This is a genomic window from Desulfosarcina sp. BuS5 (genome assembly GCF_028752835.1).
Taxonomy (GTDB): domain Bacteria; phylum Desulfobacterota; class Desulfobacteria; order Desulfobacterales; family BuS5; genus BuS5.
Genome location: NZ_CP087952.1, coordinates 1,902,029 through 2,132,714, shown reverse-complemented (window position 1 = coordinate 2,132,714; position 230,686 = coordinate 1,902,029). Strand labels below are relative to the sequence as shown.

General features: G+C 41.4%; 227 protein-coding genes, 5 tRNA genes, 2 other RNA genes and 2 pseudogenes (1 of these 236 only partly in view). 141 read left to right on the top strand and 95 right to left on the bottom strand.

Annotation, left to right across the window (positions count from 1 at the left end; translation table 11 throughout):
- From BuS5_RS10500 to BuS5_RS20250, 21 genes are all read left to right on the top strand, one after another.
- Positions 1-109: the end of a DUF2786 domain-containing protein gene (locus tag BuS5_RS10500; RefSeq protein ID WP_027353251.1), read on the top strand. 1,022 nt of this gene lie to the left of the window's left edge; only the last 109 of its 1,131 coding nucleotides appear in the window; its start codon lies beyond the left edge, outside the window; the stop codon is at positions 107-109.
- A 456-nt stretch (positions 110-565) separates the two neighbouring features.
- Positions 566-1,393 (top strand): DUF2914 domain-containing protein, encoded by an 828-nt coding sequence (locus tag BuS5_RS10495; protein ID WP_035264609.1) that lies wholly within the window; start codon positions 566-568, stop codon positions 1,391-1,393.
- 172 nt (positions 1,394-1,565) lie between these two features.
- Positions 1,566-2,258: a septum site-determining protein MinC gene (locus BuS5_RS10490; RefSeq protein ID WP_084445682.1), complete on the top strand. Its 693-nt coding sequence runs from the start codon at positions 1,566-1,568 to the stop codon at positions 2,256-2,258.
- A 45-nt stretch (positions 2,259-2,303) separates the two neighbouring features.
- The gene (gene minD / locus BuS5_RS10485) at positions 2,304-3,101 is read left to right on the top strand and encodes a septum site-determining protein MinD (protein ID WP_027353249.1); all 798 of its coding nucleotides are present in this window, start codon (positions 2,304-2,306) and stop codon (positions 3,099-3,101) included.
- A gap of 13 nt (positions 3,102-3,114) precedes the next feature.
- Positions 3,115-3,387 carry a cell division topological specificity factor MinE gene (gene minE / locus BuS5_RS10480; protein WP_027353248.1) on the top strand — a complete coding sequence of 91 codons (273 nt, stop codon included), beginning with the start codon at positions 3,115-3,117 and terminating at the stop codon, positions 3,385-3,387.
- A complete protein-coding gene (locus tag BuS5_RS10475) occupies positions 3,387-3,878 on the top strand; it encodes a metallophosphoesterase family protein (protein ID WP_035264607.1) in 492 nt (163 codons plus the stop codon). Before minE ends, BuS5_RS10475 begins: the two co-directional genes overlap by 1 nt.
- 343 nt (positions 3,879-4,221) lie before the next feature.
- On the top strand, positions 4,222-4,533 hold the full coding sequence (locus BuS5_RS10470; RefSeq protein ID WP_035264605.1) for a DUF6122 family protein: 312 nt from the start codon (positions 4,222-4,224) through the stop codon (positions 4,531-4,533).
- A 163-nt stretch (positions 4,534-4,696) separates the two neighbouring features.
- Complete coding sequence (locus BuS5_RS10465) at positions 4,697-5,248, top strand: hypothetical protein (RefSeq protein WP_027353245.1); 552 nt, start codon at positions 4,697-4,699, stop codon at positions 5,246-5,248.
- A gap of 10 nt (positions 5,249-5,258) precedes the next feature.
- Entirely contained in the window at positions 5,259-5,441 is a 183-nt protein-coding gene (locus BuS5_RS10460; protein WP_274427647.1) for a hypothetical protein, read from the top strand.
- Positions 5,442-5,495: 54 nt separating this feature from the next.
- Positions 5,496-5,735, top strand: coding sequence for a type II toxin-antitoxin system Phd/YefM family antitoxin (locus tag BuS5_RS10455; protein WP_027353244.1), 240 nt, complete (start codon positions 5,496-5,498; stop codon positions 5,733-5,735).
- The gene (locus BuS5_RS10450; RefSeq protein ID WP_027353243.1) at positions 5,736-6,158 is read left to right on the top strand and encodes a type II toxin-antitoxin system VapC family toxin; all 423 of its coding nucleotides are present in this window, start codon (positions 5,736-5,738) and stop codon (positions 6,156-6,158) included.
- Between the two features lie 29 nt (positions 6,159-6,187).
- Positions 6,188-6,769: a DJ-1/PfpI family protein gene (locus tag BuS5_RS10445; protein WP_027353242.1), complete on the top strand. Its 582-nt coding sequence runs from the start codon at positions 6,188-6,190 to the stop codon at positions 6,767-6,769.
- Between the two features lie 284 nt (positions 6,770-7,053).
- Positions 7,054-8,727 carry a methylmalonyl-CoA mutase family protein gene (locus BuS5_RS10440; protein ID WP_051374620.1) on the top strand — a complete coding sequence of 558 codons (1,674 nt, stop codon included), beginning with the start codon at positions 7,054-7,056 and terminating at the stop codon, positions 8,725-8,727.
- Positions 8,727-9,122 (top strand): cobalamin B12-binding domain-containing protein, encoded by a 396-nt coding sequence (locus BuS5_RS10435; protein ID WP_035264602.1) that lies wholly within the window; start codon positions 8,727-8,729, stop codon positions 9,120-9,122. The genes BuS5_RS10440 and BuS5_RS10435 overlap by 1 nt, the downstream gene beginning before the upstream one ends.
- Positions 9,123-9,693: 571 nt before the next feature.
- Positions 9,694-10,728: a DUF933 domain-containing protein gene (locus BuS5_RS10430; protein ID WP_027353241.1), complete on the top strand. Its 1,035-nt coding sequence runs from the start codon at positions 9,694-9,696 to the stop codon at positions 10,726-10,728.
- A 154-nt stretch (positions 10,729-10,882) separates the two neighbouring features.
- Positions 10,883-11,995 (top strand): efflux RND transporter periplasmic adaptor subunit, encoded by a 1,113-nt coding sequence (locus tag BuS5_RS10425; RefSeq protein WP_084445678.1) that lies wholly within the window; start codon positions 10,883-10,885, stop codon positions 11,993-11,995.
- Positions 11,988-15,257: an efflux RND transporter permease subunit gene (locus BuS5_RS10420; RefSeq protein WP_027353240.1), complete on the top strand. Its 3,270-nt coding sequence runs from the start codon at positions 11,988-11,990 to the stop codon at positions 15,255-15,257. Before BuS5_RS10425 ends, BuS5_RS10420 begins: the two co-directional genes overlap by 8 nt.
- Entirely contained in the window at positions 15,235-16,557 is a 1,323-nt protein-coding gene (locus tag BuS5_RS10415) for a TolC family protein (RefSeq protein WP_084445675.1), read from the top strand. Before BuS5_RS10420 ends, BuS5_RS10415 begins: the two co-directional genes overlap by 23 nt.
- A gap of 85 nt (positions 16,558-16,642) precedes the next feature.
- A complete protein-coding gene (locus BuS5_RS20465; RefSeq protein WP_084445672.1) occupies positions 16,643-16,954 on the top strand; it encodes a 4Fe-4S binding protein in 312 nt (103 codons plus the stop codon).
- 97 nt (positions 16,955-17,051) lie between these two features.
- Positions 17,052-17,186, top strand: a complete 135-nt coding sequence (locus BuS5_RS10410) for a type II toxin-antitoxin system Phd/YefM family antitoxin (protein ID WP_232223021.1) — start codon at positions 17,052-17,054, stop codon at positions 17,184-17,186.
- 27 nt (positions 17,187-17,213) lie between these two features.
- Positions 17,214-17,450: a Txe/YoeB family addiction module toxin gene (locus BuS5_RS20250; RefSeq protein WP_338000272.1), complete on the top strand. Its 237-nt coding sequence runs from the start codon at positions 17,214-17,216 to the stop codon at positions 17,448-17,450.
- Positions 17,451-17,632: 182 nt separating this feature from the next.
- Here the strand turns inward: BuS5_RS20250 and BuS5_RS10395 are convergent, their stop codons facing one another.
- Genes BuS5_RS10395 through BuS5_RS10385 form a run of 3 tightly spaced genes read right to left on the bottom strand, consistent with a single transcriptional unit; the run spans position 17,633 to position 18,535 of the window.
- Complete coding sequence (locus BuS5_RS10395; protein ID WP_035264614.1) at positions 17,633-17,944, bottom strand: HigA family addiction module antitoxin; 312 nt, start codon at positions 17,942-17,944, stop codon at positions 17,633-17,635.
- A gap of 8 nt (positions 17,945-17,952) precedes the next feature.
- On the bottom strand, positions 17,953-18,249 hold the full coding sequence (locus BuS5_RS10390; RefSeq protein WP_027353236.1) for a type II toxin-antitoxin system RelE/ParE family toxin: 297 nt from the start codon (positions 18,247-18,249) through the stop codon (positions 17,953-17,955).
- 55 nt (positions 18,250-18,304) lie between these two features.
- A complete protein-coding gene (locus BuS5_RS10385; protein ID WP_027353235.1) occupies positions 18,305-18,535 on the bottom strand; it encodes a hypothetical protein in 231 nt (76 codons plus the stop codon).
- Positions 18,536-18,644: 109 nt separating this feature from the next.
- Here BuS5_RS10385 and BuS5_RS10380 point away from each other — a divergent pair, with 109 nt between their 5' ends.
- On the top strand, positions 18,645-19,124 hold the full coding sequence (locus BuS5_RS10380) for a hypothetical protein (RefSeq protein WP_274427645.1): 480 nt from the start codon (positions 18,645-18,647) through the stop codon (positions 19,122-19,124).
- Positions 19,125-19,570: 446 nt separating this feature from the next.
- Here the strand turns inward: BuS5_RS10380 and BuS5_RS10375 are convergent, their stop codons facing one another.
- Complete coding sequence (locus BuS5_RS10375) at positions 19,571-21,409, bottom strand: DUF3141 domain-containing protein (protein ID WP_051375227.1); 1,839 nt, start codon at positions 21,407-21,409, stop codon at positions 19,571-19,573.
- Between the two features lie 404 nt (positions 21,410-21,813).
- Here BuS5_RS10375 and BuS5_RS10370 point away from each other — a divergent pair, with 404 nt between their 5' ends.
- The 6 genes and pseudogenes from BuS5_RS10370 to BuS5_RS10345 all read left to right on the top strand — a co-directional run.
- On the top strand, positions 21,814-22,500 hold the full coding sequence (locus BuS5_RS10370) for an IS1 family transposase (RefSeq protein ID WP_274427644.1): 687 nt from the start codon (positions 21,814-21,816) through the stop codon (positions 22,498-22,500).
- 141 nt (positions 22,501-22,641) lie between these two features.
- The gene (locus BuS5_RS10365) at positions 22,642-22,872 is read left to right on the top strand and encodes a 4Fe-4S binding protein (protein ID WP_198012332.1); all 231 of its coding nucleotides are present in this window, start codon (positions 22,642-22,644) and stop codon (positions 22,870-22,872) included.
- A gap of 143 nt (positions 22,873-23,015) precedes the next feature.
- Positions 23,016-23,705, top strand: coding sequence for a PTS sugar transporter subunit IIA (locus BuS5_RS10360; RefSeq protein WP_051375183.1), 690 nt, complete (start codon positions 23,016-23,018; stop codon positions 23,703-23,705).
- A gap of 10 nt (positions 23,706-23,715) precedes the next feature.
- Positions 23,716-25,440, top strand: a complete 1,725-nt coding sequence (locus tag BuS5_RS10355) for a chloride channel protein (RefSeq protein WP_027355013.1) — start codon at positions 23,716-23,718, stop codon at positions 25,438-25,440.
- A 33-nt stretch (positions 25,441-25,473) separates the two neighbouring features.
- Positions 25,474-26,313, top strand: a complete 840-nt coding sequence (locus BuS5_RS10350) for a hypothetical protein (protein ID WP_027355012.1) — start codon at positions 25,474-25,476, stop codon at positions 26,311-26,313.
- 20 nt (positions 26,314-26,333) lie between these two features.
- Positions 26,334-26,633: pseudogene (locus BuS5_RS10345) on the top strand (response regulator); the annotation flags it as partial.
- Between the two features lie 56 nt (positions 26,634-26,689).
- On the opposite strand, the gene BuS5_RS10340 reads toward BuS5_RS10345, so the two are convergent.
- Positions 26,690-27,346, bottom strand: coding sequence for an IS1 family transposase (locus BuS5_RS10340; protein ID WP_274427643.1), 657 nt, complete (start codon positions 27,344-27,346; stop codon positions 26,690-26,692).
- Between the two features lie 569 nt (positions 27,347-27,915).
- Between BuS5_RS10340 and BuS5_RS10335 the strand changes: the two genes are divergently transcribed.
- The 3 genes from BuS5_RS10335 (at position 27,916) to BuS5_RS10325 (ending at position 29,688) form a co-directional block, all read left to right on the top strand.
- Positions 27,916-28,200, top strand: a complete 285-nt coding sequence (locus BuS5_RS10335) for a hypothetical protein (protein ID WP_027354179.1) — start codon at positions 27,916-27,918, stop codon at positions 28,198-28,200.
- A 95-nt stretch (positions 28,201-28,295) separates the two neighbouring features.
- Positions 28,296-29,249, top strand: a complete 954-nt coding sequence (locus tag BuS5_RS10330) for a radical SAM protein (protein WP_027354178.1) — start codon at positions 28,296-28,298, stop codon at positions 29,247-29,249.
- Positions 29,242-29,688 carry an iron-sulfur cluster assembly scaffold protein NifU gene (locus BuS5_RS10325; protein WP_027354177.1) on the top strand — a complete coding sequence of 149 codons (447 nt, stop codon included), beginning with the start codon at positions 29,242-29,244 and terminating at the stop codon, positions 29,686-29,688. The genes BuS5_RS10330 and BuS5_RS10325 overlap by 8 nt, the downstream gene beginning before the upstream one ends.
- A gap of 21 nt (positions 29,689-29,709) precedes the next feature.
- Here BuS5_RS10325 and BuS5_RS10320 read toward each other — a convergent pair whose 3' ends face one another.
- From BuS5_RS10320 to rfbD, 6 genes are all read right to left on the bottom strand, one after another.
- Complete coding sequence (locus tag BuS5_RS10320) at positions 29,710-30,807, bottom strand: MFS transporter (protein WP_035265592.1); 1,098 nt, start codon at positions 30,805-30,807, stop codon at positions 29,710-29,712.
- Positions 30,808-30,844: 37 nt separating this feature from the next.
- Positions 30,845-32,290 (bottom strand): NCS2 family permease, encoded by a 1,446-nt coding sequence (locus tag BuS5_RS10315; protein ID WP_035265590.1) that lies wholly within the window; start codon positions 32,288-32,290, stop codon positions 30,845-30,847.
- 162 nt (positions 32,291-32,452) lie between these two features.
- Entirely contained in the window at positions 32,453-33,019 is a 567-nt protein-coding gene (gene rfbC / locus BuS5_RS10310; protein WP_027354174.1) for a dTDP-4-dehydrorhamnose 3,5-epimerase, read from the bottom strand.
- Complete coding sequence (gene rfbA / locus BuS5_RS10305) at positions 33,020-33,895, bottom strand: glucose-1-phosphate thymidylyltransferase RfbA (RefSeq protein ID WP_027354173.1); 876 nt, start codon at positions 33,893-33,895, stop codon at positions 33,020-33,022. It abuts the gene before it with no gap.
- A 39-nt stretch (positions 33,896-33,934) separates the two neighbouring features.
- On the bottom strand, positions 33,935-35,017 hold the full coding sequence (gene rfbB / locus BuS5_RS10300; RefSeq protein WP_027354172.1) for a dTDP-glucose 4,6-dehydratase: 1,083 nt from the start codon (positions 35,015-35,017) through the stop codon (positions 33,935-33,937).
- Positions 35,018-35,019: 2 nt separating this feature from the next.
- Positions 35,020-35,934 (bottom strand): dTDP-4-dehydrorhamnose reductase, encoded by a 915-nt coding sequence (gene rfbD, locus BuS5_RS10295; protein ID WP_198012268.1) that lies wholly within the window; start codon positions 35,932-35,934, stop codon positions 35,020-35,022.
- 204 nt (positions 35,935-36,138) lie between these two features.
- On the opposite strand from rfbD, the gene BuS5_RS10290 reads away from it, so the two are divergent.
- A complete protein-coding gene (locus BuS5_RS10290; protein ID WP_198012267.1) occupies positions 36,139-36,369 on the top strand; it encodes a hypothetical protein in 231 nt (76 codons plus the stop codon).
- Between the two features lie 23 nt (positions 36,370-36,392).
- Positions 36,393-37,070, top strand: a complete 678-nt coding sequence (locus BuS5_RS10285) for a HEAT repeat domain-containing protein (protein WP_027354169.1) — start codon at positions 36,393-36,395, stop codon at positions 37,068-37,070.
- Between the two features lie 68 nt (positions 37,071-37,138).
- Here the strand turns inward: BuS5_RS10285 and BuS5_RS10280 are convergent, their stop codons facing one another.
- From BuS5_RS10280 to BuS5_RS10260, 5 genes are all read right to left on the bottom strand, one after another.
- Positions 37,139-38,515, bottom strand: a complete 1,377-nt coding sequence (locus BuS5_RS10280) for a hypothetical protein (RefSeq protein ID WP_027354168.1) — start codon at positions 38,513-38,515, stop codon at positions 37,139-37,141.
- A complete protein-coding gene (locus BuS5_RS10275) occupies positions 38,512-42,333 on the bottom strand; it encodes an Eco57I restriction-modification methylase domain-containing protein (protein WP_051374840.1) in 3,822 nt (1,273 codons plus the stop codon). Before BuS5_RS10275 ends, BuS5_RS10280 begins: the two co-directional genes overlap by 4 nt.
- Positions 42,334-42,342: 9 nt before the next feature.
- Positions 42,343-45,681, bottom strand: a complete 3,339-nt coding sequence (locus BuS5_RS10270) for a helicase-related protein (RefSeq protein WP_027354167.1) — start codon at positions 45,679-45,681, stop codon at positions 42,343-42,345.
- Positions 45,682-46,158: 477 nt separating this feature from the next.
- Complete coding sequence (locus tag BuS5_RS10265; protein ID WP_027354165.1) at positions 46,159-51,294, bottom strand: RecQ family ATP-dependent DNA helicase; 5,136 nt, start codon at positions 51,292-51,294, stop codon at positions 46,159-46,161.
- A gap of 151 nt (positions 51,295-51,445) precedes the next feature.
- Positions 51,446-52,075 carry an MBL fold metallo-hydrolase gene (locus BuS5_RS10260; protein ID WP_027354164.1) on the bottom strand — a complete coding sequence of 210 codons (630 nt, stop codon included), beginning with the start codon at positions 52,073-52,075 and terminating at the stop codon, positions 51,446-51,448.
- A gap of 553 nt (positions 52,076-52,628) precedes the next feature.
- Here BuS5_RS10260 and BuS5_RS10255 point away from each other — a divergent pair.
- The 7 genes from BuS5_RS10255 to BuS5_RS10225 all read left to right on the top strand — a co-directional run bounded on the left by BuS5_RS10255 (position 52,629) and on the right by BuS5_RS10225 (position 56,225).
- Positions 52,629-53,045: a hypothetical protein gene (locus tag BuS5_RS10255; protein ID WP_027354163.1), complete on the top strand. Its 417-nt coding sequence runs from the start codon at positions 52,629-52,631 to the stop codon at positions 53,043-53,045.
- Complete coding sequence (locus tag BuS5_RS10250) at positions 52,969-53,301, top strand: hypothetical protein (protein ID WP_027354162.1); 333 nt, start codon at positions 52,969-52,971, stop codon at positions 53,299-53,301. The genes BuS5_RS10255 and BuS5_RS10250 overlap by 77 nt, the downstream gene beginning before the upstream one ends.
- Before the next feature lie 5 nt (positions 53,302-53,306).
- Entirely contained in the window at positions 53,307-53,867 is a 561-nt protein-coding gene (locus tag BuS5_RS10245) for a hypothetical protein (protein WP_027354161.1), read from the top strand.
- Between the two features lie 34 nt (positions 53,868-53,901).
- On the top strand, positions 53,902-54,492 hold the full coding sequence (locus tag BuS5_RS10240; RefSeq protein ID WP_027354160.1) for a hypothetical protein: 591 nt from the start codon (positions 53,902-53,904) through the stop codon (positions 54,490-54,492).
- 324 nt (positions 54,493-54,816) lie between these two features.
- Positions 54,817-55,080: a transposase gene (locus tag BuS5_RS10235; RefSeq protein WP_274427642.1), complete on the top strand. Its 264-nt coding sequence runs from the start codon at positions 54,817-54,819 to the stop codon at positions 55,078-55,080.
- A gap of 311 nt (positions 55,081-55,391) precedes the next feature.
- Positions 55,392-55,565: a hypothetical protein gene (locus BuS5_RS10230; protein ID WP_157487451.1), complete on the top strand. Its 174-nt coding sequence runs from the start codon at positions 55,392-55,394 to the stop codon at positions 55,563-55,565.
- 81 nt (positions 55,566-55,646) lie between these two features.
- Entirely contained in the window at positions 55,647-56,225 is a 579-nt protein-coding gene (locus BuS5_RS10225) for a hypothetical protein (protein ID WP_027354711.1), read from the top strand.
- Positions 56,226-56,261: 36 nt separating this feature from the next.
- Here the strand turns inward: BuS5_RS10225 and cfa are convergent, their stop codons facing one another.
- Complete coding sequence (gene cfa / locus BuS5_RS10220) at positions 56,262-57,398, bottom strand: cyclopropane fatty acyl phospholipid synthase (protein ID WP_027354710.1); 1,137 nt, start codon at positions 57,396-57,398, stop codon at positions 56,262-56,264.
- A 129-nt stretch (positions 57,399-57,527) separates the two neighbouring features.
- On the opposite strand from cfa, the gene BuS5_RS10215 reads away from it, so the two are divergent.
- Positions 57,528-57,603, top strand: a tRNA-Ala gene (locus tag BuS5_RS10215).
- 45 nt (positions 57,604-57,648) lie between these two features.
- Here BuS5_RS10215 and BuS5_RS10210 read toward each other — a convergent pair.
- The gene (locus BuS5_RS10210; RefSeq protein ID WP_027354709.1) at positions 57,649-58,764 is read right to left on the bottom strand and encodes an NAD(P)/FAD-dependent oxidoreductase; all 1,116 of its coding nucleotides are present in this window, start codon (positions 58,762-58,764) and stop codon (positions 57,649-57,651) included.
- A 140-nt stretch (positions 58,765-58,904) separates the two neighbouring features.
- Here BuS5_RS10210 and BuS5_RS10205 point away from each other — a divergent pair, with 140 nt between their 5' ends.
- A complete protein-coding gene (locus BuS5_RS10205) occupies positions 58,905-60,479 on the top strand; it encodes an iron-sulfur cluster-binding protein (RefSeq protein WP_027354708.1) in 1,575 nt (524 codons plus the stop codon).
- Positions 60,480-60,694: 215 nt separating this feature from the next.
- Here BuS5_RS10205 and BuS5_RS10200 read toward each other — a convergent pair whose 3' ends face one another.
- The 3 genes from BuS5_RS10200 to BuS5_RS10190 are packed head-to-tail and all read right to left on the bottom strand — an operon-like array spanning position 60,695 to position 64,045.
- Complete coding sequence (locus BuS5_RS10200) at positions 60,695-61,681, bottom strand: DUF814 domain-containing protein (protein WP_035266075.1); 987 nt, start codon at positions 61,679-61,681, stop codon at positions 60,695-60,697.
- Positions 61,682-61,712: 31 nt separating this feature from the next.
- The gene (gene lpxK / locus BuS5_RS10195; RefSeq protein ID WP_051375068.1) at positions 61,713-62,861 is read right to left on the bottom strand and encodes a tetraacyldisaccharide 4'-kinase; all 1,149 of its coding nucleotides are present in this window, start codon (positions 62,859-62,861) and stop codon (positions 61,713-61,715) included.
- On the bottom strand, positions 62,858-64,045 hold the full coding sequence (locus tag BuS5_RS10190; protein WP_274427641.1) for a 3-deoxy-D-manno-octulosonic acid transferase: 1,188 nt from the start codon (positions 64,043-64,045) through the stop codon (positions 62,858-62,860). Before BuS5_RS10190 ends, lpxK begins: the two co-directional genes overlap by 4 nt.
- 369 nt (positions 64,046-64,414) lie before the next feature.
- On the opposite strand from BuS5_RS10190, the gene BuS5_RS10185 reads away from it, so the two are divergent.
- The 4 genes from BuS5_RS10185 to ssrA all read left to right on the top strand — a co-directional run bounded on the left by BuS5_RS10185 (position 64,415) and on the right by ssrA (position 67,326).
- Positions 64,415-64,696 (top strand): HPr family phosphocarrier protein, encoded by a 282-nt coding sequence (locus tag BuS5_RS10185; protein WP_027354707.1) that lies wholly within the window; start codon positions 64,415-64,417, stop codon positions 64,694-64,696.
- 6 nt (positions 64,697-64,702) lie between these two features.
- Positions 64,703-66,463 carry a phosphoenolpyruvate--protein phosphotransferase gene (ptsP, locus tag BuS5_RS10180; RefSeq protein WP_027354706.1) on the top strand — a complete coding sequence of 587 codons (1,761 nt, stop codon included), beginning with the start codon at positions 64,703-64,705 and terminating at the stop codon, positions 66,461-66,463.
- A 10-nt stretch (positions 66,464-66,473) separates the two neighbouring features.
- Entirely contained in the window at positions 66,474-66,932 is a 459-nt protein-coding gene (gene smpB, locus BuS5_RS10175) for an SsrA-binding protein SmpB (RefSeq protein ID WP_027354705.1), read from the top strand.
- A 44-nt stretch (positions 66,933-66,976) separates the two neighbouring features.
- Positions 66,977-67,326: a transfer-messenger RNA gene (gene ssrA / locus BuS5_RS10170) on the top strand.
- A gap of 113 nt (positions 67,327-67,439) precedes the next feature.
- Here the strand turns inward: ssrA and BuS5_RS10165 are convergent.
- The 5 genes from BuS5_RS10165 to BuS5_RS10145 form a co-directional block, all read right to left on the bottom strand.
- On the bottom strand, positions 67,440-67,994 hold the full coding sequence (locus BuS5_RS10165) for a site-specific integrase (RefSeq protein WP_051375062.1): 555 nt from the start codon (positions 67,992-67,994) through the stop codon (positions 67,440-67,442).
- Between the two features lie 108 nt (positions 67,995-68,102).
- Entirely contained in the window at positions 68,103-68,852 is a 750-nt protein-coding gene (gene istB / locus BuS5_RS10160) for an IS21-like element helper ATPase IstB (RefSeq protein WP_274427640.1), read from the bottom strand.
- A complete protein-coding gene (istA, locus tag BuS5_RS10155) occupies positions 68,833-70,326 on the bottom strand; it encodes an IS21 family transposase (RefSeq protein ID WP_274427639.1) in 1,494 nt (497 codons plus the stop codon). Before istA ends, istB begins: the two co-directional genes overlap by 20 nt.
- On the bottom strand, positions 70,323-70,583 hold the full coding sequence (locus tag BuS5_RS10150) for a hypothetical protein (protein WP_274427638.1): 261 nt from the start codon (positions 70,581-70,583) through the stop codon (positions 70,323-70,325). The genes istA and BuS5_RS10150 overlap by 4 nt, the downstream gene beginning before the upstream one ends.
- Before the next feature lie 37 nt (positions 70,584-70,620).
- Positions 70,621-71,190: a hypothetical protein gene (locus BuS5_RS10145; protein WP_274427637.1), complete on the bottom strand. Its 570-nt coding sequence runs from the start codon at positions 71,188-71,190 to the stop codon at positions 70,621-70,623.
- A 332-nt stretch (positions 71,191-71,522) separates the two neighbouring features.
- Between BuS5_RS10145 and BuS5_RS10140 the strand changes: the two genes are divergently transcribed.
- The 8 genes from BuS5_RS10140 to BuS5_RS10105 all read left to right on the top strand — a co-directional run bounded on the left by BuS5_RS10140 (position 71,523) and on the right by BuS5_RS10105 (position 80,744).
- On the top strand, positions 71,523-72,677 hold the full coding sequence (locus BuS5_RS10140; RefSeq protein ID WP_274427636.1) for an IS4 family transposase: 1,155 nt from the start codon (positions 71,523-71,525) through the stop codon (positions 72,675-72,677).
- Positions 72,678-72,895: 218 nt separating this feature from the next.
- Positions 72,896-73,282, top strand: a complete 387-nt coding sequence (locus BuS5_RS10135; protein ID WP_274427635.1) for a hypothetical protein — start codon at positions 72,896-72,898, stop codon at positions 73,280-73,282.
- Complete coding sequence (tnpB, locus tag BuS5_RS10130) at positions 73,279-73,641, top strand: IS66 family insertion sequence element accessory protein TnpB (protein ID WP_274427634.1); 363 nt, start codon at positions 73,279-73,281, stop codon at positions 73,639-73,641. Before BuS5_RS10135 ends, tnpB begins: the two co-directional genes overlap by 4 nt.
- Before the next feature lie 53 nt (positions 73,642-73,694).
- Positions 73,695-74,567 (top strand): DUF4338 domain-containing protein, encoded by an 873-nt coding sequence (locus BuS5_RS10125; RefSeq protein WP_274427633.1) that lies wholly within the window; start codon positions 73,695-73,697, stop codon positions 74,565-74,567.
- Positions 74,564-76,123 (top strand): IS66 family transposase, encoded by a 1,560-nt coding sequence (tnpC, locus tag BuS5_RS10120; protein ID WP_274427632.1) that lies wholly within the window; start codon positions 74,564-74,566, stop codon positions 76,121-76,123. The genes BuS5_RS10125 and tnpC overlap by 4 nt, the downstream gene beginning before the upstream one ends.
- A gap of 471 nt (positions 76,124-76,594) precedes the next feature.
- Positions 76,595-77,749 (top strand): IS4 family transposase, encoded by a 1,155-nt coding sequence (locus BuS5_RS10115; RefSeq protein WP_036019371.1) that lies wholly within the window; start codon positions 76,595-76,597, stop codon positions 77,747-77,749.
- Between the two features lie 70 nt (positions 77,750-77,819).
- Positions 77,820-79,007: a hypothetical protein gene (locus tag BuS5_RS10110; protein ID WP_035266612.1), complete on the top strand. Its 1,188-nt coding sequence runs from the start codon at positions 77,820-77,822 to the stop codon at positions 79,005-79,007.
- Between the two features lie 45 nt (positions 79,008-79,052).
- Positions 79,053-80,744: an ABC1 kinase family protein gene (locus BuS5_RS10105; protein ID WP_035266614.1), complete on the top strand. Its 1,692-nt coding sequence runs from the start codon at positions 79,053-79,055 to the stop codon at positions 80,742-80,744.
- A gap of 135 nt (positions 80,745-80,879) precedes the next feature.
- Here the strand turns inward: BuS5_RS10105 and BuS5_RS10100 are convergent, their stop codons facing one another.
- From BuS5_RS10100 to ltrA, 3 genes are all read right to left on the bottom strand, one after another.
- On the bottom strand, positions 80,880-82,034 hold the full coding sequence (locus BuS5_RS10100) for an IS4 family transposase (RefSeq protein ID WP_274427631.1): 1,155 nt from the start codon (positions 82,032-82,034) through the stop codon (positions 80,880-80,882).
- Positions 82,035-82,303: 269 nt separating this feature from the next.
- Positions 82,304-82,609, bottom strand: coding sequence for a hypothetical protein (locus BuS5_RS10095; RefSeq protein WP_274427630.1), 306 nt, complete (start codon positions 82,607-82,609; stop codon positions 82,304-82,306).
- Between the two features lie 89 nt (positions 82,610-82,698).
- Positions 82,699-84,072, bottom strand: a complete 1,374-nt coding sequence (gene ltrA, locus BuS5_RS10090) for a group II intron reverse transcriptase/maturase (protein ID WP_036019348.1) — start codon at positions 84,070-84,072, stop codon at positions 82,699-82,701.
- A 933-nt stretch (positions 84,073-85,005) separates the two neighbouring features.
- On the opposite strand from ltrA, the gene BuS5_RS10085 reads away from it, so the two are divergent.
- Both BuS5_RS10085 and aat read left to right on the top strand, forming a co-directional pair.
- Complete coding sequence (locus tag BuS5_RS10085; RefSeq protein WP_027354088.1) at positions 85,006-85,980, top strand: transposase; 975 nt, start codon at positions 85,006-85,008, stop codon at positions 85,978-85,980.
- 28 nt (positions 85,981-86,008) lie between these two features.
- Entirely contained in the window at positions 86,009-86,707 is a 699-nt protein-coding gene (gene aat / locus BuS5_RS10080; RefSeq protein WP_027354087.1) for a leucyl/phenylalanyl-tRNA--protein transferase, read from the top strand.
- A gap of 31 nt (positions 86,708-86,738) precedes the next feature.
- On the opposite strand, the gene BuS5_RS10075 is transcribed toward aat, so the two are convergent.
- The 6 genes from BuS5_RS10075 to rsxC form a co-directional block, all read right to left on the bottom strand.
- On the bottom strand, positions 86,739-87,554 hold the full coding sequence (locus tag BuS5_RS10075) for an RnfABCDGE type electron transport complex subunit B (RefSeq protein ID WP_035265530.1): 816 nt from the start codon (positions 87,552-87,554) through the stop codon (positions 86,739-86,741).
- A 30-nt stretch (positions 87,555-87,584) separates the two neighbouring features.
- Positions 87,585-88,286, bottom strand: a complete 702-nt coding sequence (locus BuS5_RS10070) for an electron transport complex protein RnfA (protein WP_027354086.1) — start codon at positions 88,284-88,286, stop codon at positions 87,585-87,587.
- Positions 88,287-88,306: 20 nt separating this feature from the next.
- Positions 88,307-88,909: an electron transport complex subunit RsxE gene (gene rsxE, locus BuS5_RS10065; RefSeq protein ID WP_027354085.1), complete on the bottom strand. Its 603-nt coding sequence runs from the start codon at positions 88,907-88,909 to the stop codon at positions 88,307-88,309.
- A gap of 12 nt (positions 88,910-88,921) precedes the next feature.
- A complete protein-coding gene (locus BuS5_RS10060) occupies positions 88,922-89,608 on the bottom strand; it encodes an FMN-binding protein (RefSeq protein ID WP_232223063.1) in 687 nt (228 codons plus the stop codon).
- Positions 89,609-89,627: 19 nt separating this feature from the next.
- Entirely contained in the window at positions 89,628-90,620 is a 993-nt protein-coding gene (locus BuS5_RS10055; RefSeq protein WP_027354083.1) for an RnfABCDGE type electron transport complex subunit D, read from the bottom strand.
- A gap of 76 nt (positions 90,621-90,696) precedes the next feature.
- Positions 90,697-92,061, bottom strand: a complete 1,365-nt coding sequence (gene rsxC / locus BuS5_RS10050) for an electron transport complex subunit RsxC (protein ID WP_035265537.1) — start codon at positions 92,059-92,061, stop codon at positions 90,697-90,699.
- A gap of 474 nt (positions 92,062-92,535) precedes the next feature.
- On the opposite strand from rsxC, the gene BuS5_RS10045 reads away from it, so the two are divergent.
- Positions 92,536-93,432 (top strand): universal stress protein, encoded by an 897-nt coding sequence (locus BuS5_RS10045; RefSeq protein ID WP_027354081.1) that lies wholly within the window; start codon positions 92,536-92,538, stop codon positions 93,430-93,432.
- Between the two features lie 158 nt (positions 93,433-93,590).
- Here BuS5_RS10045 and BuS5_RS10040 read toward each other — a convergent pair whose 3' ends face one another.
- Positions 93,591-93,824 (bottom strand): hypothetical protein, encoded by a 234-nt coding sequence (locus BuS5_RS10040; protein WP_051374813.1) that lies wholly within the window; start codon positions 93,822-93,824, stop codon positions 93,591-93,593.
- Between the two features lie 247 nt (positions 93,825-94,071).
- Here BuS5_RS10040 and BuS5_RS10035 point away from each other — a divergent pair, with 247 nt between their 5' ends.
- The 5 genes from BuS5_RS10035 to BuS5_RS10015 all read left to right on the top strand — a co-directional run bounded on the left by BuS5_RS10035 (position 94,072) and on the right by BuS5_RS10015 (position 99,987).
- Complete coding sequence (locus tag BuS5_RS10035) at positions 94,072-94,743, top strand: methylenetetrahydrofolate reductase C-terminal domain-containing protein (RefSeq protein WP_027354079.1); 672 nt, start codon at positions 94,072-94,074, stop codon at positions 94,741-94,743.
- Positions 94,744-94,815: 72 nt separating this feature from the next.
- Positions 94,816-95,739 (top strand): methylenetetrahydrofolate reductase, encoded by a 924-nt coding sequence (locus BuS5_RS10030; protein ID WP_027354078.1) that lies wholly within the window; start codon positions 94,816-94,818, stop codon positions 95,737-95,739.
- Between the two features lie 67 nt (positions 95,740-95,806).
- The gene (locus BuS5_RS10025; RefSeq protein WP_051374815.1) at positions 95,807-96,976 is read left to right on the top strand and encodes an FAD-dependent oxidoreductase; all 1,170 of its coding nucleotides are present in this window, start codon (positions 95,807-95,809) and stop codon (positions 96,974-96,976) included.
- Complete coding sequence (locus tag BuS5_RS10020; protein WP_027354076.1) at positions 96,973-98,628, top strand: hydrogenase iron-sulfur subunit; 1,656 nt, start codon at positions 96,973-96,975, stop codon at positions 98,626-98,628. The genes BuS5_RS10025 and BuS5_RS10020 overlap by 4 nt, the downstream gene beginning before the upstream one ends.
- A 39-nt stretch (positions 98,629-98,667) precedes the next feature.
- Positions 98,668-99,987: a (Fe-S)-binding protein gene (locus BuS5_RS10015; RefSeq protein ID WP_084445993.1), complete on the top strand. Its 1,320-nt coding sequence runs from the start codon at positions 98,668-98,670 to the stop codon at positions 99,985-99,987.
- 227 nt (positions 99,988-100,214) lie between these two features.
- Here the strand turns inward: BuS5_RS10015 and BuS5_RS10010 are convergent, their stop codons facing one another.
- The 5 genes from BuS5_RS10010 to BuS5_RS09990 form a co-directional block, all read right to left on the bottom strand.
- Complete coding sequence (locus BuS5_RS10010) at positions 100,215-101,558, bottom strand: FAD-dependent oxidoreductase (RefSeq protein WP_027354073.1); 1,344 nt, start codon at positions 101,556-101,558, stop codon at positions 100,215-100,217.
- 106 nt (positions 101,559-101,664) lie between these two features.
- A complete protein-coding gene (locus tag BuS5_RS10005) occupies positions 101,665-102,135 on the bottom strand; it encodes an HAD family hydrolase (RefSeq protein WP_027354072.1) in 471 nt (156 codons plus the stop codon).
- Positions 102,128-104,329, bottom strand: coding sequence for an SF1B family DNA helicase RecD2 (gene recD2 / locus BuS5_RS10000; RefSeq protein ID WP_027354071.1), 2,202 nt, complete (start codon positions 104,327-104,329; stop codon positions 102,128-102,130). The genes BuS5_RS10005 and recD2 overlap by 8 nt, the downstream gene beginning before the upstream one ends.
- Positions 104,330-104,379: 50 nt before the next feature.
- Positions 104,380-104,742, bottom strand: a complete 363-nt coding sequence (locus tag BuS5_RS09995; protein ID WP_051374811.1) for a HepT-like ribonuclease domain-containing protein — start codon at positions 104,740-104,742, stop codon at positions 104,380-104,382.
- Between the two features lie 279 nt (positions 104,743-105,021).
- Positions 105,022-105,094, bottom strand: a tRNA-Thr gene (locus BuS5_RS09990).
- A gap of 53 nt (positions 105,095-105,147) precedes the next feature.
- On the opposite strand from BuS5_RS09990, the gene BuS5_RS09985 reads away from it, so the two are divergent.
- Positions 105,148-106,191 carry an endonuclease/exonuclease/phosphatase family protein gene (locus BuS5_RS09985; RefSeq protein ID WP_051374808.1) on the top strand — a complete coding sequence of 348 codons (1,044 nt, stop codon included), beginning with the start codon at positions 105,148-105,150 and terminating at the stop codon, positions 106,189-106,191.
- A gap of 153 nt (positions 106,192-106,344) precedes the next feature.
- Here BuS5_RS09985 and BuS5_RS09980 read toward each other — a convergent pair whose 3' ends face one another.
- On the bottom strand, positions 106,345-107,385 hold the full coding sequence (locus tag BuS5_RS09980) for an alpha/beta hydrolase (protein ID WP_051374806.1): 1,041 nt from the start codon (positions 107,383-107,385) through the stop codon (positions 106,345-106,347).
- Positions 107,386-107,487: 102 nt separating this feature from the next.
- On the opposite strand from BuS5_RS09980, the gene ffs reads away from it, so the two are divergent.
- The 3 genes from ffs (at position 107,488) to dnaK (ending at position 110,668) form a co-directional block, all read left to right on the top strand.
- Positions 107,488-107,734, top strand: an RNA gene (gene ffs / locus BuS5_RS09975) — signal recognition particle sRNA large type.
- A 340-nt stretch (positions 107,735-108,074) separates the two neighbouring features.
- Positions 108,075-108,689 carry a nucleotide exchange factor GrpE gene (gene grpE, locus BuS5_RS09970; RefSeq protein ID WP_035265529.1) on the top strand — a complete coding sequence of 205 codons (615 nt, stop codon included), beginning with the start codon at positions 108,075-108,077 and terminating at the stop codon, positions 108,687-108,689.
- 29 nt (positions 108,690-108,718) lie between these two features.
- On the top strand, positions 108,719-110,668 hold the full coding sequence (dnaK, locus tag BuS5_RS09965; protein WP_027354068.1) for a molecular chaperone DnaK: 1,950 nt from the start codon (positions 108,719-108,721) through the stop codon (positions 110,666-110,668).
- A 167-nt stretch (positions 110,669-110,835) separates the two neighbouring features.
- On the opposite strand, the gene ubiE is transcribed toward dnaK, so the two are convergent.
- Positions 110,836-111,543, bottom strand: a complete 708-nt coding sequence (gene ubiE / locus BuS5_RS09960; protein ID WP_035265528.1) for a bifunctional demethylmenaquinone methyltransferase/2-methoxy-6-polyprenyl-1,4-benzoquinol methylase UbiE — start codon at positions 111,541-111,543, stop codon at positions 110,836-110,838.
- A gap of 119 nt (positions 111,544-111,662) precedes the next feature.
- Between ubiE and dnaJ the strand changes: the two genes are divergently transcribed.
- From dnaJ to BuS5_RS09920, 8 genes and pseudogenes are all read left to right on the top strand, one after another.
- Positions 111,663-112,778, top strand: coding sequence for a molecular chaperone DnaJ (dnaJ, locus tag BuS5_RS09955; protein WP_027354066.1), 1,116 nt, complete (start codon positions 111,663-111,665; stop codon positions 112,776-112,778).
- Between the two features lie 450 nt (positions 112,779-113,228).
- Positions 113,229-113,603 carry a 6-carboxytetrahydropterin synthase QueD gene (gene queD, locus BuS5_RS09950; RefSeq protein ID WP_027354065.1) on the top strand — a complete coding sequence of 125 codons (375 nt, stop codon included), beginning with the start codon at positions 113,229-113,231 and terminating at the stop codon, positions 113,601-113,603.
- A gap of 36 nt (positions 113,604-113,639) precedes the next feature.
- Positions 113,640-114,161: a threonine ammonia-lyase gene (locus BuS5_RS09945; RefSeq protein ID WP_084445990.1), complete on the top strand. Its 522-nt coding sequence runs from the start codon at positions 113,640-113,642 to the stop codon at positions 114,159-114,161.
- A gap of 514 nt (positions 114,162-114,675) precedes the next feature.
- Positions 114,676-114,816 (top strand): hypothetical protein, encoded by a 141-nt coding sequence (locus BuS5_RS09940; RefSeq protein ID WP_198012258.1) that lies wholly within the window; start codon positions 114,676-114,678, stop codon positions 114,814-114,816.
- Between the two features lie 263 nt (positions 114,817-115,079).
- Entirely contained in the window at positions 115,080-115,844 is a 765-nt protein-coding gene (locus BuS5_RS09935) for an ATP-binding protein (protein ID WP_051374804.1), read from the top strand.
- A 52-nt stretch (positions 115,845-115,896) separates the two neighbouring features.
- Positions 115,897-117,213 (top strand): transposase, encoded by a 1,317-nt coding sequence (locus BuS5_RS09930; RefSeq protein WP_274427662.1) that lies wholly within the window; start codon positions 115,897-115,899, stop codon positions 117,211-117,213.
- Between the two features lie 180 nt (positions 117,214-117,393).
- On the top strand, positions 117,394-117,882 hold the full coding sequence (locus tag BuS5_RS09925) for a DUF4143 domain-containing protein (protein ID WP_051374733.1): 489 nt from the start codon (positions 117,394-117,396) through the stop codon (positions 117,880-117,882).
- 211 nt (positions 117,883-118,093) lie between these two features.
- Positions 118,094-119,245 (top strand): annotated as a pseudogene (locus BuS5_RS09920) (ATP-binding protein); the annotation flags it as partial.
- Between the two features lie 515 nt (positions 119,246-119,760).
- On the opposite strand, the gene BuS5_RS09915 reads toward BuS5_RS09920, so the two are convergent.
- Positions 119,761-120,951, bottom strand: coding sequence for a transposase (locus BuS5_RS09915; protein WP_198012235.1), 1,191 nt, complete (start codon positions 120,949-120,951; stop codon positions 119,761-119,763).
- A 15-nt stretch (positions 120,952-120,966) separates the two neighbouring features.
- Here BuS5_RS09915 and BuS5_RS09910 point away from each other — a divergent pair, with 15 nt between their 5' ends.
- The 5 genes from BuS5_RS09910 to BuS5_RS09895 all read left to right on the top strand — a co-directional run bounded on the left by BuS5_RS09910 (position 120,967) and on the right by BuS5_RS09895 (position 123,683).
- On the top strand, positions 120,967-121,404 hold the full coding sequence (locus tag BuS5_RS09910; RefSeq protein ID WP_051374731.1) for a glycosyltransferase: 438 nt from the start codon (positions 120,967-120,969) through the stop codon (positions 121,402-121,404).
- A 135-nt stretch (positions 121,405-121,539) separates the two neighbouring features.
- Positions 121,540-121,890, top strand: a complete 351-nt coding sequence (locus BuS5_RS09905; protein ID WP_084445881.1) for a helix-turn-helix transcriptional regulator — start codon at positions 121,540-121,542, stop codon at positions 121,888-121,890.
- Entirely contained in the window at positions 121,880-122,554 is a 675-nt protein-coding gene (locus BuS5_RS09900; protein ID WP_035265230.1) for a type II toxin-antitoxin system HipA family toxin, read from the top strand. The genes BuS5_RS09905 and BuS5_RS09900 overlap by 11 nt, the downstream gene beginning before the upstream one ends.
- A 360-nt stretch (positions 122,555-122,914) precedes the next feature.
- The gene (locus BuS5_RS20460; RefSeq protein ID WP_084445878.1) at positions 122,915-123,196 is read left to right on the top strand and encodes a glycosyltransferase; all 282 of its coding nucleotides are present in this window, start codon (positions 122,915-122,917) and stop codon (positions 123,194-123,196) included.
- Positions 123,132-123,683 carry a hypothetical protein gene (locus tag BuS5_RS09895; RefSeq protein ID WP_084445875.1) on the top strand — a complete coding sequence of 184 codons (552 nt, stop codon included), beginning with the start codon at positions 123,132-123,134 and terminating at the stop codon, positions 123,681-123,683. Before BuS5_RS20460 ends, BuS5_RS09895 begins: the two co-directional genes overlap by 65 nt.
- A gap of 80 nt (positions 123,684-123,763) precedes the next feature.
- Here the strand turns inward: BuS5_RS09895 and BuS5_RS09890 are convergent, their stop codons facing one another.
- Positions 123,764-124,396 (bottom strand): nucleotidyl transferase AbiEii/AbiGii toxin family protein, encoded by a 633-nt coding sequence (locus BuS5_RS09890; RefSeq protein WP_027353740.1) that lies wholly within the window; start codon positions 124,394-124,396, stop codon positions 123,764-123,766.
- Positions 124,368-124,766: a hypothetical protein gene (locus BuS5_RS09885; protein ID WP_027353739.1), complete on the bottom strand. Its 399-nt coding sequence runs from the start codon at positions 124,764-124,766 to the stop codon at positions 124,368-124,370. Before BuS5_RS09885 ends, BuS5_RS09890 begins: the two co-directional genes overlap by 29 nt.
- Before the next feature lie 514 nt (positions 124,767-125,280).
- On the opposite strand from BuS5_RS09885, the gene BuS5_RS09880 reads away from it, so the two are divergent.
- The 3 genes from BuS5_RS09880 to BuS5_RS20455 all read left to right on the top strand — a co-directional run bounded on the left by BuS5_RS09880 (position 125,281) and on the right by BuS5_RS20455 (position 126,268).
- The gene (locus BuS5_RS09880; protein ID WP_198012234.1) at positions 125,281-125,559 is read left to right on the top strand and encodes a type II toxin-antitoxin system Phd/YefM family antitoxin; all 279 of its coding nucleotides are present in this window, start codon (positions 125,281-125,283) and stop codon (positions 125,557-125,559) included.
- Between the two features lie 112 nt (positions 125,560-125,671).
- Positions 125,672-126,103, top strand: coding sequence for a type II toxin-antitoxin system VapC family toxin (locus BuS5_RS09875; RefSeq protein ID WP_027353738.1), 432 nt, complete (start codon positions 125,672-125,674; stop codon positions 126,101-126,103).
- Positions 126,104-126,118: 15 nt separating this feature from the next.
- Positions 126,119-126,268, top strand: coding sequence for a glycosyltransferase (locus tag BuS5_RS20455; RefSeq protein ID WP_157487370.1), 150 nt, complete (start codon positions 126,119-126,121; stop codon positions 126,266-126,268).
- A 76-nt stretch (positions 126,269-126,344) separates the two neighbouring features.
- Here the strand turns inward: BuS5_RS20455 and BuS5_RS09870 are convergent, their stop codons facing one another.
- From BuS5_RS09870 to BuS5_RS20245, 6 genes are all read right to left on the bottom strand, one after another.
- Positions 126,345-126,743, bottom strand: a complete 399-nt coding sequence (locus tag BuS5_RS09870) for a DUF6843 domain-containing protein (RefSeq protein WP_274428163.1) — start codon at positions 126,741-126,743, stop codon at positions 126,345-126,347.
- Between the two features lie 235 nt (positions 126,744-126,978).
- The gene (locus BuS5_RS09865; RefSeq protein ID WP_027353736.1) at positions 126,979-127,797 is read right to left on the bottom strand and encodes a hypothetical protein; all 819 of its coding nucleotides are present in this window, start codon (positions 127,795-127,797) and stop codon (positions 126,979-126,981) included.
- The gene (locus BuS5_RS09860; RefSeq protein ID WP_027353735.1) at positions 127,794-128,612 is read right to left on the bottom strand and encodes an ABC transporter permease; all 819 of its coding nucleotides are present in this window, start codon (positions 128,610-128,612) and stop codon (positions 127,794-127,796) included. The genes BuS5_RS09865 and BuS5_RS09860 overlap by 4 nt, the downstream gene beginning before the upstream one ends.
- A gap of 38 nt (positions 128,613-128,650) precedes the next feature.
- Positions 128,651-129,010 (bottom strand): four helix bundle protein, encoded by a 360-nt coding sequence (locus BuS5_RS09855; protein WP_027353734.1) that lies wholly within the window; start codon positions 129,008-129,010, stop codon positions 128,651-128,653.
- Between the two features lie 81 nt (positions 129,011-129,091).
- Positions 129,092-129,835, bottom strand: a complete 744-nt coding sequence (locus BuS5_RS09850; RefSeq protein WP_035265202.1) for an ABC transporter ATP-binding protein — start codon at positions 129,833-129,835, stop codon at positions 129,092-129,094.
- An 87-nt stretch (positions 129,836-129,922) separates the two neighbouring features.
- Positions 129,923-130,777, bottom strand: coding sequence for a prepilin-type N-terminal cleavage/methylation domain-containing protein (locus tag BuS5_RS20245; RefSeq protein WP_304412912.1), 855 nt, complete (start codon positions 130,775-130,777; stop codon positions 129,923-129,925).
- Positions 130,778-131,158: 381 nt separating this feature from the next.
- Here BuS5_RS20245 and BuS5_RS09840 point away from each other — a divergent pair, with 381 nt between their 5' ends.
- From BuS5_RS09840 to BuS5_RS09825, 4 genes are all read left to right on the top strand, one after another.
- Positions 131,159-131,407, top strand: coding sequence for a DUF4160 domain-containing protein (locus BuS5_RS09840; RefSeq protein ID WP_027353732.1), 249 nt, complete (start codon positions 131,159-131,161; stop codon positions 131,405-131,407).
- Between the two features lie 10 nt (positions 131,408-131,417).
- Positions 131,418-131,696 carry a DUF2442 domain-containing protein gene (locus tag BuS5_RS09835; RefSeq protein WP_027353731.1) on the top strand — a complete coding sequence of 93 codons (279 nt, stop codon included), beginning with the start codon at positions 131,418-131,420 and terminating at the stop codon, positions 131,694-131,696.
- Positions 131,697-131,856: 160 nt separating this feature from the next.
- Positions 131,857-132,105: a hypothetical protein gene (locus tag BuS5_RS09830; RefSeq protein ID WP_027353730.1), complete on the top strand. Its 249-nt coding sequence runs from the start codon at positions 131,857-131,859 to the stop codon at positions 132,103-132,105.
- Positions 132,099-132,452, top strand: a complete 354-nt coding sequence (locus tag BuS5_RS09825; RefSeq protein WP_027353729.1) for a type II toxin-antitoxin system PemK/MazF family toxin — start codon at positions 132,099-132,101, stop codon at positions 132,450-132,452. Before BuS5_RS09830 ends, BuS5_RS09825 begins: the two co-directional genes overlap by 7 nt.
- Before the next feature lie 68 nt (positions 132,453-132,520).
- Here the strand turns inward: BuS5_RS09825 and BuS5_RS09820 are convergent, their stop codons facing one another.
- Both BuS5_RS09820 and BuS5_RS20450 read right to left on the bottom strand, forming a co-directional pair.
- Positions 132,521-133,018 (bottom strand): hypothetical protein, encoded by a 498-nt coding sequence (locus tag BuS5_RS09820; RefSeq protein WP_051374728.1) that lies wholly within the window; start codon positions 133,016-133,018, stop codon positions 132,521-132,523.
- A 227-nt stretch (positions 133,019-133,245) separates the two neighbouring features.
- Positions 133,246-133,335 (bottom strand): Fic family protein, encoded by a 90-nt coding sequence (locus BuS5_RS20450; protein WP_084445884.1) that lies wholly within the window; start codon positions 133,333-133,335, stop codon positions 133,246-133,248.
- 153 nt (positions 133,336-133,488) lie between these two features.
- Here BuS5_RS20450 and BuS5_RS09810 point away from each other — a divergent pair, with 153 nt between their 5' ends.
- Positions 133,489-134,043, top strand: coding sequence for a Uma2 family endonuclease (locus tag BuS5_RS09810; RefSeq protein WP_027353728.1), 555 nt, complete (start codon positions 133,489-133,491; stop codon positions 134,041-134,043).
- Positions 134,044-134,248: 205 nt separating this feature from the next.
- On the opposite strand, the gene BuS5_RS09805 is transcribed toward BuS5_RS09810, so the two are convergent.
- The 8 genes from BuS5_RS09805 to BuS5_RS09770 form a co-directional block, all read right to left on the bottom strand.
- Complete coding sequence (locus BuS5_RS09805) at positions 134,249-135,793, bottom strand: ATP-binding protein (protein ID WP_027353727.1); 1,545 nt, start codon at positions 135,791-135,793, stop codon at positions 134,249-134,251.
- A gap of 76 nt (positions 135,794-135,869) precedes the next feature.
- Positions 135,870-137,300 (bottom strand): sigma-54-dependent transcriptional regulator, encoded by a 1,431-nt coding sequence (locus BuS5_RS09800; RefSeq protein WP_084445872.1) that lies wholly within the window; start codon positions 137,298-137,300, stop codon positions 135,870-135,872.
- The gene (locus BuS5_RS09795; RefSeq protein WP_084445868.1) at positions 137,281-138,621 is read right to left on the bottom strand and encodes a dihydroorotase; all 1,341 of its coding nucleotides are present in this window, start codon (positions 138,619-138,621) and stop codon (positions 137,281-137,283) included. The genes BuS5_RS09800 and BuS5_RS09795 overlap by 20 nt, the downstream gene beginning before the upstream one ends.
- Positions 138,605-139,543 (bottom strand): aspartate carbamoyltransferase catalytic subunit, encoded by a 939-nt coding sequence (locus tag BuS5_RS09790; protein WP_027353725.1) that lies wholly within the window; start codon positions 139,541-139,543, stop codon positions 138,605-138,607. Before BuS5_RS09790 ends, BuS5_RS09795 begins: the two co-directional genes overlap by 17 nt.
- Positions 139,544-139,601: 58 nt before the next feature.
- Positions 139,602-140,264 carry a signal peptidase I gene (lepB, locus tag BuS5_RS09785; protein WP_035265190.1) on the bottom strand — a complete coding sequence of 221 codons (663 nt, stop codon included), beginning with the start codon at positions 140,262-140,264 and terminating at the stop codon, positions 139,602-139,604.
- Between the two features lie 51 nt (positions 140,265-140,315).
- Complete coding sequence (locus tag BuS5_RS09780) at positions 140,316-140,792, bottom strand: phosphatidylglycerophosphatase A family protein (RefSeq protein ID WP_027353723.1); 477 nt, start codon at positions 140,790-140,792, stop codon at positions 140,316-140,318.
- 31 nt (positions 140,793-140,823) lie between these two features.
- The gene (gene larC / locus BuS5_RS09775; protein ID WP_027353722.1) at positions 140,824-141,996 is read right to left on the bottom strand and encodes a nickel pincer cofactor biosynthesis protein LarC; all 1,173 of its coding nucleotides are present in this window, start codon (positions 141,994-141,996) and stop codon (positions 140,824-140,826) included.
- Complete coding sequence (locus BuS5_RS09770; protein WP_035265187.1) at positions 141,996-143,177, bottom strand: M20/M25/M40 family metallo-hydrolase; 1,182 nt, start codon at positions 143,175-143,177, stop codon at positions 141,996-141,998. Before BuS5_RS09770 ends, larC begins: the two co-directional genes overlap by 1 nt.
- A 239-nt stretch (positions 143,178-143,416) precedes the next feature.
- Between BuS5_RS09770 and BuS5_RS09765 the strand changes: the two genes are divergently transcribed.
- The 6 genes from BuS5_RS09765 to BuS5_RS09740 all read left to right on the top strand — a co-directional run bounded on the left by BuS5_RS09765 (position 143,417) and on the right by BuS5_RS09740 (position 150,973).
- Positions 143,417-143,514 (top strand) — tRNA-Sec (locus BuS5_RS09765).
- A gap of 366 nt (positions 143,515-143,880) precedes the next feature.
- On the top strand, positions 143,881-145,533 hold the full coding sequence (pgi, locus tag BuS5_RS09760) for a glucose-6-phosphate isomerase (protein WP_027353720.1): 1,653 nt from the start codon (positions 143,881-143,883) through the stop codon (positions 145,531-145,533).
- Between the two features lie 31 nt (positions 145,534-145,564).
- A complete protein-coding gene (gpmI, locus tag BuS5_RS09755) occupies positions 145,565-147,076 on the top strand; it encodes a 2,3-bisphosphoglycerate-independent phosphoglycerate mutase (RefSeq protein ID WP_027353719.1) in 1,512 nt (503 codons plus the stop codon).
- Positions 147,077-147,125: 49 nt separating this feature from the next.
- Positions 147,126-148,484: a glycerate kinase type-2 family protein gene (locus BuS5_RS09750; protein ID WP_027353718.1), complete on the top strand. Its 1,359-nt coding sequence runs from the start codon at positions 147,126-147,128 to the stop codon at positions 148,482-148,484.
- A gap of 278 nt (positions 148,485-148,762) precedes the next feature.
- Positions 148,763-150,070, top strand: coding sequence for a phosphopyruvate hydratase (eno, locus tag BuS5_RS09745; protein ID WP_027353717.1), 1,308 nt, complete (start codon positions 148,763-148,765; stop codon positions 150,068-150,070).
- Between the two features lie 162 nt (positions 150,071-150,232).
- Positions 150,233-150,973: a GntR family transcriptional regulator gene (locus BuS5_RS09740; protein ID WP_084445865.1), complete on the top strand. Its 741-nt coding sequence runs from the start codon at positions 150,233-150,235 to the stop codon at positions 150,971-150,973.
- 18 nt (positions 150,974-150,991) lie between these two features.
- Here BuS5_RS09740 and feoB read toward each other — a convergent pair whose 3' ends face one another.
- From feoB to BuS5_RS09725, 3 genes are all read right to left on the bottom strand, one after another.
- Positions 150,992-153,319, bottom strand: a complete 2,328-nt coding sequence (feoB, locus tag BuS5_RS09735; protein ID WP_051374727.1) for a Fe(2+) transporter permease subunit FeoB — start codon at positions 153,317-153,319, stop codon at positions 150,992-150,994.
- A 6-nt stretch (positions 153,320-153,325) separates the two neighbouring features.
- On the bottom strand, positions 153,326-153,586 hold the full coding sequence (locus BuS5_RS09730; protein ID WP_232223036.1) for a FeoA family protein: 261 nt from the start codon (positions 153,584-153,586) through the stop codon (positions 153,326-153,328).
- Positions 153,587-153,730: 144 nt separating this feature from the next.
- The gene (locus BuS5_RS09725; protein ID WP_051374726.1) at positions 153,731-153,985 is read right to left on the bottom strand and encodes a FeoA family protein; all 255 of its coding nucleotides are present in this window, start codon (positions 153,983-153,985) and stop codon (positions 153,731-153,733) included.
- Between the two features lie 499 nt (positions 153,986-154,484).
- On the opposite strand from BuS5_RS09725, the gene BuS5_RS09720 reads away from it, so the two are divergent.
- The 14 genes from BuS5_RS09720 to BuS5_RS09655 all read left to right on the top strand — a co-directional run bounded on the left by BuS5_RS09720 (position 154,485) and on the right by BuS5_RS09655 (position 165,268).
- Positions 154,485-155,324: an alpha/beta fold hydrolase gene (locus BuS5_RS09720; RefSeq protein WP_051374725.1), complete on the top strand. Its 840-nt coding sequence runs from the start codon at positions 154,485-154,487 to the stop codon at positions 155,322-155,324.
- A gap of 203 nt (positions 155,325-155,527) precedes the next feature.
- The gene (gene rplU, locus BuS5_RS09715; protein WP_027353713.1) at positions 155,528-155,842 is read left to right on the top strand and encodes a 50S ribosomal protein L21; all 315 of its coding nucleotides are present in this window, start codon (positions 155,528-155,530) and stop codon (positions 155,840-155,842) included.
- Positions 155,843-155,846: 4 nt separating this feature from the next.
- Positions 155,847-156,101, top strand: a complete 255-nt coding sequence (gene rpmA / locus BuS5_RS09710; RefSeq protein ID WP_027353712.1) for a 50S ribosomal protein L27 — start codon at positions 155,847-155,849, stop codon at positions 156,099-156,101.
- Positions 156,098-157,105, top strand: coding sequence for a GTPase ObgE (gene obgE / locus BuS5_RS09705; protein ID WP_027353711.1), 1,008 nt, complete (start codon positions 156,098-156,100; stop codon positions 157,103-157,105). The genes rpmA and obgE overlap by 4 nt, the downstream gene beginning before the upstream one ends.
- Positions 157,092-157,895 (top strand): glutamate 5-kinase, encoded by an 804-nt coding sequence (gene proB, locus BuS5_RS09700; RefSeq protein WP_051374724.1) that lies wholly within the window; start codon positions 157,092-157,094, stop codon positions 157,893-157,895. The genes obgE and proB overlap by 14 nt, the downstream gene beginning before the upstream one ends.
- 219 nt (positions 157,896-158,114) lie before the next feature.
- Positions 158,115-158,936, top strand: coding sequence for a hypothetical protein (locus tag BuS5_RS09695; RefSeq protein ID WP_274428161.1), 822 nt, complete (start codon positions 158,115-158,117; stop codon positions 158,934-158,936).
- Positions 158,937-159,066: 130 nt separating this feature from the next.
- On the top strand, positions 159,067-159,423 hold the full coding sequence (locus tag BuS5_RS09690; RefSeq protein ID WP_027353868.1) for a hypothetical protein: 357 nt from the start codon (positions 159,067-159,069) through the stop codon (positions 159,421-159,423).
- A 272-nt stretch (positions 159,424-159,695) separates the two neighbouring features.
- Positions 159,696-161,039, top strand: a complete 1,344-nt coding sequence (locus BuS5_RS09685) for a hypothetical protein (protein ID WP_157487386.1) — start codon at positions 159,696-159,698, stop codon at positions 161,037-161,039.
- A gap of 46 nt (positions 161,040-161,085) precedes the next feature.
- The gene (locus BuS5_RS09680; protein WP_027353867.1) at positions 161,086-161,535 is read left to right on the top strand and encodes a hypothetical protein; all 450 of its coding nucleotides are present in this window, start codon (positions 161,086-161,088) and stop codon (positions 161,533-161,535) included.
- On the top strand, positions 161,507-162,253 hold the full coding sequence (locus BuS5_RS09675) for a hypothetical protein (protein ID WP_027353866.1): 747 nt from the start codon (positions 161,507-161,509) through the stop codon (positions 162,251-162,253). The genes BuS5_RS09680 and BuS5_RS09675 overlap by 29 nt, the downstream gene beginning before the upstream one ends.
- A gap of 100 nt (positions 162,254-162,353) precedes the next feature.
- Positions 162,354-162,644 carry a hypothetical protein gene (locus BuS5_RS09670; protein ID WP_027353865.1) on the top strand — a complete coding sequence of 97 codons (291 nt, stop codon included), beginning with the start codon at positions 162,354-162,356 and terminating at the stop codon, positions 162,642-162,644.
- A 3-nt stretch (positions 162,645-162,647) separates the two neighbouring features.
- Positions 162,648-163,325 (top strand): head GIN domain-containing protein, encoded by a 678-nt coding sequence (locus tag BuS5_RS09665; protein WP_027353864.1) that lies wholly within the window; start codon positions 162,648-162,650, stop codon positions 163,323-163,325.
- A gap of 56 nt (positions 163,326-163,381) precedes the next feature.
- Positions 163,382-164,836 (top strand): S1C family serine protease, encoded by a 1,455-nt coding sequence (locus BuS5_RS09660; protein WP_051374760.1) that lies wholly within the window; start codon positions 163,382-163,384, stop codon positions 164,834-164,836.
- A gap of 42 nt (positions 164,837-164,878) precedes the next feature.
- Positions 164,879-165,268: a hypothetical protein gene (locus BuS5_RS09655; protein WP_027353862.1), complete on the top strand. Its 390-nt coding sequence runs from the start codon at positions 164,879-164,881 to the stop codon at positions 165,266-165,268.
- Positions 165,269-165,315: 47 nt separating this feature from the next.
- Here the strand turns inward: BuS5_RS09655 and BuS5_RS09650 are convergent, their stop codons facing one another.
- The gene (locus BuS5_RS09650; RefSeq protein WP_157487385.1) at positions 165,316-165,600 is read right to left on the bottom strand and encodes a hypothetical protein; all 285 of its coding nucleotides are present in this window, start codon (positions 165,598-165,600) and stop codon (positions 165,316-165,318) included.
- 115 nt (positions 165,601-165,715) lie between these two features.
- Between BuS5_RS09650 and BuS5_RS09645 the strand changes: the two genes are divergently transcribed.
- Positions 165,716-166,867: a hypothetical protein gene (locus BuS5_RS09645; RefSeq protein WP_027353860.1), complete on the top strand. Its 1,152-nt coding sequence runs from the start codon at positions 165,716-165,718 to the stop codon at positions 166,865-166,867.
- Between the two features lie 2 nt (positions 166,868-166,869).
- Positions 166,870-168,465, top strand: coding sequence for a FlgO family outer membrane protein (locus tag BuS5_RS09640; protein WP_027353859.1), 1,596 nt, complete (start codon positions 166,870-166,872; stop codon positions 168,463-168,465).
- Positions 168,466-168,564: 99 nt separating this feature from the next.
- Here the strand turns inward: BuS5_RS09640 and BuS5_RS09635 are convergent, their stop codons facing one another.
- The 4 genes from BuS5_RS09635 to BuS5_RS09620 all read right to left on the bottom strand — a co-directional run bounded on the left by BuS5_RS09635 (position 168,565) and on the right by BuS5_RS09620 (position 172,203).
- Positions 168,565-169,713: a hypothetical protein gene (locus BuS5_RS09635; protein ID WP_027353858.1), complete on the bottom strand. Its 1,149-nt coding sequence runs from the start codon at positions 169,711-169,713 to the stop codon at positions 168,565-168,567.
- A gap of 69 nt (positions 169,714-169,782) precedes the next feature.
- Positions 169,783-170,922, bottom strand: a complete 1,140-nt coding sequence (locus BuS5_RS09630) for a hypothetical protein (RefSeq protein WP_027353857.1) — start codon at positions 170,920-170,922, stop codon at positions 169,783-169,785.
- A 29-nt stretch (positions 170,923-170,951) separates the two neighbouring features.
- Complete coding sequence (locus BuS5_RS09625; RefSeq protein ID WP_027353856.1) at positions 170,952-171,620, bottom strand: CsgG/HfaB family protein; 669 nt, start codon at positions 171,618-171,620, stop codon at positions 170,952-170,954.
- Positions 171,598-172,203 (bottom strand): hypothetical protein, encoded by a 606-nt coding sequence (locus tag BuS5_RS09620; RefSeq protein ID WP_027353855.1) that lies wholly within the window; start codon positions 172,201-172,203, stop codon positions 171,598-171,600. Before BuS5_RS09620 ends, BuS5_RS09625 begins: the two co-directional genes overlap by 23 nt.
- A gap of 355 nt (positions 172,204-172,558) precedes the next feature.
- Between BuS5_RS09620 and BuS5_RS09615 the strand changes: the two genes are divergently transcribed.
- The 17 genes from BuS5_RS09615 to BuS5_RS09535 all read left to right on the top strand — a co-directional run bounded on the left by BuS5_RS09615 (position 172,559) and on the right by BuS5_RS09535 (position 186,233).
- Positions 172,559-173,815 (top strand): glutamate-5-semialdehyde dehydrogenase, encoded by a 1,257-nt coding sequence (locus tag BuS5_RS09615; protein ID WP_027353854.1) that lies wholly within the window; start codon positions 172,559-172,561, stop codon positions 173,813-173,815.
- Between the two features lie 35 nt (positions 173,816-173,850).
- Positions 173,851-174,528: a nicotinate-nucleotide adenylyltransferase gene (nadD, locus tag BuS5_RS09610; RefSeq protein ID WP_027353853.1), complete on the top strand. Its 678-nt coding sequence runs from the start codon at positions 173,851-173,853 to the stop codon at positions 174,526-174,528.
- Positions 174,525-174,902, top strand: a complete 378-nt coding sequence (gene rsfS, locus BuS5_RS09605; protein WP_035265337.1) for a ribosome silencing factor — start codon at positions 174,525-174,527, stop codon at positions 174,900-174,902. Before nadD ends, rsfS begins: the two co-directional genes overlap by 4 nt.
- Positions 174,903-175,063: 161 nt before the next feature.
- Positions 175,064-175,672: a recombination-associated protein RdgC gene (gene rdgC / locus BuS5_RS09600; protein ID WP_027353851.1), complete on the top strand. Its 609-nt coding sequence runs from the start codon at positions 175,064-175,066 to the stop codon at positions 175,670-175,672.
- A gap of 48 nt (positions 175,673-175,720) precedes the next feature.
- Positions 175,721-176,245, top strand: a complete 525-nt coding sequence (locus BuS5_RS09595) for a hypothetical protein (RefSeq protein ID WP_027353850.1) — start codon at positions 175,721-175,723, stop codon at positions 176,243-176,245.
- Positions 176,230-177,372 (top strand): ribonuclease D, encoded by a 1,143-nt coding sequence (locus BuS5_RS09590; RefSeq protein WP_035265342.1) that lies wholly within the window; start codon positions 176,230-176,232, stop codon positions 177,370-177,372. The genes BuS5_RS09595 and BuS5_RS09590 overlap by 16 nt, the downstream gene beginning before the upstream one ends.
- Complete coding sequence (gene mqnE, locus BuS5_RS09585) at positions 177,365-178,471, top strand: aminofutalosine synthase MqnE (RefSeq protein WP_027353848.1); 1,107 nt, start codon at positions 177,365-177,367, stop codon at positions 178,469-178,471. The genes BuS5_RS09590 and mqnE overlap by 8 nt, the downstream gene beginning before the upstream one ends.
- A complete protein-coding gene (gene mqnC / locus BuS5_RS09580) occupies positions 178,461-179,525 on the top strand; it encodes a cyclic dehypoxanthinyl futalosine synthase (protein WP_051374758.1) in 1,065 nt (354 codons plus the stop codon). Before mqnE ends, mqnC begins: the two co-directional genes overlap by 11 nt.
- Before the next feature lie 191 nt (positions 179,526-179,716).
- Positions 179,717-179,998 (top strand): DUF4258 domain-containing protein, encoded by a 282-nt coding sequence (locus BuS5_RS09575; RefSeq protein ID WP_027353846.1) that lies wholly within the window; start codon positions 179,717-179,719, stop codon positions 179,996-179,998.
- 8 nt (positions 179,999-180,006) lie between these two features.
- Positions 180,007-180,234, top strand: a complete 228-nt coding sequence (locus tag BuS5_RS09570; RefSeq protein WP_027353845.1) for a type II toxin-antitoxin system MqsA family antitoxin — start codon at positions 180,007-180,009, stop codon at positions 180,232-180,234.
- 120 nt (positions 180,235-180,354) lie between these two features.
- Positions 180,355-181,506, top strand: coding sequence for an amidohydrolase family protein (locus tag BuS5_RS09565; protein WP_274428160.1), 1,152 nt, complete (start codon positions 180,355-180,357; stop codon positions 181,504-181,506).
- The gene (locus BuS5_RS09560; RefSeq protein WP_084445911.1) at positions 181,479-182,354 is read left to right on the top strand and encodes a menaquinone biosynthetic enzyme MqnA/MqnD family protein; all 876 of its coding nucleotides are present in this window, start codon (positions 181,479-181,481) and stop codon (positions 182,352-182,354) included. The genes BuS5_RS09565 and BuS5_RS09560 overlap by 28 nt, the downstream gene beginning before the upstream one ends.
- Before the next feature lie 71 nt (positions 182,355-182,425).
- Complete coding sequence (locus BuS5_RS09555) at positions 182,426-182,566, top strand: hypothetical protein (protein WP_157487383.1); 141 nt, start codon at positions 182,426-182,428, stop codon at positions 182,564-182,566.
- Between the two features lie 51 nt (positions 182,567-182,617).
- Entirely contained in the window at positions 182,618-183,727 is a 1,110-nt protein-coding gene (locus BuS5_RS09550) for a glycosyltransferase family 4 protein (RefSeq protein ID WP_027353842.1), read from the top strand.
- A 45-nt stretch (positions 183,728-183,772) separates the two neighbouring features.
- Positions 183,773-184,669 carry a DUF6625 family protein gene (locus BuS5_RS09545; RefSeq protein WP_027353841.1) on the top strand — a complete coding sequence of 299 codons (897 nt, stop codon included), beginning with the start codon at positions 183,773-183,775 and terminating at the stop codon, positions 184,667-184,669.
- A gap of 9 nt (positions 184,670-184,678) precedes the next feature.
- Complete coding sequence (locus BuS5_RS09540) at positions 184,679-185,428, top strand: lipopolysaccharide kinase InaA family protein (RefSeq protein WP_027353840.1); 750 nt, start codon at positions 184,679-184,681, stop codon at positions 185,426-185,428.
- A 1-nt stretch (position 185,429) separates the two neighbouring features.
- Positions 185,430-186,233, top strand: coding sequence for a lipopolysaccharide kinase InaA family protein (locus tag BuS5_RS09535; RefSeq protein WP_157487382.1), 804 nt, complete (start codon positions 185,430-185,432; stop codon positions 186,231-186,233).
- Positions 186,234-186,348: 115 nt separating this feature from the next.
- Here the strand turns inward: BuS5_RS09535 and BuS5_RS09530 are convergent, their stop codons facing one another.
- From BuS5_RS09530 to BuS5_RS09505, 6 genes are all read right to left on the bottom strand, one after another.
- Positions 186,349-187,530: a glycosyltransferase gene (locus BuS5_RS09530; protein ID WP_027353839.1), complete on the bottom strand. Its 1,182-nt coding sequence runs from the start codon at positions 187,528-187,530 to the stop codon at positions 186,349-186,351.
- 12 nt (positions 187,531-187,542) lie between these two features.
- Complete coding sequence (locus tag BuS5_RS09525) at positions 187,543-189,033, bottom strand: lipopolysaccharide kinase InaA family protein (RefSeq protein WP_157487381.1); 1,491 nt, start codon at positions 189,031-189,033, stop codon at positions 187,543-187,545.
- Positions 189,034-189,065: 32 nt separating this feature from the next.
- Positions 189,066-190,646 (bottom strand): glycosyltransferase family 39 protein, encoded by a 1,581-nt coding sequence (locus tag BuS5_RS09520; protein WP_027353837.1) that lies wholly within the window; start codon positions 190,644-190,646, stop codon positions 189,066-189,068.
- Positions 190,647-190,676: 30 nt separating this feature from the next.
- A complete protein-coding gene (locus BuS5_RS09515) occupies positions 190,677-191,561 on the bottom strand; it encodes a lipopolysaccharide kinase InaA family protein (protein WP_027353836.1) in 885 nt (294 codons plus the stop codon).
- 85 nt (positions 191,562-191,646) lie between these two features.
- Positions 191,647-192,090 carry a hypothetical protein gene (locus BuS5_RS09510; protein ID WP_027353835.1) on the bottom strand — a complete coding sequence of 148 codons (444 nt, stop codon included), beginning with the start codon at positions 192,088-192,090 and terminating at the stop codon, positions 191,647-191,649.
- A gap of 414 nt (positions 192,091-192,504) precedes the next feature.
- A tRNA-Leu gene (locus BuS5_RS09505) sits at positions 192,505-192,586 on the bottom strand.
- A gap of 110 nt (positions 192,587-192,696) precedes the next feature.
- On the opposite strand from BuS5_RS09505, the gene BuS5_RS09500 reads away from it, so the two are divergent.
- From BuS5_RS09500 to BuS5_RS09480, 5 genes are all read left to right on the top strand, one after another.
- Positions 192,697-193,719, top strand: a complete 1,023-nt coding sequence (locus BuS5_RS09500; protein ID WP_232223044.1) for a tyrosine-type recombinase/integrase — start codon at positions 192,697-192,699, stop codon at positions 193,717-193,719.
- Positions 193,709-193,864 carry a hypothetical protein gene (locus tag BuS5_RS09495; RefSeq protein ID WP_232223043.1) on the top strand — a complete coding sequence of 52 codons (156 nt, stop codon included), beginning with the start codon at positions 193,709-193,711 and terminating at the stop codon, positions 193,862-193,864. Before BuS5_RS09500 ends, BuS5_RS09495 begins: the two co-directional genes overlap by 11 nt.
- A gap of 6 nt (positions 193,865-193,870) precedes the next feature.
- Entirely contained in the window at positions 193,871-194,374 is a 504-nt protein-coding gene (locus BuS5_RS09490; RefSeq protein ID WP_027353834.1) for an ORF6N domain-containing protein, read from the top strand.
- A 133-nt stretch (positions 194,375-194,507) separates the two neighbouring features.
- Positions 194,508-194,699 (top strand): hypothetical protein, encoded by a 192-nt coding sequence (locus BuS5_RS09485; protein WP_027353833.1) that lies wholly within the window; start codon positions 194,508-194,510, stop codon positions 194,697-194,699.
- Positions 194,700-194,906: 207 nt separating this feature from the next.
- On the top strand, positions 194,907-195,533 hold the full coding sequence (locus BuS5_RS09480; protein ID WP_274428159.1) for a hypothetical protein: 627 nt from the start codon (positions 194,907-194,909) through the stop codon (positions 195,531-195,533).
- A gap of 322 nt (positions 195,534-195,855) precedes the next feature.
- Here the strand turns inward: BuS5_RS09480 and BuS5_RS09475 are convergent, their stop codons facing one another.
- From BuS5_RS09475 to pyk, 4 genes are all read right to left on the bottom strand, one after another.
- On the bottom strand, positions 195,856-196,053 hold the full coding sequence (locus BuS5_RS09475; RefSeq protein WP_274427654.1) for a hypothetical protein: 198 nt from the start codon (positions 196,051-196,053) through the stop codon (positions 195,856-195,858).
- 234 nt (positions 196,054-196,287) lie between these two features.
- A protein-coding gene (locus tag BuS5_RS09470) for an IS3 family transposase (protein ID WP_245266731.1) occupies positions 196,288-197,407 on the bottom strand; the annotation gives its coding sequence in 2 pieces (ribosomal slippage) (positions 196,288-197,133 and positions 197,135-197,407; 1,119 coding nt in all).
- A gap of 337 nt (positions 197,408-197,744) precedes the next feature.
- Positions 197,745-197,819 (bottom strand) — tRNA-Glu (locus BuS5_RS09465).
- Positions 197,820-197,973: 154 nt separating this feature from the next.
- A complete protein-coding gene (pyk, locus tag BuS5_RS09460; protein WP_027353559.1) occupies positions 197,974-199,419 on the bottom strand; it encodes a pyruvate kinase in 1,446 nt (481 codons plus the stop codon).
- Between the two features lie 89 nt (positions 199,420-199,508).
- Here pyk and BuS5_RS09455 point away from each other — a divergent pair, with 89 nt between their 5' ends.
- Positions 199,509-200,366, top strand: coding sequence for a hypothetical protein (locus BuS5_RS09455; RefSeq protein ID WP_157487353.1), 858 nt, complete (start codon positions 199,509-199,511; stop codon positions 200,364-200,366).
- A 294-nt stretch (positions 200,367-200,660) separates the two neighbouring features.
- Positions 200,661-202,094 carry an AAA family ATPase gene (locus tag BuS5_RS09450; RefSeq protein ID WP_035264903.1) on the top strand — a complete coding sequence of 478 codons (1,434 nt, stop codon included), beginning with the start codon at positions 200,661-200,663 and terminating at the stop codon, positions 202,092-202,094.
- 136 nt (positions 202,095-202,230) lie between these two features.
- On the opposite strand, the gene BuS5_RS09445 is transcribed toward BuS5_RS09450, so the two are convergent.
- Positions 202,231-203,367, bottom strand: a complete 1,137-nt coding sequence (locus tag BuS5_RS09445; protein WP_027353556.1) for an ATP-binding protein — start codon at positions 203,365-203,367, stop codon at positions 202,231-202,233.
- Positions 203,368-203,616: 249 nt separating this feature from the next.
- On the opposite strand from BuS5_RS09445, the gene BuS5_RS09440 reads away from it, so the two are divergent.
- Together BuS5_RS09440 and BuS5_RS09435 are read left to right on the top strand one after the other, a co-directional pair.
- Positions 203,617-203,889, top strand: a complete 273-nt coding sequence (locus BuS5_RS09440) for an AbrB/MazE/SpoVT family DNA-binding domain-containing protein (protein ID WP_027353555.1) — start codon at positions 203,617-203,619, stop codon at positions 203,887-203,889.
- A complete protein-coding gene (locus BuS5_RS09435) occupies positions 203,870-204,205 on the top strand; it encodes a type II toxin-antitoxin system PemK/MazF family toxin (protein ID WP_232223027.1) in 336 nt (111 codons plus the stop codon). The genes BuS5_RS09440 and BuS5_RS09435 overlap by 20 nt, the downstream gene beginning before the upstream one ends.
- A gap of 168 nt (positions 204,206-204,373) precedes the next feature.
- On the opposite strand, the gene BuS5_RS09430 is transcribed toward BuS5_RS09435, so the two are convergent.
- Entirely contained in the window at positions 204,374-205,162 is a 789-nt protein-coding gene (locus BuS5_RS09430; protein ID WP_157487352.1) for a transposase, read from the bottom strand.
- On the opposite strand from BuS5_RS09430, the gene BuS5_RS20445 reads away from it, so the two are divergent.
- Positions 205,057-205,329 (top strand): CRISPR-associated endonuclease Cas1, encoded by a 273-nt coding sequence (locus BuS5_RS20445; RefSeq protein ID WP_035264898.1) that lies wholly within the window; start codon positions 205,057-205,059, stop codon positions 205,327-205,329. The two genes, BuS5_RS09430 and BuS5_RS20445, sit on opposite strands and share 106 nt — an antisense overlap.
- A gap of 5 nt (positions 205,330-205,334) precedes the next feature.
- Here BuS5_RS20445 and rlmN read toward each other — a convergent pair whose 3' ends face one another.
- The 4 genes from rlmN to BuS5_RS09410 form a co-directional block, all read right to left on the bottom strand.
- Entirely contained in the window at positions 205,335-206,456 is a 1,122-nt protein-coding gene (rlmN, locus tag BuS5_RS09425) for a 23S rRNA (adenine(2503)-C(2))-methyltransferase RlmN (RefSeq protein WP_232223026.1), read from the bottom strand.
- Complete coding sequence (locus BuS5_RS09420) at positions 206,407-212,805, bottom strand: type I polyketide synthase (RefSeq protein ID WP_051374679.1); 6,399 nt, start codon at positions 212,803-212,805, stop codon at positions 206,407-206,409. Before BuS5_RS09420 ends, rlmN begins: the two co-directional genes overlap by 50 nt.
- A gap of 570 nt (positions 212,806-213,375) precedes the next feature.
- A complete protein-coding gene (locus BuS5_RS09415) occupies positions 213,376-213,759 on the bottom strand; it encodes a type II toxin-antitoxin system VapC family toxin (RefSeq protein WP_027353550.1) in 384 nt (127 codons plus the stop codon).
- A 2-nt stretch (positions 213,760-213,761) separates the two neighbouring features.
- Positions 213,762-213,995, bottom strand: a complete 234-nt coding sequence (locus BuS5_RS09410; protein ID WP_027353549.1) for a hypothetical protein — start codon at positions 213,993-213,995, stop codon at positions 213,762-213,764.
- A 527-nt stretch (positions 213,996-214,522) separates the two neighbouring features.
- Between BuS5_RS09410 and BuS5_RS09405 the strand changes: the two genes are divergently transcribed.
- Complete coding sequence (locus BuS5_RS09405) at positions 214,523-215,512, top strand: biotin--[acetyl-CoA-carboxylase] ligase (protein WP_027353548.1); 990 nt, start codon at positions 214,523-214,525, stop codon at positions 215,510-215,512.
- 44 nt (positions 215,513-215,556) lie between these two features.
- A complete protein-coding gene (locus BuS5_RS09400; RefSeq protein ID WP_027353547.1) occupies positions 215,557-215,829 on the top strand; it encodes a hypothetical protein in 273 nt (90 codons plus the stop codon).
- Between the two features lie 79 nt (positions 215,830-215,908).
- On the opposite strand, the gene BuS5_RS09395 is transcribed toward BuS5_RS09400, so the two are convergent.
- From BuS5_RS09395 to resB, 8 genes are all read right to left on the bottom strand, one after another.
- Entirely contained in the window at positions 215,909-216,259 is a 351-nt protein-coding gene (locus BuS5_RS09395) for a cupin domain-containing protein (RefSeq protein ID WP_027353546.1), read from the bottom strand.
- A gap of 29 nt (positions 216,260-216,288) precedes the next feature.
- Entirely contained in the window at positions 216,289-216,447 is a 159-nt protein-coding gene (locus BuS5_RS09390; protein ID WP_198012216.1) for a hypothetical protein, read from the bottom strand.
- Positions 216,448-216,549: 102 nt separating this feature from the next.
- Complete coding sequence (gene qrcD, locus BuS5_RS09385) at positions 216,550-217,869, bottom strand: menaquinone reductase integral membrane subunit QrcD (RefSeq protein ID WP_157487351.1); 1,320 nt, start codon at positions 217,867-217,869, stop codon at positions 216,550-216,552.
- Between the two features lie 95 nt (positions 217,870-217,964).
- Positions 217,965-218,780, bottom strand: coding sequence for a menaquinone reductase iron-sulfur cluster-binding subunit QrcC (gene qrcC / locus BuS5_RS09380; protein ID WP_027353545.1), 816 nt, complete (start codon positions 218,778-218,780; stop codon positions 217,965-217,967).
- Positions 218,781-218,837: 57 nt separating this feature from the next.
- Positions 218,838-221,120 carry a menaquinone reductase molybdopterin-binding-like subunit QrcB gene (gene qrcB / locus BuS5_RS09375; protein WP_027353544.1) on the bottom strand — a complete coding sequence of 761 codons (2,283 nt, stop codon included), beginning with the start codon at positions 221,118-221,120 and terminating at the stop codon, positions 218,838-218,840.
- Between the two features lie 37 nt (positions 221,121-221,157).
- Entirely contained in the window at positions 221,158-221,847 is a 690-nt protein-coding gene (qrcA, locus tag BuS5_RS09370; protein ID WP_051374678.1) for a menaquinone reductase multiheme cytochrome c subunit QrcA, read from the bottom strand.
- A 225-nt stretch (positions 221,848-222,072) separates the two neighbouring features.
- Entirely contained in the window at positions 222,073-222,927 is an 855-nt protein-coding gene (gene ccsB / locus BuS5_RS09365) for a c-type cytochrome biogenesis protein CcsB (RefSeq protein WP_027353543.1), read from the bottom strand.
- Positions 222,924-224,300 carry a cytochrome c biogenesis protein ResB gene (gene resB, locus BuS5_RS09360; RefSeq protein WP_035264891.1) on the bottom strand — a complete coding sequence of 459 codons (1,377 nt, stop codon included), beginning with the start codon at positions 224,298-224,300 and terminating at the stop codon, positions 222,924-222,926. Before resB ends, ccsB begins: the two co-directional genes overlap by 4 nt.
- A gap of 196 nt (positions 224,301-224,496) precedes the next feature.
- Between resB and BuS5_RS09355 the strand changes: the two genes are divergently transcribed.
- From BuS5_RS09355 to gltX, 3 genes are all read left to right on the top strand, one after another.
- Positions 224,497-226,263 carry a glutamine--tRNA ligase/YqeY domain fusion protein gene (locus tag BuS5_RS09355; RefSeq protein WP_027353541.1) on the top strand — a complete coding sequence of 589 codons (1,767 nt, stop codon included), beginning with the start codon at positions 224,497-224,499 and terminating at the stop codon, positions 226,261-226,263.
- A gap of 169 nt (positions 226,264-226,432) precedes the next feature.
- Entirely contained in the window at positions 226,433-228,235 is a 1,803-nt protein-coding gene (locus BuS5_RS09350) for an acyl-CoA dehydrogenase (protein WP_027353540.1), read from the top strand.
- Between the two features lie 246 nt (positions 228,236-228,481).
- Positions 228,482-229,894, top strand: coding sequence for a glutamate--tRNA ligase (gltX, locus tag BuS5_RS09345; RefSeq protein ID WP_027353539.1), 1,413 nt, complete (start codon positions 228,482-228,484; stop codon positions 229,892-229,894).
- Between the two features lie 263 nt (positions 229,895-230,157).
- Here the strand turns inward: gltX and aroQ are convergent, their stop codons facing one another.
- A complete protein-coding gene (gene aroQ / locus BuS5_RS09340; RefSeq protein WP_035264879.1) occupies positions 230,158-230,592 on the bottom strand; it encodes a type II 3-dehydroquinate dehydratase in 435 nt (144 codons plus the stop codon).
- Positions 230,593-230,686: the final 94 nt, after the last annotated feature.

Here is a 230,686-nt window from a genome sequence, read left to right as displayed (position 1 = left end):
CTTGCGGGAGGATAAACACGTAATGCAAGACGGGATATGTTTAGGGAAAAAGCTTATTATTTATCAAGGTATCACAAAGAAAGGGACAAGCCGAAAACTCTTGGATTAAACAAGTGAATAGGAAAGGACCTCCCCATATAATCCAATCTATGGCCTTTCGGGGTATAAGGGCTCGCGTAAAAATAATTTCACATTTTAAGCGTCGATGCATCCTGCCTGGCTGCGTGACGAAAGCGTAGAAATATCGACATCCTTCATGAAAGGCCAAAAGTAGTTTACACTTTTCGAAAATGATATTTGATTTTATTAACTATTTACTGAATTATAATAAATTTGATGGAGTAAGCATTTTAGCCCTGAAAGGGTGTTACATACCAGCCCAGGGCGCTGCCCTGGGCTGGTATGTCTAACCCCTACAGGGTTTTTGACTAAAGTGTAAACTAAATTTGAAGGATGCCGAAATATCTTGATATTCCTACACTTTCGCGTCTTGCCAGCCAGGCGCCTCAACACTTAAAATTGCTAACTTATTTTTGTGCGACCCCTAATAGCAAGCGTGGCAATAATGAAAAAAGAAGAAATTGATAAACGTGATCGTGAACTGTTAAAAAAAATAGATAAAATAAGAAAAAAAAATATAGCGTCAGGAAGAAAAACGACTCACAAGATATTTTTTTTTACTTCAATATCGATAATAATAATTTTATCATTATATGCCGCTGTAAAAAAAAACGGTATCGTTCAAAATTCCATTATCCAGGAAAATTTTAAAGTTACATCCAATGCCGATAACCAAGATGTTTTGAAAAAAAATAGGTTTTCAGCAAATGCCGATAATGTTACGCGTCAGGTTAATTTTGAGCAAAAAATCGATACGAAATCTGACAATGTTACTTTTCAACAAGAAACAGGCTTTGATCTTGCCGCCGAAAAAAATATTTTACCTGTTGTAACCGCCGTACAAAAAAAACCGGCGGACAATAAAACAGTAGCCAGTAATTCAGGCACTATAATAGAAGATATTAAAGTAAACATAAAAACAGGGAATTCTTTATTGCGGATATCCGGATGTTCTGTTTGCAGTGATATAAAAAATAGAAACCCCCAAGGTCCAAAAAAAATATTTTATATTAAACATGACAGGTTTGCCTTTGTATGGACTGAAATATGGGCGGAATCTTTCCCAACAACTATTTACCATACATATTACCTTAATGGTGAGAAAAAATATACGGTCCCATTAAAGATTAAATATATCAGAATGAGAACCTGGAGCAAAATAACACTTACTAATGAGACCAAGGCCGGTTTATGGAAGGTAGAAATTTCGTTGGAGGATGGCACAATATTGAAACAAGTAGAGTTTGAAGTAAAGAACCCTCCCAATGAATAGAATTTGACGGAATAAACATTATGTGCTTTAAATAAATACTATTTTATTATAAATTTTCAGATAATTAATTTCAAGATGCTACAGTCATAGCCAGCTTTGCAACGGTTAACATGGATTAAACAAAAGGAGGGCGTTTTGAAATCTGCTTGGGGAAAAAAGGATTTTTTTCTTGATGAACTATACCACAAACGAAACTATGCCGGTTAAGTTAAAAGGTGTTGGCGACGGCCTGAGGGTAACAATTGATCCAACACAATCAATTGAGCTGTTGAAAAATGATATAGGAAAAATTTTTAAAAATTTAGGGCATTTGGCGATCAATGCCAAGGTCGTCATCGATCCGGGAGAGAATGGAACCCATAAAGAACTGATAAGTACTCTCGGGAAATACCTGAAAAACACCTTTGACGTAGGTTCGGTTTCCGGGCTTTCTCCAAAACGATCTGCTCCTGAAGAGCGGATAAGACAGCATGATATAAACCATTCCTGGGAGCATTATCGCAGCGATGTATTAATGCTGGCCGGTCGTATACGCTCCGGCCAAAAAGTGAGTACCAGGAGACATCTTATCATTATGGGGGATGTCAACCCCGGCGCGGAGATCATTGCCGGCGGTGATATACTCATTATGGGCTCGCTGCGTGGAACAGCGTTTGCCGGGCAACCTGACAAGGAAGATGCTATCGTCTTTGCCCTTGATTTTTGTCCATCACTGATCCAGATAGGTGGTTTTGTGGGTACTGGCACAGGGCCTTCCAAATTAAAAATAGCCGAATTTGCCCATGTGAAAAACAATACGATAGTAGTCGAGGATTATCTTAAAGCTAATCCTTTCGGAAACATGCCCTGGCCCGACAAACGGTAAGGGGTTACCCAAAAATAAATTAAAATTTATTTAAAGAGGGATACAGTGGAAGGAAAAATTTTTGTCATAACTTCTGGTAAGGGTGGAGTCGGTAAAACAACAGCAACCTCCTCAATAGGAGCGGCTCTGGCCATGGTAGGAAAACGGGTAGCCGTGGTAGACATGGATATAGGGCTCAGAAATCTTGACGTAGTAATGGGTCTGGAAAACCGGATTGTATTTAACATAGTAGATGTTGTTCAAGGTAAATGTAAGCTTAGCCAGGCTGCTATTAAAGATAGAAGGATTAATAACTTGTTTCTTATTCCAGCTTCCCAAAGTGATAATAAGGATGTTCTTAAACCTGAAGATATGGTCAGCCTTGGAAAAAGACTCAAGAAAGAATTCGATATAGTTTTAATGGACTGTCCGGCCGGGATTGAACGTGGTTTTGAAAATGCTGTTGCCGCTGCTGATGAAGCACTGGTTATATGTACCCCTGAAGTTTCATCAGTTCGTGACGCGGACAGGATCATCGGTCTCCTTTACGCACGCTCGATCACTCCACAACTTATTGTCAACAGAATTAATCCTGCGATGACGGCCAAGGGAGATATGTTAAGCCATGAAGATGTTACTGATGTACTGTCGATAGACCTTATCGGGCTGGTAGAAGTTGACGATAATGTCATTGTTGCATCTAATTTAGGCAAGCCCCTTGTTATGATTGATGATTCCAAAGCGGGCCAGGCGTTCAGGCGCATTGCAATGCGACTTGACGGTCATGTAGATCTTCCGATTCAAGTGCCGCAAAACGGCAGTAGTCTCTGGAAAAAAATCGGCAACAAATTAGGTTTTAAATAAATTGGGAGTTAAAATGCTTGATGGAATAGTTAAAAAACTGTTTGGAAAGAAAAAAAACAGTAGTGCAACCGCAAAAAATAGGCTTAAATTTGCTCTCATATACGATAAACTTGAAATTTCAGATGAAATTTTAAAAAATTTACAGCACGATATAGTTGAAGTCATATCCCGATATTTTGAAATTGATAAAGATGCTTTGCAGTTGAATATTAACAAATCAAGAGATTTATCTGCGCTTACGTTTAATACACCAATTTTGTCTGCCAAAGAGAAGAGGACCTCCTGATGAACGGGGACGATTCGCCAACCTCTAAAGATCATACCTTTGAAATAGGTGTTATTTCAGATACTCACGGCACACTTTCCCCTTTGGTATCTGAAATTTTTAAAGAAACCGATCTTATCATTCATGCCGGCGATATAGATAAAGAGGATGTGTTGAAAAAATTACGTAAGATATCGCCTGTTACCGCGGTTAAAGGGAATGTTGATTTTGGTGAATGGGCTCAAAATTTGAAGGCCGCGGAAACTATAGAAGTCGGAGAAATATCAATATATATTCTGCATAATCTTGAAAAGCTCGATCTTGCTCCGGCGGGTATCTTTAATGTCGTAATTTATGGTCACACACATCTCCCCTCTGCGGAAATGCAAAACAATGTTCTCTTCTTGAATCCCGGCAGTGCCACTTATCCCCCCGCCAAAACCAGTGCCTCGGTTGCTCTTATTTATATAAACGGGTTGGATATTGATGTAAAATTTATCGAAATCACATAAAAGTTGCGCCGCAGAGGACGTTCCTTGATAGATTGATTACTTATTTTACAACAGTCTACCTTATGCTATAAATTGTTCAACATATCAAAGAACATCCCTCCGTCACCCGTCCATCCATAAAATACAACTATTAGATTTTATTTGCTATATCTATTTTGCAGGAGATATGGTTGAACAGAAAGGTCTTGGCTGCGTGATATTTGACATGCAAATTGGCAATAATCATGATAAAAGTAATTGGATTTACTAACAATCTTCAAATGATTGAATAATTACTGAATTACAAATGGACGCCCCAAGTGCTCCCTGATGCAAATGGTAAGATAATGATAAGGAGTAGATTATGCATATATCGTTACATTTTATCATTCCGGCAATTGTAGTTGGTTTGTTCTTCCGGCGAGATTGGAAATTCGTTTATTTGGTCATGATATCCACAATGCTCGTTGACATCGACCATCTCATGGCAAATCCTGTGTATGATCCGGGGCGCTGTAGTATAGGTTTCCATCCTTTGCATGGTTTTTTGCCCATAGCGCTATATGTGTCACTTTGTTTTATCCCAAAGTCACGCTATGTCGGCATTGGGTTGGTAATTCATATGCTCTTGGATTCATTAGATTGTCAATTAACTACTGGCGTCTGGTTTGTTTAACCGGTTTTACAAGCGGAAATACCGTCTTATTAAGTCAATAATCAAGGTTTGAACACCAATAACTATTACGATTAATTTAATAAATGAATCCGGACGATAATTTCATTGTTCCTGATCCACAGGCAAATTTTATCGACCATTTAAACTGAAAGGTGTAAATTTAATGTTTACTTTGGATGATGTCACAGAAAAGTCGCCCCTGTTTCTTGTCGAACTCTATCTTCAAACCCAGGGAGATCCGTCAGTCACGGTTTCCTGGTTCGATATCGGTGAGACGCTGGGGCTGGATCGAGAAGCATCCACCATGACGGCCGAAAATCTTTTCGCTACCGGACTTGCTGAAATTAAGACCCTTAGCGGCGGCATAGGAATTACTGCTGACGGCGTGGCCGAAGCGCAACAATTAGGAGCCTCGATCACCAGCAAGGGCGATTCCGGACTCGTGCTCGGGAATACCCCGGTTTTGAATGAAGCCGCCTGTCAGGCCGTGGAAAAAATTACCGCGGATTTAAAAAACAACATGGGTGAAAAAAGATTGGATTTTGATTCTTTGTCTGAGTTGATGGCCGATTTAAAATCCATCGATGCACAAATGTCCTCTCCCAATTCTAAAACAGCCATCATCCGGGAGTGTTTCCGATCAATCATGGGCGTACTGAAAAAGACCGGCGATACTGACAGCCTGATCCCGCTTAAAATCCTGCTGGGAGATTAGTGCCAAAGACTTGATTGATATACCCTTAGCTAAGTTCACAGGTAAACCCGGTAACGGAAGTCTGAAGCTGGACGGAGCAAGATTGCAGAACCAATGGATATGGTGTAATGATAACCGTCACAGGCCAATGATTGAGCTGTATGAGATTCTTTGCAGTAAACTGCGAGGGTTTTATCAGTACTTTACGGCTTGACATCGCGGCATATCTATTTTAGACTGGTCTAAAACTAGTTGGAGGGGTGGAAAAATGAAAACAGTTGGTGCATATGAGGCTAAAACACATCTTCCGAAATTACTTGAGCGGGTAAGCCAGGGAGAACGAATTACTATCACAAAACACGGGGTGCCGGTAGCAGTATTGCATCCTCCAGAATCTCAGCGTAAGGCTGAACCTAAAAAAATTATTTCTGCATTGCGCAACTTCCGTAATCAAAATCGTCTTAATGGCTTATGCTTACAAAAAATGATCGAAGAAGGAAGACGATAGATGAATAAAAGTTTTGTTATTGACACTTCAGTTGTGATGACTTGGTGTTTTAAGGATGAGGTCAGCCAGTATGCAGACTTTGTTTTGGATAGTTTGGAACATTTTACAGCAATAGCACCGTCCATTTGGCCGTTAGAAGTTGGCAATGTTCTATTGGTAGCTGAACGTAAAGACCGCCTCAGCGAGGCTGCCAGTATACGATTTGTTGCTCTCCTATCTGAACTGCCCATATCAGTAGATCAGGAACCACCGGAAAGAATGACCAAAGAAATATTTGCGTTGGCACGAGAACATAACCTTTCATCTTATGATGCATCATATCTTGATCTTGCAATGAAAAAAGGTATTCCAATTGCTACCTTGGATAATCGTTTAATATCAGCCGCAAAGCGAAGCAATGTTTCTATTATGTTGGCTGATTAATGTCAAATTTTTACAGAAAGGAGTTCACTATGAGTGCAAAGAAAATTTTGATGCTCGTCGGCGACTACGTGGAAGACTACGAGGCAATGGTACCCTTCCAGGCACTTTTGATGGTGGGTCATACCGTCCATGCGGTTTGCCCCGACAAGAAGGCAGGCGAGAATGTGCGCACCGCAGTACACGATTTCGAGGGAGATCAGACCTACAGCGAAAAGCCCGGTCACAACTTTGCTCTGAATGCTACTTTTGCAGAGGTTAAGGCTGAAGAATACGATGCGCTGGTTATCCCCGGTGGGCGTGCACCGGAATACATTCGACTTAACGAGGCCGTGCTGAAGATGGTGCGGCACTTTTCGCAAGCAAACAAGCCCATTGCATCCATCTGCCACGGCGCACAGGTTCTGGCCGCAGCCGGAGTCATTGAAGGCAAAGCCTGCTCCGCTTATCCGGCGGTGGGGCCGGATGTAACTCGCGCGGGCGGCAAGTATGTAGATATTCCAGTGGACAAGGCTCACGTGGACGACAAGTTGGTCACCGCACCGGCATGGCCTGCTCATCCTGATTGGCTCGCCAAATTCCTGCAAGTGCTGGGAACGAAGATTGAACCATAGCTCGAAATAGAAGAAATGGGGTCAAGTTTACGTTTGACCCTTGCTCAAAATTAATAAGAAATTAATAAGGGTCAAAAGTAGACCTGACCCCTCTCCCTATCCCTCTGCCTTTTAATCCGACAGTTTTATGGCATTTTTAATTTACCGCTTACACACCTTAAACAATTGTCCAAACTTTATATTGCTAATGTCGACAATATTGTTGTACTAATAAATAAAGTCAGGTATAGGAGTTGAGAATAGACTGGATTATTCTCTTCCATTTATTAAACAGGAATTAGATTATGAAAAAAAAACACGCAGAATCAGGATACAGGGAGAAGATAAGAAGGACAAAGACATGGTCAGGCATTGATCTTAAAGAAGTTTATACGCCTAAAGACTCAAAGCCGGCCGGGTATAAGAATAAAATCGGTAATCCCGGTGACTTCCCTTATACCCGTGGAATTCATCAGAACATGTACCGCGGCAAGCTCTGGACCAGGCGCCAGCCGTGGGGATTCGGAACCTCTGAAGATACAAACAAACAGATGAAATATTTAATCGAGCACGGGAATACCGGTTTAATGGTGTTTCGTGATCAGCCGACCATGCACGGGCTTGATTCGGATCATCCCCTGGCAAAGGGGGAAGTGGGCGTTAGCGGCGTCCCCCTTGTTTCGATTGAGGATATGGAGGATCTATTTGAGGGAATACCTCTCGAGGATGTCAGTGTTACGTTGCTTTGCGCCTCGGTTGTCAGCCCTGTAATTTTGGCCCAGTATCTTGGGGTGGCAAAAAGACGAGGGTTGGATATCTCAAAATTGAGAGGCACGATCAGTAATGATCCGATCATGAGCCATGTATGTTATTCTGATGTTGCCAATCCGCCTGATCTTGGTGTAAAGATATGGGGCGATTTGGTTGAGTACTGTTATGAAACAATGCCTGTCTGGCACGCAGCTTATGTTTCATCATGCTATAACATGAGAGAGTACGGCCTTGATGCTCCCCAGGAAATCGCTTTTGGGTTGATGATCGCCGCCCTTTTTATTGAAACCTGTCTTGAAAGGGGAATGAAAATCGATAATGTGGCTGCCAGAATGTCCTTTTACTGTTCTGCCGGTATCGATATTTTCGAAGAGGTCGCCAAATTCAGGGCCATGCGCAGGATGTGGGCTTTCATGATACGCGACAAATACAGTGCCAAAAAGCCGGCTTCGATGCAGTTTAAATTTGCAGTTCAATGTGCGGGACACTCTCTTATTCCGCAGCAGCCCTTAAATAATATTGCTCGGACATCATTTGAAACACTTGCGGCGGTACTCTCCGGCGCACAGTCGGTTTTTACCACCACCTTTGTTGAACCGGTCTGTCTTCCCACTGAGGATGCTCAAAGAAATGCCTTGTCGATTCAAGGCATTGTAGCCCATGAAACTGGAGCAGCAACGGTGGTCGATCCGCTGGGCGGCTCTTATTATGTAGAGCATTTGACAGATGAGATTGAAGATAAGGCTGCCGGAATAATGAAAAAAATTGAAAAAATGGGGGGCTTTATTAAAGCCTTGAAAACAGGTTGGGTCCAGCAGATGATTGACGAAGGTAATCAGCGTTATCACCAGGAAATAGAAGATGGGGAACGCCTGATTGTCGGTCAAAATTATATGGCTATTCCGCCAGAGGAGGATACCCTGCTGCCCGGAGGTCTGCTTGAGATACCTCCTGACGCGGAGCATAGGCAGGTTGCAAGAGTTAACAGGATGAAGGCCAACAGGGATCATAAAAAGCTGGAAGCGACCATAAAAAAACTACGGGAGGGCGTAATAATTGGAGATAATCATAATTTTATGCCTTATATAATAGAAGCCGTTGAAGCCAAAGCTACCGTGGAAGAGATAATGGGAACTATAAGAACATCAAGGGGCCTGACATGGGACCCCTGGGGCTATCGCCAATCACCTTTTTCAGGGGATCTATAATGACAGCCGGAAAAATAAAAGCTGTTATTACTAAAATAGGCCTTGATTCCCATGAAAGGGGCGCCAAACTGGTGGCATCCGTACTCAGAAACGCAGGTATGGAAGTTATCTATCTGGGCAGTTTTCAAACACCTGAAAGTATCATCGATACTGCTGTGCAGGAAGATGCTGATCTTATAGGGGTAAGCTGTCACAGTGGCGAACATTTGACCCTGGTACCGATGATGATAGATTTGATGCATACGCGGCAGCTTGAAAATATCCCTGTTGTCGTGGGCGGGGTTATTCCGAAAGATAATATCCCCGCCTTACTGGAAATAGGAGTCAAAGGGGTGTTCGGATATGGAACTATAATGGAAGATGTTGTGGCATTTGTTCAGAAGCTGTGCAGATAGTGCTTGAATGAAAACTCCATTAATCAAAATAAAACAAGATGTTATTGTATGTGTGTTTAAGTAAAATTTTAGGTTTTATAGATTTCCACATAAATAATTTCACTGCGTTATCGGTCGTCGGAGTATTACAATACGCCTTCCTCCCTCTGGCCTTGTGCAATTAATTATCTGAAAATCTATAAGTGTTAAAATAAAAGTAACCGTTCACGGTTACAAGCGGCATAATTTCCTGTTTATAAATTGAATCTCAGGCCATCAACGTAAGGCGGGACAGCTACTTTGGTGGATTCGTCGCTTACGCTCCTTAATCCACCCTACGGTTCAAGAGCAACGTAAGTTTGTAGGGTGGATTAAGCGAAGCGAATCCACCGAAACCCGCTGTATTTTTCAACCGTTAACTGTGAACCTATAACCGTGAACGGTTACTAGAAATACAACTTTTAGAGCTCATACTTAACGCCTAACAGCTAATAGCTTTAAATTTTCATTTAGAAAAAAAACTTGGAATAGTTGTTTTATCAACATGATAGATAGTTTTAGTTCAAGCAATAGATAGAGGATTTGAAAAAATATGAAACTTGGTATTATTGGACTGGCAGGAGCAGGGAAATCTACTGTATTCGAGGCATTAACCAGGAATATTCAGGATGACGCCCATAAAAAAGAGGGCCGGATCGGCACAGTGCAGGTGCCTGACAGCAGGGTTGATATTTTAAGCGGCATGTACAAGCCGAAAAAGACTATTTACGCCCAGGTCGAGTATTTTCTGCCAGGTATGCCGGAACGGGAAAAGCAGAGCGGCAAAGAGCAGGATCAATGGGTCAAGGTAAGAGATTGTGACGCTTTGATTCATGTGGTTAAAAATTATGAGAATTTCGGTTCGGATAAACCCGACCCATACAAGGATATTCTTGCTCTGGACCAGGAACTTATCATAGCCGATCTGATGGTGGTGGAAAAAAGGCTGGAACGGCTGCGGCTTGACAAACAGAGAGGTAGAAATATAGATCAGGAAGAGTTGCCCCTGCTTGAAGAATGCCTGGTTATGCTTGAGAACGAAACGCCGATTAGAAAAAAGTCCGAGCTTGCTGCGGCCCGGCCTTTGAGAGGATATGCCTTCCTCTCTGCCAAACCTGTGCTGATCCTCTTTAATAATGATGATGAGAATGATTTATTGCCGGAAACGGACGGTAATGAAATTAATGACATCCTTATGGTCATCCGGGGCAAACTGGAGCAGGAACTGGCCCAAATGTCGGAAGAAGAGGCAGCGGAATTCCTCTCGGAGTTCAATATATCTGTTTCGGCCATGAACAGGGTAATTGAGGAGTCATACAGACTCCTTGGTCTGATATCCTTTTTTACGGTAGGAGAGGATGAGGTCCGGGCCTGGACCATCAAACACAGCACTGCGGCAGTCGATGCAGCGGAAGTAATTCATTCCGATATCAAAAAAGGATTTATCCGTGCGGAGGTGCTCGCATACGATGACCTGATGGATGCCGGCACATACCAGGAAGCCAGAAAAAAAGGGACTGTACGACTGGAAGGCAAGACCTATCCGGTTAAGGATGGAGATATTATTAACTTCCGTTTCAATGTATAGAATTGAAGATGGAAGATGGAAGGCTGTTGGTTAAACTAAACAGGAGTTATCTCCTTAAAAATGTTCTGTTGTTCCTTTAACACTTAAAACCTAAAACTTCATATAAAAGGAACGGGGATACAATAACTTCCGTTTCAAGGTATAAGATCTATTTATGATTATAAAAAAATATTCCGATTTCTTTTTATATTTTATTTTTTTTATTACAATTTTATTTTCCGGGGGCTGTTCCGATGATCATACAGTCTATTCCAGGCCCCCTTCCAAAACATATTCCCTGCCGGTCATAGAGGTGCGAAACAAACTGATACCTTCTACCTACACAACCACCGGTTCGGTAGTTTCGGATATTTCCATTGAGATAGCTTCCCGCATTAGCGGATTTATTCAAAATATTACAGTCCGGGAAGGGGAGGTCGTGCAAAAAGGCCGGCTCCTGGTGACCCTGGACAGCGCCGACGTTGAAGGCGCTATACGAAAGGCGAAGGCCGCGGTGGATAAAGCTGCAGCCGCCCTGGAGGATGCCAAAACGGATGCGGAACGTTTTTCCGCGCTTTTCAAACGCGGAAGCGCTTCGGATAATGCCTTGCGAAAAGCCAAATTGCAGCGTGATATGGCCGGGGACAGCCTCAATGAGGCCCAGGCGGCTTTTCAAACCGCGTTGTCCCAACGCAATTATATTAATATCACCTGCCCGGTGGACGGTGTTGTTATAGCAAGGCAAAAGAGGAACGGCGACCTTGCCACTCCCGGCGCTCCGATCCTGACCGTGGAATCGGCCCGGGGGCTGCTCTTTGAAACTTATGTGGCTGAAGCCAGGGTAGGGGATATCCATATAGGCGATAAGGTCGAAGTTATAATTGACGCTCTCGATGATGCTTTGGCCGGAACAGTAATCCGGATAGTCCCCTCCGGTGATCCTGTCACCCGGCGTTATCAGGTCAAAATCGCCCTTCCTGAAGCCCTGAGACTTTTCCCGGGCATGTTCGGACGCGTTCATTTTATAATAGGTGAAGAACAAGTTATGCTTGTTCCTAAAAAGTCTCTGATCTGCCGCGGCGGCCTTGATGGTGTTTTTGTGCTTGCCGGGGATAACAGGATCAGTTTCAGATGGCTGCGAACAGCACGTCAGTTGAACGGCTACCTGGAGGTCAAGGCCGGCCTGCGCCCGGGTGAACGGATTGTAGCTATTGCTCAGCCTGATTTGCGGAACCACGACCTTGTCAATCCCGATCTTATTAATTCAGGGATCGCAATCAATGAATAATCGACTGAATATAGCCGGCCGGATTGCTGAAACCTTTGTTGTCTCCAAGCTTACCATTTTATTTGTAATTGCCTGCATCCTTATCGGAGCCTTTGCGCTTAAATTTACTCCAAGGGAAGAAAATCCTCAAATAATCGTGCCCGGCGCAGATGTTTTTGTGACAATGCCTGGGGCATCAGCAAAAGAGGTAGAAGAACTGGTAGTAACTCCCCTGGAAGGTATTCTGAGCGAAATACCCGGAGTTGATCATACCTATGGTATGGCCATGAATTCCTTTGGAATGGTTACCGTACAGTTTGATGTGGGTGAGGATAAGGAGGACTCCCTGGTCAAACTTTACGATAAAGTATTCTGGAGCAGGTCCCGTCTTCCAAAGGATGCAAGCGATCCGGTTGTAAAGAGTTTAGATGTTGATGATGTGCCGATAGTTACGCTTACCCTGTCATCGGAAGAATATGATGATTATGCTCTCAAGCGTCTGGCTGACCGCATAATGGAGCGTCTGCGCAGTATAGAAGAGGTCTCCCTTACATATATCAAGGGCGGGGCTGACCGGGAAATCCGGGTGGAGCTGGATCCGGAACGTTTGCAGGCCTTCGGCGTTACCCTGGATCAGATTAGAAGCATGCTCCTGTCCGGTAATCTTGCCGGGCCTATGGGGTCCACGGTAAAGAATGGTAAAAATCGTTCAATATTCATGGACGGATTCTTTACGTCTGTGAATGAGGTTGCCCGTCTTGTTGTCGGGATTTATGAGGGACGTCCCATATACCTGGAAGATGTGGCCGATGTAATTGACGGGCCGCCCAGGGAACGGGAGATCCTTTCGAGGTTTGCATTCGGTCCGGCCGATAACAGATTCGGCAAAAGCCGGGATATTGAAATGGCTGCCGTAACCCTGGCGGTTTCAAAAAAGCCAAATACAAACGCTGTTACAGTTGCTCGGGATATAGTTGAACGGGTTGAAAGGATGCGAAAAAATCTGGTTCCGGAAGGTATTAATCTTGTTGTCACCAGAAATGACGGCGACAAGGCTAATGCTGCGGTTAATCTGCTTATAGAGCATTTGGGGATCGCCATCTTTTCGGTTTTTCTGATTATAGCTTTTTTTCTCGGGATTAAGGAAGCCATTCTTATCAGCACAATGATTCCCCTGGTTTTAGGCCTGACTTTTGGTGTGAATTTTCTTTGCGGTCCAACCATTAACAGGCTTACTTTGTTCGGATTATTACTCTCTATGGGTATGCTTGTGGATGGTGCTATTGTGGTTGTTGAGAATATTCACCGGCATTATGAGAATATCCATAGTGGCGATAGACGATTGTCTGCGGTGCTGGCTACAAATGAAATAGGAAATCCAACCATTTTGGCAACTATTGCCATAATGCTGGTTATGTGGTCACTGATGGTCGTCACAGGTATGATCGGAAGATATTTTTATCCCATCGCATTCACTGTTCCGGTGGCAATGTTTATTTCTTTGCTGATGGCTTATATTGTAATACCATGGGCTTCAAACAGGTGGCTTGCGCCAAAGGCCAAACATAAAAAAGATGATAGCAGAAACGTTTTACAAGATACGTACAAACGTTTTCTTATGCTTATACTTGATCGACCAAAACGGTATATCTCCCTGTTCATCGTGGTAATTCTCCTGATTACATTCTCCATATTCCAGTCTGTTTGGCAGTTTGTCAGGCCCCAAGGCCCTGGCGGTGCCCTTTCCACTGGAGCTGTTTCCCTGATATTTCTTCCCAAAGATGACAAGAATACTTTCAACATTACTATAGATATGCCTGAATATACACCGGTGGAAGTTACAGACCGGCTGTCAAGAGAGATCGGGGAACTGCTTCGAACCAACAAATATATAATGAATTATCAGACATATATCGGAATGTCGGGTGTTGTAGACTTTACCGGCCTGTTTCGTGGTACAGGTAATAAAAAGGGACCGCATATTGCTGAGATCAGGGTCAATCTAATTAATAAAATCAAAAGGCATAAAACTTCAATAAAAATTGTCCGGGATCTGCGTCCATTAATTGAAAACCTGCAAAAAAAATATCCGGAAAGCGTAGTTCAACTGGTTGAAGATCCAGCGGGGCCCCCGGTAAAGGCAATGGTTCTGGCAGAAATATACGGCTCCGATTCCGATGTGTTACGTAAGCTTGCCGGGCAGGTGAAAGAAGAGTTCCGCAAAACCTATGATATTGTGGAAGTACATGACTCAGAGATTGAGGATGTGCCTCAATACAGGGTGGTCATAGATAAGGAAAAATCTGCCTTATCAGGAATAAACACCGCCCAGGTGGGAAATGCGTTGCGCAGGTTGATAGATGGAGAACTCCTTGGCAGGGTTCATATGTCTGGTGAAAAAAATTTAGTCCCTATCAAGCTTCATGTTCCCCGAAAATATCAGGTAGATCCTGTTTTGCTGGCCAAAATTTTTCTTACAAATAAAGATGGAAAAATGATTCCTCTGTCAGAATTGACTAAAGTCATCATATCCAGACGGGACAGACCAATATTTCATAAAGATAATGAACAGGTTGTCTATGTTGGAGCAGAGTTGGCCGGAACAGCTCCTGTTTATGCTGTTCTGGATCTTGATAAAAGGCTTGATCGCCTGGAGATCGAAAATGGTTCGAGGTTATCAACAGCAAACCTCAGACTGCAATCAGTTGTGCCTGATACAATAGACGGGTACAAGCTTTTATGGGATGGTGAAATCCGTTTGACTCTTGACATGTTCAGAGATTTATCCGCTGCTTTGGCTGTAGCTCTTTTATTTATCTACCTGCTGTTGGTAGGTTATTATAAATCTTTTACCCTGCCCATTGTTGCGATGGCTGCCGTACCACTTGGTATAGCAGGTATTTTTCCAGGGCACTGGCTTATGGGACAGCAGTTTACCGGAGCTTCCATGATTGGCGCCATAGCTCTGGCAGGTGTTGTTGTACGTAATTCACTCCTGCTGATCGATTTTGTAATTGATTATTTAAAAATGGGACTTCCTTTGCATGATGCTGTTTGTGAAGCATGTGCTATTCGTCTTCGCCCCATTTTTCTTACCGCTTTGGCGGTAGTCCTTGGAATTGCCATTATGCTGACGGATCCTGTTTTTGGAGGGCTTGCAATTACACTTATTTTCGGCACCATTGCCTCCACAATCCTTACGATAGCGACCATACCGGTATTAATCTATCTACTTTTTAAAACAAAGAGTTTTAAAGATTATGCGAATAAAGAGGAAATATAATTTGAACCGATTACACCTTGGGCCTGTTATACTATTTTTGTTTTTTTGCATACCCTGCCATTGTTTCCCTGAAAATATAGAGCAAGCATGGCAAACGGCGATGCAATCAAATCACAGCCTGATGGCCACATACCAAGATATAAACGCAGCTTCCTATTCTCTAAAGGCCGCCAGGGCGGCTCGCATGCCGAATCTCAACCTTGGGAGTGGTTATACTATTCGGGAATATCAACAATCCCTTATAATAAACAGTCAAGAGATGCCACCGGATCTTATGGGTGCTCAACTGCCTGTCATGGAGGATAAAAGCCTTTCGTATCAGGCTGTAATGGAACTTCCCATTTACACTGGCGGTATGATAACAAATGGTGTAAATGCCACTAAATCATCTCTTAAAGCAGCCCGTAATAATCAAGCCAGTATGGTGCAAAATCTTAAAATGAAGGTTGCCGAAGCCTATGTTTCAGTTTTAAGGTCTTTCAGCGACGTTGCCGTAGCTGAAAGTCATGTAAAAAATCTTTTCTCACATGCCGAAGATGTAGAGAATAAATTTACCCAGGGATTTGTCGCGGCTAACGACTTGCTGGCTGCAAAAGTTTCACTGGCCGATGCAAGGCAGCATGAGCTACAGGCCATGAACCGCCTCGATATAGCTAAAGCAGGATATAACAGGCTGCTTGTTCGTCCTCTTGAGCAAAAGGTGGAGCTGGATGATTTGAAATCGGACAGACCCGCGGAGAGTCTTGCTGATCTTACTGTAAAAGCACTGCAACAGCGTTCGGAATTAAAAAGTATTGATAAACAGATAGAGGCACTGCGACACAAGGCGGCTATGGAACGTGCATCATGCCGGCCATATATAGGAATCAGCGGGGGATACAATTTTAATGAAAATGAATACCATGCCGAGGAAGGGGCCTGGTCAGCCATGTTTGGTGTTAAATGGAAGATTTTTGATGGAGGCATCGCCAGGAACCGTAGCAGCGCTTTAAAATGTAAAGCAGCAGCCTTGCTTGAACACTATGCGGAATTAAAAACAATCATCGCCTTGCAGGTGCGCAAGGTATGGCTTGATGTGGAGGAGAGCCGCGAACGTGCAAATGTTACGGAAGCGGCGCTCTCCCAAGCCGAAGAGAATCTCAGGGTCGCCAAAGACAGATATCAGGAAGGCTTGTCGACCAACACTGAAGTCCTTGATGCAGAGACCCTGCGAACCAAAAGTCATAGTAATTATGATAATGCTGTTTACGATTTTGTCCTTGCCACCCTGCGTTTAAAGCGAGCAGTGGGGAACTTGTAGAAGGGGCAAGCTCTTCTATAATGATTTAGTAAAAAGAGCACTTAATTGATATTGGAAAAAAACACGAACTTCGTTTATTTTCAGTATGGCAATTTTCGGACTCATCTTATTTATGAGCCTGAAATGCGGCAGATTGTATTGCAATACCATTTGTCCGGTGGGGACGTTTTTAGGTTTTTTATCCAGGTATTCGCTATTTAAAATAAAATTAAATCCGTCAGAGTGTATCACAAGTGCAAGGCATGTGAAAAAGTATGCAAAGCCAGTTGTATTGATTTGCATAATGAAAGGATTGATTTTTCAAGGTGTGTGGCCTGTTACAATAAAATATGCGCTTGACAACACCATTTTTATATGTACAACAATCTGTACAGGGGGTGCTTTATGGAAGCTATAACCTATACAGCCGCCAGGCAAGACCTTGCAAAAACAATGGAAAAAGTATGTAAAGACCGTGCGCCGGTAATCGTAACACCTCTAACTCTGTGGTCATTATGTCACTTGAGGACTATGAAGCCCTTGAAGAAACGGCTTATCTCTTAAGGTCACCAAAAAACACCAGGCGTTTGATTGAATCTATCGCCCAACTTGAAAACGGCAAAGGGACCGAAAAGGAACTTTTAGAGTGAAGCTCATCTTTTCTGACCACGCTTGGGATGATTATCTCTTTTGGCAGAACACCGATAAAAAAAGTTCTTCGTCGTATCAATACCCTCATCAAAGAAATGAAACGAAATCCATTTGAGGGTGTTGGGAAACCTGAACCGCTTAAACATGCTCTTTCCGGCTACTGGTCTCGACGAATCACTGATGACACAGGTTCGTTTATAAAGTATCTGAAAATGCAATTCATATCGCCCAGTTGCGCTACCACTACTGATCATTTCCTTTAGCTCCAACGTAAAGCTGAGTGGCTGGGCAACGATAACCGAAAAACTATGATAAAGGTAAGAATTACCGGTCCAATACCATCTTTCAAAAAACGGCACGGCTTTGCCCGGCCCCTCTCAGGCGTCTTGTTCGGTGCTTTTATATTTAATATGCTGATTTTATGATAGAAATGGCCGATAATTTTCTATGCAATTGCTTCACGAATTGGACTAACACGCTCAATTTTTTCCATTCGCTTCGGGGAATGTAGTGCAGCCCATATATCATTTCGTTGCTGTAAATTAAGCCAAAAATTCGCTGTATTTCCAAATACTTTAGCTAACATTAAAGCAGTATCAACGGTTATAGATCTCTTACCAGTGCAAAGTTCATTTACAGTTCTTCGACTGACGCCCATTGCAGAAGATAGTTGCCCCTGAGTAATTCCCAAAGGTGCAATAAATTCTTCATTAATCATTTCACCGACACTGACGGGTTTACGTTTAGTTATAATCATTTTATACCTCATTTATATGAATGATCATCAATATAAATGTCATTCGCCTCCCCGTGTTCATCATCCCAAGTAAAAATTAAACGCCATTGGTCATTGACACGTATGGAGCATTTATCTTTTAATTTGCCAGATAATTTTTCAAAATGATTGCTGGGTGGACTTCTCAAGTCAGCATCATTCGTTGCATCATCCAACAGTTGTAATTTCCTAAACAATCGTGAACGAATATCAGCGGGTATTTTTTTTGCCTGAATGTCCTCCACGAAAAACTTTCGTAGCCAATTATCACGAAAATTCTTAATCATAGTTACAATGTAACGCACAAGATTACAAAAGACAAGCAATAAGTTTATTTTTTAATTAATCCAATCGCTGAAACGCTGAGCTGAGGGGCTGGCTGGGCAGAGCCAACCCTACAGCGCTGATTAAATTGTAAAATTGTAAAATGTCGTTAAAAAATTGCCTTCCGAAAATGCGGAGCATCTGCCCAGTCTCTTTCAGCGTTTGGTTTGTCAGCGGTAACTTAAAAGTGCCATAAAACTGGCGGTTTAAAAATGTATTTTTCTTTCGTGTGATTTTCTTCCAATCCATTCATTATTTTCAAACTATTCTTCCATCTTCTTCCTTGTATTTTTTTCATATTTCCCATTTCTGAATTTCAAAATTATTCATATTGTCACCGTAAGGGGGTGCTTTGTGAATGAAATCCATAAAACAAACTAAATGTTGTCATTGCGGCAAGTTGTTCATACCCGATGCTCGCAATAGAAGTCGGCAGAAGCACTGTTTTAATCCTGCGTGTCGAAAAGCCAGTAAGGTTGCAAGTCAGAAGAAATGGCTGAGTAAACCTGAGAATCAAAATTATTTTAGCGGGCCGGAGAATGTCCAGCGGGTTCAGGAGTGGCGAAAAAGAAATCCGGGGTACTGGCGGCGATCAGCAAAAAAACGGGATGCGTTACAAGATTCCTTAACGGCTCAACCATCTGAAAACAAAGACGATAATCCTCAAAACACAGGCTTTGCGTTACAAGATGCCTTAATAATGCAACCTGCTGTTTTGCTTGGCTTAATAGCCAATATTACCGGAAATGCGTTACAAGATGACATTGTAAATACCCTCCGTGGTTTGCAACAATTGAAAGAGAAATGGAATAGTGGCAATCAAAGCATTAAGCAATAAAATTGCAAGAGCTTCATATTATGTAATGCGAGATCAGGTGGATTATGACGTAGAGTATCTTTTTAGAAAATAAGTTTGGGAACAGAAGTGAACCGGAATTGGGGTTGATTTTAATTCATAAGACTTGATTGGCAGCTTCTGTTCCTTTAAAAATATAACAGAATAAAATCTCAAAATATCTTTTAATTCGCCTGTGTCGTGAACCTATAATGGGGTTGGCTAATAACCATAAGATTTGAAAACAAACAATTGGACACGATACGGAACTGAAGATTTTCTGGGCTGCTGAAATGGCAGCGAGGGCAATGTTTCTTAAGCATTTGCTTGGAGCATAATAAGCCTGAATCCTGATGGGTGACTGGTGCGGATTAACATACCGTGAACCAACAAAAAGAAGTAACAGATGTGAATATAAATTTTTTTGTGCTTTTATTCTACGTAGAAAATTACAAAAAAAAACAATATTTTTTTGACAGGAGAGGTGTTTTTTTTCTTGACTTAACCTTTAATGGGTGACCCCATTTTGCTCCATAAATCGTTTTGAACATCAATTCCCCCCAGTTATCGCGGATGACCCGGAAATTGTCCAGCCCATCGATTATCATTCTCGACATGTTTTTCTCCCAACTGACAAACATATTATCTTCGTCGGCCAGCGTTTCATAGGCCCTCTTTTCTTTGATTTGATCGGCCCAGAACTGGACCGGCCACATCCAAGGATTGAGGTCGGAGAAGAGGTAGCGGGAGATCCTCAAGGGATGAAGCTGGCGAAGCGCTTCGGCGGTAACCGGCGTGGTGACCATCCTGATCCAGGGTGAGACCGTCGTATGATAAACCAGATCCGTGGCCTCGGACATTTGCCTGACTGACATGAAGGTTTCCTCATCCTCTAAGCCATCGTCAAAAGCCATAATATCACCCATGGTTTTTTCCTCATATTGAAAATGATATTCTCCATACTGGTTTGGGTCCTCCTCGATTCGCATTTCGTAAAGACCGGGCTCCAGTTTGTAGAGCAAGTCAAAACTGGCGATAATGCTCTTATGCTGTTTGCGGGCAATTTTGGCGGAAACAAAAATTCCTAAGTGGCCGATGCTTGAATGGATGACATACACTATAACCTGGCCGCGTCGTTTTATTTCATCGACGTATCCATAAGTTTTGATAATCCAGTTGAGGGCTTGCTGGGGAGGTGTGATGTTATCACCGAAGGAAGTGAAAACCACTACTGGATTGGTGTTTTTCTTGAGATCGACTGCCCGATTGCCTTCGAGTTGGAATTCTCCCCGCTCCAATCGGTTGCCGATGAAAAGACCGTCGACGATCTGATGAATTTCCGCTTTGGTCATGAGAAAAAAACCGCCCCACCATTTCTCAAAATCGAGATAGCGTTGTTCCTCGGTGTCCACATTGGCGTAGAGGTGGTATTGTTTGGTCCACAGGGTGTTGGCTGGATTGAGATTCTCGAAATTGGCCACCAGGTGGGCACCGTCGAAAATGCCGTCACCCAGGTCGCTGAGCAGAGACGTTATCCATACGCCGCCCAGCAATCCACCCATATAGCGTATTGGACTGACGCCTTCCACACCGGCCCAATAGGAGAGAGGAGAGCCGTTAAATACCATTGGGCCCACCAGATCCGGCCGCTTCACGCCGACCAGGGCTGCTGCCCATCCCCCCTGACAATTGCCGATGATAGCTGGTTGGGGCGCATCGGGATGCAGACGGCGAACCTCTTCAACAAATTGGATCTGAGCATTGCGTACATCCGTCAGCGTCTGGCCGGGCATAGGCGACGTGAAAAAGATCAAAAAATAGACTGGATGGCCGGCATCCATGGCCATGCCGATTTGTGAATCAGCTTTTGAGCCGCCGATACCGGGACCGTGTCCAGCCCGGGGATCGAAGATGATGACAGGGCGGCTAATGGCTTCCGGAGCTTCGGTTGCGACACTTGTCCGGTGACGCCGTGGCTTTCTTTTGTCCCTGTGATTTGGTTGGCCTGCTACGGGGGGCTTCGGGGATTGGCGTCTGTCTGCTTTGCTCTCGTCGCGTCGACTTAAAATGCGCACCAGGGCATAGTTGACCGGCCGTTCAAACGTCCGTCCATCCAAAACTATGTCGTAATCGAATACCAGCACCGGTGGCTGGCCTTTCTGCAGGTGCTCCAGGTAAACGTTACCGCGTTTGCGAATAATATCCATGAAGAGTACTGACCGTTGAGCGGCGTCCTGACAATATTCGGACCAGTCAGAGATCCTTTTGGACCAACTATTTATGAGCATGGTTATCCTCCTTTTGACAAATCCTTCGAATGCTAAATGACTTTATCTTCTTGAGGAGAGTATATCAACCCTATTCATTCAGGGTGACAGGATAACCGCATTTGATTTTTGATGGATTGAGCGGGGTGATAGTAAAATACATTAAAAGGGGTTTACGTTTGACCCTTTGAATGGAGGAAGGCAACCTGACGTACTCTGAAACGGGCACTCCACAGGGAGAAGTAATTTTCCCTGTGCTCAGTAATATCTTTCTTCGGTAGTCTCTACAAAACAATGCAGGTGATTAAAAAGTGTCTCTGAAAACATGAATAAAAAAGATTTTTACTAAAAATTAAGATTGCTATAGACTAAAAGCAATATATTTTGTAGAGCACGGTTAAAACTCTATTCAAAGGATCGCAACCATGCAAAATACAGCAAATACAGCCCTAACACTTTTTTGTCCCAGGAAAAGCTGCAAATGTTATCAATCAACCGAGAACAAAATCACCAAGGATGGAGTTTACATAACAAAATCCGATTTTGAGCCAAGACAAATGTTTTACTGCAATGGTGGCAAACATAGATTCTCAGAAACAGGATATTCCGATCTTTTTGGAAAGCATGGCAGTTTTAAAGAATATGAGCAAACGGCAAAGCTAAACTCTTACGGCCTTGGCACTGATGCAATTGCCGATGTACTTCAAAAAGATCGAAGGACAATTGAACAACGGCAAAAAACTATTGGGCAAAAAGGCCAGCAATTTCACCTATTTCTTTGTTTTACTATCGGACTTACCATTATATTTCTCCAGATGGATGAACTATGGTCTTACCTTAAAAATAAAAGTCAACAATTATGGGTTTTTATCGCTCTTGAATCCACAACAAAATTCTGGATCGGTTTCGAGTTGGGTTCAAGAACAACTTACACTGCAAACCGTTTAGTAAAGGGCATTAAAAAGTTGGGCAAATGGGGAAAAGATAATATATTAAAGGTCGCTACAGATAAATTAGCGGCTTACAAAAATGCGCTCGAAAACATTATGTCTGAAATTCCTTATGCTTACCTGCAACTGGAGATATCTCATTACAGTCCCAATACCTTGTAAGTAGCTGATTTTTCGAACCTGCATTGTTTTGTAGGGACTACCAAATTTCGCGAGGACTAAAATATAAACCGGTAAATGAAGGAAGCCTGCTGCAAAAACCTTAAAAAAACCTTAAAGAGCGCACAGGGCGGCGCGAATGCAATGCAGACAAAAAAGTCATTTACTTTAATAAATTATGAAATATGCAGTCCAAAAGAATGTAATCCTGATGAGATTTTTTGTGGAGCAGTGTTGGAATGTTCACATAAAATTATCAAACAGATAGACGGAGTTTTTGAACCGCCAATTTTATTTCAGGATATGTGCATGGGGTGCTGGGACTGTATTGAGGCCTGTCAATTAGATGCTATTCAAATTAAACATATTAGTTAGTGCCTGTTTACGCCATGCTCAATTTTTAATCCTTCTCTCTTTCCCAAGGGCACAAAATTTTGTGCCTTTTTTTTATTGCTCTGCACATGAAATAGATGTACTCAAACAGCGTACTCTAAAATAACTGGATATATATTGAGACCATGAAACTAACTATATACGAAGTTGCCAAAAGTCTGAACCTGCCAATGAACACCATAGAACGGTGGATCAGACAGGGCAAAATTCCCATCCAAAAAAGTGGTAGTATTTATATTATAAGCGAAGCTGTAATAAAAAAATGGGCTGACAGCCATAACCTGTCATTTTTTTTATCAAAAAAAGAGGATAATCAAGATAAAAATCTCGTGCCGGGAAATTTACTGCCTGCAATGCAGCGTGGATCCATACTATATGGTATTAAGGGACAAACTGTTGAAGAAGTACTTAAAGATGCAACAGATAATATACATGATTCGTTAATAAAAAATAAAGAAGAACTATTTGTAACATTGATTGAACGAGAGTCCCTTGCTTCAACAGCCATTGGAAATGGGGTTGCCATTCCACATCCACGCACTCCATTATCAGAACTGCGGAAAAATTCCGCAATAATAACCTGTTTTCTTGAAAAACCTGTAGACTTTGAAGCAATAGATAATAAACCTGTTTTTATAATGTTCATGCTTTTAAGTATATCAGTTAAAACACACCTTCATCTTCTTTCACGATTATCTTTTTGTGTTCGCAATAAGCTGTTTATAGAATTTCTGAAAACATCTCCTGCTCCGGATGCATTTTACGCAAAAATATCTGATTATGAGGAAGAACTCGACCTGGCCGGCAATTTTTAAACGGAATTATATGAGCATTTTCAGATCATGGCACAATCCTTTAAGATGGAATGTTTTCCGTTCAGACGACCGTCTTTTCCTGATATTGATAGCGGTTATTGTTGGAAGCTGCAGCGGTCTGGCTGCCGTAGCGCTGAACTGGTCTATTGCGACCTTGTTCGACCGGCTTCATTCTTTCCGTCACTACTGGTGGGCGTTCACATTACCTGCATTCGGAGCCGCACTTTCATCTTTGTTTCTGGAAAAGATAGTTAATGAAGGCGCGGGCCACGGTGTGCCGGAGGTCGTTTACAGCGTCTCCCGCTATGGTGGTTTATTACGCTTCCGTTCAAGCTTTTCAAGGATTATATCAAGCTGTTTGACAATCGGCAGCGGCGGATCGGCAGGACCTGAAGCTCCGGTTGTGATGAGCGGAGCCGCTATAGGGTCGAATATTGCCAGTTTTTTTTCCCTTAATGACCGGCAAAGAATAATCATAGTCGGATGCGGGGCGGCAGGGGCCATATCATCCATTTTTAATGCGCCGGTGGCCGGACTTGTCTTTTCAATAGAGGTCATCCTGGGTGAATGGAAAGCCGGCAACATTGTTCCCATAGCAATTGCTTCAGTTGCAGGAACCGAGATCAGCCGGTTACTCCAGGGGAATAATATCGCATTTGCCCATTACAACTTTGATATAAGCTTTTTTGACATTGGGGCATCTTTCGGTCTTGCCGTTTTTACTGCCGGCGCATCGATTTTTCTCACCCGATGTTTAAAAACCGTTCGAGGAGTTTCCGGAAAAATCAAAATCCCTTTATGGCTGCGTGCGGCCGCCGGAGGATGTGCAGTCGGAATAATAGGAATATTTTTGCCTGTTGTTCTTGGTGAGGGCTATCATTCCACAGGGAATATGATAAACGGAACATTCGCAAAAGGAACTTTATTTGCAGCAATAGCTCTTTTGGCCAAAATTTTTGCCACATCCCTTACTCTCGGCGCAGGGGGATCAGGCGGTATATTTGCCCCCTGCCTTGTCATAGGAAGCCTTGCAGGACTGACATATTATCGCGCGCTTACCGTAATATGGCCTTCGCTGTCATGGATTAACGAAGGTTGTTATGCGCTCCTCGGCATGGCAGGACTCATCAGCGGTATGCTGCAGGCGCCCCTGACAGGAATTTTTCTTATAGTCGAAATAACAGGAGGCTATAATGTAATCCTGCCTCTTTTAATAGTATCATCTCTCTCCACCACAGTATGCCATTATATTGAGCCGGCCTCGTTTTATCTTAAAGCCCTGGTGGCCAAGGGACAGCTTCTCAGGCCTGGCACGGATGCAAGAGTGTTGTCGGATTTAAGCGTGCCTGAACTGCTTGAGAGGGATTGTATAACAGTAAATCAAAATATGCTGCTTGGCGAATTTATCAATATTATTAAAAAATCGAAAAGAAACTTTTTTCCTGTTGAAGATGAAAAAACAGGTCGTTTTTTAGGATTGATCAATCTTAGCGAGATAAGAACCTATCTATTCAATAGTGGTATGCACAACGCGGTATTTTTATGGCAGATAATGGATAGTAATGTGGATAGAGTTTTTCCGGATGATGACCTGGCAGAAGTACTTAATATAATGGATAGAAAGAACCTGTTTAGTATACCGGTGGTGGCCAATAACAGGTTTATCGGCATGATATCCAAAGCGACTCTTTTAGATAAATACCGCAAAGAACTCATGGTTCAAACCCTGGACTGAGTGTGCTCTGGGATAAACCGGAAGGAGTATAAAATGAATCATCAACTATTTCATATTTTTAGAAACTCTCCCGTAGGAAGGGAGACCCTGCTGCAATCCATCTATTTCTGTAACCAGGTCGGGATAGCTCCTGTGATTTACGTTCCCAAACATACCAAATTCTTGATGTACTTTGAAAATGAAGTCGCACAGATCGATCTTGACAACTCATACCTGACTGCGCCGGACACATCCGTGCAACACGCTACGGAACTTGTTGAGCAGGGTGGTTTCAAAGCAAGATTCTATACACCGAAACACTATACCGCCTCAACCCTGCCTGATATTAATACTGAATTTGACTATATGTGCTGTCCTCGCAGTATTAGTGACACAACTTCAAGGCTTAGTCTTGGCAACATAGGTACCAAGGTAAGAAATATTGTAAAATCAGCATCTTTTCCCGTTCTTTTGACAAGTCCGGTCTTTAAGGAATGGCACAGCATAACCGTCTTTTTCGGTGGATCGGCCAATGCTGTGAATGCACTTCGGCTTGGATTGCGGGTCAGTGAAAGCTCAGGGATGCCGCTGAATATAGTAACCCGGCTTGAAAAGAAAAACACCCGCAGCGATTATGAAAAAATGGTTCAGGATCAAAATATGGATGACCGCTTGAACCGCCACCTGAACAAATGGCTGTTTTTCGACAAAGGAAAATTTGAAGAGAACCTTTACGATGTTCCCCATGATTCTCTTGTGGTTCTAGGCGCATATGGTCATGGCATGATTCGGGATATTCTGTTCGGCAGTAAAATGGAGCTGCTTCATTCGACTATCTACAACAATCTTTTGATTGTAGGCCCCAACTATGTGGCAAATAGATTATCAGCTTGAGCGGGAGCAAAAAATCGATTATGAAAATTTTACTCGTTGAAGATGATGTAAAAATTGCCTCTTTTATAAAAAAAGGTTTTCAGGAGGAAGGTTTTTCAGTTGATCATGTTGAAAATGGTGAGGATGCTCTTCATATGGCCGGTATCTTATCATATGATACCATTGTTTTAGATTTAATGCTGCCCAAACTTGACGGCTTGAGTGTAATTGATCAGTTAAGACGGAACGGAATCAATACACCTATTATTATTTTAAGCGCCAAACGATCGGTACAGGATCGTGTAAAGGGTTTTCAGAGGGGAAGTGATGATTATTTAACCAAACCTTTTGCATTTTTCGGTAGTCCCTACAAAACAATGCAGGTTCGAAAAATCAGCTACTTACAAGGTATTGGGACTGTAATGAGATATCTCCAGTTTAGTGGAGAATTCGTAAGTCCCATCTGCATTGCCGGTGTATTATGGTTATACTTTTTTATAAATTTCTCGTTTTCATTGTTAATTCGTATTCGTAAGCTCTTATGAAATTGTATGTAATTATAGTTGAATAAGTTAATCCACATTACATTACTAAAATTCAGCTTGTTCTTGCAATACCCCAGGGTTTTTCTCTGAAGATAGGAGATATGTTGCCTTAGGGTAAGGTTCAGTCTCTCAATAAATGAGGTGTTTTGGCTTTTTCCGGGGAAATCTTTTACAGTACCTTTTACAAAATATTTTTTAACTGTTACAAGCCGACGCTTTATTCGGCGCTTAACAATTTGCAGGTAAGCATAAGGAATTTCAGACATAATGTTTTCGAGCGCATTTTTGTAAGCCGCTAATTTATCTGTAGCGACCTTTAATATATTATCTTTTCCCCATTTGCCCAACTTTTTAATGCCCTTTACTAAACGGTTTGCAGTGTAAGTTGTTCTTGAACCCAACTCGAAACCGATCCAGAATTTTGTTGTGGATTCAAGAGCGATAAAAACCCATAATTGTTGACTTTTATTTTTAAGGTAAGACCATAGTTCATCCATTGGCTTGGTCATAATTATCCTTTTGAATTTATATGGTAATAAAAAAAAATGAATAGTTATGACCTTTATCACTAAAATGCAACTGTTTCATTCTTTGTTGTGCCCGACAGGGCATGCTGGTTATAAAAGAAATAATGTCGCATTACTAAACAGCGCAGGAGAATTATCGTATGGGCTTAACTATAATGATTCCCATTCGCGTTTGCTTACAATCAATAATTTCAATAAATTATCAAAAGAAAACAATATAATTTTAATTGCCAAAACTAAAAAATACCTGAAATATAAAAATAAACTATCCAGATCATCTTTTGAAGATATTGATGGAAACTTTGTTTTTGCCCAATGGGGGATGAATAAAATTTCCAGTAAACCTCAGTGTCTGCCGAACATTTTAAACCGTAATACCTGTAATTTTAAATCTAAAAAGCTATCTACAGAAAGTTTATTTCGTTTTCTACTTATGACAAGGGCCATGCTCGTGCACCACTAATGGCAAATAGAGTGAACTCTGTGATTATAGTTACCCCTCATTCTGAAAATTTATACATCATTTACACCTAACCATTAAGGTTATATATATGAAACCGGAACAAATCTATCAGGAATTAAAAAATCTTGCAGAAAAGCTTGATATTGATGTTACGGAAAAAAATTTTAAAAACACTGGAATCAATGTGAAAAGCGGGCTATGTAAAGTTAAAGGAAAATATTTTTTCATAATGGATAAACATAAAACGATTCAGAAAAAAAACAAGATCCTTGCTTCATGCCTCAGCAAAATGAAACATGATAATATTTTTGTTGTTCCTGCTGTGAGAGAACTGATTGTAAGGGTGGGAGACAGCAAGGGAAATGCGGGATAATCGATTTTAATAAAAGTTTACATAATATCCATTATCAGACGTAATAATTATTAACGAGATATTGGAGTTGGTAAAAAAATAAGGAAAAGTGATCAATGGGAGATTATAAATATCTGTTTGGCCCGGTTCCGTCTCGCCGTTTCGGACGGTCTTTGGGCGTTGATTTGAATATTTACAAAAAATGCAGTCTTGATTGTGTTTTTTGCCAGTTAGGACGAACCACTGAAAAAACAATAACCAGGCAAGAATATGTTCCTACGGATATGGTATTGGCCGAGCTTGAAGATTGGCTTAAAAACAGCGGTAAAGCGGATTATATCACACTTTCCGGTTCCGGAGAGCCTACGCTCCACTCACGCTTTGGGGAGGTGCTTCAATTTATTCAAAGAAACAGCAAAATACCTGCCCTCCTATTGACCAATGGAACAATGCTGCATCTTCCGGAAGTGCGCGACGCGGCATCTTTTGCCGACATTGTGAAGGTTTCCCTTAGCGCCTGGGATCAGGACTCCTACGAGCTGGTGAACCGCCCCCATACTCGAGCCCGGTTCGATCAGCTTCTGGAAGGTCAAAAGGCTTTTCGTGCGCAATTCAATGGCGAGCTATGGATAGAGGTTTTTTTGGTGGAAGGTATGAACTCAACCCCGGACGATGTCCGAAAAATTGCCGCTTTGGCAAAGGAAATCAGCCCGGATCGAATTAATCTGAATACGGCTGTTCGTCCGCCGGCTGAGGATTTCGCCGCAGCCTTGTCTAAAGAACGTATGGAGGCGCTAACCCATCTGTTTCAACCTCCGGCGGAGGTTATTGCAGAATTCAGTACAGAGCATGCCGAACATTTGCAGGTGAACCAACAAACCATTTTTTCCATGTTGCAGCGACGACCGTGTACAGCGGACCAGATTGCGGATATATTCGGTATGCATCTCAATGAGGTTTCAAAATATCTCGGAAAGCTGATGCGGACCGATCAAATCAGAATGGAACGTAAAAACAGCACTATATATTATGCGGCAGAAAGCATGAAGGGAAAAAATTCTGATGAGTAATAATCTTGACGCTTTTGTTAAGAATTTACAGGATCAAATTTTTGATGAAACAAGAGCAGTTTATGGCGACATTGCATTTCAAAGGTGGCTTAAGCCGCTCTATATGGGCGCCATAGATAATCCTGACGGATATGGGCGCGTCACAGGGTCATGCGGTGATACCATACAAATTTTTTTAAAATTTGAAAATAATAAAGTCAAAAAAGCATTATTTGAAACAAATGGCTGTATGTCAAGTACAGTCTGCGGATCATTTGCCGCAGAACTATCCCTTGAAAAGAGTCCTGACGAAATTTCGGATATCACCGGAGAATCTATCTTAAAAAAAATAGGGGGCCTGCCTGAGGAGGATCAACATTGTGCCTTTTTATCTGCGTCTGCTCTTCATACAGCTCTCGATGATTATATGATTAAGGAAGCAAAAAGAGTCGGAGCTTGAAAGGAATATTGCCGCTCCGCGTCATATTTTTTGCACTGCCGCAAGAGATATACAACTCAGGCAGGCTCCGGCTATAAATGGTATCCGGTAATCGACCATCCACAAAAGCCCGCCCACGCACGGCAGCGCAACCGCAGCAATATGATTAATAGTAAAACCGGCGGCCATACTCGGTGCAATGTCTTTCGGATCCCCTATTTTCTGGAAATACGTTCTAATGGCAATGGAAAAATTGAAAAAAACATGATCCAGAATATAAAGAGCCGCCACCAGCAGCCTGGAATGAACCAGGGCATAACCGCTAAAAATAAAAATAAGACTTGCATATTCTAATGTCAGAATTTTTTTTTCGCCGAATCTGATTATCCCCTTGCCGATCAGAGGACTGAGAAAAAAGTTGATCAGATTATTCAAAACAAAGAGCAGCGTAATCTCGCGAATTGAAAAATTGAACTTTTTTACCATAAGAAAAACCGCAAAGGCCACAAAAATCTGCCGCCGGGCGCCGGCCATAAAGGTAAGGAAATAGAATAAGAGGTATTTTTTTCTTAAGATCATTCTTTTCCGCTGGGGAATAATATGTTTATCGGACGGGTTCTGAAAAAAGCCCCAAATTCCCGCTGCAAAAACAAGAACTCCAATGATCAGATAAATCCTGGTATAATTTAATAATGGCGATATAAAAAAAATAAAAATTCCGATTCCGATATTGGCCGCCGCCGCTATGCTCCGCTGTTTGCCGAATACATGTGGGGATGTCTTTTTATCAAAATATTGAAGAACCAGGGATTGGTTGGTGGTCTCATAATAATGGAAGCCGAAACTCATGATCAGGGTTGTGATAATCAGGCCCTCATAAGTCGGAAAGAGGCCTGTCATCGCAACGCCGAGACCAAGGAATATAATCGAAAGCGCGGAAAGACGGTATTCTTTTATGAGCAGAAGTATATAAACAGCCAGTAACGCAAGGAAACCGGGAATCTCCCTGACAGACTGAAGCATTCCGATATGGCTGCCTTCCATGCCCGCTGTCTCTACCGCAAAATTATTAAACAGGGTCCTCCAGGCCTGAAGCCCTACAGTTGAAGCAATAGTAAGCATGATCAGGAAATGATACATTCTGTTGTTTTTTATTTTCGTTTTGTTTACCCCTTCCTTAAACCAAAACACGAACAAACAGAAAATATCCAAGCAGCACAATGGCAAGAACATAAGCAAACCATTGAACCTCCCCTCCCCTGCCGCTGAACAATTTAATTATCGGATAACAGATAAAGCCCAGGGCAAGACCATCCGCTATGGAATATGAGAGTGGAATCCCTAAAATAATAAGAAAACACGGCATCGATTCACTCAAATCTTTCCAGTCTATGTTTACAATATTTTTAAACATCATTGCTCCGACAACCATAAGAGCCGGAGCTGTAATGGGTGGATAACTCCCTATCATATTCACAAGAGGACTGAAAAAGAGCGCCGCGATAAACAGCACTCCCACGGTAACGGCGGTCAGACCTGTACGACCACCCTGCTCAACTCCGGCGGTGCTTTCTATAAAACTTGTAACCGTGCTTGTGCCCATGCAAGCGCCCGCCACAGTTCCGGCCGCATCCGAAAGCAGCACCCGGTTTGCGTGCGGCAGCCGGTTATCTTTTATGAACCCGGCCTGCTCGCTTACTCCTATTAATGTGCCGATTGTGTCGAATACATCCATAAAAATAAATATCATAATAAATGGAAGCATAGTAAGGGAAAGGGCATGCTTAATATCCATTTTCATTAACGTGGGTAATGGTGAAGGAGGTATGTCCACCAGGCAACTAATTAAATTTGTCCCCGGCTCAGGCAGGGTAAATCTTGTCATCAGCATCGAATCCTTAATAATAACAATCTGCGGCACATCATAAATATGCGGAAGTAACAGCTTGAGTATAACAGATAATAATGTTGCTCCGGCTATTCCCCATAAAATTGCAGCCCTGACGTTTCTTGCAAGAAGTGTGGCCGTCAGCAATAGTCCGAAAAAAAATATAACCAAATCAGGAGAGGTAAAAAATTTGTTCAGTTTTACTCCGGTTGATGGATCTTTAATAATAACACCGGCATTCTGCAAACCGATAAAGGCGATAAACATGCCTATTCCAACGGCAATGGCTATTCTTAAATTTGGGCTGATGGCATTGATTATCATCTCCCTGACACCGGTGATAGAGAGTAAAAAGAATGCTATGCCTGAAATAAAAACAACTCCCAGGGCAACCTGCCATGCAGATGCCGCACCAGTAACGACGGCCGGTAAAGCAGCGGCAGCCGGTATTACGGAAAAGACGAAAAAAAAGTTTTCCCCCATTCCCGGCGCCTGGGCTATAGGGTATCCGGCATATAACCCCATAATAAATGTTGCTAAAGCTGCCGCGCCACATGTGGCTACCATAACAGCGCCGAAATCCATTCCCGTATCGATGCCGAACAGGTAGCCCGACATTACCGCCGGCTGCAAAAAAATTATATAAGCCATTGTAAGGAATGTTGTAATGCCTGCAAGAATTTCCGTACGGAAGTCGGTATCAGATTCTGATAAATGGAAAATACGGTCTATCATTAACTTAAGCCATGTTTTTATTAAAATTTTAACGAGTTATGTTATATTTCCTAAACTGAGCTATTAGGGAATACAAGTTTTAGGTTTTAAGTGGTTAAGTTTTAAGAAATACACCACTTAACACTTAACATAAACTTAACCACTTAAAACTTTGCTCACCATCTATTCCGACAAAGGGAGAAAGGGCGGCAAGCGCTCAGGATTCACATCTTTAAAGCATGGATGTTGTGCATCATTGTCAGAAAGGAGCGGATCATTTATCGGCCATTCTATTCCAATCTCCGGGTCAGACCAGAGAATCCCTCTTTCATCAGCAGACGAATAGAACTCGGTGCATTTATACGAAAACAATGCGGTTTCACTCAAAACACAAAAGCCATGGGCAAATCCTGCCGGTATGAACAACTGTTGCTTATTGTCGGATGAAAGGGTGGTCCCGAACCACTTACCAAAGGTTACTGAACCTTTGCGAATGTCAATTGCCACATCAAAAACTTCGCCCATGAACACTTGCACCAACTTGGCTTGACTGTGGGGATATTGAAAATGCAATCCTCTGAGAGTTCCCTTTGTCGAAAAAGAGATGTTATCCTGCACAAATTCCGTATCTATACCGGTGGTCCTGTATCTTTCTTTATGATATGTTTCCATAAAAAAGCCGCGACTATCTTCGAATAGATCCGGCTCAATGATTAAAACGCCGGGGAGTTGCGTATTCGTTATTTTCAATTAAAGTCCCTTTCGTTTCAGTAAGCCTATTAAATACCGCCCATATCCATTTTTTAATAATGGCTTTGCAAGCGCTTCCAATTGGCTTGCATCGATATATCCCAGGCGATATGCAATTTCTTCAACACAGGAAACTTTTAAGCCTTGCCTCTCCTCGATAACTTGCATAAAGTTTGCCGCCTGCATTAAACTCTCTTGCGTACCGGTGTCAAGCCATGCAATGCCGCGTCCAATCTTTTTCACATACAAAGATCCCATTTCCAGATAGATACGATTTACATCCGTGATCTCCAGTTCCCCACGATCAGAGGGTTTTAGCCCTGCGGCGATCTCTTTTACGCGATTATCGTAGAAATAGAGTCCGGTGACCGCATAATTGGATTTGGGGTTCACAGGCTTCTCATCAATATTTACCGCCCGATCTTTTTCATCAAAGGATACTACGCCATATCGTCCCGGGTCTTTTACCCAATAACCGAAGACAGTTGCACCATCCTTCAGTCCGGCCGCTTCTAAAAGCTGGGAGGTAAACCCGTGGCCATAAAAAATATTGTCTCCAAGTACCATACAAACATAATCATCTCCGATAAAATCATTACCGATGATAAACGCCTGGGCCAGGCCATCCGGTCTTGGTTGTTCGGCAAAGCTGAAATCAAGGCCCCATTGGGCGCCGTCACCGAGCAATTCTTTGAACAAAGGCAGATCGTGCGGCGTGGAGATAACAAGAATTTCGCGTATGCCTGCAAGCATGAGCAGCGAAAGCGGGTAGTAAATCATGGGTTTGTCATATACCGGCAGCAACTGTTTGCTTACCACTCTTGTAATCGGGTACAGGCGTGTGCCTGAACCGCCTGCAAGGATAATTCCTTTCACTGTGTCAACTCCATTTTTTGGCCGAATTTTTTTGGCGTATTATTCTTTTTTTCTGCTTTGATAATTAAGTTCAATCCATTTACGGTATTCGCCGCTTCGGACAGAATCGATCCATTCCATATTATTCATGTACCAGTCCACTGTTTTTTCGAGAGCATCCTCAAAACGATATTTTGGTTGCCAGTCCAGTTCCTTCCTGATTTTTGTTGCATCAATCGCATAGCGCCGATCATGACCTAAACGATCCTCAACGAAGTTGATCAGGCCACGGCTTGAATCATTGACGGACCGATTCAGGCGGGCATCCAGCAGGTCGCACAGCCCATGGACTATCTCGATATTTTTCATCTCGGCGCCCCCACCGATGTTGTACGTTTCTCCGGGCTTGCCTTTTTCAAGAACTCTGATCAGGGCATCGCAATGGTCGGCAACATAGAGCCAGTCACGTACATTCTTGCCATCTCCGTAAAGGGGAAGAGGTTTTTCTTCAATGATATTCAGAATCATCAAAGGGATCAGCTTTTCAGGGAATTGATATGGCCCGTAATTATTGGAACAGTTGGTTATCAGGGTCGGCAGGCCATATGTTCTGAAATAGGCCCGGACAAAATGATCTGACGCAGCTTTTGATGCTGAATAGGGGCTTGACGGATCATAAGGCGTTTTTTCCGTAAAGTAACCCTCAGCTTCCAGGCTCCCGTACACCTCGTCAGTTGAGACATGCAGAAAACGAAATACTTCAGGCTTTTCCGAGGTCTCCCAATATTTTCCGGCCGCTTCGAGCAATCGAAACGTCCCTTCAACATTCGCTTCCAGAAATGCCTCCGGGCCATGGATTGATCTGTCAACGTGAGATTCCGCGGCAAAATGAACAACGCTTTTGAATTTATTTTCTTTGAAAAGTTTTTGGAGCAATCCCGTGTCCCTGATATCACCGTGAACGAATTTGTATCGTTTTGCCATAGCCGCATCAAGATCATTGAAATTGCCCGGATTGCCCGCGTATGTCAATGCATCCAGATTTACAATATACAAGTCAGGTCTTTTTGAAAGTGTATTGCGGATAAAATTCGTTCCGATAAAGCCGGCGCCGCCGGTGACTAATATGGTATTTGTGGGCATCTTTAAATTGTTCCCTTTGTTAACAAGGCGTCTATTGCGCGAGAAAGACTATTCTCCCAGGGAAGAGGGGTGATGTCAAAAGTATTGGCAAGCGACGAACAGTCAAGGACAGAGTTTGCAGGGCGTCGGGCCGGAGTGGGATATTCCGCAGTTGTGACAGGTTCTATTCTTTTAACTTTTAGTGAGATATGCGGTCTTGCGAGTTCGACAATTTTCTCAGTAAAACCATGCCAGGTGGTTTTACCTTTTCCGCAAAAATGGTATGTGCCCCAAGGCTCTACACCTTTTTTACCGAGATGATTTGCGATTGACAGAATAGCCTCGGCGAGATCAGCTGCATATGTCGGGCAACCATGCTGATCGTCGACCACCCTTAATGTCTCATTCTCTTTCCCCACCCTTAGCATTGTTTTTAAAAAATTGGAGCCATGTACGCCGTAAAGCCAGGAAGTGCGCAGGATAATATGCTCAGTCAGGGTTTTCCTGACTTCTTCTTCTCCAGAAGCCTTGCTATTGCCATAGACTCCCAGGGGAGATACGGGATCAGACTCCAAATATGGATACTGTTTTCTTCCATCAAAGACATAGTCTGTGGAAATATGAATAAGAGGCAACCTGTTTTCAGCACATGATAACGCAAGGCAGGCCGGGCCATCACGGTTCACGGCAAAAGCTGTTTCAGCTTCCGACTCAGCCTTGTCAACGGCCGTATAGGCAGACGCATTAATGACCAGAGATGCATTAGATTCGGTTATTGTTTTCCTTATAGCATTTCGGTCTGTTATATCGAAAATTGGGAGATCTCGTGCTATGATGTTGAAACCGTGCTGTTTCCCTCTTCTGCAAAGCTCCCAACCTAACTGGCCTTTTGATCCGATTACTATAATCCGCATTTTTTTGTTAGTGTAATGAGTCATAATCTTGGCGTTTGAGCCAATTCAGGAGTCCTGTGTATATATATTTTTAGCATATACACCAATAATCTTAAAGTCAACCAAATGGAATGGGGGACGTCAGCGCTTTGTCAGTTTTTTTTTATAGAAAGTGTCTCCAGGAATAATTTTATCTTCCGTCTCAGGAACTATTATGCTATATGATAAATATTAAATAAAGGAGGAATCATGATAACAAAAAAATATGGGTGGGGCGGATGGAAAATGCCTATTTTTAATTTAAACGATCCGGATTATTGTGAATTCGGCTGTCCTGTTTGCATAAACGCCAGAAAAGGGAATACTTTTGCAAAATTTATTCAGCGTATAGCGCTGGCGGTAACTTTTGGAGGCTGCCCATGGGGACGCGCCCGTAAAATGAAATATGGCGTTGAGCCGGATGAGCAGATTCCACAATAGAGATTTTTACAGGAGAAACATTAATGACATTTGAAACAAAAAAAGAAGTCCTTGAAAAAATATTATCAGAAAAAAAACCTGTTTGTCCCAATTGCGGCATGGAAATGAAACTCTGGGAGGTGCCGCCGGTCCCCTTTGGCGACGGCCTGGGATGGGGTGTCCCGTATCTGTTTTTATGTTTTAATGATGAATGTCCCATGTATAAAGAAGGATGGGATAATATTCAGGAAAACTTCGGGCATAACGCATCCTACAGATGTATATGTTATCCGGGCACGGAGCAGTTTGAATGCATACCTGTTTTCAGTAAAGTGGGCGGGACCGGTCAGATTATTGATGATGAGGCTGTTTTGCAGCAGGAGATGTTAAAGGAGAGTATTAAAAAGGGATTTTCCATTCTTGCGGATTGTTATGTTTCGAAAGATTATGTTGCTGTCTTAAAGATGCTGCTTGATAGTACCGAGCCTGCCAGGGTTCGGCTAAAAGCTGCTGAAATGATAGGTGATATAGGAGAACTGGAAGCGATAGATCCTATCAGAAACCTGAAGTTTCCCAATGAGCCAATTCAAAAAAAAGTTGATGAAGCTATTTCCAAAATACACGAAAGGTTTTTTACCAGGGAATGCCCCTTTTGTGCCGAGATAATTAAAAAAATGGCTAAAATATGCAAGCATTGTCAAAGGGATGTCGCAGGCAAGTGAAGTGTATCCTTCATTATTATCTGCCCATCACTTTTTCAGTTGGCGACCTCGTTCCTTTGCCATTTTCTCTATTTAAGTAGTTTTTTCAATTTCGCAAGGTCGGTCATTGCCTGTTTTAATTCTTCCGAATAGACCGGCCTGTTGTCATTATGGCTTAAGGGGTTGAGAATATGCTTTCTGTCGGAATTAAGCTTTCCCAGTATTGATTTATTCTCACCGGAGCTTTTTGTAATTGTTCTGCCTACAAGGCTTGCAAGATCCAGATCATTGCAGTTTTTGTCAAGCTGTTCCCTTGGCGTTAAATATGATTTCAGGATTTTTTCAAATCCTTTTCTTAAAAGCAGCGCACAGCAGTCGTAATCCTTTTTTGCAAAATACTCCTTTGCCCGTTCAATTTCCGATTTGCCGGATTTTAAAATCGGTTTATGAATATCTTCCGAATCATCAAGGTATAATTCAAATTTTTTCCAGTCCATCTTGTTTTTGTACAGCTCAAACAATTCCTTGTCATGGGTAAAGAAAAATATTTGGAAATCCGTAAATTCTTCTTTCAGGATGTTTAAAAGCTTAAGCCTGTTGCTCATATCAAGGCTGATCAGCAGGTCATCCAGAACAAGCAGCTTGATGCTCTCTTGCTCCAATCCTCCAATAAGTCTTTTTATGGATGCAAAATAGATTGAAACGGCAAGGGCTGAGAGGCGAGCCTCGTTTAAAAACGAATGGTAATTTTTAATCTGATTCTCTTTAAAATCGATTATCATATTGATAACCGGCTCGGCTCCGCCGGTTTCATCATCAATTATAACCTTGTAATCAAAGGAGTCTATCCTGATATCATTATCAAAATAGCTGTGCATCAAATGATTGACATTTGCCAGCAACTGACCGTCAACTACTTTTTTTAATTCGTCAAAATATTTATTCAAATCCTTTATATCGGATAGAACGGTCTCGTTGTCTATTGGATAATCTTTTAAAAGCTGCCTGAACATACCATACAGATTAATCTCTTTGTTACCCGGTTTTTCCGAATAATGAACTTTCAGCAGTTTTTTGTAATCAAGCATCGGCCTGAAAACCGACAGTCCTTTAAGAAAGTCCACATAATCAGGCAATTCTTCGGTATCTTCGGTAATGGTAAATTCAGTTCCATTTGTAAAACCGAATTCAATTTCTATTTCTCCGGTTTCATTGAAGATATTGCGACTATCTTCTGCAAGGTTTTCGATTTTTTCTCTGGTCAGCAGTTCAAGAGCCTTATAGATAGATGATTTTCCGCTTCCGTTTTCTCCATAAACAAGAAGATTTTCTCCGTCAACCAAAAGTTCAAATTCACCATAAAAAAATTTATAGTTTACAAGCTTTATTCTGCTTATCCTGAGCGGTGTGCCGTATGCTTCCGATGCTTCAGCCACCTTCAGACTGTCCAGTCTTTTATCATTCATTTTTTTGCTCCGCTTACAATTTTAACAACCTCTACGGTTCGCCTATGGATAAGACCGCGAAAAACCGTTTTATCCTCATTGCAGAATTTAACAAATTTTTCTATATACTCTTTTTTAAAATCATCCGTATCATTTTTTTTAAAGGGCTGCACTACCCCTGTGATCCTGTCGGTTATATAACAGTTTGCCTTTTTCATTTCTTCTTTAAAATAGAGATCATAAACCATTCCGTCGATTACGGATTCGAGGGTGGAAGCTTCTGATTCAAAATTATTCTTTTTAGCAAAGAGGATACAGTCAACGATGATTTCAAAGGGTTTTTGGGATTCAGAGGGGATTTTGGGGATGGGAAGATGTTCAATGAACATGGGTTTATACTCAAAATATCCACCATTCCTCGTTACACCTCTTAAACGAATGTAATGGTCACCTATAGAAGAATTTAAAACGGACAATAAATATTTACTTCCTGAAGTTATAAAGGGGCTTGGAGCATTTATGTATTGCCCCTTTTGTATAAGATTAAACTGAGAATGAAGCGCAAGATTGCCCCATGCAATTTTTTCTTTTTCAAATTCCTCAATGTATGCACAGTTCCTCAAATTATAAGGTGTCACTCCTTTATCCTGTCTTTTTTCAAGTTTTTCCAAGAATTGATCTAAATACTTCTTTATTATTGGATAGTCATCTATTTCTATTGGCGGAACTCTTTTTTGAATTTTATCGTCGAAATAACCATTATTTGTATTTATCAACCACAAATCCGCAAACTCAGCCTTATACCGTTTAATATCCCTGCCCCTTAAAATCGGCTTTATAATCTCCGCATTTTTGGGATCAGCCGCTATAAGCTTGTCTTTTTTAACGCCGTCAATAATAAAGGCTTCATTAAAGCCTGTTTTTATTCCATAATTAATAGAAAGATCCCAGTCTTTCAGCGGTGTGCCGATTTTTTCGATTCTTTTTTTTATGGCATATTCTTCTTTTGAGGAGATTATCCAGCTCTCTTCGTTCAGGTTATCAAGTTTTATCGAATGTTGCGTCATATAATCAGATATACTGATATTTTCTGAATAATCCTTTCCTATTGCACAGGCGTTTGTGCTGTGTCGGTTTTTATTTTTTCTAAATATAAGGATATTTGTATCAACGGTTGCGCTTTCAAAAACTTTGTAGCCGCCAAAATCTATCAGAATCAGCGGGTTGGTTTTTTCTGTAAAATACTTCCGTGTTTTTTTGCCGTAATTTGCCCGCATCCATTTATTTGAGGTAATAAAAACCAGAACGCCGTTATCACGCAGCAGCATATTGCCCCTTTCATAAAACAGGCAATAAATATCGCCTGTTTTTACAAAAGTTGCAAATTTCTGCTGTTCCCAGTTTTTTTGTTCCTGCTTGCCGCTGAATTTTTGAATCTGCACATAGGGCGGATTTCCGATTATAATATCAAAACCACTTTTTATCCCAAACATCCACTCCATATCGAAAAAATCGGCAAAATGATTCTGGTCATAAGGATCCCAATCTGCGAGCATTTCAGCCGTGTCAGACGGCCAACCGGAATCTTTAAGGATTTGTGCGATTTTATGACGGATTTCCTTATCTTCTTTTCTATATTTTCTTTTTGTTCTCTGGGTTTTTGCATTAAAATGCTTATGTCTTATATTCAATAATTCCTTTTCCAGATCTTTTGTTTTAAGATCAGCAAAATTGCCCTGTTTTGGCTTATCGATCCCTATCAGCGTATTTGCCGCCACAAATTTTGTCTCCAGATTCGGTAGCGGTTTTATGCCAAGATTCTCTTTCTCTTTATCAATATTCTGTTCAACGACAAGTGAAATAAAAAATCTGAGCATACTTATCTGCACGGCAACCGGCTGAATATCAACGCCATATATGGAGTTTTCTATCAAGAAAAGTTTTCTTCCGTAATCGGATGTATTAAGATCAAAAGCATCTTCAATCTCCCTGAGCCGCTGATGCCTTTCCTCCTTATCTCCCAAATTATAAGCGTCTTCCGTATCTTTAACAGCCTTTTGTTTTTGCAGGTCCAGCCAGATTTTGTTGCTGTGATCAAGTTTATTTAAAATAAAGACCAGCTTATGGAGTACCCCCATGGGAAAGGCGCCGGAACCGCAGGCCGGATCAAGTATTTTTAGTTCTGAGATGGCTTTAACTATTGTTAGAACTTCCAGCTCATTAAAGGCATGCTCCTTTTCCGTGTATTCAAAAAGAATATCAAGGCCGGTTTTAATATCGTCTTTGGTCGCAGTATTATCGATTTTTCTTGATACAAGGTCGGACAAAGCGGCTTTCAGGCTTTCATCCACCATATAATCGACTATCTCCCTGGGAGTATAAAACGAACCGGTCTGTTTTCTGGCTGTTGTTTGTGTTTCAGGATTGTATGAGGCGAGCAGGTTTTCAAAAACTTTGCCAAGCAATTCAGGGTCGAGCGCTATTTCTTCTTCTATGGGCGTATTTTCAGCAATTGTAAATTTATATTTTTCAAGAAGTTTTATAATTCCTTTTACTGTATAATTTTTATTTTTTGTGCCGTATGCTTCATTTAAATCATAATCATGCTCATCATCAAAAAAAAGGTTATCCGGAACTTTAAGTTTGTTATCATTCCGGTCGGAAAAACCATCTATCCTGACTATTTTTTCACTGCCGCGAGGTGTTTTTTGAGTTGGGTGGGGTTTATCCAGACACTCAAAAAGCCCTCCGTTTAAAAAGGGGATATTTTTAAATAGACTTAAAATTTCATTATCGTTGATTACAAACAGATTTTTATATCTGTAAAGGGTGGTTATATTATAATTTTGACCGTTCCTTCTAAATCCTCTTTTATCCAGTGTCTGGTTCAAGGTGGCAAAAAAGAGATTCTGGAGGATTGCCTTATAAAAGGTACTCTCTTTTTTGTCATTAAAATTCAATATTCCATCAAGTTTTGATCTGTCAAAAAGTCCTTTTGGAACAAGTCCTTTCTCTTTCAAAAACCAGACAAAAATAAGTCTTGTAAGCAGTCTGATAATATTGGTTGCGTTTCTGACATCCCTGTCTTTTTCGTCGTCATCAGGAAACCCCACATTTTGCACTGCCCAGAAATACCAGTTGGCAAGCTCTTTATAGAATTTTTTGTTCAGTTCAGAGCTGTCCAGAGTCTTTTGCCATGCATTATAAAGCCCTACAAAGTTTGTGACGGCATATTTTTTTCTTAATTCCTCCAGACTTAAATCAAAAAGTATCTCAATATGCGCCCGATGAGTATTATTGATATTTATATCTTTAATAAGGGTTACTTTTTCAAGTACATCCCGGGTGTCATCTTTTTTATGCAGCCTTCTTTTAATCACCGACAGGGTCAAATATTCACCGTATTTAAAAAGAACCATAACCGGCATTGGAAAGACCTTGTTTAACTGTCTTGTAATATCGGCCAGCTTTGTCCGGCTGTAGTCTGTATTTTTCAATTCTACTGCAAAAAAGAGGTAGGCTTCTATAATAATGTTATCAACCTTGCCGGTATCAAACAGGGATCCCTGACTGCTCATTTCAGCTTCTGTAAGCTGAAAAAGCAGTTCAATTCTCTGCCAGTCAGCAGCAAGAGCCTTTTTTTTGAATTTGTCTAAATCAGAGATATTATCATTGCCGTCAATAAAACTATTACAAAAACCTTCAAAGGTCGGACTATCAAGCCTGCTTTGTCTTTCTGTGTTGTAGCCGAGAATTTTAAAAAGGTTGATACTGCCGTCAAAAAGATTGTTCTTGCCGAATCCGTTTATTGCACTTTGTATTTTCTGCTTGATCTCCATTTCCATTTCCTACCTGATAATCAACCAGGTTATAAGCTCAAAATGTTCGCTTGTTCGGGCATGCTTTGTTTTTGGAATAAGCAGGGCGCCTCTGCTTTGGGTAAGTTTTATATTTACCTTTTTCTTAAATACGGAATTAATCTCTTTGACAGCGATTTTTAATAATGTGCTGTATTTTTCCATTTTTGATCCATTATCAGTTTCATTATTAAAAACATCACACAACTTTTCATAAGGCGTATCAACTCCTGCACTTAAAAGCCTGAAAATTTCAAGAATCTGTTTAACATGGGTATAATTAAAACGGACAGTGCCATCATCCCGGACATAAACCAGAAAATAGGGTGATAAGGGGTTTACAGCTTCATTTCCATCTGTATTACCTTTTTGTTTAAGGCAATAGATAACACCGGGTTTAATTATTTTTTTTGTGCTCTCGCTTATATCCGACAAACCGGCATTATTGACATGCCGGTTTTCAGGCGCCGGAACTATTGCATAAAGGCCAAAAGGCGCATTTTCAAGTTTTTGTCTGTTATTTTCTATGTAATTGGAAAGTTCGATCCTGAAATCATCAAGGGTAAATTCACTTAGAGAAATATTTTCATCCAGATCTTCTAAATCAAGAACCTCTTTTTGCAGTTTTTTCAATTGCCTGTTTCTAAATTTCAAGTCATCTTCGATTAACTCCTGGATTTGATCTGTTTCAAGAAGGTTCTCTTCACCGGTTGCCGCAATATCAACCAGCGCCATTCTTGCTTCAACCCTGTCTTTAAGATTAATATAATTATTCAGATCATCCGTCGGCCAGAAATTTACAAGCTGAATTTTTTTATTTTTACTGCCCAGTCTGTCAATCCGCCCAAAGCGCTGGATTATCTTGACCGGATTCCAGTGGATGTCATAATTAACAAGATAGTCGCAATCCTGCAGGTTTTGCCCTTCGGAGATACAATCCGTGGCTATTAAAATATCTATCTCTTCATTTTGAGGCATCTCTTTGATTTTATCCCTGTTTTTAGAGACAGGAGAAAAATTGGTTATGATGTGGTCAAACCTGCTTTTCCCAAGGGTAGTTTTATTTGCGCCGCTTCCGGCAACAAGGGCAATATGTACGTTTAAATCTTTACCCGCAAAATTTTCAAGATTATTATAAAGATAATTTGCAGTGTCAGCAAATGCTGTAAATATAATTATTTTTCTGTTATTTTCATTAATCGGATTTTTTATTTTTCTGTTTATCAGCTCTTTTAATACCGCAAGTTTATTATCTCTTGCCGGTGTAACTGCCTGGGCGGCTGTTTTAAGAAGAGACAGGGCGTCTTTGTCGCTTTTTAAATCTTTTAACCATAAAGCCAGGTTTAAATGAGCAAGGTTAAAGAGCAATTTTTTGCCGATGCTGTTGGCGTCATTAAGCTCCTCATCATCTTCGTCATAGATTTCAGGCGGCTCTATTTCTGATGAACCCGGGGCTGCGTTTTGATAGTTTTTGATTTTATTTTCCAAATCGGTAATTTTTTCTATTGTTCTTTGCATGGAAATTTCAAAAGATTCAATAGAGCTTTCAAGCCTTTTGAGAAAATTTACTTTCATCATTCCAATCAAAAAATTTTCCCTTGCCTCCTGGGAAAAAGCGGCAACCGCCTTTCCGGCTTTTGCCTCATAATGACTTTTCCAGTCCTCTTTTACATAAAATGATGGATTAAACAAAGAAAGCTTATATGTCATTATCTCTTTATTTATTCTGTCATATGACGGAAACTCATTTTTAATATCAATATCCGGCGCTTTTGAAATTACCGGCACTCTTTTCGGAAATGCTCCGATCCGCTTCATTTCATTGCGGTAATAGGTTTTGATATGCTTTCTGGAGCGGGCGATGGTCAGCGCATCGAGAATTTTAAAAAAAGAGGAATCAAGTCTCTCAAGCAACTCTTTGACATTGCGGGTTGAATTTTTTTTCGGGTCGGCCCAATGCGTAAATACAGTTTGTGCGTTTTTCATTGTCCGGGCAATATTTTTTACACCTGTGTTTTCATAAAATGCATCATCCTTGCCGCCTGAAATAAAATAGAGCTGGTTTCTTAAATCTTTCAGGTTATTATTAACCGGAGTGGCCGAAAGCAGAAGTACTTTAGTATTGACACCGGAATTTATAATATCATCCATCAATTTTTCATACCTGCTTTTCCTTATTATATTTCCGTCTTCGTCACGCTTGCCCTTGGTATTATTTCTGAAATTATGGGATTCATCTATTACAACAAGGTCATAATTGCCCCAGTTTATTGTTCCAAGATCAATATTGCTGATAGAACGGCCTGACTCCCTGCTCAAATCAGTATGACAAAGAACAGTATATCCCAGCCTGTCATCCACCAGAGGGTTTAACAGGCTGTTGTTCTGTGCCTGGTAGATAGTCCAGTTATCGCTCAGTTTTTTCGGGCATAAAACAAGCACCTTATTATTAAGCAGCTCGAAATATTTTATAACCGCCAGGGCTTCAAATGTTTTCCCAAGTCCGACACTGTCGGCAATCACACACCCATTATGTTTTATAATTTTATTGATTGCGCCTTTAACAGCATCTTTTTGAAATTCATAAAGCATATCCCAAACTTTTGTTTCAAAAAAACCTGTTTTTTCATCTAACAGGCCCCACTGCTTTTGATCTGACAAAAACTTGTCAAACAGGTGATAAAGCATCTTAAAATAAATAAATTCAGGATCATTATCCGCGTAAAGCTGTTCAATATAGCTGAGCACTTCAGCTTTTACATCTTCCACCAGACCGGTATCATCGTTCCAGATCTCTTCAAACCAGTTAAACAGGTCTTTTCTGTCTCTATCATCAGTTATTTCCATATTAAGTTCAATGTTTGAGTTTTTTCCCAAACCAAGGCCGTTAACCGTAAAATTCGAGCTTCCAAGAATAGCCTTTTGAACGCCGTTTTTGTTTATAATATGGTACATCTTGCCATGCAGGAAATTTGGCTTTACCATTGATTTAATATTAACTTTATTTTTTATCCAGTCGCTGCATTCTCTTGCTACAGACTTTTGCTGCAATCTTTTTTCAAGTGGAATTACAAGGTTGTTATCTTCGATTTTAAATTCTTTTTTATCTGTTTTTAAAGGATCAATGGCTTTAATAAAAGTCGGTTCCCCAAATAAAAAATCAAGTGTTTCAATATTGTCTAAATTATCCTTTAGGTGCTGATATGCATAAATTGTAAAATATGCTGATAAAATAGAAAGGCGGCTTTCTTTTTTAATTTGCTGCTTCAGGAAATCTCCAATGCAACCCCGTGCATGATTATCTTTTATTGAAGAAGGTATGCTGTTCATATTTTTTCCTTATCATCAATGCTATAAAACCGAAAAATCATCCGGATATTTTTTTATCAGTTAAGGAACAATTTGTCGATATTCATTCCATGGGAAGCCCCAAAGTATGTCTCCATTATTATTAAAAATTATTTCAAGGCCAATTTTATAAAATTTGGTGCGAAATGAGGAACATGTAAATGTGGCCTGAAGATAAGATGCCGAAAAATAAATATATTTCACGCCCTTTCAGGGCTGATAGAAGTTTTGATTTGCACGGTTCGGCATCCTTCAAATTTAGTTTACACTTTTTAGATATTGCTTATTGCCTGGTTCCCATGCTCCAGCGTGGGAACCCCACATGGTATGCGTTTCCACGCTGGAGCGTGGGAACGATAAAGCGAGAACCGTTAAAAGTGTAAACTACTTTTGAGTATTAATGAAGGATGCCCACGGTTCCTATAAATTTTCTTTGCGCCTATCACTATCTGCCCATTACTATTTGCCCATCACTATCTGATACAGGCCGGTAAACCATCGGCCTCTATTTTCGCTGGCGGTCTCCTGGTTGTCTGATTCCATCTCCTCGCTCCATTTTATTGAAGCCAGAAAAATGATCTTTTCTGTTGTCATTCCTTCCGACAGAAGCTTTCCGTACCTTGCGGCGCCTTTGGCGGAAAGTCGCGCTATGGGAAAAGTCCGGCAGTAGATTGTATAGTTATGGTCATGTTCTTTTATGAACAAGCCGCTGGAGTTACCCGGTTCAAGTCCTGCCAAAATTATTTGGGACTTTTTTTTAATTTTTTTCCACGCAGGAAAAGATATTATAATATCAGTAAGTTCAAGTTCCCAAATTAAAGTGTTTAATGAATTTTTGTCGTCTTCCGTTATTACCGGTTTTACTGTTTTCCGGGTTACCTGGCCGCAATCCGTGATCTCATTGATAAAAGGGTTATCGGTTTCATCATTATACAGGCAGAAAAGCCGCTGCATGGCACGAGTCATGGCAACATAGTAAAGGCGTCTTTCATCCTCCAGACCCTTCTTTATAAGGGGCATAAGGGGCTGACCGGCAATAATGACCACGGGAAATTCGAGCCCCTTGGCCATGTGCATGGTGGCCAGCAGGATCTTTTTATCATCTGCCTGAATCAACTGCCGGGGATCCCGGGCGGCATCATAAATATAATCAATAAAATTTCCCACAGGCAGCCGTGCGCCTGCTATTTCAGCCAGATAATTCTCCAGGATAGATCTGAAAGTCCCGAGCCAGATATTATTCTTGGAAAAACCGCTATCCTGAATCAGCCCGCATATAAGGCTGTTTAATGTTTCAGGCTTCAGGATCTGCTGCCGGCAGGAGCCCAGAAGATCCAGCAGCAAAAGGAACTCCCTGGTATAAACAAGCGGTAGCCTTCTCGGGCGAATGCTTTTTACCGGGATGGACATATTGCGGGCCATTATCTGAATTGTGTCGAGCTCTTTGTTGGTGCGGCAGAGGATACATATTTGAGAAGGTGTTATCGATTTATCGGTTTTCAGGAGATCTTCTGCCAGCAAATCTCCTGCCAGCTCTATGGCAGCCCGGAAGGTTGAGACCGGGTCAGGGCTTTTGATGATCGTAACCTTTTCATCTGCAGCAGGTTCCTCCGCCCTGGCAGACGGTTTTATGGGGGTTGTTTTCATCCGGTCTTTATTGTTTGAAATTAAAGCATTGGAGGCTTCAATAATCGCCCCGGAAGATCGGTAATTTTCCGTCATATAGACGATTTCGGCATCATAATCCTTTTGGAAGCCGTGAATAAATTTTACATTCGATCCCTGCCAGGCATAGATGTTCTGATCGTCGTCGCCGACCGCCACAAGACTTGGCCGGCGGCCGCTATCTTTTTCATTCCGGCCGGCCAGAATTGATAAAAAACGATACTCAAGTTCGTTGATATCCTGGTATTCATCCACCAGGATATAACGGAGCCCTGAAAGGATGGTATCTCTCCATCCCAGGGCTCCATGATCCAGACCCGATTCTTCCGACAGAATCTCCACCGCATCTTTAAGAAAACCGCTGAAAAAGGCGGAATTATCTTTATCTGAATTTCGGACCGCTTTTAAACTGCCTGTTATTGAGAGAGCCAGGCTGTGATAGGTCCGGATGCGCACCGGACCGGCTTCACGGCCGATCAATTCTTTCAGTCGCAGCTTAAGCTGGGTCACTGCGCTTCTGTTAAAAGCCAGGGCCATAATATGCCGCGGCATAACTCTTTTGACACGGATAAGATATGCTATCCTGTGAACGATAATACGGGTTTTGCCGGAACCGGGACCGGCCACGATCAGCAGATTTTTATAACGGGGCGAGGCAACCGCTTTTTCCTGAACAGGACTATCAAGTTCTGTGACTATTTTGTTAAATGATGTCCGGGTGGTCGGCATTTCCAGAAATTTTAATTCTCTGTCAAAATAAATTTTTAAAAAAGCGTCTTTTCCGGTTGAGAAATAACTTGTAACAAACGCCAACGCCTTTTTGACGGTCTCCATCGCATATTCTGCGTATCTGCCGATTATATGTACCTGGATGATTTTTTGCTTATGAAATTCTTCCAGGGGCAGGAATTCGTTTTTGGTAAATCTTTCGTTTTTGTTCGCTGTTACTTGTATCGTCATGGCCGGTCTGAATACACTCAAACCGCTCTGTAAACAGATGGCGCGCATTGTATGCAGCGCCAGCAGAGCCTGCTTTATTTTCTCATCGGTCTTGTCCAGGTGCCTGGTGGAAAGATCATCTTTTAATGCCATGCTCAGTTCGCCGCTTCGGAACGAAACCAGCAGATCCCGGCCCCGGAGTTCCACGGAAAGTTTGGCCAGAAGATGCCGCAGAATAACCATGCCGACCGACGTTCTTGTATGAACCGCCTTTTTTATAGCCAGCCAGTCTGCTTTGAAAAATATTTTGTAGGTATCCTCCCCTGTTCTTGTACGGCGCAAAAGATTATCCTGGCTCATAAGTTCCAGCAGCAGCAGAATCCTGTCCGGCCGGGCCTTAATATCCTTTTCTTCATTCATGATCCTGCAGATCATGCCGGGTCTTATAATCGAGAAGCTGTCTGAATCCATATCAGGATGTTCTTCTTCCATAATGGATAATAATGATTGCTCAATGCTCATATATTTCTGAAAACGTTTCAGGGAATCATCTGCAACGCCTTTGTGAACATAGGCTGTCATGTTGATATCATGATTAATGATTCCGGCTTCACGCATGGAATGTATGACGGAAATCAGTTTTTCAGGCTCAATGCCGGTTACCAGAGACAGATTATCGGTATTTAACAGCTCTTTCCGATCACTCTGAAAGAGAACCTCCAACAGTCTGAGCCAGTTTCCAGATTCTTTTGAGGATAAACGGAGTCCGGATATTTTCTCCCTGGCCAGAGCCATGTTTTCGACCATTACCTGTCCCTGGACAACCTGGGTCCGGTTGTCTCCTCTCAACACCTTGCCGCTTTTTTCGAGCCAGGCCAGGGCGGTTTTTACCTTGGTGTCATACATCGGCTCATCCATGGAGATATCGGTCAGGTTCTGCTCATCAATTTCATCTGTTCTTAAAAGTTCACCGCTTGTAAGCACCAGATTTTTTTCCGGATTTTTGGCAGCAAGATGTTTTAAACCCGTAAGAAAACCACTGATATCACGCCATTCAAGCCGGCTGAATGAATTAAGTTTAAACTGGGTCTCAAGGTCCTCGGGATCAAAGAGGAGCACGCAAGTCGCAGGTTTCCGGTCACGCCCTGCCCTGCCCGCCTCCTGGAGGTAATTTTCCAGGGAACCGGGAATGTCTGCATGAATCACCACCCTTATATCCGGCTTATCAACCCCCATTCCGAAAGCGTTGGTAGCCGCTATAACCTTGAGTTCCCCAGCCAAAAAACTTTCCTGCACCATGCGCTTCTCTTCGGGTGTCCGGCCGCCGTGGAAATAATCGACTATCCATCCTTTTTCCCCCAGGCTTCGGCTGAAATCTTCCACCCTGGCGCGGGTGGAAGCGAAAATAATACCACCGCCGTCAACATCCCCTTCCCCGAAAACATCCGATAAAATATTATGGATGATTTCGGCTTTTTCACTGTCGATGACATTTTCCACCTGATAATTCAGGTTTGTTCTCTCATGACCGCCTTCGAAAATAACAAGCTCCAGGTCGAGTTCAGCTTTAAAATAAGTACGGATTTCATCTATAACCTCTTTTTTTGCGGTTGCGGTAAAACAGACTATCTGGGGAATTTTGGAAGCGCCGCAAGAATTATATTCAGTCAGAAAACGGGATATATAAAGATAATCGGTCCTGAAATCATGTCCCCACTTTGAAAAGCAGTGGGCCTCATCAATCACCACCAGGCCGAGTTCCCTTTGCCTGATAACAGATTTGACGATGGTGTTGCGCAACTGTTCAGGAGCCAGCCAGAGAAGATCTATGTCGCCCATGCGGACGTCTTCCAGGGTGCGGCTCCTTTCAAGCATGGTGAGCAGCCCGTTGATTGTGCCGACATTGATAATCCCCTTTTTTTTAAGCCCGTCAACCTGGTCTTTCATCAAGGACTGCAATGGAGATATAATCAGAACGAGCTGATTGCGCTGCCTGGCCTTCATCAGGCCCGGAAGCTGATAGCATAAAGACTTGCCCGCGCCGGTCGGCAGCACCGCCAGACAGCTCCCGCCCCGCACGATCTCTTCCACTATTACCTTTTGCATTGAAGGAGATTCATTTTTTACAGGCAAAAAATTGTCAAACCCGAGGAATCGTTTTAAATTCAGGTTAAGGTCATAATGTTCTTTACAAAAAACGCAATCCTGCTGCAGGCAGGGTGTTGCTCGAAGAGAATCGAGTAAAGCGGGAATTGACGGAAACTGGTGCCTTATCCAGGGCGGCAAGACCGAATTGTCACCGGCTACCTGAACCCAGGCCAGGGCATAAGCAAGACATACAGCCGATTTCGGAGTATGCACCGCAAGATCAAACACCTCCCCTGCCCTTTTAAGGCAAACTTTCTCAAAAGTTAAATCGAGCCATATCTTGCGCACCTCCAAACTGGAAGTGGCTTGATCGCCGGTTATTTTGTGAAACAGGACCCCATAAAAATCATCAGGAAAATAGAGGGAAAGCGCCCAGCCGTAAAAACCGGCCAGACTGTTTTTCATATTTTTAAAGGCATCTACCTGATCAATAAAGAGTGTGAAAGCGGCCTTTGCATCTGCAACCGGATCATTGACGGATTCTTTGACGATTTTATAGTCTTTTACAAGCCGGTGGTATGGATTTCGTGGAAAAGCCAGGGGAGATAAAAAGAGGGTATCGATTAATGGAATGGATAAAAGATTAAGATCGGGGTGATTTTTTTTAAGCCAGACAACATCATAACGGCTTATGTTGTGCCCCAGGAGAAACGGGGCATTACAGCAGAATTGATCCAAAGAATTTAAAGCCCGGCCCTCGTCGAACCTTCCCTTAAAGCAGAGGCTTCTATCCCCGGTCAAAAGATCAATCGCCCCTATTTTAAGAAGGGAGTTATCGGACGGGTTGATTTCCAGATCCAGAGCAACCCCGCCCCGTAGAATTTTATTCAGTTCATAGCTCATAGTAAAAACAATTTTCTTAAGAGCTATAGACCGTCAGATAATTAATTTCACAAGGCCAGAGGGAGGAAGGCGTATTATAATACTCCGACGACCGATAACGCAGTGAAATTATTTATGTGACGGTCTATATAACCTATTAACTATAATTTATTCAAGTAAAGAGATTATTTGCCTTTTCATATCCAACAGTTGAATGCCTCATTGGGCCGTAATCATGCCCGGGCCATACTATTGTCTCATCCGGAAGCGTGTAGATTTTTTTATGAATCGACTCCCCCAGGGTTTTTATTGAGCCTCCCGGCAAATCGGTCATCCCCACCGCCTCGACAAAAAGAGTATCCCCTGTAAAAATATTTCCGTCAAAATATATACATATGCTTCCAGGGGTATGTCCGGGAGTATGGATTACTTTTAATTCCGAATCTCCGATATTGATAATATCACCATCCTCAAGCAGGACGTCCGGCCCAGGTGAACCTTTGCCTCCCAGCATTCTTGAAAAAGCGCTGTTTAACATTCTACCCAGGGCTTTGGTATCGATTGAATGTATCAGCAGCCTGGCGCCTGTTGCCGCAATGATTTTTGCATTCCCGGCGGTATGATCGGAATGACAGTGAGTATTTATAAGGTGGGTCACGCGATATCCGGCTTTTTTTACCATATCGAGTATTTTTTTTGTCTCAAAAGCAGGATCTATAAGAGCACAGCTCTTTGTCGCCTCGTCACCTAAAATATAACAGAAAGTATCCATAGGTGTTAAGCCTATCTGTATAACTTGCATGCATATCTCCCAGAAAATTATTTAAGAAAATTATTTAATTTTACTTATAATGCTGAGTACTTATAAAAAGTTAATATAAGTGTTCCTTTAACAATTTTTTGCCTTGAAAATAGGCACAATATCAAGCTGATAAATAATTTTACCAGATATGCAACATTATTGACATGGCAAAATTGGCATCATATCATGATCTTGTTATTTATGCATTTCCACGATGTAGCGTGGGGAAAGATATCTCGTCTTAATTTTAAAAAAATGGCATCCTTCATTCTCAGTTTACATTTATTTTGTATAAAAAATTAAATTTTACCGCCGAGAACGCAAAAAACGCAGAGAAAACTACTTGATTTTTAATGTAATATCTCAGCGTTTTCAGCGAACCCTGCGGTAAAATACTAATTCTGACATTAAAAAAAAGTGTTAACTACTTTTGGGCATTAATGAAAGATGCCAAAAAAATTGAATATTTTTTCAATTTATCCGTCAATATACTTTAAAAACAGCTTTTAAAAACCAATATTTTTTTAACGTTTAATATCCAGGGAGGGGAAAAATGAAAAAAACAGGCTTTATTCTTTTCGCAATTTTTTTTCTTGTCGGCACGGCGTCCGAGGGCATTACAGGCGAAGGGGTAGCTATCCAGAGGGTGATAACAAATACCCGCTCCGAGCTCGGCCAGCTTGCTTCATCGTCAAAGGCCCGCAAAATTACCGAACTTATGAAAAAATTCGATACGCAATATGAAACCTGGAGCAACTCCTGCGGAGGAGGGGAAAATTTTGACCCTGAAAATGTCAGCGACGCGTGCAAGTCGATGGCGTCCCAGATGCGTGAAACCGGTATACTCCTTTACGGAAGCCTGTCTGACTACCTTCCGGATGTGGCTGCCAGGTATGAGCAAGGCGCCGGATCCGCCAACCGAATCATTAACAAAAAAGCTGTGGGCCGGATACCTGGCGGAAAAATTTGAAAAAGCAAAATTTATTTTAGAATCCCAGCGTGAATACGGCGAAATCATTTTCAATGCCACAAAAGCTGTCAGCGCAATGCCGCAGGTACTTGGGTTGCAGTACACCGGGGCAGGTCTTTCAGCCAGGCCGAATGCTAAAGTAATAGAATATTACCGCAAAAAAAATATGCCTGCATCGCCGGTTTTAAAGGAAAAAAAGTCGGCGGGTTTAAACCCCGATTATAATCTCTGGTCATATTTCAGACAAGGAGGATAAATATAATGAAAAAAATAACAATACTTATAGTTGCACTTATCTGCATCCTTGCTTCAGGATGCGCAGGAATAAAAAAATTGACAAATAGAGGAGCAGACTCTCCGCCCCCCTTAACCATGATTTCACAAATCGATTCCTTTAAACCGGAAGTCGCCTGCCGCCAGGCTATTGAGGTAGTAAACAGCAATCCTTATAATCAGGAATTATTCGAAAAAATTTTTGCAAAGCTTGTGGAGCAATGCAAAAACAGCGCAGCGCCTGAAAATGCCGATATTATCTGGAATAATTTTGTATCGCCATTAAACCATACCGGCAAGGTGCCGCCGGATTTGGTAAAAAATCTGTGGAACTCTTATTTCTCAGCGCAGTTCGTCAGCTTGCCGTCTGTGGATTCCATAGAACAATGCTGTAACAAGCTGGTCGATATAAAAAAGAATATTGAAAAGGAATACAGGCTCAAACAGGAAGGTTTTGCAGCCTGCCAACAGGGAAATCCCGACGCTCATTTTTTAAATGCAATGTATGTTTACAACACCATGTGGGCGGTCTGTCATGAAGTTGATTGACCTGAACATCTATCTATTCATCCTGGAGAATTGAATGAAAATTCCGTCTGCCATAATTATATCATCTGTTCTGGCTGCGGTTATTTGTCTGATCCTTGTTTTAACAGGGATTATCAGTTTTAAAAAAAATGATATGGAACCGTTGAAAACGGAAATTAAAAAAGCGGAAGCTGTTTTTCACAAAGTTCAGGATACCATACTGAAAACACCGGTTGAGGATAATCTTGAACCTTTGCCTGAACCTGAACCTATACCTAAAACAGACCGGCAAAAGATTGTTTTTGAAAACGCAGCCGGTTTTTTGCGGGCCGCGGTTGAAGAAGGGACGGCTGATATTGAAGAGCAGTTCAAAAAATTTTTAAAGGAAGAGGAAGGACTTGATGAAGAGAGGGTTCAAAGATTTTTAAAAATGAGCTTCTGGAAAAATTTCGTCACCCTGCAGAACATTGAAGGCGCTGGTGATTGCGATAAAATCCGGTTGGAATTTACCAGGGAAATGGAGCTGAAAAAAATCGGGTTTATTGCAAAAGGGATAATTCTTATGAATAGCGAAATTGAGTCGGCTGAAAAAGAGCTTGAAAGGATGTGTTCGGATCTTCACAAAACCAGCCAAAATCAACCATAAAGGCAAGTCTTATGCGGTCCATATTTACTGTTTTAATTCTTTCAATATTCTGGAGCTTTTTGTTTATCTGTGCCGGGGTTTTCAGCGGCATGATCACGATTACCGCTTCCCCGGACTGGCTTCTACATCCCCTGGCTGCAGTCTACCGGCACCTTAAATTATCTATTGTTCCTTTGTTCCTTTTGGAGTTCTTTTTGCTCTCTATTTTTATCTGATCAACAGGATCCGAAGTGAACTATAATGGACCCCAAAATTTGAACCAGTTGCTAAGCTACAAAACAAGTGGTAAAGGCAGGTTCAATTTGACACCAGAAAAGGAGGTCCATGAGAAAAAATTACAGTGGAAAATTTAAAACCAAAGTTGTCGTTGATGTTATGAAAGAACAGGAGACAGTAGCAGAATTATCATCTAAGTATGAGATTCATCGCTCACTGCTCACAAGATGGAAAAAGGAGGCCATAGAAAGATTACCAGGAATCCTTTCGACAACAAAGAAGAAGGGAAATGATGATCAAAAATTGATAGAAGTCCTATACCAAAAGATCGGTCAACTCGAAGTAGAGAATGACTGGCTAAAAAAAGGTTGAGACAATCCGTTCCTGACCGTAGACACCTGATAGATATGGGTCACCCCGATATCAGTATCAACAAGCAATGTGAGTTGTTGCAGGTGTCTAAGGGAGCCCTTTATTACCAGCCGAGGCCAAAAGTTCATTAAAGCAATATTTTAAATTTTATAATAAGGAGGGGCTTCATCAGGCATTGCAATACAAGACCCCTGAGTTTATCTATTGGGGGAAATCCGCTGAAAATTAAAAAGAATTCTATCTTATTGGATTGGGGACCAGCCCCCAAGCCCTCGGGATTTAACGCATAGGGACCAAAGCATGGGGGAAATATGAAAGGCGATGTCAGAGCATCAGCCGACACCCGCCTCCCATGCTTCAGTCACCAGCGCGACGCTCAGGCAATGCTTCCCAGCATTGCCATCTCCTCCGAGCTGGCAGCGGTATTATACCAGGGCAAAATCAAATTTCAAGACTTTGCTGACAGTAAGGTCAAAGAAGATTGAATTTAACAAAAAGATTGGCACTTTTTCGTTCCCAAATAGGATCGAAAATGTAGCTTAAAAAATAACAAAATCGGTCTTGACATGGGGTCCACTTTAAAAATCGAACAACTTCCAACAATCGGCACTTGGTGGTCAAAAGATCACGCAACCTTTTACGCTGCTGTGGGAAAAATAATAACGGCCTCCGGTCAAAAGGGTTTCCAGCCTGTAAGCACGGGCCTGAACAGCTCTTTGTGTATACGAAATATTAAGGGCAAAGAGCCTTTCCTTTCGATTCTCTACGCCTCGCCTGTTTTTTGCGAAACCGGAGGGGTGCGAGGTTTTATGCTTGGAGATACTCGCAGAGTCCTGATATCAATCGGCTCGGCGCGAATTCAGGACTCATATGTAAAGGCGGAAAAAATCGCCCGCCTTAAAGCCATACGTTTTTTGCTCGGCCTAAAAAAAGGTATTCACATATCCTCTGTCGAATACCTTGAAGATCACGAACGTATTTCTCTTCCAGGAAAAGGAGAAAAGTATCTGCTCCTTTCGCAATTCTTTTCGGTGAAGGAAGAAAAGGTAAAAGGAGTTGTCAAGGCGCTGCCTGTTGTTGCCACCTGGGAGGATGAAAAGGGAGAGGTGGTTTTTGTTGCGGTTGGGGATGACCTTAAAAAATAATCAATTTTCCCCTGGTACCCTTAGATTGAGAATTGATCAGGCGAATAATTGTCCCCTACACCGATAACCTCCTTTTATCCCTTTTTTTGATAACACAATCTGCCACAACCGATTCCTGCTTGCCCTGAAACTCCCCGCACATGAAAGAAGATAATATGTCCACATACGATAAAACCGCTCATCATATTCATCTTTTATTTTGGTCCAATTTTCTATGAAATTGTTGTACCAGGCCATCAAAGTTTTGTCATAATATTGCCCAAAGCTATGCCAATCCTCGAGCACAAACAATCCCTCGGTTGCCGAGGTGATCTGTTTTGCAGACGGCAGCATTGAATTTGGAAAAATATACTTATTAATCCAAGGATCTGTTGAATTCACAGAATTGTTTCCAGCTATCGTATGCAACAAAAAAAGGCCATCTGCTTTTAAACATTGGTGGACAACTTTCATAAAAGTCCTGTAGTTTCCGCACCCCACATGTTCGAACATGCCTATAGAAACAATGCAATCGAATTTTTCTTTTAACTCCCGATAATCCTTTAGTTCGATTTTAACATCAAGCCCTTGGCAGAATTTTTTGGCACATTTCACCTGCTCCCGGGACACTGTTATGCCATGTATATTTGCGCCATATTTTTCAGCCGCGTATTTTGCAAAACCACCCCAGCCACACCCAATATCTAAAACCTTCATACCGGATCTTAACCCTATTTTTCGACAAATTAAGTCCAACTTGTCTTCCTGTGCCTTATCCAGTGTTTTCGCTTTTTCCCAATACCCACAAGAATAGTTTAGCCCTTTGTCTAACATAACAAAGAAAAGATTATTTCCGATGTCATAATGCCGCTCACCAATGATATAGGCTTTTGATTTTTTTTGAGCATTCAGTATTTTTGCCTTGAGCATGGCCCACAGGAATTGTTTCGTATTTACTTTTATTTTCTTGTCCAACTTATCTTCCAGGATTCTTTCAAAGAATTGATCAAGGGATTCACAATCCCACCAGCCATCCATGTAACTTTCTCCCAGGGCAAGAGAACCTCCTGATAAGACCCTTTCATAAAAATTGTGGTTATGTATCCGGATATCCCATGGTCTGTTCCCATTAATCTGAACATCCGAAGGCTCAAAGATTTTGCGCACAACTTTTTTTACTTTCGGCTCCTTCATGTGATTATCCTTTGTTAAATTTTAATCCAAATAGTGACAAAGTACTGGTTAAGTGAAACTTTTTAAGGCGCCATCGATTTTATCAATTGACCAGTCAGTTATGATTTGATATGTAAACAATTTTTACGTGGGGATGTAGCTCAGCTGGGAGAGTGCGGCGTTCGCAATGCCGAGGTCAGGGGTTCGAGCCCCCTCATCTCCACCACAAACCATCTATATACCACCAAACAAGACCGTCACATAAATAATTTTACAGGCACAACTCCTTTACCATCCTTTCCACCTTCAATGCTATGGCAGGGCTGCTTGTAAGTCCGGGGGACTCAATCCCTATCAGGTTTATCAGCCCATAGAGTCCTTTGTCCCTTTCATCATTTATTATAAAATCTCTTGCTTTTTCTTTGGGGCCTGATAATTTAGGTCGAATCCCGGCCATATCAGGAGCAAAGGCATCTTTGTCAAGGCCTTTTATTATTTCGGAGATGGAACTATAGAATGAATTTAACTTTCTCTTATCTACTTTATAATCCAGACTGTCAACATACTCCGTATCAGGCCCAAAACGAAGACGTTTCCCAAGATCGAGGGTGGCATGTACGCCGAGCCCTGTCAGGCTATTCTGCGGCACAGGATATACCAGCATGTTTATTGGAGAGCGCTTACCATAAAAGAAATATGAACCCTTGCAATAAAAAAGGCGGTAATTGTTTTTGACAACATCAATTCCTGCCAATGATGCAATTTTATCCGCAAAAAGTCCGGCCGCGTTTATAACTATCTTTGATTTAAATTTATACCCACCCTGTTCAATTCCGATTATAAAGCCTTTATCCTGTTTTTTTAATGAAATTACTTTGGAGTTATAAGCAAACATAACCTGATTAGACTCAGCCTGGCTGATAAAGAGCTGCATCAGCCCGTGGGAGTTGACAATACCGGTATTGGAAGAATATATAGCGCTGATTGCATTAACATTCGGTTCCATGGTCTGGATATCTTTTTTATCAATAAATTCTAACCCGTTGACTCCATTTTTAATTCCGTTTTCAAAAAGTACCTCCAAAGTCTTTTGTTCGTTTTGATTTCGGGCTACTATTAATTTACCGATTTTTTTGTGAGGAACGGAAAATTCTTTGCATGTACTATAAAGCATCTCAGCGCCCTGCAAGCATAGAGACGCCTTTAAGGAACCGGGCCTGTAGTAAATACCTGAATGAATCACTTCACTGTTTCGGCTTGAAGTATCCATGCCGAAACGACAATTTTGATCCAGAACAACAATATTATCATAGTTGGCAGAGAGCCTTGCAGCTATTGCCAAGCCGATTACCCCCGCGCCGATTATTGTAATTTGTACTTCATCCATACAAGTTATTTTGTCAACGTTCCTGATATTTAGGTGTTTAACATACCCATAGCATATGGTAATAGTAGTTGTTAAGTCTTTATTATAGATTTTAAAAATAACAGGTTAGCCCGAATTTTTCATAAATCGGCAATACTTATATGATGAAAAAAGAGACCGAGCAGAGCACCTATAAAGAAAAAACTTTTTTATTCCTTAGCAGAATTTTGCAGCAGTACGGTTATATTATTACTACTGAATGCTCCGGGTACACCCCACCCAAAAATTATCCTACGCTATCCCGGGCTGCGGGCGCTTTTGATTTTATGGCGCATAATCCTGATGGCCGCACAATCTTTTTTTCGTATTATGACAAGGATCGAGAAAAACTTTTTAAAAAGTTATCAGCGGAGATTAGTGCAGCGGATAAGGAATCGTTCAATATTTTATATTACATGCTCTTCCCGTCTTCTGAAGAGATGAATAAATTCAGGACCCTGGAATGGGCGGAAAACTGGCAAAGGGGATTCTTTATCTCCTTTGAAGAGCTTGAAAAAAAAGCCGAACAGATCGATAAAGTTGATCCCGATTTTATACCGGCTAAATTTCATAAAAAAAATAATAAAGCCCACTTAAAAAGAAGCATAAAACATTTCACAGCGGAAATTATCAGTAATTCTCCAGTCGGATATGGAAAAAATCCTGAACACTATATCCTGAAATTCAAAGCAACAGGTCTGGATAGGATACTCCCCGGACAGTTTGTCATGGTAGATACTCTCCCGGTCGGCAAAAGAACGCAAGTAGATTTTAATCATTATAATAATCCCCGGTTTCGTTCCACTTATCGTTCAGTCGATTTGACGAACAAAAATTTCAAACGTAAATCTTTTTTAAAAAGGCCTTTTGGTATCCATCGCTGCTATTACAAATATTTTAAGCTGAATTATTTAAAACATCTATCTCTTCCACCGGATCTTGCAGAAATAAGCCATACTCTTTTTCCCCATGAGTTTGAAATTTTATATAAGCTTATTCCAGACGGCACAGGGACCAATGAGTTAAAGGAAATCAAGAAAGGCGAACGGATAAAGATGCTGGGGCCTCTTGGGAAACCCGAAAATCCTGTATCCTGGCGATTAAACGGTATTGAAGAAATACATCTTGTGGGTGGAGGCGTTGGAATGGCACCTCTTGTTTTTTTTGGGCAGGCGCTAAAGTTTTATTCTTATAATATAAAAGCTTTTTTAGGTATAGACAAAATTGAGACCTTAATAAAATCGGCTCCTTTTGCAAAAACATTTGCGTCGAAAACAGAGCATGCTCTTGTTTATATTGACGAATTGTCAAAAATCGGTCTTAAGTCCGGTGAAATATTCTTATCTTCCGAAAATAGAATCGATAAAAAATTAATCATGAATAAAATTTCAGAAAGTAACCTCCATAATGGCTTTATAACTGAACAGTATAAAGCATATCTTGGAAAGCTGAAATCTCATAAAAAGATAATGATTATCACTTGCGGGCCTAAACCTATGATTACGGCTTTAAAAAAGATTATTGATAAATTCAAGATTCCGATGAAAGTTCTCCTTGAAAAAAGGATGGGATGCGGCATCGGAGTCTGCATGTCATGCGTCTGCAGAACAATAAAGGATAACCGGGAGGAATACTCGCGCGTCTGTACGGATGGGCCTATGTTCGACTCGGAAGAAATCTGCTGGGAAAAATTATGAATATATATTTTAAGGCTGTTGACCGTACCCCCACGTTCCACATATAGATTTTCAGATAATTAATTTCACAAGGCCAGAGGGAGAAAGGCGTATTGTAATACTTCGACGACCGATAACGCAGTGAAATTATTTATGTGAAAATCTATACGTCCCATTTTTATATAGGTTGGCGGTATATTGTGTGGTGGTGGAAATCGATAAAAAAGTCGGTCCGCCTATATCATCCTGCTTCTGTTTTCCGACGGCGGAATGCCGACTACCCTGACAGTATTGCTACCTTCCGGAGTAGTGACCTCTGCAATTACCTCCCTGCCCTTTTGAGCCTTACTGTAACCGGCGCAAATTGCCGCGGCGGCTGTAATATCCTCTCTGCTTCCTGGAGAAAGGAGAACTGTGGGACTTGGAATTTCTTGTATTTTGATCAGAATATCAGTGCCGGATCTATAGTATTTGATTATGTCGTCATTATCTTTTTGGTTTCGGCCGACGATTATTTTAGTCTTTTCATTCAAGCGGATGTGGCGCCCATACCTTAGAAGATGAAGTTCCTCTTCGGCATATCCGCCCTGGTGCGTGAATAGATCTTTAAGCCGTATTGAGTAACCTTTATCTGTAAGCAGGCAGCCTCCTGCCGGAGTGGGGTATCCGTTGACATTCATCTGTTCCGCCAATTTGATCTGAATTTTTCTGGATCTTCCGGTAATATTCATAAGTAAAGCTCTGTTGACCAGCCCCTTTTGCTCTGGAATAGTTTCAGGTAATCTTCCGGCGCTCAAAGGACGAAGTATGTAGCCGTCATAACCTGATCTTTTTTCGACATAACGCAAAGAAGGCCTTGTTTGGGACATGGGCCGCTGGCCAAGAACCTCGCCGCTGAACAGAAAATCGAACCTTTTATCTTCCATCATTTTACCTGCGTGTTTGAACATCAAAGCATGACAATCCATGCATGGATTCATATATCTGCCATAGCCGCAGGCTGGATTTTTCAGCATTTTGAGATAAGATTCGGTTATATTCAAAACCGTTAAGGGAATGTTATGGGTACGCGCCGCTTTTTCAGCTTTTTCAGATGAAAAAAAAGGAGTTTCAAAAGTCACCCATTCAACATATATATTCTGCCGTTGTAATAAAAGGGCGGACAATATACTGTCAAGGCCCCCTGAAGAAAGGCCTATAGCCCGTGTTATTCTATCAGACATGATTCATATTCTGTTAAATCTATAAATAATTTCAATGTGTTAAAGATCCTAAAATACGTTTCTTTATGAAGAGACTAAAAGCCTCTTTATCTTTTCCCAATGAAATTTCAACACCTATAACTATCAGATCTAAAGGCCAGGTTATCTCACGGTCCATACGCGCGTAATCCTTTTCAGTTGTCACTATATAATCAGCATTGGATTCGATTGCTGATTGTGTGATTCTCTTTATATCATTATTGGTATAAATATAATGATCCGGAAACTCCAAAGAACCTTTTATCTTTTTTTCAATCAAGTTAACAGAATTGTAAAAATCTCTATTTCTTGCAATCCCTGAAAAAAGAAAAAGTTTTTTATGTTGCAAGATATTCAGACCCAGGTAACCTTTTAATTGCGTTTTTGAATCCGTTTTTAATCCGGCCCCTGAAACACCGCATTTCACAACACTATTAAGATACGGTATATGAGATGATCTGAAAACAGGAATGTCGCGTGCAATATTACTCAACTCTTCCGGCAATCCATTAATCTCATAATCAGCCCTGGTTAAAAGAAAAGCATCGCCACGCTTAAGTGCTGAAACAGGCTCTCTTAAAATTCCTCTCGGCAGCATGTGTCTGTTGCCAAAAGGCAAATCATTATCAAGGAGTACCAAATTAATATCACGTTGTATCTTCAAGTGCTGGAAAGCATCATCAAGAATTATCACATCCGGATTAAATTGTTTTACGGCCATACTTCCCGCTGCAAACCTGTCTCCACCGATAATAACGGGAATCCCTTTAAGCCGTGCAGCAATCATGCAAGGTTCGTCGCCTGCATCGGCTGCATCCATATATATCTTTTTTCCATTACTTACAATACCGCCTTTTTTCTCTGCCCTGCCTTTGTATCCCCTACTGACCACCGCCACGCTCAACCCGAAATCCTTAATCAATTCCGCCAGATAGATTGTCATGGGGGTCTTGCCTGTGCCACCCACGGTAATATTGCCAATGGAAATAACGGTGCACGGCAGTTTCTCTGATTTAAAAATCCTTTTTTTGTAAAGAGATTCCCTGATTCTTACAATACCGGAATAACCTGTGGAAATAACCGACAGAAGACGAGCAAGGAGAGAATTCTTTTCCCTGGCGCTATACATAACTGATTCAATCTGCTTGACTATATTCCTCATAACGGCGCCAAATATCTGCTTATCTCATCCACGGTCTTTTCAACAGCCCCTTTGTTGAAACAAAAAACTCCATAAGCGTTCTTTCCCATCTGAACCGATTCTTTTTCATCTTCCAAAAGGGTAAAAGCGGCTTCATAAAACTCTGTCGCGTCAAAAACCTGTATTGCAGCCTTGGCCTCTAAGAGCATCCCCGATATCTCGGCAAAATTACTCATATCAGGTCCAAAGATAATAGGCTTGGAAAATGCGGCAGGTTCAAGGGGATTATGCCCTCCCCTTGTTACCAGGCTTCCCCCAATAAAGGCAAGATCTGCGATAGAGTAAAGTTTTTTCAAAATTCCTATAATATCAATTATTACAACGTCGCATTCCATGTCCGGATTGGAACTGGAAATATTTTTTAATTGAACAGCCGTATATCCTGCTGATTTATAAATCCCGCATACGCTTTCAGAACGTTCAGGGTCCCTGGGCGCAATTATCAGAATAAGACCATTAATATGATTTTTTAATTTTCTAAAAGCCTCCAGTATAATAGTCTCTTCCCCTTGATGAGTGCTTCCGGCCAAAAGAATTTTATGATCAGGCTGGATTCTCATAGAACTTTTCAATTCACGGGTTTCGGCTTCTGAAAATTCAACATTATCCTGATCAAATTTTATATTACCCGTAATTGTCAATGTTTCCGAAGGGACTCCGATTATTGAATAACGTTCTGCATCCTGCCCGGACTGCGCACAAATTTTAGAGAATAAAGATAAAACCCTTTTCGCAACAAATGCAAAACGTTTATATCCTCTAAAGGATCTGTCGGAAAGCCTTGCGTTGACAAGAAGTACGGGAACACCGCGGCATTTCATTTCAAAAAGAAAATTCGGCCATATATCCGACTCAATTATAACAACAATCGAGGGGTCAACTTTTTTGGCAACAGATTTAACTGAAAAATAAAGATCATAAGGGAAAAAAAATATTGTATCTACTTTGTCAAAGAACAGCTTGCAGGCAATTTCATAACCGGTTTTAGTGGAAACGGAAAAAACAATCCCCTTATTTGCAATATCTTCCTTCAACCTTTTTACAAGGGGGACGGAGGAAAGAACTTCCCCAACAGAAAGAGCATGAACCCAGATAGTATGTTCCTGTATTGCATGCAGCCCATTATGCTTAAAACAGGGAAGCATATTGCTGATTCCCAGCCTCGGGAGAAATGTTTTGCGTCTTTTTCCCGATATTATTAGAACAGGAACAAGAAATGGTAAGAAAATAATTATTATGATTAAAAGCAGTATATTATAAATAAAAATCAAGATTAACACCCATGTTTGACATTTTCCGATCAGGTTAAAAACTTTTTACGAATTTATCGTTTATTGAGCAAGTAATAAATCGGATTTGCATTGATTAACCGTATATGTTAGATACTGATTAAATCAGTAAACAGATTCGTTCACGCACTATTTAAAAAACGGGCAACGCAGCCATTGTAGATTGATCGACTCATCAAAATTTAAAGTTATTTTTGAGCGAGCCCCAAATATTTTGTAATAACCATGAGTACATCCTGTAACGAATTATCAAAAACCGTCATTATCCCTAATCGCCTTGGCATTCATGCAAAGCCCGCCGGCTTGATAGCAAAACTGGCAAAAAATGCCAAATTCGGGATATGGATGATAAAAAACGGGGACAGGGTTGATGCTTCAAGTATTATAGATATCCTTTCATTACTTTGCGCACAAGGTTCTTCAGTAACTTTGGAAATAAATAACAAGACAGATAAAAAAATTCTCAACGACATTATAGAATTGATTACACAAGGATTCGAGGAATAAAATAGTATGACTAAATCGAACGAAATTACTTTGACGGGATTAAAAGTTTCTCCTGGTATCTGTATTGGAAAAGCATATATTGTTGATCAAGAAGGCGTTGATGTAGTTGAAAAATATTTAATAACGGGTCAGGATCTACAAGATGAAATTCAACGATTCAAAAATGCAGTCAAAAAAACCGGCGACGGCCTTCAGCTCCTGATTAAAGACTCCTCTGAAGCTGTGCAGAAACACGCATACATTGTTGAATCCCATATGATGCTGCTCAGGGATAAAAATTTTTATGACAAGATTATAGAAACATGCGAAAAGGAACGGGTCAATGCAGAATGGGCTGTAAAGAAGGTTACATCAAAACTTAAGACAATGTTTCAGAATATTAAAGATCCGTATTTGAATGCACGGGCATCAGATATTGTTCATGTGTCTGACCGTATAATAAGGAACCTTTTGGGAGCTAAACCGGTTGATATAGCCAAAATCGACAAACGGGTCATACTGGTTGCCCATGACCTTTCTCCTGCTGAGACCAGTCAGATCCAACTGGAAAAGATTATGGGGCTTGTCACGGAACTTGGCGGGAAGACATCTCATACCGGCATTGTCGCACGCACACTCGGAATTCCCGCTGTCCTGGGACTTGATAATGTAACTGAAGTCATTAACAATGACGACCTGATAATTGTGGATGGCTCGTCCGGCACTGTTATTGTTCATCCCGAAGAGGAGACATTAGTCAGATTTTATGGACGTAAAGTAAAATTTGAAGAATATCAATCAGTTATTACCCGTGAAAGTCATCATCATGCTCAAACAACCGACGGTATTCACCTGCAGATTATGGGTAATATAGAGCTCCCCGAAGAGGTGGTATCTGTTCTTGCGCATGGAGGTGACGGCATAGGCCTGTACAGAACCGAATTTCAATATCTAAGCCGTCCTTCTTTTCCTGATGAAAGTGAACTTTTTGATAAATACCAGGATGTTGTGGAAGTCATGGCACCGAAACCCGTAACAATCCGCACCCTTGATATAAACGGAGACAAAGCGGTTGCTTTTGGTAATACTTCTGATGAGGCAAATCCGGTCCTGGGACTTCGCGCAATAAGATATTGCCTGAAAAAACAAGAAGTTTTTCTAACCCAGTTGCGCGCCATACTCCGGGCGGCTGCATTCGGAAACGTCAGAATATTATTTCCGCTGATATCTAACTATGATGAAATAATTGAAGCTAAAAGACTTTTAGATGAGGCGGCTGATTCCTTAGATAAAGAAGGAGCGGTTTTTAACCGGGATATCAAGATAGGTATTATGATTGAAGTCCCATCAGCAGTAATTATGGCTGATGTAATGGCAAATGAAGTCGATTTTTTCAGTATCGGCACAAACGATCTTATTCAATATTCCCTGGCTATTGACCGGGGGAATAAAGATGTCGCCTATCTTTACAACCCTCTTAATCCCGCTGTGATCCGCATGTTAAAACATGTTGCAGACGTGGCCAGGGACAAAGGCATAGGAATGTTTATGTGCGGTGAAATGGCGTCCGACCCCATTAATATACCCATACTTTTAGGACTCGGAATGGATGAATTAAGTATGAGCCCGCAGTCCATGCCGGCTATAAAAAGTATGGTGAGATCTCTCAACATAAAAGATACAAGGCTATTTCTTAAAGAAATACTTAAAAAAGCAACAGCCAATGAGATTATGGATTTACTGGAAGATACTTACGGAATTCTTGTTTCAAACAAAGTATACAGATAGCGGTGCCAACTTGACAAAAAAACATAAAAAAATTGTAACCGAAAACAGAAAAGCCAGGCATAACTACTTTCTTGAAGATAAGTACGAAGCCGGGCTTGTACTTAAAGGCACCGAAGTAAAATCGCTAAGACTCGGACGTGCCCACCTTAAAGATTCCTATGCCAGAATCATCAAAGGTGAAGTCTTTGTTTATCAGATGCATATCGGAGAATACCCTTTTGCCCATTATGAAAACCATGCTCCCTTAAGGCCAAGAAAGCTCCTGCTGCATCAACAAGAAATAAAAAAACTGTACGGCAAGGTAAATGAAATGGGTTTTTCCCTGATACCCCTAAAAGTTTATTTTATTAATGGAAAAGCCAAAATAGAGATAGCGCTTGCCAGGGGTAAACGAAAGTATGACAAACGAGCAACCATAAGAAAACGGGATGAAAAAAGAGATCTTGACAGAGCGCTGAGAAATACTTGACATATCTTCATTGTCTGTTTATTTTATAAATAGCAATACCTCATGGGGGCGAAACGGCTTCGACGGGGATGATGAAGCTCCGGCTGCATACCGAGCAACTGTCAGCTCGTAAAAAAGACGGAAACTTAAAATAATCGCAGATGATTATAATTACGCTTTAGCCGCTTAGGCTAACGTCCTTCCGGGTTTTTCCTGCGGATCCGGAAAGGGCGTCGACTTGCAGGATAGTCTCTCATGTGTGTCTGTAACATGTCAGGCGAAATATAACAGAATACGTTTTCAAAAATCCCGCTCGAAGGAGATTTGAAAGCCGACAATCAAAATTCGGGATAAGTATGTAGATGCCTGTGTGGAATGTTTTCGGACGCGGGTTCGACTCCCGCCGCCTCCACCATTTTATTGTTACAGAAATACCTGCTATAACGGGAAGTTAGAAAATATCTCGACTTCCCAATTTTTCGATTGGTGTAAATTTGGTGTAAAATACGCAGATTTTCTATCTTCGGCCTAGGCAGATTTACTCTTACCGTATGCTTTGTTCATATCCTCGTTGGGTAGCTCGGGCGCATTGTCTTTTACGCTCGGCTTATAGACATTGTCCATGAAAGCCGAACCATCATCACGCTGATAATTTTTGATATAGGAATAATATCGTTCCAGTATCATTTTCAGCGTTTGATGACCCATCATTTGTTGAACCCAACCAGGTAATTCACCGGCATCCAGCATTAGCGTGGCAAAAGTATGCCTTGTTTGATAAAGCGACATAGGCTTTAATCCAGCCCTTTTCAATGCTGGCTTCCAAATGTGATAATTTATGGAGTTTGGCAGAAGTGGCCGTCCTTTCTGATTAAGGAATACGTAATTAGATTTGCCCATGGTGTGTTTGCGCTGATTTCGTATCGCCTCGGCAACCGGAGGCAACATCTTTATATCCCGAATCGAACCAGGTGTTTTGGGGCGACCCTCTTCACCTCTAACCAAGGTCTCCCTAACTTTGATGACTCCTAATTTGAAATCTACATTCTGCCACTTCAAAGCAGATATCTCGCCAAACCGCATACCAGTCAGTTGTTAGCGGCGGTGTAAAAATGTACCCAAAGCGCCGTTTTAAAAATGTATAGAAAAAAATGCGGTTCACCGGCTTTTTCCCCGGTGAACCGCAAGCGTTTATTCTTTTACCACATCCTTCATCCTGTAACTTTTTCCTTCCACCACCACTGCTGCTTCGATGTGGTGCAGCAGCCGGTCCAGCAGGGCAGAAGTAAGCATGTTGTCGTTGTTAAATATTTGCGGCCAATCTTTAAAAACGCGATTGGTGGTTATAATAATGGCACCTTGTTCATAGCGCTGGCTTATAACCTGGAAGAGCAGGTCAGCGCCGATTTTGTCAATGGGCAGGTAGCCTAATTCATCCAGTATCAAGAGAGCCGGTTTGAGATATTTTTTTAACTCCTGTTTTAAGCGGTCGGCCTGCTGGGCGGAATAAAGGTTATTGATGGTTTCGATTGCGGAGATAAAAAGTACGGTATGCCCTTTCAGGCAGGCCTGATAGCCCAGAGCCGTGGCTAAATGGGTTTTCCCCAGGCCGACACCGCCGATGAACACCACATTGCTTTTATCCTCGATAAATTTCAGATGAAAGAGGTTCTGCACCTGTGCCCGGTTGATTGTTTTTGGCCAGGACCAGTTAAACTGATCCAGGGTTTTAATAACCGAAAACCGGGCTGATCGGATACGGCGCTGGATGGTGCGATCTCTTCGCATATCCGCTTCTCCCCGGACCAATTCGGCCAGGTAATGCAGATGTGTCCATTGCTTTTGTGCAGCGGTTTGAGCACAGGTGGCATGGTTTTCTCGGATATATGGCAGTTTCAGGTAAGAAAGCTGTTTTGTGATATCAGTTTCCCTTGTTGTCATCTTCATCCTCCATAATTGAATAATCGTAAATACCCAGGTTAGGCTGGGCTATTGTAAGATCCAAAAGATCGCTGCGGCGGGTCACATGCAGCGCCCCTGATTCCCGGGCAGGGCGGGTACGGTGTTCAAGCAGGTTGGCGATATATTCACAAGAAAAGGCCTGGAAGATAAAAGCGTCGTCAATGGCACGTTGAACTTGTTCGAGCGGATATATCTCGCTTAAGGCCACGATCTGACGGATATGGTGGAGCGTATTGAGCCGCCGCTCGTTAAGTTGTTGGTAATAGGCCTCGGCCTTGTCGGACAAAACTAAAAACCGCATTAAGAGTTTTTGATCCCGCGCTTTTCTACGCTGAGCCAGCAGTTCTTTGGGGTGGTCCGGGAGCTCAAAGTCCTGACGACGGTCATAACTCCTGACATGACGGGCAACAAGATTACCCTCATGATAAATACATATCCGGTCGGGATACTGCCTTACAGTAACACCTACACCTGATAGTTGAGCCGGGACGCTGTAACGGTTGGTATCCACAGTCACCCTGAACTGCCGGGACGCCCTAACCTGATTGATGACAGCCACATCATAGGCTTCCACCGGCAACGGCTGCAGACTGGCTTTTTCTTGTTCAAACAGATCAACCGGCTTTTTCCCTGTCTCGCGATGAACACGGACATTGGCCACGGTCTCCAGCCAATGTTCGGCGATTGGTTTCATTACCTTGAAATCCGGGATATCCAGGCCGGATAAAAGGTTCTTTTTGACATACCCAACCCCGCTTTCCACCCGGCCTTTTTCATTGCCTTTGCGTATACCGCAGGGAACAATCGTAAAACCGTAATGGTTGGCAAAATCAAGATACCGGGGATTAAATATCGGTGCCTGGCCGATGGCGCGTTTCAATACTGCCGATTTTAAATTATCCACCATGACTTTTTGGGGTACTCCTCCGAAAAAACAAAAGGCATGCTGCTGGCAGGCTAAAAAATGCTCCATGGTTTGCGAGACGGTAAATTCCACATAAATCATCCTGCTGTTGCACAATACCATCACAAAAAAGCTCAATCGCCGGGTAGTGGAACCGACTGGGACGGAACCATAAGAACCCCAATCCACCTGTGCGCATTCACCGGGCGCAAAGTATAGTTTCAGGTAGGCTTTTGTTTTTTTGGGCCGCACCCGGCTGACATAATCCTTTACGATGGTATAGCCGCCGTCAAAGCCCTCTTCTCTGAGGTGTTGATAAATCTGGACGGCGGTATAAGGATGCTTGTTCAGCATACGCACAATCTCTTTTTTAAAAGGATCCAGCTTGCTGGCCCGTTTTCCGAGCTTACGCTGCTGATAGCATTTCTGGTTGGCCCATCTGGCTACCGTCCTATGATCCAGGGACAAGCATTCGGCAATCTGACTGTAGTTGAGACCGTCTTTTTCCAGATGGTTGCGGATACGCACATAAGTTTCATAGTCAATCATGGGCTGCCCTCCCTTGCTTGTTTGAAAATATCGCTCAAACGCATTACACCCTGTGAAGATCGTTTCTTAACGGTTGCCGACTCCATAGAGAGCACCTGATATATAGGACTCCGCCAGGCCAGCAGATCGCTGCGAATCAGTTCTGAACGGGCTTTTTCCAAAAGTCCGGCGTCCATTTTCAACTTTTCGGCAATCGATTTATCGCTGTAATAGCTGAGTCCCCGGCGATCGCCGACGCAAACCAAAAACAGATACAAGGCCGCGGCCGCGTGGCTGCATTTATTTATATAACAATCACTGACCAGGCGGTGATCTATCCAACTGAAGCTTTTGGGTACCTGACGTACCCGTTGTGATAAAATCGGTGTTTTGACAATCATGATTTCCTCCTTTGGTTTGGGGTGAATTCTTTAAAATATCCGCCCCCAATTGTTGCAAACCACGGAGGGTATTTACAATGTCATCTTGTAACGCATTTCCGGTAATATTGGCTATTAAGCCAAGCAAAACAGCAGGTTGCATTATTAAGGCATCTTGTAACGCAAAGCCTGTGTTTTGAGGATTATCGTCTTTGTTTTCAGATGGTTGAGCCGTTAAGGAATCTTGTAACGCATCCCGTTTTTTTGCTGATCGCCGCCAGTACCCCGGATTTCTTTTTCGCCACTCCTGAACCCGCTGGACATTCTCCGGCCCGCTAAAATAATTTTGATTCTCAGGTTTACTCAGCCATTTCTTCTGACTTGCAACCTTACTGGCTTTTCGACACGCAGGATTAAAACAGTGCTTCTGCCGACTTCTATTGCGAGCATCGGGTATGAACAACTTGCCGCAATGACAACATTTAGTTTGTTTTATGGATTTCATTCACAAAGCACCCCCTTACGGTGACAATATGAATAATTTTGAAATTCAGAAATGGGAAATATGAAAAAAATACAAGGAAGAAGATGGAAGAATAGTTTGAAAATAATGAATGGATTGGAAGAAAATCACACGAAAGAAAAATACATTTTTAAACCGCCAGTTTTATGGCATTTTTAAGTTACCGCTGACAGTCAGTAGTGTCCGGTTAGGTTTTTGCATGTTATATGGGATAAAAAAATTAGAAAAATGTTCATTTTTTACTTGACAAACTAAATAAAAAATTTTTGTTGTTTTGTTATAAAATATAATTATAACAAGGAGTTAAGGCAAAAATGGACATATTCAATATCCCAAAAAAGAATTTTAATCCCCAATCTCATACTCGATTTCTCAAACCTTTGCAAAAGATTTTTCCTGACACGCCACAGCTTAAATCCCGGGGGCACAGGCCATTGAAAATGACTTTTGAAGATCAGCTTCACGCACTGATATTTTTCCATCTACAAGAACATGAATCAGCTCGTGATCTTATTCAACACCTTAAAGAGGACGATTTTGCCAAAGAATGTGTCGCTCCAGATGGAGGAATCAGTCGTAGCAGTTTTTCCGAAATTATCAATTCTCGAGGACTTGAACAGCTTGAGTATGTTTTTCAAGCTCTTTGCAGCCAGGCACAAAATGCTTTACCATCAAATTATTCAGATCTCGGTGAACTCGTTTCCATTGATGGATCTTTAATTGATGCAGTTCTGTCCATGTACTGGGCTGATTACAGAAAAGGCGCTAAAAAAGCAAAAGGCCATTTCGGCTTTGATGTCAATCGCAAGATTCCTATAAAAATTCATCTGACAAATGGAAATGGCGCTGAACGCCCCTTTGTCAGGTCTATCCTTACAAAAGGCCAAACAGGAATCATGGATCGGGGGTATCAATCACATAAGGATTTTGATCTTCTTCAGGATGAAAAAAAACATTTTGTTTGCCGCATCAAAGCGAAAACAACAAGAACTATTATCAAAGAGCAGCCTGTTGATCCCGACAGCTATATTTTTTATGATGCTGTGGTTCTTCTTGGCACTCCTGGGGTAAACCAGACCAGAAAGCCGGTTCGACTGGTTGGTTATAAAATTGCCGGTGTCAAATATTTTGTGGCAACTGATCGTTATGATCTTACAGCCGAGCAGGTTGCAACCGTTTATAAGCTTAGATGGGATATCGAAACTTTTTTCAAATGGTGGAAGAAACATTTAAAAGTGTACCACTTGATTGCTCACAGTAGATATGGCCTGATGGTTCAAATCCTTGCGGGGTTAATAACCTACCTGCTTATGGCCATATACTGCCATGAACAGTTTAATGAACCTGTATCAATAAAGAGGATTCGTCAGCTTAGAAATACCATCCAGAACGAATTGCGTACTGACGAAAAAAACGTATGGTCTGATAATCTGATTATCAAAGAGCAAATGCTATATGCAAAAACTTAACCGGACACTACTGATTTTTTTAGATATTCATTTGGCAAAATTGTAAACTAAAATTGAAGGATGCCTAAAAAAGTGTAAATTATTTTTAAAGTGATATGGAGGATTCTATTTTTTTGTAGCTTTTTTGTGTCCTTTCGGCAAGCGTGCATGAAAAACAAATTCAAATAAGGTAGTATCGGTCATTCAAATCACGTAATATTATATAAGGAGGATGACCGATGAATCTTATGCAGCCTTCAGGCGAGTACAGTCTGGATGAAGTACGGGAAAAATTTAAACAATGGCGTAACAGCCGGGATAGAGGTAAAGCCATTCCGGAAGCATTATGGGAAGCCGCTGCCTCGTTATACCCTGCCTATTCTCTGCACCGTATATCAAAAGCCTTGAGCCTCAACCATACCAAGCTAAAGCATTACGTCCAGAATATATCACCAAATCCGTCCGTGCCGACGGCATCTTTCATCGAACTTGATGTAGCCCAAGCCCCTTTGCCTTTCAAGGGCATTATCGAGATGCAACATCAGAACGGTGCCAGGATGACAATGCAAATTGCGGACAGTTCTGACTTGATCAATATAACCCAACAGTTTTGGAGTCAGCCATGATTCAGATAACTCCGCAAATGCGTATCCTGCTGGCCATAGACCCGGTGGATTTCAGAAAAGGTATCGACGGTCTAAATGCTGTTTGTCGGCAGGTGCTGCGCTCCGATCCATTTTCAGGGTATGTTTTTATTTTTCGTAATAAAAAGGCAACTGCCATAAAGATCATTATGTATGATGGCCAAGGATTCTGGATGTGTCAGAAAAGGCTGTCTAAGGGACGTTTCAACTGGTGGCCAAACAAATCCGGTGAGGCGGTCAGGCCTCTGGCCGTTCATGAACTGCAGCTTCTGATCTGGAACGGTAATCCTGTAAAGGCTCATGTTGCACCATTGTGGCGGCCAATTCCTGTAAAAAAATAGAAAAAAATATTTAATGACTTGCGTTCCAGTAAAAAATGTGATATTTGATGCCCATGTTTACGTATAGAGGCAGAGTCGTTACTGACAAAGATATTATTTTTATCAAGGAGCTTATTGCTCAAAATCCGGATGCCAGCCGCCGGGCGCTTTCCAGAAAACTGTGCATAGCCTGGAATTGGGTCCAGGCCAATGGGGCATTGCGTGATATGGTCTGTCGGGGTATGATGTTAGAACTGCACCGTGCAGGATTCATACGTCTGCCGGACAAAAAATGTAATCCCCATAATCCATTTGTAGAACGTAGAAAACCTAAAAAAATTCAGATCAATCAAACTTTACTGGAAACAAAATTAGCCAAAATACGGCCGCTTGAATTTTGCCAGGTACGCAGAAGCCCGCATGAAAAAATGTTCAACAGCCTGATCGAGTATTACCATTATCTGGGTTACTGCCATCCAGTGGGCGAACAGCTGAAATACATCGTTTATACTGATGGGCGGCCAATAGCATGTTTTGCCTGGTCTTCTGCAGCGAGGCATATAGGCTGCAGGGACAGGTTTATCGGCTGGGATGCGAAGACGCGTAAAAAAAATCTGCACCTTTTGGCGTATAATACACGATTTTTAATTCTACCATGGGTGCGCGTACCACATCTGGCCTCCCATCTTCTTGGTCACATGATAAAAATCTTGGCCCTGGATTGGCGTAAAATCTACAATCATCCCATCTGGTACCTTGAAACTTTTGTGGACAAAACCCGTTTTGCCGGTACCTGTTACAAGGCTGCGAACTGGAAGTATCTTGGAGACACCACCGGCAGGGGTAAAAATGATCAGACATTTAAACCGAACCGATCTATAAAGGCTGTTTGGGGATATCCATTAGCCAAAAATTTTCGCAGCCTTTTACGGGGGGACACACAGTGAAGACCCCGGAACGTATAGACCTGGACGTCAAGCAGTTAGATGCTCTTTTAAAGCGTGTTAAAGAACTGTTGCCACCTGAGGACTATGAACTCATCAAGGCTATGGCTGACACTATCTACCTTTTAAGTCAGTGTGTGGACAATAAAGCCGCCTCCATACGACGGCTGTTGCGCATGCTGTTTGGTGCAACTACCGAAAAAACTGGAAAAACAAAGGCTCACCCAAAAAAGAAGAATTCTGTTAAAGCTAAAAAAGGTCATGGCCGCAAACCTGCTAAAAATTATACCGGGGCAAAAAAAGTCAGAGTCTTCCATGATACTCTTAAACCTGGAGACAACTGCCCTGAATGTTTAAAGGGCAAGGTATATGAATTAAAGGAGCCGCAGCGAATCATACGCATCACCGGAAACGCTCCATTAAGTGGAACTGTCTATGAAATGCAGCGTTTACGCTGTAATCTCTGTGGAGCAATTTTCACCGCATCGACACCTGAAAATGTGGGTGAAGACAAATATGATGCAAAAGCCAAGGCCATGATTGCTCTTTTGAAATATGGTACCGGTATGCCATTTAACAGACTTAAAGATCTTCAGCAAAGTCTTGGCATACCATTGCCTGCATCGACACAGTTCGAGATTGTCGATCAAATGGCAATGGAACTTACTCCGATTTATCAGGAATTTATCCGTCAGGGCGCTCAGGGCGATATCATTCATAATGATGACACCACTATGAAGGTTTTGTCCCTGATGAAGGAAAACAAAGAAAATAACCCGGAACGTAAAGGTATATTTACCACGGGTATACTGTCAAAAACCGATGATCATAAAATTGCACTGTTTTTTACCGGCCGTCAGCATGCCGGAGAAAACTTGATGGATTTACTTAAGCGTCGTATTGGTCTGAGCCCACCCATTCAGATGTGTGATGCTCTGTCCAGAAATGTTCCCAAAGAATTCGAAACTCTGCTGGCAAATTGTCTTACACATGGACGAAGACAGTTTGTTGACGTACTGCAAAGCTTCCCGGAAGAGTGCAGTTATGTACTCGAAATCCTCGCAGAGGTATATAAAAATGATAAGATTACCAAAGAACAGAACATGGAAGCTGAAGAACGGCTGCGGTTTCATCAGGACAACAGCGGTCCGCTGATGAAAAAGCTCAACACCTGGTTTCACAAACAAATAGACCAACATTTGGTGGAGCCCAACAGCGGGCTGGGCCAGGCTATTGGCTACATGCTCAAACATTGGGAGGCGTTGACCCTTTTTCTCAGGGAACCAGGTGTACCTTTGGACAACAATATTTGCGAACAGGCTTTGAAAAAGGTCGTTCTGCATCGCAAGAATGCTCTGTTTTATAAAACTGAGCATGGTGCCATGGTAGGTGATCTGTTCATGAGTCTGATTCATACCTGTAATTTATCCGGTACCAATCCTTTTGATTACCTGACAGCACTGCTGGAACATGCCTCTGAGTTGTCAGAATCCCCAGATAAATGGATGCCGTGGAATTATAAATCCGCACTGATTGAACCGGACAATCCTGAAGCATAAAATCACTTTTTAATATTTCCATCCTGATTGATCAGCCGGGTGCCTGCAAAAAACAGGCACCTAACTGCTGACTGCTTACCTACGCTAAATTTTTTTTTGCGCTATGCACGCTTGCCGAAAGGACACGATATTCATTTGGCAAAATTGTAAACTAAAATTGAAGGATGCCTAAAAAAGTGTAAATTATTTTTAAAGTGATATGGAGGATTCTATTTTTTTGTAGCTTTTTTGCATTGCACCCGGTAGGATTTCATTTTTTATTTTTGAAAAGAACTTTTTAAATCAGTAGTGTCCGGTTAGGTTTTTGCATGTTATATGGGATAAAAAAATTCAGTAGTGTCCGGTTAGGTTTTTGCATGTTATATGGGATAAAAAAATTAGAAAAATGTTCATTTTTTACTTGACAAACCAAATAAAAATTTTTTATCGTTTTGTTATAAAATATAATTATAACAAGGAGTTAAGACAAAAATGGACATATTCAATATCCCAAAAAAGAATTTTAATCCCCAATCTCATGCTCGATTTCTCAAACCTTTGCAAAAGATTTTTCCTGACACGCCACAGCTTAAATCCCGAGGTCACAGGCCATTGAAAATGACTTTTGAAGATCAGCTTCACGCACTGATATTTTTCCATCTACAAGAACATGAATCAGCTCGTGATCTTATTCAACACCTTAAAGAAGACGATTTTGCCAAAGAATGTGTCGCTCCAGATGGAGGGATCAGTCGTAGCAGTTTTTCCGAAATTATCAATTCTCGAGGGCTTGAACAGCTTGAATATGTTTTTCAAGCTCTTTGCAGCCAGGCACAAAATGCTTTACCATCAAATTATTCAGATCTCGGTGAACTCGTTTCCATTGATGGATCTTTAATTGATGCAGTTCTGTCCATGTACTGGGCTGATTACAGAAAAGGCGCTAAAAAAGCAAAAGGCCATTTCGGCTTTGATGTCAATCGCAAGATTCCTATAAAAATTCATCTGACAAATGGAAATGGCGCTGAACGCCCCTTTGTCAGGTCTATCCTTACAAAAGGCCAAACAGGAATCATGGATCGGGGGTATCAATCACATAAGGATTTTGATCTTCTTCAGGATGAAAAAAAACATTTTGTTTGCCGCATCAAAGCGAAAACAACAAGAACTATTATCAAAGAGCAGCCTGTTGATCCCGACAGCTATATTTTTTATGATGCTGTGGTTCTTCTTGGCACTCCTGGGGTAAACCAGACCAGAAAGCCGGTTCGACTGGTTGGTTATAAAATTGCCGGTGTCAAATATTTTGTGGCAACTGATCGTTATGATCTTACAGCCGAGCAGGTTGCAACCGTTTATAAGCTTAGATGGGATATCGAAACTTTTTTCAAATGGTGGAAGAAACATTTAAAAGTGTACCACTTGATTGCTCACAGTAGATATGGCCTGATGGTTCAAATCCTTGCGGGGTTAATAACCTACCTGCTTATGGCCATATACTGCCATGAACAGTTTAATGAACCTGTATCAATAAAGAGGATTCGTCAGCTTAGAAATACCATCCAGAACGAATTACGTACTGACGAAAAAAACGTATGGTCTAATAATCTGATTATCAAAGAGCAAATGCTATATGCAAAAACTTAACCGGACACTACTGTTTTTAAATTAAATTTAAAAAAATAAATTTAAAAATATTTTTTTAAGAGGATATATCATGCACGAACAGCATCCCAAAGGCCGGACAAGTGAACAGGTAAATAATTTAATAAAAAAAGGCGTAAAAATATCCAATCCCGAAACTGTATATATCGGCGAAGAGGTTGATATAAGCAGAATTTCAGGCAGCGGGGTTGTTATCTATTCCGGGTGTAAGATTTTCGGAAGCTCCACGCTGATTTTACGAAATTCAAAAATTGGGTTTGAAGGATCGGTCACTGTGGATAATTGTTTTATAGGCCCTGAAGTTGACCTGAAAGGAGGGTTTTTCAAGCAAGCGGTTTTTTTAAAAAATTCTTCCATGGGGTCCGGCGCCCATGTGCGGGAAGGGACTATTCTTGAAGAGGAGGCATGCGCCGCCCATACGGTGGGGTTAAAACAGACTATTCTTTTTCCGTTTGTAACCCTGGGCAGTCTTATTAATTTTTGTGACTGTTTTATGTCAGGCGGAACCAGCAGAAAGGATCATAGCGAGGTCGGAAGTTCCTATATTCATTTTAATTATACCCCCGAACAGGATAAGGCCACCCCTTCTCTTCTTGGTGATGTACCGAAGGGAGTCATGCTGGATCAGCGGCCTTTATTTCTCGGCGGACAGGGAGGTCTTGTGGGGCCTTGCCGCCTGGCATTCGGAACTGTGACTGCCGCAGGGTCGATCTGCCGAAAAGACGAAACCAGGGAGAACAGACTGATTATCCCCGGCGCAGTTAAAAGCGGTAATATTCCATTTTCACCCGGTCGATATCAGAACAGAAAAAAAATTTTGCAGAATAATATTGTATATATTGCAAATCTTATTGCCTTAAGGGAGTGGTATCTGCATGTACGTTCAATGTGTATTTCAGATGATTTTGCGGACGCCCTTTTATCGGGGCTAAAGGAGAATATCGGCCTGGCCCTGGATGAAAGGGTGGAAAGATTAAAGAAGGTCTGTCTGAAGATTCCTGGATCCGATCTTTATACTTCATGGCCGAAGATTGAGGGATTACTTGATAATGAGAAATACCACAAAGGGGATACGGGGTTGAGAGATGATTTTCTTGAGGGGATTCATTCTATTATATTGCAGACAGGTAAGGATTACATCTCTGTGATAAAAAATATCGGTGCTGTTGATAAAGCAAAAGGGACAGCCTGGCTTCAGGGTATTGTTGATAATATAACGTTCAAAATAAATGAATTATAAATATAGATTGTCAGAAATGATACGAATAAACGGAGAAAGATTTTTATGCGTTTTAAAATAGGCCGAATCGGGCGTACCTACAGACATATGCAGCGATACCGTCAAATTGTGACAGTGCTGATAAAATACGGTTTCGGAGATCTGGTGGATGTTTTGAAGATCGAGCAATATCTGGAGATCGGCTTAAAGATTGTCTCCCGTAAGCGCAGAGGGAAGATGGAATCCTTGTCGCGGGCTGAAAGGGTCAGGATGGTATTGGAAAAGCTGGGGCCGACTTTTATAAAAATGGGCCAGATTCTTTCCACCAGGCCGGATCTTCTGCCGGTTGAATATATCAAAGAGCTGCCCAAGCTGCAGGATGATGTACTCCCGTTTACTTTCTCCGATGTTCAAAAAATTATCGAAGATGAGTTTAAAAAACCTGTTAACGAAATTTTCTCGGAATTTGACGAGCAGCCCATCGCAGCCGCTTCCATCGGACAGGTACACAAAGCTGTGAGCCTGGATGGAGAAAGGGTGGTTGTAAAGATACAGCGTCCCGGCATCAAACGTATAATTGAAGTAGACCTGGAGATAATGCTTCATCTGGCGGGCCTGATGGAAAGACACCTGGAAGGATGGGATATACAGCATCCGACAAAAATAGTGCAGGAATTTGCCGCAACCCTGGAAAAAGAACTCGATTATACTCTTGAAGCTGTTTACATGGAGCGTTTTGCCAGGCAGTTTGAAGGTGACACGCGGATTCATGTTCCAAAAATATACAGAGAATTCATGACAAAACGTCTCCTTACCATGGAATGTATTGAGGGAGTGAAATCTTCAGATCTGGATGGATTGGAAAAAAACGGGTTGGATCGATTTAAAATCGCCCGGGTCGGTTTTGATCTCATTATGAAGCAGATTTTCGTAAATGGTTTTTTTCATGCTGACCCCCACCCGGGCAACATTTTTGTTTTACCCGGTAATATTATCTGTTTTATAGATTTCGGGATGATGGGGCGTATAAACTTAAGGAGTAGAGAGAATTTTGCAGATTTAATATTAAGCATTGTCAAGAGAGATGAGATGAAAGTGGTAGACGCTATTCTTAATCTCACAGAATATGACGATTCACCGGACTACCACTCCCTGGAAAGGGACGTCACCGAGTTTATGGATAAATATTGTTACAGGCCTTTAAAGGAGGTGAAGCTTGGCAATTTGCTGCACCAGTTGCTTGAGTTGACTACCAGGCACTGTCTTAATATACCTCCCGATCTCTTTCTTATGATAAAGGCTTTGAGCACTATTGAAGGGCTGGGCACTAAACTGGATCCGGATTTTGATGTTGTAAAACAGGCGGCTCCTTTTGTGCGCCGATTACATTTAAAACGTTTTAACCCACGCAGAATAGTAGAAAATATGGCTGATTCCGGATCAGAATTTTATCATCTTTTGCAGGAGGTACCCGGTGAGATTCGAGATATACTAAAGATGATAAAACGGGGTACCATCAAAATGGAATTTGAGCATCGGGGATTAAAGCCGATGCTTGCCACCCATGACAGGATCAGCAACAGATTAGTATTTGCCATAGTGCTGGCATCCCTGATTATCGGGTCCGCCTTGATTGTTTTGTCGGATGTTCCACCCAAATGGCATGATATACCCGTAATAGGTTTAATAGGCTTTCTTTTTGCAGGAGTTATGGGCTTCTGGCTGCTGATATTGATTTTACGAAGCGGGAGGATGTAGCGTCCCCAGGGTCAGGTAAAATCCATCATCCGTACCTATAATCGCAAATGACGGTTGGCATTAAAATTGCTTTCATCGATAAAAATAGTTAAAATTTTTTCCGGTAAATTAAAAGATGAAATCAGTAGTGTCCGGTTAAGTTTTTGCATATAGCATTTGCTCTTTGATAATAAGATTATTAGACCATACGTTTTTTTCGTCAGTACGTAATTCGTTCTGGATGGTATTTCTAAGCTGACGAATCCTCTTTATTAATACAGGTTCATTAAACTGTTCATGGCAGTATATGGCCATAAGCAGGTAGGTTATTAACCCCGCAAGGATTTGAACCATCAGGCCATATCTACTGTGAGCAATCAAGTGGTACACTTTTAAATGTTTCTTCCACCATTTGAAAAAAGTTTCGATATCCCATCTAAGCTTATAAACGGTTGCAACCTGCTCGGCTGTAAGATCATAACGATCAGTTGCCACAAAATATTTGACACCGGCAATTTTATAACCAACCAGTCGAACCGGCTTTCTGGTCTGGTTTACCCCAGGAGTGCCAAGAAGAACCACAGCATCATAAAAAATATAGCTGTCGGGATCAACAGGCTGCTCTTTGATAATAGTTCTTGTTGTTTTCGCTTTGATGCGGCAAACAAAATGTTTTTTTTCATCCTGAAGAAGATCAAAATCCTTATGTGATTGATACCCCCGATCCATGATTCCTGTTTGGCCTTTTGTAAGGATAGACCTGACAAAGGGGCGTTCAGCGCCATTTCCATTTGTCAGATGAATTTTTATAGGAATCTTGCGATTGACATCAAAGCCGAAATGGCCTTTTGCTTTTTTAGCGCCTTTTCTGTAATCAGCCCAGTACATGGACAGAACTGCATCAATTAAAGATCCATCAATGGAAACGAGTTCACCGAGATCTGAATAATTTGATGGTAAAGCATTTTGTGCCTGGCTGCAAAGAGCTTGAAAAACATATTCAAGCTGTTCAAGCCCTCGAGAATTGATAATTTCGGAAAAACTGCTACGACTGATCCCTCCATCTGGAGCGACACATTCTTTGGCAAAATCGTCTTCTTTAAGGTGTTGAATAAGATCACGAGCTGATTCATGTTCTTGTAGATGGAAAAATATCAGTGCGTGAAGCTGATCTTCAAAAGTCATTTTCAATGGCCTGTGACCTCGGGATTTAAGCTGTGGCGTGTCAGGAAAAATCTTTTGCAAAGGTTTGAGAAATCGAGCATGAGATTGGGGATTAAAATTCTTTTTTGGGATATTGAATATGTCCATTTTTGTCTTAACTCCTTGTTATAATTATATTTTATAACAAAACGATAAAAAATTTTTATTTGGTTTGTCAAGTAAAAAATGAACATTTTTCTAATTTTTTTATCCCATATAACATGCAAAAACCTAACCGGACACTACTGGAAAAAATTCGAAAATTGCAACAATCAGGCACTTTTTTTTGAATTTAGCGGCATTCATGCTAAATTTTGAGTATAGCTCACCATAGGTTGTTCAATTATTATTGTATATTGGAAATGGAGAAATGAATTTTAAATCAGGATGGGAGATGGATTCTGGCAATTGGCCCATAGTTTATCAAACTTAATGGCTTGCATAACAGATTGAGATAGCTTTAAAGTGATCATATGACTTTTTTTTACAATTTTAGCTCCTATATCGACTATCTTGCGGCGTACAGATGTGGCATAACTTCTTATAGGTATTACTTCTGCTGTCACGTCTTCTTTGAAGGTTTCAAACAGGAAAGCTGCAAGGCGTTTATACGAATGTTCCAGGTAGGAGCATCGGTTACCCGACGCCCCCCCTACAGACCCGTACGTGAAGATTTCCCTCATACGGTTCCTCGGTTCAAATCCTTTTTACCGGATTATCAACCAAACAGGCGACACCCCGTTTGGCGTATAACTTTGCAGCCCTTACGGCATCAAATATTATGGACTATTCTGGGTAATGGCAGTGGGTATGTTGTGCGCAAGTCCTCGAACATTACTTCGCCCTTGTGACTTCTTCGGCTTAACCATCGACGCCATGCTTTCTCAGTATATTCAAACACAACTTCCAGCACTTTGTAGTTACTTATTACTCCAAAGTACTGGTAAAAACCTCGCAGTTTACTGCAAAGAATCTCATACTGCTCGGCCATTGGCTTATGACGGTTATCCTTGCACCATATCCATATTCTCTTCATAAAACGGCTTGAACGCTTTCTTGCCGTCTTTTTCTTTATTACCATGTACCCTTTTAATGATTTTGACCAGTAAAATGTAAACCCTAAAAAATCAAACGTCCCGTTTCCCTTTCCGCTAATGCGTTTGGAAAATCGAATCAGTTTTGTCTTTTCCGGGTGAAGTGACAGCTCGAACTGTTCGAACCGCCTGGGTAATACATCCATGACACGCAATGCGTCTTTTTCATACTCGAACCCGAGGATGAAATCATCCGCCCAGCGTATGATGGAGCATCTCCCTTTCATCCGGGGGATCACTTCTTTCACGTACCAGTCATCTAAAACATAATGAAGAAAGATATTACTGAGCACAGGGGAAATTACTCCTCCCTGTGGAGTGCCCGTTTCAGAGTACGTCAGGTTGCCTTCCTCCATTACGCCTGCATTCAACCACTTCCCTATCAGGCGAATCATTCCGCCGTCACTTACTCTCCGACGTATCATGTCTTTAAGTAACTCGTGATTAATATTGTCAAATAGTCCTGTAATATCTGCGCTTACTATCCAGCTGATATTCTGCTTCAAGCATTGCTCACGTAAATCTTTGATTGCCATGTGTTGGCTCCGACCTTTTCTGAATGCATGGGAAAAATTGTAAAAATTCCTGTCAAATATGACATTCAATATGGCTGCTGCTGCTTTCTGGACAATTTTATCCTCAAGTACAGGTATGCCAATTGGACGCTTTTTCCCTCCTTCCTTGTCTATCCAGATACGCTTTACAGGAGACGCAACGTACTGTCCTCTCCGCAGTCGTTCATACAGATTATAGAGGTTTTGATCAAGATTTTCGGCATACTCCTTTGCCGTAACCTTGTCCACTCCTGCAGATTTGCTTTTCCGAATTTTACGAAAGGATTGTTTCAGTAAATCAAAGTCTATCCGATGGACTACTGATGTAAATACCAGTTCAGGATTACTTTGAGCAAGCAGCTCGATTTTGATAAGGGATGACCCACCTGTTAACACCGGTGGTTGTCCCCATTCTATCGGTCTGGAATTGCAAGCGACCGTTCTTGCAATTTCTCGGCTTTTTGTTGATATGGTTTGTGACATCTGTGTATCTCCCATAATTCCTGCCAAAAAAACGTTATACCCTGCTTCACCTTCCCTGCAGTGGGTCGCTTGGGCATCACTTCCCCACCTTTCCGATCAAGATAGTTCAATTCTTAATCATCGGTACTATGATCTGCTAAGACTTCCGAATGTTTATCTCAGGTTCGTTCGCTCTTCGCTATCCTCCCCTGATACCTTGTATCGCCCATCTTTTAATGTTTGTGTTTCTGCCAATGGCAGACTCGTTGCAAGGCGGGACATTCCTATGCAACGCCGGGATTTCGCTTGCGCTGGATTTCCTGTTACCGTTCTTTTTACCCAAGGAAACATCCGGGTCTCCCAAGTTCCCGAGCTACCCCTTTGAGTACATGCCCTGGTCTAAGACCCCGGTGGTGTCCTGAATACTTGCCTTAGCATATTCAGGACTGCTGCCTTCCGCTGTCTCCAAAGCGTCGGCTTTTTCCTGCAAGCAGGATTATCACAATGACCACAACCATACATTTTTCGGGGCTCAATACAGAGCCTGCAATCTTGCTCCGTCCAGCTCCAGACTCCCGTTACCGGGTTTACCTGTGGACTTCGCTACTGACCTGCTGGTTAGTCTTTAGTCAGGTGGGACTATCTTAACATCAATGCCAGAGCAAGCCCTGCAGAGATGAAGGAAACAAACCGTTTCCCGAGCACCCACTTGGTAACAATATCGAGTTTCAAAGACCTTGTGTCTTATCCCAACGATTCGGATTTATCTTGGCACGAGGAGGGCATTGCCGTGTCCTTCCTTTTTTTATCCCCATTCGGAAGACCATAAGCGAAAAATCCCAGGGGGTCTGGGGGACAGAGTCCCCACAGCATGAGTTAAACAAAAACCTATCGAATTTCGCTATGACCTTTATATGATTATCAAGTCTACTGTTGACCCATGAAATATAAAATGTTATATATTACAACATGTCACGTCCACTTAGAATAAAATATCCTGGAGCATGGTATCATGTAATGAACCGTGGGATGCGGTCCGAATCCATTTTTTTAGATAAACATGATTATTTAATGTTTATTGATCTGCTGATTGAAGTATCTGAAATGTGTAATGTAAATATAGCGGCATACTGTTTAATGACAAATCATTACCATATTTTGCTGCAAACCCCGGATGGGAATATCTCAAGATGCATGAGGCATCTGAATAGCGTATATACCCAGAAATATAACAAAAGGCATGGATTTGATGGTCAGCTTTTCAGGGGAAGGTACAAGTCGATTCTTGTTTGTAATGACAGCCATCTTCTGCAACTAATAAGATATATCCACAAGAACCCGGTAAAAGCGGGCATAGTTAAAGATATGCCGGATTATGAATGGAGCAGCTACAAAGGTTATCTGTCATATGCGAACAAGTGGAAATGGCTACATAAAGATTATATTTTCTCCATGATAACCCCAAAAAAACGGGGCCGACTGAAATCGTTTATTGAATTTATGCGGAAAGATGATTCAGAAGAGGTTATCAGGCTGTTTTCTTTAAAGAAACTCCCATCATTTTTTGGCCCGGAAAGTTTCATAACAGGAATAAAAGAAAAATATTATTTTAAGAAAAAAAGCTATGAAGTACCTGAATCAAAAAATCTTGCTCCGGCATCTGATTCAATAATTTCAGCAGTGTGTGAGAATTATGATGTATCGTTTAATGAATTATTGATAACAAGACGCGGTGTTTTTAATGAACCGCGAAATATTGCAGTTTATCTATTACGTCAAATGCGAGGCGAAAACCTTAACAACATAGGTGAGTTGTTTAATATTAAAACATACAGTACTGTAAGCAGCATATTACGAAGAGTTTCGAGGCTTAAAAAATATGACGGAAAGATTAAAAAACGGATAGGTAAAATACAAGGCAATATCAATAAGTGTCAAACGTAGACTTGACCCCCTTTTTTCTGGGACCTGGATGCCGATTTTTATCTTATCAGAACAATTAGTCTTTCCGACTCCTCACCTTGCAACACCTGAAGGCCTTCTGGCAGTTGGTGGGGATCTTAGCCCTGAACGTCTTCTGTTGGCCTACCGCCAGGGAATTTTTCCCTGGTTTTCAGATGAAGAACCTCTTTTGTGGTGGTCTCCTGATCCGCGCCTGGTACTCTATCCTGAAGAACTTAAGGTCTCAAAATCCCTAAAAAAAACAATAAAACATGGCCGTTTTCATATTACGGCAGACACTTCTTTCGATAGAGTGATAAAAGCCTGCGCGCTGGTTAAACGCAATAACAACGAAGGCACATGGATAGTAGACGAAATGATCAAAGCTTACTCCCTCCTGCATGAAGCAGGCTTTGCCCATTCCATTGAAGCGTGGTATCAAGGAGAACTGGCAGGTGGATTATACGGAGTCTCCCTGGGACGGTGCTTTTTTGGAGAATCGATGTTTACTCACGTAAGCAATGCTTCAAAGGCAGCATTTGTCAGGCTGGTGGAATACCTGAAGCGTTTTTCCTTTGACTTCATAGACTGCCAGGTTACCACAAAGCACCTGGTAAGCCTGGGAGCAAGGGAAATACCAAGGAGCCGATTTCTTGGCCAGCTTAAAGAATCTCTCAAATTACCGGCAATGGAAGGTAAATGGACTGAATTATTCAGTAAAAGGCTGTAGATTTTAAAATAATTAAATTGTGGGAATCTATTTACGGTTTCCCTGCAAAGCCAAGGCATTTCACAGGACATTTCTTAACAGCCTTATCTATTTCTTCTGTATCGGCTTGAATATATTTATCGTAATCGATAACCGAAAGATTATCTGTGATTGTAAAAGTACTTGAAACCTTTGCACATGCCTTGCATCCGATACAACCTGTCTTGCAAACCCCTTTTACAGCCTTGCCGGCATCATGATTTGCGCATTTCACAACGAGTATCGAATTTTTTTCAAAGGGATTGATGCTGATAATATTTCTCGGGCAGGCTTTTGCACACGCGCCGCAACCGATACATTTTTCATAATCTACTGTGGCAAGGCCATCAATAACTTGGATTGCATCATAATTACAAGCTTCCACACAATCGCCAAAACCAAGGCAGCCGTAAACACAGCCCTGGATGCTTTTTACAAGATTTGCGGTAAAACAGCTTTGCTCGCCAAGATATTCGCTGCGATGAAGTCGATCTTCACTATGCGCGCCGCAATGAACAATCGCATAATTTGGAAATGTTTCCCCCAGTTCAACGCCCATAATAGCAGCCAATTCTGCGGCGCAGGTCGGCCCGCCAACGACACATAGATTGACAGGAGCTTCTCCCGCGGCAACAGCTACGGCATAATCGCCACAACCAACATAGGAGCAACCACCGCAATTAGCTCCGGGAAGCACTTCCATCGCAGCCTCTGCTCTTGGATCAATTTCAACTCGAAAGGCATTGTTGGCCCATCCAAGTATATATGAAAAGATTACTGCCAGTCCCAGCATGGTTCCGGCTGAAATAAATATGGTCACCAGGTTCATAATATCCTCATTCAGTCTCTGAGATTTTTACTACATTGGAATCATTGCATTCCTGAGACCGGAGTCGACCCCGGTAAATCCCATAAAAGCCATTGCAAGGATTCCGCCAACGATCAGGGTAATGGCGACACCCTGAAATGGCTTGGGTATATCACAAAGTTCCAAATCCTCACGTATGCCGGCCATAATCACAATGGCAATGATAAAGCCTACCCCTCCGAATATTGCAAGGGTCAGGGCTCTGCCAAGGTCCCAGGCATCGGCCGGATTATCAACTCCGACAATATTGCTCATTATCATCAGGCATGCAAAAAGAATAGCGCAATTAGTGGTAATCAGGGGGAGAAATACACCAAAAGAACTGTACAAAACAGGAAAAAATTTACGGACATACATCTCCACAAACTGCACAGATGAAGCAATAACAAAGATATATACGATATAACTTAATATGGTCAGATCTATACCGGCCGCAACATCGGCAGAAACAAAAAAACCTGCAACCCATTTTGATAACGGAGCGCCGGGCATCAGGACGAATGTGGTAAGGATCCAACACAAAAATGCCGCAATAGTCATAACAAAAGTCACGGCGCATCCCATGCCGAATGCCATTTCCACCCGCCTTGAGACACCTACAAATGGGCATATGCCAACAAAATAATAGAGTACGAAATTGTTAATCAGAGCGGCGCCTAAAGCAATCAGGAATATATCTGTAAGATAGCTCATGGATATTGACCTCTAAGGTTTTATTTATTTGAACTGATCCAGTTTATTGCGGCCAGCATTAGACCAAAGGTTAAAAAAGCTCCAGGCGGCAGTGCCATTATCACCCAGTCCGGCCATGCGGCAGGAAGAACTCTTAACCCGAAAAACATGCCCGTTCCCAGGATTTCGCGTATGGCCGCAATGCTCGAAAGAGCCAGAGCAAATCCAAGGGACTGCCCTATCGCGTCGGATGCCGCTGTAAATACCGATTGTTTAGAGGCGCACACTTCACACCGGCAAATAATAATACAATTAACGATAATAAGGGGAATATAGGGACCGAGAGTTTTGCTCATCTGGTACAAATAAGCGGCCAAAAATCTGTCTGCAATAGTTACGAAGGTAGCTATTGTTAAAGTAAAAACTACGATGCGCAGATGTGGTTTTAAGAGATTTCTTATCAAACTCGTTACAACATTGGCGCAAAGAAGCACAAATGTTACGGAGGCTGCCATCGTGAGCGCTGCTTTCATGTTATTACTTACAGCGAGGGTCGCGCATAACCCGAGCAGTTGCCTGTATACCGGGTTCTCAGGCAGAATACCCTGAATGAACCTCTCTGTTGCTGTGGGTTGATCGGCCATAAAAATTTCCTTTTAGCGGTTTGAACTTTGTCCTGAGATCAATTGCCCCTTAAGATCACTGATAGCGGTATTCAGTATATCAGTTACACTTCTGGATGAAATTGTGGCGCCGGTTATGGCATCTATTTCATTTAAAGCATCGGCTCCGTCTTTAACTACTACCAGTCGATTTTTAGTCGGTTTATTGATGAACTGTTTGCGCCATTTTTCGGTTATAATCTTGTTGCCGAGACCGGGTGTCTCTTTCTGAGCTAGAATAAAAAGGCCTGTGATCGATTCCATACCGGGATCAAGACCTATAAGAAGCTCAAGCTTGCTAGCATATCCCTGCCCGCCGGTTTTGACAACCCACCCGGTTATCTCTCCATTGTATGTTGTTTTATAAACATTATACAAAACCCTTTTATTATTTTTATTAACATCTATAGTCATGGCTTCTATGCCAAGCTCTTGATTTTTTGCTTCCATTTCATGGGCCCGCGAAGCTCCAAGTACAAGTTCAGGCACCTTGCTGAGGGTTTCATTTAATTTGTTCATCTCAATTTTCGGACCAAGGGAAAGTTGAACACTTGCAAGGGCAGATCCAAAGAAAAGGGCAAGGAGAAGAACCAGCCACCCCTGAACCAGGTTGTTCTTTTTGATGCGCTCCAACATGCCTGGGGAATCCTTTATTTCTCTTCTTCCTGATTCCATCATCATTTATAAATTCCTGTTAAAATTAATACTCGCCAAGCGGCTTCGGTACATTCCATCTATTTATAAGCGGCGTAAGGGCATTCATTAATAATACAGCAAACATCACGCCTTCCGGATATCCGCTGAAAAGCCTTAGCAGCATAATAATAGCACCTACACCGGCACCGAATATAAACTTGCCCTTTGGCGTAAGCGGGCTGGTCACAGGATCCGTGGCTATGAAAAATGCTCCGAAGAGTAACGCTCCGCCAAAAAGATGGTGCAAAACAGTCCAGCCGGAATCAGGAGATACAATATTTTGAATGCCGCCCAAAACCGCAACCGTCAGGATCACACCCAGGGGAATTTCCCAGGATGCTGTTCTGCGGATACAGAGATAAACCCCGCCGATGATGCATGCAATAGCGCTTGTTTCTCCAAGGGAACCATTGGTAACCCCCCAAAAGAGTACGGAAAGCGAAGGCACCACGCCACTCTGCTTGAAGAGATCCATCGGTGTCGCCTGGGTGATAGCATCCACCAGGCTGCCGGCATTTTGATATCCGGATGCTCCCATATATCCCGCAAAGGCAATCATAACAAATGCGCGGCCTACCATCGCAGGGTTAAAGATATTCATGCCGATACCGCCAAACACAGATTTGCCTATACCTATACCCACAAAGGATGCTATTACAGATACAAACCATGGAGCGGTTCCAGGGATTGACAGGGCAATGATTACGCCTGTAATTACTGCCGAATAGTCTAAAAGGCTAAACGGCTTATTACGCATCCTGGTAAAAAGCGCCTCGGCAGCCAGACAGCTCGCGATACAGATCAGAAGTTGTTTGACTGCGTACCAGTGAAAAACATAAACCGACACCAGTATAACCGGCAAAAGAGATATTAGAACATCTATCATCATGCTCCGCGTGGTCATCGCCGAGTCGGCTAAATGCGGTGATGAAGCCACATTAATTTTGCAGGTGGCCTTCTCAAAAGCAGTTAATTTATCTTTTTCTTTTTTTGTCATTAAATTTGATAGTCTCGTTAGAGGATTAAAATTTAAAGATAACTATTGGAAAAATCAGCAGTTCTTGTCCGCGCCACTATGGCTTGTTCATCGCTGCAATAAGGACCTTACCTGCCCGGATCAACTGAACCAGCGGTATGCCGGCCGGGCAGATATATGCGCAGCAGCCGCACTCAAAACAAGCCATAATATTATACCGCCGGGCGAGTTCAAGATCTTTATGACGCCCCGCCAAAGCTATTTTTGTCGGTACCAGCCGCATGGGGCATACATCCACACAACGCCCGCAATGCACGCAGGATGTTTCTTCAGCTTTTTGTACATCTTCTTCGGTAAGAATGGTAAGGCCGCTGGTTCCTTTGGTAACAGGAGTTTCCAAATCTATAAAGGGGAAGCCCATCATTGGCCCGCCGGCTATCATCCTGGATGCATTTTCATTCAGGCCGCCGCAAAACTCTATGAGTTCTCCGCAACTGATGCCTATGGGTGCCAGAAGATTGGCCGGCCTGGCCACTCCTCCGCCGGTTACGCTTACAACCCTGTGTGTAAGGGGCTTGTCTTTTATCAACGCCATCGCAACGGCAGCAATGGTGCCCACATTACTCACCGCCATGCCGACATCCGAAGGGAGTCCTCCAAGGGGGACCTCATGTTTGGTCAAAGCCAAGATCAGATGCTTTTCGCTCCCCTGGGGATACTTTGTTTTCAGAACCGCAATCCGAATAATAGTATCCTGGGCAGCCTGGCGCAATGCATCCACGGCATCCATCTTATTGTCCTCAACATTGATAACAATATCCCTGGCGCCAAGCGCATGCCCCGCCAGCAAAGCGCCTGTGATGATTGCCGCCGGAGCTTCAAGCATAAGCCTGTAATCGGATGTAAGGTACGGCTCGCATTCACAACCGTTTACCAAAAGAGTATGAACAGGCTTTTTGTCATTAGGCATAAACTTGACATGGGTTGGAAAGGTGGCTCCGCCAAGCCCCACTATGCCGGCGTTATTTATTGCTTCGGCTATCTTGTTCGGATCATATTCACCAATTCCGTTTTTTGGCCAATCAGCGCCGGTCAGATCCGCATAAAAATCGTTACCTGCTGTCTGATTTTCTTCGGCTTTGATTACAATAGCTTCAATGTGCAGGCCGGTCGGAAGTGTCGTTACAGCCGATTTTTTAACCTTGCCAGAAACAGGTGAGTGGAGCGGCACAGATACAAAACCCCCGCTTTTTGCCACCACGTCTCCGTAAAGAACATCCTGCCTCGCTTTGACTATCGGTTTGGATGGCGCTCCGATATTCTGCTGTAATGGCAGAAGCAGTGTTTCAGGAGCCGGCACTACCTCAATCTGTGCATCTGATGAATAATGCTTCCTTCCAGGAGGATGTACACCATGCGCAAAAGTGCCTCCACCTGCAAAACCTTTCAAGCCTAATCTCATAATATCTCCACGCAAACCGAGACCCGGAAAATAACCCATTTAAAAAAAAAATAATTTGAAAGCCTTGTAAAAGATACCCATTTCATCCAATTCTTGAACTTTAACAAAATGGAACATTTTTCAAAGTCTCAATTTATCTGTAATTTTGAAAAATTGTAGTTCGTAATGATCTTACAGACATCATCAAGCAATTATATCTACCCTGTCGTGAAGTTTCGATTTTTTATCAAGAAGCAGGATAAGTACCTAAAGTATTTAAACTATAAAACAACTCTCACAATGTCAAGAAAAATATATACTACTTTAATTTTTTTTATCCAACAGGTATTATATCTCTTTTTAACAAAAAAATGATTGACAGAATATAAGGATAATGAAATCGTATTATTTAACGTAAGCTTTTCCCTGCTAAGCTATATAATGCAATAACATGATATCATTTTTTGATTTCAACAAAAAAAATAGGTGGCTTTTGTGATTGAAAATGAAAATATAAATAAAATATTAATTGCTGTTGACGGATCCGATCAGTCCCTGCAGGCAGTCAGGTATGCCAGCTTAGTTATGCCCTGCAAACATACGGAGGTAGTACTTTTTTATATAGGCGATAAATTTTCCCAACTCTTTTTTGATATGGACAGGAACCCGCTATATCAATCGAAGATGCCCGAACTTAAACGCTGGATGGCAGACCAGCAAATGCAGATGGGCAATTTTTTTAAAGTATGTTCCGATATTCTGATTAAGGCCGGATTTCCAAAAAATTCCGTAGTCGTCAAAACCCAGACAAAAAAACTTAGTGTCAGCAGAGACATTTCGAAGGAATCATATAATGATTATACCGCCGTTTTGATGGGCCGCACCGGTATCAGCAAACTTAAGGATATGTTTGTTAAGAGCCTGGCCACCAAGCTGGTAGGAGCAATAAGCCACATTCCGATCATTGTGGTCGGAGGAATTCCGTCATCCAAAAAAGTATTGATGGCCTTTGACGGTTCTCACAGTGCTCTAAAGGGTTTAATAAATGTCGGACTGGCTCTTAGTCATTCGGAATGCGAAATAATGATGTGTCATCTCGTTAAAGCAGGCAAAAACATTGAATTGCAAAAAGAACAGATAGAATTAGATTTCAAAAAAGCCGTAGAAAAAATTATTGAAGCCGGAATGGCGGAATCGGCCGTGCAAAATAAAATACTAACCGTATATAAAAGCCTGGCCGCCGGCATTGTGGGTGAAGCCGTAGCGGGAGATTACGGTACAATTGTCATAGGGCGGCGAAGCCTTGTTACATTTATTGAAGAAGCTGTTATAGGAAGGGTTAGTAATAAGGTACTCGATACCGCTAGCGAAATGGCTGTATGGATAACATAATGGCTGGCATAAAAATGAAGAGCGGATTGATAATTATAGATTTTCACCTATAGATGTTCATGTTTACGGGAACAATTTTTTTAAATTCATGTTACAATATAAAGGAGAATATTATGTCTACACCAAAACATTGTCCCGGTTTTGAACAATTCAAAAATCTAAAGGCTTTCAAATGCAAATGCCCTAGCTGCGGAGAAGAAAATGAAATATTTTCTGATGAATTTGACAAGACGCATATCTGCAAAGCGTGCGGCAAAGAGATAGATTTCACACTTTGCACTCTGGATGGAGCCGCATAAAGCTTCTTTAACAGAACCTCCATCCCTTACACCCCCAAACCATTGCTCGCAGTTGAACATCTCCAGTGCTTTTGCATCATCATCTTTCCCCATCCATATACGTTCCCATGCGGCAGCGTGGGAACGAGATTAAAACAGTTGCCATATATCCAATATTCGGGAAAATTAATTTCCTTGACATTTTTAGGATGTATGACATAATATTAAGGTTAAAATTTAAGGGTATATAGCAATTTTTGTAAATCAATATTTTCCAAATATTGCGCCAGAATATTTTTTTTAAATTATTGTTGGTATTTATATATGATACAAATATTGAGTGATTAAAACAGGAGGATTCATGATTGTTGCACAGAGGAAGCCCTTTGATGAAATCAGGGCGTTGCTGGGGGGCTACAAAAAAGTTCTTACAGTGGGTTGTGGAACTTGCGTCGCTGTCTGCCTTGCCGGCGGTGAAAAGGAGGTGGGAATTTTAAATTCCGAACTTAAACTTGCCGCTAAAGTTGATAATAATCAAATTGAGTTTGGCGGGATTACTGTTGAACGGCAATGCGACATGGAGTTTCTGGCTGAACTGGACGACCTGGTTGGCGGATATGACGCACTCTTATCCATGGCCTGTGGTGCCGGCATCCAGTTTCTGGCGGAAAGGTTTCCGGATTTACCGGTTTTTCCGGCTGTTGATACAACTTTTATTGGAGTTAACAGGGATGTGGGCTGGTATGAGGAACGATGCCGGGGATGCGGCACATGCGTACTTGGAATGACCGGGGGGATCTGCCCTGTAACCATGTGTGCCAAAAGTCTTCTCAACGGTCCTTGCGGAGGAACAAACCAGGGTAACTGCGAAATCAGCCAGGATCAGCCATGCGCCTGGTTTCAGATTTATGAAAGACTGGAGAAACAGGGACGGCTTGAGAATATTCTTGAAATTTGTGAACCTATTGACTGGCGTAATCAGACACCCCGGACAGTAATTCAACCGGCTTATGCAAAACGTTATCAATCTTAACCCGGATGCAGCGGAGAAATAAGCATTCTTTGCATGCCCCGGTTATTATAAACAATATAGGAAATTTTTGATATGAAAGCAGAAAGCAATCTTGAAAAAGTTTTAGAAGCAGGACATTTTGCTTTTACTGGTGAAGTCGGACCTCCTCGAGGAGCTAATGTTGAGGCTGTTAAGAAAAAAGCCGGATTTTTAAAGGGGCTTGTCGATTCTGTTAATATCACTGACAACCAGACTGCCATGGTACGAATGTCCAGTTGGGCGGCTTCCATGTTTGTTATGCAGGAAGGACTGGAGCCTAACTACCAAATGGTATGCCGTGACCGCAACCGTTTGGCCATGCAAGCCGATATCCTGGGCGCATATGCCCACGGAATCCGGAACATACTCTGTTTGTCAGGTGATCATCAGCAATTCGGAGACCATCCCCAGGCAAAAGGAGTCTTTGATATTGATTCAATGCAGCTTATCGGCATGGTTAAAAAAATGCGCGACGAAGGGAAGTTCCTCGGCGGAGCAGATATCGATACACCGCCCAAACTTTTTATAGGTGCCGCCGCTAATCCCTTTGCAGATCCATTTGAATGGCGCGTACATCGCCTGGCAAAAAAAGTCAAGGCCGGCGCGGACTTTGTTCAGACTCAATGTATTTATAATATGGACAAAATGCGGGAATGGATCAGGCGCGCCAATGATATGGGACTTACCGAAAAAGTTTACATCCTGGCCGGAGTAACCCCCATGAAAAGTCTTGGTATGGCCAGATATATGAAAGCTAAAGTCCCTGGGATGGATGTACCTGATAATGTTATTAATCGTCTCAAGGGCGTTGAAAAGAAAAAACAGGCCGATGAAGGTATAAAAATGGCTTGCGAGCAGATTGAAGAATTCAAAGAGATGAAAGGCGTTGCCGGAGTTCATCTTATGGCTATTGAATGGGAACATAAGGTGCCTGAAATTGCTGAGCTGGCAAAGGTGTTGCCCAGACCGAAGGTATAAACGTTTGATGATTTTTAATAAAAAAAACTCAACAGTCACAAATTAAAGGAGTTTCCAAGTGGGTAATATGAATAAACGAGTTTTGGTCGTCGGGGGTGGAATTGCCGGTTTGACTGCCGCCTGGGAGCTGTCAAAATTCAACATTGATGTGGTACTGGTTGAAAAGACATGCTTTTTAGGTGGGCATGCAATCCAGTTTTGCTGCAAAGCCACGGATGAATGCCTGACATGCGGAGCCTGTTCGGCTGAGGATATGCTGCAGAATGTGGTAAATGAACCCGGGATTCAAGTTCACCTTGCAACAGAAATTGAGCAAATTACTAAAAACAACGGCTATTCCGTCAGCCTTAAAAAAAGTGCTTTACCGGATGACCAGGATGGTAAAGGTCTAATCAAGGCCTTCTCAAAAAACAATTCACCTCTTTATGTGGTTACTGATAAAAACGCTTGTTCAAATATCCCTGAAGGTTCGGTTGAATTTAATGAATTAGGTTTTGACGGTGATATTGATGTGGATGCCATAATCCTGGCCAGTGGTTTCAAAGCTTTTGATGCCGGCCAAAAGGGGACTTATGGCTATGGTAAATTCGAAAATGTAGTTACCGGTCTCGACCTTGAGCGAAGCAAAAGAGAAAATGGTTTTATTGTCAGGCCATCTGATGGCAAGGAGCCGCAAAAAATCGCATTTATTCAGTGTGTCGGCAGTCGGGATCAAAATCTGGGGAATTTATGGTGCTCACAGATTTGCTGCCCTTACGCACTCAGAATGGCCAGTGGCATCAAATTTAGAAACCCTGAGGCGGATATCACAATTTTCTACATGGATATCCAGAATGCGGGCAAAAATTCTTCTCTATTTTATGATAAATGCAAAGAGGAATTTAATTTTATCCGGAACATACCTGTAGATGTTTATCCAATGGAGGATGACAAGCTGCGGACGCGGTACCTGAATGATGAGGATGGTTCGGCGGTCGAGGATGTTTTTGATATGGTTGCATTGTCAGTCGGAATAACGCCGGGCAGCGATAATGAAAAATTATCGGAAGTGCTGGGCATTGATCTTAATATAGACGGTTTTTTTGCATGCACGAACACATTAAGCAGAACCTCTACATCAAAAGATGGTATTTTTATTGCCGGAACTGTGCAAGGTCCCAAGAGTATACCGGCTTCCATGGCTCATGCAATCCAGGCTGCGGGTGAAGTTTTAAAACATTTGGGGGTGAGCGGATGAATGATATGACAAATAATGATATGGAAAAAATAACCGTCAATACCGAAGTTCTGATTGTAGGCGGCAGCGCTGCAGGCTTAAAGGCGGCAGCGGGAATTGCAGCCTGCGGATATAAGGTATGCCTGATTGAGAGTAACTCCGGGATTGATATTCAAAAAAAAGAGCTGCTGACCGGATTAGGTGAGCAGGATATTACCGGTCTTAAAGAGCTTGAAAAAGAGGTATTATCAAACAGCCGGATTGAAATCCTGACCGATACAAATTTAGTCGGGGTTAACGGTGTTCCAGGTGATTTTAATCTTAAACTGGAAAATAAAGACGGGATCATTGGAAAAAAAACAGGCGCTATCGTGATCGCGACCGGTTTTACCATCAAGCCCTTGAATGATAAATATCAGCTTTCCCTATCAGACAATGTTATAACCCAGTCCAGCCTTGAAGAGATGCTGGCTGCAGGGGATCAATCCGCCAGGGAAAAGCTGGCAGGTAAAACAGTTGCTTTTCTTCTGGGTTTCGGGAATTATGGATATCCGATTGTGATGGAGAGACTTGTCCGCAGCATTCTTGCAATTGAACAGATTGAAGGCTGCACTGCTTATGTTTATGCCGGTGATTTAAAGGTAGCCTCAGACTCTTTGGAAAGGATCTATAAAGAGAGCAGGGATAATGGGGCCACATACTTTAAACTGCCCCAAATGCCGGAGATCAGCCAGGACGGAAAAAAAATCACTTTTTTCGATCCTGTATTAAGGCAGGATATGGAACTTTCCCCCGACTTACTGGTCGTTGAGGAAGAAATCTGCCCAGGTCAAAGTAATGACGAACTGGCCGGACTTTTGCGTATAGATATGGAAGCGGCCGGGCTTATGCAAAAAGATAATGTTCACCGTTTTCCTGTTTCTTCCAACCGGGAAGGCATTTTTGTTATAGGCGCGAGCCGCGAAGTGCAAAATCTGCCTTTGGAAATAACAGATGCCGCCAATGTTGTTCTTGGAGTAAAAAATCTCCTGGGTGACGGCACAAGGATGGCACCGAAAGAAAGAGGTATTGTCGACACCGGCAAATGTGTATTCTGCATTACCTGTTACCGTTGCTGCCCGCATGGAGCCATTTATTGGGATGAAGACAACAAGGCTGTCATATCTCCCCTTGCCTGTCAGGCTTGCGGTATCTGTGCTAGTGAATGCCCGATGGATGCAATCCAGGTTGGCGGCTTTACAGATACCGACCTGAAAGAGGAGATTAAACAATCGATTGAACCTGATGCGAAAGCTCCCCAAATTGTCGCTTTTTGCTGCCGGAACTCTGCTTTTGAAGCCGGGGTGATGGCAAAAACATTTAATATGCCGGTTCCCGAGGGCCTGAAAATGGTAAAAGTGCCATGTGCCGGAAAAATTGATCTGGACTATATATTGACCGCTTTTGTAGAAGGTGCAGACGGGGTCCTTGTTTTGACTTGTCATAATGGAAATTGTAAATCCGAACGGGGAAATATTTTTGCCGAATGGCGTGTCGACGATGCTCATCGCATGCTGGAGGAATCCGGTTTCGGAAAAGAACGGCTGCAGTTTGCCACCCTGGCTTCCAATACAGGGAGTCGATTTTCTGCTATTGTTTGCGACATGGAAAAAACTATAAACAATTTAGCTTAAGGCTCGCGTTAAAAAAAAATATTTAGGGGGTTTATACAAATGGCTAAGGAAGCTATAAAGCTTGGGAAAAAGGAAAAAAGTTATTTTATAGACAAGGTTAAGGAAATCCTCCCTGATGGCGGAAATCTTAACCTTTGTCTTACATGCGGGGCATGCTCTTCAGGATGCCCCGCAACAGGCCTGGAGGACATGGATCCCAGAAAATTTCTTCGGATGGCTGCGCTGGGAATGGATGAAGAGATTATTAAATCGAATTGGCCGTGGATGTGTACCTTATGTCAAAGATGCATTTATGTCTGCCCCATGGAAATTAATATTCCACAACTGGTACATTATGCCAGGCAACTCAGGCCCAGGGAAAAACGTCCAAAAGGGATTCTCGGTTCTTGTGATATGGCCTTGAGAAATGACTCTTGCAGTGCCATGGGAGCAACTCCTGAAGATTTTACATTTGTGGTTGAAGATGTTCTTGAGGAATATAAGGAGGCACAGCCTGAATTTGCCGATATGGAAGCGCCGGTTGATAAACAAGGAGCAGAATTCTTTTTAAACCAGAATTCCAGAGAGCCTGTAACCGAACCTGACGAGATGGTTCCGCTCTGGAAAATTTTGCACCTTGCTGGAGCAAACTGGACATACGGCAGCAAGGGGTGGGGCGGAGAAAATTACTGTATGTTTCTTGCTGACGATGATGCATGGAAACATATTATTAAAACAAGTGCCGATCATGCCCAGGAACTTGGATGCAAAGTTTATCTTAATACTGAATGAGGTCACGCTACCTTTGCAGTCCGGGACGGACTGAGAAAATTCAATATTAAACATAATCTTGAAATTGTATCCATCTATCAATATTATGCCAAATGGATACGTGAGGGTAAACTTAAAGTAAATTCAGACTGGAACAAGGATTTGAAAATTAAATTTACGGTACAAGATCCTTGCCAGATTATTCGCAAAAGTTATGGAGATCCTGTAGCTGAAGATTTGCGTTTTGTTGTAAAATCGATAGTTGGAGAAGAAAATTTCATTGACATGACTCCAAACAGGTCAAATAATTTTTGCTGTGGCGGCGGCGGCGGTTTTCTCCAGTCAGGTTTTAATGAGCAGCGACTTGCTTTCGGTAAGATTAAAGATGAGCAGATTAAGGCAACAGGAGCCGATTACTGTATAGCAGGTTGTCATAATTGTCATGATCAGATTCACAAACTTAGCGAACATTATGGAGGCCACTACCCTGTTGTCCATCTATGGACTTTGATTTGCCTTTCCCTTGGGATACTCGGTCCAAACGAACGGGAATATCTGGGTGACGATTTAAAGGAAGTTGCTGTATTTCATCCTGAAACTGCGTTATAATTGAAGTAAAGTAAAGAGTTCGGCCGGACGCAACCAGCCGAACTCTTTAAAATATTGGTTCATCGATGAACAGCTATTAGCACTTAGCTTTTAGCTGTTAGGTATTGACGCTAAAAGCTAATAACTAACAGCTAAAAGCTAATACCTGATGGCATAGTTTAATTAGTATATGCTCAAGAAATAGAATTTCCACAATAATCCGCTATGATCCAAAATATTTTATTGAATCAATGTGTTAGTGGAATAACAGCCTTGCAAGCAGCGTTCACAATAGGATAAATTAACGGCGACGAAGTCAGGGCGGGATGTGTTCCCATCTGGAATTTGACTATATCGTTTGCCGTCATTTTGTGCATGATGCATGCGCTGAGTACATTCACCATTTCTCCCACCGGCTTACCGCCGGACAAAGAGCCTCCGAGAATAATTCCGGTATTTTTAGCAAAGACAAGCCTCACCTTTGTAAGGGTGGAATCGGGCATGCCGGCGGGATGTGTGTCCGGCGCCTCTGCTGTTGTAATGACAACTTCCGCCCCTGTTTGTTTTGTATGTCTCTCGGTAAGGCCTGCAACAGCAAATGCCCTTTCATTGATAACTGTGGAAAAAACACTGATGGCGCCACAATTATTATGGGTTGGAGAGAATAGATTAGCCCCGGCAATTCGTGCCTCTGAAGTGGCAATCGAAGCAAGCATGACACCGACCGGTTTTCCGTCAAAGAATGAAACTTTTTCAGCACAGTCACCACATGCAAAAATATCCGGATCGGTATAGGTTCTCATATAACGATCAACCTTGATCGTATTTCTGAATCCTAATTCCAGGCCTGTTTTTTTTGCGAGCCCAGTATTGGGGACGGCCCCTATCCCGAGAATTATCATGTCCGCCTTCAATTCATTGCCGCTTGCCAGTTTTACACCGGTAACCTCTTCATCACCAAGGATGCTCTCAACCTTTTCATTCACCATGATCTTTACCCCGGTTTCTTCTATCTTTGCCTGGGCCTCATCACAGAATTCATCATCCATGGCATTTTGCAAACAGCGCGGCAATGCCTCTATAACTGTTATTGCAACGTTTCTGCCCTTACGGCACTCATCGGCAAATTCCATACCTATGAAACCGCCGCCGATAATGACAATATTTTCTGCTTTGTCAACCGCATTCAAGAGGTTAGCTAAATAAATAAAATCCTTTTTTACGGGAAACACATTTTTCTTGTTAATTCCTTGAATGGGAGGTATCAGCGGCCCTGAACCAGTCGCAAAAACCAATTTTTCATACCCGACGGTTTCTCCGCCTGAAAGACTGATAATTTTTTTTTCACGATCCACTCCCACGGCTTCACCCTTTATCAGTTCTATGCCGTTTTTTTCCAAAAGTCCGTCAGGAATAACATTATGTTCAGGCCCCCCAACTGTGCCGTAAATATATGGAATACCGCATGGAACAAGAACAGTGCCTTCTTTTCTGATTAAAATGACCTTTTTATCAGGATAATGCCTTCTGCAGCTTATCCCCGCGGAAATACCTGATAATCCACCTAAAATCACCACATCTGCTTCTTTCATATTATCTCCTCCCACTTTAAAGAATTAAACCGGAATCTAAATTTATAGAAATAATAATCTCTATCCTTCATAGCATGACTATCCATTCTTTCAATCAGGACCTCAATCAGGACCGCAGCGTCGCGACAAGACGTTTAGTCTTGGTCAAAAGATCAAGGGCCGCCAGGATATCCTTGCAAACTACATCCGCAGACAGAAGGGTTTCGACTGACGCTCCTTCCTCCTGTATAAGCGCTATGCCCAGCACAGCACCTTTAAGCATAAGGCGGTCGTTTCTGCCGTTTCCTATACATACCGAAAAATCCGGCCCCAGCTTTTTAACATAATCGAGTTTTCCGGTGTCCTGATTGTCAAGCGGAAGTATCGATAATAGAGCCGGTATTCCTTTAAGCCGGGATGCGGCCCTGCCGAATGTATCCGCCGTAAGAACATGGAGTTTAATATCATTCGCAAGAATTTTTAATCTTTCACCAACGCCTTCAATCAGGTAACCGTCACAGGACAAGGTGCCGTTGTAATCCATTACAATATGCTTCAGTTGCAAAGTCCTGTACCCGGGGATTTTAATTTCAATCACAACTCTTCACTCCTTTTTTAATAGGGGTTAGTCTTTCTTTCAGATAAGTATATCTCCTATGGGTCTTGTCGTTCTTTACTGCTATTGCCATGGCTTTTTTCGTACCTACGATAACAACAAGCCTCCGCCCCCTGGTTACTGCCGTATAAATAAGATTGCGCTGGAGAAGCATATAATGCTGGGTAAGAACAGGTATAACTACAACAGGATATTCCGAACCCTGTGATTTATGAACTGAAACCGCATAGGCGAGCACGAGTTCATCAAGGTCATTAAAATCATAGGTTATTCTTCTGCCGTCAAAGGAAATCGTAACCTCCTGATCCTCGGTCGACACTCGTATAATTCTTCCTATATCGCCATTAAACACATTCTTGTCATAATTATTCCTTACCTGCATTACTTTATCATTTACTCTGAAATTCCTGCTTCCCCGTATAATCCCGGTTCCGGAGGAATTTAATGCTTCCTGTAATTTAATATTAAGATTAGCGGCTCCTGCCACGCCCCTGTGCATGGGGGATAACACCTGAATATCATTTACAGAATCGAAACCGAATGAACTTGGCACCCTGTCCTTTACCAGTCTTAAAATAATATCAAGCACCCTCTCGGGATCTTCCTGTTCAATAAAATAAAAATCATTCTTTTTATCTTTTGATATCAAGTAAGGCATCATACCTTTATTTATCCTGTGAGCATTTACAATAATCCGGCTTTCCCTGGCCTGACGAAAAATCTCGTTAAGTTTTACAACAGGCACTAAACCCGACCCGATGATATCATTTAATATGTTACCCGCACCTACAGAGGGCAGCTGATTAACATCACCCACGAGAATAAATGTGGCTTCCGGTGGTATCGCTTTTAAAAGATGATACATAATGACAGTATCTATCATTGATGCTTCATCTATAATTAGAAGATCACAATTTAACGTTTTTTTTTCATTTTTCTGAAACCCGCCGTTTGCAAAACTGTATTCAAGCAGCCTATGAATTGTTTTTGCTCCATAACCGGTGGTTTCGCTCATCCGTTTTGCGGCTCTGCCGGTGGGTGCCGCAAGCATAATACGGCCTGTTATTTTAGAAAAAATTTTTAAGATAGCGTTGATTATGGTGGTCTTGCCGGTACCAGGTCCGCCTGTAATAATCATCATCTTATTTTCACAGGAACCGGCAACCGCTTCAATCTGTTTTTCAGCAAGCTGTATGGAGAGCTGTTCCTGAACCCACGCCACAGCACTATCAATATCAATACTACGCATGCAGCCAGGTGAAAAAACAAGCCTCTTTATCATGCCGGCAATCCTGGTCTCGCACAGATAAAACTTTGCAAGATATACAGCCTTGTTATTTACAGCAAATTTTTCAATACCGGAATTCAAGTCCTCAATAACTATTTTCTTATTAACAGCAATTGCTGCTATCGCATCAACAACAACATCCCTCTCAACCGTAAGTATCTCCCGGCTCTTCTTTATCAGCTCTTCATAGGGATAATATACATGTCCCTCATCAGAAAGCTGATGCAGGACATAGAGTATTCCTGCCTCAATCCTTTGCTCGGAATCTTTGGAAAATCCGAGCTTTTCTGCTATAGTATCGGCTGTTATGAATCCTATTCCGTAAATATCCTCCGCCAGACGATATGGATTTTCAGTAACCACCAGGACGGAATTATTTCCGTACTCCCTGAAAATCTTTACCGCATAACCTGAACTCACACCGTGCGTCTGAAGAAAAAGCATGACATCCCTGATCTCTTTCTGCTCTTCCCACGCCTTTTCTATCATGGCGACACGTTTTTTGCCGATACCATCAACCTCAACCAATTTTTCAATATTATGTTCAATAATATTAATGGTTTTTTTGGAAAATCTCTTTACTATCCGTCCGGCCATTACAGGCCCGATACCCTTAATAAGGCCTGAGCCGAGATATTTTTTTATACCATAAAGAGTAGCGGGAACATCCGTCTTATAATTAACCACCTTAAACTGTTCACCGAATTTTGGATGAACAGACCATTCCCCCTCCATTTTAAGAATTGCCCCGGGTGTCGGGGACATCAAATTCCCGACAACCGTAACAAGGTCTCTCTGCCCAAAGACCTTAAGCCGGGCAATAGTAAAACCGTTCTCCTCATTGCAGTAAGTTATCCTTTCAATCTGGCCATCAAGATTTACAAGCATAAACAGACTCTTTTACATTCCAAATATATTTCCTTAAATTGATTAATTCCCTAATGATTCGCTTTTATACAATTTTTTTGAATCTGTAAAATATACTTTCTCACATCCGGAAAACTGTCAATAACCTTTCCGCATATAACACTTGCTTCAATTCTGCCATAATCATGGGCAAGAAAATTTCGAAAACCTGCAATTTTTTCAAAAGAATAGGCAAATTCAGGATCAAGGATACCGTTGTTACCTAATATATCGAATGCTTCAAAATAAGATTCCCCCAAGTAAGCCTTCAAAAGGACAGCAATGTCGATATCGCTGGATTTTGAGGCTGTCCCTTGTACATGAGAACCGAATAGATATGCAAACAAGATCCGGTCTTTATGTTTTGTTAATACCTTTTGGATGATATCTTTCATTGGATTTCAGATTTTAAGAAAAAAACGAATCATTATGTTGAATTGCAATTACCTGTAAACCTTAAGGTGATACAATAACATTAGTACACTAAATATTCATTGAGAACAACTCAATTTCCCTATGAGCAGCAAGGGAAAAAACCTGAGAACATAATTGACATTAAAAATATAAATTTATACAAAGAAATTGTTTGGTGAAAACTGATGAGCGATGAAGTACTGGTGAGAATCTATTAACTGTGATTTGTATGATTAGTGGATTTTTTTGATTAAGAATGAAGCCGATGTGCGGAATTGAACCGCAGACCTGCTGATTACGAATCAGCTGCTCTACCAACTGAGCTACATCGGCGTAGATAATTTTAAAATGTATCATGCATAATTTCTAAGGGTCAAGTTAAAAATATGCTTACAAGGCTTATAATTAAAATTCTAATCGCATCTACACTGCTTTTTTTTGGCTTTCTGACATCAATTGAAGCGGTAACATTCAAAATAGCCAGCTATAATGTTGAAAATCTCTTTGATCTTGATAGAGACGGAACGGAATATTCGGCATATCTGCCCTATAATCATTATGGATGGACCAAAAAGATGCTTGATAAAAAAATATCAAACCTGGCCCGGGTAATCAAGGGGCTGAATGCCGAGGTGGTGGCATTGCAGGAAATTGAATCAAGAAAAGCGCTGATTTTGTTGGTTGAAAGGTTGAAACACAATGCTGTTAATTATCCATATTATAAAATAGCAGCAGCAAAACCGACTTCAGTTAAATGTGCAGTTATTTCAAAATTTCCAATTATAAATAAAAAGGAAATAAAAGTTGATAATGATTCTGCCAGAAATATTTTAAAGATTACTCTTAATATAGAAGGAGCGCCATTTATTGTTTTTGTGAATCACTGGAAATCCAGGAGAGGTCCTGAAAGCTGCCGAATTAAATATGCAAAAGCTCTTAAAAAAGAGATTGACAGGCTGCCGGCTGATTCTGACTTTATTCTTACAGGTGATTTTAACTCATGCTATAATGAATACAGAACTATTAAATATTCAAAAAAGTTAAACGATACTAAGGGTGTAACCGGAATAAATCATATTCTCATGACCATTAAAGGTTCTGACATGGTCAATGAAAAATTTGTAAGAAAACAGAAGGAGAATGAATATCTTTACAATCTATGGCTTGAACTCGGCAAGGGTAAACGCTGGTCATATATTTTTGCCGGCAAAAAAAGAAGTTTCGATCATATGATAATATCAAAAGGGTTGTATGATAATAAGGGAATAGCCTATATCGACAATTCGTTCGACAGGTTCACGCCTGGATACCTGTTTTACAAAAAAGGCATTTATCGCTGGCAAAGGGCAGAAAGAGGGAAAGGCCGCCATCTTGGCAAAGGTTACTCGGACCATCTCCCCATTTTTGCATATTTTTCCACTAGACCCTGAAAATCCATATCTGTTAAAAACTGGACATTCTTCATATCACTTCAAAAGTACTTTACACTTTTTTAACAAATAAACCTATCTGTGTGCATCTATGCTCCATTGTTGTTTCAAAAATGTCAACAACAAATGAAGGATGCCAAAAACTGTGAACTATCAGTCGACGGTATGTTCGAGATAGATTAAAATTGTATTAAAAGTCCTTTTTTGCAGTTCAAAGCTCTCATTTAAAAGATGATGCCGGCCGTTTTTAATTATTTTAATTTCAGCTTTTGGGAATTTTTCCTTTATCTTTTTAAGGTTGTATCGCCAGGCTACTGTTTTATCGAGGTTACCCTGGATTACCAATAGATTCTTTGATGACACCCCATAATCCTGAAACGATCCATTCCATTTAAAAAGAGAAGTGACCCATTGCAAAGGCACTTTTCTATACTGCAAGGGATCTTTTTCTTTAACAAATTTTAAAAATTCTGTATTGGAAGAATTTTTTACAAATTTCCTGGGTACACTGTCAAAAAAAGGGCTGCACAGAAACATGCCTGTTTTTGAAAGATACCAGCCATATGAATGTACCAGGGGAGCGATTAATATTATTTTATCAAACGGCATATTGTCTGTAGTCAGTATAAAATCGATAGTAGCTGCGCAGCCTGTACTATGTGCGATAATATGCAAAGGGCCAGGGAATTTGGTCTGATATAAAGAGACAAAGTCATTCAGAATATCCGAATAAACCTTGAAGTCGCTTATCGACACCCGTTCACCTGAAGATAGTCCATGCCCCGGCATATCATAGGCCGCAACTGCAAATCCTTCATTAACAAGAAAGTGTATAGTATCCTTTAAAGTACCGGTGTGATCAAAATAACCATGAAGCAAAAATACGGTGGCCTTATGATTTTCAGGCCTGAAAACGTTTGCTGCAATGATGTAACCGTTTGATATGAATGACCCGAAATAGTGCTTTATATCCGGTATATTTAATTTATAAAAATCGAAATATAATCTAAAAGAGCCTTGCCCGGGGTAAGGTTCATCCAGGTTAAGCGGAGAGATCGGTACATATTTTTTTTTATTTATATTTGTCCAGTTATCGGAATAAGCAGATAAGGCCGGGCATCCTATGGCAAGCAGGACAAAAAATACAATGGACAATACTCTGCCCCGGATCAATTGTTTGATTATATTATTCATTATCTCTTTCTCTTTTTGTACATAAATATTTAATCTGTTTTTTTTAAGCCGTACCTGTTTTATTCTTGAAAAAAAAACATACTGGTTTATAATAAGAAATGGTTGTGCTAAGTGGGGAGCTAGCGGTGCCCTTTTCCCGAAATCCGCTTTATGCGGGGCCTAATCCCCCTTTCAAGGGTTTTATATTGAAATTTATTATCTGCTTAGGCCGGACACCATGTAACAAACGTTCATGAACCTCGTCAGGTCCGGGAGGAAGCAGCGATAAGTGATACTGTTTGTGTCGTGGATCGATCCCGACCAACGAGCGGCTGATAATTTCAAAAAAATTCGACATAGGGGTGCACAACCTTCTCTATAGATTATCAGAAAATCTATATTATGACCTTTCACACCTTTGCTCTTTACGCTCATTGCTCACCAAAAAAAACGCAATTTATAACCTTCCAAAGTATACCAACTTGACATTGCTTCATCTATCATTATTTTTTGTAAAACATTATTGATGTTCAGTTTAAAAATATCGTAGTTTACCATTTAACCAAGTTAAACTATTATATACTTTAATATAAAAATTTTGGGTGCGTTATCGGTAGTCGGAGTATTATAATACTCTTTCCTCCCTATGGCCTTCCCAAAACAATTATATTGAAGTCTATATAAAGTCATTTCAGGAGAAAAAACTGCCGATGACCGGAGAAAAAGAAGCCAAGAAAGATACCGAGTCTCTTAAGGCCGGTAAGGAAAATAAAAAAAAGTTAAAATCCGTCTCAAGCAAAGCTGATAAAAAAAAAGATACACCAAATGATTTATTAGATCAATTAAAGTCGGAAAAAGAGGCTGCTGAACAGGAGGCTAAAGATACGTATGACAAACTTCTAAGGATCTCGGCTGAGTTCGACAATTATAAAAAACGGACTGCCCGGGACATGGATGAATTCAGAAAATTTGCAAACGAATCTCTCCTCATGAAATTGCTGCCTGTAGTGGATAATCTTGAACGTGCCATAAGCTCGTCACAAGAAAAAAAATCTTCGGAAAGTTGCATTACCGAAGGAATAAACATGACTCTCCAGGAGATTCTGAATATTTTTGAAACATTCCAGGTAAAACCGATAGAATCTTTAAACAAAACTTTTGATCCTAATTTTCATCAAGCAGTCATGCAGGAAGAGACGGAAGAAATAGAAGAGAATATTATCATTAAGGAATTTCAAAAAGGCTATATGATACAAAACAGGTTGCTAAGACCTGCGATGGTAGTAGTCGCCAAAGCAAAAACCAACAAATCTGATAATTCATAAAAAAAATATATCATGCAAGGAGGAGACTGATGGGTAAGGTAATAGGCATAGATCTTGGAACCACTAACTCTTGTGTCGCAATAATGGAGGCCGGCGACGCAAAGGTTATTACTAATACTGAGGGTGGAAGAACAACGCCATCGATAGTCGCCGTTTCAGACAGTGGCGAACGTCTTGTCGGCCAGATTGCCAAAAGACAGGCGATTACTAACCCTGAAAATACGGTTTTTGGCGTAAAAAGATTGATCGGCCGAAAATATGATGCGGATGTGGTTCAGGATGATATAAAAGTACTTCCATATAAACTCGAAAAAGCATCTAACGGCGATATTCGTATTAGACTTAATAATGAACTAAACAGCCCGGCCCAGGTCTCGTCATTTATTCTTGCTAATATAAAAAAGACCGCCGAAGAATATCTTGGCGAACCTGTTACAGAGGCTGTAATAACCGTTCCGGCATATTTTAACGACAGTCAGAGGCAGGCCACCAAGGATGCCGGCAAAATTGCCGGCCTTAATGTTTTAAGAATAATAAATGAACCTACTGCGGCATCGCTGGCATATGGACTCGATAAAAAGACAGAGGAAAAGATAGCAGTCTTCGACCTGGGCGGAGGAACCTTTGATGTATCTATTCTCGAAATAGGCGAAGGAGTCTTTGAAGTTAAATCGACTAACGGCGACACACATCTGGGCGGAGAGGATTTCGATCTCCGGTTAATAAACTACCTTGCAGATGAATTCAAAAAAGACCAGGGTATTGATGTAAGAAACGACAAAATGGCCCTCCAAAGGCTGAAAGAAGCTGCGGAAAAGGCCAAAATGGAGCTTTCCACATCTATAGAAACGGATGTGAACCTCCCCTTTATCACCGCAGATGCAAGCGGCCCCAAACATTTGAATATTAAAGTTACCAGGGCCAAACTCGAATCTCTTATCAGCGACCTTCTGATAAATCTGGAGAAGCCATGTTTAACAGCTCTAAAAGATGCCGGTCTAAAGGCCGGCGATATTAACGAAGTTGTGCTGGTTGGCGGAATGACACGCATGCCGGCCGTACAGGAATGCGTAAAAAAGATTTTCGGCAAAGAACCCCATAAGGGTGTTAATCCGGATGAAGTGGTTGCACTGGGCGCTGCCATACAGGGTGGAGTCTTAAAAGGAGATGTAAAAGATGTTCTGCTCCTTGACGTAACACCCCTTTCCCTGGGCATAGAGACCCTGGGTGGAGTGATGACCAGATTGATAGAAAAAAACACCACCATTCCAACCAAAAAGAGTCAGATCTTCTCCACCGCAGCGGACAACCAGCCCGCAGTTTCAATCCATGTGCTGCAGGGTGAACGTGAAATGGCTCCGGCTAATAAAACCCTGGGACGTTTTGAACTGGTCGGGATTCCACCGGCACCGCGCGGCGTGCCTCAAATAGAAGTGACCTTCGATATAGATGCAAACGGCATTGTTAATGTGTCGGCTAAAGACCAGGCCACCGGAAAAGAGCAGTCGATCCAGATTACGGCATCTTCCGGCTTGTCAAAGGAAGAAATTGACGCTCTGATTAAGGATGCGGAGCTTCATGCTGAGGACGATAAAAAGAAAAAAGAGCTGATTGAGGCCCGCAACACGGCTGACAGCCTGATCTATTCAACCGAAAAATCGATAAAAGATCTTGGCGATAAGGTTGATGCAGACACAAAAAAGAACGTGGAAGATGTGGTTCCGCGTCTTAAAAAAGCTATGGAAGGTGAAGATACTGAAGAGATCAAACGTATCAGCGAGGAGTTATCCCAGGCAGCCCATAAGCTGGCAGAAGCGATGTATAAAAACGCCTCCCAGGATGCGGGTCAGCAAGCAGGCCCGGGATCAGGACCGGCGGGCCCTGATGCCGCCCAGCAAGGAGCATCAGCCACCTCACCCCCTGACGATGATGTTGTCGATGCTGATTTTGAAGAAATAAAAGATGATGACAAAAAGTAACGGAAACTTTCACACCCAACAGGCAAAAATCAATACCGTTACATAAATAATTTTCATTGCGTTATCGGTCGTCGTAGTAGGGGTTCAAGATTTTGAACCCCTACTCCCCCTGGACTTGTGTCAAATTTTAAACTTGGGTAATTATTTGACGGTCTATACTATCTGAACTACTTCTTGTGGCCAATAAACAAATTCACAACACCTGAGGTCAACCCTTTCCATCTGACATTTGAAAAATTCGCTTTAATCATTATGTCAGCAAATTTTTCCGGCCTTGGAAAATTAATGACTGAATCCGGAAGATATTGATATGCCGCAAGGTTCTTTGAAAACAACCATCCTATCAAGGGCAAAATTTTTTTAAAATAAAGCAAATAGCTATTCAGCAGGAGTCCTTTTTTGGGTGTGTTTAATTCAAGGATTAGAAGCATACCGCCATGCTTCAGACTGTTATGGAAACTTTTTAATGCTGATAATTTGTCGCCAATATTCCTTATGCCGAATGCTATTGTAACAGCATCAAATGTATTATCTTTAAATGGAATATAAAAAGCATTTCCGGCAGATAGATGAAACCTGGATTCTTTGCTTTTACCTTTAATTTTTTTACTGGCAAGCATAAGCATGTTAATTGAAAAATCGAGGCCAAAAACATTTACTTCTGATTTTTCCCGTCTTAAAATTTCCATGCCTATATCTCCGGTTCCGCAGGCAACATCAAGGACTCTTCCCTTGCCGGAGACATTCAGTTCAGATGCCAGGGCTTTTCTCCACAAAATATCCTGTCCCAGACTTAGCAGATGGTTAAGCAGATCATATCTGGGAGCTATTTTATCAAACATCTCCCTGATAAAAGGAAGTTCTGTTTTTTGCATTGACAATTCCGATAAAGGGATTATGTTCAAACATAAATTCTATATTACATTTTATTTTTAAAATAAATTATCATATCTATTCCACTTTTACAATAAAAGACTTTTAAACAGGGATTTACATGATTGCAAAAAGGGATTATTACGAAATTCTTGGCGTCGCCAGAGACGCTGATGGACCTGAGCTTAAAAAGGCATACCGACAGCTTGCACTTAAATATCATCCGGATAGAAACTCGGGTGACAGGGAAGCTGAAGAAAAATTTAAAGAAGCGGCCGAAGCTTATGATGTTTTGAATGATTCTCAAAAACGGGGCATTTATGATCAGTACGGCCATGAGGGACTGGAAGGCTCTGGTTTTTCAGGGTTTGGCGGTTTTGATGATATATTTTCAAACTTTGGAGGTATATTTGAGAACCTTTTCGGTTTCGGGGGCGGAGGCCGAACACGTTCCGGCGCTAAAAAAGGAGCCGATCTCCGGTATGACTTATCATTGAGTTTTATGGAAGCGGCATTTGGAATGAACAGGGATTTAACAATAGAGAAGCGGGAAGTCTGTTCTGTGTGTGACGGAAGCGGCTGCGAGCCAGGAACAAGCCCTGCAACCTGCCCCCATTGTAAGGGGACAGGTCAGGTTACCAGGAGCCAGGGTTTTTTTACAGTCAGAACAACCTGCCATCACTGCAAGGGCAACGGCCAAAGCATCCCTCATCCCTGCCTGGAATGCAGGGGAACCGGACAGGTTATGGTCACCAAAAAGGTATCGGTCAAAATTCCCGCCGGAGTCGATTCCGGATCAAGGCTGCGACTTACTGCTGAAGGAGAGGCTGGTGTTAAAGGTGGGCCTCCTGGTGACCTTTATGTTTTTATTTATGTTGATTCGCATGATTTCTTTGAGCGTGACGGCACGAATGTGATATGCAGTGTTACTGTTTCATTTGTACAGGCTGCATTAGGCGACGATATAAAAGTCCCGACCCTTGACGGAAAAAAAACACTTGTAATTCCCAAGGGAACCCAGCCTGGAGACCTGTTTCGTTTTATGGGCGAAGGGATACCATCTCTCAGAGACGGCCGGCGCGGTGATCAGATAATACATCTGAAAATGAAAACCCCAACCAATCTCAACAAAAAACAGGAAAAACTCCTGAAAGAATTTGCCAGGATTGAATCCGGCAAGTTTTCCCATAAATTAAAAAATATAATCAAGGGCGAATCTATGAAGTCTGCGGGATAGATATTGAGAAGCCTACCAGAAGACTATAAAGTTTCGGTTCATCACGGATTAGTGTGGTAATCCATGATGAACAGCTATTAGCTTTTAGCTGTTAGGTATTAACACTGCTAAAAGCTGGCATCCTTCATTCTCAGTTTACATTTATTTTGTATAAAAAATTAAATTTTACCGCCGAGAACGCAAAAAACGCAGAGAAAACTACTTAATTTTTAATGTAATATCTCAGCGTTTTCAGCGAACTCTGCGGTAAAATACTGATTTTGACATTAAAAAAAAGTGTTAACTACTTTTGGGCATTAATGAAAGATGCCTAAAAGCTAATACCCAACAGCTAATAACTGATGGCATAAGTTTAATTAGTATATGCTCAACAAATAGAATCTCCACAATAATCCGCTATGATCCAAAGTTTCATGTAATTAGCTGGAAATCTAAATTCAAGGAGTGACAATGTTTGAATTAAAGGTTATTACCCGTTTTGCGGCTGCGCATCAGTTGAAAATGGTTACCAAGCAATGCGAGAATCTTCACGGACACAACTGGAAAATAGAAGTATGCGTGGCTGGGGGCACTCTTAATGATGCCGGCGTGTTAATAGACTTTGGAGAACTCAAGAAGTATATTGCCACAATAATTGACAGCCTTGACCATAAGTTCCTTAATGAACTTGAATATTTTAAAGACGTGAATCCTTCCTCGGAAAATATTGCTCTATATATTGCACATAAACTACAGGCCATGATAAACAAACACGGAGTTAAAGTTTCCAGCGTAACCGCCTGGGAGTCGGACGATGCCTGTGCAACGTTTAAATATCAGGATTAACCATTCCCATAGATTTCCACCTATAGTTCCTAAGCCATGATCCCATTGGATAAAATCCGCCATGCTGCTGAAGTTATAGGTGGAAGTATCATTAAAACACCTCTTGTCTATTCCCCATCATTCAGCCGAAGATTCGGAAGCGATATCTATCTGAAGCTGGAAAATCTGCAAAAAACAGGCTCATTCAAAATACGAGGAGCAATGTTCAAGCTGCACACTATTCCTGACAAAAAACGGGAAAGAGGCGTTGTGGCTGCATCAGCAGGAAATCACGCCCAGGGCGTTGCCCTTGCTGCCAAACAGGCCGGCATAGAGGCAACCATTGTTATGCCTGAATGGGCCTCTATTACAAAACAGGAGGCCACACGTGGATATGGAGGCAAAGTTATCCTTCATGGCAGCAGTGTCGGGCAGAGTCTTGAAAAAGCGCTTGAACTTGCGCAACAAGGTTTAACTTTTATTCATCCTTTTGATGATTATGATATCATTACCGGCCAGGGAACCCTGGGCCTTGAAATTATTGAAGAATTCAGTAGTGTCCGGTTAGGTTTTTGGTAACCGTTCACGGTTATAGATTCACAGTTAACGGTTGAAAAATACAGCGGGTTTCGGTGGATTCGCTTCGCTTAATCCACCCTACAAATTTACGTTGCTCTTGAACCGTAGGGTGGATTAAGGAGCGTAAGCGACGAATCCCACTAAAGTAGCTGTCCCGCCTTACGTTGATGGCCTGAGATTCAATTTATAAACAGGAAATTATGCCGCTTGTAACCGTGAACGGTTACAAATTATTTTTGAAGGAATACATAAAATGTCCTGTAAACTGGTATAGAATTGAATTCAGCGCTTATTTGATTAATCATCCTTATTCTTGGCCTTATCCTTATCAATAAAATAAAGCAAAGAACATACCATAATTCACTTATTTATACATAAACAAGAATCATCTCAAGCATGTTTGTTGCTTGTGTTAAGGCTAATTTTGTAAAACAAGAAGCGGAGCTATGCAAAAATATGGAACGGACTAAAAATACACAAAAAACCAGCGTGGCTGTTATAGGTTAATGAAAAAATGCCGATCGGAACTATAGAGTATATTTACTATAATCCTGTTAAACGAGGGTATGTTGACAAACCTGAGCATTGGAGATATTCCAGCGGCCGTGACTATATCGGGTTAAAAGGATTGGTGGCAGTAAAACCGCTGATCTAAAACAGGCAGAGCCTGGGAACGAGGGAACGAATGGACATCCCCCCAATTTTCCCATGAGGGAATGCAACAATTTGCAGCCGGAGCTTAAGAAACATCCCAGTGTTTTGATCTGCGAAAGCGGTAATCTATAACTAATTGATAATACTGGATTCACGTTTTCAAGGGAATGACAATTCAGACTATTTCCGGCAAAATTTAAAGGTCTCTACTTTACCGTGTAAATCGGCTATTGCTTTTCTGATTTTCATGGATATAATTAGCCTATGATATTACGACCGCATTATCTTAAGAGTATTCGATCAGGCTTGAAGCACACTCCTGTTTCAGCCATACTCGGCCCCAGGCAATGTGGAAAAACCACAATAGCAGGAACTATCGCTAAAGAAATAAAAGCCGAATATTTTGATCTTGAAAATCCTGTGGATCTGACCCGCCTTGAAAACCCGATGTTCACACTTGAAGGCATAGACGGACTGGCCATCATCGATGAGATACAGCGAAAACCGGACCTTTTTCCTGTTCTAAGGGTCCTTGCTGACAGAAACAGAAAAAAAACAAAGTTTCTGATCCTTGGCAGCGCCTCCCCCCGCCTGGTTAAAAATGTATCAGAGTCCCTTGCAGGACGAGTAACTTTCATTGAAATGGACGGTTTTGATATACGTGAAATCGGCAGCGTTAATTTTAATAAATTATGGATCAGGGGTGGGTTTCCGAATTCATATCTTGCTAAAACAGAAGCCGCAAGCTTCAGGTGGCGCAATAACTTTATAAAAACCTTTCTGGAACGTGACATTCCGCAACTGGGCATTACGATTCCGGCGATGACCATTCGCAGGTTCTGGACCATGACAGCCCACTTTCATGGTCAGATCTGGAATGCGGCGGAATTCGCAAGATCACTGGGCAGCTCTGAAGGAACCGCAAGGAGATATCTTGATATTTTGTCGGGCGCCTATGTAGTATCTGCTGAATTTCTTTTTTATGAAAGAAATGCTTTGCTATCCATAGCAGTATATGCCATTTTTTAAATTGCAGCTAAATGGTATTTTAAGCACTCTAAAAAGGATAGGAGGTATTCTGATGATAAAAAATACTTTTGAAGAAGTTCTTTCTGATGAATGGGTGAAAGCAAATATAACCAATCCAGTTCAGGAATTGGTTATTATCCGTGGGATAATTCCATGGCAAAAAATGATTACAAAGTTGTGTAAATTTTATAACACCAGTCAGGGTGCTTTTGGAAAATCTCTCAGGATGATGACAGCGATTTTGATTTGTATAAAATACTATCAATTAAGTGATAGGCAAATGGTTAAGCATATAAAAGAAAACCACTATATTCAATATTTTTGTAACATCACAAATGAGGAATTGCAAACATGCCTGGATCCGAGTTCTATATGTGTATTTCGAAAACGTATAGGTGAAGAAGGTGTTGAAATTATAGAAAAAGAAGTTTTTGAGGTTCTACGCAAAGCTGGGATAATACAGGGTGATAATGCTATGATAGATTCAAGCGTATTGAAAAATAACGTTATCTATCCAAATGATGTACATTTAATTTTTAAAGCTTTTGACAAAATGAAACAATTTGCCGTTTTGCATCAAATCTCCTTGTGGTGGGACAATAATGAAGTAAAAAAATTATGGCGAGAATTTTTTTTGAACAAAAAACAAAACCGTTTGGAATGGTTACTCAAATTTAATATATTATTTATTCCTGCTCTAAAAATATTTGATAAAAAAGTTGAATCATTAAAGACCACAAAGAAAAAACAAATAAAAGCTGACAATATGTTTGCTATTCTTACTATTCTTGAAGCACAAACCTTAGAAAAACTCGAAGGTAAAAAACAGATAAAAAACCGGATTGTATCCATTGATGAACCGGATGCCCGCCCGATTGTAAAAGGAAAAGAGCATCCGAAGTGTGAATTCGGCACAACAATGGAAATGACTTTCAATAGGGAAGGATTCATGATTACCATTGAAAATTTTATCGGTAATCCAAATGATAAAACGCTTTTTGCTGGAACACTCGAACAGTTCAAAAAACGGATGAAAGGCGAACCGGAAAATATTATTACCGACCTTGGTTACAGAAGCAATGGTAATTTTAAAATTGCAGACAATATCAGTAACGTTTTTTTGGGGCGTAAAAAAGATGTATCCGAAGAAAAACAGAGTTTTTGCTGTAAAGCCCGTTCAGCAACAGAAGGTTTCATAGCTATTGCAAAAAATATTAGAGGTTTTGGATGCAGTCTTTATAGAGGATTTGAAGGAGACCGTATATGGTCATTGCTTTGTCAAACCGCTTATAATCTTAAAAAGTTTATTCAGCTTCTAATGGGAGAAAAGATTGAAGAAAAAAAACTGATGAAACTCGGGCTGGCATAAGCCGAACAAGGATTTTATCAAAAATAGTTGATTTTAAAAAATATGCGGATAGGAGAGGTGCGTCTATAGGTGTTAACAATTTGCCGTTTTTTACCAAAATTCAATTAAAATACCACAAATGAGCTTAAAATTTTAGATTAAAATTCTCTATGATTAATATATGAACAATGCTGATATACTATGTTATTATCGAAATTCAGCGGATACTATGTAGTAAGACAACTACAACCCTGGTTTGAAAATATCAAAAAACGTCAAGTCAAATCACCGAAGATATACATAAGAGACAGCGGCCTGCTGCACGCCTTACTTTCAATCAATTCATCCAAAAGTCTATTCCAGCATCCCAAATACGGCGCATCCTGGGAAGGCTTTGCGCTTGAGCAAGTATTAAAAGTAACCGGCGCTGAAGATTTTTATTTCTGGGGCACCCATGGAGGCGCTGAACTTGATCTGCTGCTGTTTAAAAATGGAAAACGTTTCGGATTTGAATTCAAATGTAATGATGCTCCACGAATGACAAAGTCGATTAAAATTGCTCAACAGGATCTTAATCTTGAAAAGGTTTTTATTGTCTACCCGGGCACAAAATCATATCTCCTTGACCCTGAAACATTTGTCATACCACTGGAGAATATCAATTCATCAAAAATACTTCGGCAGTTATGAATTTTCCCCTTGTTCGTTCTGGTCTCACCAAATACCCTATATGATATCAGCCAGGGTGCAATAAACACAAAAAAACAGGGAAAAAGCAAGGGTTTCATATTACCAGCATATTTACATTGGTAAATATCCATAAATATAATATAAATACATTGGATAATATCCGAAAATATTTGAGTTGTTATTTTTTTGCGAGACCTAAGGATTTTAATTCATGAAAAGAGATTTATATGAGATATTATATCAATGGAAGAAAGATAGAAATCGTCGTCCATTACTTGTCCGTGGTGCAAGGCAAGTAGGAAAAACCTTTTTAGTGAATGAGTTTGGGAAGCGTGAATTTGATTCTTTGATTACTCTTAATTTTGAAAAGAATCCTGAATATAAAGAAATTTTTAATTCATTAGAACCTCGTAATATACTAGAAAAAATTTCCCTGTTTACCGGTAAAAGAGTTGAACCGGGAAAAACACTTTTATTTTTTGATGAAGTACAGGACTGTGCTTCAGCAATTATGGCCTTGCGTTATTTTTATGAAGAGATGCCGCTGTTACATATTATTGCTGCAGGTTCATTGGTGGAATTTACTCTTGAATCTGAAAATTTTCGTGTGCCTGTAGGACGAATTCAATATGTGTATCTTTTTCCAATGTCCTTTGGCGAATTTATTGAAGCAACAGGAGAAAAAAATCTTCGTAATCATATTCATGATCACAATAGATTGCAGATCCTTCCTGAGTCTCTACATGTAAAACTTAATGAATACATACGAAAATATTTTATTCTCGGCGGTATGCCTGCTGTAGTGCAAGAATATTGTGAAACAGGAGATATTATCGCCTGTCAAAGAATACAACGCGCAATAATTGATACATACCAGGATGATTTTGGGAAATATTCCAGAAAATTAAAGCATAGATATCTTAATAAAATATATAATGCTGTCCCTAAAATGGTAGGGCGAAAATTTATTTATGCACATGTTGATAATGCAATAAAATCCAGAGAATTAAAAGAAGCCCTTGAATTACTTGAAATGGCGGGTGTAGTGCGAAAAATTAAACGTACAAGTGGCGCCGGTTTGCCATTGGAAGCTGGAGTAAATGATGCTTATTTTAAAGTGCTTTTTTTGGATGTTGGATTATTACATGCCGTAAATGGAATATATACAGATACAGTGCAGGCAGAAGATTTTACTGTTTTGTTTAAAGGGGCTGTTGCTGAACAGTTTGTCGGGCAGGAACTTTTGGCGTATCAGAATCCTTACAGCAAGCCTTTGTTATATTACTGGGCTCGTGAAGCGAAAAACAGTAATGCAGAGCTGGATTACATAATTCAAAAAGGGGGAAGTGTAATACCAATTGAGATAAAGTCAGGTTCGACAGGTAGAATGAAAAGTATGCGCATGTTCATGGAAAAATATCAGATGCAGCAAGGGATAAAAATATCCCAGGCGCCTTATGATTCCAAAAATAAAATTATTTCGTTACCTTTTTACTCTCTTGAAGGATTTATGCGAACCGGGAATGCTTTGCGCTTGAGCAAGTATTAAAAGTAACCGGCGCTGAAGATTTTTACTTCCGGGGCACCCATGGAGGCGCTGAACTTGATCTGCTGCTGTTTCAGCAATTCCCGACGTAAAACGTTTTTTAGAGGATATCCTCATCAGCATCCAAATTGCCGGGAATTTATGTAATATAATACTCTAAAAAACAACAATAAACCATAAATGCCATATAAAATTGCGCTATACACTATGAGCTTAGACTAAAATTGTCGATTCAAGCACATAGCTATCCATCAGCCCTCACATTCATATTTTTTGGCCTATTAGAAGTAATTGAAAATAATGCTTTGCAGCCGCAAACTGCAGCAGATGAATTAGGAAGTGTTATGCACATCAATCAGTTGTTCCAGGGGTTGAGTTTGTATGCCATAGAGTAATGCCCTCAAAATAGCCTCCATTGATTTAACTATGAAGCATTTAAAATAAGATCTTATCTTTTCCCATAAGGAACTTTTGCTTCCTGTTTTTTTCCATACGGACTGAAATAAAGGGCAGCACAGTTGCTGAGTTTGATCGACAAGAAAAGCCAGCATCATTAGCATTGTAAAAACTGGAGCTAAATATTTTTCTCCAAGCCCGTAATTGTGTTTAAGATTATAGCCCTGATTTTTAAGGGTGTTGAAGGTCTCGTTCTCTATTTTCCAGCGAGCCCGACCGCCACGCATGATTATATAGGCATTTTCTTTGGTCAAGGTAAAATCGGTTATCCATGTGTTATGATAAGTTACTTTATCCCTTTTTTTTGAATATCCCCAGTATTCTATAAAATTAACCTGCATTTCCTGGTTTGACTTATTCAGGGGAACTTCATTCAGAATTCGAAAACGATGCGTTATGTCAGAGTTTTTTTTATCTTCAATTGTAAATTCAATGGTTCGGCCATCATAGGCTGCATCTTTCACAAAATTAAAAAGAAACTTATGATCTCCAGGCTTGACTCCAAGAATGTAGTGAAGATTATATTTCTTCATGTCTCTGATATGTGGGGCATTAGGGCTCAAAGCATCCTCGTTAATAATGAATGACAAATGGGGATGATCTTTTCTTAATTGCTCGAAAAAACGCTTAGCTGCATTACGTTCGCAATCATTTTTAGTCGTACCGTCCTGCTTGATAATCATCTCAGGACATAGAGGAATGACTTCTTTAAAATCGGGATGAACGATTGCCGCTCCCAACATCTGAAGATAATAAGTAATTTCTCCAGTTTTTTTGTTCACTTTTTCCATACAATATGGGGCACTTACTTTTTTAGATGAGAAGATACCGGTGCCATCCAGATTTAAAAGGTAGCATCCCTTATAAAAAACCATTGATTCTAGCTCTTTGCCACGCTGAAGCTGTCGGAAAGGAACTTTAAATAGTGGAGCTATATATTTCTTTGGGTCTATTTCATCACAAATTTCACGCATTCTGGAATCACTTGGAACATTTTCAATGCCGTAGATATTCTTTAAATTTTGGCATTCTGTTTCGTCTTTTCTTCTTTCGTCAAACTTTAGCAAGGAAGGAATGCAGAGTTGATTGTTTTTGGCGACAGAGAACCGGAAAACCCTACAGATTTCGGTCTGCCGGTCCATTATCTGGGATGTTTGCATGACGATATCGGCATTGCGCTCCTCTATGCTGCGGCAGATGTGATGGTTGCGCCGTCAAGGCAGGATAATCTGCCGAATACAGTAATTGAATCATTAGCATGCGGCACTCCGGTTATTGCATTTGATATCTGTGGCATGCCGGATATGATTGATCACAAACTAAATGGTTACCTTGCAAAGCCATTTAACACCAGTGCCCTTGCCTCTGGCATCAACTGGGTTCTATCCGATAATTCCCGTCATAAAGACCTTTGCATAAAGGCCGGAGAAAAAGCCGTGGCCTGTTTTGATATCAAAAAAGTGGCAAGGCGATATGCTGAATTATACAGGGATGTCCCCGGCAGAGAGCAGAGGGGATAGGGTTAAAAAACTGGAGAAGGGAAGGTTTAAGACTGAGAAATGAACGACGTTTTTAGTCGGCAACAGCTTGACATCCAGAGTTAAAAGATATATAAAACTACCATAATATAATTTTGAGATAGAAATATATAGCAAATGAATAGTAAAAATACACTATCAATTCCTCTGAGTGTGCGGGAATCTCTTAAGGAGATTGGCGGAATGATTGCCTGCGCCAGAAAAGAAAAACAATGGACTCAGGAAGAACTGGCCAAACGCATCGGAATTAATCGTATGACTGTTGGACGTATCGAAAAAGGCGCCATAGAAGTGGCTATCGGCTGGTATCTGACCGCGGCCTGGCTTCTTGGCTTGCCGATTCTGACCTGGCAGGCTATGGGGGGAGGCAGAAGTGATACCGTGGTCAGTGATCTTTTAACAAAACTCAAAAGGGCGCTGCCAAACAGAGTGAGAAAACGCAAAAAAACAATAGATAATGACTTCTGAGGCATATATCCGGATATGGCTGCCAGGTGAATACGAACCAGTAGTTTGCGGTAAACTTGAGGCTGACAATACCTTTTATAGCTTTGTTTACGGTCGTAGCTATCTGGAAAGATCAAATGCCATAGCGCTTGACCCTTTTGAACTTCCTTTACAAGAAGGTATTTTTTCGCCATCCTTTGGTGAAACACATAATGTCATCAGAGATGCGGCTCCTGATGCATGGGGACGCAGAGTTTTGATATATAAATCTGGTGGCCGGGCTCTCTCTGAGCTTGACTACCTTCTTCAGGCAGGAAGAGATAGAATCGGAGCGCTGGATGTAAGCCCGGAACCAACAGGCTGCACGGATATTCAACCTGACCGGCAGGCATCGATTGAAGATTTGATTAATGCAGCGGAAAAACTTGAAACAGGGCAACCTCTGCCGGAATCGCTGGGTAATGCCCTATTGCATGGTTCCAGCGTTGGTGGAGCCAGACCCAAGTCTTTATTGCGTGATAAAAATCATAAATGGATTGCCAAATTCTCATCCACCACAGATCATTATTCAATAGTGAAAAGTGAGTATGCCGCCATGTGGCTGGCCGGTCAGTGCGGGATTAAAGTGCCGGCAATAAAACTGCTGAAGGAACTGGGAAAGGATGTATTGCTGGTAAGACGTTGAATATCTTTCCTTCAAAGGGATTCCTTTTGATTTATATGTTTCGGAAACAAAAGGAGCTGTTTATAACGCACTGGAGTCATATCTTGTCTCCGTCTGAAAATCTATAGATGTGAGGTAAATGTAAAGGTTTTAAGGAACAAATAGTGCCGGATTATAAATGAAACAGGTTTTTTAACTACCTTGAGAGTCCAAAGTTCTTTTAAGGCATTGATATTATAGGTGCTGATTCATTCGTGACGTCATTCCGGCGAAAGCCGGAATCCAGAATAATTCCAACAGCATAATGAAGCTGGATGCCGGATCGAGTCCGGCATGACGGCAGAACTTTAGTCTCTCAAGTTAACTACCAAAGTTTTAAAAATGAGCGAACCTCCTTTTATTACAATCCTTACCGCAGCGCTCAACAGTGGAGCTACCATAAAAAAGACTTTGGAATCTGTAAGGAACCAAACTTTCCGGAATTTTGAGCACGTCGTCATAGACGGCGGTTCCAGAGATGAAACGCTGGAAATTCTTAAGGAATACGAAAACACATATAATCTTGCCTGGATTTCAAAACCTGATCATGGCATTTCAGATGCGCTTAACAAAGGTCTCCGCCCTGGCCGGCGGACGTTATATTATAGTAATACAGGCAGATGATCAGCTTCTGCATCCTGAAATTTTGGATAATGTATTTACACAATTAGAAAGCGAAAGGTTTGACATTTTAAGCTTTCCCGTAATTTTAGACCATCCTGTTAAAGGTAAGGTACTCAGCAAACCGATTCAATACCTGTGGTGGAATCATTTCAAATTTGTTTTCCGCCACCAGGGATGCTTTGTACACAAACGTGTGTTTGATCAAATGGGAATGTTTCGAAACAGATTTAAAATTTGCCTGGACTATAATTTTTTTTACAGAGCGCCGGCCCGAAATTGTTCAGTTAAATTTGATCAAACTCCTGTAGCCTTAATGGGCGGTGAAGGCGTCAGCAGTAATCCTGAATTCATCTCAAAACGACTAAAAGAAGATAGATTGGTTCAGATTTTAAATGAAAAAAATATTCTATGGAAAGCAGCCCAATATATTTTCCATACGTTATATGTTCCTTATAAAAGCCTCACTCTGCCAAACAATGCCTCTTAATGAAATCGTTTTAATGAAAAATAATCAAATATGATAAAAATGGAGATGGCTTAAAGGAATAAAACAGTGCAGAACCCTCTTTAATCTGCTCTAATCAGGATATTGATTTTTTCTTCAAAAAACTCTCTGATCTCTTCTTTAGCAATATTAATTTTTGGATCAAGATGCGAAATATTATCATCCTCAATATCATCGATATAAACCAGGGCTATACAAAAAAGTTTAAAATTGATTCCCTGCATAATATTTTTTGAACATTCAAATACTTTTTTTATACCCATTTTTTCTTTTACCAAAAAATATAAATCATAATAATCCCTGAACTTTGCCCTTAAGAAAAGGGTGTTAACTTTCATTGCGGCCAGTGCATCAATGGAAGAAAGATTGAATTTTTCAATACCCAGGGGTTTTAAAAAATCCCATTTTGCATTAAAAAAAGTTATTTTAACTCCATTAATAAGGATGTCGATCTGTTCGTTGGATTCGTTAATAATTTCTTTAAATTCAAATTGTTTGATATATTCAAATATTTCATTTTTGTTAAAACTATCTTCATAGGTAAAAAAATCCAGGTCTTCACTTTTCCTGTGTTGAAGATGTAAAGCCAAAGCAGAACCACCAACCAGGACATATTTATGTAAAAAATCTGACTTTTCCATAAAATTAAGCAAAAGTTTTCTTGTATCAGGAAGCAAGTAGTTTAAGTTTTTCATATCTTCTATTTTTCATATTTTTAAAATAATCAGCTTCTACCTTTTTATCAAAATAAAATCTTGCCAAAAAATAGTTTAATTTAATAAATCTTTTATCTGAAATTAACGTATCGATCCAGACCTTTTCCACTCTTTTTTTATTAAAAATATCAAACAGACTTTTTAAATCATTAAAATCTCCATATTTCAGGACATGCTCGATCAGCAACTCATCACCTAGTTCCTGATATGATAGCATTTTTGAATAACACCAGAGAATACCTTTTGATTTCAGTTTATTAAACAAAGCTTCTTTATTATATTCTGTTCCCAACTTTGGCATAAGGTCTCCCTGTTTCCCAATCTTCAGCAAGTCATCAACCTCCGGCAAAGCCGGAGGGTATCCTATTCAAAAAGCATGGAAAAGTGTTCGGATCGCCCGCTTACACGCCCAAACATTCTCACGACTATATCCCTGAGGGTACCAATGCATGTGGGAAAAAAATTACACAAAATTGAGTGCGCACATTGTTGAAAGGATACAGTGAGAATATATCATCCTGTAGTTCAGTTCAAGAATATATTGGCAAACTTAGGACTCACTCAAAAATAAATTCACAGAATTGGCGCTCAAATTCAGTACAGCCAGATGACAGGAACCATTAAAAAAGCGACGCAATTTGTAGAACTGTTTTTCCATAAAAGAGATGGTGCAGACAAAGGTTGTGGCCTTTGCCTGCAGTTACAGATATCACGGAGGTAATCAGAAGATTTCAGTAGCAGCAATGCGGACATGATCTGCCAGCACCCGGGGTGCTTTTGACTGGGCAGCAACAATGATGGCGCCCCTGGTAAGGTGGCGAGGCGATATTCTGAATTATACAGGGAAGTCCTTGGATAGAAGAATGGAAAAAGCTGAAGGTTCAAATTTTCCGGTCTTGACTTTAGACATGTTTATGGCTATTATAATAGCCAGATCAAATTTATTGTTAACTCTCAAAATAGGAGAGGATATGCAAAAAGAGTATTCAATTGCAGAAGCAAAGAATAAATTACCGTCTATTATTCATGACGTAGAATCAGGCAGCTCTGCAAGATTCACCAGACGAGGTAAACCTGTTGCTGTGCTGTTATCGCTTTATGACTATGAACGTCTTGCAAAACAAAAAAAACATTTTGGCTGACATTTCAAACATTTCGATCTAGCGCATTCAACAACAGGAGCGTTATTATTAGTGACGATGATTTTAAAGGTTTGCGTGATACAACTACCGGCCGAAAAATTAACTGGCCAAAATGAAATACTTATTAGATACAAATGTTTTATCGGAATTAGTTAAAACATTTCCGAATCAATCTGTGCTTACAAAAATTAAGCTGCATCAGCATACTATTACAACTGCGTCTGTAGTGTGGCATGAATTACAGTATGGTTGTCACCGTCTTCCAAAATCCAAAAAAAGATCGATTATAGAACTATTCCTTCGTAACGTAATTTGTACTACTATTCCTATCCTTCCTTATGATAAACATGCAGCAAAATGGCATGCTGAAATACGGGCACGTTTAACTTCAAAGGGACTGACTCCTCCGTTTGTGGATGGACAGATTGCGGCTATTGCCATAACCAATGGTCTTGTCCTGGTCACAAACAACACCCCGGATTTTAAGTGTTTTGAAGGCCTGAGCATGGAAAACTGGCACGTCAGAAAAAAATTTAAAAAATGAAGCAGCCCTCCTTTTATTACAATCCTTACCGCAGCGCTAAATAGTGGAGCTACCATAAAAAATACTTTGGAGTCTGTAAGAAACCAAACTTTACGGGATTTTGAACACGTCGTCATAGACAGTTGCAAGCCTGAATTTTCTGATATTATTTTTGAGCGGCCTTAATTGTCTTAACTATTAAACGGCGCTAATCAGCCGCGCGTTTTTTTTGCGTTGGCTGCATTAGCTTGCTTAGAAATTTCTATCGCTTCCATCTCCCACATTCAGGGTCTGCATCTATATCCATATGATTTTTTATATATTTATCATAATCCGATTTAATATGCCCGCAACAACTTATCCAGAAATAAAGTTTGATTTCTTTTTTTAATTTTTGTTGTTTTGTGTAACCGCCGCCATGCTCTATTTCTTTTGCTTTTCGAATGCCTTTATTGCTGTAGTAGTAGTACTCGTCACGTACAGGTGCAATCAGTCGTGGTGCAGATGATGTAACCAATAGGCCGTTTTCCGGTATTTTATGTACGAGATAACCATCTTCAATGGTAAGCTGAGGTGTGCCTTCAACATTATAATGTATGCATACCCAGCCACGATATAATTCAGGAAAATAGTATCTATTACCCTTTGGTGGAAAAAACAAAGCGCATCCCGAAATATAAATAAAAGTCCAGAACATAAGAGCTAAGAAAATAAAATATTTTTTCGTCATCTTCATCATTTCTAATCTTCTAACGTTAAGCTGAGGGGCTGGCAACGATAAGCGAAATCGGTAAGTTTTCCATCAGTAAGCATGTATGCATATAACGCAGTGAAATTATTTATGTGACAATCTATATCTGTGTTTATCTGTGTGCATCTGTGTTCCATGGATTGGCTTAAAATCCTATCATGCCGTCTTTATAATCAAAAGATTTTTTGTAGGGATTTTCAGGCAGGGCGGGCAAAATTTTTGCTGTGATTAATTCGTCAAGCTTTTTTGGGGGGTGGTTATATTTTATGGTAAATTTTTTTATTGCTTTTTCAATAATCAAAACACCGCGAAGTGCATGGATCCTTTGTTCGATCTGTTTTTTTGTGTCTTCATTTTCTTCATTTTCATACATGGTCTTTAAGAAGACTATTCCCGCTTTTGCCTGCCCCCCTTTTTGAGATAAACGCGCGCCCAGCAGGGCTAATAATGGAGATGCTCCGGGCTTTTCCGATGCTTCCATAAGGTATTTTGAGCCGCTTAGATTATCTTTAAGAAAATAGTAATAATCAAAGCCTATGTAAAATCCCGGCTGCCAGTCCCAGGGACGGTGCTGCTTTGATATTTCAAGGAGTTCGATTGCGCGTTGGGGCATTTTGGCTTCCCAGGGCAGGGTTGCCTGGATATAGTAACAGGTTTGAAAAAAATAAGGATCCAAAGCAAGGGACTGGCTGAAAAGGGTATAAACCGCTTCCCAGTCTTCTTTGGTTGTGGAGTATCGTCCGCCCAGAAAAGTTGAGGCTTTTAAAAGAAGATAGTCAGCCAGTATGCCTTTGAACTCCCCGGCCGCAACTTCAAGCAGTTCAGGTGAGACCATAAAGGCCGATGCCCGTTGTGATGACTGGACACTGTCGCGAAAATGGTTTACCTTAAGGGCGCTGCATACATAACCGCCGATTAAGATAACAAGTAAAACAATCCTGATGATTAATGCTTTTTTTATCAACTTATATCCTTAAAATGCAAAATTATCGTTGCGGCAGAGAGTACAACACAGGTATATAAAATGCCGTAACCGGTCAACCAGCAAAGATAAACCGGATCCTGTGGCAGCCCATATGCCAGACTTGTTTTGAGATCAAAGGCGGAAAGATTCGGCAAAATCCATGAAACAAGTTTCAGTCCTTTTAAAACCAGCAGGTTTACCTGAACAAACTCGCCCTTGAGTAATACCTTTATAATGGTGTCGAGAGTATTTCCGATAATATAAACAAAAAATGTCAGGAGCATTGATAAATAAACACTGGTTGTTACTGCTGTAAAAAGAAAGCCGGTAGCAAGGATCATTAAAAGGGAAAGCAAATTAAAAAAAATGGAACAACACAACATACTCCATGAAAAATTGCGCAGAGTTTCCATTCCCCCTGCGCCGTTAGTGCCAAGCCATAATGAAAGGATTGCAAAAACTCCCAGGATGCCCACCGCAATCACCAGAAAAAGGGCCAAACCTGAAAATTTGCCGACTACATATTTAAAGCGGGAAATCGGATGACAAATTATCATGCATATATTTTTCTGGTGTAAATCACGGCTTAAAAGTCCTATTCCCAGGAAAAAAATTATAGAAAGACCTGCCAGGGAAAGAACCGAAAAACCGACATCAACTGCCACTTTTCCGATTTCAAGGGCAAAAAGCTGGGTAATGAACAGGTTGGATATAAAAAGAAGTCCTGATAAAAGAGCGATGCCGTATAATATCTTGCTCCTGATGCCTTCTTTAAAAGTGATTTTTGCAATAAGCCAAATGTTGTTGTTTTTCATGGTTTGCCTGTTTTTTTTTAGCGGTTAGTTTTTAGCTGTTAGCTGTTAGCTGTTAGCTTTTGGATGAAACTGTTCAACATTCTCTTTACCTCATTGACTTGTTGATTAAGTTCTCTATATGTTTCATTCTGTATATAACTGAGAGCGCAAGCGAGAAGTAGCTGGTATTCCACCTCGCTTGCAGATCCGGCAGCGATGCTCATAAATCTGGCAAGTTCTAGCTCACTATCTCGTCCGCAACCTTCAGCGATGTTCGTTGGAACGGATGCCGCAGCCCTGCGTAGCTGAACCGTAAGCCCAAAACGTTCATCAGAAGGAAAATTCTTTGTAATTCTATAGACCTGTAGTGTAAGATGATGGGCTTTCTCCCATACTTTAAGTTTTTTAAAATCTTTCATTCTACTAAAAGCTATTAGCTATTAGCTGTTAGCTGTTAGCTGTTAGCTAAAAGCCAACCGCTAATAGCTAATCGCTAACAGCTAACCGCCAACAGCTAAATCCTTTTTAACAAGTTCCATAAAAGCATCTTCCAGATTACCGCTCTCTGAAATAAAATCACGGGTTGAACCGGAATAGAGAATTGAACCTTTATGAAGCACTGCAATTCGGTCGCACAACACTTCCACATCATTCAGGATATGGGTGGAAAAGAATATGGTTTTTCCGGCCGCTTTCAGCTCCAGGATAAGGTCGGTGACAAGTTTTCTGCCCATGGGATCAAGCCCGGACATCGGTTCATCCAAAATCAGGATGGGAGGGTCGGCAATCATGGCCATAGCCAGCCCGATCCTTTGTTTCATCCCTTTTGAGAATGTCTTGACCAGCCTGTTTTTAAAAGGGAGCAGTTCCATTTTTTCAAGAATCGGATCAATTCTTGTTTTTAATTCCTGTTTTTGCATACCGGAGGCGAGCCCGCTGAATTCAAGAAGTTCGCAGGCTTTCAGGTGTTCATAAAAAACAGGATGCTCCGGGAGGTATCCGATATATTTTCTGGCAGATGTCTCCCTTGATGAAATTTCATTAATTAAAACTTCGCCGTTATCAGGCTTGATAAAACCAAGGGTCGTGTTTATGGCCGTGCTTTTACCGGCGCCGTTGGGGCCCAGGAAACCGAAGACCTCGCCTTGCTCAACTTCAAGCGAGATTGATTTTAAAACCTTTTGGCGGCCACGGAAACCGTATGAAAAACTTTTGCTTAAATTATTGAAAAAGATTGGGGTCATTTGAAAAAACCTGTGAAGCTGTTTTTGATAATAAAATTGACAACAAAGAATATTTTCCCTTGCTGTCAATTTTATTCATTTTTTATTCTACATTACTAAATGATAACAACCATCACCTTGACTTGAACCTGAGTCCACATTTTCTACGGTATTTCCATCGTCATCTACGCCTGTAAAATCCAAACCGGGATCTGCTCCGTCATCCCCGACAGATTCAGCAGTTGGGCCTACTCGATTACCACTAATTGCGCTAGCGTTTCTCCAGTTAGGATCTTGAGCAAAATACATTACATCATTAAGTTCGGCTTCTGATCCATATGTTCTGTTTCCGCCAGTACTTTGAGTATAAATACAGTAAGTTAGATTATTTGCATCAGCATCAACCCGTGCCATGCAACCATTTGGCACTGAAAAACCTACCGCGCTGACAGCGCCAGTTGGCCCTGAGCCAGTAATCAAGCCACCACCATTAATAGCTGTAGCAGCAACCAAAGGACCAGTTTGCAACGTTCCATTTCCTCCACCACCGCCAGCATTTGTCAATGTTGTAGCCGCAACAGTTTTACCATATGCAGCTATATCGGAATTCAGGGCGGCTTCAGAACTGGTAATAACCTTGTTTAACGCAGCCGCCGAGGTATTATTCGCCCTAATCCTGTAACTCATAAATTGAGGGATGGCAATAGCCGCCAGGATACCGATAATGGCGATAACGATCATAAGTTCGATAAGTGTAAAACCTTTTGCATCGTTTCTTAGTTTTTTAATCATTTTAAATCCCCTTTTTTGCCTGTTTGCTGTTAAGAAAAAAACATGTTGTTGCGTTGTTTTGTTGCAAGAGAGTTTTCCCTGCAATGGTGTGTGATCACCTCCTTTTTTCTCTGCGATAAGTTTTGGAAAAATATTTTCAATCAGAAAGGGGTGATGCAATGGGTGTGCCACTTTTTTATCTGGTGTTGGATTAATCTGTAACTATTTATATTTATGCTTGATTTTAGTTTGATAGCGGTCACCGTCCGGGGATGTTGTGCATATCCGGGTAGTCAAAAAATTGCTGTTTAACAAAATTTGGTGTTTGGGTGACAAGATTTGGTAATTTTTTATTATAGCGCAATAAAAAAGTTTTTGAAATTTTAAAAATAAAATATATATTTATCGTAATGATACCGTCAATACTTATGGTTGCACAGGCGGGCTGTAGAGACAAGGCATGCCTTGTCTCTACCACAGGAAAAAAATTACGATAAAAACCGCCGGATTTTAAAAATTGTTAAAAATCCATCTATTGGGCTTTGATTGAAAAATGAAAGGAAAACATGTATTATGCCTGTTATAGCAAGGTTTTATGGGATTTTGATAAAAATGTATTTTAGAGAACACGGCGTACCGCATTTCCACGCCCTTTATGGCGAATACAACGGGGTTTTTGAAATTGAATCGCTTGAAATGGTTGAGGGTGATTTATCGAACAGGGCTCAAAAAATGGTAAGGGAATGGGCTATGATGTACCAGAAGGATTTAATGGAATTATGGAAAACACAAAAATTTAAGAGGTTTCCGGGATTGGAATAATGGAAAAATTATGAAAAACTATCCAAGAATAAAACGCGTTGAGCCATTGTCAGGAAAAAGGCTTTTTGTCACATTTGCTAATAATACTAAAAAAATCTATGATTGTTCTTTATTGTTAAAAGAAGAAACTTTCAGGCCGCTTTTAAATGATGCTTTATTCAGCTCTGTAAAAACCGACAAACATGGATATGGTGTTATCTGGTCAGATGAGATTGATTTAAGTGAATCTGAGCTCTGGATAAATGGCTTGCCAGCCGAACAAAATAGTGAAAATATATATTTATCGTAATGATACCGTCAATACATATGGTTGCGCAGGCGGGCTGTAGAGACAACGCATGCCTTGTCTCTACAGCTATTGCGATGGTTATTTCATAATCTGTTGGTTTTATATTGACGCATAGCATACCAATAGTTATATTAATAGTATAACATATGAGGTGCATAAAATGCCACAGGTAAAGACAGCGATATCAATTGAACAACCTGTTTTTGAACAGATGGATGTTCTTGCAAAAAATTTAAAGGTTTCAAGAAGCCGCCTGTTTGCGATGGCTGCCCGGGAATTCATTCAGCGCCACAATAATATTGAGCTTCTTAAATTGCTTAATGAGGCTTACAAAGATTTACCTGAATCTGAACCAATAGTTAATATGATGCGTTCAAATCATTATAAAATGGTGAAGGATCAATGGTAATCAACCAGGGTGATATCTTTTGGATAGACTTTACCCCACCAAATGGATCAGAACCCGGCTATCGTCATCCCCACGTCGTTATTCAAAACAATCTCTTTAATCACAGCCGAATAAACACGGTTGTAATTTGTACTCTAACATCCAATCTTAAAAGAGCCGGTGCGCCTGGTAACGTGACATTAAAAAAAGGTGAAGCCAACCTGCCTAAAAAAAGTGTTGTGAATATTTCTCAACTTTTCACAGTGAACAAGAGCGATTTATCCGAAAAAATTGGAACTTTATCAAAGGATCGTTTTTTTCAAATTTTGCAGGGTATTAAACTTCTGACTGAACCTGTAGAGGTTTAAGGGCAAAAACCTTTTTTTATGGAATGCGATTGTAGGGGCGAACCTTGTGTTCGCCCCTACAGAGAAAATTAAAAAACCCCGAATATTTTCAAAAAAACACCCAGCACGCCTGCAACCGAAATGCTGATGGAAATAGTAAACATCCGCAAGGTAAAAGACCTTTGTTTTTCATCCCGGTGATCAAGTTTATCCGTTAACCGGTCAATGGAGGCGATTATCTGTTCAGATCTCTTATCTGCTTGTGCAAACCGCTGATCCATATCAGCTTTCATTGAATCAAAACGCTGATCGACTCGTTCAAATCTCTGATCCATATCAGCTTTCATTGAATCAAAACGCTGATCGACTCGTTCAAATCTCTGATTCATATCAGCGTTCATTGAATCAAAACGCTTCCCTACATCGCCTTTAAACTCTTTAAGATCATATCTTAATCCATTAATCTGATCCTGCATATGATCAAACCGGACTTCAAAATATTTTGATGTAGGAATAACCTGGGCCACTAAAACTTCAATGGTTTTTTTATCAAGAGTTAAACCTTTTTCAATTTCTTCGTCAGACATGTCAAAACCTTATAAAAGGAAACATTTATTTAATTTTATTTATCGTTAGATATTTAATCCGGTTCTGTCAAGAAAATTAATTCCCTCTCTCTCAGGCAGAAGCCGGTATACTTATAATCATATTTATCCGTTTAATATTTGAATTAGATTATATTTTAACTACTTAATAAATGATTTACGTGTAATATCTCCTGTAGCAAGATTAAGGATAAACTGTTCTTGTTCATCTACAGTGGCTTTAAGCCTGTTCTCTTGTTGCCAGCAATAAAAGGATGGTTTATGATAAGAAAAAAACATAAAGTGGCTGCTTTTGAAATGAGGTTCGGATAAAAATCTGTTTGACTTCAAATTCTTTTCAAATTCTTAAAGAGCGCACAGGATGGCATGAAATTGAAAAAAATACCATCCAAAACAGACTGGGAGGCCGCAGAATAAACTCTATAGACTTTTTTATTGGGGAATAAAAAATCATGTCGCTTTCAATCAAAAAAGACTCAAAATATACATACAGGGATTATCTCACCTGGCCCGAGGATGAACGCTGGGAATTAATTAAGGGTCTATCATACAATATGAGTCCTGCTCCCAAAATAAAACACCAAACTATTACAGGTAATTTTTATATACAACTAAAAACAGCTTCCAATAATCCATGCTACACCGGAATAGCGCCTACAGATGTTGTTTTTGATGACTTTAACGTGGTTCAACCGGATGTTTTTATCGTTTGCGATCAAAACAAAATTACAGACGCCAATATTCAGGGAGCACCGGACTTGATCATTGAAGTCATATCTCCATCCACTGAAGTTAAGGACAAGAGAGAGAAAAAAAGGCTTTATGAAATTTTTGGTGTTAAAGAATACATCCTGGTATTTCCTGAAAGCAAATACATTGAACGATACAGCCTGGTTGATAAGAAATACGGGATTCCTGAAATTTTGAATTGGGATGAAACATTGAAACTCACTGTTTTTGATATAAATATCAATTTGAATGAAATTTTTAATCCGGAGGGTGGATAACTCAAATAAAATACTCTTCCATATTTGTTACAATATACTATAAAAAGGCGTAGGGGCAGAATCCATTTCTGCCCCTGTATCATTTTTGGCGTATATGGATGATGGGGCTCCGCCCCTACGGTGGTGATTGATGGATCGGCGCTGATGGATGCCCGGTTAGAATTGCTGATGTTCATCAGGATTGCCGTAAATTCTTATTTTGAAGTTATACAATCTTTTCCCATTCAAAATTGATGATGTTTCTTTCTACTTTTTCAAATTCAACACCAATCAGGTAAATGTCAATACCCTTTTGCCGATATTTATCATGATAAACTTTTTCCTTGATCTGCTTTAAGGCATTCGGGGAATCATTTTTTTTGCCGGTTACTTTAAATTCAATAATGTAAACCCGGCTGCCCATCCTGACCGTCAGGTCGATCCGTCCATGGCTGGTGGTATCTTCGGCAATCACATCAAGTCCCAAAGCGGTAAAGTAGCAGTAAAAAATTGAGGCGTAATATCCTTCGTAACCAGCCAGTCTGTTTTTGCGGTACCAGTCGTGGGGAATCGATGCAAAAAAAGCGTGGAAAATGGACCGCAATGAATCTATATCCGCTTTTTCAAGGGCTTCATAAACTGCTGAGAGATTCTCTTCTTTTTGTATCGGAAAATTGGTGAAATGGTTCAGCAAACTTTCCCCCAGGCTCATCCTGACTTCCAGGTTGGGATAGGTCAGCCGGTAAAGTATGCGAGCTCCCTGCTGTTTTACTTCACGGATGGTTAAATAACCTGTCTGGAAAAGCAGGGTTTCTATTGCCATCTCATTTACGTCAAAACTGGAGAGCAGGACTTCACTCGCCACTATATTGTCAAGCCGGGGGACGGAATATTGGCGCTCCTGGATCAGCTTGATCAGAAATGCGGGGCTGCCGGTTTCAAACCAGTAGTTTTTGAATAAACCACTGTCTAAATAAAGCAAAATATCATAGGGATTATATACTTTTTCGCCGAGGAAATTATAACCATTATACCATTCCCGCAGCATTCCAAAATCTACACCATCCAGGTATTCGAAAAAAACCTGCTTTATATCTTCTTCAGTATAACCGCAGATAGTTGCATACCGCTTATCCAGGGTAATATCTTTAAGATTATTCAAACCGCTGAAGAGGTTGACCTTGCTGAATTTGCTTACCCCGGTCAGAAATGCGAATTTAATATACTCATCGCTATCTTTGATTATTGTATAAAAATTTTTCAAACCTTCCCGCATCTCGATGGCGATATCCGGGTGATCGATATTATCCAGAATCGGCTTGTCATATTCATCAACAAGCACAACCACCCGGTGGCCGTATTTTTTGGCAAGTTTTTGAATTAATTCGCAGAATGCAAGATGAGGCAGGGTTTCTGCAAGCGTGACGCCGTAGTCAGATGCATTTTCCCTGAGAATGGAATGGATAGTCATATCCAGGATTTCACGCTGATTGATAACGCCCCTTCCCAAACTGATATGAATAACCGGGTACTGAATGCTCCAGTCATGATTTTTTTCAAGATACAGGCCGGTAAAGAGTTTTTTTTGACCGGAAAAGGCGGCTTTCAATGTGCTGACCAGAAGGGACTTTCCAAAACGGCGGGGACGGGAAAGAAAGTAGTATTTATCGCTCTTAATCAGATCAGCTATAAACTCTGTTTTATCAACATAACAATAATCCTCTTCTATGATTTGCAAAAAGGTCTGGATACCGATCGGCAGTTTTTTCATATCTCCTCCAATATTTATAAATGCCGTACAACAGCCTTTCTGCACGATATGCGTAGATTATTTCCTTCCAGTTCCACTAAACCCCCAGCTTGTCACAACGGTAGCGCATTGATCGGAGGTTGATTCCGAGGAGGCCGGCGGCTTTATTTTTGCTGTTTCCAGCGCAGCTCATGGCTTTTTTCAGGTAGGCCCGCTCTATCTCTTCCATAATATTATCCAGGGAAACCCCGTTCTCCACTTCATCAAGGTCGAAGCGCTTTCCTTGTACACCTTCTATCCATCTGTTTTTATGTATCGACAGGGCAAGGTTGTCGGGCAGGAGTATGTTGGTGCTGGAGAGCGCCACGCTGCGCTCCATCAGGTTTTCAAGTTCACGGACATTTCCAGGGAAATCATATTTATTCAACAGGTCGATGGCATAGGATGAGATTTTTGAAATTTTTTTACCTGCCTCTTTTGCAAATTTTTCGAGAAAATGCTGGGCCAGGATACGCAGATCGCTCTTTCTTTCTCTCAGTGGCGGCATCTTGATTTCGATAACATTCAGCCTGTAGAAAAGATCCTCTCTAAAACGTCCTTCAATAACCTCGTCTTCGAGTTTCCGGTTGGTGGCTGAAATTATCCTTATATCGGATGATATATCACTAGTTCCGCCTACCGCCCTGAAGGTTTTTTCCTGCACCGCCCGGAGAAGTTTAACCTGGAGCTGCAGGGTCAGTTCGCCTATTTCGTCAAGGAAGAGGGTTCCCTTGTCCGCAAGCTCAAAAAGGCCTTGTTTATCGTATGTCGCCCCGGTAAAGGAACCTTTTTTATGCCCGAAGAGTTCACTCTCAATAAGGTTTTCCGAAATGCCGCCGCAATTAATGGTGACAAAAGGCTTTTCATTGCGGTTGCTCTCTCCGTGTATGGCTTTGGCTACAAGCTCTTTCCCGGTTCCGCTTTCACCGGATATCATTATATTGGTCCTGGTTGCGGCCACCTGTCTGATCATATCGTATATATGCATCATCCTGGAGCTGTTTCCCACCAGGATTCCGAAATGCAGATTTTTTTTCAGTTCCTGGTCCAGAAATTTTTTTTCATGCTCAACTGTCTTCAGGTCAAGGGCCTTTGCTATGGCCTGCCTTAACTCATTATTGTCAAAAGGCTTGGGTAAATAATCGTAGGCGCCTGTATTCATGGCTTCCACCGCTGTTTCTGTAGAGGCATAGGCGGAAATCATTATTACAACGGTGCTGTGATTTTTTTCTTTGCACGCCTTCAGAACCTCAAGGCCGGAAATGTCACCCAGCCTTATATCACAAAGCAGAAGATCGAATTTTTTGTTTTTCAACAGGGCGACGGCTTCACGGCCTGTTCCGGCAGTAGTGACCTCATACCCGTCCCGGCTAAGCATGATTTCCAAAAATTCACGCATACTCAGTTCGTCGTCAACTACCAGGATGTGTGGTTTGCGGCCGGATTGCTGTTGTTTGGTATGTTTGATATTATTGTTTCGGGTTAACATAAAGCACCTTTTTCGGAGCGGCCTGCGGCCTTGAGGAGCGCTCCCCCCTCCCCTTCCATACTATTTCACCGCCGACAATTGTAACCACCGCCTTTCCCTTTACCTGCAGGCCGTCAAAGGGGGTATTTTTCCCGAGCGATGCGAAGCTTGGGGCATCAATTATGTATGATTTTTCCAGATTAATGATGGTAATGTCGGCGGGGGCTCCCGGCTTCAGGCTGTTGTCGATTCCAAGGATGCGGGCGGGAGCTTTTGACATCCTATCTATTAAATCAGTCAGGGATAGCAGGCCGTCTTCGACAAGCTGCAAAGATAAGGGGAGAGAGGTTTCAAGGCCGGCAATTCCGTTGGCGGCAAGTTCGAATTCCACATCTTTTTCATAGGCAGCATGGGGGGCATGGTCGGTTGCGATTACATCTATGGTGCCGTCGGCCAGTCCCTGACGGACAGCCTCGCGGTCTGCTGCCGCGCGGAGGGGGGGATTCATTTTTGCGGATGTATTATAATTCTTTACGGCATCATGGGTTAGGGTAAAATAATGGGGAGCGGTTTCGGCCGTAACCGGAATCCCTCTTGCTTTGGCATCCCTGATTGCGTGGACTGATTCTTTGGTGCTCACATGGGCAATATGCAGTGGGGTTCCGGTTAACTCGCAAATTGCGATATCTCTCATCACCATTATACTTTCGGATGCATTAGGAATGCCGGGCAGGCCCATGCTGGTGGCTACCTCGCCTTCGTTCATGGCACCGCCTGCGGCAAGATCAAGATCTTCACAATGTGATATAATCGGAAGGCCGAATCCTCCGGCATATTCCATTGCCCGCCGCATCAGCATGCTGTTCATCACCGGCAGTCCGTCATCGGAAAGGGCAACAACGCCTGCATCCTTTAATTCGCCATATTCGGATAAGGCGCTCCCTTCAAGTCCTTTACTGATTGCGCCGACAGGATAGACATGAATTTTACCTTCCAGGGCTGCTTTCCCCATTATATATTCGGTTACCTGCCGGTTGTCATTGACAGGATTTGTGTTCGGCATAGGGCAGACAGCGGTAAACCCACCCCGCGCGGCGGCGGCGCATCCGGTTTTAATGGTCTCTTTATATTCCTGCCCGGGTTCCCTGAGATGCACGTGCATGTCTATTAATCCGGGCGTCACTATTTTACCGGTAGCATTGATTTCCTTTAATTCCGACCCGAATGCAGTGGAACCTTCACTTGATATTTCTGCTATTTTTCCATCTTTTATGAGAATATCATTTATTCCGTCCAGGCGGCCCGGATCGATTACCCTTCCGCCTTTAATCAGTATCAGCATTGCGCACACCTCCGGCAACAAGGTACAAAATAGCCATCCGCACCGCAACTCCGTTTGTCACCTGATCCAGAATAACGGAATAAGGTCCGTCCATTACATCGGAAGCAAGTTCCAGGCCGCGGTTTACAGGCCCGGGGTGCATGATGAGAATATCATCTTTTACGTTTTTCAATTTTTCTCTTGTTAGTCCGAAAACTTTTGAATATTCCCGTTCTGTAGGGAAGAGAAAACTCTTTTGTCTCTCTTTCTGGATCCTCAGCATCATTACGACATCAGCGCCGCAAATAGCATCTTCAATGTTTTCGGCAACAGATACTCCCAATGTTTCTATTCCCTTCGGAATCATGGTCGGAGGTCCGAACAAAACCACCTCTGCTCCGAGTTTTGTAAACCCTATGCAGTCCGATCTTGCAACCCGGCTATGGGAAATATCTCCTAGAATAGCAATGCGCAGACCTTTTATGGATCCTTTTTTTTCCCTTACAGTGAAGAGATCCAGAAGTGATTGGGTGGGATGAGCATGCATCCCGTCACCGGCATTAATCACGGCTGATTTCAGCCGTCCTGCCAGCAGATGGGACGCTCCTGCACATGCATGCCGCAGAATTATTATATCAGGCTTCATAGCTTCCAGATTCCTTGCCGTATCAATAAGGGTCTCTCCCTTGACAATGCTGCTGGAACTGCCTGTCAATGATATTGAGTCTGCGCTCAATCTCTTGGCGGCAATATCAAAAGATGCACGTGTTCGGGTGCTTGGTTCGTAAAAAAAAAGTATAACCGTCTTTCCTCTTAATGTGGGAACCTTCTTGATAGACCTTCCCGAAATCTCCTTCATACTCACCGCAGTATCGAGAATCATATTGATTTCATCTGCGGAAAGGGACTCCATATCAAGAATATCTTTTCTGTTAAATTCCATAATCATCCAACATTCCCTAAAACCACCCTCAAGCGAAGCGCTCCTCAAGGCCGCCCCCCTACCGAAGTATATCCCCTATCCGCCCCCAGCGCACTCCAAAATTTTCCTTATCCCATGACCAGTAAATGATAAAAGCCTTGCCTTTGACAGCTTTAAGGTTAACAAAACCCCAAAATCGCCCGTCATAGCTGTTGTCCCTGTTGTCACCCATTACAAAAATTGAATCAGAAGGTATAGTTACCGGTCCGAAATTATCTCTTTTACTTAAAATTCCTGGAATAATATTCGAATCCTTATGCCTGACAAAGTCATGATTTTGAAGCTTTCCGTTTACATAGACTTTTTTATCATGGCATTCTACTACATCTCCCTCAACCCCTACTACTCTTTTTATAAAGTCCTTTTCAGGATCCAGAGGAAACTTAAAAACAACTATATCGTCATGTTCCGGGTTTTTGAATGGTATAATCGTTTTTTCCATAAATGGGATTTTCACGCCGTAAATAAATTTGTTTACCAGGATATGATCGCCTATAAGAAGTGTATCCTTCATGGATCCGGAAGGAATTTTAAAAGCCTGAACAATAAAGGTTCTAATAAACAACGCCAGGATAATAGCGACAATAATTGCTTCAACATTTTCTCTAAGGCGGCTCTTTTTTTTTATCTTCCCTGTTTTATCTATTTTTTTTTTCGGGTTGTCTTTTTCTTTTGAATTCAAGTTGATAATATACCTCGCTTTTAACAGGATCGTATGATTGGTGGATAAAAATTACCGGGTGCTGTATTGTAACACTATAAACATGCCGATTCTTAATACTATGTTGGACAAGATGCCGGCCGCTACATCATCCAAAACAATGCCCGCTCCTCCGGGAATTTTTTTTTCTATCAAACGAATCGGAAACGGTTTAAAAATATCAAATAATCTGAAAATCAAAAAACCGGCGATAACTGTCCACACATTAAGGGGAATACCGGCAAATGTTATAATTATACCCGCGATTTCATCGATAACTATAAGGCCGGGGTCTTTTTTTTTTATTATTTTTTCAGCATGATCCGCTATAACAACGGAAAAAATAATAAAAATCAATATCAGCGGCACAGTATAATACAGGTTTATCCCGGACAAAAAAAAAGGGAGGGGAAGAGCGGCAATCGACCCCATGGTACCCGGGGCAAAAGGAATATATCCTGCACAACATCCGCTTGCAACGAACAAGACAACCCTCTCTTTAAAATTCATGTTTCGCTTTTATAATCAGGTCTTTTGTTTGTCAAGGGATTGTTCCCGGTGATAGTTCTGCCATAACTGTATCGTAAACGATCCTTACGGGGATATTTTTTTCAAGAGCAATCTTTTTGCAGGCCTCATATTCCGGCGCTATCCGTTCAGTGCCGTCGGGATGAGTTATAACTTTTGCCTGAACATTACCCAAGCTTGTTTTAATGGTAACCGTTTTACGTTCAAGTTTGGCTCTTTTAACCTCATAGTGCCTCACACCCGTGGAGGTGGTTTCTGATAAAATCCTGCCGATAATTGTTTGTAAATTATGTTTTTCGCATAAAGCCTTCACCATTGTACCTGGCCTGTTTTTTTTCATAAAAACAGGCATTAATAAAACATCCAGAGCGCCGTCTTCAAAAAGACGGTCAATTAAAAATCCGAAAATTTCCGGGTTCATATCATCGATGGAAGTTTCCACCACGATAACTTCATCTTTGTCGTATTCTTTTTCCCTTGTTCCCTTCATAACCCTTAACAGATTAGGCTGTGCTTCAAGGTCGCGCCGCCCGGCGCCATACCCGGTATCAATTATTTGCATTTTCGGTACAGGCCCGAAAGAAGATGCCAGAACCGCTATTATGGCAGCGCCTGTGGGCGTTAAAAGTTCAAAGGGTATATCTTTCCCGTAAACAGGAACTCCTTTAAGAATCTGGACGGTTGCAGGCGCCGGCAGAGGTATTTTCCCGTGCCGGCATACGGTGAAACCTGTTCCCATGGGCAGATGGGAAGAAATCACATCGGTAATATCAAGATACTCAAGACAAAGGACGGCGCCTACAATATCCACAAGTGCATCAACGCCGCCTAACTCATGAAAATGCACCTTAGATAGAGGAGTATTATGTATCCTGGATTCAGCTCTTGCTATTCTCTTGAATATCTCAAGGCTGTTAACCTTTACATTGTCAGAAAAAGGGCTTTGCTCAATCAGGGATTTTATTTGGGAATAATTTCTTGATTCACTTTCATCCACAAGATGCACGGATACACTTTTAGCGCTAATTCCGTTGCGCGCTATATCCGTAACAGATAGATCGAACCTGTCCAAAGGCATGGAATGTAAATTGTCTTTAAGCCAGTCAACCTGAACTCCAAGCGCTATCAATGCTCCCAGGGTCATATCACCGCTTATTCCGGAAAAACAGTCAAAATATGCAAGCATTAACCCACCGCCCCTGCTTCTGAATGAAGTTTGATAATTTCCAGTAAAAGATCTGCTGCATCAACCATGTCATCGAGCAGAATATTCTCACGCACAGTATGAACATCGCTCATGCCGGTTCCCAGCACACCGGTGATCAGCCCTTTTTTAAAAAAAATATTGGCATCTGAACCTCCGCCCGTTGTTTTTGTTAACATCTTTTTACCAAGATTTTCTGCCGCAGTACATGCCAGTGATATCATCATATGGTCATCCGGGATTTTAAGTAACGGAAAATCATTCTTTATCAATACTTCCAGCGCAGGTAAAGCATCCTCCCCGGATTCATTTTTATATTCCTCAATTACATCTTTAAAACAGGATACTATTTCAGATGTCAGGTCATCCAGCTTTTTTTCGTTATGACTCCGCACTTCACCTTTAACTGTTACAAAATTCGGGACAATATTTGTCGCAACACCGCCTTTTATCATTCCTATATTGCAGGTGGTTTCATCATCGATACGGCCGGTATGAATTTTTGAAATCGCCTTACCTGCAAGCTGGATTGCATTGATACCTTTTTCAGGAGACGCCCCGGCATGGGCATCCTTGCCGTGGATTTTAAATTCAAACCTGTTTACAGCCGGAGCGCGCGTTACAATACCAAAGGTCTCTGTGGAATCGAGAACATAACCAAATTTTGCGGAGAGCAGACTAAAATCCAGATTCTTTGCGCCTAAAAGCCCTATCTCCTCACAAACGGTAATTACCAATTCTACAGGACCGCATGGGAGACTTCTCTCTTTTATTATATTCATGACTTCTAAAATAATGGCCAGCGCACTTTTGTCATCGGCTCCCAGAATTGTAGTCCCGTCACTGCGAAACAGGCCGTCTTTAAAAACCGGCCTGACACCTCTGCCCGGTTCCACCGTATCCATGTGAGCGCTCAACAGAATAGCTGGCACACCCAAATTTCCCTGTAATTTGGCAACAATATTTCCTGTTTCACCGCCAATTTTGTCACCCGTGCCGTCTATGGTTGTCTCTGCGCCAAGGCCCTTCAGGATTTTGATAATTTCATCTGAAATTGCGCCTTCTTCTTTTGAAATACTGTCAATTCGAACAAGCCTCATAAATGTTTCAGTCAGTCTGGATCTATTTATCCCGGGCCTGTTTATCCAGGACTTTTTTATCATAGATGGATCCTCATATATCCGGTTTGAAATCGAACGTATCTAATCTGAAAATCTATATTTATTTTCTTGACACATAACTATATTTGAATCATGTTTTTATATAAAAAAGCAAGTTTTATATTTTTTTCTTGAAAAAAGAGTTCTCAGGCACTAAGATTAGATGTTTGCAGCTTGCCGGACTTGATAATCCAAAGGATAGGACTAAGGAAGGCATTCTGGGAAAGGGATTCTGGTTTTCTGGAAGTGCACAGCTCACTGGTGGGGCTCCCGGACTTCAAATCCGGTGTGAGGCGCTAGAACCGTCTCGGGTGGGTTCGATTCCCATGCACTTCCGCCAACTCTTTTTTAATATCACACCCTCTAAACCCTATAAAATAAAGCATAGATGACAAGCTCTATCCGGAAGGTTCTCTACTCTTCTGACATACAGAGCGCATCTTACGTTGATTTATCTATTTCCGCGGTAATTATGGTTTATCACGGATTAGTGTGGTAATCCATGATGAACAGCTATTAGCACTTAGCTTTTAGCTGTTAGGTAACGCCAAAAGCTAACAGCTAACAGCTAATACCTAATACCTGATGGCATAAGTTTAATTAGTATATGCTCAAGAAATAGAATTTCCACAATAATTCGCTATGATCCGTAATTATTGAGAACTTAATCCTTAACTTTCTTTTTGACAAAAATGGAGGTTCTGACGTGCTGGTTAAGATTAATCCTTCAAAAACAAACAGCTGGAAAAAGCTTGAAGATCATTCCGAAATAATTAAGCATATTCACATGAAAGATCTCTTTGCGAAAGATCCGGAAAGATTCAAAAAATTTTCCATCAGATTTAATGATATTCTTGTTGATTACTCTAAAAATATCATAATCGGGGAAACACTGGAACTGTTGCTTGGATTAGCCCATAAAACCGGTCTTAAAGACTCCATCGACAAAATGTTTTCCGGAGACAGGATAAATGAGACGGAAAACAGGCCGGTACTGCACGTCGCATTAAGGAACAGGGAAAACGCCCCCATTTATGTTGACGGCCGGGACGTCATGCTGGAAGTAAATGCGGTTCTGGAAAAGATGAAGGACTTCTCGAATAGAATCATTTCCGGTGAATGGAAGGGTTTCACCGGCAAAAAGGTTACCGATATCGTAAATATCGGAATCGGCGGTTCGGATCTGGGGCCGGTAATGGTTACGGAGTCTCTGAAACCGTATGCCAAAAAAGGCCTGTCTGTTCATTTTGTGTCGAATATTGATGGAACCCATATTACGGAAACCCTGAAAAGACTCGATCCTGCCACTACTCTTTTTATGATTGCTTCAAAGACTTTTACCACACAGGAAACAATGACCAATGCCTTCTCCGCCAGGGACTGGTTTTTAGCCTCCGCCAAAGATTCAACACATATAGCCGGGCATTTTGTGGCAATTTCCACCAACGCAAAAAAAGTCGAAGCCTTTGGAATTGATAAAAACAATATGTTCAGGTTCTGGGACTGGGTTGGTGGCCGCTACTCTCTCTGGTCCGCAATCGGTCTTTCAATCGCCTGTTATATCGGCTACGAAAATTTTGCAGAATTGTTACAGGGCGCGTTTGAGATGGATCGGCATTTTACTGAAGCCCCATTTGAAGAGAATATCCCGGTGATTCTGGCTTTAATAGGGATCTGGTATAATAACTTCCTAGACGCCCAGAGCGAAGTTATCCTGCCCTATGATCAATACATGCACCGCTTTCCGGCTTACTTCCAGCAGGGAAATATGGAAAGTAACGGTAAGTCGGCAGACCGGAACGGCCAAAAGACCGAATATCAGACAGGATCGATTATCTGGGGAGAACCTGGTACCAATGGGCAGCACGCCTTTTATCAATTAATCCATCAGGGTACAAAACTGATCCCTGCCGATTTCCTGGCGCCCGCGATCAGTCATAATCCGATTGGTGAGCATCATAATATACTGCTGTCGAATTTTTTCGCTCAAACTGAAGCTCTTTTAAACGGAAAAACAGAGCAGGAAGTTGTCGACGAATTAAAAACAAACGGCAAAAGCGAGGATGAAATTCAACGCCTGTTGCCATATAAAGTTTTTGAGGGCAACCGGCCGACAAATTCTATCCTGTTCAAAAAATTGACCCCCAGGGTTCTTGGAAGCCTGATCGCTCTGTATGAACATAAAATTTTTGTTCAAGGGGTTATCTGGAACATATTCAGCTTTGACCAGTGGGGCGTTGAACTTGGCAAGCAGTTGGCAAAAAAAATATTGCCGGAATTGACGGAGAAAAGCCCAAGCGTTTCTCATGATTCTTCAACAAACGGGTTGATAAACACATTTAAGGAGATGAGATCTTAAAGTCTATAGATTTTAAGTATAAGGAACTGTAATGAAAACAAAGAGACCGGTCTGCTTGATAATAATGGATGGCTGGGGCATTGCCCCTGCTGATGCAAAAAATGCTTTGGCAAAAGCCGACACGCCCAATCTTGATTATTTTTTTTCAAGGTATCCTAATGCTCTTTTAAGAGCAGATGGCCTTAATGTCGGGCTGCCTGAAGGTAATCAGGGTAATTCCGAAGTCGGCCATCTTAATATAGGCTCCGGCAGAATAATGAAGCAGATGCTTGTGCGTATTAACAGCGACATTGAGAACGGGAGCTTTTACGAAAACAAAGTCCTCAAAGGCGCTGTTGATCATTGCAAAAAAAACGGATCAAACCTTCACCTTATGGGCCTTATACAAGACCAGGGCGTTCATGCAGTGACCAGTCACTGCAATGCACTCCTCATGCTCTGCAGTAAAATGGATTTTTATGACGTTTATGTGCATATCTTTTCAGACGGACGGGATACTCCACCCAAATCCGCAGCAGAATATATTGCAGGGCTGGAGGAAGGGATCAAAAAGGCCGGCCTGGGCAAAATCGGCACTATTACCGGAAGATACTACGCCATGGACCGTGATATGAACTGGGATAGAATTAAAATCGCGTACGACGGCCTTACAAAGCTTGAAGGGAGTGTATGCCGGGACCGGCACACGGCCCTTGAACAGGCTTATGCTGCTGCTGAGACCGACGAATTTATCAAGCCGAAAATTATCAAAGGATTTCCGGGAATCAAGGACGGCGATGCGGTAATCAACTTCAACTTCAGACTCGACCGGGCCAGAGAAATTACCCATGCTTTTACTGATACCCATTTTGGCGGTTTTAAAAGAGATAGACTCGATATTAAATATATAGGTTTTACAGATTACTATGATAACGGAGAATTTGAAACAGCCTTTCCTCCGGTAAATCATAAAAATATCCTCGGCAAGGTTTTAAGTGATCACGGTCTTAAACAGCTACGATGCGCCGAGACCGAAAAATATGCACACGTAACCTTTTTTTTTAACGACTCGACTGAAACCCCTTTTGAAGGTGAAGACAGGATCATGGTGCCTTCTCCTAAAGTGGCAACCTACGATCTGCAACCGGAAATGAGCGCCTATTTGATAAGAGACAAGATCCTGGAAGCTATTAAAGCTGATAAATATGATGTAATTATCTGCAATTTTGCAAATGCCGATATGGTGGGGCATACCGGAGTCTTTAATGCGGCCGTAAAGGCCGGGGAGGTTGTTGATGAGTGTGTCGGATCTGTCCATGGGGCTGTGCTTGCAAAAGGAGGCGCGGTTATTATTACTGCCGACCACGGCAATGGCGAGTGTATGCTGTTGGATGACGGCTCTCCCATGACCGCTCATACAACCAATCCGGTTCCTGTTATTCTTTGCGGTGCCGGCGATGTTGAACTGATAAAGGACGGCAAGCTTTGTGATCTGGCGCCGACTATGCTTAAAATACTGAGAATCAATCAACCGCCAGAAATGACCGGCAGGCCGCTGTTTTGATTTAAAACGTAAACACACGGGGCACCTGGAGACAAAAAAACGCTTTAAAATGAACACGCAGAACAAAGAATTAAACGCCATACGTTCCGACGCAAGGGAGATATTTCGGAACTCTCTTATGGCTGTGGACCCATACAAGGCGGTAAAACGTTTTATACACATTGAAGGAGACCGGCTGTTGATCGGAATGGAAGGAAGGCCTGAAGCCGAACTTGACCTGGCTGAATTCGATCGTATCGCGCTCGTTGGCGCCGGCAAGGCCGCCGCCCCTATGGCCAGGGGCATTGAAGAGCTGTTTGGAAAAAAAATCCGGAAAGGGCTGATTAACGTCAAATACGGCTTTACCGAAAAGCTTGCGTTTACCGGGATCATAGAGAGCGGCCATCCTGTGCCGGATAAAAACGGAGTAAAAGGAACCGAAAAAATTCTTGATTTCTTACGCCGTGCAAACGAAAAAGACCTGATTTTTTCACTTATATCCGGTGGAGGTTCGGCCCTGCTCCCTCAGCCTGCAAGGAATATCACTCTATCGGAAAAGCAAAAAATAACCCGGGATTTACTGGCCTGCGGGGCCTGTATTGACGAAATAAATGCTATAAGAAAGCACATCTCTTCCTCTAAAGGCGGACAGATGGCAAGAGCAGCTTTTCCGGCCTCCATAGTAAACTTGATGCTCTCGGATGTAGTGGGAGACAAAATGGACGTAATTGCCTCAGGACCATTTGTACCGGATACTTCCACTTTCAAGGATGCCTGGGGAATCTTCAAAAAGTATGACCTCAAGGGGATTCCAGCTGCTATCCATGACCACATCAAGCTGGGCCTGGAAGGGCAAATTCCCGAAACACCGAAAGAGAATGACAAGATATTCGACCGGGTCTTGACTTATATCGTTGGAAGCAACATATTAGCCTTGGAAGCGGCAAGCGCCATGGCGAAAAAACTCGGGTATAGAACCCTTATCCTTTCCTCTATGGTGGAAGGAGAAACAAAAGAAATAGCACGGGTTCACACTGCTATAGCCAAAGAAATTCTGAAAACCGGCCGTCCGATTCCTCCACCGGCATGCATTATCTCAGGAGGTGAGACCACTGTAACCATACGGGGTGATGGTCTGGGAGGAAGAAACCAGGAATTCTGCCTGGCCTCAGCCCTGGATCTTATAGAGCTTCCGCCTCGAGTTGTATTGCTTAGCGGCGGCACAGACGGTAATGACGGCCCAACAGATGCAGCAGGCGCTATGGTAGATCCTTTAACTGTAACACGCGGAAAGAACGCAGGTATGCCGGCAGAAAGATTCCTGGACAGAAACGACGCGTATCACTTTTTGAATAAGACCAAAGACCTCCTCATGACCGGTCCTACAAATACAAATGTAATGGATGTCAGACTTGTGCTGGTGCGCTAACGGGGTTGCACTTTTAATCCGATTTTCTATAGATTGTCACATAAATAATTTCACTGCGTTATCGGTCGTCGGAGTATTCCAATACGCCTTCCTCCCTCTGGCCTTGTGCCAAATTTTAAAATCAGGTTATTATCTGACAATCTATAACATTTCAGAGCGCTGCAGAAATAATGGTGTCTCAACATTCTCTATATTTTTTATATTGACCTTACTTTTAATGATTGATACTAATTTTTGTTTAGCCTGAAGCCAATTTGTATTTTTGAGGAGAATAAAAAATGATAAATGGAAAAAACAAAAAAATCACAAACGTAATGGCCCGGGAAATTATAGACAGTCGTGGTAATCCCACTGTTGAAGTAGAAGTGACCCTGGCCTGCGGGATCACGGCCAGGGCTGGGGTACCTTCCGGAGCATCGACCGGTACCCGTGAAGCACTGGAACTGCGCGATGGAGACCCTAAACGTTTTGGGGGTAAGGGCGTACTCAAGGCAGTAGGACACGTGAACGGCATTATCAATGATACACTAAAAGGCCAGGATGCCCGTCTTCAAGGGGTTATCGATAAAATGCTTATCGATCTTGACGGAACAGCCCACAAGTCCAACCTCGGCGCCAATGCCATTCTGGGGACATCTCTGGCCGTATTCAGAGCAGCGGCCATGGCATCGGGCCTTCCTCTTTACATGTATCTCGGCGGAGCAGCCGCTGTCCGCTTGCCGGTTCCTTTGCTGAATATTATGAATGGTGGCGCTCATGCCCGCTGGCAAGGTTCTGATTTCCAGGAATTTATGATATGTCCTTATGGTGCCGGCAGCTTTCGGGAAGCGCTCAGGTGGGCCAGCGAGGTATACCATGCCTTGCGCTCGGTTCTGATGGACGCCGGTCAAATGGTAAGTATTGGAGACGAAGGAGGATTTGCGCCCAAGGTATCTTCTAATGATGAGCCTCTGGAATTTATTGTTAAGGGCATTGAAAAGGCCGGCTTCAGGCCTGGAGCTGATGTCGGTATTGCTATGGACCCTGCCTCAAGTGAGTTCTTCAAGGATGGCCATTACCTCCTGCACACTGAAAACCGCACCTGCTCTTCCGAGGAAATGGTGGATTACTACGAAAAATTAGTTAACGCCTATCCGATCTGCCTGATAGAAGACGGCCTGGCCGAAAATGATTGGGATGGATGGAAAATTCTGAATGCCCGTATCGGAGATAAAATTGAACTGGTCGGGGACGACATCTTTGTCACGAACGTAGAATATATAGCCCGCGGCATTCACGAGAACTCTGCAAACGCAGCCCTGATCAAGCTCAACCAAATCGGGACTTTGACAGAAACCATTGAAGCAGTAAAGATGTGCCGGCGGGCAGGCTGGGGAGCTTGTGTTTCGCACCGCAGTGGTGAAACCACAGACAGCTTTATTGCGGATATGACCGTTGCTCTTGATACGGGCCATCTGAAGACCGGCGCTCCTGCCCGGGGCGAACGGGTTGAAAAGTATAACCAGTTAATGCGTATTGAAGCGGATTTAGGCAGCACCGCCCAGTATGCTGGCAAGAGTGCTTTTGTGCGGCCGATACGTTTTTAAACTAAAACAGCCGACACTGAAAATTACGAAGTCTGCAATGCAACATATCATCAACAGGGGTAACTGCATATAATTTCACTCTTTCGAAGGAATGGCGAAAGAAAATAAACGCTTATCATGCCCGCGAAAGCGCGAACTCTAAGCACTGTTTAAACAAAAAAAATGATGAAGTTAAACAGAAATCACATACCACTATATTTTCAATTACAGCAGATTTTAAGAAAAAAAATCTTATCAGGCAAAATCGCTCCTGATAAAGCCTTGCCTACAGAAAGTGTCATATGCAAAGAATACAATGTAAGCCGGACAACGGTTCGGCAGGCCTTTGCAGCGCTGTTAAATGAGGGACTTATAACAAGAATTCCCGGCAAAGGCACATTCATAAACCAACAGGAGAAACATAAAAGAGTTGTGCATTTTTTTAATACAACCGGAAGCCTTATAGATGCTTCCAGTTATGCAAAACTTGAAAAAAAAATTCATTATAGAGGGCTGGTTTCCCCTTCTATACAACTCATGAATACCCTTGGTTTGCAAGAAGGCCAAAAAATATTTTGCTTGCGTGGCACAAGGTATCAAAATGAATTACCTGTATGTTATTTTATTATGAATTTCTATAGCGAACATGCTTATCATTTCAAAGGCAAACGACTAAACTCAGAGATTTTGCTTTCTATTCTTGAAAAAGAGATTAGCATATCACTAAACAAGGTGCATCGTACAATCAAGGCGTCCAAAGCAGATGAACACACGGCCAAGTACCTGGAAATAAACAAAGGTGATCCTGTACTGGAGCTGGAACAAATTTACTATGTAGCCAATAATGTTGCTGTTGAGGTTACAAGCAATTATTTTCATGCCGATCGCTATAACTATGTAATGGAATTACAACAAAAAAAATAAGGGCTCGTTCCTAAGTTTTTATAATGCGGCGTATGCGGAAGAGACGGCCACGTCACCCTCTTTATGGCCTGACAACCTTAAAACAATAAAAACCCCGACAAGCAAACAAGCCATAATTGCAATCCATGTTATGGATGTACCTGGATGGGCACCCATTGTTGCTGCCTGAAAAAAAACCGTTGCGGCCATGTAAGCCACAAAAGTTGTCCAGATACCGGCAAACAGAGTCCACTTGAGATTCGTTTCCCGATATACAGCGGCAACGGCAGCGCCGCACGGAAAATATAACAAAATAAAAAGGAGGTAAGCAAAGGCTCCGACTTTTCCTGCGAAAAGAGAGACCATGGAACCGAATGTGCCCCTGCTGACTTCCAAACCCTCAGCCGCAGTTTCCACATTACTCACGTCGCCGACGGATATCCCCAAAGGATCAAGCAAAGTACCCGCAACCCCTGCAAGATTTACGGGAATTGTTACAAAAGATTCCTTTATGCCTCCCCAGAAATCGAAGGCCTCTTCCTCTTCCGCCTCACTGCCGGTTCCTTGTAGGGAAAGTTCAGTGTACATGGCATCAAGCGTACCGACAACCGCTTCTTTGGCAAAGATACCGGTAAAGATGCCGACGGTGGCCGGCCAGTTGTCGTTGCTTATCCCCATAGGAGAGAAGATTGGAGTAATAGCTTTTCCTATCGTGCTTAGGACTGATTTTTCGGAATCATTATGCCCGAAAGTTCCGTCTGTTCCGAGGGAGTTTAAAAAACTTAAAATAACTATTACAGGTATCAGCACCTTGCTTGCCCTTAATATAAAAGCCTGAAGCCGGTCCCAGGCACGCATAAAAACCCCTGTTATTGTCGGCATATGATAAGGAGGAAGTTCCATAACAAAAGGTGTGATTTCTCCCTTCAGGAGTGTATTCTTTAGTAACAGCCCGGTTATAACTGCAAACATAATTCCAATCAGATACAGGCCAAAAACCATATTTTGACCTCCCACAGGGAAAAAAGCAGCGGCAAAAAGGGCATATACCGGCAAGCGAGCGCCGCAGGACATGAACGGATTCATCATTATAGTCAGAGTGCGGTCACGCTGATTTTCAAGAGTCCTGGTTGCCATGATGGCCGGCACATTGCAGCCGAAACCTACCAGCATAGGCACAAAGGACTTGCCGGGCAGGCCGATAATACGCATAAACCGGTCCATTACAAAAGCCGCACGCGCCATATATCCCGAATCTTCAAGAAATGAAAGACAGAGAAACATGAATCCTATGGGAGGAATAAAGGTAGCGATTGTCTGGATGCTGCCTCCCAGACCACCTGAAAGGATTACGTTCACCCAATCGGGAACACCCAAAGAAGAGAGGAGACCGGCAAAACCATCAACAAAAATAGTCCCTGCAAAAACATCAAAAAAATCTATAAATGCGCCGCCAAGATTGATTGTGATCATAAACATAAGATACATGGCCGCAAGAAATATCGGTATCCCCAAAGCCCGGTTAAGAATCACAGCATCTATTCTATCCGAAAGGGTTTTGCCCGCCCTTCTGCGTTTTTTAACAGCAGCGCCTGTAACATCTGTTATAAAACCGTACCTGCCGTCGGCCACCATTATATCGGCCTCATCGCTGAGTTTTGCTTCAATTTCCCGATTATGCCTTTCGACAATCTTATTTGCAGAGCTTCCCATAACATCGGCAACAAGCTGATCACCCTCAAGCAGTTTTACGGCCGCCCAGCGGGAATCCATATTATTATCCTCGGCCGTCTTCCGTATCACCGGAAAAAGTTCTTTAATAGCCGCTTCTATCTCACCCGGATATGATATTTCAGCCTGGGAGACCGCCTTTTTTCCCGCCGCCGCATTAATCGTTGATTTAAGTTTCTCCACACCTGCTCCTTTTACAATGGTCATCGGTACAACAGGACATCCCAGTTGTTCGGCAAGTTCGGCAACTTTGATTTCAATATTTTCAGCTCGCGCTATATCCATCATATTCAACGCAATAACGACGGGCGCTTTCATCTCGAGCAGTTGAACCGTAAGATAAAGGTTTCGCTCAATATTAGATGCATCAATAATATTTACTATCAGATCGGCTCCCCGGCTCAGGATGTAATCACGCGCGATCTCTTCATCCAGCGATGATGCCGCAAGAGAATAAATCCCCGGAAGATCTACAACCTCAATATCCTTTCCTGCATGCTTGTATCTGCCGGTCTTTCTGTCCACGGTAACTCCAGGCCAGTTTCCAACCCGCTGTTTCGCTCCGGTAAGAGCATTAAACAGAGTTGTTTTGCCGCAATTAGGATTACCTACAACACCTATAGTAAAATCACTCATAACCCATTACTCCTCCCTTTCCACCTTTACTGCCCGGGCCTCGTCCTTTCTCAAGCTCAAACCGAAACCCCTGACTTGTATCTGAACAGGATCACCCAGTGGAGCTACTCTCTCCACGGTAAATTCCGTACCCCTGATCAGTCCCATGGCAAGAAGCTTTTCACGGTAAACCGTTGCTCCTTTTATATAGCCTGCCACCCTTCCCTTTTCACCGGTTTTTAAATCTTCAATACTCAATACCATTATATTCTCCCTTATACTCTCCATAGTGTCCGTCCATAAATAGGATAGTTCGTTCGAGATCAAGGCGCTCTAAAATTTTAACCGCAGGAATACATTGAGTATTTTGAGGATTAAAATTTTAGCGCAACGTAGATATCGAGCGAAATAGCCATTTATGGAGGGCACTACCTAAATTAATGCCACATTGATCTTCTGTGCCATCCCGCCTCCCAGGAACAGCTTTGTTCCATTGTGAAAAATCAAAACAGGAGAATGCATATCATTCTGAACAACTTCGATTTCCGACCCCACGTTTAACCCTATCCCCAGGAGTTTCTGCGTAAACCCTTTACCTCGCCGCCAGGAGATTATCCTCAACCGAACCCCTGCGCCGGCCATACGTAAAGGAATAATATATTTACCATCTGATTGTATATTAGTCATGATTAGAAAAACCTTTTAAGTGCTATTTTTATTTGTTGACAAAATAATTGCAAACCCTACTCACAATTCAAACAATAACTAAAAAAGTTAGCCTAACCTAATGATTATTTATCGCACTGTCAAGTTTTTTTGATTATTTTCTTAAATGGTAAAGCTTCCTTAAAAACAAATTTTTTGACAAAAAATTTGTATATATTTATATTCATAGCTGTGCCTGAACGAAAAGCTGAAATTGTCATATTTCCGGTAGATTAAGGATATTTTCCAAATCGAGGTTTTTGAGCCTTGAGCTTTTAGCTGTTAAAATCAAACAGATAGTTCCTTGAGCCAATAGCTAACGGCTAAATGCTAACGGCTTTTCGAAAATCTTCGTTTCTTGAATAATGTTTAAATATCCGAAATAGTATCTGTTTTTAGTTTTCGTTCAGGCACTATTGGGAAGCATCCATGTTAAACTGTTTGATTTATGACGCCTTGCCAGAGTTGGGAGAATAGTTCAATGAAAACATACAAAATCAAAAGCAGTGATGGAATCCTGCTTCACGCGGAAGAGACGGGAAACCCTGCAGGTAATCCTGCCCTGTTTATTCATGGTTATTCACAATGCAGATTATGCTGGAAAAAGCAGATAAACTCAAAGCTGAACAAAAATTTCAGACTTATTGCTCTGGATATCAGGGGGCATGGTCTTTCTGATAAGCCCAGAGATGCATATGGAGACTCAAAAATTTGGGCGGATGATATTAACGCCGTAATTAACACCCTTGAGCTTGAGCAGCCTGTTCTTGTCGGATGGTCTTACGGCGGCGCCATAATTTGCGATTACCTTCGCTTTTACGGAGAAGAAAGAATCAGCGGAATTAACTTTGTGGGAGCAACTTCAAAAATAGGCAAACCTGCAATGCCGTTTATGGGTGCAAGTTGCACTGCCCTCATTTCCGGTTTATTCTCAAATGACACGGAAGAGTCTGCCTCGGCGCTCCACAAATTGATTGAAAGCTGTGTTTATAAAAAACCTTCACCTGGGGACTTGTACTTTATGTTAGGTTATAACATAATAGTCCCACCTTACGTGCGAAAAAGTTTATTTTCGCGCAATCTGGATAATGACGATATACTGTCGGAGCTGCATAGGCCAGTGCTGTTAACCCACGGTGCCGAAGATGCGATTGTACTTTCAAACATGTATGAGCACCATGTTAAAGTTATACCCAACACCCAATTATCTATATATGCTGATACGGGACATACACCATTCTGGGAAAATCCGGAACGTTTTAACAATGAACTACACTCTTTTCTACTCCACGATGACCCATATAATCTTAAAGACTCTTAAAAATAAAAATCATATCACCAGTTATTTGATGCGCAATTTGAGGCTTTTATTGATGGGGTGAGAAAATAATTTTTACCATTATCAAGCCTGTATCCAAGATATGGTGAAAATAATTCTTGACAAATTTCCCAAATAGAATAGAAATAGCAGGTTTAAAACTTTGGGGTAAAGAAAGACTTTTGGGATATAAAGGAGGCTGCATAATGTATGCTATAATAAATTCGGGTGGAAAACAGTACAAAGTCGCAGAAGGCGAAATATTGCGGGTTGAGAAGATAGACGGAGAAGTCGGCAGCCAGGTAATATTCAACAATGTCCTTTTGTTTTCGGATGGTGAAAACCATCAACTAGGTAAACCGGCACTTGATAATGTTGAGGTAGAGGGACATATCGTTGAACAGGGTAAGGACAAAAAAATTATTGTTTTTAAGTATAAAAGACGGAAAAGATATCGCCGTACACAGGGACATCGGCAGGAATATACCGCTGTTAAAATAAACAGTATTAAATGGAGTTAGAAAAATGGCACATAAAAAAGCAGGTGGAAGCTCAAGAAACGGCCGGGACAGTAATGGGCAAAGACGTGGTATAAAACGCTATGGCGGCAACAGGGTCAGCGCCGGGAATATTATTGTGCGTCAGGTTGGAACAAGAATACATCCGGGGAATAATGTTGGAATGGGAAAGGATTACACCATCTTTGCGCTGACTGAAGGAGTAGTAACATTTGAACGTATGGGACGTTCACGCAAAAAAGTAAGTGTTTATGCAGAGTGAAATTTATTGACGAAGCTATTATTACCGTAAAATCCGGTGATGGAGGAAGAGGCTGTATAAGTTTCAAACGCGAAAAATTCATTCCCCGCGGAGGACCGGATGGTGGCGACGGAGGAAAGGGTGGAGATGTAATTTTCCGTGCCGTCTCCGGTAAACGAACTCTTTATCAGTTCAAGCGTCAAAAAAATTTAAAAGCAAAAAACGGCGGACATGGTCAGGGCAAAAACAGGACCGGCAAAAAGGGAGCAGATCTTGTAATAGATATACCGGTCGGCACTCTGCTCATAGATGCTGAAACCGGTAACCTGATCAAAGATCTTGCAACTGCCGGGGAAAAATTTATACTGGCAGCCGGAGGGCGCGGTGGACAGGGTAATGCCAGGTTTAAAACATCAACAAACAGGGCTCCAAGATTTGCACAACCGGGAGAACATAGCAAAACATACAGTATCAAACTCGAACTTAAATTACTTGCCGATGTAGGTATAATCGGCCTTCCCAATGCCGGTAAATCCACACTTATTTCCGCAATTTCTTCGGCGCGCCCCAAAATTGCCGGCTATCCTTTTACCACACTGACTCCCAGCTTGGGAGTAATTCATACAGACTGGGGCGAACCTTTTATTGCCGCTGATATACCCGGACTTATTGAGGGCGCTCACAAAGGACAAGGCCTGGGAATAAGATTTTTAAAGCATATTGAAAGAACACGCATTCTTATCCATCTCATAGACATTTCAGAGCTTGATCCTGCTGCCCCACTGAAAGCCTATAATACCATAAATACTGAATTATTTTTATATAACCAAAGCCTTGCAGGTAAACCTCAAATAGTAGTTTTAAACAAGATCGACATGCAATCTTCCGCCGATACCGAGTTGAAGTTCAAATCTGCTTTACCGGATAAAACAATAATCGCTATCTCCGCCTTAACAGGAAAAGGAATTGACTCTTTAAAATCGCAAATAATCAATTTACTGGGAATAGAAGATGAGTCACAATAATATCTTTTTTTTTAATAATGCAAAGCGCGTTGTTGTAAAGGTTGGAAGCGGTGTTTTAACCATGGACCACGGCTTGAATTTAGATGTCATAAAATCAATTACAAAACAGATCTGCATGCTTATTGAAAATGAGATGGAGGTATTCCTGGTAACTTCGGGAGCCATGGCTTCCGGAATAAAACGGATAGGTCTTCCTGAAAGGCCCGATGATATTCCCCAAAGGCAGGCTGCGGCTGCAGTCGGCCAGGCCGGTCTTATCATAGAATATGAAAAAGCCTTTTCCATGTTTAATAAAAAGGTGGCCCAGGTACTGCTTACCGGCGAAGATCTTTCAAATCCTGAAAGATACCTTAATGCACAAAACACTTTTAACATGCTTTTGTCATGGAAGGTTGTTCCGATTATCAATGAAAACGATACGGTCGCTGTGGATGAAATCAAATTCGGCGACAATGATAACCTTGCAGCCATAATTGCTATGTTGATGAATGTCGATATTTTTATCAATTTGACTGATATTGACGGTCTTTTTACCAAAGATCCCCGTATAAATTCCGATGCTGAACTTATCCCTGTAATTACAAAAATTGACAAAAAGATCAAAAAAATGGCAGGGGAGATTCCCGGAGCGCTCGGCACAGGAGGCATGCTGAGTAAAATAAACGCTGCTGAAAAAACCACAAGTTCCGGGATACCAATGGTTATAGCTAATGGGAAAGAACCCGGCATCCTGACCAGACTTTTTTTCGGAGAACAATGCGGTACATTTTTTATGCCGATCAGGCTTTAAACCAAAATTTTGCGAAACGCTTATGGCATAATAGTTGCTTGGGTTAATATAAAATAAAGTACATGATATCATTGCAAATTACGTCTTGTTCTGAGTCCAAAAAAATAAATAAAGAGTATTGCTTTTTATTAATTAACTCTATATGCAGAAATATAGGGGTATGATAATCTATTGTCCATTATAATGATGTCTTTTTTAATTTTTTTTAAGGAGGTAAAAATGAAAAAAACTATCGCAATAGCAACAGGTATTCTTTTTTTGGGAGCAACTATCTCTTTTGCCGGATCCGAGGTTAAAGGCAGGGTATCCAATAAGACTATAGTCAACAAATCCGCCAATGTTGCGGTCGGAGCAGGGGCTGAGGCAAACACCGGTTCCGTTAAAATCAAGAATTCCAACGTCAGGGGCACAGTGAGCAACAGGTCTCTTGTTAATAAATCAGCTAATGTCGCAGTAGGCAGGGGTGCTACGGCCAACATGGGCTCGGTGCAGCTTAAAAATTCCAACGTCAGGGGCTCTGTAAGCAATAGAGCTCTTGTTAATAAATCAGCTAATGTCGCAGTAGGCAGGGGTGCTACGGCCAACATGGGCTCGGTGCAGCTTAAAAACTCCAACGTCAGGGGCTCTGTAAGTAATAGAGCTCTTGTTAATAAATCTGCTAATGTCGCCGTTGGAAGGGGCGCTACAGCCAACATGGGCTCGGTGCAGCTTAAAAATTCCAACATCAGAGGCTCTGTAAGCAATAGAGCTCTTGTTAATAAATCTGCTAATGTCGCCGTTGGAAGGGGCGCTACAGCCAACATGGGCTCGGTGCAGCTTAAAAACTCCAACGTCAGGGGCTCTGTAAGTAATAGAGCTCTTGTTAATAAATCTGCTAATGTCGCCGTTGGAAGGGGCGCTACAGCCAACATGGGCTCGGTGCAGCTTAAAAATTCCAACATCAGAGGCTCTGTAAGCAATAGAGCTCTTGTTAATAAATCTGCTAATGTCGCCGTTGGAAGAAATGCCGAAGCTAATATGGGTTCGGTTGTAGTTAAGTAATATGAATCCTGAGGGTTCTCGCCCTAAAGTGAGTAATGTGACGTTTTATGCTTCACATTACTCACGACCAATAATTATGTACAATTAATTGTCAGACAATCTATATTCCTGGAAATGTGGAGGAAAAATTATGGGAAAAAAATATTTTTTTTTTTTCACTATGATGATCTTTTGTTTTTTTGTTTTGGTAAATCCTGGTCTTAGTGGTGACCTGGATGATGGTATATCAAAATACACAGATGACGGCGTCACCAAATATGATGACCTTGGTGATCCGGAAAAAAACATCAAATTTATAAAATTAAATGCAAAAAGCAGGGCGGACGTAAAAAGCAGGGCATCAGGCAGTGATTCCGGTGGTTCGATGGACACGTCCAAAGGCGCCAATATGAACAGCGTTGTTCTGGGCGCCGGAGGTATCATCAAGGGCGATGTTTATATAATAGATGAAAGCAGGGGCGCTAAAACACAGGTTGTTGACAAATAATTACTTGAACCGATTTCAAAACACTTCTTTACGAAGCCTGCGTCTGTCTGCTGCTATCTGGTCAGGCACAAATCTTGATGGCGTCGTAAAAAGTCAAAAATTAAAAATTTTACATCAGTATATAGGGACAGCTTTGCTAGTTTCCACAACATATTGTGTCTAAATTTTCTGCGACGGACTCTTTACGAGTTTATCAACCTTGATCTTCGAACGAAGTTAAACTTTTTGGAACCTGCTCTATTTTAATAAATTGTATTTTTTAAATGCGAGGCATGATGAAACACTTGTTTCCTGTAAAATCAACACGTTGCTACTTTAAGTTTTTTGTATCCCTGGCTTTGGTTCAGTTTTTATTTTCTTGCGCCATTGACCCTAAAAATGTTGATGTTCAACTGGAACAATCAAAGCCTGAGATAAAGGTGACCTCATATTCTGATGCTCTTGATGCTCTGGGATTAATGTCCGAGATTTATGCAACGGGACCTTTAAAAATTCAAAGCCAGGGGATCGGTGACGAGACCGGCACATCCGTCAGTACCGGTGGAGAAATACAGAGAGATATAACCGAGATAATGAAAAGCACACTTAATTCTGTGGGCGGGAATGTCCAGTTTATAGAATATGATCCGGCCTATATTCAGAATCAAATGGTTACAGGCTATTCCAGCTTTACTGATAAAATGATACCTGATGTGGTAATAACCGGAGGGATTACAGAGTTTGATCGCGGGCTTGAAACCAGGGGGCACGGCACTGATGTTGGAGCGGAAGCGACGTTTACCGGATTATGGTCATGGCTGCCTTCGCAGACAGTATCTGCTGAATATAACAAGGCGGGCAAACAGGGCAAGGCCAGGATAACACTTGATTTTAATTTAAAAAATTTTCAGACACTTGCCGGTATAAAAAAAATGACCACTACCAACAGCATGGTAGTTCATAAAGCGCTGGCGAATGAAGAGTTTGCTGTTTCAATTTTCGGACCTACATTTGGAAGGAAAGGGTCTATCAAAAAAGTTCAGGGACGACATAATGTTGTCAGGCTGCTTGTCCAGGCCAGTATGATTCAACTGATAGGCAAATATCTTGGATTGCCGTATTGGAAACTGCTTGATGGCGCCATGGCAGATAAAGTGGTTATTGGAAGACTGACTAAACGTTTTTACAGAATGACGGAACAAGAGAAAATTTTAAGCTCACAGGAGTGGCTGTTTCTGCATGGGTATGATGTGAACCCGACCGGCAAGCTTGACGCACAAACCAAAAAGGCATTGCAAAAATATAATAAATTTGATCCATCAAAAACATCTATAGACCTTGATACCTTTCTTCGTTTATATATTGATATCCCCTGTAATGCAAAGACACTGGGTCGTCGGGAGAAATTTGCACGGCTGCATATAGAACCGTCTCTTACCGCGCATACGGCAGAACCTGCCCAAAAGTATGTTAAAAGTCAGAAAAAAGCTGCTGCGACTCCAGTAAAAGCGGAACAGCGGACAGCAGCTGCGCCGCCTGAAAGAGCGGTAACTGTTACAAAAAGAAAAACCGAGCAAAAAAATACTGTTCGAGGTAACGCTGGAATCGGTCGAATGCTTAGTGATGATGAATGGTAAAAGCAGAAAAAATCGGTTTCTCTCTTGAACTTTTAGGCAGGCCATAATGAAATACAGTTCGTTTTATATATTATGGGCGGGACTGATAGTCTTCATCCACCCTCCGGCGCTGGCCGGGAACAAAGGAATGATTGAAAACAGAACACAGGAGCTGAATGACCTTAATAAAGATGCAATAGAGCAAATTGCAAACATTCCAGGCAATGCCGTAATCGACATAAAGGCAAAGGCCAGGCCCTATGGCCAGGGATACCGTTTTGATATTTATGGAAAAAAAATATCTCCGATAAAGAAGCATAAAACCGACTCCAATACTGGCGGTTATAATAAAAAAGCTGTTAATATAAAAGAAGAAAAGTTTGAAACGAATATCAAAAAAAGCAATTCTGATATTAATGGACGAATTGTTTTTGATAGTAAGCAAATAATAGATACTCCTCATAAAAGAGAGGGAGAAGGAGAGGGAGATGCAACCAAGAATATCAAAAACCCTTAACTATATTTTTATAACAGCAACATGTTTATTACTAGCCATACCGACTGCCTTTGCAGGCAACAAAAAGATAATGACGACAAGAGCTGCTAAAATAATTGCGGAAAGAGCTATTGTAGAATCGGTTTATGGCTTGAAATTACGGGCCACTGAAGAAGTAAAGGATATGATAGCAGCCAGCTTTGTTGGTAGTACAGAATCTAAAACATCTGCAAAAATAAAGGGGATCAAGATTGAAGATGTAGTATATGATCCTGAGAAAGATATTGCCAAAGCTACTGCTTCCATCCAGTTAGACTCTATAACGAATATTGACGGCAAAACAATAGATTTAAACAATAAAATATTCAGAAGGGTCGGCTTTGCAACCTCAACTCCCTCCCAGAGCGGCCCGTTAAAAGCGTTGCGGGCGGCTGAGTTGGATGCCTATACCCAGATAATAAAACGGATAGTCGGTTTTACGCTTGAAAGTCAATCAACCGTAAAAAATTACATGCTGACCTCCGATCTCGTAAAAACAAAAGTAATGGCCACCACATACCTGGCTGAAGTTGTTGATTATGGCTGGGATGAATCCGGTGATGCTTTTGTAAAAATGCGATTGAATACCAAAGAAGTCGCAGCCATGATGGGTGAGGGGATTGTTGGCGAAGATGAAATTATTGAAGTAGAAGGCTCAGGAGCGCGGGAAGACGATTATAAAACCGCCCAAAAGAAATAAGTCGTTTTGATAAAATTATAGCCCCCTTTTCTTCATCCTGAATTGCCTGCCGCGGGATGTAAAGGGGATAGTTTTTCAGCGCCGCAAGGAGGATTGATTCATGAAAAATAAAATATTTAAAGAAAGGCTTAAGTTTTTTCTTCTTGGAATGCTTGTTGTGTTAGGAATTCTTTTTCTTACAGGAGCAGATAATCAGCCGGCATTAAATAACGGAAGGTATCAAATATCCGCATGGGGCGGAACTTTCGGTGAAAAGGCCGGCGGTATGGGAGCCTTCGTTGTTGACACGGTTTCAGGTGAGGCTAAAAATGTTTATACCAGAGTATATGGTATAAGCAATAATAGCGTTGTTGTTAAAAATAATTTGAACAAACATTTTAATTCGTATTAAGCGATGAAATTTTTTAAAAAAACATCGAACTACTTTTTTTTTCTTGCTGTTTTTTTTCTCGCAGGCGTGGTTCAATCACCGGCAGACAGCTATAATGATTGTATTAAAGGAAGCGGTAAGCTTAAAACTGAAAATCGTAATATTTTAAGCTTTGATTCTATTGAGATAGATGGCGCTTTTGATCTGGTGGTTGTATGCCAAAAGAAAAAAAGCCTTAAAATTACAGGCGACGACAATCTCCTGAAGCATATCATCACCCGGGTAAAGGGAAATAAACTGCATATTTATTCCGATGCGGCAATATGCTCTGAAATCCAATTAGTTGTAAAGGTTGCGATTGAAAACATTGAAACCGTTAGTTCATCAGGAGCAGCAGATATTGATATAAGCAATCTTGATAATAATAATTTTTCATTAGACATAAGCGGGTCCGGCGACATTTATCTGCAAGGTATAACATGTGATTTTACAGCTGTTTTATCAGGTTCTTCGGAACTTAATGCCAAAAATTTTAAAGCAGAGAACGTAAGAATTGAAATAAATGGCGCCAGTGATGCTCATGTATATGCTTCACAGAAATTAGATGTGGAGATCAGCGGGGCGGGAACCCTGTTCTATTCAGGAAATCCCGTTGAAATTACACAAAACATTACCGGTGTTGCTGAGTTGATCAGGGATTAGGAGCAATGTCTTTGACGTGATATGAGGAGATCAAGGTTTTATTTAAAATTTCATTTGTGTTAATTCTCTGCCTTGTTCAGGCTGGAGATTGTTTTGCAAAAACCGAAGTAAAAGATGCAGTGGTAAAAATTTACACTGTATTTAACTGTTATAATTATCACGAACCCTGGCAAAAATGGGGGCAAAAATCTTTTCACGGATCCGGCTGTATTATCAAAGGCAATAGAATTTTAACTAATGCCCATGTCGTGAGCGATCAGACTTTTATCCAGGTAAGGCGGGCCGGAAAAGCAAAAAAATATACAGCCAGAATTGAAACAATAGCCCATGAATGCGATCTGGCCATTTTAGCGGTTGCGGATAACTCCTTTTTTGCAGACGTAAAGCCTGTTGAAATTGGAAAACTGGCAAAGTTCAGAGATAAAGCCGCTGTTTATGGTTTCCCTGAAGGAGGCGACAAATTATGTATTACCGAAGGTGTTGTTTCAAGGATTGAACATAGCAAATACACACACAGCAGCGCCTACCTGCTGGCATGCCAGATTGATGCGCCGATAAATTCCGGCAGCAGCGGAGGGCCTGTAATCAAAGACAATCAGATCATCGGCGTTGCATTTCAAGGCATGTACGGTGAAAATATTGAGAATATAGGATATATGGTTCCTGTTCCGATAATTAAGCATTTTCTCACCGATATTGAAGATGGCGTTTACGATGGTACCCCAGGCCTTGGAATATCCATGCAAAAAATGGAAAATCCGGATATAAGAGAAAAGTTTGCTTTTTCGAAAAATGAAACCGGAGTTCTTGTAAACAGAATTTATCCTGATTCCCCGGCAAAAAAAATACTGCTGCCGTGTGATATCATTGTCAAGATAAATGGCACTAATATTGCAAATGATGGTACTATAGAGTTCAGGAAAGGAGAAAGAACTTTTTTTGGATATTTATTCCAGCAAAAACAGATAAATGATTTTCTGCAATTAACAATAAAAAGAGATAACAGGTATAAAAACATTAAAATTAAATTAACCAAATCCCTCGATTGTGATCGTCTGGTTCCGCACCAGCAATATGACACTCCCCCTGTATATTACATAACGGGCGGACTGGTGTTTGAACCTTTAACACTGAACTATCTTACTGAATTCGGGATGAACAATAATAGCTGGATGATGAATGCTCCGACAGATCTTCTTAACTTCTATCTTAACGGCGAACCTTCGCAAGCAAGACGAGAAGTTATTATCCTGGTTAAAGTCCTGGCCGATGAAATTAATGTCGGATATCATGATTGTCAGAATTATATTATTGATTATGTAAACGGGGTCAAGATATCCACAATAAAGGATCTGATAAAAGCTTTTGAAGAAAATAACAAGAAATATCATATCGTTCAAGACATTCGTGGCTATATGATTGTCCTTGAAGTAAACAAGGTTAAACAATTAAGCAACAGGATTCTACAGAGGTATAATATCAGCGCGGATAGATCTAAAAATTTATCCTAACAGCTGCTTGCTGCAGCATAACTTTAGGATGTGTGGCGAAAAATGATCAAAAAAACAATCCTTTTATGTTTGGTGTTAAAAATTGTAACCACCGTGGCTGCATTATCAGTGCTTGGCGAAAGTGTACACAACTATGGCGCGGCGACATTCTCCGGATCAGAATATCCTGTTGAAAATATTACAGCAGAAGCCTACCCTGAAAAACAAATTACAGTAAGCGGCGTAGTAAAAAATGCCTGCCTTAATCCTGCAAGAGGAACCGTTATCATATATTTTCTGGACAGCAACTATGACGTGGTTTGTACAACTGAAGCAGATGTCAATAATCATAAAATTATTAATCCCGGAGGTTCAGGCGCCTTTGAAGCAAGCGCCATGATAGATAATGTCCTTGATATTAAAAAAGTATATATTGAATTTGTGAAAAATTAGCATATATTATTTCTTGATAAACTCACAAAAAGTAAAATCGATGGGCACTAAGTAAAAATTTTCATATGCCTTGTCATCATAAAAGAGGTCGTTTTCTTTGTCGGCAGGGAGATCAGAAGGATAAAACCAGGAGCTTCGATCCTTTCAGCCTTTTTGAGAAAAATGCTGTTTACAACTGCCGGATCTTTCAGAAAGCTGAAGTTCTTTTCAATGCCGATTTGGCTCTTGTATAGTTTTAAAAGATCAGCCGCGGGCCATTCATCCTGTTGCCCGATCAAACCTGTATTCATAGTACAAAACGGTTCGCGATTTATTTTTGACGGGTTTTCCACGGCCATACCTGGACACTTTTTAGATGTCGGTCATAACGTATAAGGACTATTGCTAAAAGTACGAACTCTCTAATAACCGTTGATTTTATTTTATTAATATAACGAACAATAAAACATGAAGCCAAAAATATTATATTTTTTGTTATTTTTTTTATTGACAAGCGCTCATATTGCAAGTCATGAGCTTGCATGCGCCACAGGCCGCAATGGAGATACTTTGGTTAAGGCTGAGGGCTTCGGAACAACAAGAAGTGACGCCCTGTTAAAAGCCAAGCGGGATGCAGTTGAACAGGGTGTCGGCCTGGTGATTATTTCAGAAACCGAAGTTAAAAATTTTGAAGTTCAAAAAGATGTTGTTCTGACCAAAACGATCGGCGCGGTTAAAAAGTACAATGTCCTGAAAGAGGAAAAGCAGCCCGATGGTGTGTATTATATAAAGATTGAGGCTACGGTTGCTCTTGCAAAGATCAAAGATGACCTTATCGCTTTGAAAATCCTGCTTGAATCAATGGACAGACCCCGCATGATGGTCGTTATGCGTGAAGAGGATGGTGATTATGCTCAAAGCGCAATTGTAGATTATTTAAGCGAGAAAGGATTTGATCTGGTTGACGCCGCAGTTGTAGCAGCCCTGACTCAAAAAGATGATAATTTTATACATCGGGCGACAGACGGTGATCCTGTAGCAGCAGCCCGGATTGGAGCTGAGAACAGCGCTGAATATATAATTGTCGGTAAAGTAAAAAAAAGCCTCGCCAGTAGTGATTTTTTAAGCAGCGCCGGCATGAAATCCGGCCAGGCCGGCATTACAGCTAAAGTAGTTAACTGCTCTAATGCACGAGTGGTTGCCTCAAAATCTGCCAGCGCTGCCGCAGTTCATACCGATGAAGAACTTGCCAAAATGAAAGCTGTGGAAAAAGCAGCCATAAAACTGATGGATCAAAAACTTTTTGAAAAAATTCTTTCTTCTTTCCAGGATATAGCCAACAATGGCATTGTGCTTGATATAGCCATCAAAAATGTTGATAGTTTTAAAGAGCAGAAAAAAATTAAAAGCATGCTTGCTGAAACTCCTGGTGTTGTTTCAGTAAACAAGCGCAGTTTTGGAAAAGGCCGGCTTGCGCTATCTGTAATATATAAGGGTGATGCGGATTCTTTTAGCGAAGCGGTTGATGGTAAACAGTTTGGGAACCGAAAACTGTCAGTTACAGATATAGAAGGTTCAAGGGTAAGCATTCTACTGGAAAACAGGGTGGGGGTGGACTAAACATGCAAAAAATAATCGCCTCATTTATCGCTTTAACATTTCTGATTATATCTCCATTGTCTGTGTCAGCCGGTTTTAAAAAAACCAGGATTGCAGTCCTTGATTTTCAGATACAGGGTGAGGGGCATGAAACTGCTGATATGGGTAAAATCGTAGCAGAGTGGCTTATCACCGCTTTTGTTAAAAACGGGCGTTTTGAAGTAATTGAACGCAGCTTGTTAAAAAAAATACTCGAGGAGCAAAAGCTGGTGATGACCGGCGTTGTAAATGAAAGCAGCGCTTCGCAAATAGGCAAATTGCTGGGGGTTGAAGTCGTTATATCCGGTTCGATTATGAGATATCAGAAAGTACTGGAGGTCAATGCCAGAATTATTGATGTAGAGAATGCCTCGGTAGTAGCCGCCGAAGGTGTAAAAAGCACAAGTGTGACCAGACTTGAAGATATGGTGTATGAAATGGCGGAAAAGATAATTAACGATTTTCCACTAAAAGGCTATATAGTGCAAAGGGACGGAAAAAATGTTGTTATCGACCTGGGAGGATCGGCTGGTGTTAAAAAAGGAATGCAGTTTATAGTATACAAAGAAGGGAATGTGATAAAGCATCCCAAAACCGGAGAGATATTAGATGTTCAAAGGATTGAAACCGGAAGGGTCGAAATTGTCAGCGTAAGGGGCAAAATATCAGAGGCTAAGATAATAAAGGAACAGCGGCCCGGCAGCCTAAAATACGGCCATATGGTTATAAGTGTCGTCGAATCTCAAACCGGAAATAAACCCAGGCTGTTTGTAAATACAGATCCTCAAGATGCCCGGGTCCGCATTCTTAATATCAATCCACCTTACAGACGCGGTATGGAGCTTAAAGCCGGAAAATATCATATCGAGGTGTCGGCACCAGGGCATAAAACAAAAAAGGAGTGGATATATCTGCAGCCTGACCAGAACATGGAGATTGATATCAGGCTGGTTGAGACTGGTTATCGCAGACCAAAAAAAATACGCGCGTCAGAGCCATTGCCGCCGCCATCCGGACGGAAAATGCCGCAAAGTCCGGCTTATGGTGGTGTTCAGTTTAACACCCAGCCAACGCTAAAAAGAATTGATATGCTCCTGCAAGAAGCGGCCAGGCAAAAGGCGGCCGGCAATTACCAATGGAAGCAACAGACCAAAAAAGCAGCGAGATTACTAAAAAATCTATTAAAACAGAATCGCAGATCTCCTGTGGTTTATTACTATTATGGAAAATACTACATGACAGAGGGACTCTATAAACATGCAGTTAAATACTTAACAAAAGCTATCCGTTTTGATAAAAACTATTCAGCCGCCCACGAATTGTTAGGTGACGCATACTATTTTTGGGGGAAACAGGGAAGAAGCGCTGCCAAACTTGGGAAAAGAGCTCTGAATGCTTATAAAACTGCGGCCGCTACCGGTTATAAAAATAATTTGAAAGCGATGATATATTATAAGATGGGAAATATTTACGCCGAATTACTCACAAATATCAATAAGGCCAATAACTACTGGCAAAAGGCGGTTTCAACCGCACCCGGCAGCACAGCGGCACGGTTGGCAAAAAAGAAATTAACCTAAGGCTTATTTTTTTTAATACAGACCTCGTATTTTTATCAATTATGCTTGTTGGGTATTTTGCAGTGAGATCAGAATGTCTAAATTCACTTTACGACGCCATCATTCCTTTAATTCCGCTCTTAAAACATAGCCTCCAACCTCTATAATTTCAAAGTGTTTGCTGCCAAAATCCAGATTGTCAATGATTTTCGCCAGTCTCATGGTATTGCAATTTTGCCATTTAATAACCAGTTCCGCCCTGCCCCTTAAAAAAGTTTTTTGCTGAACGCTGGAAACTCCGGATAAATCAGAAAGTTTTCCCGTAAGTTCGGGGAGATCCGAAAAGGTTGCATTGTCAACGATCAAAATCACCTGATGCTCATTATAACAGGAATCAAGCCAGGTTTTAACTATCTGGCTGCACAGTTTGTCCGCCATCTCATTGGCAGCCTTTTGAAGCGCTGCCTGACTCCCAATGGCAAAACTGTGATGGGGAACAACAGATTGGGTACTGGCCGAAGCCAATATTTGCCCCGTGGCCGTTTCATAGATATCAGCGCTGATGGTGGCAGCGTAAGAGTGAAAACGATCACTGTAAGGAGATGCGCCATTGTCCTGAACAGAAGCAGTGCCGTCAACGAGCAGCTGAGCTCTATAACCACCGGATTCTTGCCGGCCATGCCTCAGCTTTTTGGCCTGAAGCGCATCAATATGTACCAGCGTAAAACCTTTTTGCTTAAGACGTTTTTCTATAGTTTGACTAGCTGTTGTTTGCAGGTTAAGATCGGTTTTGCCAAGCTGGGCGGTGAGCGACTGTTCCTGAAGAAAAACAGCAAGGGCGGGATAGTTCATGCGGGGAAGAATTTGCGCCAGTGCGGCAACATCATCGGCCAGCGCCATCTTTTCAACTTCAGCGCTGATTTTATTGGTGTAAACCTTATTCTCCGATGATGTGGATAAAATTTTATATTTTTTAACATACCCATCTACACGGGTTAATATTTTATCCTTAATAAGAATATAATTTTCAACAATGGTTTCACTGCTGATAATGGTTCCCAAAGCTTTTTCAACAGCATTCCGTTGTGCATCGTGCAAAGCATCACGCTGTGCCTGTTGATATGAAAGCTCAATAGGCGCAGAGCCTTCAGCTTCGACTGTGCAGCTATCGGTTGCCGCCCATATTATCGAAATATTCCAGCTAAATATCAACAGCAGGTAAAAAAAAATAATTATAACCCTTGACTTTAACTTGTTTGTTTTTTCCACTACCCCCCCCCTGCTGTTGTAAAATTGCAAAGCATAACGCCAGGCCCAAAGGCCCGGCGTATTATTAATTTAAAAGTTCCATGTAGTGCCTATATATACTTCATAAGAGTCGAAAGCTTGCAGGCTGACAACCTTTTTACCGCCAAAAGTCAGATTCCAGGCATCAGAAAAAGCATAGCAGCCTTCAGCGCCCAGCTCGAAATAATTATCATCCTCAGGGTCATTATCGTAGTTGGTTATATCGGCATTCCATATTGCAAAGAAATTAACAACACTGTCATTCCCGTATCGGATACCGGTATTAACACCAAATTTCAGCAAATGCTGTTCATCCTCATCCATATTGGTGTCATCCTTGTTATACAGGTAGGAGACGCCAGTGCTGATCACAACCGTATCCAGATCATATGTAAGAGAAGAGCTGAGACCGCCGCCGAATACATTTACAATTTCGTTGTCAATATCATCAAAATTAATATTTGAATAAGTATAATTCAGATGCCCGGTAAAAGATGCTTCAAGCGTACCGGTCAGGGGCATATGGTATTGACCGAATCCTATCAAGCCGATACGATTAGCGTCAAAACTGTCAAAATCAAGATAATCATAAGGGAGCATAAAACCATAAGTAATATTATCCTGATCCCAGGCCATGCCTATATTAGCGCCGTACAGCTTGCCATCGTCTCCTTCATCAAAGGCGGCTCGTTCAAAACGGAGCGCAGAACCCATGGAACGACTCAAACCAAGCGCTGCACGGACATCATCTCGTTGCTGGTCTTTGCGGGTTTTGGCCGCAGGTGTGACAAGCTGCTGAAAGACCATACGTGAAGTTTTACCTGCCGCAGACAGGTAGGCAGCCCCTTCGTCACCACCGCCTGTGCCGCCAAGTGAAGAACTTACCAATAATGCAAAATCCAGATATTTTGATAAAAGCCGCAGGGTCCCGTCCTTATCATGCTCGTCTACTGTGCCGATATAATCATGGTCAATATATATATCAACGTGATGCTCGGCGTGATGCTCGGCAGGCCGCCATATAAGGGTTCTGCCGTTGACCGTAAAATGAGTACCATGATCAGGTATCCAGTGCTGATCATAAAAATTTGAAGCATCATGATATGTTGAAATTTGTGTTGCAAAAGCGCTGGTTGTTATAGCTAAAATAAAGGTTGCCAAAACAAATGACTTTTTAAGCATATTGAACATAATTTTATTTTTCCCTCCATTTAAAAAAATTAATTTCCGGTTCTGCGCAGCAAACTGACAACCGCATGTTGAATAGCCTGGTTTGCGGCGCTGAAGACATCAGCTCCAAATCCGATTCCACTGGCAGGTATATACTCCAGGGTTTCTACGTCCACGCAGCGAATCTGGATGCCCATCCTGGTTTGAATATTTTTTTGAGAGCTGAACCCTCTTATTTTTTCACCTCCTTCCCCAAAATCATAGACTTCGCCGTATATCACCTTGACCGCGCCAAGCATTTTACCCATTTCTATTGCCCGATTCTGGGCAACCATGCCGTTGGCGCTCATCCACTGTCTGTCCATAGCGTCTTTAATTATATTTTTTTTATCTTCCACAAAGGTGTAGCGCCTGGTATCATAAAGCTTTTCCGTCAGCATATTATGGAGGCCCATCCCAACATTTTTATCAAGCAGACGCGGGTAACGTTTGGCGGCGCGATCAGACAAACCAAACGGCAATACCGCCACAACCGTTTTGGGGCCGCTGTAAACCGGAGATACTGCTGCTTTACGGAGTGAATCCATTTGGGCAGATGTTCCGGTATCCCGCTCCACATAAGTGGTGGCACATCCGGATGCAGATATAAAACAAATTACCACAAACAAAGAAAATAAATTACCGGGGAATCGCTCTTTAATTAAATTTGGATATTGCATTATGAATAGCTTTCCGGGTCGCTTGCCCGACTGTTGTTTCATTAAAATATATTTTATCTTCACGTATCTGAAAAAGCACCCCAAGGGATTTGGTTATACCTTTTCCTGAGCCTGTTGCAGTAATAATGCTGCCGTCACGGTACTGTACATCTACCTTGACAACAACTTCAACAGTAGTTTTAGCTGCGGCAAATATTCCAATGCTGCGGAGGCGTTTAAGCTTGAAATCCTGAACAACCACTGCTACCAGGGCATCGCAATCAGGGTTGTCGACAAAGGATGGTTTGTGCATAGAATGTGCTTTTTTATTTTTCCAGCTCGCAGCAATCATTTCGTTGATTCGAATGGCAATCTCCGGATTGTCGTCAATAGGAATATATTGCCCTGTATTATAAAGTTCGTCGCTCACAATGCTTTTTATGCCATAGGCAATAAGGTGATTTTCCCATCCTTTGTGTCCTGTTTGATCCTGAATATCAACAACCATGAAACGATATTTGGCCTCTTGCTCCTGAGCGTGCAAATTAACAGGAAAAAGAACAGCAGCAATAAAAATAAATAAATAAATAATTTTTGTACTCAAAAAAGCATCTCCTTGTTTAAATTGTATCGTACTCCAATTGAATTTTTATTGGCGTCTTCTTGGCTTGGCGCAATTGTAAAACTGAATGCATAAAACATGCCAAAACAACCTTTGTGTAATCACGATAAGCGTTAAGCGGAGTATTTTTTAAAATTTAACACTTAAAGCCTGAAACCTGTGCATTTAACACTTGCCCGCCTGTCCTTTATATGTTATACAACTTAATGTAACTTATTGGTATTTAAAATACATCTAAAGCATCTGCTATCATATCACGGCAAAAAGGGCAAGGGCAAACCCGGCGATCTTTATTAATGCCCAAGATTTGAAAAAAATAAAAAGATACGGAGAAAAAATGTTTCTTGAATCAACGATCATCAATCTTGCGCAAGATGCCCGGGCAGCCTCCCGGGTGATCGCAAAAGCTCCTTCCGCAAAAAAAAATACAATTTTAATGGAACTTGCCGGCAGCATTGAAAATAATAGAGCATATCTAAAAGAAGAGAACCGAAAAGATCTGGAATTAGCTGCCGGCCGGGGGCTTTCGGCAGCAATGCTTGACCGCCTGACTATCTCTGATGCAACGATTCAGTCTATGGCCGGCGGATTAAGAGAAATTGCGGCTCTTGAAAATCCGGTTGGAGCAATAAGCAAAACCATTATCAGACCGAATGGACTGGAGGTATCGCGAATGCGCATACCCCTTGGTGTAATAGGCATCATCTACGAATCCAGGCCGAATGTTACTATTGATGCAGCGGCGCTTTGTTTAAAGGCAGGAAATGCTGTTATCCTGCGCGGAGGCTCTGAAGCCCTTAATTCAAACCGCGCCCTGGCCGGTTTGATCTCGGATACCCTTGCTAAGGCCGGCCTCCCTGAGAAGGCAGTGCAGATGGTGCCGGTAAGAGACCGGCAAGCTGTTAATTTTCTTTTGAATCAGGCGGAATTTATAGATCTTATTATTCCACGGGGTGGTGAAGGGCTTATCCGTTTTGTTGCGGAAAATTCTAAAATTCCTGTCCTAAAACACTATAAGGGTGTTTGCCATGTCTATGTAGACGAAGGGGCCGATTTTGATATGGCGTATAATATATGCTTTAATGCCAAGGTACAGAGACCTGGTGTATGCAACGCAATGGAGACCATGCTTGTTCATAAAAATACGGCTGAAAATTTTTTGCCGGACATGGCAAAACGGTTTTTTGATGCCGGCGTTAAAATAAAAGGATGCGAAAAGACTTGTGGTATAATAAAAGGCGCTCAAAAAGCAGGGAAAGAGGACTGGGCGGCTGAGTACCTTGATCTTATTCTGGCTGTTAAAGTAGTTGAAGATATGGATCAGGCTATTGCTCACATGGCCGAATACGGCTCCAACCATACCGAAGCCATAGTAACTTCCGACTATAATAGGGCAAGACGATTTGTCCGTGAAGTAGATTCTTCGGTTGTCCTGGTTAATGCGTCAACAAGATTTAATGACGGCGGGCAGCTCGGCCTTGGCGCAGAGATGGGGATCAGCACCTCCAAGCTCCACGCCTTTGGTCCCATGGGCCTGGAAGAGCTTACGACAACCAAGTTTGTTGTTTTTGGAGACGGCCAGATAAGGGAATAACCATAGATTAACTCTGAACGGATAATATTATTTTCATGCGAATAGGTTTTTTTGGGGGCACATTTAATCCGATTCACCTTGGACATCTTAAAGCAATAAAAAAGGTTAAGGAAGAATTCCCTCTTGATAAAATATATATTATTCCTTCAGCCATGCCTCCGCACAAAGATCGAATAGATGTGCCCAATGCCGATGAACGGTATGAAATGGTTAGTCTTGCTGTTAAGAATGACTCTGCAATTAAAGAATTTGTTGAGATATCGGATGTGGAACTGAAACGTTCAGGGCCTTCATATACAATTGATACTGTTTTACATTACAAGTCGATTATGCCTGCGGATTACAGTTTTTATTTAATACTCGGCATGGATGCATTTCTTGAAGTAAATACCTGGAAATCATATATGGATTTTTTTGATATAATACCCTTTATTGTTATAACACGTCCCGAAGCTGGAAATCATAAAACAACTGATAAAGGTAGTGCTGTTGAAGAATTCCTGTTTAAGAAGATATCCGGTCAATACAGATATAACAGCAAGCTATGCGGATATATCCATGACAACAAAAAGACAATATTTGTTTTTGATGTATCACCGCTTGATATTTCCTCAACAATGATACGCAACTATGTCAGAGAAGGTAAAAAGATAAGTTCCCTGGTTCCGCCTGAGGTCGGCTCCTTTATAGAGAAAAAAGGATTATATTCATGACAATCGAATTTTCAAATCCTGCTCCTTTTCTTGATGCTTTTGTTAAGGCCGCTTTGGAGAGGAAAGCACTGAATCTTGTTGTTCTCGATATAAGCAGGCTAACCTCCATTGCCGACGCATTCATTATTTGCAGCGGACGTTCAAACAGACAAGTTGCGGCTATTGCTGAATTTATCCATTTTGAACTAAAAAAACAGGGTATTAAGCCCTTAAGTATAGAAGGGATACAGACAGGCCACTGGGTCGTGCTTGATTACGGGCACGTAATTATTCATGTTTTTCATCAGCCTGTGCGTAAATTTTACGATCTTGAAGGGCTATGGATTGATGCGGAGAAAATATTTACCGCAGACATGGCCGATATAAACAAATAAGGAAGCCAGTTTCAAAATGTTCAATTTTGTTCGAGGTCAAGAAAGGCAAAAATTTTAACCACAGGAATACATTAAGTATTTCGAGGATTAAAATTTTTGTCTTACGCAGAGATCGGGCAAAAGGTGGCGTTTTGAAATTGGCTTAAGGAATTAAGCGAATTATGAGTTTGTTATCTTCTACGGCATCCATTACACGTTACCGGGTAGATGGAAAAATAGAGAGTAATCTTTTAGAAACCATATATACTGGGTTAAAAGAACAGATGATCCCGGAAATTGAGGATGCTTCGGAAAAAGTGGTGGGATGGACTTCGTTTGACAATCCTTTTAACCCGAATTTTGAAGGTTCATCTTTCTCCATAGGGAATTATCTCATCTTTTCTTTGCGAATTGACAAAAAAACCATCCCACCCAAAATTATAAAAAAATATTATGAAATCGAGATGAATAAACGCCTTAAGGAATCAGGACGTGAATATTTGTCTCGTCAGGAACAAAAAATGGCAAAAGACCATGTAATTAATGTATTAGCGCTGCGGATTCCGGCTACGCCTAACATATATGATCTTGTATGGAATTATGAAGAATCTGTTTTATGGTTTTTTTCAAATCTCAAAGCTGCCAATGAAGAGTTGGAAGATCTTTTTTTTAAATCATTTAAGCTCAATATTATCAGACTCTTTCCCTATACAGTAGCACATTTTTCGGCCGGCCTTTCCGATTCGGAACTTGATTCTCTGAACCAGCTCCAGCCCGCTGGATTTTTTTAAAACCAAAGTTATTTTATCATCAGCCTTGTATTAAGACAGGAATAAATAATGCTTGATATTTCAATTGCTTATAATCGTTATAAATTTTTGGGAGATGAATTCCTGACCTGGTTATGGTTTATAATCGAAAAAGAACCGGAGAAAATTTCCTTCCCTGATAAAGAACCCGTATCCCTGGAAACAGGGAACAGGATTGTACTTGTTAAAAAAATAAATGATATTGACGAGAGTGTAACCATCAAGGGCGATGACGCCGGTCTCGAAGAAGGCATGCTGGCTTTGGGAAAAGGATCTGTTGTTACGGAACTTAACCTTTTATTAAAATCAAATAATCAAAAATGGCGGTTTAGCATAAAAGGGGAAAGCCTCAACATCAGCGGTATCAAAGTCCCCGAATCAGGCCCGGTAGAATCAAAAAAGGATGTTGAAGGCGCTGTGATGGAAAAAGCATATTTTTACGAAAGAATTTTTATCATACTTGACAACCTGTTTAAAAATTTTATCAAATTAAGGCTTTCCAGCGAATGGCATCACAGTGTACTTCCATTAATGAAAAAATGGATAAAGGAATAAAAATTAATTATCAATTTGTAAAAACCGCTTCGGATCTGGAACAGATTGCAAATCTTTTCAGCAATGAAAAAATTATCGGTGTAGACCTTGAAGCGGATTCTTTGCATCATTTTAAAGAAAAAGTATGCCTGATTCAAATTTCTTCGGACAAACAAAATGTTGTGATAGATCCTTTGCCGCTTCAGGATCTCTCCCCCTTAAAGCCTGTTTTTGCAAATTCCGCTATAAAAAAGGTTTTTCACGGAGCAGATTATGATATCCGTTCTTTGCACAGGGATTTTGGGATTAAGATCAACAACCTCTTTGATACTCAACTGGCCTGTATGTTTTTAGGGGTAAAGTCAACAGGCCTGGACGCAGTCCTGCAAACCAACTTTAATGTTTCACTGGATAAAAGATACCAGAAAAAAGACTGGTCAGTGCGACCGTTACCTCCGGAAATGATGGATTACGCTGCCCTGGATTCAGCTTATTTGCCTGCGTTAGCTTATGCTGTTGAAAAAAAACTCGCGGAAAAAGAACGACTTGCCTGGGTTTTTGAAGAATGTGAGTATTTAAGCAAGGTCAGGTTTGAGTCGAATAACGGAGCGCCGTTATATCTTAAGTTTAAAGGCGCCGGGCGGCTTGAGCCTGAATCATTAGTTGTGCTTGAGACGCTTCTGCAGTTACGGAAAAATATTGCTCAAAAAAAAGACCGGCCATTATTCAAAATATTCAGCAATAAATCGATTATCAGGATAACTTCTGAAAAGCCTTGTAATTTGCGTCAGTTAAAAGAAAGTGGACTTTTGAGTAAAAAACAGGTTCAAATGTACGGTAAAACCATTATCAATGCTGTGGTTGCGGCCCTGGAAATACCCGCTGCGAACCGGCCTGGTTATCCCAAAAAAAAAGTTCCTATGCAGGACATCGCAGTTCCACAAAAGATAAAAGCTTTGAAGGATTGGAGGGATAAAGTTTCTGCAAAACTGGGAATCGATCCCGGCATTTTAATCAGCAATGCTGTTATCCATGCAATAATAAAAGAAAAACCGGAAACGATAACCGACCTGAAAAAAATAGAATGTCTGAAAAACTGGAGAAGAAAAGAATTCGGAGAGGAGATATTATCAATATTAAATGCTTAACTCTTCTTTTTTAGATAACAGACTGGATAAAATCCAGGCAAAGATTGCAGCCGGACAGCGCCTTGATTTTAAGGACGGCCTGATTCTGTATGAGAGCCATGACCTTCCGGGCATAGGCCGGATTGCCGATTTTGTCAGGAGACAACAGCACGATAATGATACTTTTTTTGTATATAACCAGCACATCAATTATACCAATTTGTGTATAAACGGCTGCAAATTCTGTGCTTATTCCAGAGATGAAAAAGCCGGGGATTCATTTACCCTTAATATAAATGATGTAAACTTAAAGGTATTGGAACGGATGGATGAACCTGTACGCGAATTCCATATAGTCGGAGGACTTAACCCGGCTCTTCCTTTTAATTATTATATTGATTTAATAAAAAGTATTAAAGAACTGCGCCCTGACGCCACGATAAAGGCTTTTACTGCAGTAGAGATAGATTTTATAGCACAAACCTCCGGGCTTGCCCTTGATGAAACACTGGCAAGGCTTATCAAGGCAGGGCTCTCCATGATGCCGGGTGGAGGCGCTGAAATAATGAGCAGCAGGGTCAGGGAAAAACTTTTTCCTAAAAAAATTTCAGCCCAAAGATGGCTTGAAGTTATGGCGGCCGCCCACAAAGCAGGTATAACTTCCAATGCCACCATGCTGTACGGGCACATTGAAACCAACAAAGAACGCGTCAACCACCTTATACTATTAAGAGAACTTCAGGATCAGACAGGTGGATTTTCCGCTTTTATTCCCCTTGCTTTTCATCCGCAAAATACTCAATTGTCGCATTTACACAATACAACCGCTTGTGATGATCTTAAAAATATTGCCATAGCCCGCCTGATGCTGGATAATTTTGATCACATAAAAGCGTACTGGATCATGATCGGCGAGAAACTTGCCCAGGTTGCGCTCTCTTTCGGGGCGGATGATCTGGACGGAACCATTATTGAAGAAAAAATCACCCACATGGCCGGAGCAACCTCGGCCAAAGGGATGAGCAGGGAAGAAATGAAACGGATTATAAGCGCGGCAGGTTTTACACCTGTTGAAAGAGACTCATTCTATAATCCTGTCACGGAACTGGATGAAAACTAATCGGGTGCCGCTTAATCTAAAGAACCGAATAGATCCGGACACTGCCTTTGACCTGTTAAATAACACTCCTATATTAACCCTGGCGGAACTGGCAGACAGAAAAAGAAAAAAAATCCACCCGGATAATCTTGTCACCTTTGTAATTGACAGAAATATCAATTATACCAATGTATGCGTATCAGGATGCCTTTTTTGCGCCTTTTACAGGCCTGAAAATCATAAAGAAGCTTACGTACTTTCAAAAACCGTGCTTAAACAAAAAATAGAAGAGACCCTGGAACTGGGCGGCACCCAGATACTGCTCCAGGGAGGAATGCATCCCGGACTTGATCTCGATTTTTACCTCGACTTGCTACAGTATATAAAAGATAATTTTCCGATTCACATCCATGGCTTTTCGCCCCCTGAAATATGTTATATTGCAGAAAAATCTTCCCTTTCCATTGCAGATACATTAAAAAGGATGATCAAGGCCGGGCTGGATTCAATTCCGGGCGGGGGAGCCGAGATCCTGGTTGATCAAATAAGGGAAAAAATATCTCCCGGAAAATGCACAGCCGACCAATGGATAGATGTCATGCGCTCGGCTCATAAAATCGGCCTTAAAACAACGGCCACAATGATGTTCGGTCATATTGAGAAAAAAGAACATATTATCCGGCATCTGGTGCGGATACGCAATCTCCAGGATGAAACCGGCGGATTTACCGCATTTATCCCCTGGACATTTCAGCCGGACAATACCGCTATTAAGGTAAAAACTGCAACGGCCGCAGAATATTTAAAAGTGCTCGCAATAAGCCGTCTCTTCCTGGATAATATACCGAATATCCAGGCTTCATGGGTAACTCAGGGAGACAAAATAGCTCAACTGGCCCTTTTTTTTGGCGCAAACGATCTGGGCAGCACCATGATTGAAGAGAATGTTGTGGCTGCCGCGGGAATAAAATTCAGGCTGCCGAAAGAAGAAATGATCCGCCTTATAAAAAATGCGGGCTTTAAAGCAGCGCAAAGGGATTGCTTTTATAATATTATCAAACTTCTGACTGTTTGAGCATGTTTGCACCCATATCACGATATAGATTGTCACATAAATAATTTCACTGCGTTATCGGTCGTCGGAGTATGACAATACGCCTTCCTCCCTCTGGCCTTGTGCTAAATTTTAAAATAGGGTTATTATCTGACAATCTATAGATAAATTTAATGGTATGATTAAAAGAGTATATATCTGGCGAGGATGACATGTATGAACGCATTTTAAAACAAATGCGGGAAAGAATTCGTACCCGAAAGTACGTAATGACTTTTCATACGGAAGAAGAAATGGCTGATGATAATCTGTCCATTTTTGACATCGAACGTGTCGTTCTTACAGGTAAAATCGTTAAACGACAAAAAGACAAAAGTACCAAAGAATGGGAATACATTGTTGAAGGTAAAATCATTTCAACCAGTATGGCGGTTGTGGTTGGTAAATTGAGTATTACTGGTAAATTAGTGATTATCACCGTATACAAAATATGAGGTGGAAAATGATTTGTGATATTTGTGGAGAAAAAGGTGCTCAAATTCGTCATGTAACCCGAAGTTATGGCAAAGGTGTGGATTTGCTTATCATAGAGAATGTTCCTGTGGTCAGTTGCCATCATTGTGGGGAAAGCTATTTAACAGCAGAGACGTTGCACGAGATTGAACGTATTAAATTACACAGCCAAAGCTTCGCGAAAGAGCGACCAGTGCCGGTAGCAGCTTTCGGATAGCTCGTGCCACTCCATAATTTGCGCGAACCCTTATTGAGATGATATAAATTTAGTGTATAAGTGGTTGATTGCAAAAATAAAAATAACGTTTCAGTAAAACACAAAGCAGGTTGGATTGTAGTGGATTCAAAAACCATTTTTCGAAATGGTTTTTTGTATATGGAAAATGGGATTATTAAAGATGTCGGCTCCGGCCGCGGTCCCGGCGGCGTTAATATGATTGACCATGGGCCCGGCGCTATAATGCCTGCCCTTGTCAACACCCATACCCATCTTGAACTGACAGCATTGAAAGGAAAGGTTACACTCGATCAAGGATTGAGTTCATGGGTCAAAAGCCTTATTAAAGAACGTGAATCAGCAGGTGAGGCTTTACGAGACAGCGCGGCAGACGGAATAAGGGAAATTATTCAATCAGGCTGCGGGGTGGTGGGTGAGATATCAACTCTCGGCCTCACCTGGGAGGCCATGGCCGCGTCCAGTATCTACGGTATCTGGTTTAAAGAGTTCATAGGTAATATTACAAACGGCTCCCAGGATGAATTTGATGCGCATAAAAAAAATCATATTGATCAATCCCTGGCAATCCATGCGCCCCATACAACTTCAACGGAAATGATAATTGCTTTAAAAAAAATGACGATCCAAATGAACCTCCCTTTTTCGATTCACCTGGCGGAATCGGATGATGAACACTTCTTTATCACCACAGGGAAAGGAGCATGGGCTGATTTTCTGACGGAAAGGGATATAAAATTTTCTGAATGGGATCTCCCCGCCGCAACACCTGTGCAATACCTGGACAAACTATGCGTGCTGGATGAGCATACCATAGCCGTGCATCTACTCCATACTGATAAAAAGGATCTGGAAATACTTAAAAAAAACGGGGTTCAGGTATGCCTTTGCCCAAGAAGCAATCAAAATTTGCATCAAAGGCTGCCCGACATAGAAAGAATGCTGGCAGCCGGAATAAAACCATGCCTCGGCACAGACAGCCTTGCCAGCGCAGAGACACTTAGTATATTCGATGAAATGGCTTTTGTTTCAGAGTATTTTCCCCTGGTCGCTCCTGCTGATATTTTAGAAATGGCAACCTCCGCAGGAGCAAAAGCTCTTGCTCTTGGGAATCTGACCGGCTCTCTCCTGCCGGGCAAAAAAGGTATATTTACCTATGTCCCCTTTTGCGCCGCCGGCCGGGACGATCTTATCAATAAAATTGTCAATGCCGATTTCAATGGTTTATGCGATACTCTTTTACTTTCATCATGACGTATTCAACTCCAAATAATTCTTTAAAACCAAAGGTTAAAATAGGCCGTATCAGCTATGTAAATGTTGCGCCGGTATACTATCTGCTGAATGGCAGCCTGAAACCTGAATGGTGCGAAATTGTCAGCTCACCGCCGGCAGTATTAAACAACATGCTTTCCATGGGTGAAATAGATATAAGCCCTGTTTCTTCCGTTGCGTATGCACTACACCAAAACAACTGGCTGCTGCTTCCGGATCTTTCAATTTCCTGTCTGGGCAAGGTCATGAGTGTCTTGCTTGCCGGCAAACTCCCTTTTGAAGAACTCAATAATAGAAAAGTAATATTAACCGACGACTCCGCTTCAGCGGCAAAATTAATCAAGCTGCTCTTCCTTAAAAATAATATCCGACCTGTTTTTGAAAGTGTGACGATTCATAATCCGGCTGATATTGATCAAGACGCCGATGCGGCGCTTGTTATCGGCGACACAGCCCTTAACTGGGAATGGCAGACCATGTACGTGCATGTCAGAGACCTGGGTGAAATGTGGCAGACCTTAACCGGGCTGCCGTTTGTTTTCTCGGTATGGGCTGTAAGGAAAAAATTTGCTGAAGACCGGCCGGATGCAGTTTCAGAGGTTATAGATCTTTTACTTAACTCAAAAGAAAAAGGCCTGAAAAATATAGAAAAAATTATTATTGATACCTCAAACAAGCTTGCTCTTCACAAGGATATATGCAAAAAATATTTTAATGGATTATTCTATTCCCTTGATTCTTCCCAAATAAAAGGCCTCAATACTTTTTTTGAATACTTGCGTATGGAAAAAATTATTTCGGATCGAGTTAAATTGTCTTTTTTTTAATGCGCAGCCAAAAGATATATACCTCGCAAGACTACAAATTATATTTTCGCTTGCAAATAAGGGATATGATAATGAAATTACATCGAACATTAGCTAAAGCAGCCGGCTATGAGATGACAAAATATAGTAAACATCCAAGCTCAAAACAGTACAATTTTATCACCTCAGGGACATTACCCGATAAACCGGAAAAAAGATTTGTCTGTGGTTGAAATGGATTGCATGATGCTAAATAAATCAAGGCTCATACAGGACACTATAAAGTGAAAATAGCGTTCTGCCTTTTTAAGTATTTTCCATTCGGCGGCCTGGAACGTGACTGCCTGCAAATAGCCGAAGCCTGTTCCGCCCGTGGCCATAATGTCGATATATATACAATGGCCTGGAAGGGAGATCTTCCGGAAAACATAAAAGTTACCATAATTCCTGCGGCCGGTTTTACCAATCACAGGCAGCGTGAAAATTTCGTAAAAAACATAAAACCTTTTTTACAAAAAATAAACTATAACGCTATTGTGGGATTTAACAAAATGCCTTTTCTGGATCTTTATTACGCGGCCGACCCCTGTTACGCAGTCAAAGCCGCCGGTCGCAGCTTTTTGTATCGCATGACCGGGCGCTGCAAAAGTAATCTTGAAATGGAACAGGCTGTGTTCGGAAAAGATTCGCACACTCATATCCTTTCTATCTCACACCAGCAGCAAGATCTTTATATAAATTACTACGGAACGGATCAGGAACGCTTTCATACTCTCTCACCCGGAATTTCGAAAGATCGCATTATTACAGGAGAGATTGACGCAATCCGTCATCAAGTGAGAAAAGAATTCTCAATCGGTCATAATGAAAACATTCTTTTAATGGTCGGCAGCGGGTATAAACGGAAGGGTGTTGACAGATCTATCCTGGCGCTTGCAAGCTTGCCGCTTGATATTTATCACAAAACTTTTTTACTGGTAGCCGGCGAGGATAAAATAAAACCGTTCAAAAGACTGGCCGTGCAGGCAGGAGTTGCAGAAAGGGTTAATTTTCTGGGGGGGCGGAACGATATCCCCAAACTCCTTGTCGCATCGGATATTCTTCTTCATCCGGCTTATCATGAGAATACCGGCACGGTTCTGATCGAGGCGCTGGCGGTCGGCTTGCCGGTGATAGTAACAGAAGTTTGCGGATACAGCTTTCACATCAAAAACGCCGATGCAGGTAAAATTATACCATCTCCCTTTAAACAGGAGACCTTTAATAATATCCTGTTATCCATGTTAACCGCCGAAACAAAAGAGGATTGGAGGAATAACGGCAAACAATATGCAGCCGGTATGGATATATTCCGCATGCCTGAAAAAATTGCGGATATTATAGAAAAATTATAGCAGGGAAAGCCCTAATGGCTGGCCACACCCTGTGAACGAAAGGATATGAGTTATAAAAAAATTATCATGCTGATGCCTTATTTCGGCAAGTGGCCGGAATGGTTTAACCTTTATCTGGAATCATGCAAAAGGAACCCTACCATAGACTGGCTTTTTTTCACTGATTGTGCTGAACCTGAAAACAGATGCCCTAATGTTGCCTATGTTAAAACCGGTTTTGACGAATATCGACAGCTTATTTCATCCAGTTTAGAAATAAATTTTACAGGAGATCCTTATAAGCTTTGCGATATTAAACCTGCTTACGGAGTTATTAACGAGCAGTATTTATCAGGATACGACTATTATGGATGGGGCGATATAGATGTTATTTATGGCAATATCAGAAAATTCTACACGGACGATATCTTGAGATACAATATGATATCAACCCATTATAATAAGATCTCCGGTCATTTCTGCCTTTTCAAAAATACTGAAATGAATAAAAATGCATTCAAAAGGATAAAAGGCTGGCAAAACATGATGGAAAATCCGGTACATTTAAGTATAGACGAATCAAAGCTGTCCAAGATTTATCTAAGGCATAAAAGATATCCTCCTATACTGCGAAAACTGATGGGGGTATTCGACAAATATCAAAGATCATGCTGTTTTGAGGAAAGATACAGCACCATCTTTTCCAATATACCCTGGATTGACGGAACATTTAACTTTCCTGATGAATGGTACTGGCATGATGGGCGGCTTACGAACAACCTGGATCATGGCAAAGAATTTCTATACCTGCATTTCATGAACTGGAAGTCAGGAAAATGGCTGCCCAAAGAAAAACGTGGCACAAAAGCGTCATGGGAGGAGTTAGACAAGATCGTGCAATTCGATTATAAAAACACCTCCAGGGGCTGGAAGATCAACAAGTATGGATTTCATAAAATTTAATGTTGTATTATGAACAGCATGGTAAAAATAAATTGGCACAATAAAAAAGCGGAACAAAAATTTGCAAAAATTAGTTTAAAGGATTTTTCTGATTTTTGGGATCTTGAAAAAAATAAACCGGCAATGCAACTTAAGTCGATGCGTAAGCATATTGACAAAAAAACCAACGATATTAACCGTCAGATGACCAGGATTACTGTAAATGATGAAATATTTTATTTGAAACAGGCTCAGGGTGTTTCATACGAATCTATAATAAATGAATATGAAGCAGCAAGGCATATTCTGAATTTCGGCCTTCGAAGCGCTGATTTGGATATGCATGCTTTTGACGATCAGGCGAGGCGGGGTTTTCTTTTGTATGCCAATCTTAAAAATTTTTATTCGCTGAGCAATTTGATATCGCGCAACGCTCCGACAGAGGTTATTGATTTTTTTATGTCCCGGAGGCATGACTATTTTTTAAGGATATCCGGCATAATCCGCAAGGTTCATAAAGCAGGTTATTATTTCCCTGATTGGGTCGCATGGCATATTTTTATAAAAAAAGATAGTGATGAGATCGCCTTGATTGACCTTGAGAGGTTCCTGCCTCTGAAAAAATGGCCGTGGTATTTTAGAGTTCCGATTATATTTTATTTTAAACGCATAAAAGTATGGAAAAAACTGCTCTGTTCGCTGGAATCTGATCTTTTTCCCGGCACAGAGCTTAAGCAATATTTTTGTGAACAACGCAGGCATAAATTTTCAAATAATTGATATGAAATATTTTTTTGATCCTCAATGGAAAGGAGTATTTTTAAAGCAGGGCCTGGCAGATTTTGAGGCTTTATGGGGGCTTGATCTGGTTTCACTGGATACACCGAACATAGGGCGAAGTCGTGACGGATGGAGTTCTGTCTGCGCTATTAATTTAGAGCTGGATAATGGCGCATGTAAAAAACTGATAATAAAACGCCAGCAAAATCATAATTCGCGCACTCTTCTTCACCCATGTACAGGCATACCGACCTTTGAAAAAGAGATGATCAGCATTCTGCGTTATGACAGGCAAAATATCCCGGTTATGAAACCTGTATATTTTGCCAGGCGCAAAAAAAACGGTGTGCAGGCTATATTGATTACTGAATTTCTTGATGGATTTGTCTCCCTGGATAATCTTGTCAAAAGATGGAAACAGGCAGAATGGCCGCGCAATACAAAAAATAATTTAATAAAAGTTATTGCGAAATGCATAAGCAGGATGCATGCTAAAGGATTAATGCATAATTCCATGTATCCCAAGCATATTTTTATTAAGCGGAATGGGGATGATTTCCTGATAAGGTTGATAGACCTTGAAAAGAGCAAGCAGGGATTTTTTGCTTTAAACAGAGTGTGCAGGGATCTGGAATCTTTGCATCGCCGCGCAAAAGGATGGAGCGCTGCAGACCGTATCAGATTTCTTTATGCTTATTTTGATACGGACAGGCTGGATGGACGCGTAAAAAAAATATGCAAACGGATAATAAAAAAAACTCGCGCTAAAAATGATATACTCGCAAAAAGTAAAACCGATGGCTAAGTAAATCTTCATATACAAGGCATAGCGTTTAGCCATGCGTGAAGGCATACATGTAGCATGTCAAGCGTATGGCCAAACGCTATAACGCAGTATATGGAGACTTTTTACGACGCCATCAAAAATCATTTATCAATTGTAAATACTGCTCTACTATAAGACTAACTGAAAAATCGTCCGCCCGCGCAATCAGGACATTACGATCTGCCGGAGTATCAAGAGCTTGCAGAATTGCATCGGCCATGGCCTTATAATCGCCTACAGGTACAATTCGTCCGTATTTGCCTTTTTCAAGGATTTCTGAAGGACCGTGAGGGCAATCAGCGCTGACAACGGCACAACCTGTTGCAAGCGCTTCAACTAAAACAGAGCCTAATCCTTCCCAGACTGAAGACAGAACAAATACGGATGCCTTGGAAATACAGGCAAATGGATTATCCTGGAATCCCGGCATTATAAAATCATCAGCTACTTGTAATTGTTCGGCCAGTTGTTCAAGCTCCTTACGCAGCCTGCCTTCTCCCAGGATCATTAAGCGTAAGTTCCGTTTTGACCTTATTTTGGCAAAAGCCATGATAAGTGTCGAAAATTTTTTTTGCGGGACAAGACGACCGACTCCAATAATAACAGGCGGCTCTCCTTTTCGGAACCAGGGGTGATCGGGTTCCAGCCTTGCCATTTCCCGAAGTTCTTCAGTCACTATTGGATTGTATATTTTAACAATATTATCCGACTGAAGATTTGCTGTTTTTATTAAATCAGCTTTGACGCCATCTGAAATAGCAACAATTTTATTTGCCTTGGGATAAAAATAATTTATCAAAGGGAGCAGCCGCTTTTTTCTTGCCGGGACTGAATTAATTATTTTGCTGAGGGTGTTATGCTCAACAACTATGGTCTGTATCCTGCTTTTAATGCAAAAGCATGCACATAAAGCTGCTAGGTTACAATTGTGCAAGCCTGATATGATTGTATCCGGTTCTCTTTTCAGCAAATAATGTATCAAGCCCGGCAATAACCTAAGCATTCTGGCAGGATGAAAGGATAAGAGCTTAAAAAAAAGAGAAGGCCTGCTGTTCAGGATTGTCAACAGACCTCTCAATCTTGAACACTGCGGCAGAACAACCAATCGTACCGAATCAGGCACATATTTTAAGTATGGGCCTTCTTTTCGTGCCAGGAGCAGATCGACCTGCTGCCCTCGCTCCGCAAGCCCGGATGCAAGATTCAGCATAACACGTTCGGCCCCGCCACCTTTTAAAGAGGAGACAAAAACGGTTATTCTCTTTTTTTTGATCATTTGATTAACTCGTTACAGATGCAAACCGGTTATCCGGTTTTTAAACATCTCCGATAGTTCTGGTAAATCTTTCAAATTCTGCGTCAGCCGCAGGCAGTCCCGCCTGAACTTTTTGCGGAACATCCACCTGAAGCTGTGCTCCTGCATGGCATCAAGATCGAGTAAAAAAATTTTGTCATTTGCAATAATAAAGTTTGAGGCTTTAAAATCCCCATGACTAAGCAAGGCATCGGATAGTGACTGCAAAAGCCTTCCGAACATACAGACCAGATGCTTTCTTCCGGCAATATCCTCAACTTCATTTGAATGGAATAGATTATAAGCATTTATACCATCAATGTATTCCGTAATAAAGTACGATTTTTTTTTAAATAAGCCCACTCGCTTTTCCAGAAACGCAACCGGTTTGGGGGTGGGAATATTTAGCACGTAAAATAATCTTTGTGCATTTTTCCATGAAACTGAAGCCCTGCTTTTTCGGAACAGGTACCTGAAGCTGTGCCGGAAACTTTTTATATTATATCGTTTTACAACAAGTTGCCGGCCGTCGATTTTCACCAACGCAACCGTAGAGGTGTTGCCCTGTTTTAAAAACGTGCCTGTTTTAAAAAAATTATCAGGATCTGCCAGGAAAGTATCCATAAGTTCAGACTGATATTGCCGATCACAAATCGTGAGGCTATTATGATTTTTTTTACAGGCAAAGGCCGAACATTCCCTGAAAATTTTTTTAAGGTAGCTCTTTTTTTTATATTCGCGGTAAAGGAAAACCTTTTTAATTAAGCGTTCGCAGTCATTCTGCTTAAACAATATTGATCTTTTTGATATATATAATGCAAATATTTTTTTTATTAATTCGTCAAATTCAGGATAAAACTGGGCCAGAAACAAGCCAAGGTTATTCAACGAAGCTGCGGCAGGCAAAGGTCTTCCCAGATTCCTGAAATCAACGGCAGAGCCGTCAAGAGTATAAATTTGATCTTTAAACAGCATGAAATTCGCCAAATGGATATCATCCTGTTTTATTCCGGCCTCATGTTGAACGGCTATAATCCTGACAATTTTTTTAAGAAGGTCTATGCGCCGGCTGTGTGACTCTGCTTTTTTCCAAAGTATTTCCAAATTATCTGCCGGATCAAGCTTTTTGAAAATTAAAACCGGCAAGGCCACTTGATGAAGAGCGCCTTTAAATAGTAAAGCAGGCGTCTTGATGCCTGCTTTACGAAGAGCCGATAAACCATTCTCCTCACGTTCACAATGTTTTGCAGCCTTGTTTGGATCAAGAAAAAATTTCGCAACGATTTTTTTGTCAGTCCATTTTCCGCAACATACCAATCGTTTGCCGGGTAAGATTCGCAAAGCCTTGTGGCATACAAGCTCGACTATCTGCCCGCCGGCATTGAGGCTTACCCGAAAAGGTGTTTTAATTGCATATCCGGATGATCCAGGATCCACATCCATAGCAGGCGCTGCCCTGTCTTGAGTCTCTGTTGTTTTATTCACGTCTGTCAAAAAAATGATCTATTTTTTTATTATTAATTTGAAGTCATTACAAAATCAGGAGAACAATAAAATAGGACAATATTTTTTTTACCTGAAAAAGATTTTATTTTTTTATAATATTTTATTTCAGGAATCAGATGCTTTCTTTTAAGTGATGTTCTAAAAATAATTATATCATATCCGCCGCTCATAGCGGTCTGCTCTATGTCCGAATAGTCATGGTCATGTTTTATAAAACATTTGCATTCTTTCTCAGGCTCAATATAGCAATCTCTGCCTGCATAAAAAAGAACTCTTGAATCTGTTGATATTATCCCGGCATTTTTTAAGCGTATATTTCCAGCCAACCATTTTCCGGCTTCTTTCATCCTGTTATCCTGCTTTTTAAATGACGCGGCAGTACCGCAAAGAGGCGCCAGAATAAAAACAACAGCTAAAGCACAACCGATTAGCCGTGATTTTGGATGGTTCTTAATTAACAAAAAGAAACGTTCCATTCCCAAGCCTATCCACGGATAGGAAAAAAAGACCGCCGCAAATAAAAATCTTTTTTGGATAAAGTCCCTTTCAACAAGGGAATAATAAATCATCAGCAGGTAAAAAATAACTAAAACCAGTAAATAAACACGTGCTATTGACAGTTTATGTTTAACTCCCCACAAAAGCGGAATGATAAACAAAGGAAAAATTATTTTTATATAGCTCTCTATTATACCGAACCAATAAATGACAAACATATAGTGCCTTGTAATTTCAGCAAAGTTCTGTTTGCCGTTGGGGTATGGCGACGTATCTTCAAGCGCCTTAAGCTGCTCGTATAACAAATGGTAATTATTCAGAAATTTAAACTCCGATAATATACTGATTTCTTCTGCAAGCTGATCAAGCCTGTTCAGGGACGATTCTTCTGTTTTAAAAACAGCAAAAGAAAGCACGCCAATCAGCAAAAATAATACAAGGCATACAGAAACTCCTTTTAAGTAGCAGCGCCTTTCAGTAGGCCTGATAATGGTTAGCAGAATCAGAAAAAAGAAATATAGAGGAATAAAAATAAAGCCTTCAAACCTGCATAAAAACGGAAAACAGGAAAAAACAGCAGCCGGGATAAAGTAATTTATCGTTTTAACCTGAAATGAGCGTACCGCAAAAAAAACAGCCCAGGCTGCAAAGAATATATAAGGCGGTCCGCGCAAAACTTCCACAGACCACTCATTAACCACAGGAACCAGCGCAAAAGCCAGTGTTCCCCAGAAGGCAGCCTTCCGGCTGAATAAATCCCGGGTCAAAAGATAAAACGGTATAATTGCCAAGACCATGGACATAAGCGAGAGAAGTCTGCCGGCCATCTCCCAGGAGAGAATGCAGGCATGAACCAGGGCTATAAGAAAAGGATAAAAAGGCATTGGGTATAAAGCCAATGCTTCTTTAAAGTGTCCGGCGGATAGTTGTTTGGCCGCAGCTATATATAAAATGCCGTCAGGATTAAAAGGGTTATCATACGTAATAATCAGAATTACACATTTAAGAAATAAGGAGGTTAATAATACAAAGAGCAACCCCCCATGACTTCCCGGCAATTTTTTTATTTTATTTATTATTAAGTTTTTATCCAAGGATATATCCCACTGATCCTATGTTTGAGTTTATTTTTTTTCAGTATGTTTTTTTATTTTTTCGGTTTTCCGATTTATCCAGAACCATTGGCAGCGATCCAGAAAATTAATTTCTTTTTTACCTTTATAGGACATGAAAAGATAGATTATATCTTTGACTGTAAACAGATGATCGGGGAGAGAATAATTTACCCGCGCAAGGCTCTTGATCATCCAGCGAAATTTAAACAACCTGTTTTTATTTACCCTTTGCAGATCAAAGACCGCCAGCTCAGGACTTTGATCTGCGGAACTATACTTAACAAGAATATGGGTTGTGTTAAAATCACGATGATTAAAACCCTGCGCATGCATGCGGCGTGCAAAAACAGCAATCTCCTTTAACAATTTTTGTTTCCTGCCTTTAAAAAATTCCGGTTGCTCTTTGACAAAGTCTTCCAATGGAATAAAAGGCGAAAAGTCTTCTGTTAAAAGAAACGACTCCACCCAAAAAAAATTAACAAATTTTTCACCGGCCGCTACAGGTACAACAGTTGCCAGGTTTTTTTTACGGAAATTGCAAATATTTTTAAATTCTTTTATGCCTTCAGAGACAGCCGTATTCGGAAAAAATAAAGAAACCAGTCTTTTTGGCCCAATAAAGCTCAAGTTATGTCTCTTTAAATAAAATGTTTTTGTTGCATCAATATCCTCTACTTCAAAACGGATTACAGATCTTTCCTTTAGAGTCTTTGCGGTTTCACCTCCTTTAAACATAAAAACAGAATTAAAGGTATCCAATTGATGCCGCTTAAGAACTGCCTGATATTCCTTGTTTATAATACAATCCTTTGTTTTACTGTAAGTTACTGGCAAGCATAAATCTTGCGTGATATTTTGCCGGCTCAAAAAATTATCCTTTCCATGTGACACCATGGGCTCCTGCTAAAACAAATATAACAGCTCCCCTTTCCCCTCAAGTTTGGGAGTGTTGGTTTGAATTCAATTTTGTATTACCTTATCACTTTCCAACAATTTTTACATAGTCTGCTCTCACAGGAGTTTCGTATAGAACATCATAACCATTTTCATGATGCCTGATAATTGCAAAGATAGTATAGTTTTTCTTATATTTCTCTTTTCGTGGGATTCTGAGCCCATCAAATCTAATGTACTTTTCTCCCACATTAAGATTGATATCACTTTTTCGTATTAATATGTTTTCTCCATCGGACTTTAATGGCGTCCAGTCATAAACAAAGTGCAACTCAGAAGTTTTAGACTTACCGCAACAGTTTATTAAATTAATGCCGATCATAGTTCCATAACTTTTTATAAATTTATCCCCATCCGGATCAAAACTTTTGCTTCCATCCAGCACTACCTGATAATATGGTTCCACTATCTGGTCGAAGCCGGCATCAGCAACAGGAGCACGATTTGGACCCTTAATTTTTCCATTCATTGCTGAAGCTGTAATTGATGCTACCTAATAATCCAATGAAAGTAAAAAAGAAAATTAATCTATTTTTTTTTCATCTTTATTTCTTCCTATAATCCATTTCTAATTATACGCTATTTTTTACATCGCCATGGCTTCAGATATTTATTACCTTACTGATTCAGTCATATTTTTTTTTAGGAGGAAGACGTATTATAATACTCTGACGACCGATAACACAGTAAAATAACAAAATAAAATTATTTATATAAACATCTATACGTCCAAACAGCATGGGTTCATTGAGCTGGTCATGGGGGAAAGGACAGACAGACTCCATCATTTTTAGAGCTGGGGATAGAGAATAGGGTTGGAATTTAGTTCTCAAACATTGGAAAATGGATTTGGGGAATGTTCATAACGCTTTGATCTTATTTGTGGTGATCCCACGGGGAATTGAACCCCGGTTTCCGGCGTGAGAGGCCGTAGACATATATTTACCGCTATTTACTTCCATATCCAAAACCTCTTGATTTATTGACCTTTTCTTATATCCTTTATTCCTTAAGTTACTTAAATATACCTTGACTTCCAACAAAAGTGTTAGGTATAGAAAGGAGGTTTTAAAAAATGCCCGCACAAAAACAATACAAAACAAACTATCCTGGAGTACGTTACATTAATGGAAAAGCTATCGGCGCAAATAAGCCGGAAAAGATTTACTACATAACGTATCGCAAAGCAGGCAAATTGATTAACGAAAAGGCTGGCCGGCAGTTCCAGGACGATATGACACCTGCCCGGGCTTCACATTTACGGGCGGAACGGATACAAGGGGCGAAATCGAACAGTGAAAAAAGGGAAGCCGAAGAAGCCAGAAAGAAAACTGAAGCAGGCAAATGGACGATAAACAAACTGTTTAATGAATACATACAAAGCAGGCCTGATAACAAATCACGTAAGACAGATGCAGGTCGATATAAAAAATACATACAGCCTGTGTTCTGCAACAAAGAGCCGCAAAAAATAGCGCCGCTTGAAGTTGACCGTTTGAGGCTAAGGTTAAAAAAAAAGTTGGCACCCCAGACAGTTAAACACGTTTTGAATCTTTTAACATGGATTACCAGCTTTGGTGTGAAAAAAGGATTATGCAAAGGGCTGTCTTTCCATGTACAAAAACCAGTAGTGAATAACATCAAGACCGAAGATTTAACACCTGGTCAACTATCACGATTACTAAAAGTCCTTGAAACTGAATCGAACGTCCAAGCTGCTAACTTGATGAAAATGGCACTATTTACAGGAATGCGAAGAGGCGAATTGTTCAAGCTTAGGTGGAAGGATATTGACTTCGAGAAGGGTTTTATCAATATCAGATCACCCAAAGGTGGGGTTGACCAGAAAATTCCATTAAATAATGAAGCCAGAGCCATATTAGAAGGGCATGTGAGAACCGGCAGCGAGTATATATTTCCCGGCCAAAATGGAGGAATGCGGATAACTGTCAGGAGTGCTGCAAATAAAATAAAAAAACGTGCCGGACTACCGAAGGACTTCAGGCCTCTTCACGGTTTAAGGCACGTATACGCATCAATGTTGGCTTCAAGCGGCAAGGTTGATATTGTACACCTTGCAAAAATTATTGACGCATAAAAGTCCTGTTATGACCCAAAGATATGCCCATTTAAGAGATGATGCGCTGAGAAAAGCCTCCGACCTTGCAGGTGATATCATCAGCCAGTCAGTAAACCGGAAAAGTAGTGTCATCGATTTAAAGGATGCGCAAAATAAAGGATAGGCCAGCATGACAGAAATTATGCCAATGGAAAAAATAACCGGAAAAATATATCTTATCCGCAACATCAAGGTAATGCTGGACAGGGATTTGGCAGAGCTTTACGGTGTGGAAACAAGCCAGTTAAAAAGAGCTGTAAGAAGACATATTGACCGTTTTCCTGAAGACTTCATGTTTGAATTGACAAAAGATGAGTTGAAAAATTGGAGATGCCAAATTGGCACCTCCAATAGCAATGTTAAGATGGGGTTAAGATATAGACCTATGGCATTTACCGAACAAGGCGTTGCCATGCTTTCAAGTGTACTTAACAGCAAAAGAGCTATCCATGTCAACATCCAGATTATGAGAGCATTCACACAAATCAGGCGAATGCTTTCAACACATGAAGATTTAAAAAGAAAAATAGAGCACATGGAAAGCAAATATGATGAACAGTTCAGGATAGTATTTGATGCCATAAAGCAATTGATAGAAACAGAGAGTAAGCCGACAAGGAAGATTGGCTTCTGAAATTTTTTCGATCTTGGTGGATAGGGTAGCTCCCGAAAAGCCGTAATCCGCAACGGCCTTGCCCCTTATCCATCAATGCGGCATCTATCCTACGGAGGTGGTATTATATGCACCCTGTAAAAACCAAAAGTATATGCACGGCGCGATTGATACCAGGTACGCTGTATTCTTCGAGATACCTTATGAAGAGTTAAACTCAGAATTAACCGAAACAGAAATGGTTACGGCGCATCTGAATCAAATCGAAGGAAAAGAGAATCCCCCGTATGCCGAACTCTTATCTGATATAGAATACTTATCCCAGACCTCGGAACGTACAAAGTGAATAGAAATGCGTAAAGCCTTATTATTCAGGTAGTTAGACTATTCTCCAGTAATTTATTGGACAAGCATAATGTTGGACATTCATATGTTTAACCTATTTTATTTTAACTATTTCTTTTATTTAATGTAAATTTATTTTGTAAAAAATATTTTTTTGTGATACCTTATTAAAAATTCACATTGCGTACACCACATTAAGGTATCAATTATGCAAAAACAACTATTTCCAGATATACCAAAGAAAAAAAACGATAACACCAAAATGATTGGCGCAAATTTGTCGTTGGTTTTTAACAGAAGAAATAAGCACATGATTACCCTTAAAAACCGCGATATCATTGTTAAAAAGGTTGATATTTCTGACAAGCCGGCAAAAAAAATATTTGTTGTTGATGCCGTTGAATTGGGTGCGAATAAATCTTTATTGGCTGGTGCCCTTAATATTAGCAGACAAACGATACACAATTACATTGAGAGCAAAAAAAAATTTGGGACAGAAGGCTTATTGGGTGGATATAATCCCAAAATGGGCAAAAATCTTGAACAACATCGCAAGAGCACGCAGCACAAACGCATACAGGGCACCAAGGCTGTCATTCTCGCTAAAGAGAGAAAAGCTAAACGATTAGAAAATCAAAAAAAACAGCAGGAGCTTGATTTTGAATTCGGCGAACAACTTGTTTCAAAAGACGAACAACCATTTAAGAGCCTTCATGATTGGAAATTCACTCGTTTTGCAGGGATATTCCCTTATCTAATTGTTTTAATTAGTACAAATCTAAGGTACTCCCCATTGTCAAGACAAAAAACAAGGTTTTTTAAGGTGCGCTTTTGAGCTATAAATAATCCTGAAAATTAAAAAAATAATAGTAAATAAAAAAAATATGTTTCTGTTTATCATAAAAATGTTCATAAACAACTTAACTAATTGATTTAATAAATAATAATACCATTCTAAAATGTTCATAACTTATTGATAAAATGTTTATAACTTTTTTGTATCTCATTAACATACTGTTAAAATTCAATATTAATATGTTTATAACTTATGCCGCACGTTGAATAGGGCATTCACCAAAATATATTATTTTTACAACCTCACATTGATCACCATTGCTGATAAATCTTGCCTGTTACTTCCTTTAATTTGTCCGATCTTAACTATCAATTTCGTAATCATCCGGCAAATTCAAAAAATCTTTTTTCGCCAATTGACTCTCAATTAAATAACCAATTTGACCATTCCTCTTGAGCTGTGAAATCATCCACTGTGGTAATCTAATTGTCACAAGCTCTCGTTTCAAATGGTCTGGTTTCTTTTTTCGACCAGCCCCTGCACGTTTTCCTCCTCTCATTTTTTTACCTCCAAAACATATAGTATGTTGAATTAAGTGCAACGCTATTCAAAAAATCATCCTAAAAATACGCTATATATTTGATTAGCGTTATGCAATATTCAAACAAACTCTACTACCAACTGATTATGTGTTGGATAGTACGCTTTTATCTTGTTTGCAGCAGGAAACATTTTTTATAATATCAATACGACTTAATGGTATTCTAATTAATTATACAAAGTGGTTCTGAAATTACCCTGGAAAAGTTTTAAAATATATCTCTGCCGGGGTCTGGTAATCCAAAGATTGATGGAGTCGTTCATTATTGTAAAAGCCAAAATATTCTCCAATGTTTTGAATAGCCTCCCTGACGGTCTCATAATTGTGAAGATAAACACGTTCATATTTCACGGTACGCCAAAGGCGCTCTACGAAAATGTTATCCAGAGCACGGCCCCGGCCGTCCATGCTGATCTTCACATCGGCTTTTTTTAAAACGCCGGTAAAGGCATCACTGGTAAACTGACTGCCTTGATCCGTGTTAAAAATCTTAGGTTTTGCAATTTTTAAGGCACCCTGTAAGGCTTTTATACAAAAATCCTTATCCAATGTGGTTGAAAATTCGTAGCTCAGGACATACCGACTAAACCAGTCTATCACTGCTACAAGATAGATAAAACCTGAATTCAAACGGATATAGGTAATATCCGTTGACCACACCTGGTCAACTTGCTCAATGGAAACGCCTCGCAGCAAGTATGGATAAATTTTATGCTCTTTTGATGCTTTGCTCAAATTTGGTTTTGGATATATAGCTTCAAGTCCCATAAGCCGCATCAAACGTCTTATTCGTTTAGGATTAACAGTGTGCCCTTGTCGCTTTAATACGGCCGTCATTTTTTCAACACCGTAGAACGGATATCGGGTATATTCTTCGTCTATCAATCGCATGAGAGCCAGGTTATAGCTCTCATCTTTGCAGGATTGATAGTAATAGGTTGATCTGTTTATTCCCAAAAGATCACACTGGCGCATTACCGGTATCAAAGAATGATTCGGCTCAATGTATTGACGCTTTATATCAATTGAGAAGGTTAGATTTTTTTTTTAGCCAGTCCAATTCGACCTTTAATTGGCCGATTTGCTGGTAAAGCTCCGCCTGGAATTCTTCAGCGTCTTTTTCTTTTTTTTGACGCTTTTTTGAAAATATATCGGGCAATTCTTCTAATAGACGCTTTCGCCATTGATTTATTTGATTTGAATGAACTCCATATTCACTAGATAGTTGAGAAATCGTCTTTTCCTTTTTAACCGTTTCAAGCGCTACTTTAGCTTTGAATGATGCACTGTAATTTTTTCGAATTTTACCCATTGATGAGCCTCCTTTTTGTTGATCAGGATATACTCATTTTACACCTTAAACAACTGTCCAGTTTTTGGGGAGTATTATAGTATCAACTTGGATATAAAGTTGCTGCCATCCAACCGATATTAAGGCACAAAAGTCCGAGCACCACAGAGCGGTATTTGCGAAGCATCGGTATGGAAGAGACACGTGAGATGGTTGATAACCTGCCCACTAGTTCTACGAAGGAGGCAGAGGTAATTGAATTTGACCGGATGTTTGGAAATAGGAAATAAAAAGCCGTCTGTGGAGCCGTCAACCCCACAGGCAGACATCTCTCAATGGTATAACTTATTGATTTTATTGGTGATCCCACGGGGAATTGAACCCCGGTTTCCGGCGTGAGAGGCCGGCGTCCTAACCGCTAGACGATGGGACCATTTTCTAAGAGCTTGTCATTGCTATAAAAAAAATAACTAATTGTCAAACTTTTTTTATCCCCATGACGTGATATCCAATTTTTTCTAAAACTTCAGAATTAATTCCGGGCTGCATTTACAAAAGCCCATAGTGCTCAAACAAAAACCCATTTTTTACACTTTACGCGGCAAGCATCGGCTGAGATCTATAATCTCTACCCGATTATTTCTATCCGGACGCTTTCGCGAAGGACCTTCCGTCAGGACAACCAGGTGGCCATCTTCCCCTTGTAATTTTATCCAGTTTTCTGACCATTCTTTCCAGTTATCCGGATGAACCGGTTCATGAACCGGGCAGACCCCATAAGAAAACATGAGATCCTGACATGTTTTTACCTGGGAACTGACAGCCGTTATCCATACCGGAAGCCTGAAACGTGTAATGCTTCTGGCGGTAACCCCTCCGTGAGTAGGCACAATAACAGTCGCCGGAGTAATCCGTTTTAAAATGGTCTCAACACTCAATGCAATCAAATCTGCAAGTTTCGGTTCATCATCTCCTTTACGGGTTCGCATAGCTTCCTGGATGGGATAAAGCGAGCGGTGCGGCTCTATGGATGCAGCGATACCGGCCAACATGGCCACGGCATCTACAGGATACAAACCCCTTGCCGACTCTCCGGAAAGCATCACACAATCGGTGCCGTCTAAAATAGCATTGGCCACATCCGTAGCTTCTGCACGAGTCGGACGCCTATTCGTTGTCATAGACTCCAGCATCTGGGTTGCGGTGATAATCGGCTTTCCTTTTCGATTTGCCAGTTGCGTCAGGTGCTTTTGAGCAAGGGCGATATGTTCTATAGGTATTTCAACTCCCAAATCACCACGGGCGATCATGATACCATCAGCAGCTTCGATGATTTCATTGATGTGATTACGCGCTCCCGAGCGTTCTATCTTGGCTATAATAAACGGATTTCCTCCCAAAGCGGCGGCAGCGTCGCGAACGGCGGTTATGTCGTCGGCATTTTCAACAAAAGATTGGCTTACTGCCTCCACCCCATGTTCCATGGCAAATTTAAGGCATTCATGATCGTTAGGAGTAAATGCGCTTATACCAAGATCAATGCCTGGCAGATTCAGGCCTTTTCGTGAATTAAGTTCACCGCCTACAATAACTATGCATTGAACGTTGTTTCCTCCTATACTATCGACTTTAAGTTCGATATAACCATCATTTATATAAAGCGTGTCTCCCTGTTTAACGGACTGTGGCAGACCTGCAAAACTTACTGAGACCTGGTCAGCGTTGCCGACAATTTCTTCGGTGGTAAGTGAAATTTTATCGCCGGTCTTTAAGTCGACCGGTTCTTGCGCCAATTGTCCGATGCGCATTTTGGGCCCGGGCAAATCCGCCATAATTGCAATCCTCCGTCCGGTTGCTTTAGATGCAGCCCGAATTTTTTTTATAACTTCCCCGTGACTTAAAAAATCGCCATGAGAAAAATTCAGACGCGCTACGTTCATACCGGCAAGAATCATTTTTTCCAGAATTTCCGGAGAATCCGACGCAGGACCGATAGTGCAAACAATTTTGGTTTTATTGGCTGAAAAAGACATGACTTTTACTCCTCCCTTCCTTTTTTTTGTGGTTAACCGGAAATAAAAAACCTGGTAATATGGCAGGTTTTGGTTTATTTAAGGCTGTTATGAATACTGAATATGTTTCAAGGTGCGACCTGCTGGCAAAACAAATAATCTCTTTGCTTTGTAAGGGCATTAATCTGAACGCTGATGTAGTCCATTATATAGATTCAACATTCGGATATCCCTCCTTGCAGGAATTAAAGGATATAATCACTGATAAAGAGAACTGCGAAATAGACTCTCTCCTTGAGTTAATTTTTTATCCTGATGAAAAAATTCAGATGAAGCTTGAATATATCATAGAATCGAACAAGTTTGAAAAAGATGATACCGAAAAAGTTAAAGCTTATCTTTCAACCGTTAATCCTAAAATCGATCTATTATTTCCAGACGGCACAAAATTTTTAAAGGTATCTTTTCCTCAGTCGATTATTCATAATTTTGTCGCCCGGTTGAATATTTATACAAAAACGGATTATAAAATTCTTGATACCATTAATACGTATGCGCGCGCAAGTGATCAAAGCCTTATAAAGGTTAAATTAAGAAACAGGCGCTTTGATGAAACAGAAAACAAAATTAATTTTTTCTGCATATTTTTCAAAAGCAATCTTCCTGCAAGTTCTTATTTTTTTGAATGCCTTGATTTTATGATAGAATTTTTTAATGGGTTAACAAAAGATAATGATATTTTTAATGCTTTGGTACAAAAACAAATTTTTTTTTCCAATTCAATTAAAAAAGCAGCCGCATTAACGGGTCAATTGGAGAAAAAAAATTTTGAAATATTAATGACGCAAAATGTCAGAATACCTTATCTAAACATAGCTGAATATAAAAAAAAAATAGAACTTATTGATCTTATATGTATGTCTGTTTTCTGTAAAACCAGTGCAGCGGCAAGTGACCATTATTTTTGAGATAGCCATCAGATTTTAAAAAGCGTTTCAGTTCATCCAGCAGCATTTTTGAATGTTCAAAAACTGCATCTTCAACCGGACTTATCGAATCGACTGCAACCGCCATTTTATAAAAAATCCATATTACTCCATCGAGATTTAAACATTAAGAGGGAAAAAATAAAAGGCGATTTATAGAGGTGCTTAATGTTATCCAAAAACCTCTACAAAATGATAAAAAATGTTGTATAGAGGTAAATAATATGAAATGTATTACTCTATAAAATCTCAAAAATTATTTTGTAGAGGAAAATTATGTTTTATGGACGAAGAAATGAACTAAAAAAACTCAATGGGCTTCTGGGAAAAAAAACAGCAAGTTTGGTGGTGGTAGGTGGACGGCGGCGAATAGGAAAAAGTACCCTGATCCAGGAATTCAGTAAAAAATTTAATTTTTTTTGTGAAATACAGGGCCTTGCACCAAGAAATTCTATAACAGATGTAGATCAGCGTAAAAATTTCAGTGAACAGATGAAAAATATTTTTGATATTCCAGCAGTACCGCTGGAAAATTGGAATGATGCGTTTTCACATCTTTCAAGCCATACACGAACAGGAAGAACCTTAATTCTTCTCGATGAAATTTCATGGATGGCTAGCAAGGATGCAGATTTTCCAGGAAAGCTTAAAATTGCATGGGATACAAGGTTTAAAAAAAACCACCATCTGGTTTTGGTATTGTGCGGGTCTGCTTCATCATGGATTGATAAAAATATCTTGAAGGATACAGATTTTGTAGGACGAATTTCCCTTGAAATAAATCTTGAAGAGCTGCCTTTAATAGATTGCAATAAATTCTGGCAGAAAAAAAAAAATCTGATTTCATCCATGGAAAAATTAAAGATTCTTTCAGTAACAGGAGGAGTTCCTAAATATTTGGAAGAAATCAATATCAAGGAGAGCGCCGAAGAAAATATCAAAAACATCTGTTTTGATAAAGGAGGTATTCTTGTTAAAGAGTTTGAAAAAATATTCAATGATATCTTTAACAAACGAGCTAAAATATATAAGGAGATCGTAAAAGCTCTCTCAAAACAAAATTGTTCCGTTAGTGAAATTGCAAAACTTACAGGAAGACCGCGGAACGGTGATATAAGTGAATATCTGCACGATTTGGAAGTATCAGGCTTTATCAAAAGAGATTATGTATATAATTTTAAAGGCAAACAATCAAGACTGAGCAAATACAGGATAAAGGATAACTATCTAAGGTTTTATTTAAAATATATTGATCCTGTTAAAGCTAAAATAGAACAAGGATTGTTTCAATATACCGGAATCGAAAATTTACCCGGCTGGAATAGTATCATAGCTTTGCAGTTTGAAAATCTCGTTATGCATAATATACCTGCGGTTGTTAAATATATAGGAATAGATTTTAATAGTATAATAAGTGCGTCACCATATTTTCAAAATCCAACCAAAACAAACAAAGGCGCATGCCAGATTGATCTCCTCATTCAAACAAAATTTAATACGCTTTACCTGTGTGAAATTAAATTTCAGAAGAAAATAAATCGCAATGTGATCAATGAAATTGATAAAAAAATCGCAATCCTGAAAAAGCCTAAAAATATTTCCATTCGCCCCGTCTTGATTTATGAAGGTAAACTAAGCGAATTTGTTGAAAAAAGTGATTTTTTTGATAAAATTATTTACTTTGGGAAGTTGCTGACTGACAGTTCATGATTGGACTTTGTTTGGGGCTGTTGTTATTTTTAGTGAATGCAGAAAATCGGACAGTTCAACCACTGCCTCAATTGCAGATGCCATAATTCAACAAACCCCTTTAAACAATGATAAGTCATTTATTTTTCTTTCTTTATCATACATACGCATCCTGCCACAGGTTCGCAATAAAATCTTTCCAGGGGAGAATAGATATATCGCCATCTTTCCTGGGGGTTTCTTCAAGTGTGACTAATATATAATTCTTTAGAAGTGCTTCTTCCTTTATCGCAGTCAATCCTTTGCGGTCTTTTTTTGTGGTATTTACCTTCCCTTTTACTTCAATCGCTGTTTTTCCGTTGATGACAAAATCAACCTCAAAGCCTGAGGTTGATCTCCAGTAAGACAAATCAGAACCTCCTTTAAAATCGCACCAGGTTTTTATCTCATGATGAATATAAGCTTCAAATGCCTCCCCAAATTCCGGGGATCTCATCGCAAGGCCCCGACGACCCTGCAGAAATCTGGCGACTCCTATATCGAAAAAATAAAATTTTGAAGTGAAAACCGGTTTTCGTTTGACGGATTTCCGCCATGCAGGCAGATCATCGCCAAGCAGCGTGTCGCGTAGAATCTGAAAATATTCCTGCACAGTTGATCTTGGAACCTGTGCATCGCTTGCTATGTTCGTATAATTAATCATTTTACCATTGCACACTCCGGCTACGTTAAGAAATCTGCTGAATGCAGGCACATTCCGAACGATGGCTTCTGCTGCAATCTCCTCCTTTAAATAATTTCCCGCATATGCCTCCAGATCTTCAAATGGTGCATCGGAAAAATAAATAGAAGGGATCAGACCTGTATCCAGGGCTTTCAATAATTGGAAATCCTCCTTTAATTCTTTGAAAATAAAAGGATGCAGCCGCCTGGTTCTAGCGCGGCCACCCAGCAGATTCACACCCTTATTTCTTAATTTCCTGGTGCTGGACCCTGTAAGAAGGAAATGAATCCCTTTTTCTTCAATCAGGTTATGTACTTCATCAAGCAGAATCGGCAACTTTTGAATCTCATCAATGATAACAATCTTGTCATTGTCTGTTATTTCCTGGCGAAGCCTTTGGGGCGCCCTGCTTAATTTCAGATACACATCCGTTTGAAGCAGATTATAATACCTGTATTTATTTAACGTGTGTTTAATTAAGGATGTCTTTCCCGTTTGACGAGGTCCGAATAAAAAATAAGATTTTTTTTGTAGAATCCTTAATAAATCCAATTGCCTTTTGATATACATTACCAACCTCCATGATAATTGCCATGAATACCGCCAGATATCATCTGTTATTGCCAATATGCATGTCAAATATCATGCAGTCAAGACCTTTCGTGTCTCATTTTTGGATTTATAATCTTCACCAGTTAGAAAAAATCTGATCATACCGGATTTTGGTGAGGTGACGAGTAGGGAACAGGTATTGACATTGTCTCAATATGTAATTACAATACATACATAAAAGATCCCAAAGCCTAAGGAGCAATCATTATGGAAAAGCAAATACGTTCAAGGGATATTAAACTTGTCCCAATTGGAAACTCGAAAGGAGTTCGCATACCTAAGGTGCTCCTGCAAAAGTATGGTTTTACTAATTCCCTGTTGATTGAGGAAACAGACAGGGGGCTGCTTCTTCGCAAAAAAGACGACAATAAACTTTCTTGGGGAGATACATATAAAGTCATGGCTAATGATAAAGAAGACTGGGACGATTTTGACACAACACTTCTTGACGGTATAGAGGATGAAGACTTTGAATATTAAAAGGTACGAAATATATTTTGCTGATCTCAACCCCACCATAGGAAGTGAAATAAAAAAAGTACGTCCCGTTATCATAATTAGTCAAAAAGAAATGAATAAATATTTGGAAACTGTTGTCGTATGTCCGTTAACCTCAAAATTGCATCCACAATGGAGGACTCGGCTCCAGATTAAATGTTTGAATAAAAAGGCTGAAATTGCTGTTAATCAAATTCGCACTATTAGCAAGCAGCGATTAAAAAATAAAATTGATAAATTGTCTGATATCAAAGCAGCTCAATTACGAAAGCTCATAACTGATATGTATGGTGAATAATCATTTCCTCACATATCCAATCCGGCAGTTGTTCCTTGCAAGTCCGAGCCATCCTTACTGTCATCGGCAAGATCCCCCTTTAGGATCGATTCAAGCCACAAACCGGCAACTCCCTCAAATTTACCATTTTTTTAAGCAACCATCACATAAGGAAATCTGAATTTGTTTTTATTCATCTATTTCCCCTCTTTGAATATTAAAGATTCTTTCCACCGCTGCATCCGACAACCCGAGTTCAAATAAATCAAAAGACACAAAGCGAATTGCCTTACGCTGTTGCTCTGTTAAGTTATCGAACCACTTCTCCAAGGTTTCCTTGTGCCGGTCTGGAAGGACGGCAAGAATAGCCTTGTTACTTATGTCCGAAATAACCAGGGCAAATTGTTTATGCCGTTTCTTCAGGGATATTTCATCAATACCCAAAACCCTTGTAAGAATATTTCCAGACCGATCTGTTTTGCGACGAGCCCATCGATTAAAAATATCCTTGACCGTCGATTGGCAAAGCCCTTCTTTTTGGGCTACTTTTTTTCGATTACTGGCTTTACACAACTCATAAATGTGGTACTCAAATGCTATGGTCTGTCTCCGAAACCCTTCAACAAAGGGTAATTCCTCAGTAAAAGGCTTCCCGCAGGGCTCACACATAAAACGGCGGGAATAAAAATGGAAGCAAGTCTTTTTCCCCCAAATGTCCAAGTGGCGAACACAGCGTTGCTTTTCTTCATGCACCTTTTCACATATCATTCCGCATCGTGGACAAATAGCAACCTCTTCGCGATGAGCGCACCATAAATGAAGGACTTCCAGTTTTCCCTCTATGCGAAGGCAAAACATTGTGACTGTCATGGTTGCAACGCCAAGAAGCTCGGTCAAAACCGAGTCTTGTCTTTGATGTTTTGGAGCCGCTACGCCCACATCTCGATGAATTTGTACTGCAATTAATTTCCAACTCACTTAATATTAAAGACTTTACGAGCAATATGACAGATGGCTGCAAACTAACCAAAAAGGGAAGGATAAAATTTTTTCAGGAATGTGCTATTTGGAATAAAAATGATTGTAATACAAATTTAAAGATTTTTTCCAATAAAATTATTAAAGAGGTAATTGATTTTTTCTGAAAAGCCTACTCGGGGAAGTTATTTCGTCCCGGTTCCTTGCCGATTTTCAGTCTCAACTGGCCGCAGGCAGCGGAAATATCCCGCCCTTTGCTGCGCCGGATCATGGTAATATAGCCGCTGCTGATCAGAATATTATAAAATCTGTCGATTATATTTTCATCCGGGCAGGCAAAATCACTTCCTGCATGTTCGTTAAAGGGAATAAGGTTGATTTTTGCTTTAATGGGGCGAAGAAGCTTTACAAGCCGCCTGGCATCTTCTTCCGAATCGTTTACATCCTTTATGAGAATATATTCGATGGTTATCTTGCGCTTTGAAGCCATCTTGTATGTTCTGCAAGCATTGAGGAGAGTTTCTATGGGATATTTCCTGTTGACGGGCATGAGCATATCCCGGGTGGAATTTTCCGTGGCGTTTAATGATACAGCCAGACTTGCATCTGTGTCACGGCCCAGGTCGGCTAATTTCGGCGCCAGGCCTGCGGTTGAAATGGTGATCCTGCGGTTTGAAAAATTCAGGCCGTAATCCGTGTTGCTGAATATTTTTATGGCATTGATAACATTCTGATAATTAGCCAGAGGTTCTCCCATTCCCATCAGAACGATATTAGTCAGTTTTTTCGATTTGTTGAGATTATTTTTGATATCGCGCACCTGCGCGATAATTTCCCCGGGCGTCAGGTTGCGGATAAACCCGCCCTTTGCGGTAAGGCAAAATTTGCAGCCCTGAGCGCATCCGACCTGGCTGGATATGCAGATAGTATAATGATTTTTTTCCGGAATGAGTACGCTCTCTATAAAATTTCCGTCATGCAGTCGGAACAAAATTTTTTGAGTTCCGTCTTCGGATTCTTCCATTTTAACATTTTCAAGGCGGCTGATTACAAAATTATCCGTCAACATCTGCCTGACATCTTTACGCAGGTCTGTCATTTCGTCAAAGGTATCAACCTGACGGATATAAACCCATTTGAAAATCTGCACAGCCCGGTATGACTCGAGGCCATGGGATTTAAGCCATACAATTAATTGATCAAACGAAAGATCTTTAATGTCTGGTCTATTAAGATCTGGTCTATTATTTTCCGGATGCATACTGTGGCTTGAAAGACTTGTAAAGTGAAACATCCATAATGGATTCGTATCCTGTTAATGTTGCAATCACTTCTTCTTTTGAATCTATAAATGTAAAGTCTCCGGTCATCTTGCGGCCGGTAACATCGTTTACCTTAAGAATGACTGTTACATCATCCGAAGGAAAACTCTTTCGATATTGGCGATAAGATGCTGCATAACTCGGCAAAGAGACAACTCCTTGTTCCTCATAACACCAAAGGGTTGCCACCTGAAAGGCTGAATCAAGCACAAGGGGATCCGCAATCCATCTGCTCCTCAGCGGTTTTATCATCCAGTCCGAAGGGGCCGGAGCGGAAGCAACCTCTGCCACAATTCCCGAAGAAGAAATGCTGACTATCTTCTTGATACCATGGAGTTTTTCACCATGAAACAGCACTTGTTCGTACACATCATCAATTGTTCGATTATAGTCTCTTTCCCCATTCCGCTCAGGCTTTACGTAAACCGGGGGATGGACGGAACCGGATGTTAATATAGCCCTGGCCCTGGAATGAACAAGATCTTTGCCGTTCTCCTTAATGCCGTCCTTAAGTTCAACATCCAACTCGAACATTGTGCCGTTTTTGTGTAGACTCCCTGTCATCAGGCGTATCATCTTCGTATCATTTTCAAGCTTTATCCCATTCAAAAGCCTCATGTCATCAAGCCCATGGAGAAAAAGACCGGGATTCGCGTGAAGGGCTCCATGGCCGAACCATTCGGCCATAAGAGCAAATGGAACCACAGCTTTACCGTCAAGCATATGTGACTGTAAAACAGGAAATTTTTGCACATCAACCTCTTGTTTGAAGGTCAGGGAGAGTTCTTCCATATCATCTGAATTATCCTGTTCCGGGATAAAGTCCGCCCCTATTACCACTTCAGCATGGCTGTCCGGATCCAGGGACAACTCACGAATCATCTTTTCTGCGCCTTTATCAACAGGTATCAAAGCTATCCCCTTCCCTGCAAACTCCCTTTTCAATGCTTCGGTTACCATGCCGCCGTCCCAGGGGCCCCAGTTTATGGAGACTGTTCTGCATTCCGGACGTGCAAGAGACTCCTGTTGAGCCATCTTGTTTAAAACCTCATTTGCAACAGCATAATCAGCCTGACCAATATTACCTGAACGCGCGGTTATGGATGAAAATATTACAATAAATTTCAGATCATTATTTTTTACAGCTTCCAGCAACGCGTTTAATCCTTTTACCTTGGTATCGAAAACTTTTTCAAACTGCTCCCCTGTTTTGTCTATTATCAACCGATCTTCAAGAACTCCGGCCCCGTGAATAATACCAGTTGCAGGGCCATACTCGAAGATGACTTTATCATAAACAGCTTTAACCTCGTCTTGATTGCGAACATCAACAGAATAATATGATACACGCGCCCCTGTTCTTTTTATTTTTTCAAGGTTCCCGCAAATCTCCCGATTCGAAATATACTTCCTGTATTTCTTCTCAAGCATGGAAGGCGTCAAGATCCCCTTTTCATTCCCGGCCAAAGCCTGCTCATGCTCCAGGATCGCTTTTTTCATATCAGCCTCATTATCAATAGAGGCAAGCCAAACAGGTTCAGATTCAGGTTCAGGCGAACGGCCAAGAAGCACAAGGGTCGGTTGTGCATATTCCGCAAGAGCAAGAGCAGATGCTGCAGTTACACCTTTTGCGCCTCCTGTTATTAGTATGACATCATTACTATTGATATCCGATCTGATTTCAACGGCTGAATCAGACTCAGACGGTTCCAGCTCAAGCACTACTCTTGAAGCCGGAGCTATACCGATTTCCACGGAGGATGAGGAGGAGGCACAATTTAAAAGTTCAAGGACTATTTTTCCGGCTATATCTTTTAAATCAGTCCAACCTGGTTCAAGATCCATGGCCCGGCAGTTAACTCCTTCCCATTCAATGGCGGCTGTTTTTATAAGACCGGCCAGCCCTCCGTAAAGAGGGTTGAAAACCGTTTTCCCCCTGAAGCCGAAGGCTCCGTCCATGGAAGTAACAGATGCGAACAAGGCTCCGCCTTTATCTGCCGAATCCAGCAGATGCCTGGCAAAACTTTTGGACAGTAAAAAAGCATCCTTAAGAAAACCGTCATCCTGCCGGGATGATCTGTTCACACCTTTCATACCTTCATCATGGAGCAAAACAAGACCGGCCGCGGATTGCAGTTCCGAAAATTCGGGAGGATTTACTTTTGAAAGAATTACTGCTTTGATGCCATGCTTAGCAAACTCATCTGCGATTATTTCCGCGAGTCCGGTTTTGCTGTCTGTAATATAAATTTTTCTTCCGGACGGTATGGAGAGTCTCTTTCTATCTTCAAGCTTCTGTTCAACAACAGAGACTACCCTCCTTTTGACATTATTTTTTCTGCTTCTGTCGGAGTTCGCGACATGAGGAACAGGATCAGCGCCAACAGGAATAATATCTTCCGAATCACCAGGTTTAATATCTTGAGCCAGGTAATCTGCTATCTGCCCCAAAGTCTTTAAGCCGGCCATCTTTTCAGGAGATACAGCCGGAAGATCGGGCAGCTTTTCTTCCAATGTAGAGAATATCTCCACCCGCTTTATTGAATCTATTCCAAGGTCGGACTCTATATCCATTTCCAATCCCAGCATCTCTGAAGGGTACCCGGTGAGGTCGGTAACTACACTCAAAAGATGATTTTTGATTTCATTATGCGCCAGACCGGTTGCTCCGGCATAATTGATATCTGATTCAACATCTGAAGTCTCTTTCCGGGAAAGATAATCAACAATTTGCCCCAGGGTCTTTAAGCCGGCCATCTTTTCAGGAGATACAGCCGGAAGATCAGGCAGCTTTTCTTCCAACGTAGAGAATATCTCCACCCGCTTGATTGAATCTATTCCAAGGTCGGATTCTATATCCATTTCCAGCCCCAGCATCTCTGAAGGATAACCGGTGAGCAGTGTGACTACATTGAGCAGATTCTCCTCTATATCCCTATCTACTACAGATCCGGTATCTTTATCATTGAAATCTTTCCGGGCTTCATTTGGGGGAGTTGATTTTTCAGCATTAACTGCGTCCGTATTTTCCTGCTCCGGTTTTTTGTCGGCAACCCTTTTAACATTAGCATCAGCGCATATAAACGAATCCCCATTCCTTGCCGAAGAAACATTATCACTACATGCCGGTGCGGGACTTAAACCGGCTGAGGCTTCGACAAGCCGCCCGGTGCTCTCCATCATTTTCTGCAAAGTACGGCTCGCCTCGGCCTGTGTTTCCAGAAATTTTTCGTGTGTTTCAGCGGTTTTAAGCTGCAAGGCCTGCATAGACTTCAGGCCTTCCTGAACAACAAGAAAAGCCCCGGATATTGAATCTGTTTTTATGCTATTATCCTTAATATCTCTTTTCACAATATCTCCACTCCCGGAAATTATAGAAGGCTTAGGCATATCTTTGGTGATGCTGTCAAGGGGCGCATCGTCAATTACAGCTTTCCGGGGCGCTGCATGAAGAGCGGCCTTCTTTTTTTCTTTGACTCTATTCGCTCTGTTATTACCTTTACTTTCAATATAGTTGGCCCCTGTCAGCGGTATGTTCATTAACTGTTTTTTATTTGAAACTGAAACATGTTCCCATTTTGTCAAATCCATATTTAATCCGGAAGCTGCAAGATTACAGAGAACCCGCGCCAGATCTGCAATTCCAGACTTCTTCCCGGATGACATATCCATGGCAAGGGCGTTAAATTCACGGCCTTCAAGTATCGATTTAACAAGACCGGTAAGTACGGTTTGGGGACCGATTTCTATGAAATTACGAATACCTTCAGCGTACATATTTTTGATATTACTGATAAAATCGACGGGGAAACCTATATGGCGGCCTAATAGTTCCTTTGCTTTTTTAGAATCAGAGGGATAACGGCCGCCCGTTGTATTGGAAAAGACAGGTATCTTCGCAGGTATTAAGTCAATATCATTCACAATCCCCATAAAGGGCTCAACTGCATCGGCAACCCGGCTGCTGTGAAACCCGGCTGACACGTCAAGCTTTATAGATCGGTACCCTTTTTCCCGGCATACTTTGCCGATTTTATCTATAGCTTCCGTGGCCCCGGACAAGACTCCCTGATTCATATTGTTCCTGTTGGCCAGAACAATATCAGCATTATCCTTTATTAATATATCAAGTTCTTCCAGCGGCGCCTGCACTGCCAGCATTGCTCCGCTATCCCCGTCTTTATTGTTTCCGGCTTTGGCCATTAAAGAGCCCCTGGCTACAGACAGGGAAAAAAAGGTTTCCATATCGATCCGGCCTGCTGCCAGCAACGCGGTCAATTCTCCAAAGCTGTGGCCGGCAGTTACATCAGGTTTTAAACCGAAATATTGCAAAGCCCTAAGCATGGCAAAGCTGACAGCGCCTATGGCCGGCTGCGCAATATCGGTTTTCCCGAGAATTTTGCCGTGATCTGTCCCTGCCTGACCGTTTGTCGAGTTATAAGGATATATAAAATCACTGACTCCGCCATTTTTGCCAAACGCTTTATCCGCTGAATAAAGGGCATCCATGGCATCAGGAAATGTGCAGACAATATCTGCGCCCATGCCGGGATATTGACTCCCCTGCCCCGGAAACAGAAACGCGGTTCCGCCTTTACTTTCCCCGCTCCCGTAAAAAAAATTCTCAAAGCTCCAAAAATCTTTGTCCATACCGGACCGCAACTGCTTTTTGGCAGTCTCAATCCTGTCGGATATCATTGGAAGATAATCGTCAAATTCCACCGGTATCTCAAGCGTAATCAAAAGACGGTGCTTAGCTTTGTTTGAAAACCTGTCTCTTGCAGAAGCTGTTTTTGCCATTATGTCAGCCAATGGCATGTCATGATCAAGAGAATCCTTAAAGTCATCCAGCAGGCCGGACAGCTCTTGAATGGAAGAAGCGGAGATTGCTAATATATCGACTGAACCATCCCAGGTAACCACCTCTTTTTTTTTCTTATACTCTTCGAGAACCAGATGAAAGTTGCTGCCTCCGAATCCAAAAGCACTGATTCCGCTTCTCCTGGGGTGCCCATCTTTAGAAAGCCAGGGCCTTTTCTTGCTGTTCAGGTAAAAAGGTGTACTGCCAAAATCAAGTTCCGGATCGGGTTCATCCGCTTTTAAAGTGGGCGGCAGTGTCTTGCCGTAAAGAGAAAGAGCCGCTTTTATTATTCCTGCCGCACCGGAAGCAGCCTTGGTATGACCTATCATCGATTTTATCGAACCTAATGCGCACTTGTGCCCGTTCCCGGACGACAACGAAAACACCTTGGAAAGAGCCTTGAATTCAGCCTCATCCCCCACCTTGGTTCCGGTTCCATGCGCCTCTATCAGTTCAATACTGGAGGGTTTTACGCCGGCAAGCTCATAAGCCATTTCCAGGGCTTTTTCCTGTCCTTCAGGCCTGGGAGCATATATACTCTGGGATTTGCCGTCACTTGAGGAACCTATCGATTTGATAACAGCATATATTCTGTCATTATCTTTCTCCGCATCTTCAAGTCTTTTCAGAATCATGATACCTATGCCTTCGCCCAGGACAGTGCCGTCCGCGTGTTTGGAAAAAGGTCTGGCATCACCGGTAGATGACAATGTCATGGTTTTGGAAAAACACATGTGCATAAATATATCGTTTAATGTGTCCACACCGCCTGTCACGGCCATATCGCTCCTGCCGGACTGAAGCTCCATGACGGCAAGATTGATGGCGCCCATTGAGCTTGCGCAGGCAGCATCTACAACACAGTTTGTTCCGCCCAGATCCAGGCGGTTGCTGATTCTGCCGGCCACAACATTTCCCAGCAGACCAGGAAAAGAATTTTCCTGCCACGCCACATAGGAGTCTGAAATCCTGCTTATTACCTCATCAGCCTTTTCCGGGGGAATCCCTGAATTTTCTAAAGCAGCGCGCCATTTTGGAAATCCGAGTCTAGCCCCCAGGGGAATAACAAGCTCCTGGGTACCGGTTACACCAAGAATCACACTGGTCTTCTCCCGGTTAAACTCGCGGCCTTTGCCATAACCGGAATCATCAAGCGCCATTTTTGCGGCCACCAGCCCCAGGAGCTGTGAAGTATCCGTTGCTTCCAGGGATGATGGGGGAATGCCGAATTCCATAGGATCAAAAGGAATTTTCGGTAAAAACCCACCCCGTTTGCAGTATGTATGATCCGGCTTCTCTGGATTCGCATCAAAAAAATCAGCAGGAGACCAGTGTGTCTCCGGGACATCGGAAATCCCGTCAATACCGTTAAAGATCAAACGCCAATAATCCTTCAATGAAGCGGCTTTGGGGAATAGACACCCCATGCCTATAATAGCCACAGGCTTGTTGTGTTGCATTCTAGACTCATTCAGTTTCATAAGGGTTGTAATTTAACAGCGGATTTAGGGTCGGATTTTATATGATGATTTCGTCATCCTTCAAATTTAGTTTACATTTTTGGATCATAGCGGATTATTGTGAAGATTCTATTTCTTGTTGAGCATATACTAATTAAACTTATGCCATCAGGTATTAGCTTTTAGCTGTTCATCATGGATTACCACACTAATCCGTGATGAACCACACTTTTCAGATGTTTCTTTTTATCTGGTTCCCATGCTCCAGCGTGGGAACCAGTATGGTATGCATTCCCACGCTGGAGCGTAGGAACGAGACAAAAATCAATACCAAATATACTTTAATAGAACAAGTGGAGCTATGATGCATAGTCTGGGAAGTTATATCGTCCTCATTCTTACTACCAGAACTGCATCAAAAAGCAAATTAATATCTGCAGGATGATGCACATTTGTTTTGAAAACAAAAGAACCGCAGCTTCCTTTCAAAGTTTCTTAGATTTTTTTTCGATCGCAGTCCGATTCCTTCCTGCTGTACTCGCTGGTGAAGTTGACCTGCTGGTTGGCCTCCTACTTTTTGTAAGCAGGTGTTAGACCCTTTATCATTGGGTAATACTTAATATTTAGGGTCTTCAACTCTGCATCCTCGGCTTCAGATGTAGCGGCTATTATTGCATCTGCAAGCCCAATGCCATGAGATTTTCCATAATCACGCTTGTAGAATCCTCCAGCCTTTGCAATTTCAGCAGTTACAGGTACAACACGAAAAAGCGAAACGAAATTCTCCAATAAAGTTTGTTCTGCTCCTTCTTTAGCTCCAGCATACACCTCTGCAACACCGATGGACGAAAGGATAATTCGTGATGAGTACCTGTTTACAAAACTCACCGCCTTGTTGTAACCTCGGAAAAAATCAATTAAAACATCTGTGTCGATGAGAAATGATCTCTCCATGGCTAAATCCTGTCCCATTCAGTACGAATTTTCTTGAAATCAGGAAGATCAGTACGATCCTTCCATATCCCGGCAGCCTCGCGTAATACTACCTCACGCTGGCTGTGTCCCGCTTGATCAATGAGTCGATCAACAGCTTCTCGTATGAGTTCACTTTGTTTTTTTCCAAGAATTTTTGAAATAACTATTAATTCAGCACGTTGGCGCGCTGTTAGGTATATTTGTGTTCGTATCATGTGGCACCTCCAATGGTGTATACATTAGTACTATACATCATTTTTATTCATTGTCAAGGCCAACGTCACGGGTTAGCGATTTATGACACCATTCTTAGGGGAACTAAACCTTAACTCAACAATGGGAACGGAAACGGAAACTCTGACAAAAAATGTCAGCCGTAAACCGGCAACCGTGAACGGTTACGATATCTTAATGCTTTTTTGTCTCCATTTGACTTGATCCTAAAAATACAAATGCGGTTCTCATCCTTAAATGTCCCCTTTCACTTGCTGTTTTCTGATTGTATTGCCATAAAACCCTGTCTGCAATCCGAATGTACCCATATTGATCCATTGTTAGCATTCTCCTTGCTCCTCTGATAATAGGTTTTCATTATACTGAAATTCATGTTATCAGAAGTCAGTTACAGGTGGGTCAATTTTAGGTTGTAATTTAATACTATAGTGGGTCACTGTTTTAGGTTACCAAAACTAGAACTATTCAGATTAATAATAAATTATTCAAAAAGAATCATGGTTGAACAATGAAGAATACTCAGAATCCAAAAACTGTGCTGCAAATCCTGAAAGATGCGGATACCCGCCTTTCCGGAGAAAAAATAGCGCAAGAGTTAAATATTTCCAGGGCAGCGGTCTGGAAAAGGATTGAGAAGCTAAGAGACGAAGGCTTTAAAATAGATGCCCAGCCTAGATCGGGATATAGCCTGACATCATCCCCCGACGCGCTGATTCCCGAAGAGATCGAAAGCGAAATTGATCAAGAATCAATGTTCTCCGGGAATATTATCTACTACAAGACAATCGATTCGACCAATCTTATCGCAAAAAAAATGGCTGGGGACGGAGCAGTTGAAGGAACAATTGTTATCGCTGAAGAACAGACCAAGGGCCGTGGCAGGTTGAACAGACAATGGATTTCGCCGCCAAATAAAAACATTCTTTTTTCGATAATATTCCGCCCCCAAATTCTCCTGGCGCAGCTTTTTTCTTTGACCATGCTGACATCCTTATCTGTAGTCAAGGCCATTACAAAGTCATCCGGACTTAAGCCAATGATAAAATGGCCGAATGATATTTATATCAACAGGTTAAAGGCAGGGGGAATACTTACGGAATTTGACGGGGAACAGGATCGAATTAATTTTGTAGTTGTGGGTATAGGATTAAATGTTAATTTTGATCCGTCTTTATCAGACGATATTCAAAATGGCGCAACGAGTCTTTCAAGAGAGCTTGGGAAAAAAATTTCAAGGGTGAAACTGCTCCGTGAAATTTTAAAAGAGATAGACAAGTATTATGATTTAATTAAAATCGATAAAATATATCAAATACATAAAGAATGGAACAGCTATTCCCTTATAACCGGCGAGCCTGTAAGAATAACATCATTCAACTCAACCGAGGATGGCGTGGCTGAATCCGTGGATGCTGACGGCTGTCTTATTTTCAGAGATCTGAACGGAAAAAGAAAGAAGATAGTATTCGGGGATGTATCATTAAGGGTTGTTGAATAATATTTGTATAATTTAATTTAACATTCAAACTAAATGAGATAACAATGTGTATTAAACTCGATCTAAGCAAGCATTGCATTGAAACGGAAACAAAAAGATTACACAACCAGATGATTTATCAGTATTTCAAAGCTACTGATGATAGAACAAAACTGGAAAAGAAAATTGAAGCGCTTGAGGTTGCACTCAAAGAATTGGATTTCGCCCAACTGAGGGGTACGTATACAGAGCTGTCTGGTAATAGCACTGATGATGTAACCTTGTCATATGAAAAGCAACGGCTCGCCATCTACATTAACGGAATTAACATATTATAGGTTTTAATATGAATAATTTCAAGATATTATCGGTCGTCGGAGTATTGCGCTACATCTTCCTCCCTGTTCCCGGATAAATTCATAATTCCGGGGCGCTGGACGGAACCAGACAGATCATTATGAAAGGCTCATCGCCTGTATTTTTAAATTGATGTTCCTCGTTGCCGGGTATAAAAACAGCTTGTCCTGATTTCACAGGTACCCACTCACCTTCGCTATAAAGCTGTCCACTGCCTGAAGGGATAAAGACTTCGTGTTCCCAGTCATGTGAATGCCGCGGAGTATACCCGTTTTTATCAATTTCAAAAATACGCATGCAAAAATTTTCAGCGCCGTCGGCATTTCCTATGAGCACACGAGCCTTAACACCTTTTGCAGGCTCATCATCAAATAATGTCGGACTGACATCAGAATAATTCTTAATTTTCATTAATATTCCCTAAAATATTTGAATTTTGATTAGTGTTCTTTATGAGCATCTCCCTTGCAAACATCAATGGCAGATTTTACAACACAAAAAGTCATGCCAAGTCCAAGGATAGCTAACGCGTACCAAAGGCCGCCCATAAAAAGCATATGCCCTGCATCCCAAACCCATTCAAATGAAAACGGTAACATTTTTACTCCTCCAAAGACTCCATCCGGAAATAAAATTTTCCCGGATGGGATCTATTTAGTGCCCGAACGAAAATTAGCAGTTTTTGTTCAGGCACTATTTCGTTATGCCGTTGCTGGACTTAATGCCTGATCCCCGGCAGGCTCTATTGTTTCTTCGGTTTCTGTTTCAGATTTCATCTCAGTTTCCACTATGGGATTAAGTTCCGTTTCCTGTGGAAATATCGGAAGATAGCGATATGATACCAGAATTAACAGAAAACCGTATGCCACAGGCAGAATTGTTGTCGCAACTTCCTGCCAGCTGGGATAATAAAGTACCCAATTTTCAAAAGAGAGTACAGGGACTGCCATAACCTGTAGTACCATTACCCATCTGTTAACGCATGGTCCTAATACCCCCAGGATTAATGCCGTCATCAATATTTTGGGGTTGTCTCTCCCTTTTTTGGTCAGCAGTATAGCAGCCGGCAAAATACCGCAGATAATAATTTCAAGAAAAAGTATCCAATATCCATAAAAAGCATTGTTGGAATAGAAGAATGATACATTAAATCCTTTGGCCGGTGCTGTAACAAGTGCCCAGTAAAGGGTATCGATAATTTTGACGATTATGTATGAAGCTATCATCCATCCTGAAATTTTAGCCAGAAGATCGATTACATTCTGTTTAACAAGCTTCTTTTTTGATACTATTTCGGTTATTCGTGTAATAAACAGCGTAAAACATGGACCATATGCAGCGGCTGACCAGGTAAAGAGGAAAAAAGTCCAGGGCCAGATTGCAATGCCCTCCCTGTAAGCGAATGGTCGGCCATAAAGAACTCCGGCAACGCCGCCGAGTGATCCCTGATGAAAAAAGGAGAGAAAGGCGCCTGTGGCGGCAAAGACTGCCATTGCTGAATGCATGTTGTGACCCAGATAATGGAAAAAAGGAACTTTATCTACCTGTCGATTTTCCAGGATAAGCGGAATATATTCTATGGTAAGCACTGCAAAGTAGCATGAAAGACAAAAAGCTACTTCCGTAAGCATGGAATGAACATTTGCATGCCAGAAAATAAACCATGCTCTTAATGGTTGTCCTACATCTATGGCAAGAATCAGCAAAGCGGAACTGTAACAGATAAAACCTATCAGGACGGCATAATTGAGAATATTTTTCAATTCATCCAGCCCGAAAACATACCTTAATAATCCGGTAAAAAAAGCGCCGCCGCCTATGGCAATTACAGCAAGATCAGCCCAGATCCATAAGGCAAATCCATAGGAATCATTCATATTTGTTTGGTTAAGCCCTTTAAACCAGCATAGCAGCATGGCATAAACGCCCCACAAAAGCACAATCAAACCGATAAAGAGCCAAAAGGCAAACTTACCTGTTGAACATCGCTTGACTCCGGTGGGTATTAACGCAGAATCCATAATTTATGTGCTCCTTAAAAAATATAAAGATAAAAATTTAACCTAAATCGTTCAACCTGGGTTTAAGAAATGAGGAAATTATTTCGTCTTCATTCCTAACTGTGATATTTTTTTGTTTCATTGTTAATATAATTGTCCCCGGCTTTTCTGACCCATTCCCTGCTGGAAAGATAGTATACTTTGGGGTTTGTGCCGAGTCTTTCAAGCAGCCTGAATGCTTTTGGATTTTTGGGACGTCCGCCGTGATGAGAGTCAGGTTCAACCAGTTTATGAACCTTATGATCCGGATTGTTCAAATCACCGAACGTAATGGCACCTGCCGGGCAGGCCTGGGTGCATGCGGTTTGATATTCATCCTCTTCGAGCTCGCGCCTTCCTTCAGCATAGGCCTTATCCGTTGCCGCCTGGTACCTATGAAAACAGAAGCTGCATTTTTCCACAACTCCTCTCATCCGCGTAGAAACATTCGGGTTCAGATATTTTGTCATATCAGCAGGCCATACCGGATCCCACCAGTTAAAATATCTGGCATGGTAGGGGCATGCCGCCATACAGTACCTGCATCCAAAACACCTTGTATATATCTGGCTTACAATTCCGGTATCCATATTATAATCGGTTGCGGTTGCAGGGCAGACCGATACGCACGGGGAATGGCCGTGCTGCCCTTCACAATGCATGCAGGGCCTTGGGAGATAACATTCATCCGCTTCCGGAAAAGGTTTGTTGTTTGTTAATTTATAAACCCTCATCCAGGTTATGGAATCAAGTTTATTGGATTCGTCTTTTTTAAAAGGAACATTATTTTCCGACATGCAGGCCACCATACAGGAAGCGCAGCCGGTACATTTATCGAGATCAATTACCATCCCATATTTTTTTGTTTTTACATGTTTGAGATCTTTACTCATCAGAACCTCTTGCTAAATAGCGCCTGAAGGATTAATTATTTTATGTGGAAACCAATGTTAAGCTTTAACAAGTCCGGCCTTTATTCCCCAGACTGTATCCATTCCTGTTCTATTATCCGGAACAGGACTTATCAGGCTGTTAAAATTAACACCCTTTCCTGCCAGATATTCATCCTTGCATTCATGCCCAAGTCCCATGGGCAACGCTACGAGTCCCGGCATAATGCCTTCAGAATGACAAATTTTAACCTTTACGCTCCCCCTGGGAGTGCTTAATAAAGCCGGCTTATCATTGGGAAGGCCGAGAGAACGGGCAGTAACGGGATTTACTTCCACACAGCTTAAATTTCCTTTAAGCACTGTATCAGGGATGATTTTCATTAAAAACGGAGGATCCCCTATAAAGCCGTTGGCCAGTCTCATCGATTCATACGGAATCAGGGTTAACGGGAACCTGGAATCATCACCTTCCGGTTTTAGAGGTGTGAAGAGCGGAATAGACTCGTTTGCCCTGTTTTCAGCATCATAAACAGCGCTTCCAAAAAATTCAAATTTGGAAGATGGGGTTTCAAAAGCCTTACTCCATTTTCGGGGTGAATATTCTGAACCGATAAAAAAACTTTCTTCTTTTAAACTATCCCATTTATCCCCAAGCACCGACTCAATGCATTCCTGGTAATTATCCCATGGAAAAGATTCTGCTATGGAACCGCCCAGGGCTTTAGCCAGCATAATAATTGTATCACCGGCATGTTGGGTGTTGTATAATGGCTCCACAACCGGTTTTGCCAATCCGATCACCTGGTCAAGCACACCAAAAGGAGCTGGGATATCTTCATATCTCTCAAGATACATGTGATTGGGTAAAATTATATCTGCATTTAAAGCTGTTTCATCCATGTATGAAGAGAGGCTCACTATAAACGGAACAGCATCAAAAGCTTTTTGAACCTCTATGGTATCAGGCAGCGAATATACAGGATTAGCTTCGCAGACTATAAGGGCCTGGACAGGAGTTTCCTTGGAAGAATTGATTTTTTCAGGCAATCCGCTTAAAAGAGACTTTGTATAAGGATATGCAGAAGTTCCGGCTCCGTCTATTCGTCCGGCAGACAGCCCCGCTTTGGCGACAGCATCGGTTTTCAATTCAGGCCATTTAATATAATCGAGTTCGGGAACCGACCAGACGCCCCCTTTTTTGTTAATTCTGCCTGTCAGAGCGTTTAAGGCATGCACCGACATATAGAGATTCAGACTGCCGGGCGCGCATCCCCTGCCCTGGCCGCATAAGGCCAAAGGTCTGGAAGCGCAGGCAAACTGCCGAGCCAAATATATGATATCCGTTTTATTGACGCCGGTAATTTCAGAAACTTTTTCAGGGCTGTATCCTTCTGTTACCAAATTTTTAAAGCCCTTATGAGAATTGCCGTAGTCATCCCCCCAGTCCTCAAAACCAAATGAATAATCTTCAACAAATTCTTTATTGAAAAGCGACTCATTAATGATGACATTTGCAAACCCCAGGGCCAAAGCAGCTTCTGTTCCGGGTTTTATCGGTATCCACTTATCTGCTTTAGCCGCTGTACGGGAAAGACGCGGTTCTACCTGAACAACCATGGCATTATTTTCTTTCCATAAGCTGTGTGCCTTAAGCATGCGAACAGGAGAACCCCAGCCGTCAAGCAGACCGCTGCCCAGACTTAATATAAAGTCGGAATTTTCCAAGTCGAATCCGGTCAAGCCCTGAACACCGTTCATAAAATGAGTAGAGAGATTATACGCCTCATCCATCGACGGCATATTCATCAGATTGGCTGAACCGTAGACTGTTAAAAACCTATCGAAGAGACCATGCATTGTTCCCCTGTCCCGTCCCAGGATCGTGCCTACCGATGAGGCTTGGCCATTGGATCTCAATCGGCCCAGTTTTACCGCAACCTCCTTGACGGCGTTATCCCAGGAAATCTTTTCCCATCTGTTTTCACCCCGTTTGCCAACACGTTTAAGGGGTGTTTTAACCCTTGTATGTCCATAAAGAAGCTGGGGGCCGGCTAAACCGAGGCTACAGATTCCACCCTTGTTAACAGGAAAATCAGAATTCCCTTCTATCTTGACAACCCTGTTGTCGACTTTTCGTACAGAAATGCCACAACTACCGGGGCATAATGTACACACGGAATTTACATGAGTAACTTCCCCGACGTCAGGGACCGGGGTCCACGGCCAGTTCTGGGTCCAGATGGAACTGTCATCCATCAATTTCCACGGAAGAGGAGACAAAGCCGTGCCTGCCGCTCCCCCGATAATTAATGACAAGAAACTTCTTCTGCCAATTTTCATAAATATAACCTCAAAAAGAAAAAATTATGGACGGGCGCTACTTATGACACACAAAACATCCGCCTTTTTTTGTCTGAACGCTTGTCTGTTTTACATTCTCCCTTACATGACATTCCGAGCAGTCATCCATCTTCATTCTGTCCCAGGTGTTTTTCTTAAATCCACCGATATTTTTTCCCCATATATCCCGGCTGACACCGGTAATCCGATTCTCTTCATAAACCCTTAAATGTTCGGATTCGCCAATATTACCATGACATTCGGAACATTCCATTTTACTCATTTTTACATGGGCCGCATGCGAGAAGAAGACGCAGTCAGGCTGTTTTGAATATATCAGCCATGACACTTCCTTTCCTTTGGCAACATATTTATTTAGAAACACAGCCTCATCCTCACTCTCCCCCTGTGCCTCTTCATGACAGTCGACACATTGCTCGAGTTTGGGAACTCCGGCAAAGCTTCCGTCATCACGGAAAAAATGACAGCTTTCACAACCATCATCAACCTCCTCCATATGGACTGCATGGCTGAAATCGAAAGGTTGCTTTTTTTGGGAATAGAGCAATTTCGGGAAAACCACCCACCCTATGACAAGACTTGCCAAAAATCCTACAATAAAAAAAAGGATGATGAACCCGCTGGATCCGTCATCCTTTTTTTGTGCGGCTTCAGACGCCCCAATACCTGTTGAAACTTTACCGTCTTGATCTTTATGACTCTCCATTAAAACCTCATCTGTTGTTGATGATTTTACGAGATCTATACAAAACCATATATAGATTGTCACATAAATAATTTCACTGAGTTATCGGTCATCGGAGTAGGGGTTCAAGATTTTGAACCCCTACTCCCTCTAACCTTGTGCCAAATTTCAAAATAGGGTAATTATCTAAAAATTTATAGCTTTCCACGCATAATTTACGTTTTTTACCCTGAAAGTACTTTTTTGTCAAGGAAAAATCGTTTTCTCCAAGATTCCGTAACTATGCAGACCCGGCAGGTAATTAACGCCGAAATATGTAAACAGAACTGCAAGAAAACCGACCATGGAAAGTAGGGCTATGCGTTTGCCTGTCCATCCACGCGTCATTCTGGCATGCAGTAATGTTGCATATACAAACCATGTGACAAGTGACCATGTTTCTTTTGGATCCCATCCCCAGTAACGGCCCCAGGCTGAGTTGGCCCAAACTGCGCCGGTGATTATTCCTATAGTTAAAAAAAGAAATCCGAATATTATCAACTGATGATTTAATTCATTGAGTATATCCGCCGCAGGAAAATGATTAAAAAATGTTTTTGAACCCTGTTTTTTTTTTTTTAAAAGATAGGCGAGGCTGATTCCGAATGAAATGGCAAATGCGGCATATCCGATAAAACAGGCGACAACATGCGCAATCAGCCAATTGCTTTGCAGGGCGGGAATTAAAGGCTGGATACGATCATTGATATTCGGAGACAATGAGGCATAGGCCATAGCCAGACAAGCAAAGGGAGTTATAAAGGCCCCGAGCAGATTATATTTGTATTTATGCTCGATGATCAAGTAGATAATAACAATAACCAGCGCAAAAAAAATAAGAGATTCATAAAGGTTGGTAAGGGGTGCATGACCTATCCCGAGTTTGTATGATTCTATCCATCGCATGCTGATGCCGGCGGCGTTTACGGCGCAACCTATTATTGCCGTCCATACGGCCGGCTTAAAAATCGATGGTTTTTTAAAAACCATTGCCGCAATATACAAGAATGCCGCCAGCCCGTAAATAAAGGTCGTTATAGAAAGCAGATTGGAACTGTTCATGGCTTCTCCTTAATTGCTTCAAATCTTTGGGCCAGCTTTTTAATTTTATTTTTCATCCCGAGTCTGTTTTTATTTGCTGTTCCGGCGACCATGACAATATTTTCTTTTCCTTTCCACGTCACCTCCAGGCAAATACTTTGATGAGACATAAAAAAGGTTATGCAACAGCCTATAATCATAGCAATAAATCCGGCATAAACCAACCATACTCCAGGATCGTGCGTAACCTGAAGTCCAGTATAATATGGGGGAGAATTTGCAGAAATAATTAAAGCGCCCTTTCTCATTTTGTCAAAATTCGAAAAACGTACAGGCAAAATTATTTCTACCGGGCTCTTATCTTTAAGCATCAGGGTCGCTAAAAAGGCTTCTCCCATATTATGTCCCATAAAATTGGACGATCGAGTGAATTTTTTTATAATCAGTTTGCCGGAGTTTTCTGGCAGATTGATCTCCTGGCCGAATTCTGCTTTTTCCTGGTACTTCATTCCGGATTCATTACTTAAAAAGTTTAATGCCGCATACCGGGGGGGCACGGCACCATAGCTTGACTGAAAGATATTTATCCCCTTGTACCGTAAAGGGACGTTAACCTTTATATCCTGCTGTAAAACCGGTTTATCCTGCTCTATCAGGGTTAAACCGGAACGGTATTCTTTGGGTGCGCCTGAATCGTAAAAGCTGACTTTAAAGAAATCGCACCTGATTCCAAAGTTTAGTTTATACACCTCCCCGGCAGTTTTCAGTCTTATTATTTGTTTGGTCTCTCCTTCGGTTATATTGATATATCCTTCAAACCCAAAAATTGAACCGATCAAACCTCCAAGGAGCAGCAATAGAACACTAAAGTGTACAATATAAACTCCCAGGCGTGTCCATCTTCCTTTTTCCGCAAAAATATAAAACCCTTTTTCAGTTCTATTGACCTTTATATACTTGAAATTTTTTGAAATATTTTTTTTGTATTTATTCAGCAGCGTTTCGGTGGCCGAGCTTGTAACAAACTCCTTTTTTGAAGACAGGTTCCTGAATTTTGAAATGTTAAATTTTGGATTTTTCACAAATACTATCTTCCATACGGAAGACAGCTTGTCGATTGAACAGATTATAATATTAATTACAAGAAGAAGCAGCAAGCAGCGGAACCACCATGAATGGTACATGTCAAAAATATCTATAAAGCTGAATATCCTGTAAACTGTTTCATCATATGTATTTATATATGCTGCGGGAGATTGGTTTTGGGGTATAAAGGTCCCTATGATTGAAGTTGCTGCAAGGGTCAGCAGTAAAAAAACCGTAAGTTTTACAGAAACAAAAAAACTCCATAACCTGTTTATAATATTATTTGAATTTTTGTTATTTTTATTCATTGCAGATCCTGTAATTTAATGGAATGTTTTTTATATAAGATAGAAAAGAATGTAAACAAATAAAACCGCATTCAGAAATTGCCGAACATATTATTCTCAACTTTACATATTGCAAAATATTTAATGGAGAATTATTATTTAAAAATTATAAATAAGATGATTATCTCTAAACCGTTATAAAAAAGGGTATCACAATATGTCTAAAACTGAATCATCACCGTCAAATTTTATTCGTAACATCATAGAAAAGGATCTTGAAAAAAATAAAAATAATAGCCGTGTGGCGACAAGATTCCCTCCTGAACCGAATGGATACCTGCACACGGGACATGCTAAATCAATATGCCTTAATTTCGGCATTGCGGCAGAGCATGAAGGAGGAATCTGTTATCTAAGATTTGATGATACCAATCCCAGCAAGGAGGATATCGAATATACCGAGGCAATCAAATCAGACGTGCGGTGGCTTGGGTTCAATTGGGGAAACAGATTGCGGCATGCATCCGATTATTTTGAACAACTGTATAATTATGCGGTGCAGTTGATTAAAAAAGACAAGGCTTATGTGTGCAGCCTGGGTGCAGATCAGATTAGAGAATACAGAGGAACATTAAAGGCGCCAGGTAAAGAGAGTCCATATCGCACACGCTCGATCGAAGAGAATCTCGATCTCTTTGTGCGGATGCGGGCCGGAGAATTCGAAGACGGAGCCCATGTGCTGCGGGCTAAAATTGATATGGCATCACCCAATCTCAACATGCGCGATCCTGTTATTTACAGGATTAAGCATGTTTCACATCACAGAACCGGTGACAAGTGGTGCATATATCCCATGTATGATTTTACACACTGCCTTTCCGATTCCATAGAATGCATAACGCATTCATTATGCACCCTGGAATATGAAGACCACAGACCTTTATACGACTGGTTTCTTGATCAACTTGAGGTTGACTGTCATCCCCAGCAAATAGAATTCGCGCGTCTTAATCTAAGTTATACTATTATGAGCAAAAGAAAACTTCTAAAGATTGTGGAAAACGGGGTTGTGAGCGGATGGGATGATCCCCGAATGCCGACTATCAGCGGTATGCGAAGACGAGGATATACTCCTGAAGCGATACGAAACTTCTGTGAACGTATCGGTGTAGGCAAAAAAGAGAGTACCGTCGACATTGCTCTCCTGGAGTATTGTATTCGAGAAGATCTTAACAGATGGACGCCGCGTGTTATGGGGGTTATACGCCCATTAAAGGTTGTCATAGATAACTACCCTGAAGACCTTGTTGAGGAACTTGACGGGCCGCTCCACCCGGAAGATGCCGACATGGGAACGAGAAAACTCCCTTTTTCCCGTGTAATCTATATTGAACGGGATGATTTTCGCGAAGAAGCTCCAAAAAAGTTTTACCGCCTGGTGCCTGGACGTGAAGTAAGGCTACGGTACGCATATTATATAAAATGTGTTGATCTGGTTAAAGACGAAAAGACAGGCGCTGTGATTGAGGTGCATTGCACATACGATCCTGAATCACGGGGAGGATCATCTCCTGACGGCCGCAGAGTAAAAGGAACTATTCACTGGGTATCTGCAGCGCATTCTTTAAAGGCTGAAATACGACTTTACGACAGACTTTTTTTAAAAGAGAATCCCGGAGATTTACCTGGAGATGTACCCGAAGCTATACCAAAAGCTATAATAACAGACGATTCCGCATTTATGGCTTCGCTTAATCCCGGTTCTCTTGAAACTTTAAAGGATAGCCGGGTAGAGCCTTATTTGGCGGCAGCCAAGCCTGAAAGCAGATATCAGTTTGAAAGGATAGGGTATTTTTGTGTCGACTCAAAGGATTCCACTGAAGAGCGGCTCGTATTTAACAGGACAGTGACCCTTCGTGATTCCTGGGCAAAGATTCAAAAAAATGAAGCGCATAAAAAAAAGGGCCGGATTAAGAAAAATTAAATTCAGGTCTGGAAATATTCTTACAAGGTTTTTGGTATTGATGAAATATCCCTTAAACTACTTGCGATGAACATTATTATATGATAAATAATAAAGTTCTTGTACAGTCCCCTAATGACCAAATATTAAAGCTGCATATACTTAAATTTAAAAAAGGAGAATCTAAATTATGGCTCAGGTAATTTCTGATCGAAGGGATGTCGATTTTGTTCTTCACGAACAGTTGGAAGTTGGTGAACTCGCCAAACATGAAAAATTTGCAGAATTCAACAAAAAGACCGTTGACCTGATTATTTCTGAAGCAAGAAACCTGGCGATTAAAGAAATCCTTCCGCTGCAGAAAGTAAGTGATGAAGGTTGTGTATTTGATGCGGGCCGGGTAAAGGTTCCGGAAGAATTTCACAGGGCCAACAAGCTGTATAAAGAAGGGGAATGGCTGGCCATGTCGGACGACCCGGAGTGGGGCGGCCAGGGAATGCCCAAGACTGTTTCAATGGCGGCAAATGAATATCTTTACGGTGCCTGCAACTCATTTATGCTTTATAACATGTTAACCCATGGTGCAGCCAGGCTGGTGGAAATATTTGGAACTGAAACACAGAAAAAACTCTGCTTGAAAAAAATGCTTTCAGGTGAATGGTCCGGTACAATGCTACTTACAGAACCGGAAGCTGGATCCGATGTCGGTGCTCTGACCACAGTTGCGACAAAAAATGATGACGGCACCTATTCTATAACCGGCAATAAAATATTTATTTCAGGCGGCGAGCAAGACATGGTGGAAAACATCATCCATCCTACTTTGGCCAGAATTGAAGGCGCCCCTCCCGGAACCAGGGGAATATCCCTGTTTCTTGTCCCCAAATTCAGGATTAATGATGACGGGAGTCTTGGCGAATTCAACGATGTGGTTTGCACAGCCATTGAAGAAAAAATGGGAATTCATGGAAACAGCACGGCTTCACTTGCACTCGGCGGCAAGGGACAATGCATCGGTACACTGCTGGGCAAAGAGAACAAAGGTATGAGCGCCATGTTTCAGATGATGAACGAAGCTCGTCAGATGGTTGGGCTTCAGGGCTTTGCCAATGCCACCACATCATTTTTATATGCGCTTAATTATGCCAGGGAAAGAATTCAAACCAAGCATCTTACAGCTCCCCCGGATTCACCGCCGGTTGCGATTATTCAGCATCCGGATGTTCGGCGGCAGCTCATGATTATGAAGTCCTACGTTGAAGGAATGAGAAGTCTTATCTATTTTGGAGGACTCTGTTATGATAGAATTGCAATTGCAGATAGTGAGGAAGAAAAGGAAAAAAATGACGACCTTATTGCCGTATTAACGCCGATCATCAAAGGCTATATTACAGACAAAGCTTTTGAAGTCTGCAGTCATGGTATCCAGGTTTATGGCGGCTATGGATTTGTTGAAGAGTATCCTGTGGCCCAGCTTCTAAGGGACAGCAAAATTTTCCAGATTTATGAAGGGACAAATGGTATCCAGTCTATGGATCTCCTCGGACGCAAGCTTGGCATGAAAGGCGGAAAACCCTTTAATAATTTTCTGGAAGAAATCAAAAAAACCATTGAAAAAGCCAAACAAGTTCCAGGACTGGAGCAGATTGTCGCCAATATGGAGACAATTTATGCTAAATATCAAGTAGTTGCAGTTGAAATAGGAAAAGCATCAAGGTCAGATAAAGCACTCAATGCATATGCATTTTCCCATCCCTTTATGGAAGCTACAGGAGATATCGTGATGGCCTGGATGCTTTTATGGCGCGCATCAATTGCAGCACCTAAAATAGGTAAAAGTAAAAAGGATACAGCCTTTTATGAAGGGCAGGTCAAAACAGCTCAATTCTTTATCAACACAATGCTTCCGGTTACTGCCGGGAAGCTGGATGCTATTTCAGCATCAGACGGATCTGCTGTGGAAATTTCCGAAGCATCTTTTGGTGGCAAGTAACCATTAAACTTGATGTAAATACTCGATTGTAAGTTTAAGGCCCTGCAGCCCCAGGGCCTTAAATTAAACATTTTTACCTCAAATAATCGCCGGCTTCATTACCTTGCCATGCCTGATCACATTCTTACCTTTTATTTGCTTTGAAAATGACATCCCTTCAGACTATAGATTTTCACATATCAATCTCTTCCACCGGAGCTCACAAAAAACCAAGCCCGGTAAAAAGTATGTTAAGGATACTGTAAAATGAAAACTGTTATAACCCGCTTTCCACCCAGCCCCACAGGTTATCTGCATGTAGGAGGCGCCAGAACGGCCCTGTTCAATTGGCTTTATGCACGTCATATGAAAGGAAAATTTATACTTAGAATCGAAGACACTGATCGGGAACGTTCCACCAGGGCTTCTGTGGATGCTATCCTTGACAGTCTTGAATGGCTGGGAATAGACTGGGATGAAGGGCCTCATTTTCAATCCGAACGGTTTGATATTTATAAGGAATACGTACAAAAACTATTGGATTCCGGAAATGCTTACTATTGCACATGTACTTCTGAAGAAATCGAGGAAATGAGAAAAAAAGCCATGGCTTCCGGCGACAAGCCAAAATATAATGGCCGGTGCAGAAACAAGGGAATCGACAAAACCGACAATGCGGTTGTGCGCTTTGCATCCGCTTCCGCCGGTACAACGGTATTGAAAGATAGTATCAAGGGCAATATCCGGTTTCAGAATACCGAGCTCGATGACTTTATAATAGTAAGAAGCGACGGGGTACCGACTTATAATCTGGCCGTAGTGGTTGATGATATAACAATGGGCGTAAATACGGTCATAAGAGGGGATGACCATGTTAACAACACCCCCAGGCAGATACAGATATACAAAGCCCTTGGGATCGAACTCCCGGTTTACGGTCATGTACCCATGGTGCTTGGCAATGATCGAAGCCGTTTGAGCAAACGGCACGGCGCCATGTCCGTCACGGCATATCGGGATATGGGATACCTGCCGGAGGCTTTGCTAAATTATCTTGTACGGCTGGGCTGGTCATACGGAGACCAGGAGTTTTTTTTGATAGACGAGCTGATAGAAAAATTTACACTCGATAATATCGGCCGGTCAGCCGGTATTTTTGATCAGGAAAAACTTTTATCCCTTAATGCAGACCATATCAAAGCCTCCCCACCGCGTAAACTTATTAAATACTGGAAGCCTTTTTTAAAAGAACGCAGGATCAATAATGATAATAACCAATACCTGGAAAAAATAATCGAGACCCTGAACACAAGAAGCAAAAACTTGATAGATTTGACCGAAGGAGCCCTTTTCTATTTCCAGGACGAAATCTCTTATGAAGAAAAAGCGGCCCGAAAAAATTTTAAACCTGCCGCCCTTGAACCATTAAGAATCCTTTGCGGCCAAATAGAGGCGATTAAAGATTTCAACGAAGCCAATCTTGAGGATGCATTTAAAAAAGTAATGCAAAGCTGCGAAATCAAACTTGGTAAAATAGCCCAGCCGGTCAGGGTGGCGCTAACCGGCAAAACAGTGAGTCCTGGTATATTTGAAATTATACATGTCCTGGGCAAGGATGTCGTTATATCAAGGCTGAAAAAAGCTATTACCTTTATTGAAGCATCCGCGCCAGAGCCATAATATATATAGACCATCACATAAATAATTTCACTGCGTTATCGGTCGTTGGAGTAGGGATTCAAAATTTTGACCCCCTACCCCCCTTCGGCCTTTTGCCAATTTTTACAATAGGGTTATTATCTGACAACTACTATTCAACATCTCTTGCAACCGCAACAGAAAAATCTCCCGCTACCGCCCTGCTTGGCCCCAGGCAATGCGGTAAAACAACACTTGCGCGCATATTTGCCAAACAGCGAACTGATAGACACAATATCCTGTTATCAAGAATAAAGCCTCGGCAACGCCTCCAAAGCCATAATATAGCCGTAATCGCCAAACCCGGCAAGCTGGGCGGCGGCAATATCCGATACCATCGACTTGTGGCGGAACGGCTCGCGCTTGTATATATTCGAAAGATGCACTTCTATAATCGGAACATCCAACAATAGAAGCGCATCCCTCACAGCTACGCTGGTATGAGTATAAGCTGCAGGGTTAATTATAACACCATCAGCCTGCCCGAGCGCCTGCTGGATCTTCTCTACAATTTCACCTTCAAAATTAGACTGAAATGTCTCCACCCCAAGCCCCAGTTCCCGGCCCCGATCTTTTAAAGCAGTATTTATATCTTCGAGAGTTTTTCGGCCGTATATCTCAGGCTCCCGTTTCCCCAGCATATTGAGGTTCGGCCCGTGGATCACCAGAATTTTTTTCATTGATTCACCTTTACGTGTTTTAATCAGAATCCATGATATAGATAATATCATTACAAAATAGCGTAAAAAAAGCTTTACTGTCAACTCATTTGCC

Coding starts and splice junctions, on each gene's coding strand:
- BuS5_RS10495 (WP_035264609.1), top strand. CDS start 566: ATGAAAAAAGAAGAAATTGATAAACGTGATCGTGAACTGTTAAAAAAA.
- BuS5_RS10490 (WP_084445682.1), top strand. CDS start 1,566: ATGAACTATACCACAAACGAAACTATGCCGGTTAAGTTAAAAGGTGTT.
- minE (WP_027353248.1), top strand. CDS start 3,115: ATGCTTGATGGAATAGTTAAAAAACTGTTTGGAAAGAAAAAAAACAGT.
- BuS5_RS10475 (WP_035264607.1), top strand. CDS start 3,387: ATGAACGGGGACGATTCGCCAACCTCTAAAGATCATACCTTTGAAATA.
- BuS5_RS10470 (WP_035264605.1), top strand. CDS start 4,222: ATGCATATATCGTTACATTTTATCATTCCGGCAATTGTAGTTGGTTTG.
- BuS5_RS10465 (WP_027353245.1), top strand. CDS start 4,697: ATGTTTACTTTGGATGATGTCACAGAAAAGTCGCCCCTGTTTCTTGTC.
- BuS5_RS10455 (WP_027353244.1), top strand. CDS start 5,496: ATGAAAACAGTTGGTGCATATGAGGCTAAAACACATCTTCCGAAATTA.
- BuS5_RS10450 (WP_027353243.1), top strand. CDS start 5,736: ATGAATAAAAGTTTTGTTATTGACACTTCAGTTGTGATGACTTGGTGT.
- BuS5_RS10445 (WP_027353242.1), top strand. CDS start 6,188: ATGAGTGCAAAGAAAATTTTGATGCTCGTCGGCGACTACGTGGAAGAC.
- BuS5_RS10440 (WP_051374620.1), top strand. CDS start 7,054: ATGAAAAAAAAACACGCAGAATCAGGATACAGGGAGAAGATAAGAAGG.
- BuS5_RS10435 (WP_035264602.1), top strand. CDS start 8,727: ATGACAGCCGGAAAAATAAAAGCTGTTATTACTAAAATAGGCCTTGAT.
- BuS5_RS10430 (WP_027353241.1), top strand. CDS start 9,694: ATGAAACTTGGTATTATTGGACTGGCAGGAGCAGGGAAATCTACTGTA.
- BuS5_RS10425 (WP_084445678.1), top strand. CDS start 10,883: ATGATTATAAAAAAATATTCCGATTTCTTTTTATATTTTATTTTTTTT.
- BuS5_RS10420 (WP_027353240.1), top strand. CDS start 11,988: ATGAATAATCGACTGAATATAGCCGGCCGGATTGCTGAAACCTTTGTT.
- BuS5_RS10415 (WP_084445675.1), top strand. CDS start 15,235: ATGCGAATAAAGAGGAAATATAATTTGAACCGATTACACCTTGGGCCT.
- BuS5_RS20465 (WP_084445672.1), top strand. CDS start 16,643: ATGGCAATTTTCGGACTCATCTTATTTATGAGCCTGAAATGCGGCAGA.
- BuS5_RS10410 (WP_232223021.1), top strand. CDS start 17,052: ATGTCACTTGAGGACTATGAAGCCCTTGAAGAAACGGCTTATCTCTTA.
- BuS5_RS20250 (WP_338000272.1), top strand. CDS start 17,214: ATGATTATCTCTTTTGGCAGAACACCGATAAAAAAAGTTCTTCGTCGT.
- BuS5_RS10395 (WP_035264614.1), bottom strand. CDS start 17,944: ATGATTATAACTAAACGTAAACCCGTCAGTGTCGGTGAAATGATTAAT.
- BuS5_RS10390 (WP_027353236.1), bottom strand. CDS start 18,249: ATGATTAAGAATTTTCGTGATAATTGGCTACGAAAGTTTTTCGTGGAG.
- BuS5_RS10385 (WP_027353235.1), bottom strand. CDS start 18,535: ATGGATTGGAAGAAAATCACACGAAAGAAAAATACATTTTTAAACCGC.
- BuS5_RS10380 (WP_274427645.1), top strand. CDS start 18,645: ATGAAATCCATAAAACAAACTAAATGTTGTCATTGCGGCAAGTTGTTC.
- BuS5_RS10375 (WP_051375227.1), bottom strand. CDS start 21,409: ATGCTCATAAATAGTTGGTCCAAAAGGATCTCTGACTGGTCCGAATAT.
- BuS5_RS10370 (WP_274427644.1), top strand. CDS start 21,814: ATGCAAAATACAGCAAATACAGCCCTAACACTTTTTTGTCCCAGGAAA.
- BuS5_RS10365 (WP_198012332.1), top strand. CDS start 22,642: ATGCAGACAAAAAAGTCATTTACTTTAATAAATTATGAAATATGCAGT.
- BuS5_RS10360 (WP_051375183.1), top strand. CDS start 23,016: ATGAAACTAACTATATACGAAGTTGCCAAAAGTCTGAACCTGCCAATG.
- BuS5_RS10355 (WP_027355013.1), top strand. CDS start 23,716: ATGAGCATTTTCAGATCATGGCACAATCCTTTAAGATGGAATGTTTTC.
- BuS5_RS10350 (WP_027355012.1), top strand. CDS start 25,474: ATGAATCATCAACTATTTCATATTTTTAGAAACTCTCCCGTAGGAAGG.
- BuS5_RS10340 (WP_274427643.1), bottom strand. CDS start 27,346: ATGACCAAGCCAATGGATGAACTATGGTCTTACCTTAAAAATAAAAGT.
- BuS5_RS10335 (WP_027354179.1), top strand. CDS start 27,916: ATGAAACCGGAACAAATCTATCAGGAATTAAAAAATCTTGCAGAAAAG.
- BuS5_RS10330 (WP_027354178.1), top strand. CDS start 28,296: ATGGGAGATTATAAATATCTGTTTGGCCCGGTTCCGTCTCGCCGTTTC.
- BuS5_RS10325 (WP_027354177.1), top strand. CDS start 29,242: ATGAGTAATAATCTTGACGCTTTTGTTAAGAATTTACAGGATCAAATT.
- BuS5_RS10320 (WP_035265592.1), bottom strand. CDS start 30,807: ATGTATCATTTCCTGATCATGCTTACTATTGCTTCAACTGTAGGGCTT.
- BuS5_RS10315 (WP_035265590.1), bottom strand. CDS start 32,290: ATGATAGACCGTATTTTCCATTTATCAGAATCTGATACCGACTTCCGT.
- rfbB (WP_027354172.1), bottom strand. CDS start 35,017: ATGCCCACAAATACCATATTAGTCACCGGCGGCGCCGGCTTTATCGGA.
- rfbD (WP_198012268.1), bottom strand. CDS start 35,934: ATGACTCATTACACTAACAAAAAAATGCGGATTATAGTAATCGGATCA.
- BuS5_RS10290 (WP_198012267.1), top strand. CDS start 36,139: ATGATAACAAAAAAATATGGGTGGGGCGGATGGAAAATGCCTATTTTT.
- BuS5_RS10285 (WP_027354169.1), top strand. CDS start 36,393: ATGACATTTGAAACAAAAAAAGAAGTCCTTGAAAAAATATTATCAGAA.
- BuS5_RS10280 (WP_027354168.1), bottom strand. CDS start 38,515: ATGAATGATAAAAGACTGGACAGTCTGAAGGTGGCTGAAGCATCGGAA.
- BuS5_RS10275 (WP_051374840.1), bottom strand. CDS start 42,333: ATGGAGATCAAGCAGAAAATACAAAGTGCAATAAACGGATTCGGCAAG.
- BuS5_RS10270 (WP_027354167.1), bottom strand. CDS start 45,681: ATGAACAGCATACCTTCTTCAATAAAAGATAATCATGCACGGGGTTGC.
- BuS5_RS10265 (WP_027354165.1), bottom strand. CDS start 51,294: ATGAGCTATGAACTGAATAAAATTCTACGGGGCGGGGTTGCTCTGGAT.
- BuS5_RS10260 (WP_027354164.1), bottom strand. CDS start 52,075: ATGCAAGTTATACAGATAGGCTTAACACCTATGGATACTTTCTGTTAT.
- BuS5_RS10255 (WP_027354163.1), top strand. CDS start 52,629: ATGAAAAAAACAGGCTTTATTCTTTTCGCAATTTTTTTTCTTGTCGGC.
- BuS5_RS10250 (WP_027354162.1), top strand. CDS start 52,969: ATGAGCAAGGCGCCGGATCCGCCAACCGAATCATTAACAAAAAAGCTG.
- BuS5_RS10245 (WP_027354161.1), top strand. CDS start 53,307: ATGAAAAAAATAACAATACTTATAGTTGCACTTATCTGCATCCTTGCT.
- BuS5_RS10240 (WP_027354160.1), top strand. CDS start 53,902: ATGAAAATTCCGTCTGCCATAATTATATCATCTGTTCTGGCTGCGGTT.
- BuS5_RS10235 (WP_274427642.1), top strand. CDS start 54,817: ATGAGAAAAAATTACAGTGGAAAATTTAAAACCAAAGTTGTCGTTGAT.
- BuS5_RS10230 (WP_157487451.1), top strand. CDS start 55,392: ATGAAAGGCGATGTCAGAGCATCAGCCGACACCCGCCTCCCATGCTTC.
- BuS5_RS10225 (WP_027354711.1), top strand. CDS start 55,647: ATGGGGTCCACTTTAAAAATCGAACAACTTCCAACAATCGGCACTTGG.
- cfa (WP_027354710.1), bottom strand. CDS start 57,398: ATGAAGGAGCCGAAAGTAAAAAAAGTTGTGCGCAAAATCTTTGAGCCT.
- BuS5_RS10210 (WP_027354709.1), bottom strand. CDS start 58,764: ATGGATGAAGTACAAATTACAATAATCGGCGCGGGGGTAATCGGCTTG.
- BuS5_RS10205 (WP_027354708.1), top strand. CDS start 58,905: ATGATGAAAAAAGAGACCGAGCAGAGCACCTATAAAGAAAAAACTTTT.
- BuS5_RS10200 (WP_035266075.1), bottom strand. CDS start 61,681: ATGTCTGATAGAATAACACGGGCTATAGGCCTTTCTTCAGGGGGCCTT.
- lpxK (WP_051375068.1), bottom strand. CDS start 62,861: ATGAGGAATATAGTCAAGCAGATTGAATCAGTTATGTATAGCGCCAGG.
- BuS5_RS10190 (WP_274427641.1), bottom strand. CDS start 64,045: ATGCTTCCCTGTTTTAAGCATAATGGGCTGCATGCAATACAGGAACAT.
- BuS5_RS10185 (WP_027354707.1), top strand. CDS start 64,415: ATGAGTACATCCTGTAACGAATTATCAAAAACCGTCATTATCCCTAAT.
- ptsP (WP_027354706.1), top strand. CDS start 64,703: ATGACTAAATCGAACGAAATTACTTTGACGGGATTAAAAGTTTCTCCT.
- BuS5_RS10165 (WP_051375062.1), bottom strand. CDS start 67,994: ATGCGGTTTGGCGAGATATCTGCTTTGAAGTGGCAGAATGTAGATTTC.
- istB (WP_274427640.1), bottom strand. CDS start 68,852: ATGACAACAAGGGAAACTGATATCACAAAACAGCTTTCTTACCTGAAA.
- istA (WP_274427639.1), bottom strand. CDS start 70,326: ATGATTGACTATGAAACTTATGTGCGTATCCGCAACCATCTGGAAAAA.
- BuS5_RS10145 (WP_274427637.1), bottom strand. CDS start 71,190: ATGAAATCCATAAAACAAACTAAATGTTGTCATTGCGGCAAGTTGTTC.
- BuS5_RS10140 (WP_274427636.1), top strand. CDS start 71,523: ATGGACATATTCAATATCCCAAAAAAGAATTTTAATCCCCAATCTCAT.
- BuS5_RS10135 (WP_274427635.1), top strand. CDS start 72,896: ATGAATCTTATGCAGCCTTCAGGCGAGTACAGTCTGGATGAAGTACGG.
- tnpB (WP_274427634.1), top strand. CDS start 73,279: ATGATTCAGATAACTCCGCAAATGCGTATCCTGCTGGCCATAGACCCG.
- BuS5_RS10125 (WP_274427633.1), top strand. CDS start 73,695: ATGTTTACGTATAGAGGCAGAGTCGTTACTGACAAAGATATTATTTTT.
- BuS5_RS10115 (WP_036019371.1), top strand. CDS start 76,595: ATGGACATATTCAATATCCCAAAAAAGAATTTTAATCCCCAATCTCAT.
- BuS5_RS10110 (WP_035266612.1), top strand. CDS start 77,820: ATGCACGAACAGCATCCCAAAGGCCGGACAAGTGAACAGGTAAATAAT.
- BuS5_RS10105 (WP_035266614.1), top strand. CDS start 79,053: ATGCGTTTTAAAATAGGCCGAATCGGGCGTACCTACAGACATATGCAG.
- BuS5_RS10100 (WP_274427631.1), bottom strand. CDS start 82,034: ATGGACATATTCAATATCCCAAAAAAGAATTTTAATCCCCAATCTCAT.
- BuS5_RS10095 (WP_274427630.1), bottom strand. CDS start 82,609: ATGAGGGAAATCTTCACGTACGGGTCTGTAGGGGGGGCGTCGGGTAAC.
- ltrA (WP_036019348.1), bottom strand. CDS start 84,072: ATGGGAGATACACAGATGTCACAAACCATATCAACAAAAAGCCGAGAA.
- BuS5_RS10085 (WP_027354088.1), top strand. CDS start 85,006: ATGTCACGTCCACTTAGAATAAAATATCCTGGAGCATGGTATCATGTA.
- aat (WP_027354087.1), top strand. CDS start 86,009: ATGCCGATTTTTATCTTATCAGAACAATTAGTCTTTCCGACTCCTCAC.
- BuS5_RS10075 (WP_035265530.1), bottom strand. CDS start 87,554: ATGAACCTGGTGACCATATTTATTTCAGCCGGAACCATGCTGGGACTG.
- BuS5_RS10070 (WP_027354086.1), bottom strand. CDS start 88,286: ATGAGCTATCTTACAGATATATTCCTGATTGCTTTAGGCGCCGCTCTG.
- rsxE (WP_027354085.1), bottom strand. CDS start 88,909: ATGGCCGATCAACCCACAGCAACAGAGAGGTTCATTCAGGGTATTCTG.
- BuS5_RS10060 (WP_232223063.1), bottom strand. CDS start 89,608: ATGATGATGGAATCAGGAAGAAGAGAAATAAAGGATTCCCCAGGCATG.
- BuS5_RS10055 (WP_027354083.1), bottom strand. CDS start 90,620: ATGACAAAAAAAGAAAAAGATAAATTAACTGCTTTTGAGAAGGCCACC.
- rsxC (WP_035265537.1), bottom strand. CDS start 92,061: ATGAGATTAGGCTTGAAAGGTTTTGCAGGTGGAGGCACTTTTGCGCAT.
- BuS5_RS10040 (WP_051374813.1), bottom strand. CDS start 93,824: ATGGGGAAAGATGATGATGCAAAAGCACTGGAGATGTTCAACTGCGAG.
- BuS5_RS10035 (WP_027354079.1), top strand. CDS start 94,072: ATGATTGTTGCACAGAGGAAGCCCTTTGATGAAATCAGGGCGTTGCTG.
- BuS5_RS10030 (WP_027354078.1), top strand. CDS start 94,816: ATGAAAGCAGAAAGCAATCTTGAAAAAGTTTTAGAAGCAGGACATTTT.
- BuS5_RS10025 (WP_051374815.1), top strand. CDS start 95,807: ATGAATAAACGAGTTTTGGTCGTCGGGGGTGGAATTGCCGGTTTGACT.
- BuS5_RS10020 (WP_027354076.1), top strand. CDS start 96,973: ATGAATGATATGACAAATAATGATATGGAAAAAATAACCGTCAATACC.
- BuS5_RS10010 (WP_027354073.1), bottom strand. CDS start 101,558: ATGAAAGAAGCAGATGTGGTGATTTTAGGTGGATTATCAGGTATTTCC.
- recD2 (WP_027354071.1), bottom strand. CDS start 104,329: ATGCTTGTAAATCTTGATGGCCAGATTGAAAGGATAACTTACTGCAAT.
- BuS5_RS09995 (WP_051374811.1), bottom strand. CDS start 104,742: ATGAAAGATATCATCCAAAAGGTATTAACAAAACATAAAGACCGGATC.
- BuS5_RS09985 (WP_051374808.1), top strand. CDS start 105,148: ATGCTTACAAGGCTTATAATTAAAATTCTAATCGCATCTACACTGCTT.
- BuS5_RS09980 (WP_051374806.1), bottom strand. CDS start 107,385: ATGAATAATATAATCAAACAATTGATCCGGGGCAGAGTATTGTCCATT.
- grpE (WP_035265529.1), top strand. CDS start 108,075: ATGACCGGAGAAAAAGAAGCCAAGAAAGATACCGAGTCTCTTAAGGCC.
- dnaK (WP_027354068.1), top strand. CDS start 108,719: ATGGGTAAGGTAATAGGCATAGATCTTGGAACCACTAACTCTTGTGTC.
- ubiE (WP_035265528.1), bottom strand. CDS start 111,543: ATGCAAAAAACAGAACTTCCTTTTATCAGGGAGATGTTTGATAAAATA.
- dnaJ (WP_027354066.1), top strand. CDS start 111,663: ATGATTGCAAAAAGGGATTATTACGAAATTCTTGGCGTCGCCAGAGAC.
- queD (WP_027354065.1), top strand. CDS start 113,229: ATGTTTGAATTAAAGGTTATTACCCGTTTTGCGGCTGCGCATCAGTTG.
- BuS5_RS09945 (WP_084445990.1), top strand. CDS start 113,640: ATGATCCCATTGGATAAAATCCGCCATGCTGCTGAAGTTATAGGTGGA.
- BuS5_RS09940 (WP_198012258.1), top strand. CDS start 114,676: ATGCCGATCGGAACTATAGAGTATATTTACTATAATCCTGTTAAACGA.
- BuS5_RS09935 (WP_051374804.1), top strand. CDS start 115,080: ATGATATTACGACCGCATTATCTTAAGAGTATTCGATCAGGCTTGAAG.
- BuS5_RS09930 (WP_274427662.1), top strand. CDS start 115,897: ATGATAAAAAATACTTTTGAAGAAGTTCTTTCTGATGAATGGGTGAAA.
- BuS5_RS09925 (WP_051374733.1), top strand. CDS start 117,394: ATGTTATTATCGAAATTCAGCGGATACTATGTAGTAAGACAACTACAA.
- BuS5_RS09905 (WP_084445881.1), top strand. CDS start 121,540: ATGAATAGTAAAAATACACTATCAATTCCTCTGAGTGTGCGGGAATCT.
- BuS5_RS09900 (WP_035265230.1), top strand. CDS start 121,880: ATGACTTCTGAGGCATATATCCGGATATGGCTGCCAGGTGAATACGAA.
- BuS5_RS20460 (WP_084445878.1), top strand. CDS start 122,915: ATGAGCGAACCTCCTTTTATTACAATCCTTACCGCAGCGCTCAACAGT.
- BuS5_RS09895 (WP_084445875.1), top strand. CDS start 123,132: ATGCGCTTAACAAAGGTCTCCGCCCTGGCCGGCGGACGTTATATTATA.
- BuS5_RS09890 (WP_027353740.1), bottom strand. CDS start 124,396: ATGAAAAACTTAAACTACTTGCTTCCTGATACAAGAAAACTTTTGCTT.
- BuS5_RS09880 (WP_198012234.1), top strand. CDS start 125,281: ATGGAAAAAGCTGAAGGTTCAAATTTTCCGGTCTTGACTTTAGACATG.
- BuS5_RS09875 (WP_027353738.1), top strand. CDS start 125,672: ATGAAATACTTATTAGATACAAATGTTTTATCGGAATTAGTTAAAACA.
- BuS5_RS09860 (WP_027353735.1), bottom strand. CDS start 128,612: ATGAAAAACAACAACATTTGGCTTATTGCAAAAATCACTTTTAAAGAA.
- BuS5_RS09855 (WP_027353734.1), bottom strand. CDS start 129,010: ATGAAAGATTTTAAAAAACTTAAAGTATGGGAGAAAGCCCATCATCTT.
- BuS5_RS09850 (WP_035265202.1), bottom strand. CDS start 129,835: ATGACCCCAATCTTTTTCAATAATTTAAGCAAAAGTTTTTCATACGGT.
- BuS5_RS09840 (WP_027353732.1), top strand. CDS start 131,159: ATGCCTGTTATAGCAAGGTTTTATGGGATTTTGATAAAAATGTATTTT.
- BuS5_RS09835 (WP_027353731.1), top strand. CDS start 131,418: ATGAAAAACTATCCAAGAATAAAACGCGTTGAGCCATTGTCAGGAAAA.
- BuS5_RS09830 (WP_027353730.1), top strand. CDS start 131,857: ATGCCACAGGTAAAGACAGCGATATCAATTGAACAACCTGTTTTTGAA.
- BuS5_RS09825 (WP_027353729.1), top strand. CDS start 132,099: ATGGTAATCAACCAGGGTGATATCTTTTGGATAGACTTTACCCCACCA.
- BuS5_RS09820 (WP_051374728.1), bottom strand. CDS start 133,018: ATGTCTGACGAAGAAATTGAAAAAGGTTTAACTCTTGATAAAAAAACC.
- BuS5_RS09810 (WP_027353728.1), top strand. CDS start 133,489: ATGTCGCTTTCAATCAAAAAAGACTCAAAATATACATACAGGGATTAT.
- BuS5_RS09805 (WP_027353727.1), bottom strand. CDS start 135,793: ATGAAAAAACTGCCGATCGGTATCCAGACCTTTTTGCAAATCATAGAA.
- BuS5_RS09800 (WP_084445872.1), bottom strand. CDS start 137,300: ATGTTAACCCGAAACAATAATATCAAACATACCAAACAACAGCAATCC.
- BuS5_RS09795 (WP_084445868.1), bottom strand. CDS start 138,621: ATGCTGATACTGATTAAAGGCGGAAGGGTAATCGATCCGGGCCGCCTG.
- BuS5_RS09790 (WP_027353725.1), bottom strand. CDS start 139,543: ATGGAATTTAACAGAAAAGATATTCTTGATATGGAGTCCCTTTCCGCA.
- BuS5_RS09780 (WP_027353723.1), bottom strand. CDS start 140,792: ATGAATTTTAAAGAGAGGGTTGTCTTGTTCGTTGCAAGCGGATGTTGT.
- larC (WP_027353722.1), bottom strand. CDS start 141,996: ATGCTTGCATATTTTGACTGTTTTTCCGGAATAAGCGGTGATATGACC.
- BuS5_RS09770 (WP_035265187.1), bottom strand. CDS start 143,177: ATGATAAAAAAGTCCTGGATAAACAGGCCCGGGATAAATAGATCCAGA.
- gpmI (WP_027353719.1), top strand. CDS start 145,565: ATGAAAACAAAGAGACCGGTCTGCTTGATAATAATGGATGGCTGGGGC.
- BuS5_RS09750 (WP_027353718.1), top strand. CDS start 147,126: ATGAACACGCAGAACAAAGAATTAAACGCCATACGTTCCGACGCAAGG.
- eno (WP_027353717.1), top strand. CDS start 148,763: ATGATAAATGGAAAAAACAAAAAAATCACAAACGTAATGGCCCGGGAA.
- BuS5_RS09740 (WP_084445865.1), top strand. CDS start 150,233: ATGATGAAGTTAAACAGAAATCACATACCACTATATTTTCAATTACAG.
- feoB (WP_051374727.1), bottom strand. CDS start 153,319: ATGAGTGATTTTACTATAGGTGTTGTAGGTAATCCTAATTGCGGCAAA.
- BuS5_RS09730 (WP_232223036.1), bottom strand. CDS start 153,586: ATGGAGAGTATAAGGGAGAATATAATGGTATTGAGTATTGAAGATTTA.
- BuS5_RS09725 (WP_051374726.1), bottom strand. CDS start 153,985: ATGACTAATATACAATCAGATGGTAAATATATTATTCCTTTACGTATG.
- BuS5_RS09720 (WP_051374725.1), top strand. CDS start 154,485: ATGAAAACATACAAAATCAAAAGCAGTGATGGAATCCTGCTTCACGCG.
- rplU (WP_027353713.1), top strand. CDS start 155,528: ATGTATGCTATAATAAATTCGGGTGGAAAACAGTACAAAGTCGCAGAA.
- rpmA (WP_027353712.1), top strand. CDS start 155,847: ATGGCACATAAAAAAGCAGGTGGAAGCTCAAGAAACGGCCGGGACAGT.
- proB (WP_051374724.1), top strand. CDS start 157,092: ATGAGTCACAATAATATCTTTTTTTTTAATAATGCAAAGCGCGTTGTT.
- BuS5_RS09695 (WP_274428161.1), top strand. CDS start 158,115: ATGAAAAAAACTATCGCAATAGCAACAGGTATTCTTTTTTTGGGAGCA.
- BuS5_RS09690 (WP_027353868.1), top strand. CDS start 159,067: ATGGGAAAAAAATATTTTTTTTTTTTCACTATGATGATCTTTTGTTTT.
- BuS5_RS09685 (WP_157487386.1), top strand. CDS start 159,696: ATGATGAAACACTTGTTTCCTGTAAAATCAACACGTTGCTACTTTAAG.
- BuS5_RS09680 (WP_027353867.1), top strand. CDS start 161,086: ATGAAATACAGTTCGTTTTATATATTATGGGCGGGACTGATAGTCTTC.
- BuS5_RS09675 (WP_027353866.1), top strand. CDS start 161,507: ATGCAACCAAGAATATCAAAAACCCTTAACTATATTTTTATAACAGCA.
- BuS5_RS09670 (WP_027353865.1), top strand. CDS start 162,354: ATGAAAAATAAAATATTTAAAGAAAGGCTTAAGTTTTTTCTTCTTGGA.
- BuS5_RS09665 (WP_027353864.1), top strand. CDS start 162,648: ATGAAATTTTTTAAAAAAACATCGAACTACTTTTTTTTTCTTGCTGTT.
- BuS5_RS09655 (WP_027353862.1), top strand. CDS start 164,879: ATGATCAAAAAAACAATCCTTTTATGTTTGGTGTTAAAAATTGTAACC.
- BuS5_RS09645 (WP_027353860.1), top strand. CDS start 165,716: ATGAAGCCAAAAATATTATATTTTTTGTTATTTTTTTTATTGACAAGC.
- BuS5_RS09640 (WP_027353859.1), top strand. CDS start 166,870: ATGCAAAAAATAATCGCCTCATTTATCGCTTTAACATTTCTGATTATA.
- BuS5_RS09630 (WP_027353857.1), bottom strand. CDS start 170,922: ATGTTCAATATGCTTAAAAAGTCATTTGTTTTGGCAACCTTTATTTTA.
- BuS5_RS09625 (WP_027353856.1), bottom strand. CDS start 171,620: ATGCAATATCCAAATTTAATTAAAGAGCGATTCCCCGGTAATTTATTT.
- BuS5_RS09615 (WP_027353854.1), top strand. CDS start 172,559: ATGTTTCTTGAATCAACGATCATCAATCTTGCGCAAGATGCCCGGGCA.
- nadD (WP_027353853.1), top strand. CDS start 173,851: ATGCGAATAGGTTTTTTTGGGGGCACATTTAATCCGATTCACCTTGGA.
- rsfS (WP_035265337.1), top strand. CDS start 174,525: ATGACAATCGAATTTTCAAATCCTGCTCCTTTTCTTGATGCTTTTGTT.
- rdgC (WP_027353851.1), top strand. CDS start 175,064: ATGAGTTTGTTATCTTCTACGGCATCCATTACACGTTACCGGGTAGAT.
- BuS5_RS09595 (WP_027353850.1), top strand. CDS start 175,721: ATGCTTGATATTTCAATTGCTTATAATCGTTATAAATTTTTGGGAGAT.
- BuS5_RS09590 (WP_035265342.1), top strand. CDS start 176,230: ATGGATAAAGGAATAAAAATTAATTATCAATTTGTAAAAACCGCTTCG.
- mqnE (WP_027353848.1), top strand. CDS start 177,365: ATGCTTAACTCTTCTTTTTTAGATAACAGACTGGATAAAATCCAGGCA.
- mqnC (WP_051374758.1), top strand. CDS start 178,461: ATGAAAACTAATCGGGTGCCGCTTAATCTAAAGAACCGAATAGATCCG.
- BuS5_RS09575 (WP_027353846.1), top strand. CDS start 179,717: ATGTATGAACGCATTTTAAAACAAATGCGGGAAAGAATTCGTACCCGA.
- BuS5_RS09570 (WP_027353845.1), top strand. CDS start 180,007: ATGATTTGTGATATTTGTGGAGAAAAAGGTGCTCAAATTCGTCATGTA.
- BuS5_RS09560 (WP_084445911.1), top strand. CDS start 181,479: ATGCGATACTCTTTTACTTTCATCATGACGTATTCAACTCCAAATAAT.
- BuS5_RS09555 (WP_157487383.1), top strand. CDS start 182,426: ATGAAATTACATCGAACATTAGCTAAAGCAGCCGGCTATGAGATGACA.
- BuS5_RS09545 (WP_027353841.1), top strand. CDS start 183,773: ATGAGTTATAAAAAAATTATCATGCTGATGCCTTATTTCGGCAAGTGG.
- BuS5_RS09540 (WP_027353840.1), top strand. CDS start 184,679: ATGAACAGCATGGTAAAAATAAATTGGCACAATAAAAAAGCGGAACAA.
- BuS5_RS09535 (WP_157487382.1), top strand. CDS start 185,430: ATGAAATATTTTTTTGATCCTCAATGGAAAGGAGTATTTTTAAAGCAG.
- BuS5_RS09530 (WP_027353839.1), bottom strand. CDS start 187,530: ATGATCAAAAAAAAGAGAATAACCGTTTTTGTCTCCTCTTTAAAAGGT.
- BuS5_RS09515 (WP_027353836.1), bottom strand. CDS start 191,561: ATGGTGTCACATGGAAAGGATAATTTTTTGAGCCGGCAAAATATCACG.
- BuS5_RS09510 (WP_027353835.1), bottom strand. CDS start 192,090: ATGAATGGAAAAATTAAGGGTCCAAATCGTGCTCCTGTTGCTGATGCC.
- BuS5_RS09500 (WP_232223044.1), top strand. CDS start 192,697: ATGCCCGCACAAAAACAATACAAAACAAACTATCCTGGAGTACGTTAC.
- BuS5_RS09490 (WP_027353834.1), top strand. CDS start 193,871: ATGACAGAAATTATGCCAATGGAAAAAATAACCGGAAAAATATATCTT.
- BuS5_RS09485 (WP_027353833.1), top strand. CDS start 194,508: ATGCACGGCGCGATTGATACCAGGTACGCTGTATTCTTCGAGATACCT.
- BuS5_RS09480 (WP_274428159.1), top strand. CDS start 194,907: ATGCAAAAACAACTATTTCCAGATATACCAAAGAAAAAAAACGATAAC.
- BuS5_RS09475 (WP_274427654.1), bottom strand. CDS start 196,053: ATGAGAGGAGGAAAACGTGCAGGGGCTGGTCGAAAAAAGAAACCAGAC.
- pyk (WP_027353559.1), bottom strand. CDS start 199,419: ATGTCTTTTTCAGCCAATAAAACCAAAATTGTTTGCACTATCGGTCCT.
- BuS5_RS09455 (WP_157487353.1), top strand. CDS start 199,509: ATGAATACTGAATATGTTTCAAGGTGCGACCTGCTGGCAAAACAAATA.
- BuS5_RS09450 (WP_035264903.1), top strand. CDS start 200,661: ATGTTTTATGGACGAAGAAATGAACTAAAAAAACTCAATGGGCTTCTG.
- BuS5_RS09445 (WP_027353556.1), bottom strand. CDS start 203,367: ATGTATATCAAAAGGCAATTGGATTTATTAAGGATTCTACAAAAAAAA.
- BuS5_RS09440 (WP_027353555.1), top strand. CDS start 203,617: ATGGAAAAGCAAATACGTTCAAGGGATATTAAACTTGTCCCAATTGGA.
- BuS5_RS09435 (WP_232223027.1), top strand. CDS start 203,870: ATGAAGACTTTGAATATTAAAAGGTACGAAATATATTTTGCTGATCTC.
- rlmN (WP_232223026.1), bottom strand. CDS start 206,456: ATGTTTCACTTTACAAGTCTTTCAAGCCACAGTATGCATCCGGAAAAT.
- BuS5_RS09420 (WP_051374679.1), bottom strand. CDS start 212,805: ATGCAACACAACAAGCCTGTGGCTATTATAGGCATGGGGTGTCTATTC.
- BuS5_RS09415 (WP_027353550.1), bottom strand. CDS start 213,759: ATGGAGAGATCATTTCTCATCGACACAGATGTTTTAATTGATTTTTTC.
- BuS5_RS09410 (WP_027353549.1), bottom strand. CDS start 213,995: ATGATACGAACACAAATATACCTAACAGCGCGCCAACGTGCTGAATTA.
- BuS5_RS09405 (WP_027353548.1), top strand. CDS start 214,523: ATGAAGAATACTCAGAATCCAAAAACTGTGCTGCAAATCCTGAAAGAT.
- BuS5_RS09400 (WP_027353547.1), top strand. CDS start 215,557: ATGTGTATTAAACTCGATCTAAGCAAGCATTGCATTGAAACGGAAACA.
- BuS5_RS09395 (WP_027353546.1), bottom strand. CDS start 216,259: ATGAAAATTAAGAATTATTCTGATGTCAGTCCGACATTATTTGATGAT.
- BuS5_RS09390 (WP_198012216.1), bottom strand. CDS start 216,447: ATGTTACCGTTTTCATTTGAATGGGTTTGGGATGCAGGGCATATGCTT.
- qrcD (WP_157487351.1), bottom strand. CDS start 217,869: ATGGATTCTGCGTTAATACCCACCGGAGTCAAGCGATGTTCAACAGGT.
- qrcC (WP_027353545.1), bottom strand. CDS start 218,780: ATGAGTAAAGATCTCAAACATGTAAAAACAAAAAAATATGGGATGGTA.
- qrcB (WP_027353544.1), bottom strand. CDS start 221,120: ATGAAAATTGGCAGAAGAAGTTTCTTGTCATTAATTATCGGGGGAGCG.
- qrcA (WP_051374678.1), bottom strand. CDS start 221,847: ATGGAGAGTCATAAAGATCAAGACGGTAAAGTTTCAACAGGTATTGGG.
- ccsB (WP_027353543.1), bottom strand. CDS start 222,927: ATGAACAGTTCCAATCTGCTTTCTATAACGACCTTTATTTACGGGCTG.
- resB (WP_035264891.1), bottom strand. CDS start 224,300: ATGAATAAAAATAACAAAAATTCAAATAATATTATAAACAGGTTATGG.
- BuS5_RS09355 (WP_027353541.1), top strand. CDS start 224,497: ATGTCTAAAACTGAATCATCACCGTCAAATTTTATTCGTAACATCATA.
- BuS5_RS09350 (WP_027353540.1), top strand. CDS start 226,433: ATGGCTCAGGTAATTTCTGATCGAAGGGATGTCGATTTTGTTCTTCAC.
- gltX (WP_027353539.1), top strand. CDS start 228,482: ATGAAAACTGTTATAACCCGCTTTCCACCCAGCCCCACAGGTTATCTG.
- aroQ (WP_035264879.1), bottom strand. CDS start 230,592: ATGAAAAAAATTCTGGTGATCCACGGGCCGAACCTCAATATGCTGGGG.